The sequence below is a fragment of the Micromonospora sp. AKA38 genome (assembly GCF_027925725.1).
In the GTDB taxonomy this organism is placed as follows: Bacteria; Actinomycetota; Actinomycetes; order Mycobacteriales; family Micromonosporaceae; genus Micromonospora.
In genome coordinates, this window is sequence record NZ_BNEI01000003.1 from 948,617 (window position 1) to 1,173,520 (window position 224,904).

Here is a 224,904-nt window from a genome sequence, read left to right on the forward strand (position 1 = left end):
AGCTCCCCGGAGACCGTCTCCAGGTCGAGGTCGCCGCCGATGCCGAGCGCCTCCACCGGACCGGAGACCACCTTGGCAGTGGTGCGTCCGCGCAGCCCCATCAGGGTGACCTGGCCCGAGGTGACGTCGACCCGGGTGTCCCGGCGCAGCCCGGAGGCGACCAGCGCGCCGTCGATCAGGTGCAGGTCGGCGAGCGCCTGGGCCGGCACGGCGACCGACACCTCGGCGCGGAACCGGCGGCGGAGCTGACCGAGCCACCAGAGCACGCCCGGCCAGCGGGGCATCCGCTCGTGCCGGACGGTCAGCCGACCGTCGCGCAGCTCGACCACGATCGGCCGGCGGCTGATCCGGGTGACGTCGACCCGGGCCGGGCCGTCGGCGGCGACCACGTTGAGCCGGCCGCTGACCAGCCGCACCTCCAGCCGGGTGACCGGCTCGTCGAGCGTGAGCCGGCGCGGACTGTCGACCGTCCAACTGGCCATGGCGTCCTCCCCTCGCCGACGTGCCGGACGACACGTCGAGTGACGGGAGGAGCATAACGCGATACATCGCGACTCATCAAGACCTGCATCGCGACCGTATCGCGTCTACCCCGAAATCTTGGCACGCGAGATCTTGGTACGAAACGGCCCCCGGAGGGGCCGATGCAGTCCAAGATTCACTCCCGTCCCAGCCTACGGAAGATCCATCTTTGCTGGTGGGAGCGCTGGGCGAAGGGCGAACTGTCAGGCCACCAGATCGACGACCGCCTCGCCGGGCACCGGCATCGCGGGAAGCGGGCGGCTCGCGGGAAACGGGCGGCTCGCGGAGAGCGGGCGGGAGACCCGTGTCCGGATGGGCGGGGCCGGATGGATGGCGACCTCGGCGGCGCGGGCCAGCAGCCGCCGGTCCGCCCCGTCGGCCGGGTGCAGCGCGGCGGCCACGGTCACCGACACGGTCAGGTCCCGGGCCGCCAGCACCCGCCGCAGCGACGCCCAGAGCGTCTCCGCGCCGAGGAAGGCGGGCAGCGTGCTCGCGTCACCGGCGTGCCGGTAGCCGATGCCTAGCGGCACCACCGGCGCCCCGGCGACCACCGCGGCCTCGAACATCGCCGGCCTGAAGCCGCGCGTCGGGCGGCAGCCGGACGGCGCGCCGCACCAGGTGGTGCCCTCCGGGAACACCGCCACCGGATGCCCGGCGCGCAGCGCGTCGGCCACCCGGGCGACGGTGACCGGCAACGCGCGCGGCCGGGACCGGTCCACGAAGATCGTGCCGGCCGCCGCGGCCAACGCGCCCAGCACCGGCCAGCGGCGCACCTCCCGCTTGGCCAGCATCCGGGCCGGCGACACCGCGAGCACGGCGAGGATGTCCAGCCAGGAGACGTGGTTGGCGACCAGCAGGGCACGGCGGCGCGGCGGCCGGCCCCGGACCACCAGCCGCACGCCGAGGGCGCGCAACGTCGTACGGGCCCAGGCGCGCAGCGCGGCCCGCCGGTCGGCCGCCGGCAGCAGCGGCAGCACCGCGGCGAGGCCGGCCCCGACCACGAGCATGACGAGTACGCCGAGCAGCCGGCCGACCCGGCGGAGCGCGGAGACGTCCGGGGCGGCAGCGTGGGGCAGGCACCGCGGCCCGCAGCCGGACGCGGGGCGCCACAGATCGTCGCCGAGCGGTGTCACGACGCCACCTCGCCGAGGAAGTGCCGCAGGTGCCGCGGGTTCATCCGGTCCAGCGAGAAGAGCACGTAGAAGTCGGCGCAGCCGAAGTCCGGGTCGTACGCCGGCTCGCCGCCGATCCAGGCACCGAGCCGCAGGTAGCCGCGGAGCAGCGGCGGGACCAGCGCCCGGCGCTCGGCCGGGGTGAGCGCCGCCGGCGCGGGTGCTGCCGGCGCCTCGGCGAGCCAGGGCCGGCGCGGGGTCACCCGTAGCGGCGGCGGGGCGAGGTGCCGCTCGGTGACCTGCGCCCACACCTCGGCGGCGGCGGTCCCGCCGTCGGCGACCGGCACCGAGGCGCAGCCGCCCAGCCAGCGGGAGCCGCGCAGGTGCAGGTAGCGGCAGATGCCGGCCCACATCAGGTTGATCACGGCGCCGGTGCGGTGGTCGGGATGCACGCAGGAGCGGCCCGCCTCGACCAGGTCGTCGCGCAGCGGGGCCAGTGGGGTCAGGTCGAACTCACCGTCGGCGTACCGGCGGTCGGTGCGGCCGGGCGGCAGCAGGCGGTAGGTGCCGACCACCTCGCCGGTGTCCTCGCGCAGCACCACCAGGTGGTCGCAGTGGGCGTCGAACCCGTCGGTGTCGAGCCCGGCCGCGTCGGGCGGCAGGGTGGCGCCGAGTTCGCCGGCGAACACCTCGTGGCGCAGCCGTTGCGCGGCCGCGACCAGGGTCGGGTCGTCGGCGATCAGCAGGGTGTAACCGCTGGTCGTGATGGGTGCGCCAGCGGCGTGCAGAACAGCCATGGGTCCTGTGTAGGGGCTACGGGTTGCCGGGCCCGGGGTGAGGGGTGTCGATCCGGTGAACGCCGGTCGGCGGCGGCGTGCGGACCCGGGCCGGCGGGTGTGCGAGGCTGCCGGGCGACCACCGGCGACGACGCCGGCGGACCATCATCCGGAGGTGCACGTGCTGGTCGAGGCCCGTTTCCACGGCCCGGACGGTTCCGGCAACGGCGGCTGGAGCGCCGGGATCTTCGCCGCGCTGGTCGACGACCGGGGCCCGGTGCAGGTCACCCTGCGCCGGCCGCCGCCGCTGGACACGCCGCTGACCGCCGCCGACGGCGGTATCCACGATCCGGCGGGCCGGCTGGTCGCCGAGGTACGCCGGGTCGAGCCGGTGGACGCGGTGGTGCCGCCGGTGGACCCGGCCACGGCCGAGGCCGCCGCGCGGGCGTACCCCGGTCTGGTGGACCACCCGTTTCCGCGCTGCTACGTCTGCGGCCCGGACCACCCGGACGGCCTGCGGATCTTTCCCGGCCGGCTGCCGGACGGGCGGACCGCCGCGCCGTTCCGCGCACCGGCCGACGTGGTGCCCGCGACGGTCTGGGCGGCGCTGGACTGCCCGGGCGGCTGGGCGGTGCTCTCCGCCGGCCGCCCGTACGTGCTGGGCCGGATCGCCGCGCAGATCACGGCGCTGCCCCGGCCCGGCGACGCGTGCGTGGTGACCGGGCTCGCGGTCGGCGGCGAGGGGCGGAAGGCCGAGGTGCACACCAGCCTGTACGGTCCGGACGGTGCGCTGCTCGGCCGGGCGCGCGCCACCTGGATCGCGCTCCCGGCCGGCTGATCTCCTCCCTGAGGAGGACGGCGCGTACACATCCCGCCTGATTGACCCGGTTGCACCGGGTTGGAAGGCTGAGCGGGGCGCCTCCGCAACGGCGTCCCACCGGCGTGCGTCCAGCGCGCCGGGGCAGGAGAGGAGAATGATGTCCGACGGGCAGCCACGCCCCAGTGCCGCGACCGGCCAGATCATCGTGTCCGGCTTGACCAAGCAATACAAGAACGTCCGCGCGGTCGACAACCTGTCGTTCACGGTCGAGCCGGGTCGGGTCACCGGCTTCCTCGGCCCGAACGGCGCCGGTAAGACGACCACGCTGCGCATGTTGCTCAACCTGGTCACGCCGACCGCCGGCACGGCCACCATCGGCGGCCACCGGTACGCCGACCTGACCGACCCGCTGCGGACGGTCGGCGCGGTGCTGGAGGCGTCCAGCGCGCACAAGGGCCGCACCGGCATCAACCACCTGCGGGTGATCTGCGCGGCGGCCGGCCTGCCGAAGTCGCGGGCGGACGAGGCGTTGGCCCTGGTCGGGCTCTCTCCGGCGGCGAAGCGCAAGTTCAAGGGCTACTCGCTGGGCATGAAGCAGCGGCTCGGGATCGCCGCCGCGATGCTGGGCAACCCGCAGGTGCTGATCCTGGACGAGCCGGCCAACGGCCTGGACCCGGAGGGCATCCGCTGGATGCGGGGCTTCCTCAAGGGCCTGGCCGCCGAGGGCCGGACGGTGCTGGTCTCCAGCCACCTGCTCTCCGAGATGCAGCTCCTCGCCGACGACGTGGTGATCATCGCGGCCGGCAAGCTGGTCCGGCAGGGCCCGGTCGAGCAGGTGATGGGCTCGATGACGCACGGCGCCCGGATCCGGGTGCGCACCCCGCAGGCGGACGAGCTGGCCGCCGCGCTGCGCGAGCAGTCCGCCACCGTCGACGCCGACCCGAACGGCGCGCTGCTGGTCAGCGGCGTGGACGCGCCGACCGTGGGCCGGATCGCGCTGGCCGCGAAGGTGGAGCTGCACGAGCTGACCACCGAACGTCCCGACCTCGAAGGGGTCTTCCTGGAGCTGACGGCCGGAAAGGCGGAGATCCGATGACGCTGGTCCGATCCGAACTGCTCAAGATCCGTACCACCAGCACCTGGTGGGTCTTCGGGCTGATCAGCCTGCCCTTGTGGGCGCTGGCGCTGGGCTTCAACTGGTTGCAGACCGACGCCCTGACCAGTGGGAACGTGGGCGACGTGTCGGGCGAGCAGGCCGACCAGATCCAGGCGGTCTCCAGCGCCGACAGCATCGCCGCCAACCTCTACACCAACGGCCAGTTCTTCGGCCTGCTCATCGTGATGCTGCTCGGCATCGTGGTGGTGACAAGCGAGTTCTTCCACCAGACGGTGACCACCACGTTCCTCACCGCCCCGCACCGCACCGCGGTGATGCTGGCCAAGCTCGCCGCCGCCGGCGTGCTGGCGCTCTGCTTCTGGATCGTCACCACGGTGCTCAACCTGATCTTCGCACCGTTGATCCTGAACGCGGTGGACGTCGGCTCGCAGCTCGACAGCGGGGCGGTCTGGCGCGCGGTCGCGCTCAACGGGCTGGCCTACCTGCTCTGGTCCGTGCTCGGCGTCGGCCTCGGCGTGCTGATCCGCAGCCAGATCGGCGCCACCGTGACCGGCATCCTGCTCTACCTGGGCGGCACCATCGGCGCGGCCATCGCGATCGGCCTGCTGGCGGAGCGGTTCGGCGACTGGATCAACGAGCTCCAGTTGCTGGTGCCGTCGCTGGCCTCCGGCCTGATGGTGAGCGGCGCCGAGATCCCCGGCAACCCGCCGCGCTGGGCCGGCGCGGCGGTGCTGATCGGGTACGCGGTGGTGACCGGCGTGATCGGTGTGCTGACCATCCGGCGACGCGACATCTCCTGATCCGTCGTTCGGATTCGGCCCCGGTCGGTGACCCGTGTCACCGACCGGGGCCGTCGTCGGCTAGCAGGAGTCGGGACGACACGCAGCGTTTGCCGAACTTCTGGCATCTTCTGTGAAACGGGCCACCAGCCGGAGGCGAGAATGCCGGTGGCAATCGCACGGCGTAGCCTGGGATCCGTCCCCTGTGCGCCGGAGTGCCGGGCACGGGGCCCCACCGCGTGACATTCACAACCGCGTGAAAGAGGCGATTAGCGGCCGTGTCGACCCAGCAGACATCGCAGGAGAACCCACTGGCGGGTTTCGGCCCGAACGAGTGGATCGTCGAGGAGATGTACCAGCGCTACCTCGCCGACCCGTCGAGCGTCGACTCGGCCTGGCACGACTTCTTCGCCGACTACCGGCCGGCGCCGGGCGCGGCGACCCCGCGCCCGGACGGCCAGGCCAAGCCCGCGGCCAAGCCGGCCGCCCGGCCGGAGCCCGCCGAGCAGCAGGAGGCCGTCGCCACGGTCACCGAGCAGCCGGCCCCCGCCAGGGCCGAGCCCGCGCCGGCGAAGCCCGCCGCGAAGCCGGCGACGAAGGCGCCCGAGCCGGCCCCGGCGAAGAAGGCCGCCCCGGCCAAGCCGGCCGCCGCCAAGGCGCCGGCCGCGAGCGCCGCCGGCACCACCCCGCTGCGGGGCGTCGCCGCCAAGATCGTCCAGAACATGGACGCGTCGCTCGCCGTCCCGACCGCCACCAGCGTGCGCGCGGTCCCGGCGAAGCTGCTCGTCGACAATCGCATCGTGATCAACAACCACCTCGCCCGTGGCCGCGGTGGCAAGGTCAGCTTCACCCACCTGATCGGGTACGCGATGGTCCGGGCGCTGATCGAGCACCCGGAGATGAACAACTCCTTCGCCGAGGTCGACGGCAAGCCGGCGATGCTCCGGCCGGAGCACGTCAACCTGGGCATCGCCATCGACCTGGCCAAGCCGGACGGCTCCCGCAACCTGGTCGTGCCGTCCATCAAGGCCTGCGAGCAGATGGACTTCCGGCAGTTCTGGCAGGCGTACGAGGACGTGGTCCGGCGCGCCCGCCGCAACGAGCTGACCATGGAGGACTACTCCGGCACCACCATCTCGCTGACCAACCCGGGCGGCATCGGCACGGTGCACTCGATCCCGCGTCTGATGCAGGGGCAGAGCGCCATCATCGGCGTCGGCGCGATGGAGTACCCGGCCCCCTACCAGGGCATGAGCGAGGCCACCCTGGCCGACCTCGCGGTCAGCAAGGTCATCACGCTGACCAGCACGTACGACCACCGGATCATCCAGGGCGCGCAGTCCGGCGAGTTCCTGAAGGTGATGCACGAGCTGCTGCTCGGCGAGCACGGCTTCTACGACGAGATCTTCACCTCGCTGCGCATCCCGTACGAGCCGGTGCGCTGGATGCGCGACGTGGCCGTCGACAGCGAAGGCCAGATCAACAAGACCGCGCGGGTGCACGAGCTGATCCACGCGTACCGGGTGCGCGGTCACCTGATGGCCGACACCGACCCGCTCGAGTTCAAGATCCGCAAGCACCCGGACCTGGACGTGCTCCAGCACGGGCTCACGCTGTGGGACCTGGACCGCGTCTTCCCGGTCAACGGTTTCGCCGGCAAGCAGCGGATGAAGCTGCGTTCGATCCTCGGCGTGCTGCGGGACTCCTACTGCCGCCGGGTCGGCATCGAGTACATGCACATCCAGGACCCGGAGGAGCGGCGCTGGATCCAGGAGCGGGTCGAGCGCAAGTACGAGAAGCCCAGCTCCGACGAGCAGAAGCACGTGCTCAACCGGCTCAACGCGGCCGAGGCGTTCGAGACGTTCCTCCAGACCAAGTACGTCGGCCAGAAGCGCTTCTCGCTGGAGGGCGGCGAGTCGCTGATCCCGCTGCTCGGTGAGGTGCTGGAGTCCTCCGCCGAGGCCGGGCTGGACGAGGTCGTCATCGGCATGGCCCACCGCGGCCGGCTCAACGTGCTGGCCAACATCGTCGGCAAGCCGTACGAGAAGATCTTCTCCGAGTTCGAGGGGCACCTCGACCCGCGGTCCACGCAGGGCTCCGGCGACGTGAAGTACCACCTCGGCCAGAACGGCAAGTTCACCACCCCGGACGGCGACCACGCGGTCAAGGTGTCGGTGGTGGCGAACCCGTCGCACCTGGAGGCCGTCGACCCGGTGCTGGAGGGCATCGTCCGGGCCAAGCAGGACCGGATCGACCTCAAGCTGGAGGGGTACACCGTGCTGCCGCTGGCGGTGCACGGTGACGCCGCCTTCGCCGGCCAGGGCGTGGTCGCCGAGACGCTCAACCTGTCCCAGCTGCGCGGCTACCGCACCGGCGGCACCGTGCACGTGGTGGTCAACAACCAGGTCGGCTTCACCACCGCCCCGGAGTACAGCCGGTCCAGCCTCTACAGCACCGACGTGGCCCGGATGATCCAGGCGCCGATCTTCCACGTCAACGGCGACGACCCCGAGGCCGTGGTCCGGGTCGCCCGGCTGGCCTTCGAGTACCGGCAGGCGTTCAACAAGGACGTCGTGATCGACCTGGTCTGCTACCGCCGGCGCGGGCACAACGAGGGCGACGACCCGTCGATGTCCAACCCGCAGATGTACAAGATCATTGACTCGAAGCGGTCGGTCCGCAAGCTCTACACCGAGGAGCTGATCGGGCGCGGTGACATCACCGTGGAGGACGCCGAGGAGCTGCTGCGGGACTACCAGGCACAGCTCGAACGCGTCTTCAAGGCCACCCGGGACGCGGCCACCACGCCGCGCCAGCTCAGCCGCCCGAAGCGGGAGGAGGAGCCGGAGCCGCAGGTCGACACCGCGACCGACGCCTCCGTGGTCAAGGCGATCGGCGAGGCGCACGTCAACCTGCCGGAGGGCTTCACCCCGCACAAGCGCATCCAGCAGCTCCTGGAGCGGCGCCGGAAGATGTCCGTCGAGGGCAACATCGACTGGGGCTTCGGCGAGATCATCGCGTTCGGCGCGCTGCTGCACGACGGCGTCACCGTCCGGCTCGCCGGGCAGGACTCGCGCCGCGGCACGTTCGTCCAGCGGCACGCCTCGATCGTCGACGCCCGCACCGGCGACGACTACCTGCCGCTGAAGACGTTCACCGCCGACGGCGAGCGGTCCCGCTTCTTCGTGCACGACTCGCTGCTCTCCGAGTACGCCGCCATGGGCTTCGAGTACGGCTACTCGGTGGAGAACGTCAACGCGCTGGTGGCCTGGGAGGCCCAGTTCGGTGACTTCGTCAACGGCGCCCAGTCGGTGATCGACGAGTTCATCTCCTCCGGCGAGGTGAAGTGGGGCCAGCGCTCCGCGGTCACCCTGCTGCTGCCGCACGGCCACGAGGGCCAGGGGCCGGACCACACCTCCGGCCGGCCGGAGCGCTTCCTCCAGCTCTGCGCCGAGGACAACATGCGGGTGGCCATCCCGACCACCCCGGCGAGCTACTTCCACCTGCTGCGCCGGCAGGCGCTGTCGCCCAAGCGCAAGCCGCTTGTGGTGTTCACGCCGAAGTCCCTGCTGCGGCACAAGCTGTGCGTGTCGCCGGTGGAGGACTTCACCACGGGCACGTTCCAGCCCGTGCTGGCCGACACCGCCGCCCCGGCGCCGGAGCAGGTCAAGCGCGTGCTGCTCTGCTCGGGCAAGGTCTACTACGACCTGTTCCAGGCCCGGCAGGAGCGCGGCGTCACCGACACCGTGATCCTCCGGATGGAGCAGCTCTACCCGCTGCCGGTCGACGAGGTCCGGACCGCGCTGGCGCAGTACCCGAACGCCGAGGACTTCGCCTGGGTCCAGGAGGAGCCGGCCAACCAGGGCGCCTGGTCGTTCGTGGCGCTCAACCTGCTGGAGCACCTGCCCGAGGTCCGGCTGCGCCGCATCTCCCGGCCGTCCGCCGCCGCTCCGGCGGTCGGCTCGGCGAAGATGCACGAGGTCGAGCAGAACGCGCTGATCGAGGCGGCCCTGCCCCGCCCGTGACACCCCGACGCAGCGGCCCGTCCCTCCACCGGGGCGGGCCGCTGCCGTACGACGAGAGGACGACCGTGTACTTCACCGACCGTGGCATCGAGGAGCTGGTCGAGCGCCGGGGCGACGAGCAGGTCAGCCTGGAGTGGCTGGGCGAGCGCCTGCGCGACTTCGTGGACCTGAACCCGGAGTTCGAGACGCCGATCGAGCGGTTCGCCACCTGGCTGGCCCGCCTGGACGACGAGGATGACGAGTGACTGTTCGCGTTTGACTAGTTCCGCTGCGTGACGTCCACTGTTGAGGTATGGACCCCGGGAACCGCAAGCCACCGCAGGACGCGGTGACCGTACGCCACCTGCGCCTCGGCATCGGATCGGTGGGCCTCGCGCTGCCGGTCGTGCTGGTGGTCGGCCACGTCGCCGCCACCCGACGCCTCACCCTGCTGGACTCGCTCAGCGGGTACTACCACTCCGAGATGCGGGACGTCTTCGTCGGCGCGATGTGCGCCGTCGGCGTCTTCCTGATCAGCTACCGGTACCGCCGGCCGGAGGACCTGCTGGGCACCTGCGCCGGCGTACTGGCGATCGTGGTGGCGCTCTTCCCCACCGCGACGGGCGTGCCGGCCGCCACGGTCGACGGCGTCGACCGGACGGCCGGCGTGGTGCACCAGGTCGCCGCCGCCGGACTCTTCGCCCTGCTCGCGGTCTTCTGCCTGGTCCTCTTCGTCCGCCCGGACCGGGCCGGGGTGCCGCCCCGGCGCGCGGCGCAGGTCTTCTACCGGGCCTGCGGCGGGCTCATCCTGCTCGCCGTCGCGCTCGCGCTGGCCAGCACGCGGCTCCCGGCCGAGGTTCGGCACACGCTCAAGCCGGTGCTGTGGTGCGAGACGCTCGCCGTCTTCGCCTTCGGCGCGGCCTGGGTGGCGAAGAGCGACGCGCTGCTGCGCGCCGCCGAGCCGGTCGGCGGGCCCGACGTCCCCGAGCCCCGGACGACCACGCCGGCGTGACCGACGGTCAGGCGGCGGCCCGCCGCGCGGTCGCGTCGAGATTTCCGGTACGCCGCAGCTTCTGCCAGCCCAGCCGGCCACTGGTCAACGCGGTGACCACCGACTGGATCAGCACCAGGTACATCAACTGCCGGTAGACGAACTGCTGCAACGGCAGCACCCACCCCACGCGATCTTGCAGTTGCTGCCCCGGCAACTGCCGCTTTCCGGTCGCACGAGGGGCCGCAACCGCAAGATCGGCGGGAGGAGGAGGCGGGGACAAGGACCCGGGCGGAGGGCTGGGCGATCTTGTAGCGTGAGGTCGTGGCGCGCAGCGTGTACCTGACCGGCGTGGGGTCCGGCGGAGGAAAGTCGACGGTGGCGCTCGGCCTGGCCGAGCTGCTGTCCCGGCAGGTCGAGCGGATCGGCGCGTTCCGGCCGCTGGTCGCCGGCGGTGAGACCCCGGACCCGATCCTGGCCCTGCTCACCGAGCGCTACCGGGTGGAACTGCCGGTCGCCGAGCTGCACGGCGCGACGTACGCCGAAGCCACCGCGCTTGTCACGAACGGCCGGCGGGAGGAGCTGATCTCGGCGATCGTGGCCCGCTACCGCGAGGTGGAGCGGCGCTGCCCCGCCGTCGTGGTGGTCGGCAGCGACTTCGCCGACGGGGACGGCGCCGGCCCCCGCGAGCTGGCCTTCAACGCCCGCCTGGCGATCGAGTTCGGCAGCGTCGTGGTGCCCGTGGTGGACGGGTTCGACCAGCCGCCCGAGGCCATCGCGGCGGCGATGCGCGGCGCGTACCACGATCTGGCCGACCTCGGCGCGACAGTGGTGGCGGTGGTCGCCAACCGGGTGCCCGGCCCGATGACGCTGCCCGAGCTGCCGGTCCCCGCGTACGCGATCCCGGAGGTGCCGACCGTCTCCGCCCCGACGGTGGCCGAGGTGGCGACCGCGCTCGACGCCACCCGGCTCGCCGGCGACCGGGCCGCGCTGGACCGCGACGTGCTCGACTACGTGGTCGGCGCGGCGCACGTGCCGACGCTGCTGGACCACCTCACCGACGGCGCGCTGGTGATCACCCCGGGCGACCGGGCCGACCTGCTGGTCGCCGCCGGCGCCGCCCACGTGGCCGGGCAGGTGTCGCTGGCCGGGCTGGTGCTCACGCTCGGCGAGCAGCCCGACCCGCGCGCCATGCGGCTGGTCGAGCGGATGAACACCGGGCTGGCGGTGCTGTCGGTGACCAGCGACAGCTACGACACCGTCGAGGCGTCCAGCCGGATCGAGGGCCGCCCCAGCACCGCCAACCCGCGCAAGGTCGAGGCGGCCCTGGGCGCGTTCGAGCGCTGCGTGGACACCGACGACCTGGCCGCCCGGCTCCGGGTCACCCGCTCCGCGCGGGTCACCCCGCTGATGTTCGAGAACGACCTCATCGACCGGGCGCGGGCCCGACGCCGCCGGCTGGTGCTGCCCGAGGGCGCCGAGGAGCGCATCCTGCGCGCGGCGGAGGTGCTGCTGCGCCGCGGCGTCGCCGAGCTGACGCTGCTCGGGCGGCCGGACGAGATCGCCCGGCGGACCCGCGAGCTGGGCGTCGACGTCGGCGACGCGCAGCTCGTCGACCCGACGACCAGCGAGTGGCGCGACGAGTTCGCCGCCGCGTACGCGAAGCTGCGCGCCCACCGGGGCATGACGCCGGAGCTGGCGCACGACATCGTGGCGCAGCCCAACTACTTCGGCACCATGATGGTGCAGGCCGGCCGCGCCGACGGGATGGTCTCCGGCGCCACCCACACCACGGCCGCCACCATCCGGCCGGCCTTCGAGATCATCCGGACCGTGCCCGGCGTCTCGGTCGCGTCCAGCGTCTTCTTCATGCTGCTCGCCGACCGGGTGCTGGTCTACGGCGACTGCGCGGTCAACCCCGACCCGGACGCCGCCCAGCTCGCCGACATCGCCATCTCCTCGGCCGACACCGCGGCCCGGTTCGGCATCGAGCCGCGGGTGGCGATGCTGTCGTACTCCACCGGCAGCTCCGGCGCGGGCGCGGACGTGGAGAAGGTCGCGGCGGCCACCGAGCTGGTCCGGAAACGCCGGCCGGAACTGCTGGTCGAGGGGCCGATCCAGTACGACGCGGCGATCGACCCGCAGGTGGCCGCCACCAAGCTGCCGGACAGCCCGGTGGCGGGCCGGGCCACCGTGTTCATCTTCCCGGACCTGAACACCGGCAACAACACGTACAAGGCGGTGCAGCGCTCGGCCGGCGCGGTGGCGGTCGGCCCGGTCATGCAGGGCCTGCGCCGACCGGTCAACGACCTGTCCCGGGGCGCGACCGTGCCGGACATCGTCAACACGGTGGCGATCACCGCCATCCAGGCCGCCACGGAGGCGTCGGAATGAGCCGCATCCTGGTCCTCAACAGCGGATCCTCATCGGTCAAGTACCGGCTGTACGACGGCGACGAGGTGCTCGACAAGGGCACCGTGGAGCGGGTCGGCGAGCCGGGCGGCGGGCCGGCCGACCACGAGAGCGCAGTCCGGGAGATCATCGAGCGGCTCGACCTCGACGGGCTGGCCGGCGTCGGGCACCGGGTGGTGCACGGCGGACGGCGGTTCAGCGCCCCGGTGCTGATCGACGACGCGGTCGTCGCCGGGATCGAGGACCTCGTCCCGCTGGCCCCGCTGCACAACCCGGCCAACCTGGCCGGCATCCGGGTCGCCCGGGAGGCGCTGCCGGACACCCCGCAGGTGGCCGTCTTCGACACCGCGTTCCACCACACGCTCCCCGAGGCCGCCGCCACGTACGCGATCGACCGGGCCACCGCCGAGCGGTACGACATCCGCCGTTACGGTTTCCACGGCACCTCGCACGCGTACGTGTCGCGGCGGGCCGCCGAACTGCTCGGCCGGCCGTACGCCGAGCTGAACACCATCACGCTGCACCTGGGCAACGGGGCGAGCGCGTGCGCGGTGCGGGGCGGTCGCAGCGTGGCCACCTCGATGGGCATGTCCCCGCTGGAGGGCCTGGTGATGGGCACCCGCAGCGGCGACCTCGACCCGACAGTCATCTTCCACCTGCGCCGCGAGGCGGGGATGGGCGTGGACGAGATCGACGACCTGCTCAACCACCGCAGCGGCCTGCTCGGGCTGACCGGTGTCAACGACATGCGGGAGGTGCTGGCCCGCCGGGACGCCGACGACCCGGCCGCGGCGCTGGCGTTCGACGTCTACTGCCGGCGGATCACCGGCTACGTGGGCGCGTACTACGCGCTGCTCGGACGCGTCGACGCGATCGCGTTCACCGCCGGGGTCGGCGAGCACGCCGCTCCGGTGCGGGCCGCGTCGCTGGCCGGCCTGGAGCGGCTCGGCATCGCCGTCGACCCGGCCCGCAACGACGACACCGGTGACCGGCTGATCTCGCCGACCGGTGCCGAGGTCGCGGTGCTCGTGGTCGGCACCGACGAGGAGCGGGAGATCGCCCGGGAGACCCGCGAGGTGCTCGCCGCCTGATCGCGGTCGACGCCACCGCGCCACCGCGTCGTCGAGGTCCGTCGTCCCGGCGCGTCCGTCGCCACGCCGACATCCCGGCGCGGACGGCGCCACGCCGACATCCCGGCGCGGACAGCGCCACTCCGTCGTCCCGGCGCGGACAGCGCCACGGCGTGCCGGCGTGGACCAGCGCCACGGCTCACCGGCCGTGGGGGCCGGGTCAGCCCAGGGCGACCCAGGCGACCAGGGCGACGACCACCACGGCGACGACGGCGAGACCGGCGATCAACGGCAACCGGGACGGCGCGGGCGCCGCCGCGGCCGGCTCGGGCGTGTCCACGAAAGCGCGGAACTGCGCGGTGTTGCCGCTGGGGTCGGTGTAGTTCTCAGCCATGCGGGTGACCCTAGCGAAGCCCACCGCCCACCCGTGCCCCGCCGGGCCGGACTCGGCCTGCCCGGGCGGCCGGGGCGGGTAAAGCCCGGCCGGGTGGTGGAGGCGCGGCCCGGCCGGGTGGCGGGGGCAGCCGCCCGGACGGCGGGCGCGGTCGGCCCGCTCGGCTGCCTACCGTGCAGGCATGACGGGGCGGCGGCTGGTGGCCGTGTTGACGACGGCGCTGCTGGCCGGCTGCGGGTCGGCGGTCGCCACCACCGGCCCGGTCCCGGCCGGCGTCCGGACCGCGCCGGAGCGCCCGTACGCGGTGGGAATGCGGCAGTTCACCATCGACCCGGACGGCCCTCGTCCCCTGCCGGTCACCGTCTGGTACCCGGTGGACCCGGCCGCCTTCCCCGAGCCGGTCACCGCCGTCTCGGTCAGGCCGCAGGACGCCGCCGCCCTGCCCGCCACGCCGCACCCCGCCGGCACCCCGGAGCCGCGCTTCCCCGACCTCTCCGGACCGCGCTCCGCCGCCCCCTCCGGAGCACGCTCCCCGGACCTCTCCGGACCTCGCTCCCCCGACCCCTCCGGACGGGACCGGGAGGCCGTTCCACCGAGCCCGGGCACGGAGGCCGGGCCGATGGTCCGGACGCGGGTGCCGGTGGCCGCCGGGCGGTTCCCGGTGGTCGTCTTCAGCCACGGACTGCGCAGCCTGCCCGCGCTGCACGCGCGGCTGACCACCCGCTGGGCCGCCGCCGGTTTCGTGGTGGCGGCACCCACCTACCCCCGTACCAACCTGCGCGCCCGAGCCTTCACCCGCGACGACGTGCGCAACCAGCCGGCCGACGCCCGGCGACTGGTTCGTCACCTGGTCCGCCTGGGCGCCCGCCCCGGCGACGCGCTCGGCGCGCACCTGGCCGTGGACCGGTTCGCCGCCGCCGGGCACTCGGCCGGTGGCCACACCACGCTCGGCATGTTCGTCGCCGGGCGCCGGTCCCCGCTGCGGGCCGGGATCGTGATCGCCGGTGGCCGGCCGGTCGCCGGCATCGCGCGTCCGTCGACGCCGATGCTGTTCGTGCACGGCGCCGCCGACCGGATCGTGCCGGAGTCGATCGGCCGGGCCGCGTACGCCCGCTGCCTCGGGCCGGCCGCCTTCCTCAGCCTGCCCGGTCAGGGCCACGGCGAGTACCTGAACCCGGGCCGCCCCGGCTTCACCGAGGTGCTCGCGACCACCACGGACTTCCTCCGCTGGACGCTCTACGCCGACCGGACGGCGCTGCGCCGCCTCCCCACCGACGCCACCACCCCCGGCGTCACCACGTTCACCACCCGCGCCCTCCCCACCTGACCCTTCCCTCCCGACCACCCCCTCGTTGCGCAAGGAGTTGGCGTCGCCCGGGCCGGCGATCGCGGACGCCAACTCCTTGATCATCGGGGCCGGGCGGTCGGGACGGTGGGAAGGGGCGGAGCAGGGTAGCTTCGGCTGATGGACGGGCTGGTGGAGCGGCAACTGGGCGCGATCCGCGAGGTGGTCGAGCTGGCCGGCGCGGACGGCATCGAGGTGTGGCTGCGCGGCGGCTGGGCGATGGACTTCCACCTCGGCGCCGTGAGCCGACCGCACGTCGACGTCGACTGGTACTGCTGGCGGCGCGACGCCGAGCGGTTGGCCGTCCGGCTCGGCGGGCAGGGCTGGCGAGCCGACCCGCGGATGCCGGCCGCGCAGCAGCTCGACCTGCTCCGGGGCGACGTCGAGTTGAGCTTCGCCTACCTGGAACGGGACTCCGCGGGCCGGGTGGTGGTCGGCGCCGGGCCGTGGGCGGGCACGCCCCTGCCGGCGGGGATGCTCGACGCGCCGGCCGGCCGGATCGGGTCGCTCACCGCACCGGTGATCAGCGTCACCGCGCAGATCGAGTTCAAGGAGATGTTCCCGGTCTGGATGCCGGAGCGGCCCCGCCGCGCGAAGGACGCCGCCGACCTGGCCCGCCTCCGGGCCTCGGTCGGCGACCGTCAGGCGGGCTGACCCGGCCGCCGCTCACCGCCCGCCCAAGGTGTTGAGCGGGGGCCCCTCCTCTACCGCAGGCGTTAACAGGGGGCCCCGCCTTACGGCCCGGCCGTCGGTGGACGCGAGGCACAATCGGGAGCATGCGCTGTCGTCCCGTCGCTATGGCCACCGCCGTCGCCCTGCTCGGCGCCGGTCTGGCCGGCTGCTCGGAGCCGACCGCCCCGACCGGGCGGCCCGCCCCCGACACGTCCCCGAACAGTGCCACCCCGACCCCCCGCGTACCCGCCGGCAAGGCGCCCGCGACGAGCTTCGCGGTCGGCGTACGCCACCTGAAGCTGAACCGCGATGGTGATCGACCGTTGCCGGTATCGCTCTGGTATCCGGCGGCGGGCCCGGCCGGCGGCGCGGCGAAGCGGTCCGTCCCGGCGGCGGCCGGGCGGTTCCCGGTGGTGGTGTTCAGCCACGGGCTGGGCGCCCGGCCCGAGGACTACCAGGTGTTGCTGACGCGCTGGGCGGCGGCCGGGTTCGTGGTGGCCGCGCCGCGCTTCCCGCACACCGGCCGGGGCGGCGACGGCAACCCGCTCGACGTGCTCAACCAACCGGCCGACGTGTCGTACGTGCTGACCCGGGTGCTCGCGCTCGACGCGACGGCGGGCGATCCGCTGCGCGGCCGGCTGGACCCGGACCGGGTGGCCGCGACCGGGCACAGCGCCGGCGGGGTGACCACCATCGGGCTGTTCACCACCGGCCGGGACGAGCGGCTGGACGCGGGCATCGTCTTCGCCGGCACGGCGCTCGGCGTGGGCACCGCGTTCGCCGGCGCCGCCGCCCCGCAGTTGTTCGTGCACGGCGAGGCGGACGAGGTGGTGTCGTACGCGGCGGGCAAGGCGGTCTTCGACGCGGTGCCGTGGCCGAAGGCGATGCTCAGCCTGCCGAAGGGTGACCACGGCCGGGCGCTGCTCGGGGACGGGAAGGCGCTGCGGGTGGTCGCCGACACCACGGTCGAGTTCCTGCGCTGGACGCTCTACGGCGACCCCACCGCAAAAACCCGCCTCCCCGCCGACGCCACCCGAGCCAACCTCGCCACCCTCGACAACCGGCTGTAAGGAAGGGCCCCTTCTTAACGCCTCCGGCAGAGAAGGGGCCCCTTCTCATCAGGCCGGCCTCACGCCGTGTGGTCGACGACCACCTTGCCGAAGACCTCGCCGGAGTGCAGCCGGGCGAACGCGTCGGAGATGTCACTGAACGGCACCACCCGGTCCACCACCGGCCGGACCGCGTGCTCGGCGCAGAACGCGAGCAGCTCGGTCAGCTCGTCCGGGGTGCCCATGGACGTGCCGAGGATCTCCAACTGCATGGCGAAGACGCGACGCAGGTTGACAGTGGGCTCGTGCCCGGCGGTCGCGCCGGAGACCACGATCCGGGCCATCGGCGCGGCCGACTTCAGCGAGTGGTCGAACGTGGCCGCACCGACCGTCTCGATCACCACGTCGACCCGCTCCGGCAGGCGCGCGCCGGGCTCCAGCGCGGTGGCGCCCAGCTCGGTGATCCGCTCCCGCTTGGCGGCGTCGCGGCTGGTCGCGTACACCCGCTTGCCGAGTGCGACGGCGAGCGCGACCGCCGCGGTGGCCACGCCCCCGCCGGCGCCCTGGACCAGCACCGACTCGCCGTCGGCGACGCGGCCCTTGGTGGTGAGCATCCGCCACGCGGTGAGCCAGGCCGTGGGCAGGCACGCCGCGTCGGTCGCCGCCAGGCCGTCGGGCAGCGGCAGCAGGTTCATCCGGGGTACGGCGACCAGCTCGGCGAACGTGCCGGGGAAGTGCTCGGAGAGGATGGAGACGCCGCGCGGGTCGCCCGGGGTGGGCACCACCGGGTAGATGACCACCTCGTTGCCGTCCGGGTCGGTGCCGACCGCGTCGCAGCCGAGGATCATCGGGAGCTGGTCCGCGGTCAGGCCCACGCCACGCAGCGACCAGAGGTCGTGGTGGTTGAGCGAGCTGGCCCGCACCCGCACGGTGACCCAGTCGTCCTGCGGGTGGACCGGCTCGGGACGGTCGCCGACGGCGAGCGCGGCGAGCGGGTTGTCGGCGTCGAAGGCCGAGGCATAGGCGGCACGCATGATCGGCACGGTAACAAGCTGAGCGGGCGTTAAGAAGGGGCCCTTCCTATGCGAAATGCGATAAGAAGGGGCCCCTCCTTACACCTCAGCGGCGGGCGACGCCGTCGCGGCGCGCGGCTTCGGCGACCGCGTCGGCGACCGCCGGGGCGACGCGCGGGTCCAGCGGGGACGGCACGATCGCGTCCGCGGTCAGCGACCCGGCCACCACGCCCGCGATGGCGTCGGCGGCGGCCACCTTCATCCCGTCGGTGACCCGGGTGGCCCCGGCGTCCAGCGCGCCCCGGAACACGCCCGGGAAGGCGAGCACGTTGTTGATCTGGTTGGGATAGTCGCTGCGCCCGGTGGCGACCACCGCGACGTGCCGGGCGGCCACCTCGGGGTGCACCTCCGGCGTGGGGTTGGCCAGCGCGAAGACGATGCCGCCGGGGGCCATGCCGGCCACCGCCGCCTCCGGGATCTGCCCGCCGGAGACGCCTACCAGCACGTCCGCGCCGCGCAGCGCCTCGGTGACGTCGCCCTGGCGGCCCTCGGCGTTGGTCAGCTCGGCCAGCTCGGCCTTGGTGCCGGTCAGCTCGCGGTGCCGGCCGATGATGCCGCGCGAGTCGCAGACCACCACCCGGGCCGGGTCGACGCCGCCGGCGATCAGCATCTTCGTCACCGCCACGCCGGCCGCGCCGGCGCCGCTGACCGCGACCCGCAGGTCACCGAGCTTGCGGTTGAGCAGCGTCGCCGCGTTGCGCAGCGCGGCCAGCACCACGATCGCGGTGCCGTGCTGGTCGTCGTGGAAGACCGGGATGTCGAGCGCCTCGTCCAGCCGGCGCTCCACCTCGAAGCAGCGCGGCGCGCTGATGTCCTCCAGGTTGATGCCGCCGAACGAGGGCGCGAGCGCCTTGACCGTCGCCACGATCTCGTCGACGTCCTGGGTGTCCAGGCAGACCGGCACCGCGTCCACGCCGCCGAACTGCTTGAACAGCACCGCCTTGCCCTCCATCACGGGCAGCGCGGCGCGTGGGCCGATGTTGCCCAGGCCGAGCACGGCGGAGCCGTCGGTGACCACGGCGACGGTGTGCGACACCCAGGTGTAGGTGTCGGCGAGCGCGGGGTCGGCGGCGATCGCCTCGCAGACCCGGGCGACCCCCGGGGTGTACGCGAGGGAGAGGTCCTCCCGGCTGGTCAGCGGCACGGTGGAGGCGACGGCCATCTTGCCGCCGAGGTGGAGCCGGAAGACGGGATCAGCGGGGTCCGGGGTGGACGCAGACATGGTGACTCCAGGATCTGTCGAGCAGACGGACCGGCCGGCGCGGTCAGCGGTGGTCAGCGACCGGCGGGGCGGCGGTGCGGGGGTCACCCGGGCACGTTCCGAGCATAACCACGCACCGGCTCCCAGGATGTGAGCGGGGTCATATCCATGGCTACCCCTGCCGGCCCCTGATCCGTCCCGGACGCGGCCACCACCGCGCCACCACCCGACCCTGGACGTCGGCCACCCCGTACGCCCGGGAGTCGTCGGTGACCAGGTCGTTGTCGCCGCGCAGCCACCAGCCACCGTCCCGTGGCTCGACCGCGCGCTTCACCACCAGCAGGTCCGGTCGGCTGCGGAAGACAGCGACCACCACGTCGCCGGCGCGGACCGGCCGGCCACCGGTGCGGACCAGCACCGCGTCGCCGTGACGCAGCGTCGGGGACATGGACGGGCCGGTGATCAGCACGGGCAGCACGGGTTTCACCTCCCGCCCGCTGGAAAGCATCTCCAGGAGTAATGTCGTCTTGGATCATCGCAAACATCCCATGGAGGACCCTGATGCGCCTTCCTCGCATCCTCACGCCCCGGGTGACCGCCAGTGCCCACTGTGACCTGCCCTGCGGCGTCTACGACCCGGCCCAGGCCCGGATCGAGGCCGAATCGGTCAAAATGATCTGCGAGAAGTACCAGGCGAACACCGACCCGGAGTTCCGGACGCGCGCCATCCTGATCAAGGAGCAGCGGGCCGACCTGGTCAAGCACCACCTGTGGGTGCTCTGGACCGACTACTTCAAGCCGGCGCACTTCGAGAAGTACCCGCACCTGCACCAGCTCTTCAACGAGGCCACCAAGCTGGCCGGTGCGGCCGGCGCCAAGGGCGGCACCGACCCGGCCAAGGCCGACGAGCTGCTCTCGAAGATCGACGAGATCTCCAAGATCTTCTGGGAGACCAAGCAGGCGTGACCTCGCCTGGCACGGCACCGACGATCCGGCCGGTACGTCCCGAGGACGTACCGGCCGTCGTCGCGATGGTGCACGAACTCGCCGCGTACGAGCGCGCCCCGGAGCAGTGCCACCTCACCGTCGAGCAGCTCCACGCGGCGATCTTCCCGAGCGCTCCGGCGCTGTTCGGGCACGTCGCGGTGGACGCGGCGGACGCACCGGTGGGCTTCGCGCTCTGGTTCCTCAACTTCTCCACCTGGGCCGGTGTGCACGGCATCTACCTGGAGGACCTCTACGTCCGCCCGGACGCCCGGGGCACCGGCGCCGGCCGGCAACTGCTGGCCACGCTGGCGGCGATCTGTGTGGAGCGCGGCTACCAGCGACTCGACTGGTGGATGATCAACTGGAATCCGGCGGCCCGCTTCTACGCGTCCATCGGGGCCACCCCGATGGACGAGTGGACGCCGTACCGGCTGGCCGGGGCCGCGTTGCGCGAGCTCGCCGCGCGGGCGACGCCCGCGCCCACGCGCCCGGCCGCCCGACCGGGTAGAGTCCCGCACCGGGGGGATGAGGCGTGACTCAACTGACCGGGCAGCCGACGACGGACGACGACGTCGTGCACCTCACCGTGCCCGCCGACGGTGGTTACCTCGGCGTGCTCCGCACCGCCACGGCCGGGCTCGCGGCCCGGCTCCAGTTCGCCCTCGACGAGATCGAGGATCTGCGCATCGCGGTGGACGAGGCGTGCGCCATGCTGCTCGCGATCGCCACCCGCGACGCCGAGCTGGAGTGCCGCTTCGCGGTCACCGAGGACGCGCTCACCGTCGAGGTGACCGTGCCGACCGTGCGGGGCGCCACGCTGCCGTCCGAGTCGTCCTTCGCGTGGAAGGTGCTCACCGCGCTGACCACCGGGGCCGGCGCCAAGGCGGTCGACGGGCGCGCCACCATCTCGCTGCTGACCCGTCGCGCCGGCGGCTACTGAGCGTCCGGCCGCGCGCCGAAGCCGAGCGCCCGGTTGGTGGGACCGCTCACCAGCAGCGCGACCATGCCGATCCCGAGCGCCATCAGCGGCAGTCCGAGCCAGCCCAGCCCGCCGGAGATCATGTACCACCCGATCGGCAGCAGCATGAGCTGGAGCACGATGGCCGGTGCGCGGGCGCCGGACCGACGCCGGGACAACGCGCCGCCGAGCGCCCAGAGCACGACGGCCCCGGCCACCGCGAACGCCGTGATCAGCAGCGCGGAGGTGAGGTCCGTGGTGCGGGCGGTGAGGTCGGACCAGATCAGCCACACCGCGATCAGCCCGAGCGCCACCGCCTCGACGCGCAGCAGGAGCACCGCCGCGCGGAGCGGGCCGGGGACCGGGTCCGAGTCGATCGTCACGGCCGCCACGATACCGGTGGGTAGGCGCGGTAATGTGCCGCCCATGCGGGCCGTCCTGGTGGTCAATCCGAAGGCCACCACCACGAGTGAGCGCAGCCGGGACGTACTGGTCCGGGCGTTGCGTAGTGAAGTCGACCTGTCGGTGCGCTACACCCGCCGGCGGGGCCACGCCATGGATCTGGCCCGGGAGGCCGCCCAGGAGGGCGTCGACCTGGTGGTCACGCTCGGCGGTGACGGCACCGTCAACGAGGTGGTCAACGGGTTGATGGCGGCGGAGCCGCCGACGTTCCGCACCGGGCCGACCTCGGCCGAGCGGCTGCCGGCGCTGGCCACCGTGCCAGGTGGTTCGACGAACGTCTTCGCCCGCGCGCTCGGGCTGCCGCGGGAGTGGCCGGACGGCACCAGCATGATCCTGGAGGGGTTGCGCCTGGGCCGGTCCCGCACGATCGGGCTGGGCCGGGCGGACGACCGCTACTTCACGTTCTGCGCGGGCTTCGGGTTGGACGCGGCCGTCATCCGCCGGGTGGAGCAGGCCCGTAAACGGGGTCGGGTGTCCACTCCGGCGCTCTACTTCCGGTCCACGGCGAGCCAGTACTTCGTCGGCTCGGACCGCCGCCACCCGTCGATCACGTTGGAGCGTCCGGGTGAGGCGCCGGCGACGGAGCTGTCCACCGCCATCATCCAGAACACCGCGCCGTGGACGTACCTCGGCGACCGGGAGATCAACCCGAACCCGGAGGCGTCGTTCGACCTCGGGCTGGATGTGCTCGCGCTGCGACAGCTCAAGGTGGCCAGTACGGCACGGACAGTGACGCAGTTCTTCTCCCGGCAACCCGATCCGCACGGCAAGCAGGTGCTCCGCCTGCACGACCTGTCGGAGTTCACACTGCTCACGGCGCGTCCGCTGCCGTTCCAGCTGGACGGGGACTACCTCGGCGAGCGGGAAAAAGTCAGATTCACCTCCGTACCCGCCGCACTGAGAGTAATCTGCTAGGCCTCGGGTATCCCCGTCGGTTGACGCGGACCCCACCGCAAGGGTGAGGGCCGCCACGCCGAGGAAGGATGCCGGAAATGTCAGCAACGTCACGCAGACCGTACTATATTGATCCTCGACTGTGGCACGCCGGGTAACGAGAGCCCTCGCAAACCCGGACAAACGGGTGGTGAGGCCGCTCACTGTTCGGAGTTTTTCCGAGCGTCACCCTTGACATCGCTGTAGTTCGTGAAAGTATTCACAAGCGAACTCGTGTTACCGGGACATTGCCTGGATATGCTCGTCAGGTTGAGCTGTTCCAGCAGGTCCAGGGGCCCGCAGCCTGCTCACGCAGAGCCGAATTGGCGGATGCTGACCGTCACCGATCGGCAATGCGGATGCATATAGGAATAGCAACGAAGCGTTATCTGGCCACCCACTAAGAATGAGGAGTGTTGCCGCCATGGACTGGCGCCACGATTCGGTCTGCCGCGACGAGGACCCGGAGCTGTTCTTCCCGATCGGGACGTCCGGCCCGGCTCTCCTGCAGGTGGAGCAGGCCAAGGCCGTCTGCCGGCGCTGCCCCGTGACCGACCAGTGCCTGCAGTGGGCGCTGGAGTCCGGTCAGGACGCCGGAGTCTGGGGCGGGATGAGCGAGGAGGAGCGCCGCGCGGTCAAGCGCCGCGGCGGTCTCCGGGTGCTGCGCGCTCACTCCGCCTGACCCACTCACGCCGCACGCCCCGGCCGGGATCCCGGCCGGGGCGTTCTGCTGTCCGGAAGCCGGTCAGGCCGGGGCGGCTGCTCTCCGGGCTGCTCGACGAGTGCGCCGACGACGAGCGCCGGTCAGGCCGCCGCCGTCACCCGCCGCCACACCAGTTCGGCAAGCTCCGGGAGGTCGGCGAGCGGGTCGGCGACCGCCACCGCGCCGGCTGAGCGGGCCGCCGCGCGTACCCCGTCGTGGAACCGGCCCGGCGCCAGGAAGTAGGCGGCCACCGCGACCCGGCGGGCGCCCGCCGCGCGCAACCGCCGCACCGCGCCCCCCACCTCCGGAGGCGCCGCCGAGGCGTACGACACCCGGCAGGGCACGCCCAGCCCGGTGCCGAGCGCCGCGGCGACCCGGCCCACCGAGGCCCGAGCGGCGGGATCCCGGGTGCCGGCCGCGGCCAGCACCACCGCGTCCGCGTCCGCCCCGGCGGCCTCGCCCAGTCGGCGCCGCAGGCCGGCCAGCAGCCGACCGTCGACCACGCAGCCGGTCGGCCCCAGCACCTCGGTCACCCGCACGTCGAGGCCCGCGCCGGCCGCCGCGACCGCCGCCGGGATGTCCACCTTCCGGTGGTACGCGGCGGTCAGCAGCAACGGCACCAGGACCACCCGGGAGTGCCCGTCGGCGGCCAGTCGCCGCAGCACGTCGGCCGGCCCGGGATCGGTGTGGTCGAGCCAGGCCGGCAGCACCGGCCGGCCGGGACAGCCGACGCCCACCGCCCGGGCCAGCGCCCGCGTCGCCTCCGCCGCGCGCGGGTCACGGCTGCCGTGCGCCACCAGCACCACCGGTGACGCGTCGGTCAGGTGTGCAGGCCGCACTCGGTCTTCTCGAACATCGCCCAGCGCCCGGCCCGCGGGTCCTCCCCCGCCTTCAGGCGACGGGTGCACGGCCAGCAGCCGATCGAGCCGTAGCCCTTGGCGAACAGCTCGTTCACCGGGATGTCGTGGCGGGCCACGTACGCGTCCACCTCACGCTGCGTCCAGGCGGCGATCGGGTTCACCTTGACCTTGCCGCGACGCGGGTCGAACCCCACCACCGGCGTGTTCGCCCGGGTCGGCGACTCGTCCCGGCGCAGCCCGGCGGCCCAGGCGTCGTACCCGGCCAGCGCCCGTTCCAACGGCTCCACCTTGCGCAACTGGCAGCAGTCGTCCGGGGACCTGTTGAACAGGCGGGGCCCGTACTGGCCGTCCTGCTGGCCGACGGTCATCCGGGGGCGGATCGAGCGGACCCGCACCGGCATCCGCCGGGCCACCTCGTCACGCACCCGGAGCGTCTCCGGGAAGTGCAGCCCGGTGTCGAGGAACACCACGTCGACGCCGGGCGCGACCCGGGAGACCAGGTGCGCCAGCACCCCGTCGGCCATCGAGCTGGTCACGCAGAACCGCTCGCCGAACGTCTGCACCGCCCAACGGGCGATCTCCAGCGCGGGCGCGTCCGCCAACTCCCGCCCGGCCTCCTCGGCCAGCGCACGCAGCTCCGCCGGGTCCCGCCGGGCCGGGTCGGCCGGAGCGGCGCCGCCGACCAGACCCAGGCCGGCGGCGGAGACCAGGCCGGTCACCGGGCCACCGCCCGGCCCAACAGCCCGGTGAACTTCACCGAGAAGACCCGCGCGCAGGCGTGGCACTCCCAGGCACCGTGCCCGGCCTCGTGCGGTCGCAGGTCCTCCTCCCCGCAGTACGGGCAGTAGAGAGGCGCAGATCGAGCGTCACTCACCGAAGCTCCTCCTCGTCGACTCTGATGACCCAGTTGGCGAAGCTCTCGCCGTCGGTCCGGCCGGCCAGGTAGCGGCGGGCCAGCCGTTCCACGTACTCCGGAAGCTCGTCGGCCGTGGTCTTCAGGCCGCGCAGCTTGCGGCCGAAGCCGGCGGTCTGGCCCTGCGCCATGCCGAGGCCGCCGCCCAGGTGCACCTGGAAGCCCTCGACCTGCCGCCCGTCCGGACCGACCACGAGCTGGCCCTTGAGCCCGATGTCCGCGACCTGGGTGCGGGCGCAGGCGTTCGGGCAGCCGTTCAGGTGGATGGAGATGTCCGCGTCGAAGTCCCGCAGCCGCTCCTCCAGCCGGGCCACCAGCTCCTCACCGCGCCGCTTGGTCTCCACGATGGCCAACTTGCAGAACTCGATGCCGGTGCAGGCCATCGTGCCGCGCCGCCAGGCCGACGGCCGGGCCTCCAGACCGATCCCGCGCAGCGCCGTCACCAGCTCCTCGGTCCGCTCCGGCGCGACGTCCAGCACCAGCAGCTTCTGGTACGGGGTGAGCCGCACCCGGTCACTGTCGTGCGCCTCGACCACGTCGGCCAGCGCGGCGAGCTGGGTGCCGGACACCCGGCCCACCACCGGGGCCGCGCCGACGTAGTTCGCGCCGTCGCGCTGCGGGTGCACGCCGATGTGGTCGACCGGCTTCGCCGGCAGCTCCGCGGCCGGCCCGTCCAGCAGCGCCCGGCCCAGGTACTCCTTCTCCAGCACCTCGCGGAAGTGCTCCACGCCCCAGTCCGCGACCAGGAACTTCAGCCGGGCGCGGTTGCGCAGCCGGCGGTAGCCGTAGTCACGGAAGATGCCGACCACGCCGGCCCACACGTCCGGCACCTCGTCCAGCGGCACCCAGACGCCGAGCCGCTTGGCCAGCATCGGGTTGGTGGAGAGCCCGCCGCCGACCCAGACGTCGAAGCCGGGGCCGTGCTCCGGGTGCTCGACCCCGAGGAGCGCGATGTCGTTCGCCTCGTACGGCGTGTCGACCAGCCAGGAGATCGACGTCTTGAACTTGCGGGGCAGGTTGGAGAACTGCTTGTCGCCGACGTACCGGCGGACGATCTCGTCGATGGCCGGGGTCGGGTCGAGCACCTCGTCCCGGGCCACGCCGGCGACCGGGCTGCCGAGCACGATCCGGGGGCAGTCGCCGCACGCCTCGGTGGTCTGGAGGCCGACCGCCTCCAGCCGGCGCCAGATCTCCGGCATGTCCTCGACCCGGATCCAGTGGTACTGGATGTTCTGCCGGTCGGTGATGTCGGCGGTGTCCCGGGCGAACTCGCGGGAGATCTCCGCGACCACCCGGAGCTGGGCCAGGCTGAGCTGACCGCCGTCCACCCGCACCCGGAGCATGAAGAACTCGTCCTCCAGCTCGTGCGGCTCCAGCACGGCGGTGCGCCCGCCGTCGATGCCGGCCTTGCGCTGGGTGTAGAGCCCCCACCAGCGGAACCGGCCGCGCAGGTCCTGCGGGTCGATCGAGGCGAAGCCCCGGTGGGCGTAGATGTTCTCGATCCGGTCCCGCACGTTCAGCGGGTCGTCGTCCTTCTTGATCCGCTCGTTGGGGTTGAGCGGCTCACGGTGCCCGAGCGCCCACTGGCCCTCGCCGCGCGGCCGGCGGGGCGCCCGGGCGACGGGAGCCGAAGCGTCCGAGCGGGTGGGGGTGCTGCTGACCGCCATCGCGGCGTCCTCCGTTGTCTGCTGCGGTGCCTGGGAGCGCGGACGCGGCGGCCGGCCCTGGGAGGGCCGTGGACGGCGGTGTCGCTGACGGCCGGCGCGGAGCGCCCGAGACAAATGGGTCGGGCGTCGTCAGTGGGCCGGACAGATCGCGCTGCGCACGCGGCCGTAGTCAACGTGGCGACGGGCCACGAAGCGGCGGACGACAGCGGCGGTCATGCGCATCATGCTGCCACACCGCCGGACCACCGGCTAGCGGCCGACCCGCTGATCCCACATCACGGGCGTCCCATCTCAATCGACACCCGTCCACCTCTCACCCCCCGTGACCAGCATCACTCCCCCCAACCCGCACTTCTCCCCCACCCGACCCATCCCGCCCACCCCGCCCCACCGCCCCGGCCCTCGGTGGGTGGCCCGACCCGGGTGGAATCGGTGGAGCGGGGCGGCGGGGGCGGGCGGGCGTGTGACGCTGCGGAGTGTGAGCGCGTTCACCGAACCCGCGCCGGGCCGGACCCGGCCCGGTTGGCCGGTGTGGGCGGTCCCCGGGCCGGTCACACTGGCGATCACGCTGGTCGGGCTCGGGCACGCGCAGCCCTGGCGGGACGAGTTGGCCACCTGGAGCGCCGCCACCCGCCCGCTGCCGGACCTGGCCCGGCTGACCCGCACCATCGACGCCGCCACCGGGCCGTACTACCTGCTGATGCACGGGTGGACCGCGCTGGCCGGCACCTCCCCCGCGGCGCTGCGGCTGCCCTCCGCGCTCGCCATGGCGGCCACCGCCGCGCTGACCGCCCGGCTCGGCGCGCGTCTCGCCGGCGACCGGGCCGGGCTCCTGGCCGGCCTGCTGTTCGCCGTCCTGCCGGCCACCTCGCGCTACGGCCAGGAGGCCCGCCCGTACGCGCTCGCCACGCTGCTCGCCGTGCTCGCCACGCTGCTGCTGGTCGACGCGTTGTGCCGGCCGTCCCGGCGGCGCTGGGCCGGGTACGCGGTCGCGGTCGCCGCCCTCGGCCTGCTCCACCTGATCGCGCTCACCCTGCTCGCCGCGCATGCCGTGGCGGTGCTGCTGACCGCCGCCCGCGGCCCGACCGCCGCCGGCCTCGGCCCGCCCCCACAGTCCCGCCGCGAGATCCTCGACGCGCCCCCGCCCAGCCGCGGACACCCACGGCGTTCCACCCACGCCGGAGATCGACCGTGGGTGGAACCCCATGGGTGTCACGGCGCTCCCCAGACACCCATGGCGTTCCACCCACCGGCGACATCGACCGTGAGTGGAACGCGATGGGTGTCGCGGCAGCCGGTGAGCGGCGAGCACGAAGCGCCACCCGGTGCGCCCGGGGTGGAACCGTGGCAGGTGGCCGGCGCGGTGCCGGTGCGCACCGGGTGCGCACCGGCACCGCGCCAGCGGGTGTTCGCATGGTGGCTGCTCGCGCTGGTCCCGGCCGTCGTGCTGGTCGCGCCGCTGGCGCTGGCGGCCCGCGGTCAACGCGGCCGGCAGCTCGACTGGGTGGACCCGGCCCGCCTGCCGGACCTGGTGTCGCTGCCGGGCGGGCTGGCGCAGAGCGGCGTGGTGGGTGGGTTCCTGCTGGGACTCGCCGCCCTCGGGGTGGTCCGGCTCGGTCGGCGGGCGCTGTTGCCCGGGGCGGCGGCGCTGCTGCCGGTGCTGCTGCTCTTCACCGCCGGCACGCTGGTCCCGCTCTGGGTGACCCGCTACCTGCTCTTCATCGTGCCGTTCGGCTGCCTGCTGGCCGGGGCCGCACTGGCCGCGGCGACGCCGGCCGGCAGCCGATCGGCCGTGGCGGGGCCACTCGGATCAGCGCCGCCCGAAACAGCACCACCGCGAGCAGCGCTGGCCGAGACAGGGCAGCCCGGGGCAGCACCGCCCGAAACAGCGCCGGGCGGAACAAGGTCGGGCGGAACGAGGCCGGGCGGAGCAGCCCCGGCTAAGACCGGGCTCGGGGCGGCGCTGGCCGTGATCGTCCTGGCCGGGCTGCTCGGGCTGCCCGATCAGGCGGCGTTGCGGCGTACCCACGAGTGGCCCCGCAGCGCCCCGGTCGACTACGCGGGCGCGGCCGGGGTCGTCGCCGCCGGTGCGCGGCCGGGCGACGCGATCGTGTACTCCCCCCGGGACGGCTGGCTCTTCCCGGATCTGGGCCTGGCGTACCACCTGGGGTCGCGGCTGCCCCGCGACGTGCTGGTGGTCCGCGACCAGCGGGCGGACGCGAGCCTCTGGGCCACCGAGTGCGGCGACCCGGCGCGCTGCCTGGCCGGCGTGGACCGGGTCTGGCTGGTGGTCACCGGCCGTCGGGCGGACCCGCTGGCGGCGGTGCCCGGCGCGAAGGGCGAGGCGTTGCGGGACGGCTTCACGGTCCGCCAGGTCTGGCCCCGTCCGGGGCTCACGGTGGCGTTGCTCGCCCGGTGAGGCGGTCGCGCGGGCGTCAGGGCGGCCCCGCCCGGCCGGTGAGACGGTCGGTGGTGCCGCGCGCCAGCGGGACGACGAGCACCGCCTCGGTGCCACCGGCGGGGCCGTTGCGCAGCTCGATGGTGCCGCGCAGCTCGCCGGTGACCAGCGCCCGGACGATCTGGAGCCCCAGGTTGCCGCCGCGCTCGGCGTCGAACTGCTCGGGCAGGCCGCGACCGTTGTCGGTGACCGAGACGTGGAGCTGCTTGCGGTGCCGGTGCACCGAGACCACCACCTCGGGTCGCGGCGCGTCCGCCGGGGCGGGGGCGACCTCCTCGTCGGCCGGCGGGAAGCCGTGTTCCACGGCGTTGAGGAGCAGCTCGTTGAGCACCATCACCAGCGACGTGGCGATCTCGGCGGGCAGGACGCCGAAGCTGCCCCTGCGACGCATGCCCACGGTCACCTCGGTGGCGGCCACCTCGGTCGCGGCGCTGGCCACCCGGTCCACGATGCCGTCGAACTCGACCGCCTCGTCGCTGGACATGGAGAGCGTCTCGTGCACCAGCGCGATCGAGGCGACCCGGCGTACCGATTCCTCCAGCGCGACGCGGGCCTCCGGCATGGCGACCCGGCGGGCCTGGAGGCGCAGCAACGCGGCGACTGTCTGGAGGTTGTTCTTCACCCGGTGGTGGATCTCCCGGATGGTGGCGTCCTTGGTGATCAGGGCGCGGTCGCGGCGGCGTACCTCGGTGATGTCGCGGACCAGCACCAGCGCGCCGATCGGCACACCGGCGGGCATCAGCGGCAGCGCCCGGGTGAGCATGGTGGCGCCCCGGGCGTCGATCTCGCGCCGGGGCGGGGCCTCGCCGCGCAGCGCGGCGAGCACCGCGTTGCCGGCGTCGGTGCCCTCCAGGGGGTCGCCGGCGAGGCGGCGGTGCAGCTTGGCCAGGTCCTCCCCGACCAGGTGGGAGGCGAAGCCCAACCGGCGGTACGCGGACTGCGCGTTCGGACTGGCGTAGGTGACCTTGCCGTTGGCGTCGAGCCGCACCAGCCCGTCGCCGACCCGGGGCGCCGAGGTGGTCTCGCCCGGGTGCCGGGGCGGCGGGAACGTGCCGTCGGCGATCATCTGGGCCAGGTCGTCGGCGGTGGTCAGGTAGTTGAGTTCGAGCTGGCTCGGGGTCCGCGCGGTGGAGAGGTTGGTGTCCCGCCCGACCACGGCGACCACCTCGCCGCTCTCCCCGTCGCCGGTGCGCAGTCGCACCGGGATGGCCTCGTGCCGGGCCGGCACGTCGCCGTACCAGACCGGGTCGCCCTCCCGCCAGATCCGGCCCTGCCGGTGGGCCACCTCCAGGTGCGCCACCTCGGGCCCGCCGACGATGCGGCCGACCTGGTCGTCGAGGTAGGCGGTCGGGGCGGTGGTGGGGCGGACCTGGGCCACGCAGAGGAAGGTGCCGTCGCCGTCCACCGGCACCCAGAGCAGCAGGTCGGCGAAGGAGAGGTCGGACAGCAACTGCCAGTCGCCGGCGATCCGGTGGAGGTGGTCGATGTCGGCCGGCCGGAGCGTGGTGTGCTCCTCGGCGAGGTCACGGAGGGTGGACACGCCCCACAGCGTGCCACGCCCGGCTCACATCGTGGTCGTGACCTTCTTCAACCCGCGCGGCGCGTCCGGGTCCTCGCCGCGGGTCAGCGCCAGCGCCAGCGCGAGCCGTTGCAGCGGCAGGATGTCGAGCAGCGGCGCGTACCGCTCGTCGACCTCCGGGACCGCCATCCGGGTCTCCCCGACGTCGGCGGAGCCGACCACCACCACGTCGGCCCGGCGTTCGCCGAGCCGGGGCAGCACCTCCCGCATCGACGTGCCGCCGGGGCCGGAGCCGACCACGGCGAGCACCGGCACGTCCGGGTCGGTCATGGCGAGCGGGCCGTGCAGCAGGTCGGCGCCGGAGAAGGCGAGCGCCGGCAGGTACGACGTCTCCATCAGTTTGAGCGCCGCCTCCCGGGCGGTCGGGTACGCGTAGCCCCGGCCGGTGGTGACGAGCTGGGCGGCGAACCGGTAGCGCGGGGCGAGCCGGGCCGGGGTGTCGTCGGCGAGCGTGCGCGCGGCCAGCTCGGGCAGGCGGGCCAGCGCGGCCCGCTCGTCGGCGGGCAGCACGCCGTCGCCGGCGCGTACGCCCTCGACGAGCATGAGCAGCGCGAGCAGCTCGGCGGTGTAGGTCTTGGTGGCGGCGACCGCCCGCTCGTGGCCGGCGGCCACGTCGACGCTCAGCTCGGCGGTCTCCACCAGCGGCGAGTCGGGGTTGTTGGTGACGGCCAGGGTGAGCGCGCCGGAGGCGCGGGCCACCCGGAGCACCTCGGCGAGGTCGGGCGAGCCGCCGCTCTGGCTGACGCCGACGACGAGCGCGTCGGACAGGTCGGGGCGGGCGCCGAAGACGGTGATCGCGCTGGGCGAGGCGAGCCCGGCGGGCAGGCCGAGGCGGATCTCGGTGAGGTACGCCGCGTAGAGCGCCGCGTGGTCGGAGGTGCCCCGGGCGGTGAAGACCACGTGCCGGGGTCGTCGCTGCGCGACGGCCGCCGCGACCCGGGCGATGGCGTCCGCGTGCTCGGCGGTGAGCAGACGCTCGTAGCCGGCCGGCTGCTCGTCGATGTCGGCGGCCATGCCGGCCCCTGGACGTGTCACCCCGCACCCCCTTCTGCGCGGTTGCCGCGCGTTCGGTGCTCAGTCTTGCACGTTTGCGCCGCAACCAGCAAAGCAACGAGCAGTAGTGCGCAGTGGATCACCATCCCTCGGCAAGATCCCCTAGGCTTGCCCGGCTGACCGACCGACCCGCCGGCGAGAGGACGACGTGCCCGAGGACGACGCCGCGCTCTCCGCGGAGGAGGAACTCGCGCTGGCCCGGCTGGCGCTGGGCGAGGGCGACCTCCGGCACGCCGCCGACCACGTGGCCGCCGCGCTGGTGCGCTCCCCCACGCTGCCCGAGGCGCACGAGACGCTCGCCCGACTCGCCGCGGCCAGCGGCGGCGACCTGGATCTCTTCCCGCTCGGCCAGCACGCCTTCGTCGGCGCCGTGGTGGCCCGGGCGCACCTGCTCGCCGCCGCCGGCCGCCCCGCCGAGGGGCTCGACCTGCTGGCCGCCGCCACCGGCTACGCGCCCGGCGCGCCGTGGGCCGCCGTGCCCTGGGTGACCGCCGCCGACCTGCCGGAACGGCTCGACCCGGAGCGCGCCGCCCGGATCCTCATGCAGGTCTGCGCCGCCGCGCCCGACCCGGTCCCGCGTCGGCTGCGCGAGCCGCTCCAGCCGTACCTCACGCTGGCCCGCAACGCGATCACCGTGCATCCGGACCACCCACTGCTGCTGGGTGCGGCGTCCGCGCTGGCCCGGCGGCTCGGCGAGGTCGCCCTCGCGGTCGCCTGGGCCACCCGGGGGGTACGCGCGGAGCCCACCAAACTCGGCGAGGTGTGGCTCGGGTACGCGTACCGCAGCGCCGGCCGGACCGCCGACGCGCTGGCCGCGCTGGAACGTGCGGTCGCGCTCGACCCGGACGACCTGGCGGTCTACGCCGACATCGCCGGCACACTGGCCGACCACGGCCGGCTCGACGCGGCGCTGGGCTGGGTCGACCGGGCGCTGGCCAAGGACCCGACGTTCGACTGCGCCGTGCACACGGCGTACCGGCTGCGTTTCCTGCGCGACGGGAACGTGGACCACCTGGTGGCGCTCGCCGACTTCGTCCGCGACCACCCGGACGACACGCACGAGCACGGCGACCTCGCCGAGTGCTGCCGTGGACGGCCCTGGCTCGGCCAGGTGACCCCGGCCACCGCCGACCGGCCGCCCGCGCCGGACGACGCCACGCGCCCGTCGGCCGACGCGGTGCTGCGGCTCCAGCAGGTGGCGCACCCGGCGTGGCCGCATCCCCCGGCCGCGTACGACGCCGCCGTCGGGCTGGCCACACTGGACCTGACCGACCTGCTCGGCCTGCTGGCGTACCCGCCGGACGCGCCGCCGACCGCGCTGGGCCGGGTGCTCGGCGGTCAGGACCCGGCGCTCTGGGCCCGGTGCGCGCAGGTCTGGGCGTGTCTCGGCCTGCTGCACCACCGCACCGACGAGCCGTGGGCGGAGTCGACCCGCCGCCGGGTGCTGCGGGACCTGGCCGGGGGCGAGCCGGGTGCGGTGGCCGAGGCGGCGCTGTTCGCCCTGATCACCGCCGCCTGGGTGGACCCCGCCGTACGCGCCGACGTGGCCGCGCTGGTGGCCGGGCGGCTCGCCGAGGTGGCGGCCGGTCGGATCCGCCGCACCCCGGCGGCGGTGTCGCTGGCGCATCTGGCGCGGGCCACCCCGGCCCTCGACGCGCCCGCCCGCGCGACGGCCGACGCGCTGGTCGCCGCCGCCGACGCCGGCCCGCTGCGCCGGCTGTGGCGACGCGTCACCGGCCTGTTCCGCCGCGGGTGGCGTTAGGAGGGGCCCCGGCACATCGCCAGGCGTTGACCGGGGCCCCCTCCTTACACCGGGGCCTTGCCGAGGGCGATCTCGGCCTCGGCCTCGGGAGTCGTGCCGGCGGGCGGGGCGTCGTTCGTCGCGCGCAGCGGCACCTCCTTGATGAACCAGGCGAGCACCGGGACCGCCACGGTGATGAAGACGGCCCAGAGGAACACGTGCGAGATGGCGTCGGAGAGCGCGCCGAGCACCAGTTCCCGGGCCGGGCCGGTGAGCTTCTTCAGCGCCTCCAGGTTCATCGCACCGCCCTCACCGCCGCCGTTGCCGGCGAAGGCCGGGCCGGCGGCCGAGTCGGCCAGCCGGTTGGCGAAGACGGCGCCGAAGAGCGAGACGCCGAACGAGCCGCCGATGGACCGGAAGAACGTGGCCGCGCCGCTCGCCGCGCCCAGGTCCTTCTGCTCGACGCTGTTCTGGGCGATCAGCATCGACGTCTGCATCAGGAAACCCATGCCGACGCCGAGCACGACCATGTAGAGCGAGGACTGGGTCTTGCTGGTGTCCAGGTCGAGCAGGCTGAGCAGTCCCATGCCGACGGCCATCACCACGCCGCCGACGATCGGGAAGGCGCGGTAGCGGCCGGTCTTCGTGATCATGCGGCCGACCACCAGCGAGACCACCAGCATGCCGAACATCAGCGGGAGCAGCAGCAGGCCGCTGTTGGTGGCCGAGGCGCCCTGCACGGTCTGCTGGTAGAGCGGCAGGAAGTTCATCGCGCCGAACATGGCGAAGCCGAGCAGGAAGCCGATCACCGAGATGAGCGCGAAGTTGCGGTTGGCGAACAGGCCCAGCGGCAGGATCGGCTCGGGCACCCGCCGTTCCACGAGCGCGAACGCGACAAGTGCGACCACCGCCAGCGCGGCCAGCCCGAGGATCTGCGGCGAGGCCCAGTCGTACTCGTTGCCGCCCCAGGTGGTGACCAGCACGATCGCGGTGATGCCGACGGAGAGCAGCGCCGCGCCCAGCCAGTCGATCTTGTGCTCGGTGCGGTACTTCGGCAGGTGCATGGTGGTCGCGAGCAGCAGCAGCGCCACGCCGCCCAGCGGCAGGTTGACGTAGAACGCCCAGCGCCAGGAGAGGTGGTCGGTGATGAAGCCGCCGACCAGCGGGCCGGCCACCATGGCGATGGCCATGATGCCGGCGATCATGCCCTGGTAGCGGCCCCGCTCACGCGGCGGGACCAGGTCCCCGATGATCGCCATGACGCCTACCATCAGGCCGCCCGCGCCGAGGCCCTGGACCGCCCGGAACGCGATCAGCTCCATCATCCCGCTGTCGGTGCCGCCGAAGACGCCGGAGCCGGACATGCCGCACAGCGCGGAGCCGATCAGGAAGACGACCACCGCGGTGAGGAAGACCGCCTTGCGGCCGTAGAGGTCACCGAGCTTGCCCCAGATCGGGGTGGAGACCGTGGTGCCCAGCACGTACGCGGTGACCACCCAGGTGAAGTGGTCGGCGCCGCCGAACTCGAACACGATGCGCGGCAGCGCGGTGCTGACGATCATGTTGTCGAGCATCGCGAGCATCATCGCGATCATCAGGCCGAACAGGACGACGCGGACATTGGGTCTCGCGATGTCCGGGGCTGATTGACTCATCGGTAGGCTCCCCCGCAGATCGGTGGTCGACTTACTTGCCGCCCGGCTAGTTAACTTACTAGCCGCACGGTAAGCTGACGACGGGACGAACGTCAAGCGGATAGGAAGGTGTCGGTCGGGTGAGCGAGAGCACAGGCGGCACGCGGCAACGGATCCAGGCCGTCGCGCTGGAGCTCTTCACCGAGCAGGGTTACGAGAAGACCTCGCTGCGGGAGATCGCCGAGCGGCTCAACGTGACCAAGGCCGCGCTCTACTACCACTTCAAGAGCAAGGACGAGATCGTCACCAGCTTCGTCGACGACCGGCTGCGCCGGATGGACGAGCTGATCGCCTGGGCCGCGGATCAGCCCGCCACGCTGGCGACCCGGCGCGCGCTCATCGCCCAGTACGCCGACGCCATGTTCGCCGGCGAACTGCCCAAGGTGATGCGGTTCTTCGAACAGAACCAGACCGTGCTCAAGAGCCTCGCCGCCGGTCAGCAGATGCGTGACCGGATGATGCGGCTGGCCGGCGAGCTGAGCCGCGGCGACGACTCGCCGGCCGCCCAGCTACGCGCCGCGCTCACCCTGTTCGCGGTGCACAGCAGCTGGTTCGCGGTGCGCGCACCGGGCGTCACCGACGAGGAACGCAAGAAGATCGCCCTCGAGGTGGCCGAGGAACTGCTCGCAAAGATCGGCGACAAGGGCTGACGCTCCGCCCCGCGGTCAGGGCGCGTCGGTGAGGGCGCGGCGGCCGGCGGGGGTGGTCAGCACTCGGCGCAGGCCGAGCAGCTCGATCCCGGGCTGCGGGGCCCAGTCCTTCTCCGGCGCGCGGACGAACCCGAACCGGTCGTAGAGGCGCCACGCGGTCGCCGCCATGCCGGCGCGTACGCAGATCACCACCGCCGAGCAGCCCAGTCCGGCGGCGCGCGCCACGCACGCCTCGACAAGCGCCACGCCGGCGCCCCGGCCCTGCGCGGCCGGATCCACGGCGAGCATCCGGAACTCCGCCTCACCGGGCCCGGCGAGTTCCGCGTACGGGGTGCCGGGCAGCACGAACGTCACCGCGCCGAGCACCGCGCCGGTGCCGCCGTCCACGGCCACCAGCACCTCACCGGTCGCCGCCCGGCCGGCCACGTCGGCGAGCACCGGCGCGTACCCGGTCTCGCCCTTGAGCTGGCCGTCCGCCTCGTACGCGGCCACCGTCAGGCGGGCCACCGCCGGGAAGTCCGCCGGCTCGGCGCGGCGGACGAGCGGGCGGGTCAACCGATCACCGCGATCAGGTCGCCGTCCTGCACCACGTCGCCCTCGTTGACCGCCAACTGCTGCACCACGCCGTCGGACTCGGCCACCACCGGAATCTCCATCTTCATCGACTCCAGGATCACCAGCGTGTCGCCCTCGGACACGGTGTCCCCGGCCGACGCGACGACCTTCCAGACGTTCGCCACCATCTCGGCGCGGATCTCCTCGGCCATCTTCCGGCCCTCCCTCTCCCCGACAGTCCTGCGAACGGTCATCCAATCATGACGCCGGTCACGTCGAATCTCGGACCACCGGCGCTCCGACTCGCCCCACCCCGTCCCGGGCGCGGTCGGCGGCACTAGCATCGTCCGGGTCGGCACCCGGGGTGACCCGGGGACCGTACGCGACCTCCGCCGCGCTCGCCCGCGGCCGGACCGTGACCAGCACTAGGAGGCAGAGCATGGCGAAGAAGGCCCGGAAGAAGAAGGCCCGGAAGAAGAGCAGCGCCAACCACGGCAAGCGTCCCAACTCCTGATCACCCGATCAGCGCGAGGGCCGCATCGGCCCTGAACCGGCCCGTGGGCCGGACACACCGGTGGCCCGGGTCCGTGCGGACCCGGGCCACCGGCGTGTGGTCGGTCGTGCTCGTCAGTCGGCCAGCTCGCGGGACTCGGTGGTCTCGAAGACCACCAGCTCGGTCAGCCGCAGCCGCAGTCGCTCGCGCAGCTTCTCCGGCGCGGCCTCGTTGCCGCAGCAGCGGGCGACAAGCGCCTTGACCTCCTGCTCGATGCCGTACTCGCGCAGGCACGGCCCGCACTCCTCGAGGTGGTGCCGGATCAGCGTCCGGCGCTCCTCGGCGCACTCCAGGTCGAGGTAGAGGTAGACCTCGGCGAGCACCTCGTGGCAGTCCGTCTCGTGCGGTTGTCCACAGCTCACGGTCACACCTCCCGGCTGGCGGCAGCGGTCGAACCCTTCGACGGCGACGCACTGAATCCGCGCTCCGCCGCGTATCGCTCGAGCAGCTTCCGCAAATTGCGTCGGCCACGGTGCAGGCGGGACATCACGGTGCCGATCGGCGTGCCCATGATGTCGGCGACCTCCTTGTAGGAGAAGCCCTCGACGTCGGTCAGGTAGACCGCCAGGCGGAACTCCTCCGGCAACTGCTGGAGGGCCTCCTTGACGTCGCTGTCCGGCAGCCGGTCGAGCGCCTCGGTCTCGGCCGAGCGCAGACCGCTGGACGTGTGCGACTCCGCCTCGGCGAGCTGCCAGTCCGTGATCTCGTCGGTCGGCGCCTGCACGGGCTGGCGCTGCCGCTTCCGGTAGGAGTTGATGTAGGTGTTGGTCAGGATCCGGTACAACCAGGCCTTCAGGTTCGTGCCCTGCTCGAACTGGTGGAAGGCGGCGTACGCCTTCAGGTACGTCTCCTGGACCAGATCCTCGGCATCCGCCGGGTTGCGGGTCATCCGCAGCCCGGCAGCGTAGAGCTGGTCGACGAAGGGCATCGCGTCCCGCTCGAAGCGGGCCCTCCGCTCGTCCGTCTTCTCGGTGGTCAACCGCACATCCCCTCGCCTCGGATGCTTTCCCGCCGAGGATACGCGTACCCGCCTGGCGGCAGATTCACTTCCCGAGTGTGTGCCGGTGCTCACGGCCGACACCGACGCGGGCCACTCCGGCGCGTCGAGCAGCCGCCTGAGCTGCTGTTCGTCCCGTTCGTCCCGCTTCCGGCTCCGTGTCTCGATCGGCACCGGTCACCCCCCTCACGCTGGCGATGTCTTCCAAAGGGCTCAACGCGACCCACCGCCCCCGACATTCCGCCGCCGTCCCGCCGCCACCCCGACGCTGCGGTGATCATGAAGTTGACCTGCCGATTCGTCCGTTGCGCGCACGCCAACTCCGGGATCGACGCGACGGAGCAGGGGGCCGGGACAGGGGTGGGGGCTCGCCGTTCCTGGTCCCAGCTTCGGCCGCGACCGGGAGCTGGGACCAGGAAGGGCCTGGGAGGTGGCCCCGGGGTCGCCCGAGTCGGGCGGCCGGCGCCACCCGGTGCAACGATCACCGCCGGGCCGGGTCACGCGCCACGGCCGGCGCTCAGGACAGCCAACCCCGGGCGGTGAGCCAGTCCCGGACCACGGCAGCCGTGCCGGCCGGGTCGATCCGCAGGTCGTGCCGCTCCCTCGGCCGGATCACCACCTCGACCCCGGGCCCGGGACCGGGTACGCCGAACGGATCCCGGTCGCCGTTGACCACCAGCGTGGGCAGGCCGGTGCCCAGCTCGGCGGCCCGCGACCGGTCCGGCCGGCCGGGCGGGTGCAACGGGAACGCCAACGCCACCACGCCCACCGCCCCGACGGCGCGGGCGGTCCGGCAGGCCACCCGGGCGCCACTGGAACGACCACCCACCGCCCAGCGGCCGGCTTCCGGCAGTCGCCGGCGCAGCTCGGTCAGCACGGCGGTCCACGCCTCGTCGAGGTGCCCGGCCGGCGCCGGCGCGCGCCGGCCGGCGACCCGGTACGGCTGGGTGACCAGGACCACTCCCGCTCCGGCGGCACGGACCGCATCGCGGACCGCCACCAGATCGGGCGCGTCGACGTCGCCGCCCGCGCCGTGCCCCAGCACCAGCACGGTGCCGCCGGCCGTGACCGGCGGGTCGAGCCGGATCCGGGCCGGCCCTCGGGGCGTGTCGATCTCGTCGTCGTGCGGCACCGGCCCATTCTGCGCACACCGGTCCGCCCGGCGAGAGCCCGACGGGCGAGACGCCGACACGGAAGCATGTCGCCGGGCGCCGCACACGTGCCGTCGCCCGCGCTCCGGAGGACCGGACCGCGGGCGACGGTCGACATCAGCTCAACGGCACCAGCGTGAGCAGGCGGTCCCGGACCGGCGGCCCGGGTTCGTCGGCCGCGTCCGGATCCGGCTGCACCTCGCTGCGCCAGGCGACCAGCATGGCTCGTCGCTCACGCGGCGTGGTGCCGCCCCAGACGCCGTGGCAGTCGCCTACCTCCAACGCCCAGGCCAGGCAGGAGCCCTGGACGTCGCAGGTGCGACAGAGCGCGACTGCCGCATCGGCTGGTTCGTTCGGAGCCGGAAAGAACGTCTCCGGATCGACGCTCTGGCAGGTGCCCCTGGTGCGCCACGCCTCGTCCTGTCGTCGCTCGCGCAAGGCCCGCAGCAGTCGCGGATCACGCCGCGCGGCGGCCACCTCGTGCGGGCGTGGCATGCGTGCCCGTGTCAATACACCCACCTCCCCCGTGGGACCGGCGAAGATCTTTCAGAGATCGATGGTTGTCATTCGCCCCGTGCGAACAGACACCCATCACCGGCGCTGTGTTCTATCGCATTCGGACACGCGGGGACAAGACTCTTCGGTAAACATGACTAAACGGCCGGGCGACGTTTCAGGCGCAACCCCGGCAAATCAGCACGCGACAATGTGCTGGGCGCGGTCAGAACAGCGTCGGCTCGGCGCCCGCCTCCGCACCCTCCGGAACGACCCGGGCGATCAGCTCGGGACCGTCGTTGCGGACGTCGCCGACCGCCGGGGAGACCGGACGGATCTCCAACCCGGCGAGTTGCCCGGCGTCGGGCGGGACGAGCAACGCGGCCGGCTCGTCGGTCGGGCCGAGCCAGGCCGCCCAGCGCTCCCGGGGCAGCAGCAGCGGCATCCGGTCGTGCACCTCGGCCAGCTCGCCGAGCGCCGCGGTGGTCAGCACGCTGAACGTGAGCCGGGCCGAACCGGCCGACTCCCACACCGACCAGATGCCGGCGAGGGCCAGCACCGAGCCGTCCCGCGGGGTCATGAAGTAGGGCTGCCGGCCGCCGTCGGGACGGCGGACCCACTCGTACCACCCGTCGGCCGGCACCAGGCAGCGGCGGCGGGCGAACGACGGCGCGTACGCCCGGCTGGTGGCGATCGTCTCGGCCCGCGCATTGATCATGCGGGCGGCGCCGGACGCGCTGCGGGACCAGGACGGGAGCAGACCCCACCGGCCCAGCGAGAGCAGCCGGTGCCCCTCCGGCGCGAGCCGGACCAGCGGCGCCCGATCGGTCGGGGCGACGTTGTAGTCGGGCCCGACCTCGCCGGTCGAGTCGACGGACTCGAACAGCGCGCTCAGGTCGCCCGCGTTCCGGGTCGTCGCGTACCTCCCGCACATGGCGCCCACGCTAGCCCCACCCGGCCGTTCCGGCTGTCCCGCCCAACGGGAGCGGGCCCGCGGGCCGATCTCACCGGGCCGCCGGCTTGGCAGAATGTGAGCGTGGGGAATCTGACCGCTACGCGTCCGCCGCAGCCGTGGACCGCGCCGACCGCGAGTGACCCGGTCGCCGCGACGCTGCGCCTGCCCGGCTCCAAGTCGATGACCGCCCGGGCGTTGGTGCTCGCGGCGCTGGCCAGCGGGCCGTCGACGCTCGACCGGCCGCTGCGCGCCCGGGACACCGAACTGATGGCCGGCGGCCTGCGCGCGCTGGGCGCCCACATGTCGGTCTCCGACGACGACCGCTGGCTGGTCCGGCCGCACCAGCCGGTCGGTCCGGCGCACGTCGACGTCGGCCTGGCCGGCACCGTGATGCGCTTCCTGCCCCCGGTGGCCGGGCTGGCCGCCGGGCGGGTCACGTTCGACGGCGACCCGCACGCCCGCACCCGCCCGCTCGGGCCGCTGATCGGCGCGCTGCGTGCGCTCGGCGTCCGCGTCGACACCCCGCCGACCGGCAGCCTGCCGCTCGTCGTCCTGGGCGCCGGCCGGGTGACCGGTGGCGAGGTGGTCATCGACGCCTCCGCGTCCAGTCAGCTGGTCTCCGGGCTGCTGCTGGCCGCGCCCCGCTTCGACCGGGGCGTGGTGGTCCGGCACCAGGGCCCGCCGGTGCCGTCCGCGCCACACGTGCGGATGACCGTGCAGATGCTGCGGGCCGCCGGGGCCGCCGTGGACGACACCACCCCCGACGTCTGGGTGGTCGAGCCGGGCCCGCTCACCGGGCGCGGCTGGGAGATCGAGCCGGATCTCTCCGGCGCCGCGCCGTTCTTCGCCGCCGCGCTGGTCACCGGCGGCGAGGTCACCCTCCAGGGCTGGCCGCGCAGCAGCCTCCAACCGGTCGAGCGGCTGCGCGCGCTGCTGCAGCGGATGGGCGCCGAGGTGACGCTGGGCACCGGCGGGCTGACCGTGCGGGGCACCGGCACGGTGCGCGGGCTGGACGCCGACCTCTCCGACGTCGGCGAGCTGACCCCGGTGCTGACCGCGCTCACCCTGCTGGCCGACGGCCCGTCCCGGCTGACCGGGATCAGCCACATCCGGGGCCACGAGACCGACCGGGTCACCGCCCTGGCGACGGAGTTCACCGGCCTCGGCGCCGACATCACCGAGACCCGCGACGGGCTGGAGATCCGGCCCCGGCCGCTGCGCGGCGGGACCTTCCGGACGTACGCCGACCACCGGATGGCGCACGCCGCGGCGGTGGCCGGGCTGGCCGTCCCCGGCATCGAGGTCGACGACGTGACGTGCACCTCGAAGACCATGCCGGAGTTCCCGGCACTATGGTCGGGGATGGTGACCGGCAAGAACTGACGGTGGGGGGACGCCCTGGCGACCAAGCGGCGGGAGTACGACGAGGACGACGTGCGGGTGCGCCCCGGCCGGTCGTCCCGCCCGCGCACCCGCACCCGGCCCCGGCACGCCGACGCGGTCGACGGGTTCGTGATCGCGGTCGACCGGGGGCGCTACACCTGCGTCCGGCCGGACGCCGGCCCGGACGACCCGGTCGTCACCGCCATGCGCGCCCGCGAACTGGGCCGCAAGTCGGTGGTGGTGGGTGACCGGGTGGGGCTGGTCGGTGACGTCACCGGCGCGCCCGGCGCGCTGGCCCGCATCGTGCGCATCGCCGAACGCACCTCGGTGCTGCGGCGTACCGCCGACGACGACGAGTCCACCGCCGAGGGGCGGCTGGAGCGGGTGGTGGTGGCGAACGCCGACCAGCTCGTGATCGTCAGCGCGCTGGCCGACCCGCCGCCGCGCACCGGGTTCATCGACCGCTGCCTGGTCGCCGCGTACGACGCCGGCATCGAGCCGTTGCTCTGCCTCACCAAGGCCGACCTGGCCGGCCCGGAGGCGGTGCTCGGCTACTACACCGAGCTGGAGCTGCCGTACGTGCTGATCCGCCCCGGCGCCGACCTGGCCGACCTGCGCGCGCTGCTCGCCGGCCGCGTCTCGGTCCTGGTGGGGCACTCCGGGGTGGGCAAGTCGACGCTCGTCAACCGCCTCGTCCCGGAGGCGGAACGGGCGGTCGGCACGGTCAGCGCGATCGGCCGGGGCCGGCACACCTCGACCAGCGCGGTGGCGCTGCGCCTGCCCCCACCGCCCGACCCGGGTGCCGGCGGCGACCCGGGCTGGATCGTCGACACCCCCGGCGTCCGCAGCTTCGGGCTGGCGCACGTGTCCGCGGAGAGCCTGCTGCACGGCTTCGCCGACCTGGTCGAGGCGACCGTCGACTGCCCGGCCAACTGCCCGCACGGCGCCGACGAGGCGGACTGCGCACTGGACGCCTGGGTGGCCGCCGGCAAGGCGGACCCGCGCCGGCTCGCCTCGTACCGGCGGCTGCTGGCCTCGCGGCTCGGCGAGGGCGACGTGCGGGAGCCCGAGCGCAACCCGGGCGATCCGCTCGCCGGGTCCTGACCGGCGGGCCGGCGGCCACCCGCCGGCACCGGCCGCACCCGCCGCACTACCGTGTCGACCATGACCGGGTACGCCGACGACCTCGCCCTCGCCCACCTGCTCGCGGACGCCGCGGACGCCGTCTCCGCGGCCCGGTTCCGCGCGCTCGACCTGCGGGTGGAGTCGAAGCCGGACCTGACCCCGGTCTCCGACGCGGACACCGCCGTGGAGCGGGAGATCCGGGCCCTGCTGGCCGCCCACCGACCCGCCGACGGCCTGCTCGGCGAGGAGTACGGCGAGCAGCCCGCCGCCGGCCCGGACGGGCGGCGTTGGGTGGTCGACCCGATCGACGGGACGAAGAACTTCGTCCGGGGGGTGCCGGTCTGGGCCACGCTGATCGCGCTGCTGGAGCACGACCGGCCGGTGCTCGGCCTGGTCTCCGCGCCGGCGCTGGGCCGGCGCTGGTGGGGCGCGCTCGGCGCCGGCGCGTTCGCCGGTACCGGCCCGGCGGAGGCCACCCCGATCCGGGTCTCCGGCGTCACGGCGCTGGCCGACGCGAGCGTCTGCTACTCGTCGCTGACCGGTTGGGAACAGGCCGGGCGGCTGGACGCGATGCTGCAACTCATGCGGGACACCTGGCGCAGCCGGGCGTACGGCGACTTCTACGGCTACATGCTGTTGGCCGAGGGGGCACTGGACGTGATGGTGGAGCCGGAGCTGTCGCTGTGGGACGTCGCCGCGTTGGTGCCGATCGTCACCGAGGCCGGTGGCCGGTTCACCGACCTGGCCGGGCGCCCCGCGCCGGCCGGCGCGGACTCGGCCGACATCAGCGCCGTGGCCAGCAACGGCCCACTGCACGACGACATCCTGGACCGGCTCGGCCGGCCAGCCGAGCGCTGACCGGGCCCGAGCCTCTATCCTCGCCAGGTGGTCTCCTCCGGTTGGTGCTTCCTCGCGGCGATGATCGTCGCGTACGGCTTCGCCAACCTGCTCCAGTCGGTGGCCGCCGCGCGGACCACCGTGCACCACACCTTCGACCCGGGGCTGCTGCTGCGGCTGGCCAGCCACCGGACGTACCTGATCGGGTTGGCCTGCCAGATCATCGGTTTCGTGCTGGCCTTCCTGGCCCGCCGGGACCTGCCGCTGTTCCTGGTCCAGGCCAGCGTGGCGGCCGGGCTGGGGGTGACCGCGGTGCTCGGCGTGCTGGTGCTCAAGTGGCGGCTGCCGGCCGCCGAGGTCGGGCTGCTGGTGCTGCTGTTCGGCGGGATCACCGCGCTGGTGCTGTCGGCCGATCCGGCGCCGTCCCGGCAGCTCGGCACCGCCGGGCTGGTCGGCCTGGTGGCGGCGCTCGGCGCGATCGCCGCGTCCGGTTTCTTCGCCGCCCGGCTGCACGGCGCGCCCGGGTCGGTGGTGCTCGGGTCACTGGCCGGGATGGCGTTCTCCGCCGCCGCGGTGGCGGCCCGCCCGCTGGCTTCCGCCGAGTCGACCGAGGCGTTCGTCCGTGATCCGCTGCTCTACCTGCTGATCGCCCACTCGCTGGTCGGCCAGCTCCTGCTCGGTCTGGCCATGCAGCGCGGTTCGACCACCGCCGCGGTGGCCGCGATGGACGCGGCCGGCGCGGTGCCCGCGGCGATCATCGGGGTGCTGCTGCTCGGCGACAAGATCTGGCCCGGCCGGGAGTGGCTGGCCGGGCTCGGCTTCCTGGTCACGTTGGCCGCCGTGGTCGGCCTGACCCGGTACGCCCAGCCGCAGCACCACCACCCGGCCGTCCGGGACCGGGGGCCGGCGATGATCGGTGTCGGGGTGGTGCCGGCTCAGGCCGCCTCGACCGGCCCGCGTTCGGCGACCACCTCGACCGGCGGGGTCGGCTCCACCGGGGTGGCCGGCCGGCGACGCCCGATCACCCGTTCGTAGAGCCGCTCCAGCGCCGCCGCCGTCCGCTCCCAGGTGTAGCTGCACCGCACCCGGTCCACCGCGGCGTGCCCGTACGCGAACCGCCCGGCGTTGTCGGTGAGCACCCGACGCAGGGTGACCCCGAGCGTGCGGATGTCGCCCGGCGGCACCAGCTTGCCGGTCACCTCGTCGACCACCGCGTCGGCGATGCCGCCCATGGCGTAGCCGACCACCGGCACGCCGCAGGCCATCGCCTCCAGCGACACCCGCCCGGCGGACGAGTAGTGCGGCGTGCAGGCCACCACGTCCGCGGAGCGGTACCAGGTGGCCATCTGGTCGTGCGGGACGGCGCCGACCAGGTGGATCCGCTCCGCCACGCCGGCGCGCTCGGCCAGTTCGCGTAGCCGGCGCGCCTCCGCGTGCCCGGCCAGCCGCTCGGCCGGCGGCCCACCGGCGATCACCAGCTCCGCGTCGCCGACCAGCCGCATCGCCCGGATCAGGTCGTCCTGGCCGTGGCCGGGGGTGAGCCCGCCGACGGAGAGGATCCGGGGCCGCTGGTCCCGGGGCGCGGCCTCACCGTCCGGGTGGAAGTACCGGGTGTCCACGCCGGTCGGCACCATCGCCACCGAGGTGCGTTGCAGGCCCATCCGGGTCAGCTCGTCGACCTCGTCGTTGCACTGGGCGACCGCCACGTCCACGGCCCGGGTCAGCGCCCGTTCCAGCGGGATCCGCTGGCCCGGCCCGGCGTAGCCCCGGCCGAGGTGGCGGAGCTGCTCGACGCCGAGCGAGTGGAAGGTCTGCACGACCGGGATGTCGGTCGCGCGGACCGCGTGGGCGGCGGCCAGGCCACCCACCCAGTAGTGCCCGTGCACCACCTCGGGCGTCCAGTCGCCGGACCACTCGCCGGCCAGCCAGCGGCCGAACTCGGCCACGTACGGCACCAGCTCGACGGTGGGCAGCGGATCGGGCGGGCCGACCGGGACGCGTTCCAGGCGGTAGCCGTCCAGCTCGGCCAGGGCCGGTTGGGCGGCGGCGTCGCGGCGTTCGTACACGCGGACCTCATGGCCTCGGGCGGCGAGTTCCGCCGCCACGCGCGCAATGTGCTCCTGAGTCCCGACGGTGGGACCGTCGGTGGACGAGCCGGCGTGCGCACAGACAAGGCCGACGCGCATGGTGCACCTCCATGCGTTCTAGCTGGCGGGATCTCCCGTTCAGAGCGTCCCATTAACCCGGGCCCGGTGCCCGCAAACCTGGCAGATCGGCATCGCAAGCCGGCGTCGCGTGGACGGGACACCGGTTCCGACCGAACCTGATCAGCGCGTTCCGGTCGGCATGACCGGCCGGCTGCGGGGTACCGCTCGGGAATGCCGCTGACCCGCAGTCTCGCCGAAGCCACCGTCGTCCTCACCGGTGCCTCCAGCGGGATCGGCGCGGCCACCGCCTACGCGCTGGCCGGGCGGGGCGCCGCCGTGGTGCTGGCGGCCCGCTCCGAGGACGCGTTGCGGCGCGTCGCCGCGCACTGCCGGGAGCTGGGCGGGCGGGCGCTCGTGGTGCCCACCGACGTGACGGACGCGGACGCGGTGGAACGGCTGGCCGCCCGCGCGGTGGCCGAGTTCGGCCGGATCGACGCCTGGATCAACAACGCGGCTGTCGGCACGGTGGGGCTGTTCGACGAGATCCCGGTGGCCGAGTTCCGCCGGGTGGTCGACGTGAACCTGCTCGGCACCGTGCACGGGACGCGCGCCGCGCTGCCCCACCTCGCCGCGGCCGGCGGCGGGGTGCTGGTGAACAACGCGTCGGTGCTGGCCGAGGTGGCCATGCCGTACCAGTCCGCGTACAACGCCACCAAGCACGCGATCCGGGGGCTGACCGACACGGTGCGGCAGGAGCTGCGGGTGACCGGGCGAGGGCACATCTCGCTCTGCACGGTGCTGCCGGCCACCATCGACACGCCGTTCTTCCGGCACGCGGCCAACCACACCGGGCGGGAGCTGACGCCGCCGCCGCCGGTCTACCCGCCGGAGCTGGTGGCCGAGACCGTGGTCCGGTTACTCCGGCGGCCACGACGCGAGGCGTACGCGGGCGGCGCGGCGCGGTTGATGGGCCTCCAGTGGCGGCTCGCCCCGGCGTTGGCCGAGCGCGCGCTCGGCTGGTACACCGCGCGCACCCAGTTCGGCCCCGGCGTACGCCAGGACGCCGACGGCAACGTCTTCACGCCCGACGCGACGGGGGCCCGGACCGACGGCTGGTCCGGCCGGCGCGGCCAACTGCTGCGGCTGACGGCAGCCTTCGGGCTGGCCGCCGCCGGCACCGCGGTCGGCACCGTCGCGGCGATCAGCCGCCGGTCCCGGACGGAACGATCATGAGTCCCGTCGACCGGACCGATGCGCGTACGGCGACCGGCGTGCACAATGGGACGATCATGCCGACGGACGCGCGTTGCCTGGTGGAGCCCGACGAGTCCTCCGCGACGGTCAGGCTGACCGGCGTGCTCGACCGGGCCGGCGCCGAGGCCGTGCGCGGCGCGCTGCTCGCCCGGTGCTGGCAGCGACCGGGCCCGGTGCGCGTCGACCTGTCCGGGGTCCGCATCCCCGACCCGGGGGTCCGCGACGTGCTCGACGGGGTCCGCGCCGAGGTCGCCGACTGGCCGGCCGCCGAGTTGCTGCTCGATCCGGCCGGGCCGCCGAGCCCCGAGCCGCCCGAGCTGCTCGACGCCGACCTGCCGCCGGTGGCCGAGTCCGCCCGACAGGCCCGGGCGCTGGTCACCGACGGGTGTGTCAGGTGGGGCCTGCCGGAGCTGATGGAGCCCGCCTGCATCGCGGTCACCGAGATGGTCAACAACGTGGTCGCGCACGCCGCGACGCCGATGACGCTCCGGCTGGCGGCGCGCGGCGGCGCGCTGCACGTGGCCGTCCGCGACCACTCCGCCGGGCGTCCCGCGTTCGCCGGGTCGGCCCCGGTCGACTCCGTCGGCGGCCGGGGGCTGCTGCTCATCGACACGGTGGCCCGCCGTTGGGGCAGCACCGCGCTGCCCGACGGCAAGGTGGTGTGGTGCGTGCTGTACGCCGAGGACGAGGCCGCCTTCCGCAACTGAGGCACGGTTTCGCCCTGTTGCTCCCGATCCACCCACCTGGTCGCGGTTAATACGGCAAGGGCAGTGGGTAGTTCATCCGCATGCGCGACGACGAGTACCCCACCCCCGTTTCCGATCCCGAGGCGGAGGGCCTGCCCGACACCGCCGACGACGACTCGACCGCCAACGACGACGTGCTGACCGGGCGCGAGGCGGACGGCCCGGAGCCGGCCCAGATCCCCGGCGACCGCACGCCGGTCGCCGTGGACCGGTTCGGCACCACGGCCGAGGAGCAGCTCGACGGCGAGTCGCTGGACTACAAGCTCGACCGCGAGCAGTACGAGCGTCCCGCCGACGACCCGCTCGCCGGCCCGGTCGACCCGGCCATCGCGGCCGAGGCGGACAGCGAGGAGGCCGCCGCGCAGGCCCAGCTCGACGCGGACGTGATCGACCCGGGCCCGGTCTCCGACCCGCACTCCCCGGTCTCGGTCTACGACCACGGCCAGCTCGGCACCGTGGCCGACCACGAGGTGGGCCGGCTGGTCGAGCCGGACGAGGGTGCGCACACCGATCAGGAGACCGACAACGTCGCCTACGACGCCGGCGCGGCCGGCGGCGGGGCGAGCGCGGAGGAGCTGGCGGTGCACGAGACGCAGCCGCCGCCCGCGCACTGAGTCACTCGTCCAGGCCCCGCTCGATGGCGTACCGGGTCAGCTCGACCCGGTTGTGCAGTTGGAGCTTGCCGAGGGTGTTCTGCACGTGGTTCTGCACGGTCCGGTGGGACAGCCGGAGCCGCTCGGCGATCTGCTTGTAGGACAACCCCTTGGCGACCAGCCGCAGCACCTCGGTCTCCCGATCGGTGAGCCGGGGTGCGTCGTCGTGCGGGGCCGGTGGCGCGGCGGCCAGCCGGCGGTACTCGCCCAGCACCAGCCCGGCCAGACCCGGCGTGAAGACCGGCTCGCCGGCCGCGGTGCGGCGCACCGCGTCGAGGAACTCGGCCGGGGCGGCGGACTTGACCAGGTAGCCCGTCGCGCCGGCCTTGACCGCGTCCAGCACGCTCTGCGGCTCGCCGCTTGCCGACAGCATGAGCACCCGCACCTCGGGCAGCGCGGCACGCAGCCCCCGGACCACCTCCACCCCGGAGACGTCCGGCAGTTGCAGGTCGAGCACGACCAGGTCGGGACGGGCCGCCGCGGCCACCCGGACCGCCTGCCGCCCCTCGCCGCTGGTCGCCACCACGTCCAGGCCGGCCTCGGTGAGATCGCGGGCCACCCCTTCGCGCCACATCGGATGGTCGTCCACCACCATCACCCGGATGCTCATCGGCGACGGCTCCTCGGCACGGTCAGCTCGATCTCGGTCCCGGCGCCCGGGGCGGAGACGATCCGCACCTCGCCGCCCAGGTCCGCCACCCGGCCCCGGATGGACTGGGCCACCCCGAGCCGGCCCTGCGCGGCGGCCTCCGCCAGCCGCCCCTCCGGGATCCCCGGCCCCTCGTCGCGTACCGAGACGGTCACCGTCTCCTCCTCGTCCTCGATCAGCACCCAGGCCCGCCCGCCGGCGTGCCGCGTCACGTTGTCCAGCGCCGCGCCGACGGCCGCGGCCAGTTCCCCGGCCGCCTGGGCCGGCAGCGGCACCGGCGTGGCCGGCGCGGCCACCTGGACCTCGGTCGAGGCGTACCGGTCGAGCAGGTCACGCAGGTCGCGGTCGGCGCCGGCCTGCTCCGGCACCGCGTCCACCCGGCCGATCAGCGCCCGCAGCGCGGCCTCCTGCTCGCCGGCCAGCCGGGCCAGCTCGGCCGCCTCACCGTCCAGGTCGGCGCCGCGTCGACGCACCAGCGCCAGCACCTGGAGCACGGAGTCGTGGATGTCGCGGGCCAGCCGTTCCCGCTCGCGGGTGGCCGCCTCCAGCTCCACCGCCCGCTGCAACCGGGCCTCCGCCTGGACCGCCAGCCGGGCCACGTGCCCGACCACCACGCCGGCCAGCAGCAGCAGGATCGCCCCGGTGAACGCGGACGGGTTGATCGGGTCCCGGGTGGCCAGGTCCGCACCGCCGAGCACCAGCGCGGCCACCGTGCCCCGCCGCCGCCCGCCGGCGACCGCCCAGGCCAGCACCGGCCCGGCCAGCCAGGCGGAGGTCAGGACCGGCACGCCGGCGGCGAGCGCCGGCCGGCCGACCACCCACGGCGTGGCCAGGATGATCCCCAGCACCACGCCGAGGTCGGCCAGGAGCAGCGGCCAGCGTCGCCCGGCCGGACGCCGGTAGCCGGCCGTGGTCACGCCGCTCCAGGCGAGCATGCCCAGCAGGACGCCGCCGGCGGCCACCGGGTGCGCGTACTGGCTGCCGTCGCGCAGCACCAGCACTCCGACGTACGCCAGCGAGGCGAACCGGAACACCGCGATGGACCGCCAGAGCGGGCCGACCAGGCCGGGGGACGACGGCATGCGCGTCACCCTGCCACAGCCGGTCACGCGCGGACCGCCGGGTGCGGGTAGAGAAATCCTGACGTACGGTGGAAAAGCCGCGAAAGTTGTCGAGGAGCACTGCCGGGACGGGGTCATGACAAACGCAGAACTCCCCGCACCGCGTACGGTTGTGCCCATCGAACCTTCCCTTCTGATCGCCGAAGCCTTCGACCAGGCTCAGGTGACCGAGCTGCGGCACTCGGTCACCTCCTGCGCGCACGCCGCCGGGCTCGCCGGCCAGCGGCTGGACGACTTCGTGCTGGCGGTCAACGAGCTGATTACCAACGCGGTCCGGCACGGCGGCGGGCGGGGCCGGCTACGGCTGTGGCGTCGCGGCGGCGACCTGGTCTGCGAGGTCGCCGACCACGGCCACGGGATCAGCGAACGACGGTTGCACGACCGCGACCGGCCGGCCCCGGAGACCGCCGGCGGCTGGGGCCTCTGGCTGGCCCGGGAGCTGAGCGACACCATGGAGGTGGAGACCGGCGACGCCGGCACGGTCGTCCGGATCACCGCCGCGTTGACCACCCGGCAGCCCGCCGCCCGGCCGCTGGACGGCTGACCGGCCGGCTGGTCTTCCCGGCCCGCCGCAGCGGCGGTGGACGACCGTCCGGCCACGGCGCGGTCAGCCGAAGAGCGCGCTCACCGACTCGCCGTTGTGGATCCGCCGCATCGCCTCGGCCAGCGCCGGCGCCACCGAGAGCACCTCCAGCTTCGGCACCCGCTTCTCGGCCGGGATCGGCACCGTGTTGGTGCAGACGATCTCCAGCACGCCGTCCTGCGCGCTCAGCCGTTCCAACGCGCCGCTGGAGAAGAGGCCGTGCGTGCAGGCCAGGCGGATCGAGCGGACCTGCCGCTCGCGCAGGTGCGAGATCAGCTCGATCACGGTGCTGCCCTTGGCGATCTCGTCGTCCAGCACGATCACGTCCCGGTCCGCCACGTCCCCGATGATGGTGCTGATCTGCACCCGGTCGTCGCTGAACCGCTGCTTCGCGCCGGCCGCGACCGGCGTGCCGAGCATCCGGGCGAACGCCGCCGCCTCCTTGGCGTTGCCCAGGTCCGGCGAGACCACCACCGCGTTGCTCAGGTCGTACCCCTTGAAGTGGGCGGCCAGCTCGCGCAGCGCGTGCAGGTGGTCCACCGGGACGCTGAAGAAGCCGTGCACCTGCGGCGAGTGCAGCGTCATGGCCAGCACCCGGTGCGCGCCGGCCGACGTGAGCAGGTCGGCGACCAGCCGCCCGCCGATGGAGATGCGTGGCGCGTCCTTCTTGTCCGACCGGGCGTACGCGTAGTGCGGCAGCACCACGGTGATCCGGCCGGCCGACGCGCCCCGCGCCGCGTCGATCATGAGCAGCAGCTCGACCAGGTGCTCCTGCACCGGCGGCACCAGCGGCTGGATGAGAAAGACGTCCCGCTCCCGGCAGTTCGCCTGCAACTGCACCTCGAGGCAGTCGTTGGCGAACCGGGACACCCGCACCGGGTGCAGCGGAACGGCGAGGTGGGCGCAGATCTCGGCGGCGAGGTCCGGGTGGGCGGTCCCGCTGAACACGGCAATGTCACGCACGTCTGGTGATCGTACGGGCCGCCCGGTGGGAGACGGGGGACGCGCCCGGCGGGTACGGTGCCTGCGTGACCGGAGAGTTCGTCGCCGCCATCGACCAGGGCACCACCTCCTCGCGGTGCATCGTCTTCGACGCCGACGGCGAGATCGTCGCCGTGTCCCAGCGCGAACACCGGCAGATCTTCCCGCGACCGGGCTGGGTCGAGCACGACGCGGAGGAGATCTGGACGAACGTGGAGCACGTGGTCCGGGAGGCGCTGGCGGGCGCCGACCTCGGTCCCGAGCACCTGGCCGCGGTGGGCATCACCAACCAGCGGGAGACCACTGTGGTCTGGGACCGGGCCACCGGCCGGCCGGTGGCCAACGCCATCGTCTGGCAGGACACCCGCACCGGCCCGCTGCTGCGCGAGCTGGCCGAGGCGTACGACGAGGAGCGACTGCGCGCCCGCACCGGCCTGACGCTGGCCACGTACTTCGCCGGCCCGAAGCTGCGGTGGCTGCTCGACCACGTCGACGGGCTGCGCGAGCGGGCCGAACGCGGCGAGGTGCTGTTCGGCACCATGGACAGTTGGCTCATCTGGAAGCTGACCGGGCGGCACGTCACCGACGTGACGAACGCCAGCCGCACCCTGCTGATGGACCTGGAAACGCTCGACTGGGCCCCGGAGCTGCTCGACGCGCTCCGCGTCCCGGCCGCGATGCTGCCCGAGATCCGCTGCTCGGCCGAGGTCTACGGCACCGCCGAGGGGGTGCTCGCCGGGGTGCCGGTGGCCAGCGCGCTCGGCGACCAGCAGGCCGCGTTGTTCGGGCAGACCTGTTTCCGCCCCGGCGAGGCCAAGTGCACCTACGGCACCGGCAGTTTCCTGCTGCTCAACACCGGTGCCAGCCCGGTGCCGTCGCGGCACGGCCTGCTCACCACCGTGGCCTACCGGATCGAGGGCCAGCCGGCCGCGTACGCGTTGGAGGGCGCCATCGCGGTCACCGGCTCGCTGGTGCAGTGGCTGCGCGACAACCTCGGCCTGATCTCCACCGCGCCCGAGGTCGAGGAGCTGGCCCGCACCGTCGACGACAACGGCGGCTGTTACGTGGTGCCGGCCTTCTCCGGCCTGTTCGCGCCGCACTGGCGCAGCGACGCGCGGGGCGTGATCGCGGGCCTGACCGGCTACATCACCAAGGGGCACCTGGCCCGGGCGGTGCTGGAGGCGTCCGCCTTCCAGACCCGCGAGGTGGTGGACGCCATGAACGCCGACTCCGACGTGGCGCTGCGCCGGCTGCGGGTGGACGGCGGGATGACCGGCAACGAGCTGCTGATGCAGTTCCTCGCCGACGTGCTCGACGTGCCGGTGGTGCGCTCCCGGATCACGGAGACCACCTGCCTCGGTGCCGCGTACGCGGCCGGTCTGGCGGTCGGCTTCTGGCCCGACCTGGACACGCTGCGGGACAAGTGGCGCTCCGACGCCCAGTGGGAGCCCGCCATGGACCCGGCCCACCGCCGACACGAGCTGCGCCAGTGGCACAAGGCCGTGCAACGCACCCTGGACTGGGAGGACTAGGTGTCCGGCCCGGAGAGGCCGGGGACCCGGCTGACGGTCAGGCCGGCGAGCGTGGCGGATGTCGCGTCGCTGGTGGAGTTGCGCCTGGCCAACGCCCGGACGCATCGTGCTCTCGACGCCGGCACCTACCGCGTTCCACGGCGTGACGCCGTGGTGCGCCACTTCGCGGCCGTGCTGGCCGACGCGGCCGGACGGGACGCCGTCCTCGTCGCCGAGACCCACGACCGTCGGGTGGTCGGGATGGTCGAGGTGCTGCGGTGTGCCGATCCGCCGGAACACCAGATCCTGCGTCCGGAACCTTCGGCGCAGGTCCACACCGTCGTGCTGCCCGATGCCAGAGGGCTCGGGGTGGGAACGGCGTTGGTGGCGGCGGCCGAACGGTGGGCACGCAGCCGGGGGATCACGTACCTGTCGGCCGGCATCCACCACCGCAACGCCGATGCGGTGCGCTTCTACCGCCAGCACGGCTACGCCGACGCCGGCCTCTCCCTCGGCAAACCCGTGCCCTAGCCCTCTCTCCCCCGCGATCTTGCACTTGCTGCCCCGACTTTCCGGCCATTCCGGACGGGTCGCGGGCCGAAAGTGCAAGATCGCGGGTGTGGCGGAGGCGGGCTGGGGTCAGGCCGGGGTGAGGAGGCAGAACTCGTTGCCCTCGGGGTCGATCAGGACCGTCCACGGGATGTCGGCGCGGCCGAGGTCGACGCGGGTCGCGCCGAGCGTCTCCAGGCGGGCCGCCTCGGCCGCCAGGTCGGCGCCCGGGTAGGGGCGGACGTCGAGGTGCACCCGGTTCCACCCGGTCTTCGGGTCGGGGTTGCGGACGAACTCCAGGTAGGGGCCGACGCCTGCGGCCGAACGCAGTGAGGCGTGCCGGTCGGTCACCTCGTGCACGGTCCAGTCCGTCGCCTCGCCCCAGAAGCGGGCCATCTCCCGCGGGTCGGCGCAGTCGACCACCACCGCGGCGATCGGGCCGGTGTCCCGGTAGACGGTGCGCGGCTCCAGCACGCAGAACTCGTTGCCCTCCGGGTCGGCCAGCACCGTGAACGGGACGTCACCCTGGCCGATGTCGACAGGCGTCGCGCCCAGGTCCGTCAGGCGCGCGACCAGCTCCACCTGATGCTCCGGCGACGTGGTGGCCAGGTCGACGTGCACCCGGTTCTTTCCCGTCTTGGGCTCGGACGAGACGACGAGGTCGACGCAGACGGCGGACGGGTCGGGATAGCCGAAGCCCTCGGGTTCGAGGTTGGTCACGCCCGGCCCCTCGCTGGCGAGCCCCCAGCCGAGCGCCTTCGCCCAGAACGCGCCCAGCGTGGCGTCGTCCCGGGCCTTCATGGTGATCTGCACGAGCCTCGTCGACATGCCGACGAGACTAGACCGCCCTCACCTGGGCGACGAAGCGGCCGAATGACGGTGTCGCGGTCAGTCCCAGCGGTTGCCGGTGAGCTTCTCGTACGCCTCGACGTAACGGGCGCGGGTCGCCTCCACCACCTCCGCCGGCACCTCCGGCGCCGGCGGGCGCTTGTCCCAGCCGCTCTCGACGGCCCAGTCCCGCACGTACTGCTTGTCGAAGGAGAACTGGACCCGACCCGGCTGGTAGGACTCGGCCGGCCAGAACCGGGACGAGTCGGAGGTGAGCAACTCGTCGCCGAGCATCAGCGTGCCGTCCGGCGTCCAGCCCAGCTCCAGCTTGGTGTCGGCGATCAGGATGCCCCGGTCGGCGGCGATCTCCGCACCACGCCGGTAGACGTCGATGGTGATCTCCCGCAGCCGTTCCGCGGTCTCCGGTCCCACCTTGTCGACCACCTGGTCGTAGGTGATCGGCTCGTCGTGCTCGCCCTTGGGCGCCTTGGTCGACGGCGTGAAGATCGGCTCGGGCAGGATCGACGCCTCCACCAACCCTCGGGGCAGCGGCACGCCGGAGACCGCGCCGGTGCGCTCGTACTCGGCGAGGCCACCACCGGTCAGGTAACCCCGGGCCACGCACTCGACCGGCACCATCTCCAGCCGCCGGCACCGGATCGCCCGGCCGGCGAACTCCGCGGGCACCTCGGTGGCGGAGACGACATGGTTCGGCACCAGGTCCGACAACTGCTCGAACCACCACAGCGAGAGCGCGGTGAGCAGGCGGCCCTTGTCCGGGATCGGGGTCGGCAGCACCACGTCGTAGATGGAGACGCGGTCGGAGGCGACCAGGATCAGGTCCGCGCCGTCGGCGTAGACGTCCCGGACCTTGCCCGAGTGCAGAAGTTCCACGGCGCTAAGTACACCATGGCGCAGTGCGTCGACCGGCGCGCCCACCGGCCGTCCCGCCCGACGTTGACACCCCCGGCCGGGGCCGGTGGAATGATCCGTCCACCCACCTTCGGAGAGACCGTGCGCGCTCAGTGGTCCGTACCCCGTCCCGGCCTCGACCGGCGGCGGTTCCTCGGCGCGCTCGCCGGGCTGCCGCTGCTCGCCGGCGGGCTGAGCGGCGGGCTGGCCGGTTGCGGCCCGGCGGAGGACGAGGCGGTGGCCGACGACGGCCCGATCGAGCTGTCGGTGTTCTGGTGGGGCGGCAACCGCCGGGCCCAGGTCACCGAGCAGGCGTTACGCCTCTACACCCAGCAGAATCCCCGGGTCAGCTTCCGGATCACCTGGCAGGGGCTGAACGGCTACTACGACCGGCTCGCCACCCAGGCCACCGGCGGCAACGTGCCGGACCTGTTCCAGATCGACGACACGCTGCTCACCGAGTACGACCGCCGCGACATCCTGCTCGACCTCACCCGCCACACCACCGACGATCGACTCGACCTGCGCGGCCTGCCGGAGCAGTTGGCCCGGTACGGCCAGGTGGACGAGCGCACCGTGGCGGTGCCCGCCGCGCAGACCAACGCGGCGCTGGTGTTCAACCGGGACCTGCTGCGCCGGCTGGACGAGCCCGAGCCGCGCACCGGCATGTCCTGGCAGGAGTACGCCCGCTGGGCCGCCCGCGTCACCCGGGCCTCCGGCAGCCGGGTCGCCGGCACCATGGATCCCTCCGGCGACTACCGGGCGCTCTGGCTCTGGCTGCGCGGGCAGGGCAGCGAGCTGTACCAGGGCCGGCAGCTCGGCTTCAGCTCGGCCGAACTGCTCGACTGGTTCGAGTTCTGGGAGGTCGCCCGCTTCGACCGGGCCACCCCGAGCGCCGCCCTGGTCGAGCAGGCGGACAGCGGCGAGCTGGCCCGGCAGCTCGTGGTCACCGGCCATGCCGCGGCGTCCTTCGCCTGGTCACACCAGTTTCCGGAGCTGCAACGGCTGACCGAGGACGAGTTGGGCGCGGTCGCCTTTCCCGGCACGCCTGCCGCGCAGTGGCCCCGCGCCTCGATGTACTGGGCCGGCTTCCGCGGGACCCGCCATCCGGGCGTGGTGGTGGACGTGCTCAACTTCCTGACCACGAACGTGGCGGCCGGCCGGGTCCTCGGCTTCGAACGCGGCCTCAGCCCCGGCACGCAGGTCCGCGCGTACGTCGCCGCGGACGTGACCGACCGGGCCGAGAAGCGGGTGGCGGCCCTGGGCGTGGAGCTGGACGGGCTGGCCGGCCCCGCGCCCGCGCCGCCGCCGAAGGGGCACGCCACGGTGCGGACCCTGCTGATCGACGCGGCGGAGAGCATCCGGGGCAAGCGGGCCGGGGCCCGCACCGCGACCTCACGCTTCATGGCCCGGGCGAACGCCGCCCTCGCCGGAGGGTAAGGCGGGGCCCCCGCTTAACGCATTCGGTAGAGGAGGGGCCCCCGCTTAACACCGAGCGGCGTCAGCGCGGCGGACGGTTCCGCCGGTTCCGCATCAACATGAACACCAGCAGCACGATCCCGCCGACCACCACCAGGCAGCAGAGCAGGCCGAGGACGCCGAAGCCACCGCCCCGGGAACGCCGTCGTGCGGCCTCCACCACGACCTCACCGGTCCCGGTCGACGCCCAGGCCGCAACCGGTACGAAGACCGAGAGCACGACCGTACCGATGACCGCGCTCAGGCGGCCCCACCATCTGTTCCATCCAGCCATGCCCCCATCCTCGCCGAGGCGCGCAACCGGGGCACGCCGGACGGGACGGAAAGATCCGGATACGGCGAAGGCCCCGGAGTTGACTCCGGGGCCTTCGCGATCACGTAGCGGGGACAGGATTTGAACCTGCGACCTCTGGGTTATGAGCCCAGCGAGCTACCGAGCTGCTCCACCCCGCGTCGGTATGTGTACAGCCTATCGCATCCGGATCGTGGAGATCAGCCGGGTCCCCGATCCCGCCGGAACCCGCGCCGGACCGCCGAACCCGGACCGGGCACCGGCACCGGCACCGGGGAAACGGCGAAGGGCCCGGAGTGAACTCCGGGCCCTTCGATGCGAGTAGCGGGGACAGGATTTGAACCTGCGACCTCTGGGTTATGAGCCCAGCGAGCTACCGAGCTGCTCCACCCCGCGTCGGCTCGTTAACCCTAGCGCACCGCCCCGACGAGGCGCAAAACGGGTGCCCGGCACGACCCGGGCCCGGGTTCCGGTGACCGTCGGGGCCACCGGACCACGGGCCCGGAGTGTCGTCCCGCGAGGTCAGCCGCTCGGCGACGGCGAGGCAGAGGCCGGCGCCGACGGCGAGGCGCTGCCCGAGGGCGCCGGGTTGCCGGACCCGTTCGCCGCCGCCTGGGCCTGCTGGAACGCGGTCATCGCCTCGTCCAGCGCCTTCAACGCCCGCCCGTACCGCTCGAAGTCACCCGACGTCTGCGCGGCCTTGACCTCGGCGATGGCGGTCTGCACCTTGCCGGCCGCGTCAGCCAGCTCGCCGGTGAGCGGCGGCGGGGTGTTGTTGCCGCCGGTCGGTGGTGGGGTGTTGCCGTCGTCGCTCGGCGGCGGGGTGCCCGAGCCGGCCCGCTTACCCTGCTCGACCAACTGTTTGATGCCGTCGCTCAGGTTGTTGGCGAGCACCACGTACGAGCCGCCGTCACCGTACGAGAGCAGCACCTTCTGCAACAGCGGGTACGCGTCCTGGCTGCTGCTCTTCACGTAGACCGGCTCGACGTAGAGCATGCCGTCGGCGAACGGCAACGACAGCAGGTTGCCGTACTGCACCTGGGCCTGGTTGGAGGAGAGCAGGTTGAGCTGCTGACGGATGTCGCCGTTGTTGGTCATCTGTTGATGGACCTGGGTCGGCCCGGAGATCCGGGTCTGGTCCGGCAACTCCAGCACCTCCAGGCGCGGCTGCCCGTCCACGTACGAGCCGGAGACCAGCGCGGCCAGGTTCTGTCGCCCGTTCGGGGTGACCGCCGAGGTCAACTGGAACCGAGGCCGGTCCTGCCCGGGGAACTGCGTGAACAGGTAGTAGGGCGGCTGCTTCTGCCCGCTGTCCGGCGCGTCCGGCACGTTCGGCACCTGCCAGAAGTCCTGGCCGGAGTAGAAGTCGCCCGGGTCGGTCACATGGAACTTGGTGAGCAGGTTGCGCTGCACTTTGAACAGGTCAGCCGGGTAGCGGAAGTGCTCGGCCAACTCCGGCGGGATGTCGCCCTTGGGCAGCACGACGTCGCCGCCGAACGCCTTGTTCCACGCCTTCAGCACCGGGTCGGTGTCGTCGTACGAGTAGAGCTTGACCGTGCCGTCGTACGCGTCGACGGTCGCCTTCACCGAGTTGCGGATGTAGTTGACGTTCTCCCGGGCGAGCTGGAACGTGCCCCGGCCGGTCAGCTCGTCGGCGGTCTCCGACTGGAGGTTGACCCGCTCGGCGTACGGGTAGGTCGCCGCCGTGGTGTAGCCGTCGATGATCCACAGCACGCGGCCGTTGACCACGGCCGGGTACGGGTCGCCGTCGAGCGTGAGGAACGGCGCGACCTTCTCCACCCGGTCGCGCGGGTTGCGCACGTAGAGCAGCTTCGAGTTCTCGTTGACCGCCTCGGAGAGCAGGAAGTTCGACTCCTGCTCCTTGATCGCGTAGAGCAGCCGCCGGGGGAACGAGCCGATCTTGACGCCGCCCTCGCCGGTGTAGGTGTAGTACTGCTCGCCGCCGGTCTGGGTGGGCCGGTCGAACTCGACGTTGCGGTCGCCCTTCTGCCCCACGATCGCGTAGTCGTCGGGCTCCATCCGCTCGCCGTAGTAGATCCGCGGCTGCTGGGCCGGGATCTCCTCGGTCGGCGAGGAACACGCCTCCTGCGCCTTCTCGCCGAGGAAACCGGAGACGAAGTACGGCTGGCCGCCGCAGACCACCTGGTTCGCCGGCGCGGCCACCAGGCCGTACCCGTGGGTGTAGACGGTGTGCCGGTTGATCCAGTTGCTCTGCTGGTCGGTCAGCTCGCCGTAGTTGATCTCCCGGACGCCGACCACGTAGTCGGAGGTCTTCTCCTTGACCGCGTACCGGTCGATGTCCAGCTTCGAGCCGAAGTCGTAGAAGCCACGCACCTGCTGGAGCTGCGTGTAGGTCTCGGAGACGAGCTGTGGGTCGAGCAACCGGATGTTCGACACCACCGAGGTGTCGGTGGACAGGCTGGCGGGTGGCACGAGGTTGCTGGCCGCGTACGGTGTGGTCTTCGTGCCGTCGAGGCTGAACGCGGACCGGGTGGCCTTGATGCTGCGTTCGATGTACGGCGCCTCCTTGTCCCGGGCGCTCGGCTTCACCTCGAACGTCTGCACCGCCCACGGGTAGATGCCGCCGATCGCCACCGCGGAGACGCCGAGCAGGGCCAGCGAGATGCCGGGCCAGACCAGGTTCCGCATCACCGCGTTGGAGAACACGATGATCGCGACGGCCACCAGGACGGAGATCCAGGCGAGGATCTCCTTCGCCGGGAGCAGCGCGTTCACGTCGGCGTAGCCGGCGCCGTAGAGCTTCGCGCCCTCGTTGTACTCCAGCAGCATGGCGCGCCGGTCCAGCACGTACGCGACGGCCTTGAGCAGGACGAAGACGGCGACCAGCGTGCTCAGGTGGGCGCGGGCGGAGTTGGTCATCCGGTCCCCGACGCCCTGGAGGCGGACCCCGCCGAAGACGTAGTGCACGGCCAGCGCGCCGAGCAGGGCCAGCACCACCGCGGTGAAGCCGACGCCGAGCACGTAACGCCAGAACGGGAGCTGGAACACGTAGAAGCCGACGTCGACGCCGAACTCCGGGTCCTTGACGCCGAAGTTGCCGCCGTTGCGGAACAGCAGCCACTGGGCCCACCGGGTCTGCGCGGAAAGCCCGGCGAAGAGCCCGACGACGGCGGAGACCAGCGCGATCCAGGTGCCGAGCCGGGGGCTCAGCAGCATCCGGTAGCGCTCCAGCGTGGCCTGCTCGGCCGAGTGCGGACGCATCCGGGGCCGCAGCCGGTACGCCAGCCAGAGGTTACCGGCGATGATCACCGCCATCCCCACGCCGACCACCAGGAACAGCAGCAGCCGGGTGGCGAGCACGCCGGTGAAGACCTGGGTGTACCGGACCTCGTCGAACCAGAGCCAGTCGGTCCAGGCGTTGACCCCCCACCCGAGCAGGGTGAACAACACGAACACCCCGACCAGGACCCCGATGGTGACGCGTCCGCGTCGACTCATCCTCGGCAGGGGACTGCTACGCATGACCACTATTGGCTCCGCACGTTTGAGGTGATCGGCTCCGACCAGGCACCCAAGAGTACGGGGTGTTCCTGAACACGTCGGGTCAAGGTCACGTCACGATCGCCCCGGGGCCGGTGACCGGTCCTGCTCAGCAGCGTGTCGGCTGCCCCCCGGAACGCAGCGTCTCCAGCGCCTTGAGCGCGTCGTCGAGCGTCGCCACCCTGAGCAACGGCAGATCCGGTTGCGGGTTACGGACCGCCTCGGCGCAGTTGTCCGCCGGGACCAGGAAGACCTTCGCGCCGGCGTCCTTGGCGCCGACCAGCTTCTGTGCGATGCCACCGATCGGGCCGACCCGGCCCTCGTCGTCGATGGTCCCGGTGCCGGCGACGATCTTCCCGCCGGTCAGGTCGGCCGGCTCCAGCTTGTCGATGATGCCCAGCGTGAACATCAGGCCGGCGCTCGGCCCGCCGATGTCCCCGAGGTCGATCTTCAGCGTGAACGGGTGCGGCTGCTGCTGGTCGATCTCGACTCCGATGCGCGGCCGGCCGTCCTGCTCGCGGCTGGTCACCGTGGCGGTGCCCGGGGTGCCGCCCCGGGTGTAGCCGATCTTCAGCGCGGTGCCGGCCGGCTTGGCCCGGATCAGCTCGGTGAGCTTGGCCGCGCTGGTCACCGGCGCCCCGTCGACCGAGGTGAGCACGTCGTCCGCGCGGAGCACGTCCGTCGACGGCCCACCCGGCGTGACGGTCTTGACCAGCACCCTGATCGGGTAGCCCAGCTCGCGCAGGGCCGCCGTCTCGGCGCTGGTCTGCGAGTTCTGGAAGTCCTCCGCGTTGCGCTTCTCGACCTCCTCCTGCGACTCCCCCGGCGGATAGACCAGCTCGCGGGGCACCACCGCCTCGTCGGAGGAGAACCAGCCGGCCAGCGCCGACCGCAACCGGACCGTGGGCTGCACACCGACCGTGGTGAGCCGGAGCTGCCCGGCGGAGGTGGACGTCGCGCGGCCGGAAACCTGGATGATCTCCTTGCCGTTCTCACTGCCGAGCGTGTTGACGGTCGGGCCGGGGCCGAGCACCACGTACGGCAGGGGCACACTCAGCACGCCGACGCTGAGCAGGGCGGTGAGCAGGGCACCGAGCAGGACGGTCACGCCGCGACGTCTCATGCGCCAGAGCGTACCGATCCGTCCCCCACCGTCCGGCGCGGTGACCGACGGACTTCGCCCTCAGCGCAACGCCGACGGGCCCGACCTGCGGCGGGGCCCGCGTACCGTAGACGTCGTGCCTGATATTCCGTTCGGCTTCGCGCTCCCGGGTGGGCAACCACCAGACCCCAACGATCCCGCGCAGATGCAGCAGTTCATGTCGCAGTTGCAGCACCTGCTGTCCGCGCCGGGCAGCGGGCCGGTCAACTGGGACCTCGCCCGACAGGTCGCCGCGAGCCAGCTCGCCGCCACCGGCGACCCGGCGGTCTCGCCGTTCGAACGCAACGCGGTGGAGGAGGCGCTCCGCATCGCCGACCTCTGGCTGGAGCCGGCCACCTCGTGGCCCTCCGGCATCCGCTCGTCGGTCGCCTGGAACCGCAACGAGTGGATCTTCAAGACGCTCGACGTGTGGCGCAAGCTCTGCGACCCGGTGGCCAGCCGGATGGTCGGCGCGATGGGCGACCTGGTGCCGCCGGAGGCCCGCGCCCAGCTCGGCCCGATGCAGTCGATGGTCGCCACGCTGGGCGGCGCGCTCTTCGGCGGCCAGCTCGGCCAGGCCCTCGGCTCGCTCGCCGCCGAGGTGCTCTCCGCCGGCGACATCGGCCTGCCACTGGGCCCCGCCGGCGCCGCCGCGCTCATCCCCGCCAACATCAAGGCGTACGGCGAGGGCCTGGAGCTGCCGGAGGACGAGGTACGCCTCTACGTGGCCCTGCGCGAGGCCGCCCACCAGCGCCTCTTCCAGCACGTGCCGTGGCTGCGCGGGCACGTGCTGACGGCGGTGGAGAACTACGCCGCCGGCATCCGGGTCAACCGGGAGGCGATCGAGGAGGCGATGGGCCGGGTCGACCCGACCGACCCGGAGTCGATGCAGGCGATCGCCCTGGAAGGCATCTTCACCCCCGAGGACACCCCGGCGCAGAAGGCCTCCCTGTCCCGACTGGAGACCGTCCTCGCGCTGGTCGAGGGCTGGGTGTGCCACGTGGTGGACAGCGCGGCCGGTGACCGCCTGCCCAACGTCGTACGCCTCGGCGAGGCGTTCCGCCGCCGCCGCGCCGCCGGTGGCCCCGCCGAGCAGACGTTCGCCGCCCTGGTCGGCCTCGAACTGCGACCGCGCCGGCTGCGCGAGGCGACCGTGCTCTGGGCGGCGCTGACCGAGCAGCGCGGCATCGCCGGCCGGGACGCGATCTGGGGCCACCCCGACCTGCTGCCCTCGGACGACGACTTCGCCGCCCCGGAGGCGTTCGCGGCGACCGGCAGCGACCTCGACGAGGAGCTGGCCAACTTCGACTTCTCCGCGCCGGGCGCGCCGGAGGAGCCGACCCCGGGCGAGGACGACGGCCGGTCCTGACGCCACACGTCGGCAGGGGCCGCACGGACGTCCGTGCGGCCCCTGCCCGTCCTGCGGGTCACCGCCGCGCCCCACCGTGCGCCGCCCGCCGCCGCCCGCCGCCGCCCGCCGCCGCCCGCCGCCGCCCGCCGCGGCGCCCCGCCGCCGCTCGCCGCGGCCCGCCGTGCGCCGCCCGCCGCGCCTCACGGTGCACCGTCGGGAGCCCGCGGCGCAGCGTCGCGGACGGTGACCGGGGTGCGTCCCGTCGACGACCTCGACCGCTGCCGGTCGCGGAAGGTACCCCCGGGTGCCTACGGACCTGATGGCGTAACCGACTCACCGCGGCAGCGGTCGCGGAGGCCGCTGTCGATCCGCGAGCCGGCCGGGCCGCGACGCGCCCTCGCCACCACGCTTGACCCGTCCACGCCCTCAAGGTGGTAGGCGCGGAGAAGGGATGTTCCGGCCGCTCAGGCACCGTGCGGACGACGCCCAGGGCCCCGGTCCGGCCACCGAGCGAGGCCGGCTGGCGAGGTCCAGAGCAGGGCGGGCCGGAGCAGGCGGACGAGCCGGAGCAGTCGGGCCCGAGCGGGCGGTCAGCTCGGGTGGCCGGAGAGCAACGCCCGGGTCGCGTCCCATCCCTCGAACGCCGGATTCAGGGCACCGAGGTCGGCCGGGCCGCGCAGGCGTCGCCAGCCGGCGGTCACCGCCACGTCGCCGGGCCGGGGCGCGGCGGCCCGCACCTCGCCCGGCACGGCCGTGTCGAGGTCCAGCGCCGGCACCCACTTCGGTACGGGCAGGCGCGCGGCCACCCCGAGCAGGCCCGGTCCGTCCCCCTCCGCCGGGGCCACGGCCACCGGCCGGCTGGACAGCGGCCGGAGCAGCTTGCCGAGGGTGAGACCGGGCACGTCGGGCGCGTCGGCGGCGATCACGGCAGCCTGGTCGTAGCCGGTGAGCGCCGCGAAGACGGCGTTCGGGGTGGGCTCGGGCACCTCGTGCACGGAGGTGCCGGGCCAGACCACCGCGTCGGCCAGCCATCGGTCCGCCGGGGTGACCGCCACCGCGGTCTCCACCTCGTTCAGCGTGGCCAGCAGATCCACCACGTCCTCGGCGAGGGCGGTCCGCCACCGGGCCGGCTCGATTCCCGGCGGCGCCCAGGTCACCGGGCCGAGCAACGCCACCACCACACGTCGGACCATTCGCCGACCCTAGCCCCGCACCCACCATCCCGCCCCCACCACCTCCGCTGCGCGGCACATCCCCACCACGCCCCTCACCCCGGGTCAGGGTGGAGGGGCGGGTCAGGGGAGGCCGGCGGTGGCGGCGACGCCCTCCAGGTAGCCGCGGGCCCGTTCGGCGCGGGGATAGCGGGCGACCAGGGCCCAGAACTGGGCGTTGTGGCTGGGCACGATCAGGTGCGTCAGCTCGTGCAGCAGGACGTAGTCGATCACCCAGTCGGGCATGTCCTGGATCCGGTGGGAGATCCGGATGGTGCGGTCGGCCGGGGTGCAGGAACCCCAGCGGCCGTTCTGGTTGGTCACCCAGCGGACGCTCGCCGGCTCCGCGGCCGACCCGTGTTCCGGCAGGTAGAGGCCGATCAGGCGGGTGGCCCGGGCGAGCAGTTCGGCGTCCGAGCGGGCGAACCGGCCCTCCCGGGCGGCCAGCCGGGCCAGCATGCGGTCGACCCACTCGCTCTCCTCGGCCCGGGAGAACTGGTCGGGGATGAGCACGACGACGCGCTCCCCGTCCCGGTACGCGGACACCGTGCGTCGCCGGCGCTGGCTGCGCCGCACCTCGACGACGGGCTTCCGCGTCCCGGCCATTACCGGGCCGCGCAGCCTCGGTTGACTGTCACGAGGGAAAGGTAATGCGTACTGACCAGGGCTCCGCAAGAGTAAACAAGACGACACGCGCCCGGAAAATGGCGATTGGTTGTCAGGAGTCCTGAAAAATTTCTTTGCGACGGTAGGTAACCATCACCCGCCGGCCGTCGCTCACGTTAGGTGATCTACGACGGGCCGGTGGCGGCGGGGCCGCGCGAAGGGGATCTGAGCGCATTTACCCGGCGTGTCCCCCCGAAACTCACTTATCAGACGTTACTCGACGTGCACACTCTCGTCGTCGACTTGCTCACAGAGTCGGCGTACAGCTGACATGGAACCACCCAGACCTGGGTAGGGTCCGCCAACCAGTGATCAGGAGACTGATCACGGAGAACCCCCGGCGCCGGTCCACGTGTGGCCCGTCGCAGGGATAACCCGCCGGGACACCTCCGGCGGACGAGACGAGGAGGCTACCGTGGCCGACCAGGCCCAGACCTACAACGGTTACTGCGTCAAGTGCAAGGAGAAGCGGGACTTCGAGGGGCACGTGGAGGTCTCGAAGACCGGCATGAACATGGCCAAGGGCAAGTGCCCGGTGTGCGGCACAACAGTGAACCGCATCCTGGGCAAGGCGAAGGTCTGACCCGTCCGGGTCGTCCGGGGGAGGGGTGGCCACGGCCGCCCCTCCCCCGTCGCGTATCCGACATCACTACCGGCGAGTTGTGGAAAACCGGCGCACTCCTGTGGACAACGCTGGCTGCGGCACGGTGAGCCTGTGGACAACGATCGACTGAGCGCACGGACACGGTCACCATTCGTGGCGTGACGCATCCAACTCCACTCCCCCGCCCGACGCTGCTGCCCGGCCTGACCAGGCTGTGGCGCGACCGGCGCACGCTCCAGCTGGGCATGGAGCCCGGCCCGGCGGTGCTGGTCGAGGTGGCCACCCCCGGCACCACCCACCTGCTCGACCTGCTCGACGGCACCCGCAGCGAACGTGCCGTCCTGGCCGCCGCCACCGCCGCCCGGGTGCCGGCGGGCGAGGCGCGTGCCCTGCTCGACGCGCTCCGGGACGCCGGTCTGGTCGTACCCGCGCAGACGCTGCTCCCCCGCGACCTCACCGGGCCGGTCCGGGCCCGGTTGACCGCGGAGGCGGACGCCCTGGCCCTGGCCGCGCGCGACCTGCCCGGCACGCCGGCGCGGCTGCTGCGCCGCCGCCGGGCCGCCCGGGTGCTGGTGACCGGTGCGGGCCGGCTCGGCGCCGCGGTCTCCGTGGCGCTGGCCCAGGCCGGGGTGGGGCACGTCGTACCCGAGCTGTCCGGCCCGGTCCGCGCCGGCGACCTGGTCGGGACCGGCCTGACCGGCGCGGAGCTGGGTCGACCGCTGGCCGCGGCGGTGGGCGCGGCGCTGGGCCGCTGTGCGCCGGGCACGGCCACCGGGCCGCTGCGGTCCGGCCGCCCCGACCTGGTGGTGCAGCTCGGCGTCGGCCGGCCGGCCGAGGCGCTCGCCATCGGGTACGCGCACCGACGACAACCCCACCTCCTGCTCGACCTGCGCGGCGGGGTACCCGTGGTCGGGCCGCTGGTCCGCCCGCCCGCCGGTCCCTGCCTGCGCTGCCTCGACCTGCACCGTGCCGACCGCGATCCGGACTGGCCGGCGCTCGCCGCCCAGCTCGCGACCGACCGGGGCGAGCCGGGCTGCGCGGCCACCACCCGGCTCGCCGCGGTGGCGTTCGCGGCGGCCGAGGTGCTGGCCCAGCTCGACGGCGGCACCCCGGAGACGCTCGGCGCGGCGGTGGAGGTGCGGGGGGCCGGTCGTCTCCGGCACCGCCGGTGGCCCCCGCACCCCTCCTGCGGCTGCTGCGGGCGTCGCCCGATCCGGTCGGCCCTACCCGCTCCCGGGCGCACGGCAGCAGCGAGCCCCCCGCGTCGGTAACAATGGCCGGGTGACCGACATCCCGCGCCGCGCCGTGTCCCGCACCGCCAAACTCGCCGCCCTGCCGCTCGGATTCGCCGGTCGAACCGTCCTCGGCATGGGCAAGCGGGTGACCGGCCTCGCGTCCGACGTCATCTCCGCCGAGATCCAGCAGCGCACCGCCGAGCAGTTGTTCAGCGTCCTCGGGCAGCTCAAGGGCGGTGCGATGAAGTTCGGTCAGGCCCTGTCGGTCTTCGAGGCGGCGCTGCCCGAGGAGGTCGCCGCGCCCTACCGGCAGGCGCTCACCAAGCTCCAGGAGGCCGCCCCGCCGCTGCCCGCGGCGACCGTGCACAAGGTGCTGGCCGAGCAGCTCGGGCCGGACTGGCGGGACCGGTTCGTCTCCTTCGACGACACCCCGGCCGCCGCGGCCAGCATCGGCCAGGTCCACCGGGCGGTCTGGCGCGACCCGGGTTACGGGCCGGACGGCGGCCCGCTGCACCGGGACGTGGCCGTGAAGATCCAGTACCCGGGCGCCGGCGAGGCCCTGCTCGCCGACCTCAAGCAGCTCTCCCGGCTGGGCGGCATGTTCCGGGCCATCCAGCCGGGCCTGGACGTCAAGCCGCTCCTGGCCGAGCTGCGCGAGCGGATCACCGAGGAGCTGGACTACGAGCTGGAGGCCGAGTCGCAGCGGGCCTTCGCCGCCGCGTACGCGGACGACCCGGACATCTTCATCCCGGAGGTGCTCGACGCCGCGCCCCGGGTGCTGATCACCGAGTGGGTGGAGGGCATCCCGCTGTCCACGATCATCCGGGAGGGCACCGAGGAACAGCGGAACGAGGCCGGGCGCCTGATGGCCGAGCTGCACCTCTCCGCGCCGGAGCGGGTCGGGCTGCTGCACGCCGACCCGCACCCGGGCAATTTCCGGCTGCTGCCCGACGGCCGGCTCGGCGTGATCGACTTCGGCGCGGTGGCCCGGATGCCGGAGGGCACGCCCGAGCCGATCGGCCGGATCGCCGCGCTGGCGCTGCGCGGGGACGCCGCCGGGGTGGTGGACGGGCTGCGCGACGAGGGCTTCGTCAGCCGGACCGAGCCGATCGACGCCCAGGGGGTGCTCGACTTCCTCCGCCCGATGCTGGAGCCGATCGCCGCCGACGAGTTCCGCTTCACCCGGGCCTGGCTGCGGGGAGAGGCGGGCCGGCTGGCCAGCCCCCGCTCCCCCGCGTACCAGCTCAGCCGGCAGCTCAACCTGCCGCCGTCGTACCTGATGATCCATCGGGTGACACTGGGGTCGATCGGGGTGCTCTGCCAGTTGGAGGCGAAGGCGTCCTACCGGGCCATCCTGGAACGCTGGCTGCCCGGCTTCGCGGCGGTGGCCTGACGACACGGGCACGTCGAAGGGGCGGTGACCATCGGGTCACCGCCCCTTCCTCAGTTGTTCGATCTAGAGAACGCCCAGGTCGCGAGCCGACTGGCCGCGACTCCGCATGGCGACGGTACGGGCGGAACGGGTTGCCTCAGTGCTCGTGGTGGTGCGACCGGCCTGAGGCCGGCGCATTCGAGCCCTGGACAACGCTTCGTGGAGTAGTTGCATCTCGGTTCCGTTCGGCAGGTGCAGCACTGGTTTCTCTCTCTCGTTCGGCCGGTGGAGGGACACCGGCGTCGGTCGGCTTCGGAACGTAGGTGTGTCAGGCTGCCAGCCGGACGGCGCTACGCGACTCGGACAGCCCGCTGGCCGCCAGTCGCGCCTCCGCCTCGACCCGGAGCTGGGCGTCGCGGGCGAGGTCCTCCTTACGCGGACGGCCACGGGGCCGCTTGCGCGGGACGACCGCGCCACGCTCGAAGATCTCGCCGCCCCAGACGCCCCAGGGCTCGGCCCGCTCGACCGCCCCGGCCAGGCACTCGACGCGCAGCGGGCAGTCCCCGCAGAGCGACTTGGCCAGTTCGAGTTCGGCGGGCTGGTCGGAGAACCACAGGTCGGGGTCGAACTTCCGGCAGGGCAGGTTCGCCTCCACCTCGACGCTCACGTCGAGTGGGGCCAACGCCAGACTCATCCTCCGGTCACCTCTCTCTCACTTCGATCTCGTGGATCGCATTCGGTACTTCGGCGGGGCAAAAAACTGAGGCCGCGGATCCCGGTAGCGGGTTCCGCGGCCTCGAGGTGAGCCGGTGGTCTGATGGATCAGACCGGTCTACCTCGAGGTGGAACGCCGCGGACATCGGTGCGCTTCTTGCCGCCATCGACGCCCATGCCCGTGAAGCCACTGGTCCCCTCGACTCCGCGCAGCGGTGCGACGGTCAGGTTCAGCTCGGCCTGAACCTGGGCCTGGTGCACCTGCGGAGCCGACGGTCGAGCGGCAAGGGCCACCCGGACAGCCGACAGCGGAGCGCAGGCAGCTGGCATCGCCGCCGGACGCTCGTAGGTGTAAATCTCCATTGGTGCCACCTCCCTGACTTTCCTCGTGCCGACCATGGACTCATCCCCCGTGAGCAGCCAGAACGGCGCCGCTCGCGTGGTGTGTCCTGAGGCTATTCCTCGCCCTCGGGGGAGGGCAAACGATTTACGGACTGATTTCCAAAGTTTTCTGCGGGCAGAACGTCGTCCACCGTGGCGCCGGCCACCAGGGCCAGCACCGGGTCGCCGTACAGCCCCACCTTCCGGGGCCCGATGCCGGCGATCGCGACCAGCTCCTCGGTGCGTCCCGGCTTCCGCTCCGCCAGCGCGGTGAGCGTGGCATCGGTGAAGACCACGTAGGCCGGCACCCGCTGCACGCCGGCCACCCGCTGCCGCCAGTCGCGCAGTCGCTCGTACAGCTCCTCGTCCAGGTCCGACGGGCAGGTCGGGCAGCGGCCCAGCTTGCGGTCCGCGCCGGCGAGCAGCGTGGCGCCGCAGATCCGGCAGGAGACCACCTGCGGTCGTCGCCGCTCGGCCCGCCGCGCCGGGCTGCCGGCGCCGGCCCGCTCACCGCCGCCCGAGCGGTCGAGCTGCGGCAGGAAGCGGGACGGCCGCCGGGCCCGGCCGCCGGGCGAGCGCGCCGCCGCGTACGACAGCCAGAGCCACTCCCGGGCCCGGGTGATGCCCACGTAGAGCAGCCGCCGCTCCTCCTCGACCTGCTCGGGCGTCTTCGCGTACGTGGTGGGCAGCGTGCCCTCGGCCAGCCCGACCAGGAACACGGCGTCCCACTCCAGGCCCTTCGCCGAGTGCAGCGAGGCCAGCGTCACGCCGTCCACGGTGGGCACGTGCTGCTGGGCGGCCCGCCGGGCCAGTTCCTCGGTGAAGTCGGCCAGCGTCACCTGACGTTCGACCGTGGCGGCCTCCCCGATCGGCAGCACCTCGGGCGTGGCCGCGTACTCCTCGGCGAGCTGGAGCAGCGCGGCGAGCGCCTCCCAGCGCTCGCGGGCGGCGCCGCCGGCCGGCGGCGCGTCGGGTGCCCAGCCGACCGCGGCGAGCCCTTCCACCACGGCGGCCGGCAGCGGCGTCTCCCCGGGGATGGACCGGGTGGCGGCGCGCAGCGCGATCATCGCCTGGCGCACCTCGGGCCGCTCGAAGAACCGCTCCGCGCCCTGGAGCACGTACGGCACCTCGGCCTCGGAGAGCGCCTTCTCGTACGCCTCGGACTGCGCGTTGGTGCGGAACAGCACCGCGATCTCGCGGGCCGGGGTGCCGCCGGCCACCAGCGCCCGGCAGCGGGCCGCGACGGCGGTGGCCTCGGCCGGCTCGTCGGTGAAGATCCGCAGTTCCGGCTCGGGGCCGGGCCGGCGCTGGCCGTGCAGCTCCAGCCGCAGCCGCGCCTCGGCGCCCCGGGCCTGCGAGATCACCGCGTTGGCCAGGCCCACCACCTGCGGGGTGGAGCGGTAGTCGCGGACCAGTCGCACCACCGTCGCGCCACGGTGGTGGCGGGGGAAGTCGACCAGGTACGACGAGGTCGCGCCGGTGAACGAGTAGATCGTCTGGCTGGCGTCGCCGACCACGGTGAGGTCGTCGCGCCCGCCGAGCCAGACGTCCAGCAGCCGCTGCTGGAGCGGGTTGACGTCCTGGTACTCGTCGACCACGAAGTGGCGGTACTGGCTGCGCACCTGCTCGGCCACGTCCGGGTGCTCCTCGATCCCCCAGACCGCGGCGCGCAGCATGTCCTCGAAGTCGATCACCCCGTTGCCGCGCTTGAGCCGCTCGTACGCGACGAACACCTCCGCCACCCGCGCCGGCTCGTACGGCGTCTCGCGCCGCGCCTTGGCCGCCGCGACGACGTATTCGTCCGGCTCGACCAGGGAGGACTTGGCCCACTCGATCTCGGCGGCGAGGTCCCGCGCGGCGGCCCGGTCGGTGCGCAGGCCCAGCTTGGCGGCGGCCAGCGTGACCACCCGCACCTTGCTGTCCAGCAGCTCCGGCATGGCCCGCCCGGCCAGCAGCCGGGGCGCGAAGTAGCGGACCTGGCGCAGCGCCGCCGCGTGGAACGTGCGCGCCTGGACACCGCCCACCCCGATCACCGTGAGACGGCTGCGCATCTCGGCCGCCGCGCGGGCGGTGAACGTGACCGCCAGCACGTGCCGGGCGGAGATGTCGCCGGACAGCGCCCGGTAGGCGATCCGCGACGTCACCGCCCGGGTCTTGCCGGTGCCGGCGCCGGCCAGGATGCAGACCGGGCCGGCCGGGGCGGTCACCGCCGACCGTTGCTCCGGATCGAGCCCGGCCAGCACCCGTTCCGCCGCTGAGTGAACCCCCACGACAGGGAATCATCCCAGCCCCGTCCGACGTTGCAGCGATTAGCCTGGCCTGATCGGACCGGGCGCGGGCCCACTCTTGGAGGACCAGACCATGTTGACGATGTATTCCACCACGTGGTGCGGCTACTGCCACCGGCTGAAGTCGCAGCTCGACCGGGAGGGCATCGCGTACGAGGTGGTCGACATCGAGCAGAACCCGACGGCGGCGGAGTTCGTGATGGGCGTCAACGGCGGCAACCAGACCGTGCCGACGCTGCGCTTCGCCGACGGCAGCGCCCTGACCAACCCCTCGATCAACCAGGTCAAGCAGCATCTCGCCGCCCTGCCCGGCTGACCTGCCCGCACCCGCCCCGGTCGGCCGTGCCCGGATTCCGGGTGCGGCCGACCGGCGCCGGTCACGGCGTCCGGCGCCGGCGGCTGGCGGCGAGCAGCTCGTCGTCGAGCGGCCGGCGGGGCGTCGGGAGACGGGCCGGGTCGGCCGTCCCCGGCAGGGTGAGGCGACGACCCCGCCAGAGGTAGAGTCCGCCGCCCGTGGTGACGGTCCCGACCAGCACGAACAACAGCCGGTAGTCGAAGACGCCGACGAGCAGCGCGCCGGTGCCGATGGAGACCGCCTGCGGCCCGCTGACCAGCGCCCGGGACGCGGCGGTGACCCGGCCCAGCAGCCCCGGCGGGGTCCGTCGTTGGACCAGCGTGTACAACCCCACCATGGTCAGCGGCAGCGAGACGCCGGCCAGCAGCAACGCCACCACCCCGAGCCAGAGCCGGGGGTACGCCAGCGCCAGCGCGGCCGGGCCGAAGAACGTCACGCCGGTGGCCAGCGCGCCCAGCTCACCGAGCCGGCGGACCACGGCGGCGGAGAGCAGCCCGCCGACCAGACCGCCCACCCCCTGCACCATGAACAGCACACCGACGAACGCCGCGTCGCGGTGTAGGCCCAGGTCGACGTACGCGAAGATCAGCGACTCGGTGAAGCCCATCACCAGCGAGGCGACGCCGTAGCCGACCAGGGCCCGGCGCAGCGCCGCCTCCCGGGCCAGGTGACGCAGCCCGGCGCCCAGTCCGGCCGGCCAGCGGCTCCCGGGCCCGGTCGGTGTGCTCTCCTCCGCCCGGAGCAGCCCGACCACGGCGGCGGCGACCAGGAAACCGGCCATGGCCAGGAGCACCAGCAGCCAGCCACCGACGGCGGCGTAGATGCCGGCCCCGGCGAGCGGCCCGACCAGCCGCAGCCCCTGCCGGACGGTCTGCAGGGCCCCGTTCGCGTCGGCCAGCAGGTCGGCCGGCACCAGGTGCCGGATCAGCCCGTTGAGCACGGCGGTCAGCGTGATCGAGGAGAGGCCGTAGAGTGCCGCGACCAGGTAGATCACCCAGACGTCCCCGCGGTCGCGCACGGTGAGCAGCGGGCCGAGGAGCACGGCGGCGAGCAGGTTGGCGGCGATGAAGAAGGGCCGGCGGCGGTAGCTGTCGACCACCCAGCCGACCAGCGGGGCGAGCGCCATCGGCGCGATCACGGCGAAGATGGTGGCTCCGGCCATGCTGTCCGAGCCGGTCAGGTCCTTCACCCAGACGGCGAGCGCGAGCAGCAGGATCGACTCCGCCGCCAGGCTCGCCACCATCGCGGCGAAGAGCAGGCGGAAGTCGGGGCGGCGCAGGACGGTGCGCATCGGTTTCCCTCCGGCAGGTGCGCCCGTGGGCGCGTCGGGGCGGGCGCCGGCGAAGGCGCTCTCCACAGTCCTCTTTTTGTCTCTCGTGACACGCCCTCGCCGGACCTGCCGACACCGGTCGCGCCGTCCATACTGACCGTGGGGGGCGAATTCCATACAGTTACCGTCGCGTCTCGCGACGGTCGACGGGAAAGAGGACGCCGTGCCTCCTGCCGCACCAGGCCCGTTTCTACGCCGTCGCCGCCTCGGCATCGAGCTGCGCCGGCTCCGCGAACAGGCCGGTCTCACCGGTGACCAGGTCATCGAGGGGATCGGCTGGGCCTCCGCCTCCAAACTGTCCCGCCTGGAGAACGGCCGCAGCCGGCCCGACCCGGACGACGTGGACGCGCTGCTCACGCTCTACGGCGTCGCCGCCGGGCTGCGCGCGGAGCTGACCGGGATCGCCCACGAGGCCGGCGACATGCGCGGCTGGCTGCGCAACTTCCCGGTGATGACCCAGCAGCAGCGCGCCTTCGCCGAGCTGGAGGCGGGCTGCGCGGAGATCTCCGAGTACAACCCGGTGCTGGTGCCGGGGCTGTTGCAGACCCCCGGCTACGCCCGGCACCGGATCCTGTCCGCGGCCCGGGTGGCCGAGGAGGCGGGCGACCCGGAGTCGGAGAATCCGGAGGCCGAGGTGGGCGCCCGGCAGGCCCGCCAGTCGCTGCTGGTCCACGTGCCCCGGTACACCGCCGTGCTGGAGGAGGCCGCGCTGGACCGGCGCGCCGGGCCGCCGGACGTGCTGCGGGACCAGCTCGTCCACCTGTGCGAGCTGGCCGACATGCCGAACGTGGAGCTGCGCCTGCTGCTCCGGGACACCCGGGTCGGCGACTGGTACGTCCCGCCGACCGCATTCTCGCTCTACCGGTTCGCCGACCCGCTCGATCCGGAGACGCTGGCCATCGAAAGTGGCTTCACCGACGTCATGTCGACCGAGGTGAACACCCTAAATCGCTATAAAGTGGTGTTCGAGTGGCTATGCAAGTCGGCGCTCTCCGCATCGGACACCCGCTCCTGGCTGACCGAGGCGACCGGACGGCCGACCGGCACGGCAGTCGAGTCCACCGCGGCGTACGGGCCGGCAACGGCGCCGACCCAGCGCCGTCGTGACTCGGGGCGCCTCACGTCGGAACGGTGATCCCCGCGCCGACGTCGGCGTCGCTCGTCCCCATCGGAGCACCTCACCAGGAGCAGGACACCATGAACCAGATCCACACCAGCACGACCTCCCTCGCCGGCGCCGCCTGGCGCAAGAGCACCCGCAGCCAGACCTCGAACTGCGTGGAGGTCGCGCCGCTCGGCACCGGGCCGGCGACCATGGCGTTGCGGGACAGCAAGGACCCGAGCGGGCCGGTGCTGCTGTTCAACCGGGCCGGCTGGCTCGGCTTCATCGCCGGCGCGAAGAACGGCCAGTTCGACCTGAACTGATCCGGCGAGGGCCCGGGGGCCGTCGGCGTCACGCCGGCGGCCCCTCGCACGTCCACCCCGGACAACCGTCCTGACCTGCCATCATCCGAACGGTCGAGCCCTCTCGTTTCACTTGCTGGGACGACCTGCCGGCGTACGATGTCGCTTGAGTGACGTGGAAGTTCCACCGCGTATCCGTCCACTTCCGGGGGACACCATGCGGTTCCTGATCGTCCGCACCGAGATCCGCAACGCCGGCGACGCCGACATCGCCGCCGCCTGGGCCGGCGGGGGACGGCTGCGGGACGAGACCCGTGCGCCGGAACCACGTCGTCAGGTCGTGCACGCCGAGAACCGGGACGCCGCCCTCCTGCTCGCCCGCGCCCTGTCGGCCGTCGGGGCGGTCCGCGCCGGCCGGCACCGGGTCAAGGTGCTGCCCATCGAGGAGCCCACCCCCGGCCGCCCCTACCGATGGGACGGCGGATGACCGTCCGCTGACGTCCGTCGTGGCCGGACCGGCTCCCCCGCCGTGCTCCACGCCTCACCCGGCCACGACGGCCCGTGTTCCCGGCCCCGGACCGCCGCGGCAACGACGGTCCCGGGCCGGGACCGCGTAAGGAGGGCCCCCGCTTAACGCCTACGGCATAGGCGGGGCCCCTTCTCAACGCACCGGCTCGGGGTTGGCGGCTCGCCGCGGCGGGGCAGCGTCCGGGCCGGCCGCCCCGGTCAGCAGTGGCCGTCGAGCCAGCGGTGCACCAGGAACAGCGCGATCGACGACGGCGGGGGCAGCAGCAGGCGGTCCCCGCCGTCCACCCGGACCGACTCGCCGGCCAGCGCGGCGCCGATCTCCCGGCGGCTGAACCACCGCGCGTCCGCGATCTCGGTCGGGTCGACCCGGATCGGCTCGTCGGCGTCGGCCCGGGCCAGGAAGCCGAGCATCAGCGAGCCGGGGAACGGCCAGGCCTGGCTGGACACGTACGCGATCTCCCCGACCCCGACGCCGGCCTCCTCGCGGACCTCGCGCAGCACGGCGGCCTCGGCCGACTCGCCGGGCTCGACGTAACCGGCCAGGCAGGAGTAGCGGCGCCGACCCGGGGTGCTCGGCCAGGCGGCGTTGTTGCCCAGCAGACAGCGGCCCTCCGGGCCGTCCACCCCGTCGTGCACCAGCACGATCATGGCCGGGTCGGTACGCGGCCAGGTCCGGTGGCCACCCGGGTCGACCCGGGACCAGCCGGCCTCGTCGACCTGCGTCGGCTGCCCGGTGGACGCCGAGTAGCCGTGCCGCAGGTGCCAGTTGAGCAGCGCCAACGCGGTGGTGAACAGGCCCGCGTCCCGGTCGGTCATCAGGTGGCCGACCTCACGCAGGTGCGCCCGGCGGGTGCCGGGCAGCGCGGGCAGCGGGCTGTCCACCGCGAACACCGGCACCCCGTCCGGCTCCACGCCGAGGAACATCGGCACCGAGCGGGGCACCTCGGGCAGCTCACCGGCGCCGACCAGGACCAGCTCCGGCGGGGCCGCCTCGCCCCGGACCAGGGCGCGGCCCTCGTCGGTCGAGTCCAGCACCAGCACCCGGGCCTGCTCCCACGCCTCGGCCAGCCAGGCCGGGTCGGTACGCCGGTGCGCGGCCCGGTCCACCGTGGACCGGGCCAGCGGTGGCGCCGACTCGCCGCTCACGTGGATGCGCCCTCCGTGCGCACGGGGACGAGCGCGGCGAGCGAGTCGGCCACCCGGGCCGCGTCGCCGAGCACCACGGTGACCGCCTTCGCCGGGGCGAGGTACCGGGCCGCCACCTCGGCGATGTCGTCCACGGTCGCGGCGGCCAGCCGGGCGGCGTGCTCGGCGAGGTAGTCCAGCCGCAGCCCGTTGCCGGCGTACGCGCTGGTCAGCGACGCCAGGCCGGCCTGGGTGGACATGCCGAGCTGGAGTGTGCCGAGCGCGTACTGGCGGGCCTGCTCCAGCTCGTCCGGCTTCGGCGGCACGGTGGCCAGCCGGCCCAGCTCGTAGCTGGTCTCCAGCAACGCGGGCGCGGTCACCTCGGTGGCCACCTCGGCGCCGGCGACCAGCACCGACCCGGCCACCGAGTGCTCGACCACGGAGTGCGGCCCGTACGTGTAGCCCTTGTCCTCCCGGATGTTCTCCACCCAGCGGGACGAGAAGTAGCCGCCGAAGAGCAGGTTGGCCAGTTGCAACGCGGCGTGGTCGGGGTGGGTGCGGGGCACCGCCGGCAGCGCGAGGCGCAGCGAGGACTGCACCGAGCCGGGCCGGTCGACGAGCAGCAGCGGGCCGGGCTCCAGCGGCGGCGCGGGCGGCAGCTCGGCGACGTGACCGTCGCCCCGCCAGCCGGCGAGCGCGGCCTCGGCCGCGTCCAGCGCCCGCGCCGGCTGCACGTCGCCGACCAGCACCAGCACCGCCCCGGCCGGGTGCACCCGCTCGGCGTGCAGCCGACGCAGCGCGGCCGGGCGGACCGCCCGGACCTGATCGGGCTCGGGCGTCTGCGTCGCGTACGGGTGGCGGCCGTAGACGCGGGTGAGCAGCGCGGTCCGGGCCAGGTGGGACGGCTGGCTCTGGGCGACCTGGATCCGGTCGACGAGACGATCCCGCTCGGTGGCCACCCAGTCGGCCGGGTAGCTGGCGCCGGTGAGCACCTCGGCGAGCAGCTCCAGCATCCGGTCCAGCCCGGTCACCAGGCCGGCGCCGGAGAGCATCAGCCGGTCCGGGTCGACGCCGGCGGAGAGGCCGCCGCCGACCTTCTGGAGCTCGGCGGCGATCTCGGTGGCGCTGTGCGCCTCGGTGCCGGCCAGCATGGTCTGCGCCAGCATCGCGCCACGGGCCAGGTGGGCCCGCCCGAACGGCATCCAGAGCCGCAGCTCGACCAGGGGTACGGCGGGCCGGCGTACCGCGATCACGGTGAGGCCGTTGCCGAGCGTGCGTTCCGCCTGCTTCGGCACGGTGAGCCGCCGGTTCGGGCCGAGCGCCGGCAGCGGGCGGACGGTGGTGGTGGTCATTGGGCACCTCCGGCCACGACCTCGACGGATGCGCGGCGCTCGGGCCGCAGCGTGGCGGCGGCGGCGCGGAGCTGCTCCTCGGTGACCGCGCCGACCAGTCGGGGAAGTTCGTTGAGCAGCCCCGGTTCGCCGCGTTGCTGCTCCAGCACCGCCATCCGCAGGGCGCGGCCGAGCACCGCGTCGGTGTCGCGCAGCAGGTGGGTGGCCATTCGGGCCTGGGTACGCGCCAGCTCCCCGTCGGTCAGCCCGTCGGTGGCCAGCCGGTCCAGCTCCTCGTCGATGGTGCGCAGCACCTTGTCCACGTCGCCGCCGGGCGGCAGGTGGGCCTCGAGCAGCAGCGCGGTGGGGTCGCGCACGTCGAACGGGTCGCCCATGAAGCTGAGGTAGCCGCCCAGGCCGGTGACCGAGCGGTCGCGCTGCACCAGCCGCTCGACCAGCCGGGACGCGTCGCCGTCGGTGAGCACCTCGGCGAGCACCACGAAGGGCAGGTAGCCGGCGAAGTCGGTGATCGGGTCGGGCACCCGCCAGGCGCTCGCCACCGCCGGGAGCGGGGCCAGCGCGTCGGTGTAGGTGCTGCGCCGCTCGGTGGTCAGGTCCGGTTCGGCGAAGTCGGGCCGCTCCGGCGCCGGGCGGGCGGGCACGTCGCCGAAGTGCCGTTCGATAAGCGCGGTCGCCTCGGCCACGTCGATGTCGCCGCTGACCGCCAGCACCGCGTTGCCGCTGGCGTAGTAGTGCCGGAAGAAGTCGGCGGCATCGGCCACCGTCGCGGACTCCAGGTCGTCGAAGGAGCCGTAGCCGTCGTGCGCGTTCGGGAACGTGTCGAACATCACCGGGGGCAGCGTCAGCCAGGGGAACCCGCCGTACGGCCGGTTGAGCACGTTGACCCGGATCTCCTCCTTGACCACGTCGACCTGGTTGCGCAGGTTCTCCTCGGTCAGCCGGGGGCCGCGCATCCGGTCCGCCTCCAGGAACAGCGCCCGCTCCAGCGCGTTGCTCGGGAGCGTCTCGAAGTAGTCGGTGTAGTCGAAGTGGGTGGAGCCGTTGAACGTGCCGCCGGCGCCCTGCACGTGCCGGAAGTGGGCCAGTTTCTCCAGGTTCTCCGAGCCCTGGAACATGAGGTGCTCGAAGAGGTGGGCGAAGCCGGTGCGGCCCTCCGGCTCGGATCGGATGCCGACGTCGTAGACCACCGCCACCCCGATCACCGGGGCGCTGCGGTCGGGAGTGAGCACCACTCGCAGGCCGTTGTCGAGGGCGAACCGCTCGACCGGGTATTTCGTCGCTGGGATCTTCACTCTCCTGGTCGGCACGAGATCGACACTAGCGCCTCCGTACCGGCCACACCGGCGGTGTGCCGTGGCCGAACGGTGGACAGATGCGGGACGGGTCTTGACGCCGCCCGGCACCCTGCCCCAGTCTTCCTACCAACTAAATAGGAATACTGCGGATTGGACTTTCGATGAGACGGCTCCCCCTGCGCCGCCTGGTCACGCTGGCCACCCTGGCCGTGGTCGGCGCGGCCACGCTCGGCACCACCGCCGCCTGCGGCGACGACAGCGACGCCGCCGGTGACTCCGGCCCGGTGACGCTGCGCCTGGGCTACTTCCCCAACCTCACCCACGCGCCCGCCGTGGTGGGCGTGGAGAAGGGGATCTTCAAGGAGAAGCTCGGCGGCGACGTGACGCTGGAGACGAAGACCTTCAACGCCGGCCCGGCGGCCATCGAGGCGGTCTTCTCCGGCGCGCTGGACGCTACGTACATCGGTCCGAACCCGACCGTGAACGCCTTCTCCAAGTCGAAGGGCGAGGCGGTCCGGGTGGTCTCCGGCGCCGCGTCCGGCGGCGTCGCGCTCGTGGTCAAGCCCGGCATCACCTCGGCGGAGCAGCTCCGTGGCAAGAAGATCGCCACGCCGCAGCTCGGCAACACCCAGGACGTCGCGCTGCGCTACTGGCTCAAGGAGAAGGGCCTGGCGACCACCAAGGAGGGCGGCGGCGACGTCAAGGTCGTCCCCCAGGAGAACGCGCAGACCGTCGAGACGTTCGGCAGCGGCGCCATCGACGGCGCCTGGGTGCCGGAGCCGTTCGTGTCCCGGCTGGTCAACGCCGGCGGCAAGGTGCTCGTCGACGAGCGCGACCTCTGGCCGGACAAGAAGTTCGTCATCACCAACCTGCTGGTCAGCACCAAGTTCCTCAAGGCGCACCCGGACGTGGTGAAGAAGCTGGTCGAGGGTCAGGTCGCGGCGAACGAGTTCGTCAACACCAAGCCGGACGAGGCGCAGCAGGCCGTCTCCGAGCACATCGGCAAGATCACCGGTAAGCCGCTGGACATCAAGCTGATCAAGCAGGCCTGGTCGACGTTGGAGTTCACCAACGACCCGATCGCGTCCTCGCTGAAGGCGGGCCTGGACCACGCCGTCGCGGTCGGGCTGACCCAGCCGGTCGACCTGAACGGCCTCTACGACCTGAAGTACCTCAACGAGGTGCTGAAGGCCGAGGGCAAGCCCGAGGTCACCCAGCCGTGACGTCGACCACGACGACCCCGCGCAGCGCGACCGGCTCGGTCGCGCTGCGCGGCGTGACCAAGGTGTACGGCCAGGGCGAGCAGGCCGTCCTGGCGCTGGACGGGGTGTCGCTGGACGTCGCCCCGGGCGAGTTCGTCTGCCTGGTCGGCGCGTCCGGCTGCGGCAAGAGCACGCTGCTGAACCTGGTCGCCGGCCTGGACCGGGTCAGCGGCGGCACGATCGAGCTGGGCGAGGGCGTCAACCCGGGCCTGATGTTCCAGGAGCCGGCGCTGTTCCCGTGGTCGACCGTCGAGGGCAACGTCGAGGTGCCGCTGAAGCTGCGCGGGCTCCCCCGCGACCAACGTCGGGAGCGGGTGGCCGAGCTGCTGCGTACGGTCCACCTCTCCGACTTCGGCCGTAAGCGCCCGCACCAGCTCTCCGGCGGCATGCGGCAGCGGGTCGCGTTGGCCCGCACGCTCGCGCTGGACACCCCGGTGCTGCTGATGGACGAGCCGTTCGGCGCGCTCGACGCGATGACGCGGGACATCCTGCACGACGAGTTGGAGCGGATCTGGGGCGAGCGCAAGCTCACCGTCCTGTTCGTCACGCACAACGTGCGCGAGGCGGCCCGGCTCGCCGACCGGATCGTGCTGCTCTCCAGCCGGCCCGGCCGGATCATCTACTCCACCCGGGTCGACGTGCCGCGACCCCGGCGGATCGACTCGCCGGAGGTCTCGGCCATCGCCGCCGAGGTCACCGACCGGCTGCGCAAGGAGGTGGGCCGGCATGGCCAGTGACACCCTCACCGGGTCGGCGCGTACCGACGCGGAGATCTCCGGTCTCGACGCGCTGGAGATCGCCGGCCAGGAGAAGGGCCCGTCCCGGCTGCGCCGGCTCTGGTCCGCCACCTGGCCCAAGTTCGCCGCGCTCGCGATGGCCATCGCCCTCTGGCAGGCCGTGGTCTGGAGCGGGTGGAAGGAGCCCTGGGCGCTGCCCGGCCCGATGGTGGTCTTCGGCGATCTCGGCCACTACCTGGTCAGCTCCGCGCTCTGGGAGGGCCTGGCCACCACCGCCCGCCGGGCGGCGGTCGGGTTCGCCGCCGCGGTCGCGGTGGGTCTGCTGCTCGGCCTGGGCGTGGCCCGGGTCAAGGTGCTCCGCGCCGCGCTCGGCTCGATGATCACCGCGTTGCAGACCATGCCGTCGATCGCCTGGTTCCCGCTGGCCATCCTGCTGTTCCAGCTCAGCGAGCAGGCCATCTTCTTCGTGGTGGTGCTCGGCGCCGCGCCGTCGGTCGCCAACGGCGTCATCCACGGCGTGGACTACGTGCCGCCGCTGCTGGTCCGCGCCGGCCGCAACCTCGGCGCCCGCGGGCTCAACCTCTACCGGTACGTGATCGCGCCGGCCGCGCTGCCCGCCATCGTGGCCGGGCTCAAGCAGGGCTGGGCGTTCGCCTGGCGCAGTCTGATGGCCGGTGAGCTGCTGGTGGTCATCGCCACCCGCACCTCGATCGGCGCTCAGCTCACCTACGCCCGCGAGCTGAGCGAGGCGCCCCGGCTGATGGCCATCATGATCGTGATCCTGGTGGTCGGCCTGCTGGTGGACACCGCGTTCGGCGCGGCCGACAAGGCGATCCGCCGCCGCTGGGGCGTGCTGGACCAGGCCGGCAACTGACCTCGTGTACATCTCCGCGCGCGCCGACTACGCGCTCCGGGCCATGCTCGCCGTCGCCGACGCCGGATCCACCGGCGACGGGGATCCCGGCGGCGAGCTGGTCAAGGCCGCGAGCCTGGCCGAACGCCAGGACATCCCGCTCAGCTTCCTCCAGGGCATCCTGCTCGACCTGCGGCGGGCCGGACTGCTGCACAGCCACCGCGGCACCGAGGGCGGGTACGCGCTGAGCAGGCCCCCGGCCGAGATCAGCGTCGGTGACGTGCTGCGTGCGGTCGGCGGCGCGCTCACCAGCGTCCGGGGCATGCCCGCGGACCGGGCCGGCTACCACGGGGTGGCCACCGGGCTGCGGGACGTCTGGCTGGCGGTGGACGGCGCGATCGCGCTGGTGGTGGACCGCACCACGCTGGCCGACCTGCTGGCGGACCGCGCCCCGGCGCCCTGAGTCCGCCGGCCGGTGGCCCGGGCCCCGGCGCCCGAAGGCCGGGGCGGGCGCCCGAGGCCGGGCGGGGCCCGGTGCCGGGGCCCCGCCCGGCTGCTCGCGCCCCGGGCGATGACGGCGGCTGGTGCTGAGGGGCCGACAGAACCGATCGGTGAGGGCCCGGCCAAGAAGGCATCCCCCTGGAGCAATATGACCGAGCGGCATATTTATGCCGCTCGGGTATATCCGTTTCTGCCGCACATCCACCACCGGACGTCACCCTGCGTGACCCCCGTCAGGCCCGGCTGACCGTACGGATCAGCCGGGGTTGAAGGTGCGGGCCGCGCCACGGTCCGGCGGACCGCCCGCCGCCGGATGCCAGGGGCCGAACGCGGCCACCACGGCGAGCGCCAGACCGGCGCCCGCCACCGCGAGCACCAGCAGCACCTCCCGGGCCCCGTCACCCGGGCCGGCGTCACCCGCCATGGTCGCCCCTCCCGTGTCCGGCCGGTCCCCCGACCGGCCCACGGACCAAGCATCGTCGCCCCGACGACAGCGGACAGTCGGCCACCCGACTGAACATTCACTGATCCCCGACTCAGCGAGGCACCGCACAACGACCGGTCAGCGGCCCCGCACGGAGCGTCCGGTCAGCGGCGGCGCGGGCGACGGCGGGGCCGGGTCCCCGGGGCGGGGTGCGCGGCGACCGGCGGCGGGACGGCGATGGTCACCGGCGTACCGGAGGGCTCGCGCGCCCCGGTCAGCCGGCCCAGCTCCGCGTCGCCGGCGCGTACCCGGGTGGTCTGCGCCTTGATCCCGGCGGTGCTCATCAGCCGGGCGACGTCCCGACGCTGCTCCGGCAGGACGAGCGTGACCACGGTGCCGGACTCCCCGGCCCGGGCGGTCCGGCCACCCCGGTGCAGGTAGTCCTTCGCCTCCGTGGGCGGATCGGCGTTGACCACCAGGTCCAGCCCGTCGACGTGGATGCCGCGGGCCGCCACGTCGGTGGCCACCAGCGCGGTGACCTGGCCGGTGCGGAACTGCTCCAGGATCCGGGTGCGCTGCGGCTGCGACTTTCCGCCGTGCAGCGCGGCGGCGCGAACGCCCTTGGCGAGCAGTTGGCGGGCCACCCGGTCGGCGCGGTGCTTGGTGGCGATGAAGACGATGGTGCGGCCCTCCCGCGCGGCGATGTGGGCCAGCGCGGCCGGCTTGTCCTCCGCCTCCAGGTGCAACACGTGGTGCGTCATCGCGGTGACCGTGGCGGTGCCCGGGTCCACGGAGTGCGTGACCGGCTCGGAGAGGAACCGGCGGACCAGCCGGTCCACGCCGCGGTCCAGGGTGGCCGAGAAGAGCATCCGCTGCCCGCCCGGAGCGACCTGCTCCAGCAGCTTCGTCACCTGCGGCAGGAAGCCCATGTCGGCCATCTGGTCCGCCTCGTCGAGCACGGTGATCTCGACCTGGTCCAGCCGGGCGGACCCGCGGTCGATCAGGTCGTGCAGCCGGCCCGGCGTGGCCACCAGCACCTCGGCCCCGGCCCGCAGCGCGTCCGCCTGGCGGGTGAGGGAGAGCCCACCGACCACGGTGGCGCAGCGCAGCCCGAGCACGCCGGCGTACGGGGTGAGCGCGGCGGTCACCTGCGCGGCCAGTTCCCGGGTGGGCACCAGCACCAGCGCGAGCGGGCGGCCGGGACGCGCCCGGCGGCCGGCCGTCCGGTGCAGCAGCGGCAACCCGAACGCGAGCGTCTTGCCGGAGCCGGTCCGCCCGCGGCCGAGCACGTCCCGGCCGGCGAGCGAGTCGGGCAGGGTCGCCGACTGGATCGGGAACGGCGCGGTGATGCCCTGCGCGGTCAGTTCGGCGACGAGCGCCGGCGCCAGACCGGTCGCGGCGAAAGTGGGCATGGTCGTGGTCATGCGGAAAGCCTTCCTCGAGGCGGCACGTGTCGAGGAAGGGCGCCGGGCGACGGCGCGTCACCGGCGTGGCCGGTGATCACAAGCACGAACCGAAAGGGGACGGGCCGGCCCGCCTCGGCGCGCCAGCTCCCGCGTACGGGAGGGCGGCGCGGCGGGCCGGCCCGTGCACCACGCCCGGCGGGGCGCGGTGGTGGTGCCGGTTGATCCGAAGATCAGAGCGGGCGGATGTTCTCCGCCTGCGGGCCCTTCTGGCCCTGGGTCACCTCGAACTCGACCCGCTGGTTCTCGTCCAGGCTCCGGTAGCCGGAGGTCTGGATCGCCGAGAAGTGGGCGAAGACGTCGGCGCCGCCGTCGTCCGGGGTGATGAAGCCGAAGCCCTTGTCAGCGTTGAACCACTTGACGGTGCCAATTGCCATGTGTTTCGTCTCCTTGACGGAACGGTCGGCCCGCACGTGTTGCGGGCCGGAGAGGAGCCCACCACGCATGGGCTGCGTGGCGTGCCTGTCGCTGCTGGTCGCCCCGCCCGGAGAACTCCGGACACAACAAAGAGCGCCTGGGGCCACAATCCGCCAGGCGCACACAGAGTCTCTGGAAACCAAAACTGCAACGAGACCAACGTACCACGGATCTCGTCCGGCGGGGAGATCACGTCGAAATTTCCGGCACGGCGGCCACCAACGCGGTCAGCCCCTCGACGTCGAGCAGGTCCGCCGGGCGGACGGTCACCGCGTCCCGCACGTAGTGGAACGCCGCGCCGACCCGTTCCACCGGCACGCCGGCCAACTCCGCCCAGGCCAGCCGGTAGACCGCGAGCTGCACCGCCGCCGCCTCGGCCTCCGGGCCGGTGGGCTGGCGGCCGGTCTTCCAGTCCACCACGTCGTAACGCCCGCCGGGGCGGGCGAACACGGCGTCCATCCGACCCCGGACCACCACGCCGGCGATCACTGTGGCGAACGGCACCTCGACCTCCACCGGCACCCGGTCGGCCCACTCGCTGGCCAGGAACCGCTCCTGCAACTCGGCCAGCGCCCCGTCCGGGGCGGCGCCGTCGTCGGCGGCACCGGGCAGCTCGTCGACGTCCAGCAGCCGGTCGGCGCCGAAGCGCTGCTCCAGCCAGGCGTGGAAGGCGGTGCCCCGCCGCGCGTACGGGCTGGGTGCGCTCGGCATCGGACGACGCAGCGCACGGGCCAGTGCCTCCGGGTCCCGGCGCAACGCCACGAGCTGGGTCACCGAGAGCTGGCCGGGCAGCTCGACCTCGACCGCCTCGGCCCGGCGGGCCAGCTCCGCCCGCTCGGCGAGCAGCAGGTCGGCCTCCCGCCGCCAGCGCTCCACCTCCGCGTCGGCGTCGTCCGGCGGGGTCGCCCCGACCGCGGTCGACCCGACGGTGGCCAGCAGCGCGGCCTCGCGACGGGCCGCCTCCGGGTCGGCCAGGTGGCGACGGACCAGCGCCGCCGCCTCGTTCAGCGCCGGCCGACGCCCGCCCAGCGGGTCGGCCGGCCACTCCGCCCGCAGCACCGTCTCGGTGGTCGGGTTCACCGCGTCCCCGGCCGGCTCCGGCGCCCACGCGTCGACCACGTGCCCGTCCGTCCCGGCCAGGCCGACGTCGTACACCTCGCGCAGGAACAGCGACGGGCCGCGGAACCGCTTCGTCCCCTCCCCCCACCAGTAGCCGGAGCAGAGCAGCAACCGGCGCGGCCGGGTCACCGCCACGTACGCCAGCCGGCGCTCCTCCCGCTCGTCGTGCGCCCGCCAGTCGTCGGTGAACCCGGCCAACGCACGGGCCACCTCACGCTGGTCCGCCGCCTCCGGCAGGGCCAGCTCGGGCAGCCCGTCCGCGTCGCCGCGCAGCGGGAACGGCAGCACGCCGAGCCCGCCCAGCCAGTGGTCGGAGTTGCGCACCGGCCCCGGCCACCCACCCCGGGTCAGCCCGGCCACCGCCACCACGTCCCACTCCAGGCCCTTCGCGGCGTGCGCGGTGAGCACCTGCACGGCGCCGGCCACCACCTCGACCTCGCCCGGGGCCAGCCCACGCTCCTCGTCCTCGGCGGCGGCCAGGTAGGCGAGGAAACCGGCCAGCGTGGCGCCGGGCGTCTCGCCGCTGAACCGCGCCGCGACGTCGCCGAGCGCGTCCAGGTGGGCGCGGGCCAGCCCGGCGTCGCCGGCGCCGTCCCGGCCGGCCCGGACCGCCACCTCCACGTCCAGCCCGATGGTCCGTTCGATGTCCGCGATCAGCTCCGGCAGCGACTGGTCCAGCCGGTACCGCAGCAGCGCCAGCTCCATCCCGTACGACCGCAGCCGCGCGAACCCCTCCGCCGAGTACGCCTGCGCCGGCCCGAGGTCGGCCAGCGCCTCCACCAGCGTCGCCTCGTCCAGCACGTCCACGGTGATCTCCGGCCCGTCGTCGCCGGTCAGCTCGCGCCGGCTGCGGGCGATGGCCCGGGCGCGCCGGTGCAGGGCGACCAGATCGCGCGGGCCGATCCGCCAGCGCGCGCCGGTGAGCAGCCGCAGCAGCGCCGCCCCGTCGGTCGGGTCGGCCAGCACGCGCAGCGTGCAGACCACGTCCCGGACCTCCGGGGTGTCCAGCAGGCCGCCCAGCCCGACCACGTCGACCGGCAGGCCCCGGGCCCGCAGCGCGGCCTCGATCGCCGGGATCTGGCTGCGCAGCCGCACCAGCACCGCCGTCGTCGGCCGACGGTCCGCCGGGATGTGCTCGGGCAACGCGCCCGGCATCCCGGCCGCGCCCCGCCACGCCGCCAGCACGCTGTCCGCGATCCAGTCGGCCTCGTCGGCGTACGTCGGCAGCAGCGCGCAGTGCACCGTGCCGGCGGCCCGACCGCCCGGCGTCCGGTGCGGGATCGGATCGCGGACGCTGAGCGCGGCGTGCAGCTCGGGCACCCGGGCGCCGGCCGCCCGCAGCGGCACCGAGAGCGCGTTCGCGACGCCGAGGATCTCCGGCCGGTTACGCCAGCTCGTGGTGAGACCGAGCACCTCGGCGGGGGTGCCGTCGGCGCGGGCGAACTCACCGGGGAACCGGTCCAGCGTGCCGGCGCTCGCCCCGCGCCAGCCGTAGATCGACTGGCACGGGTCCCCGACCGCGGTGACCGGGTGGCCGCCGCCGAACAGCGCGTTGAGCAGCACCACCTGCGCGTGGCTGGTGTCCTGGTACTCGTCGAGCAGCACCACCCGGAACCGGTCCCGCTCGATCACGCCGACACCCGGGTGGTCCCGGGCCACCCGCGCCGCGCGGGCGAGCTGGTCGGCGAAGTCCATCGCCTCGAAGTCGTCCTTGCGCCGGGCGTACGCCCGGACCAGCGGCAGCAGCTTCAGCCGGGTCCGCTGGAGCTGGAGCGCCTTGCGCACGTCGGCGTAGACCCGGCCGGGGCGGGACTGCACCTCGGCGAAGAACCGGCCGGTCCAGCCGGCCAGCTCGTCCGGGTCGACCAGGTGCTCGTCCAACTCGCCGGCGAGCGCCAGCACCGCGTCGGTGATGGTGGACGGCATCCGGTCCACCTCGGACATGTCGCCGTCGTAGTTGCGCACCAGCAGGTCGACGAGCTGCCAACGGGACGCCTCGGTGAGCAGCCGGGTGGTCGGCTCGTACCCGGCGCGCAACCCGTGCTCGGTGACGATCCGCCCGGCGTACGAGTGGTACGTGGAGACGGTCGGCTCGCCCGCCAACGGGTCCTCACGCGGGTCCCGCCGGGGCCGCCCCAGCCGACGGACGAGCTGGTCGAGGCGGGTCCGCACCCGGTGCGCCAGCTCGCCGGCCGCCTTGCGGGTGAAGGTGAGCCCGAGGATGTGCTCGGGCCGCACGTACGCGTTGGCAACCAGCCAGACCACCCGGGCGGCCATCGTCTCGGTCTTGCCCGAGCCGGCGCCGGCGACCACCAGCAGCGGCTCCACCGGCGCCGCGATGATCGCGGCCTGCTCCCGGGTGGGCGCCGGCAGCCGGAGCAGCCGGGCCAGCTCGACGGGCGTGTAGCGGGGCCCGGCGTCGGCCGCCCGGGGCGTGGGCGGCGGCGTGCCGGTGGCGCCGAACAGCGCCGGCTGGATCGTCATCGTCCGGTCCTCGTCCGGCTCCGCGCGGTCACGCCTGATCCTCCGGGGGCGGCTCGACCACCTGGCGGCCCTGGCCGGAGACCGGGCAGCTGGTGCGTACCGGGCAGACCCGGCACTTGGAGTTGGCGACGGCGGCGAACGTGGCGGCGGCCATCGTGTCGGCGGTCCGGCGGACCAACGCGGTGGCCCAGCCGGCCTCCGGGCCCTCCCCGGCCGCGGCCTGGGCCTGCTCCTTGGCGTCCCGGGTGCCGGTGCCGAGCTGCACCAGCGCGGCCCCGCCGGACTCCGCGCCGAACTCCGCGAACCCACCCGCCTCCACGGCCGCCTGGTACGCCCCGAGCTGCGGGTGCTCGGCGACCTCCCGCTCGGTGACCGCGGTGGACTTGCCGGTCTTCAGATCGATCACCACGAGCCGGCCCTCGGCGTCGACCTCCAGCCGGTCGACGCGGCCGGTCAGCTCGACCGGCCGGGCCGGATCGTCGAGGCGGACCGCGAACTCGTGTTCGATGGCGAGCAGCCGGCGCGGGTTGCCGGCCAGCCAGCGCAGCAGCTTGTCGACCATCGCCTCGGCGCGCTGCCGCTCCGGGCCGACCATCCACCGGGCGGCCAGCTCGATCGCGTCGAACCGGGCGGCAACGTACTCCAGCAGCGTCTCCCGGTCGACGCTCGCGTCCTCGGCCAGCATCGCGGCGGCGTGCACCAGGTTGCCGACGCCCTGCGCGGCGCTGGCCGGCCCACTGCCGCCGTGCCGTTCCAGCAGCCAGCGCAGGCTGCACCGCAACGCGCTCTCCATGGCCGACGGGGTGACCCGCACCGGCTCGCCGTCGTCGACGAGCGGCCGGTCGTCGGAGAGACCGCGCAGCCCCCACCAGTCGTCCGGGTGCGCGCCGGGCACCCCGGCGGCGGCCAGCCGGGCCAGTTCGCCCGCCGCCGCGCGCCGCCGGCTCACCGGCGCCGCCGGGTCGGTGATCGCGGTACGCAGCTCCGCCACCAACGCGGACAGGGTGAGCCCGCGCGGCGGCAGCGTCACCGGGAGCGCGCCGGACGGCGCGTCCGACGGGTGGTCGTCGCCGTGCGGCACCGGCCCGTCCGGTGCCGGTCCCCCGCCCGACGGTCCGTCCGGTGCCGGTCCCCCGCCCGACGGTCCGTCACCGGGCGGCCCGCCGTCGGGCGGGGCGGTGCCGCCGGCGCCGGTGGCGGGCGGGTCGCCGGCGGCCAGCTCGTGCAGGAAGCGGCTGGGCTGCTCCTCGTGGTCGTCGCCACCGACCGCCGCCGAGGCGACCGCGGAGACCAGCAGCCGACGCCGGGCCCGGCTGACCGCGACGTGGAACAGCCGCCGCTCCTCGTCCAGCAACGCGGACGTCTGCCCGACCAGACTGGCCCGCAGCCCCGCCCCGTCGGCCCGGCCGGCGAGCACGTCGACCAGCCGCTCCGAGCCGAGCAGGCTGCCGCGCAGCCGCAGGTCGGGCCAGACGCCCTCCTGGACCCCGGCGACGGCGACGAGATCCCACTCCAGGCCCTTGGCGGCGTGCGCGGTGAGCAGGCGGACCGCCTCGCCCCGGTCGGCGGCGGCGGCGAGCGTGTCCGCCGGCAACTCCTGCCCGAGCACGTGGTCGAGGAAGACCTCGGTGCGCGCCCCCGGCAGCCGGTCGGTGAACCGGGCGGCGGCGTCGAAGAGCACCAGTACCGCGTCCAGGTCACGGTCGGCGGCCTCGGCCCGCCACCGCCGGGCGGTCTCGTGCTCGCCGGTGGCCTCCCGCCCCTGGGTGATCGCCCCGGCCCAGCGCTCGGCCAACCCGCTCTCCCGCCACACCGCCCAGAGCACGTCCTCGGCGGTGGCGCCCGGGGTGGCGGCGGCCTCCCGGGCGGTCGCCAGCAGATGCGCGACGGCCTGCGCGGGCGCCGCCCAACGACGCTCGACGGCGGCCAGCTCGGCCGGGTCGCGCAGCGCCTCCACCAACAGCTCACCGGAGGGGCGGCGGTCGCCGCCGGCCAACGCGAGCGCCCGCATCCCCTGCCGCAGTCGTCGCTCGGCCAGCGGGTCGGCACCGCCCAGCGGCGAGTGCAGCAGCGCCACCGCCGCCTCCTCGTCCAGCCGGTCGGGTTCGAGCGCGCAGCGGAGCAGGAGCAGCAGCGGGGCCACCGCCGGTTGGAGGTGCAGCGGCAGGTCCTCGCCGTGCACGACGGTGGGCACCCCGGCGGTGTGCAGGGCGCGCCGCAGCGACGGGAGCTGCCGCCCGGTGGACCGGACCAGCACCGCCATCCGGGACCAGGGCACGCCGTCGAGCAGGTGTGCCTCGCGCAGCGCGTGGGCCAGCCAGGCCGACTCGCTGGTCGCCGAGCGGAACGTACGCACCTCGACCGCCCCGGCCGGCGCGTCCGGAAGCGGACGCAGCCGCCGGTGCGCCGCCGGACCGCGCAGCCGCCGGGCCAGCCGGGCGGTCGCCGCCAGCAGCTCCGGCCCGGCCCGGTAGGACGTGGTCAGCGTGACCTGGGCGGCCGGCGCGCCGGACGCGGTCCGGAACCGGTGACCGAACGTGCTGACCACGGCCGGGTCGGCGCCGCGGAACGAGTACGTGGAGGAGTCCGGGTCGGCGAAGGCGACCAGGGACCGGCCGCCACCGGCCACCACCGCGAGCAGGTCCACCTGGGCCGGGTCCGTGTCGGCCAACTCGTCGACGTAGATGTGGGCCAGGCGGCGGCGTTCGGCGGCGAGCAGGTCGGGATCGTCGAGCAGCATGCCGGTGGCGGCCCGCACCAGCTCCGCCGGGTCGTACGCGACCGAGCCCCGGTTGCTCACGTCGCGCAACGCGAGGACGGCGACGTACTCCCGGAGGAAGCGGGCGGCGGCCGGCCAGTCGGCGCGGCCCAGCTTCTCGCCCAGCCGGGCCAGCTCGACCGGGCCGACGCCCCGCTCCGCGGCCCGCATCAGCAGGTCGCGGAGCTGCTGGGCGAACGCCCGGGTCCGCAACGCGGGGCGCAGGTCCTCCGGCCAGCCGACCGGGTCGTCCGCCGGCTCGTCGCCGACCACGTCGAGCAGCTCCCGGATGATCAGATCCTGCTCCGGACCGGTGAGCAGCCGGGGCGACGGCTCGCCACGCTCGGCGGCGGCGCGGCGGAGCAGCCCGAACGCGTACGCCGGGAACGTGCGGACCAGCGGCTCACGCACCGCCCGGTGGCCGTCGCCGGCGATCCGCGCCTCGATGCGCCGACGCAGTTCGGTGGCGCCGCGCCGACCGAACGTGAGCACCAGCACGCGTTCCGGGTCGACGCCCTCGGCCACCCGGGCGGCGACCGCCTCGACCAGGGTGGCGGTCTTCCCGGTGCCGGGACCGCCCACGACGAGCATCGGCCCGTCGGTGTGCGCGACCGCCTCGGCCTGCACCGGGTCGGCCCGACGCCGGTCGCCCGCGGCGCGGCCCTGGTCTCCGGTCGGCTGCCGGCCGGGCTGCGCGGCCTCGATCGAAGGGTGCGCGGCATCGACCGCCGACCCCCCGGATCGCGGCTCCGTCACGGCCGGCCCGTCGGACCGGCCCACCCCCTGCCCCGCCCCGGCGTCGTGGGTGACCCCCGCCCCCGCGTCGCCGGGCCGGCGCACCAACCGGTACGCCTGCATCACGGACATCCCACCACGCCGGTACGACACCCGGAAACCGACGCGGTCCGGCGCGCCGCAGCTCACCCGTCAGCAGGAACGGCCACGCCCCGCGCGCCGGTCACCACCGGGACCCACGGCCAGCAGACTCGGCCCGAGGCTCCCCAGAAGGCACCCATACCGTTCCACCCACCCGGCCCGGACGCGATCAGTGGAACGGTACGGGTGTCAAACGGGGCCGGAGGCACCCATGGCGTTCCACCCACCCGGCACGGACCCGGTGAGTGGAACGGTATGGGTGTCAGGCAAGGGCGGGGGCAGGGGCCAGGGCGGGGGGCAGCACGGGCCGGAGGGCGGTCAGGTGAGGCGGGCGTCGATGAGGTCGAGGGCGGCGGGCACGCTGTCGGCGACCATCAGCAGGTCGAGGCCGGCCGGCTTGAGGAAGTTGCGCTCGGCCAGCGTGCCGAGCCAGTCGAGCAGCGGCCGGTAGAAGCCGTCCGCGTCGACCAGCACCATCGGCTTGGCGTGCAGGGCGAGCGTGGCGGTGGTCCAGACCTCGAACAGCTCGTCGAGCGTGCCCAGCCCGCCGGGCAGCGTGACGAACGCGTCGGACCGGTCGACCATCAGCGTCTTGCGGCTGGCCATCCCGTCGGTGACCAGCAGCTCGTCGGCGGCCAGGTCGGCGACCTCCAGGTCGACCAGGGTCTGCGGGATGACGCCGAGCGTGCGACCACCGGCCGCCCGTGCGCCGTCCGCCACCGCGCCCATCATCCCGACACAGCCGCCGCCGCTGACCAGCGTGTGCCCGCGCCGGGCCAGCTCCGCGCCGGTCTCGGTGGCCAGCGCCAGCCAGCGGTCGTCGAGGGTACGCGAGGACGCGCAGAACACGCAGACGTCGGCCATGTCAGCGCGACCCGGCCGGGCCCTCGGGTGCGGCCTCGGCGGCGGCCTGCTGGTCGGCGGCCACCCGGGCGACCGCCTCCTCGCGTACCGCCTCCTGCTCGGCGGAGAGCACCGCCTCGGCCTCCACGATGTGCCGGACCGCCTCGTTGACGTCGTCGGTGACGCGGATCAGGTCGAGGTCGCTCGGGCCGATCTTGCCGTCCGCCGCCATGGTGGCGCGCAGCCAGTCGAGCAGGCCGCCCCAGTAGTCGGCGCCCATCAGCACGACCGGGAACCGGGTCACCTTGCCGGTCTGTACCAGGGTGAGCGCCTCGAACAGCTCGTCCATGGTGCCGAAGCCGCCGGGCAGCACCACGAACGCCTGGGCGTACTTGACGAACATGGTCTTGCGGGCGAAGAAGTAGCGGAAGTCGATGGCCAGGTCGACCCAGTCGTTGAGGCCCTGCTCGAACGGCAGCTCGATGCCGAGCCCGACGGAGAGGCCGCCCGCCTCGCCGGCCCCCCGGTTGGCGGCCTCCATCACGCCCGGACCACCGCCGGTGATCACCGCGTAGCCGGCCCGGGCCAGCGCGCCGCCCAGCTCCTCGGCCAGCCGGCACTCCGGGCTGTCCGGCTTGCTGCGGGCCGACCCGAAGACGCTGACCGCGGGCGGCAGGTCGGCGAGCGTGTCGAACCCCTCGACGAACTCGGACAGGATCCGCAACGCCCGCCAGGCGTCCTTGGTCTTCCAGTCGCTGCGCCCCCGGGAGTCGAGCAGCCGCTGGTCCGCGGTGCTGCTCGGGATCGCCCGGTTGCGGAGCGTGACCGCTCCCCGGTGGCGTTCGACGCGCGGCCCCTGCTCAGCCGGCCTCCCGGTGCTGTCGCTCATGGGGCCACCGTAGTGGAGCGACGGCGACGCGGCGCGGAGGCCGGCGAGCCGGAGAAAATCTTTGCGATCAAGGCAACTAATTCGCTCGCTCGTACGTCTTACTATTCACATACCCGGTATGCCCGGGGGACGCGCCTTCGGGGGAGGAGCCAGCGTTTGATCAGCAACAGCGAGATGATCCGGATCCGCCGGCAGATGCAGCGGCGGATCCACGACGTGGTGGCCGAGCGCCGCCGCGCCCGGATGGTGGAGGCCCACCGCTCCGAGCCGGCCGCCGACACCGACCAGGCGGACGCGCCGCTGACCACGCGCGTCTGACCATCCGCAGGCCCGCGACGCCGGGCGCGGGCCTGCGGATCTTCGGTACGTCAGGCCGCGAGCCAGCGGTGCAGGGTGGCCGCGCCGTCCCGGATCTTGGTCAGCTCGACGTGCTCGTCCTTGTGGTGCGCCAGGTTGGGGTCGCCGGGGCCGAAGTTGAGCGCCGGAATGCCCATGGCCGCGAACCGGGCCACGTCGGTCCAGCCCAGCTTGCCGATCGGCGCGGCGCCGACCGCGGCCAGGAACTCCTGCGCCGCCGGGTTGTCCAGCCCCGGGGCCGCGCCGGCCGCCGCGTCGGTGACCGTCAGCTCGAAGCCGGCGAAGACCTCGCGCAGGTGAGCCTCGGCCTGCGCCGGGTCCCGGTCCGGGGCGTACCGGTAGTTGATCTCGATGTCGCAGCGGTCCGGGATGACGTTGCCGGCCACCCCGCCGTGGATCCCCGTGGCGTTGAGCCCCTCGCGGTAGTCGCAGCCCTCGATGGTCACCCGACGCGCCTCGTACGCGCCCAGCCGGCGCAACACCTCACCGGCGCCGTGGATGGCGTTCACCCCGTGCCAGGAGCGGGCGGCGTGGGCCCGCTCGCCGTGCGTGGTGACGACGGCCCGCATCGTGCCCTGGCAGCCCGCCTCGACGATCCCGTACGTGGGCTCCAGCAGCACCGCGAAGTCGGCCGTCAGCCACTCGGGGTGGCTCTGCGACACCAGCGTGAGGCCGTTGTAGCGGGACTCGATCTCCTCGGCCTCGTAGAAGAAGTACGTGACGTCGTAGCGCGGGTCGGGCAGCGTCACGGCCAGGTGCAGCGCGAAGGCCACCCCGGACTTCATGTCGGAGGTGCCGCAGCCGTACATCAGGTCGCCGCGCATGCTCGACGGGAAGTTGCCGTTGAGCGGCACGGTGTCCAGGTGGCCGGCGAGCACCACCCGCTGCGGGCGGCCCAGGTCGGTGCGGGCCATCAGCGTGTTCGAGTGCCGTTGGGTGCTCAGGTGGGGTACGCCGCGCAGCACCTCCTCGACGCAGTCGGTGATCGCCGTCTCGTTGAGGGATACCGACTCGATGTCGACCAGGGCACGGGTCAGTGCCACCGGATCGGCCAGGACCTCGGGGGTCAACGGGTTCTGCATGTCTCGCACGGTACCGTCATCCTCGGTGGGTGCGAGGGACACGTTCCGCGCCCGCGGCCGCGAGCAGCGGCGGACGCCGCCGCCGGAGGAGAGAGGTGTCACCGTGACGTCCGCACCATCCGCCTGGGGCATCGGCCTGGCCACCGTCACCGCCGACGACCAGGTGCTCGACACCTGGTACCCGACCGGCAAGCTGGGCCTCGGCGAGCTGCCCCTGGTGCCCGGGGAGGACCGGGCCGACGTGCTCGACCTGCCGCCGGGCGCGGTCGGCGAGCGGGCGCTGCCCGGTCTGCGTACCGTCGAGGTGACCACGGTGATCGGCTCGCTCGACGATCCGATCAAGGACGCGGCCGACGCGTACCTCCGGTTGCACCTGCTCTCCCACCGCCTGGTGCGGCCCAACGAGCTGAACCTCGACGGCGTCTTCGGCAAGCTGGCCAACGTGGCCTGGACCTCGGCCGGGCCCTGCCCGCCGGAGCGGGTGGACGAACTGCGGGTGATCGAGCGGGCCGCCGGCCGCCACCTGGTCGTGTACGGGGTGGACAAGTTCCCCCGGATGACCGACTACGTGGTGCCGGGCGGGGTGCGGATCGCCGACGCGGACCGGGTCCGGCTCGGCGCGCACCTGGCCGCCGGCACCACTGTCATGCACGAGGGCTTCGTCAACTTCAACGCCGGCACGCTGGGCACCTCGATGGTCGAGGGGCGGATCGTGCAGGGTGTGGTGGTCGGTGACGGCTCCGACGTCGGCGGCGGCGCCTCGATCATGGGCACGCTGTCCGGCGGCGGCAAGGACCGGGTCCGGATCGGCGAGCGGAGCCTGGTCGGCGCGAACGCGGGCGTCGGCATCTCGCTCGGCGACGACTGCGTGGTGGAGGCCGGCTGCTACATCACCGCGGCCTCCAAGATCACCCTCCCGGACGGCCGGGTGGTCAAGGCCCGCGAGCTGTCCGGCGTGGACGGGCTGCTGTTCTGGCGCAACTCGGTGACCGGCGCGCTGGAGGCGAGGCCGCGCACCGGCCGGGGCATCGAGCTGAACGCCGCCCTGCACGCCAACGACTAGCCCGTCCCGCCCCGTCCGGGTCCGTGGCGCGACCGCCACGGACCCGGACGGCCGGTTCACCGCAGGCGGTACGCCTGGATGATCCGCTGGGTGACCGTGTTGCCGGCGTCGTCGCGGGCCGAGGCCCGCAGCGACACGTAGCCGGGGCCGGCCGGGTGCACGACGGTCGCCGTCCACCCGCCGCCCTGCTTCTTCAGCGGCGCCTTCCGCCACGTCTTCCCGCCGTCGTAGGAGACGTCGACGGTGAGCGCCGCGACCGTGCCGGCCGGTGCGCCGGGCTGGCGCTGCACCGCCACCGGGACGGTGAACGTGCGGCCGGCCGGCGCGGTGCCGTCCGCCGTGAGCGACGGGGTGAACCGGACCGCCATCGCCGGCAACCGGGCCGGCTGCTCGCCCGGCACCCGCTTCGAGCGGAACGTCCAGCTCGCCGCGACCTCGGTGCTCAGGTCCGTGAAGCTGCGCGTCGTCACGGTGTCCAGCCGGTAGTTCGCGACGCCGGGGGGCACCTCGAACTCGCCGTATCCGGCGTTGGCCTCTTCACCGACCAGCTTGCCGTTGCGGTAGAGCGCGGTGCGTGCGGTGTCGGTGAGCGAGTAGCCCGGATGCCCGGACGCGTCGCTGTGCGTCGGCAGCGCGACCAGGACGGTGTTCCCGGTGCGGGTGATGCCCAGCTCGGGGAAGCGCGGCTGCGGCACGAAGGACGGGCCGTACGGCGCGTTGTTCCAGACCTCGGCGTAGGCGCGGCCAGCCTGGTAGCGGGTCGGCCCGGACTCCAGGATCGCCTGCGTGTCCAGCCAGCCTTCCTCGTCGCGCTTGCCGAAGTCCTGCTCGAAGTTCCAGCGGGTCCGGGTGGTGCTCAGGTGCTCGATCCGCCGGCCGGGCGCCTGGACCGGCACGACGATCGCCGAGCCGCCCATGTTGTAGTCGGGCTCCGGGTACACGATCCGCTCGTTCTCCAGCCCCGCGTAGCCGTTCGCGAAGCGGCTGGTGACGTGCGCCAGGTCGGCCGGCTGGTAGTGCCGGACGAAGCCGGTCGGGAACCGGCCGGGGAACACGTCACTCAGCCCGTAGAAGTACGGGCTGCGCTCCGGCGCGGTCGCTTCGGTCCACTGGCTGGCCAGCGAGCCGACGAAGACCTGGTCCGAGACGCTGCGACCGAGCTGGGCCGAGTAGAGGCCGTCGAAGCGGTCGGTCCAGAGCCCGAAGCTGGCGTAGTAGTCGCCGAAGTTCCAGGCTGCGGTGAAGTCGATCAGCAGCGGGGCCGCGCCGCGCTGCGGCACGGTGGTGCGGACCGGCTTCGCCCGCCGGGCGTCCAGGGTGAGCCGCTGGTTCCCGGTCACCACCAGCTCCGGCTGGGTGAGCATGGAGATCTCCGACCAGCCCTCGTCGCCGTCCACGAAGAGCAGGCTCTGCACGCCGTACCGGCCCTTGGGCACCCGGATCGTGGCCTCGCCGTCGGCGTCGAACACGTCCCGGGTCGCGCCGTCGTCGAGCCCGATCAGCGTGGTGTAGAAGTCACCGGTGAGCGAGCCGGCCCGGTTGCGGTGGGTGAGCGTCAGGTCGTAGCTCTCCACCTCCCGGTTGACCGCCAGCGGGGTGACCGCGACGGTGTCGCCGGACCGGGCGGTCAGCCGGCCGGTCCAGTACCCGTCGGCGCCGCCGAGCCGGGTGTCCACCACGACGGTGACCTGGGCGGTGCCGCCGGCCGGGACGGTGAGGCGGGAGGCGCTGAGGGTGAGCATCCCGGCCGGTGCGGACCGCCCGCCCGGGCCGGTGAACCCGGCGCTCAGCTCCAGCGTGAGCGGGGTCGTGCCGCCGTTGCGGTAGGTGACGGTCCGGCTGATCGGCTTGTCGTCGGCATGCGGCCAGACCGCGACGCCGAACGAGACCGAGGACGGTTCGCTTGTCACCTGCTCGGTGATCGCGTGCGCCACGTCGACCCGACCGGCGCCCTGCTGGAACGCGGTCTGCTCGGGGTGCGGCCGGGCCGAGGCCATCAGCGTGGCCTTGTAGCGGCCGGCGTTCCAGCCCGGATGCTGCTGGGCGATCAGCGCCACCGCGCCGGCCACGTGCGGGGTCGCCATCGAGGTGCCGGAGAGGGAGACGTACCGGTCCCCCACCGGGTCGCCGATCTGGCCGTGCGCGGCGCGGGCGGCCACGATGTCCACGCCGGGCGCGGTGATGTCCGGCTTGATCGCCCCGTCGCCGACCCGCGGCCCGCGGCTGGAGAAGTCGGCCAGTTCGTCGTTGCGGTCGACGGCGCCGACCGACAGCGCGGCGTCGGCGGTGGACGGCGAGCCGACCGAGCCGTCGGCGCCGTCGTTTCCGGCGGCGACCACGAAGAGCGAGCCGGTCTGCGCGGTGAGCGACTCGACCGCCTGCTCCAGCGGGTCGACCTCCGGGGTGTCGAAGCCACCCAGGCTCATGTTGATCACGGTGGCGTGCTGCTCGGCCGCGGCCCACTGCATGCCGGCCAGGATCGCCGACTCGGTGCAGCCGTACTGCTCGCAGACCTTTCCGGACAGCAGTGTGGCGTCCGGGGCGACGCCCCGGTACTTCCCGCCGGAGGCGGCGCCGCTGCCGGCGATGATCGAGGCGACGTGGGTGCCGTGCCCGACGATGTCGTCCGGGTCGGCCTCCTCGCTGAAGTTGCGCGACTCGGCGACCTTGCCGGCCAGGTCCGGGTGGGTGAGGTCGACGCCGGTGTCGAGCACCGCGACCTTCACGCCCTTGCCGGTGTATCCGGCGGCCCACGCGGCCGGCGCGCCGATCTGCGGCACGCTGTGGTCCAACGTCAGCCGCCGCCGCCCGTCCAGCCAGATCCGGTCGACACCCCCCGCCGCGTCGAGCCGGGCGCCGGAGCGGTCCGCGGCGACCGCCCGCCAGAGCGAGCCGGTGTCGGCCTTGGTCGCGGTGAGCGCCGCGCCGCCGATCGCCGGCAGGTCGCGGATCACCCGGGTGCCGGCGAGCGGGGCCGCCGCCCGCCGGGCCACCCCCGGCCGGTACGACACCAGCAGCGGCACGGTGTCGCGGTGCGCGTCGTCGTAGCCGGCCGCGATCAGGCCGGTGACGTCGAACAGTCGCCGGTCGAGCCGGCCGGAACGGATCAGCGCCAACGCGTCCTGGGGGATCACGCTGAGGCCGGTGTGCTCGCGGCGGACCACGAACTGGAGCTTGGCGCGACCGGCGCCGGGGCGGACCGCGGCGCGACCGCCGGCGGCGACGGTAACCCGGTCACCGGTGATCAGGGTGACGGTGGCCGGCCGGGTCGACGACCCGGTCGGGGCCGGCGTACCGGTCGGGGCCGCCGACGTGGTGGCGTGGGCGGGCACGGGCAGGCCGAGCGCCAGGCCCAGGGTGAGGCCGAGCGCGGCCAGTCTTCTGCGGTTCTGGGGCAACCTTTTCTCCTCGGTGAGCGTTTCATCGACAGGAAGCACATCGATGCGGGTTATCAGAATTGCATACCGGGTATGCAATCGGAAGTCGCCTATCCGACCGAACCGGTTCCCCTCGGGCGACCGAACCGGGGATGATCCACCGATGAGCGCCATGAGGGACCGAATGCTGGCCGGCGAGCTGTACCTCGCCGACGACCCCGCGATCGTCGCCGACCTGGACCGCGCCGCCCGACTCACCGAACGCTTCAACCGCAGCGACGCCGACGACCCGCAGGGCCGCCTCGCCGCGCTGCGCGAACTGCTCGGCACGCTCGGCGAGGACGCCTGGGTCCGCCCGCCGTTCCACTGCGACTACGGCTTCCAGACCCACCTCGGGCCGCGCACCTTCGTCAACTTCAACGCGGTCTTCCTCGACGTCGCCCGGATCACCATCGGCGCCGACGTCCAGATCGGACCGAACGTGCAGCTCCTCACCGCCACCCACCCGGTGGAGCCGGAGGCGCGCCGGGCCAAGTGGGAGGCGGCGAAGCCGATCACCATCGGCGACAACGTCTGGCTCGGCGGCGGCGTGATCGTGCTCGCCGGCGTGACCATCGGCGAGAACACGGTGGTCGGCGCCGGCGCGGTGGTGACCCGGGACCTGCCGGCGAACGTGGTGGCGGTGGGTAACCCGGCCCGGCCGACAAAACCGGTGTCCTGACCCCTGAGCTGCCGAAACAACCCCTCGGGGGGATGCGGATTCCCGAATCAGCATGCACTCTGGGTAGTGAGATGCTCACTCTGGGGAGGCCGCGATGGAGCGCGTGCTGGAACTACGGGTACACGGGGTGTCCAACACCCCGCCGGACCAACTGCTGGGCCTCGACCCCGGGCCGGGCGGTGACGGCCCCCAACCGGAGCTGGTCGCCGGCGGACAGGTGACCGGTTTCTACCGTTCCACCCGGGCCGCCCGGGACGACCCGATCAGCGTCGAGGCGTACAGCTGGGGGAAGTTGACCTCCGGCGCGCGGACCCGGCGGGACATCGAACGCGCGCTCTGGACGCTGCTGCTGCCCTTCGCGCTGGCGAACGTCGCGCTGCACGCCCGGGCCGGCATCCCGGCGGACCCGGACCGGGAGCGTTGGGCCAGCCGCTCCGGCATCACCGCCTGGCTCATCCGGCTGTTCTGCCTCAGCCTGACCTGCACCCTGGTCATCGCCGTGACCGGGATCGGCGTCGACCTCATCGGCTGGCAGTGCGTGGGCCGCGAGTGCCTGGGCCAACTCCCCGGCCCGTGGGAGTTCCTCGGCAACGCCTGGTGGCGCCGGGACACCCGGGCGCTGGCCCTCGGGCTGCTGCTGCCGCTCCTCGTGCTGGGCGCGATCGGGCTGGTCGCCTGGCGCACCTACCAGTACGAGGCGGAGATGCCGGCCGAGCCCCGCGCCCGCCCGGACCAGGCCGAACCGCCGGAACCGCTGGAGAACCCGTTGCAGGACCCGACCTTCTGGAACGGGGAGGGGCAACTGCGCCGCGCCGCGGTGCTGCACCTGTGCACCGGGGCGGTGACCGCCGCCGCCGTGCCGGTCGCCGCGGTGCTGCTGATGGACCCGCCCCGCGGACTGCGGGCCGCGGTCGCCTGGCCGACCGTGGCGCTGTTCGTCGCCGTGGTGACGATCGCCGTGGTCGCGGTCGGCCGCCCCTGGCTGACCCGTCGCCAGGGCGCCACCCCACTCGGCCGGTGGAGCATCGCGGTGGCCGTGCTCACCGCGCTCGGGCTGGTCGGCACGTTCGTCCTCCTCCTGCTTCCGGACGGCCCGGCCGGCCGTCCACTGGCGACGTACCGGCCACCGGTCGGCTGCCCGGCGGTCCCGGACCTCGCCGGCTGCCGCGCCGCCCGACCGTTGCCCGGCTACGAGACCGCGCTCGCCTGGCTCGTCACCTACCAGGTGCTGCTGCTGGTGGCCATCGGCGCGGCGAACCGCTCCGGCCGGCGGGCGCTCGCCGGGCCGGCCGCCGCCGCCGTGCTGCTGCCGCTCGGGGTGGCCTGGATCGAACGCGGCCTGCCCGGCCTGCCGGCCGCGCCGGCCGGGCTGCACACCTGGATGCTCGTCGGCCCGGCCATCGCGCTGGCCATCGCCGGGCTGCTCATGCCACGCCTGCGGCCCGCCGTGCCGACCCAGCCGCTCGGCGCGTACACCGGGCTCGCCTGGCACGGCTGCGCGCCGGCCGTCATCGCCGGGTTCGGCTGGATGATGGCGGTCGCGTACTGCGCGGGACTGCTCTACTGGGTCAGTGAGCGGCTCGACGGGCCGGTCGACCCCGCCGGCGCGGGGCGCGTGGTGCCGCCGCTCGCCGTCTTCTGGGCCGGGCTGGCCTGCGTCATCGGGCTGGTCCTCCTGCTCGGGCTGCTGGTCCGCGCCGCCCACCTGCTGCACCGGCTGCGCCGCGTCGAGTACGCGCGGCTGACCGCCGCCGACGGCCTCTCCGCGCACGACCTGCGTCGCTGCCGCGACGTCAGCACCTACCGGGCGCTGCACCGCCTGGTGGGCGAGCACGCGGTCCGGCTGATCGGCTGGTTCGCGGCCGGGGCCGCGCTCCTGATCATCCTGTGCTGCGCCGCCGCGCTCTCCGGCCACCGGCCCAGCCCGCTGTCCCCGGCCGGGTGGCAGACCGCGATCCACTGGGCCGCCGAACTCGGCGACGCGGTGCTCGGCTGGCTGCCGGTGGTGACGAGCGCGCTCGGGCTGATGGTCTACCGCACCGACTCGGTCCGCCGCTCGGTCGGCGTGGTCTGGGACGTGTGCACGTTCTGGCCGCGGGCCGCACACCCGCTCGCCCCGCCCAGCTACGCCGAACGCGCCGTACCGGAACTCCAGACCCGGGTCGCCGGGCTGCTGGCGCTGCCGCCCCACCACCCGGACCGGATGGACGGCGTGATCCTCTCCGGGCACAGCCAGGGCACCGTCATCTGCGCCGCGGTGCTGCTGCACCTGCCCCACCGGTGGCGGCGGCGCACCTGGTTCTTCTCCTACGGCTGCCAGCTCACCCGGCTCTACGGCCGGATCTTCCCGTCCTACTTCGGGCCGGAGCGGCTGCGCACGCTGGCCCGGGCGGTCACCTGGCCCGGCGGCCACGTCGCCTGGACGAACTTCTGGCGGGACACCGACCCGCTCGGCTGGCAGGTCAGCGCCGGGCAGCGGGACGTGGCGGTGGCCGACCCGGAGGCGCTGCACCCGACCGGCGGCGAGGTGGCCGACCCGCCGATCCGCAGCCACAGCGGCTACCCGGAGGCGGTCGAGTTCGCCCGTGAACGAGCCGTGGTGGCCCGCCTGCTGCGCCGGAGCGTGCCCGCACCCCGGCCCGGCGTCGGCTGACACCACGGCCCGCCGTCGTCACCCCGGCCGGCGTCGCCGAACCGGCGTCGTCCCGACCGGCGTCACCGGTCGGTGGCGCCGCGCCGGTCCGCGCCGGATGGCGCCGTCACGCCGGCGGCGGTTCGGCCAGCCGGACCACCAGGTCGGCGTGCCCGGCCGTGCCGGCGACCAGCCGGGCGTTCTCCTCGTCGCTGCCGAGCGCCCAGGCGCGGGCCTGCTCCGCGGACTTCCCGTACGCCTGGTGCCGGGCGGTGAGGCGGCGCAGCCGCAGCTCGGCGTCCAGGTCGAGGAACCAGGCCTGGTGCAGCAGCGACCGCACCTCCTCCCACGGGTCGTCCCGCAGCAGCAGGTAGTTGCCCTCGGTGACCACCAGCCGCACCTCGGGCGGCACCTCGATCGCCCCGGCGACCGGCTCCTCCAGGTCGCGGCGGAACTCCGGCGCCCACACCGAGGTCGGCTCCAGCCGCCGCAACCGGCGCAGCGTCGCGACGAAGCCGTTGACGTCGAACGTGTCCGGCGCGCCCTTGCGCGCCGCCCGGCCCAGCCGGTTCAACGCCGACCCGGCCAGGTGGAAGCCGTCCATCGGCACCAGCCGGGCGGCCGGGCCCACCTCGGCGACGATCCGCTCCGCCAGCGTGGACTTGCCCGCGCCGGGCGCGCCGGCGATGCCGAGCAGTTGCCGCGGGCCGTCCCCGGCGAGCGTCCGCGCCCGGGCGACCAGCTCGGCCAGCGGCAACACCTGGGCCGGCGGCATCAGCCGAGCACCGGGTCGCTGATGGTGAACCGCGCCTCGACCGCCGCGTGCACCGGCTGCGGCGCCGGATCCAGCTCCAGCTCCGGCACGGACTCGCCGGACCGGGCGTACGCCGCCTTGGCCAGCATCGGCGGGGCCGCGGTCAGGCCGGTGTCGGCCAACTCCCGCAGCGCGGTGACCCGGGCGCCGAGGGCCTCCGCGTACTCCCGGGCCCGGGCCAGCGCGTCCGCGATCGCGGCGTGCCGCACCTCCCGGTACGCCGGACTGTCCGGCCGCAGCGACCACACCGGACCGGCCACCTCCACCTGCTCGTGGTCGGCCAGGCGGAGCATCAGCTCGCCGAGCGCGCTGAAGTCGGTGACGGTGACCGTGGTGCTCACGCTGCCCTGGTAGGCCACCACCCGGTCACCCGAGCGCCTGGTCACCGGCCAGACGTTGACCTGACCGGTCTCCCGCCGCGCCACCGTCGGCCCGGCGGCGTCGAGCAGCGCCCGCACCGCGGCGGCCCGCTCGGCCAGCCGGGTCAGCGTGGTCTCCCGGTCGCGGTCCCGCACCGCCGCCGTCACCGTGAACCGGGCCAGCTCGGGAGCGACCTCCCGGTACGCCTCGCCGCGTACCGCCACGACCGGTGCGTCCACCATGCCGCTCAGCCTAACGGCGGGGTGGCCGGCAGGTGCGCGGTGTACCCGACCGCGCCGGCCGTCACCCGGCACCCGGTCAGGTGACCGCCCGCCGCGCCCAGCTCCCGCAGGTAGGCCAGCTCGCCGGCGTGGTGCGCCTCGGCCGGGAACTCCCGGCGGTGCGTGCCGAACTCCCGGCCGCGCAGCGCGGCGCGCGCCGTCCGCCCCTCGGCCAGCCGGCCGGCCAGCGACTCGGCGTCCCCGGCCCGCAACGCGGCGGTCAGCTCGGTCAGGAAGTCACCGACGCCGGTCAGCTCGGCGAGCACCCGGTCCCGGTTGCCGAGCAGCATGTTCGCGGTCCGCTCGGGCGGCCCCCCGGCGACCCGGGTGCCGTCGGAGAAGCTGCCGGCGGCCAGCGCCAGCACCGCGTTCCGCAGCGCCGAGCGTTGCACCGTGCCGGCCAGCGCGCCGGCGAGCACGTGCGGCACGTGTGACGCGAGCGCGGCGGCGGCGTCGTGCTCCGGCGCGGACATCGGCACCACCCGGGCGTGGAAGACGTCGACGAGCAGCGCGGCCAGCCGCCGGAACGCGGTCAGCCCGGTGGGTCCCGGGCAGAGCACCCAGGCCGCGCCGTCGAGCAGTTCCGGGCCGGCCGCGCCGAGCCCGGCCCGGTCCGCGCCGGCCATCGGGTGACCCGGCACGAAGCGGTGCCCGAGCCCCTGCGCGGTCGCGGCGGTGGCCACCTCCGCCTTGACGCTGCCCACGTCCGTGAGCACGCACCGGTCGTCGGTGGCGGCGGCCACCCGGGCCAGCGTGGTGGGCAGCGTGGGCAGCGGGCCGCAGACGAACACCACGTCCCGGCCGGCCACCGCCTCCTCGACGGTCCCGGCGACCGCGACGCCCTGCTCGCGTAGCTGCCCCCGGACGGCCGGATCCGGATCCCAGCCGGCGACGTCGAGCCCGGTGTCGCGGAGCCGGAGCAGGATCGAGCCGCCGATCAGCCCGGTGCCGACCACCGCCGCGCGTGCCAGCCCGCCCGCCTCGCCCACCATCGGTGCACCTCGGGTCCGCGTCGTCGGCGGAGCCCGGGTGGCCCCGCGGGAAGTCCCGCCGAGGATATCGCCCGGCACGCCAGCGGGGCGCACGGTGTCAAGCGGGGGCCCCGCCTCTACCGGAAACGTTAAGCGGGGGCCCCGCCTTTCAAGCGGGCGGTTACCGCGTCGACGTGCGCGTCGGACTCGGTCAGGGCCACCCGGACGTGTCGGGCGCCGGCCGGGCCGTAGAAGACGCCGGCGGCCACCAGGATGCCCCGCCGGGCCAACCAGTCGACCGTGTCCCAGCAGTCCTCGTCGCGGGTCAGCCAGAGATAGAGCCCGGCCTCGGAGTGCTCGACCGTGAAGCCGGCGCCGGTGAACGCGGCCCGCAGCTTCTCCCGCCGCACCCGGTAGCGCTCCCGCTGGGCGTCGGCGTGCGCCTGGTCGCCGAGCGCGGCCACCATGGCGGCCTGCACCGGTGCCGGCACGATCATCCCGGCGTGCTTACGCACCTTGAGCAGCTCGGCCACCAGCGCCGGGTCACCGGCCACGAACCCGGCCCGGTAGCCGGCCAGGTTGGAGCGCTTGGAGAGCGAGTGCACCGCCAGCACGCCCGCGTAGTCCCCGCCGCACACCTGCGGGGACAGCACCGAGACGGGCTCGGCGTCCCAGCCCAGCGGCAGGTAGCACTCGTCGCTGGCGACCACCGCGCCGCGCTCCCGGGCCCACTCGACCACCTTGCGCAGGTGGGCGGCGGGCAGCACCCGCCCGGTCGGGTTGCCCGGCGAGTTCACCCAGACCAGGCGGACCCGGGGGTCCGGGCCGAGCGCGGTCAACGAATCGCTGCGCACCGTCGTGGCGCCCGCCAGCCGGGCCCCGTCCTCGTACGTCGGGTACGCGACGGTCGGCACCACGACCACGTCACCGGGGCCGAGCCCGAGCAGCGTCGGCAGCCAGGCCACCAGCTCCTTGGAGCCGATGGTCGGCAGCACACCCAACCCGTCGACGCCCGCGCCGCAGGCCCGGGCCACCCACGCCGCGATCGCGTCCCGGAGGGCGGGCGTGCCCGCGGTCAGCGGGTAGCCGGGCGCGTCCGACGCGTCGGCCAGCGCCTGCCGGATCAGCGGTGGCACCGGGTCGACAGGCGTACCCATGGAGAGGTTGATGAGACCGTCCGGGTGCGCCGCGGCCGTGGCGGCCGCGGCGTCCAGCGTGTCCCAGGTGAACTCGGGCAGCCGTGCCGAAACCGGCGCGGACCGGCTCAGTGGTCCTCGCCGCGCGGCGGCTGCGCGGCGACGAAGGTGGCGTCCTTCTCCACCTTGCCGATCTTGGAGGCGCCCCCGGGCGAACCCAGGTCCTCGAAGAACTCGTAGTTCGCGCCGGTGTAGTCCTTCCACTGCTCCGGCACGTCGTCCTCGTAGAAGATCGCTTCCACCGGGCAGACCGGCTCGCAGGCCCCACAGTCGACGCACTCGTCGGGGTGGATGTAGAGCATCCGATTGCCCTCGTAGATGCAGTCGACCGGGCACTCCTCGATGCATGCCTTGTCGAGCACATCCACGCACGGCTCGGCGATGATGTAGGTCACCGGTCTTCTCCTCCGCAAGACTCGTCGCGATCATCCGCAACGGTAAGAGCCTAGTATCTCGCCGGGGAGGAGGTCGATCGTGCTCCGACAGCAGGATGTGGGACACCGGATCGTAGTCCGCCGGATCGTGGGGATCCGGGAGGGCCGGCCGCTGTTCTCCGACGCGCTCGGCGAGCTGGTCGAGCTGAGCGAGACGCACATTACGCTGGTCACAGCCGGTGGCCCGCTCCGCGTGCCGGTCGGTGAGGTGCACCGGGCGAAGCGGGTGCCACCGGCTCGCCGGCCGACCGCCGTCGCCGTGGTCGACCTGGAAAGCGCAAGCGATGAGGCGTGGCCGGCCCCGGTTCGCGGCCGGCTCGGCGACTGGCGGCTGCGTTCCGCGGCCGGTTGGACCGGCCGGGCGAACAGCGCGCTCCCGATCGGCGACCCCGACCGGCCGCTGCCGGCGGCGCTGGACGCGGTGCAGCGCTGGTACGCCGACCTCGGCCAGCCGGCCCTGGTGAACACGCCGCTGCCGCTGGCCGCCCCGGTCGGCGCGGAACTCGACGCGCGCGGCTGGACGGCCCGCCCGCCGGTGCTGGTCCAGACCGTGCCGCTCACCACCCTGACCGCCCCGCCGCCCGTGTCGACGCCGGACGCGACCGCGCCGGAGCGGACCGATCCGCCGCCCACCGCCGACCTGCCGCCGGTGGCGCTGGCCGCCGGGCCCACCGACGACTGGCTGGCGATCGCCGCCGACCGCAAGGGCGGCCTCCCGGAGGCCGCGCGGCACGTGCTCACCGCCGTGGACCGGATCCGCTTCGCCGAGCTACGTGTCGACGGCCGACTGCTCGCGGTCGGGCGCGGCACCGTCACCGGCGGGGGGCGGTGGCTCGGCGTGAGCCTGCTCGAAGTGCTGCCGGAGGCCCGCCGGCGCGGGTACGCCGCCGCGGTCGTCCGCGCACTGGCCGGCTGGGCCGCGGCCGAGGGGGCCACCCGGGCGTTCCTCCAGGTCGAACAGCGCAACGTCGGCGCGGTGGCGCTCTACCACCGGCTCGGCTTCACCACCCACCACACCTATCTGACCCGGGTGGCGCCCTGACGTCAGCGGCGGACGATCCGGCGGGGCCGGGACGCCTTCAGCTCGGCGTACCGCTTGAGCTGGCGGGAGCGGAAGTCACGGCCCAGCGCGGTGAGCGTCAGGTAGCCGACCAGCACCCCGGCCGCGGTGGCCGCGAGGTAGAGCCAGATCTGGGCGAAGAACAGGCCGGCGCCCCCGCCGAACGGGTTCTCCCCGACCAGCAGCGGGCCGACGAAGACGGTCAGCGCCAGCGCCGCCACCACCGCGACGGCCAGGTCACCGGCCCAGTGCCCGACCGGCCGGCCGGCACCCCAGCGGAACGACACGCCGGCCAGGATGAGACCGATCGCCAGGAACATCACCAGCGAGACCCGACTGGCGGCGGTGTCGTCGTCCGGGAAGGCGAACTTGATGACCAGCCGGGCCACCACGTTGACCGCGAACAACGCGGCCGTCAGCACCCCGACCGCACGCCACCGCTGACCCATCGCACGCCTCCCGCACGTACCGCCCGCCCCGGCGGCGAGCCTCTGGCAGGAATGTCTACCACCGCCGACTGTGCGGCGTCAGCACCTCAGCGGTCCACCGGCGGCGGCGTCACCACGTGCCGGAAGCCGAGCACCGCGAAGGTGACCGCGCCGGAGACGATCAGCGCCAGGCCGAGCACGTTGTCGCCGGCGAGCGCCAGATCGCCCTCGGTGGTCCGGAACCCGCCCACGACGATCACCAGGAACCACGGCAGCGCGGCCAGCGCCACCCCCCACCGGCTGCCCGTCGACAGGTGCGCGAACCAGCCCAGCAGCACCGTCGACGCCGCCACCGCGGCGATCCCGGCGACCGCGAGGCCGATGCCGACAAGCGCCTGTGCGCCCCCGGACCGGCCCTGCACCGCCGCCCAGGCCCAGGTGGCGAAGATCAGATCGAGCAGCGCGAACAGCGCGCCGGCCCAGACCGACACCACCCCGCCGGCCACGCGCAGCGCGCGGTCCAGCGCCCGCTCCACCGCGCTGGGCGGTGCGGGCGGCTGCTGCTCCGGAAGGACCGACACGGGCGCGGCGGGCGACGTCACCGGAGACCGGCCGCGACCGGGGCACGGTCCGACCCGTCCAGCGCCAGCCCGGCGAACAGGTCGTCCTCCCAACCGTACCGGCCGCCGCCGGGCCCCTTCTCGCCGACCGCGAGCGTGAAGTACTCCACCCCCATGAACTCGGCGCCGAAGTTGCCGGCGATCGCGTAGAGCCAGGAGTCGGCCGGGATCTGCGTGGCGTGGGCGCGCATCGCCGCCTCCTTGGCGGCGTGCTGCTCGGTGGCGTCGACCCGCGCCGCGATCTGCGCGTCCGGCGTCCCGAACGGCAGCTCGTCGGCGCTGGAGATGCCGGCGAAGGGATTGTCCGACGACTCGGTGAACGCCTCCAGGCCGGCGTCGAGCACACTGCGCGGCATGGCCGTCCAGTAGACCTTCGCCGGGGCGGTCCCCTCGGCCGCCGCCAGCTCCACCGCCCGCATCGTCACCCGGTGCGCCTGGATGTGGTCGGGATGGCCGTAGAAGCCGTTCGGGTCGTACGTGACCACGACCTGGGGGCGGACCTCGCGGATCACCTCCAGCAGGTGCCCGGCGGCGGCGTCCAGGTCGGCCCCCCAGAACGCCCGCGGGTGCTCGTTGGTGGCCATCCCCATCATCCCGGAGTCGCGGTAGCGGCCCGCGCCGCCGAGGAACCGGTGGTCGGTGACGCCGAGCGCGGCACAGGCCGCGGTCAGCTCGCCGATGCGGTAGCCGCCGAGCTGGTCGGCCTCGGCCGCGGCGAGCCCGGCCAGCGCCGGCACGTGGATCTCGCCCTCCTCACCCAGCGTGCAGGTCACCAGCGTGACGTGGGCGCCGGCGGCGGCGTAGTGCGCCATCGTCGCGCCGGTGCCGATCGACTCGTCGTCGGGGTGCGCGTGGACCAGCAGCAGGCGTCGGTCGGGCAGCGTCGTCACGCCCGTCACTCTAACCGGCGGTCCTGCCCGTCCGACGGTCATGCGTCCGCCCAGGTCGGCCACATCACGCCCGGTGCCCGCCTACGATCTGCAGGCGTGGACTTTCCCGAGCTGGCCGCCCGTACCCGTCGGTTCAGCCTGGGGGCGCCGCGCGCCGTGACCGTCGCCGGTGACGGCTCCCGGGTGCTCTTCCTGCGTTCCGCGGGCCCGGAGGACCCGGCCGACGCGCTCTGGCTGCTCGACGTCGACACCGGCGAGGAACGCCTGGTCGCCGACCCGGCGGTGCTGCTCGGCACGGACGCGGAGCCGGCCCGACCGGCCCCCGGCGAGCGGGCGCTGCGCGAGCGGCTGCGGCTCAGCGCCGGCGGCATCGGCGGGTACGCGCTGGACGCGACCGGCCGGGTGGCCGCGTTCGCGCTGGCCGGGCGGCTGTTCCGGGCCGACCTGCGGCACGGCGACGTGGTCGAGGTGACCACCGTCGGTCCGGTGATCGATCCGCGTCCGGACCCGACGGGCGAGCGGCTGGCCTACGTCACCGACGCCGCCGACGGCGTCCGCCGGGGTCAGCTCCGGGTGGTCGAGCCGGACGGCACGGACAACCTGCTCGCCGGCGAGGACAGCGGCGTGACCTGGGGGCTGGCCGAGCACATCGCGGCCGAGGAGTTCCACCGGTACCGGGGCTACTGGTGGGCCCCGGACGGGCGCGCGGTGCTGGCCGCCCGGGTCGACGAGTCCCGCCTGCCCCGGTGGTACCTGCACGACCCGGCCGAGCCGGCGACCCCGCCGACGTCGCTGGCGTACCCGGTGGCGGGTGGCCCGAACGCGGAGGTCAGCCTGCACCTGCTCGACCTCGACGGCGGCTGGGTCGACGTGCACTGGGACCGGGAGACCTACCCCTACCTGAGCGCGGTGGAGTGGGCGGACGGCGGGCCGCTGATCACGGTGCTGCGCCGCTCCCAGCAGCACGGGCTGGTGCTCGCGGTGGACCCGCGTACCGGGGAGACGCAGGTGCACGCCGAGCTGGCCGACCCGCGCTGGGTGGAACCTGTCCCGGGCACCCCGGCGCACCTGCCCGACGGGCGGGTGCTGGTCGGCGGCGAGCTGGCCCACGACGGGTACGACGCCCGCTGCCTGTTCGCCGACGGCACGCTGCTGACCCCGCCCTCGCTGTACGTGCGGCGGGTGGTCGGGCGGCTGCCGGCCGGCCCCGACACGGCCGCCGACCTGCTGGTCGAGGCGAGTGAGGGCGAACCGAGCCAACGCCACCTCTACCGGGTGCGGACCACCATCGGCGGCGGGATGGACGCCCGCCGGATGGGCAGCGACCCGGGTTGGCACACCGCCGCCATCGGCGGGGCCACGCTGGCGGTGGGGACCGCCTCGCTGGAGTACGCGGGGGTCCGCTGGCGGGTGTGGCACGGCGACCGTGCGGTGGGTGAGCTGCGCTCGCTGGCCGCCACCTGCTCGTACGCGCCGCGCCCGACGCTGGTGCGGGTGACCGACCGGCGGCTGCCCAGCGCGGTGCTGTACCCGGCCGAGCACGTCAAGGGCACCCGGCTGCCGGTGCTGGTGGACGTCTACGGCGGGCCGGGCCACCAGGAGGTGGTCGCGGCGCGCGGCGCCTGGCTGGAGCGGCAGTGGTGGGCCGAGCAGGGCTTCGCGGTGGTGACGGTGGACAACCGGGGCACGCCCGGCATCGCGCCGTCGTTCGAGAAGGCGATCCACCGCCGGGTGGCGGACGTGATCCTGACCGACCAGGTGGACGCGTTGACCGCGCTCGCCGGTAAACACCCCGACCTGGACCTGGACCGGGTGGCGGTGCGGGGCTGGTCGTTCGGCGGCTGGCTCGCCGGCCTGGCGGTGCTGCGCCACCCGGAGCTGTTCAAGTGCGCGATCGTGGGCGCGCCGGTCACCGACTGGGCGCTGTACGACACCGCGTACAGCGAGCGGTACCTGGGCATGCCGGAGGACGGCATGGACGTCTACGCGCATCACTCGCTGGTGGAGCTGGCCGCCGAGCCGCTCGGCGCCCCGGCCGACGCCCGGCCCATGCTGCTGGTGCACGGCCTGGTCGACGACAACGTGCTGGCCGCGCACACGCTGCGGCTCTCCGCCGCGCTGCTGGCCACCGGCCGCCCGCACGCGGTGCTGCCGTTGACCGGCGCGAGTCACCTGGCAGCCGGCGGCGTCTCCGAGCGCCTGCTCCGCCTGGAGCTGGACTTCCTCCGCCGCTACCTGGTGTAAGGAGGGGCCCCCTGTTAACGCCTCAGGTGGAGAAGGGGCCCCCTCTCACACACACGTGTTAAGAGGGGGCCCCTCCTTACTCAGGGCCGGGGGCTACTGCTTGACGTACGCGTTGACGAAGTTCGGGTAACCGAAGACGGAGGAGATGAAGACACCGCCGGCCTTCGAGCCGTGCACGTTGTACGCCACATCGACGAAGAGCGGCACCACCGGCGCGAACTCCTTCATGATCCGCTCGTCGAGCTTGCCCCACTCCGGGCCCTGCTCGGTCGGTGGCAGGGCCAGGATCCGGTCCATCTCGGCGTTGATCGCGTCGTCGTTGAAGTACGACGAGTTGCTGTTGCCCTCGGCCTTGATGGTGCGGCCGTCGTAGAGCACCGGCAGGATCGACGCGCCGCTGGGCCAGTCCGCGGCCCAGTTGCCGATGTAGAGGTCCCAGGGGTTGTTCTTCTTCTTGACCTCGTCCAGCTTCGAGTCGTCCGGGATGTTCCGCACAGTGATCTTGAAGCCGGCGCGCTCCAGGTTGCCCTTGAGCTGGACCGCGATCTGCTGCTCGTTGGTGTTGTCGGCGACGCCGAGGACCAGCTCGGGCGTCTGGCCGCCGAGCAGCTCCTTCGCCTTCTCCATGTTGCCGTTGGCGCCCGCCGGGTAGGCGTCGTACGCCTTGTAGCCGATGGTCGACGGCGGCATCAGCGTGGTGATCGGCTGGGCGACGGTCTGGCCGCCGAGCGCCTTGACCAGGCCCTCCCGGTCGATCGCGTAGTTGAGCGCCTGGCGGACCTTCAGGTCCTTGACCCGCTGCGTGTTGATCACGAGCTGGTTGGCGCTCGGCGTCGGGGAGAGCAGCGTCCGGGTCTTCAGCGCCGGGTCACCGGCCACCTTCGCGACCAGCGAGGACGGCACCGTGTTGAAGGCCAGCGCGCTCTGGTCGGCGCCGTTGTCGGCGATCACCCGGTTGTTCGCGGCGTCCGCGGTCGGGCCGAAGGTCCACACGAACTGGTCCGGGTACTGGTGGCGGACCGGGTCGGTCTTCGCGTCCCAGTTCGGGTTGCGGTCCAGCGTGAGCTGGACACCCACCTGGTTCTTGGCGATCTTGTAGGGGCCGGACGAGAACGGCTTCTGGTCCAGGTTGACGCCGGTGTCCTGCTCCGGCTTGAGCGGCGCGGTGGTCGGCAGCGAGACCGCGAACGGCAGGTCGCAGCGGGGCTTGGCGAACTCGAAGCGCAGCGTCTTGTCGTCCGGCGTGGTCAGGCCCGGCGGCAGCGACGTCTTGTTCTTCTTGAAGTCCCACTTGGTGTCGAACTGCGGGGTGTCGGCCAGCCACTCCTGGAGGTAGGTCGGGCCGCCGGTGAGGTCCGGGTCGAAGGAGCGGGCGATGCCGTACGCGATCTCCTTGGCGGTGATCGGGCTGCCGTCCTCGAACTTCACCCCGTCCTTGATGGTGAATTCCCAGACCTTGCAGTCGTTGTTGACGTTCTTGCCCGGGGTCTCGGCCAGGTCGCCGACCAGCACCAGGCCGCCCTTGCCGTCGTCCTTCCAGGTGGTCAGGTAGCGGGCGAAGAGCGGGTTGGTCATCAGGCCGGCGAACGAGTACGTCCGCTGCGGGTCCAGGTGGGAGATGGGGGTCTCCCGGATGATGGTGAACGTGCCACCCTTGGCCGCGCCGTCCACCTCCGCCGCGGGCCCCTGGGAGTCCTTCGGGTCGGTCGCGATGACGCCGGTCTGCTGCCGGTTGCCGTCCACAGTGGTGCCTTCGCCCGTGTTCTCCGAGCAGGCGCCCAGCCCCACCACCAGTGCGATGGCGCCGCCGACGGCGGCCGCTGCACGTGGTCGCATCTTCTACCTCCTCCACCCGTACGCCTGGCGCATCGCCCGACGTCCCGAGGATCGTAAAGAAAAAAAACTACGAGTTGTGTAACAGTTCTTGATAAATTTCGTCGGCCCGGAGGCGCAGCCCGGAGGCTCAGCCCAGCCGCACCCGGGGATCGATCACCGCGTAGAGCAGGTCCACCACCACGTTGGCCAGCACCACGAAGACCGCCGCGATCAGCACGGTCGCCATGATGGTCGGCAGGTCACCGGCGCGGACCGCGTCCACCGCCGTCCGGCCCATCCCGTTGAGCCCGAACGTCGTCTCGGTGATCACGGTGCCGCCCAACGCCCCGCCCACGTCCAGGCCGGCGATGGTCACCACCGGCGTGATCGCGGCGCGTAGCGCGTGCCGCCCGTAGACGGTCCGTTTGGCCAGGCCCTTGGCCCGCGCCGTGCGGACGAAGTCCTCGGACAGCGTCTCCAGCATCTGTGCCCGGGACAGCCGGGCGTAGATGGCGGAGAAGAGGAAGGCCAGCGCCAACCAGGCCAGCACCAGCCCACTGCTCCACCTGAGCGGATCGTCGAACAACGAGGTGTAGCTCGGCACCGGCAGCAGCCGCAGGTTGTAGACGAACACGATGAGCAGCACCGCGCCGACGAAGTAGAGCTGCAACGAGGCGCCGGTCAGTGAGAAGCCGATCGCCGCCCGGTCCAGCCAGCTTCCCCGGCGCAGCGCCGAGAGCATGCCGAGGCCGACGCCGAGCAGCAGCCACAGGACCGCCGCCGGGATGACGATGCTCAGCGTCACCGGCAGCACCCGGGCGATGGTGTCCGAGACCGCCTCGTTGGAGACGTACGACCAGCCGAGACAGGGCGCGTCGCACCGGCCGCCCTGGGCGCTGCCCAGGTCCCGGCCGGTGACGATGCCCTTCATGTAACCGGCGTACTGGCTGATCAGCGGGTCGCGCAGGCCCAACTCCTGGCGGACCCGCTCCAGCCGCTCCGGGTTGCAGTTCTTCGGGCACATGCCGGTCACCGGGTCACGCGGCAGCGCGAAGAACATCAGGAAGCTGAGCACGCTGACCGCGAAGAGCGTGAGCGCGGCGGACAGCAGCCGGCGGATGAGGAAACGCGTCATGGCCGGCCTCCTACCGGGACGACTTCGGGTCGAGCGCGTCGCGCAGCGCGTCGCCGAAGAGGTTGAAGGCGAACACGAGCGCGAAGATCGTGATGCCGGGGAAGAAGACGTACGCTGGGTCGGTCTGGAGGTAGTCGAGGCTGCGGTAGATCATCCGCCCGAAGCTCGGCGTCGCGTCCGTCAGCCCGACGCCGATGAACGACAGCGCCGCCTCGCTGGTGATGTACTGCGGGACCGCCAGCGAGAAGGCGACCAGGATCGGCGCCCAGACGTTCGGCAGCAACTGGCGGAACAGCATGTGCCCCAACCCGGCGCCGCTGGCGCGCGCCGCCTCCACGAACTCCCGCTCGCGCAGCGCGATGATCTGGCCCCGGACCAGCCGGGCCGTGCTGGTCCAGCCGAACAGCGCGAAGATCGCGATGAGCACCCCGATCTGGAAGTACGCCGGCACGGCCTCCCGCTGGCCGTAGAAGCGCAACGCCACGGTCGGCATCAGCGCCAGCGCGATGATCAGGAACGGCATGGCCAGCGTCAGGTCGGTGATCCAGTTGATCACCGAGTCGAGCCAGCCGCCCAGGTAGCCGGCCAGGGTGCCCAGGGTCACGCCGATCGCGGCGGTCAGCACGGCCGCGGCGAACGCGATGAACAGCGAGGTGCGCAGTCCGTGCACCATCCGGATGAAGATGTCGCGGCCGAGACCGGGCTCCAGCCCGAACCAGTGCTCGCCGGTGACGCCGCCGGCATAGCCCAGCGGCATGCCGTAGCCGTCGAGGCGGCTCTGGAACTGCTCCTTCGGCCCCACTCCGTACAGCGCCTCGATCAGCGGCACGGCCAGCGCGACAAGCACGAAGAAGACGAGCAGACCGCCGCTGACCAGGGCGGTGCGGTCGCGGCGCAGCCGCGCCAGGGCGAGCTGGCCCGGCGAGCGGCCGACGAACTCCTCGTCCCGCCGCTCACCGCCGTCGGCGGGCGTCTCGATCTCGGCGAGGGCCACTCCCTCGACCGGGGACAGACTCATTCCGTCACCTCCTGCGCGTCTGCGGCGTCGGCGACGCCGACCGCCACCGGGCCCGCCTCCGGGTGGTGGCAGGCGGTGAGTTGGGTGCCGCCGTCGCGGGTGGTCAGTGCGGGTGTCTCGGTGGCGCAGCGGTCGGTGGCTTTCCAGCAGCGGGTGCGGAAGCGGCAGCCCGATGGCGGGTTGAGGGGGGTGGGGACGTCGCCGGTGAGGCGGATGCGGCCGGCGGGGCCGAGGGTGGTGACGTCCGGGATGGCCGACAGCAGCGCCCGGGTGTAGGGGTGCTGCGGCCGGGTGTAGATGGCGTCCCGGTCACCGATCTCGACGATTCTGCCGAGGTACATGACCGCGACGCGGTGGCAGAAGTGACGGATCACGGCGAGGTCGTGGGCGATGAACACGAACGCCAGGTCCAGGTCGCGTTGCAGGCCGCGCAGCAGGTTGATGACCTGCGCCTGGATGGAGACGTCGAGGGCGGAGACCGGCTCGTCGGCGACGATCAGCTTCGGTTCCAGCGCGAGGGCGCGGGCGATACCGACGCGTTGACGTTGCCCGCCGGAGAACTCGTGCGGATACCTGTTGTAGTGCTCCGGGTTGAGCCCGACCAGCTCCAGCAACTCCTGCACCCGCCGCTTGACCCCGCCGGGCGGAGTGATCCCGTTGACCTGCAACGGCATCGCCACGATCCGCCCGACGGTGTGCCGCGGGTTCAACGACGCGTACGGGTCCTGGAAGATGATCTGCAAATCCTGCCGCAGGTCACGCAGATCCCGACGACCGGCGTGGGTGATGTCCCGACCGGCGAACGTGATCGACCCGCTGGTGGGCTCCAACAACCGCACCAACATCCGCCCCGTCGTGGTCTTCCCACACCCCGACTCCCCCACCAGACCGAGCGCCTCACCCGGCCGCACGTCGAAGTCCAGGCCGTCGACCGCCCGCACCGCCCCCCTGCCGCGCAGCCCGTCCCGCACCGGGAAATGCTTCGTCAGCCCGCGCACCGACAGCAGCGGCTCGGTCTCGGTGCTCATCGGGCCACCCCCACCTGGGCGATGTCCTGCTGATAGAGCCGGGTGCGCTCCTCGGCCGGCAGGTGGCAGGCCACCAGATGCCCCGCCTCCCCGGCCGCCCGGAGCGCGGGCACCTCGGTGCGAGAGCGGTCGCCGTTGACGTCGGCGTAGCGGCAGCGGGGATGGAACGCGCACCCCGACGGCAGATTGATCAACGACGGCGGGTTGCCGGGGATCGGCACCAGGTCCGCGTCGGCGTCGCCGTGCAGCGACGGCACGCTCGACAACAACCCCCAGGTGTACGGATGCTGCGGCGTCCGCAACACCTGCGCCACGCTGCCGTGCTCCACGGCCCGGCCGCCGTACATGACGAGGACGTCGTCGGCCACCTGGCTGACCACGCCCAGATCGTGCGTGATCAGGATGATGGCCGACCGGAACTCCTCCTGCAGATCGGCGAGGAGGTCCAGGATCTGCGCCTGCACGGTCACGTCCAACGCCGTGGTCGGCTCGTCGGCGATCAGCAGGTCGGGGTCGTTGACCAGCGCCATCGCGATCATCGCGCGCTGCCGCATCCCACCGGAGAACTCGTGCGGGTACTGCTCGAACCGCTTTGCCGGCTGCGGGATGCCGACCCGATCCAGCATGTCCACCGCCCGCGTGCGGGCCTCCCGCCGACCGGCCCGGGGATGGTGCACCCGGTACGCCTCGGCGATCTGCTTGCCCACCGAGTAGTACGGGTGCAGCGCCGACAGCGGATCCTGGAAGATCATCGCCATGTCCCGGCCGCGCAGTCGCCGCACCTCCTCATCGGGCAGGCCGACGAGCTGACGCCCGCCGACGGAGATCTCCCCGGTGACGGTCGCCCGCTTGGACGTGCTGTGCAGGCCCAGGACCGCCAACGACGTGACGCTCTTGCCGGAGCCGGACTCCCCCACGATGCCGAGCGTGCGACCCCGCTCCACGGCGAACGACACACCGTCCACGGCCTTGACCACGCCGTCCTCGGTGTCGAACCGCACCCGCAGGTCTCTGACCTGGAGATAGGGCGCGTCGCCGGCGCGTTGCTCCGGCACCTCCGGACGGTCCGGCTCCCCGGACGGCACCGCCTCCGACCTGCCCATTGACCGCCTCCCCTTCGGTGATGAAGAGAACCTACAGGAAACCTCTGGAGGCGAAAATAAGCTACATCGAGCGGCCTGTCAGCGGTCAGAGCGTAACGACTGGGTTTCCGACCTGAACAGCCCTCACCTGGACCTTCGTCAGTCGTGACTCACCGTGGTGATCTGCTCATCGCACGACAGGTGCGACGATATCCGTGGTGAAGGAGCGACGATCCCGGCCGACACGAGGTGGAGGTTTGCCATGACGGCGGCGGTGTTCGACCACGACGGCCCGTGGACCGAAGAGGAGTACCTCTCTCTCGGGGAGACGCAGCAACGCGTCGAACTCTTCGACTGGAGCCTCTACGTGACCCCTGGTCCCACCCCGCTGCATCAGAACATCTCCGGCGAACTTCGCGCCATGCTCCGCATGCCGGCGCGGGAAGCCGGGTTACGCGTGCTCGAAGCCGTGAACGTACGGCTGCGGCCGGGACGGATTCCCATTCCCGACCTGGTCATCACCAATGACATCGACCTACGCGTACCGGTGATAGAGGCCAGTGATGTGCGTCTGGTCTGCGAGGTCATCTCGCCGAGCAACGCGGCGACCGACAAGGTGCTCAAGATGCACTTCTATGCCGCGGCGCAGATCGAGTGGTACCTGCTGATCGAGCAGGACACGTTGACCATGCACCTCTACCGGCGCCAGGACGCGCACTATGTCGAGCACGCCGTCGCGAAGAGAGGCGACACGCTGGACTTGGTCCGACCCGTGCGTGCCGCGATCCGCCCGGAGGATCTGCTCGCCTGACGGATGTCGGTGTGTTCGCCTAGGGTCGGACGCATGGGATTCGATGCGGCGACCGCCGCCGTGCAGGCCGCCCTCGACGCGGGAGCCCGCTACGCCGACGCCCGGGTGATGCACCGCCGGTACGAGTCGATGTCGGCGCGCAACGGCGACATCGAGGAGCTGGCCCAGCACGAGAGCATCGGCCTGGGGGTGCGCGCGCTGGTCGGCTCCGGCTGGGGCTTCCACGCCGTACCCGAGCTGTCCGACGCCGCGGCCCGCGACGCCGGCCGGCGCGCCGCGGCGATCGCCGCCGCGAGCGCGCGGGTCCCCGGCCCGCCGGTCGACCTGGTGCCGGTGGAGGCGGCGGTGGCGAGCTGGGCCTCGGAGTGCGCGGTCGACCCGCTCGGGGTGCCGCTGTCCGACAAGGGCGACCTGCTGGTCGGCGCCACCGCCACGATGCGCGAGCACGGGGCCGACCTGGCCGAGGGGCTCTACCAGATCTGGGACACCACGAAATGGTTCGTCTCCAGCGAGGGCCACCGGATCGACCAGCACATCCGCGAGTGCGGCGGCGGCATCTCCGCCACCTCGATCGGCGACGGCGAGACGCAGCGTCGGTCCTACCCGAGCTACCGCGGGCAGTACGGCACCACCGGCTGGGAGCTGGTCACCGCGCTCGACCTGGCCGCGCACGCCGCCCGGGTCGCCGAGGAGTCCCGGGAGCTGCTCACCGCGCCGGAGTGCCCATCCGGCGAGACCGACCTGATCCTCGGCGGGGAGCAGCTCGCGTTGCAGATCCACGAGTCGGTCGGGCACGCCATCGAGCTGGACCGCATCCTCGGCTGGGAGGCGGCGTTCGCCGGCACGTCCTGGCTCGACCTGGCCCGGCTCGGCTCGCTGCGCTACGGCTCGGAGCTGATGAACGTGACGATCGACCCGACCATCCCGGGCGCGCTCGGCAGCTTCGGCTTCGACGACGAGGGGTCGCCCGCGGTCCGACGGGACGCGGTGCGCGAGGGGCGGTGGGTCGGGGTGCTCGCCGGCCGGGACTCGGCCGCCGTCGCCGGCCTGGACCACGGCGGCAGCGTACGCGCCGACGGCTGGGCCCGGCTGCCGATGGTGCGGATGACGAACGTGGGCCTGGAACCGGGCCCGCACACGCTCGACGAGATCATCGCGGCCACCGACGACGGGGTGCTGATGGACATCAACAGGTCCTGGTCGATCGACGACAAGCGGCTCAACTTCCAGTTCGGCTGCGAGGTCGGCTGGGAGGTGAAGAAGGGGCGCCGGGGCCGGATGCTGCGCAACCCGACCTACACCGGCATCGGGCCGGTCTTCTGGCGCTCGATGGACATGCTCTCCTCGGAGACGGTCGCCTGGGGCACGCCCAACTGCGGCAAGGGGCAGCCCGGCCAGGTCGGGCACACCGGCCATCCGGCCGCGCCGGCCCGCTTCCGCGGCGTGCGGGTGGGGGTGCGCGCATGAGCGAACGCACCGAGCGGAGCGAGGGCCGTGAGCGCATGCCCGGTCGGCACAGCATGAGCGAACGCACCGAGCGGAGCGAGGGCCGTGAGCGCATGCCCGGTCGGCGCGCCATGAGTGACGAGCGGGATCTCGCCGCCCGGGTGGTGGAGCTGGTCCGGCGCGCGGCCGGGCCGGGTGCCGAGGCCGAGGTGGTGGTGACCCGGTCCGATCTGGCGCTGACCCGGTTCGCCAACTCGTTCATCCACCAGAACGTGGCCGAGACCGGCACCGCCGTGCGGCTGCGGCTGCACGTCGACGGCCGGACCACCGCGGGCGGCGGCAACCGGGTGGACGCCGACGGGTTGACCGCGCTCGTCGAACGCACCCGGGCGGCGGCCCGCCTCGCGCCGCCCGACCCGGCCTGGCCGGGCCTCACCGCGCCGACGTCGACGCCGAGCGGCCCCGCCGTCGACGAGGCCACCGCGTTCGCGTCGCCCGACGAGCGGGCCGCCCGGGTCCGCGCGTTCGTGGACGCGGTCGACGGGCTGGAGGCGGCCGGTTACTGCCGCACCCTGTACCTGTCCGGCGCGTTCGCCAACTCGGCCGGGCACTCGGCGGTGGGCCGGTCCGCCGAGGCGGCGATGGACGGCATCGCCCGGGCCGGCGGCGCGGACGGGGTGGCCCGCCACTGCGCGGACCGCCTGGCCGACCTGGACGGCGGTGCGCTCGGCGCCCGCGCGGCGGCCAAGGCGCGGGCCGCGGCCGACCCGGTCGAGCTGCCGCCGGGGCACTACGAGGTGGTGCTCGAACCGGCCGCCGTGGCCGACCTGCTCCAGAACCTCGCCTGGTACGGCTTCAACGGCAAGCGGCATGCCGAACGCCAGTCCTTCGCCGAGCCGGGCACGGCCCAGTTCGACCCGGCGGTGACGCTGGTGGACGACCCGCTGCACGCCTCCACGCTGCCGTTCGACCTGGAGGGCACCTCCCGGCGGGCGCTCACCCTGGTGCGGGCCGGCACCACCGAGGCGGTGGCGCACGACCGGCGCAGCGGCGCCGGGGCGGGCACCGGGTCCACCGGGCACGGCATGGCCGGCGGGTCGACGTTCGGCCCGATCCCCAGCAATCTCCGCCTGCTGCCGGCGGACGCCGCCCCGGTGGCGACCGTCGACGGCCCGGCCGGTTCGGTGGGCGCGGGCGTGACCGGTGCGGTGGGCGACCCGGACACGGCGGCCCTGGTGGCCGGCGTACGGCGCGGGCTGCTGGTCAGCGACTTCTGGTACACGCGGGTGCTGGACCCCAAGCAGCTCGTGGTCACCGGCCTGACCCGCAACGGCGTCTGGCTGGTCGAGGACGGCGTACCGGTGCGGGCGGTGCGCGACTTCCGGTTCACCGAGTCCTATCCGCGTGCCTTGGGGCCGGGCCGGGTGCTCGGCCTGGGCCGGCGGCCGGTCCGGCAGCCGGCCCGGTCCGACGGGTCATGGTGGGAGGGCCCGGCGCTGCGACTGTCGTCGTGGCACTTCACCGGCGGTGCGTCCGGCTGAGCGACGCCACACAAATTGATCATGAGCCGGGTCTTTCCAACCAGCGGGACACACGGGACACTGCGTTGCGCGGCCGGGCCGTGAAGATCGGCGTAACGTGTGTCACTTAGCCGCGCCGGTTCACCGGCGTGGTCCCACGCGTGCGCAGGACGTGACAGTGACGTCAGGGAGATGACTCGAATGACAACTACGTCGGCCAGGGGGCCGAGGTCGCAGCCGCGGGGAGCGCGGGCACGTGCCGCCATCGCGGCGAAGACGTTGCGGACCGACCGATGGTGGCTCGCCCCACTGATCACCGTGGTCGGGCTCAGCGCCTGGGTCATCTACGCGACCGTCCGGGTCTTCATGCACAAGTGGTACTGGGTGGAGCAGTACCACTACCTGACCCCGTTCTACTCCCCCTGCGTCACCGAGCGGTGCGTCGAGGGCTCCTCACACTTCGGCAGCTTCCTGCCCGGCTGGTGGATCATCCCGGACGCGGCGCTGACCCTGCCGTTCCTGCTGCTGTTCCGGCTGACCTGCTACTACTACCGCAAGGCGTACTACCGGTCGTTCTGGCTGTCGCCGCCGGCCTGCGCCGTGCCGGACGGGCACCAGACGTACAGCGGCGAGACGCGGTTCCCGCTGCTCGGGCAGAACCTGCACCGCTACTTCTTCTACGCCGCCGCGATCATCTCGCTGATCAACACCTGGGACGCCGTCCTCGCCTTCCACTCCCCCGAGGGCTTCGGCTTCGGTCTGGGCAACATCATCCTGCTGGTCAACGTGGTGATGCTCTGGGCGTACACGATCTCCTGCCACTCCTGCCGGCACATCATCGGCGGCCGACTCAAGCACTTCTCCAAGCACCCGGTGCGGTACAAGGCGTGGACCGGTGTGTCCTGGTTGAACGTCCGGCACATGCAGCTCGCCTGGATCACGCTCGGCACCCTGGCGTTCACCGACTTCTACGTGATGGCGATCGCCGCCGGCTGGTTCAACGACCTGCGGTTCATCAACTGAGGGCCCCTGACATGACTGAAACGCGAATCGAACGACACCACTACGACGTCGTCGTGATCGGGGCCGGTGGCGCCGGCCTGCGCGCGGCGATCGAGGCCCGGTTGGCCGGCAAGAAGACCGCGATCATCTCGAAGTCGCTGTTCGGCAAGGCGCACACGGTGATGGCCGAGGGTGGCGCCGCGGCGGCCATGGGCAACGTGAACTCGCGGGACAACTGGCAGGTGCACTTCCGGGACACCATGCGCGGCGGCAAGTTCCTGAACAACTTCCGGATGGCCGAGCTGCACGCCAAGGAGTCGCCGCAGCGGATCTGGGAGCTGGAGACGTACGGTGCGCTCTTCGACCGCACCAAGGACGGCAAGATCTCGCAGCGCAACTTCGGTGGTCACGAGTACCCGCGCCTGGCGCACGTCGGCGACCGGACCGGCCTGGAGCTGATCCGCACGCTCCAGCAGAAGATCGTCTCCCTCCAGCAGGAGGACAAGCGCGAGTTCGGCAGCTACGACGCGCGGATCCGGGTGTTCTCCGAGACCACGATCACCGAGCTGCTGCTGGACGGCGACCGGGTGGCCGGCGCGTTCGGCTACTACCGGGAGTCCGGCGAGTTCATCCTCTTCGAGGCGCCCGCCGTGGTGCTGGCCACCGGCGGCGTCGGCCGGTCCTACAAGGTCACCTCGAACTCCTGGGAGTACACCGGGGACGGTCACGCGCTGGCGCTGCGCGCCGGGGCCACGCTGATCAACATGGAGTTCCTCCAGTTCCACCCGACCGGCATGGTCTGGCCGCCCTCGGTGAAGGGCATCCTGGTCACCGAGTCGGTGCGGGGCGACGGCGGCGTGCTGAAGAACTCCGAGGGCAAGCGGTTCATGTTCGACTACGTCCCGGACGTCTTCCGCAAGCAGTACGCGGAGACGGAGGACGAGGCGGACCGCTGGTACACCGACCCGGACAACAACCGGCGTCCGCCGGAGCTGCTGCCCCGCGACGAGGTCGCCCGCGCGATCAACAGCGAGGTCAAGGCCGGTCGGGGTACGCCGGCCGGCGGCGTCTACCTGGACATCGCCTCCCGCAAGTCGGCGGAGGAGATCCAGCGCCGACTGCCGTCGATGTACCACCAGTTCAAGGAGCTGGCCGACGTCGACATCACGAAGGAGCCGATGGAGGTCGGCCCGACCTGTCACTACGTGATGGGTGGCGTGGAGGTGGACCCGGATTCCGGCGCGGCGGCCGGCACGGTGCGTGGACTCTTCGCCGCCGGTGAGGTCTCCGGCGGCATGCACGGCTCCAACCGGCTCGGCGGCAACTCCCTGTCCGACCTGCTGGTCTTCGGCAAGCGGGCGGGCGGACACGCCGCGACGTACGCCGACCAGCTCACCGCCCGCCCGGCGGTGTCGGTGGCGGCGGTGGAGGCCGCGGTGGAGACGGCGCTGGCGCCGTTGCAGCGCGACACCGGGGAGAGCCCCTACCAGCTCCAGCAGGATCTCCAGGTGGTGATGGGCGACCTGGTCGGCATCATCCGGCGGGAGGGTGAGCTGGCCGACGCGCTCGGCCGGCTGGCCGAGCTGCGGGAGCGGGTGGCGAAGGTGAGCGCGGTCGGCGGCCGGCGCTACAACCCGGGCTGGCACCTCGCGCTCGACCTGCGCAACATGCTCGTGGTCTCGGAGTGCACCGCGAAGGCGGCGCTGGAGCGGCAGGAGTCGCGCGGCGGGCACACCCGGGAGGACTATCCGGCGATGGACCCGAAGTGGCGGCGGGTCAACCTGGTCTGCTCGCTCGACGGCGACGCGGTCCGGCTGACCCACAAGCCGCTGCCGACGATGCGGCCGGAGCTGATCGGGCTGTTCGACCGGGCCGAGCTGTCGAAATACCTGACCGACGAGGAGCTCGCCGAGTTCGACGCCCGCACCGAGGAGGAGCGCTGATGGGAAGCAAGCGACAGTTCCGCATCTGGCGGGGTGACGAGACCGGCGGCGACCTCCAGGACTACGCGGTCGAGGTGAACGAGGGCGAGGTCGTCCTCGACGTCATCCACCGGCTCCAGGCCACCGAGGCGCCGGACCTGGCGTGCCGGTGGAACTGCAAGGCCGGCAAGTGCGGCTCCTGCTCGATGGAGATCAACGGCAAGCCGCGGCTGGGCTGCATGACGCGGATGTCGACGTTCGAGGAGACGGAGACCGTCACGGTCACGCCGCTGCGGACCTTCCCGGTGATCCGGGACCTGGTCACCGACGTGTCCTTCAACTACGAGAAGGCGCGGGAGACCCCGGCGTTCGCGCCGCCGGCCGACGTGGCGCCCGGTGACTACCGGATGCAGCAGGTCGACGTCGAGCGCTCGCAGGAGTTCCGCAAGTGCATCGAGTGCTTCCTGTGCCAGAACGTCTGCCACGTGATCCGCGACCATGACGAGAACAAGCCGGCGTTCTCCGGTCCCCGGTTCTTCATCCGGGCCTCCGAGCTGGACATGCACCCGCTCGACACGCGTACCGACCGCAAGGAGTACGCGCAGTCCGAGATGGGGCTCGGGTTCTGCAACATCACGAAGTGCTGCACCGAGGTCTGTCCCGAGCACATCAAGATCACCGACAACGGGATCATCCCCATGAAGGAACGGGTCGTCGACCGCAGGTACGATCCCCTTGTGTGGCTCGGTAACAAGATCTTCCGGAGGGGTCAGGTGCCTCAGACCAGCGCGACCAGCGGGCATTCCAGCGGTGCGGTGACCACCGGCGCGGCTCACCGTGGGGTGCACTCGCACGCCGGCGGTTCGCACGACAGCGGTGCCGAACGCCAGGCCCAGCAGGGCGTCAACTGGCAGCGCGAGGTGCCGCACCCGACCGCTCCGGCGGTGGACGCCAACGGCAAGCTGCCGCTGACCGAGCTGACCTTCGACCGGGCCGCCGCGCCGTCGCCGTTCGGCGACGACGTGGAGTTCCCGCTGCCGGCGGAGCACCTCAACTTCGCCCACCCGCAGCAGGACGAGCCGAAGCACTGACAAGCGGCGCGACGATGACGGGGGCCAGCGGCACAAGCCGCCGGCCCCCGTCCCGTTTCCGCCCGGCTGTCCGGTTCGGCGGGTCTGATCCTGCCGGCGGCGGACGCGGCTCAGGACCTGGCGAGCAGCGGACGCAGCGCGGGCACGATCGGCACGTCGGCCGGCAGCCATTCGACGGTGTCCAGCTCGGTCGCGGAGAGCCAGCGCAGCTCGGCGTGTTCCAGCGCGGTCGGCTGGTCGCCGTGCAGCAGGCGGGCCGCGTAGACCCGCAGGACGGACCGGCCGTGTGCCATCCGGACGTCCCGTCCGACCCGGGTGCCGACCGCGACCCGGACGCCCAACTCCTCGGCGCACTCCCGGGTCAGCGCGTCGACCTCGGTCTCCCCCGGCTCGACCTTGCCGCCGGGGAACTCCCACCGCCCCGCCACCTCGGGCGGCGCGGCGCGCTCGCAGGCGAGGACCCGGCCGGCCACGATGATCGCCGCTCCGACGACCACCCTCGGCTCCCGCCGGTCGGCCTGCCCATTTCCGCTAACCCGTTCGGTCCGCACGGACCACCAGCGTGCCAGATCAATCGGCGGTTTGGGTAGCTGAGTCGGCCATCAGGCCAGCAGAACACGGAAGTGTGGGCGTGGACACACCATCTGTGCGACGACAGACTAGAGGGCGTCGACTGGGACACGGGATGGCGACGATTTGGCCACAAGCCGGCAACGACGCCTGGGAGGTGCGGTGATGCGCGTGCTGTTCAGCAGCCGGGCGAAGCACGACTACCTCAGCGACGCGCTCGCCCTGCTGCCCGGGTGGATGCGCGAGGGCGAGCAGCTCAGTCGCATGCTCGCCCTGGACGACACCCAGCACGCCGCGCTCACCGAGCGGGTGGCGGTGGTCGCCGACGCGCTGCGACTGCGCCCCGAGATCAGTCGCCAGGCCGGGCGGACCCGGATCAGGCTGGGGCACGACGACGGCGAGCCGCTCACCGAGGGTGAGGTGCTGCTCGCAGCCCGCATCGAGGACGCGGTTCGGGCGGTCACCGCGCCCTGAACACTGGCGCGCCTGCCCTACCGTCGAGGGCATGTCTGGTCCGACGTACGACCGCAAGGAACAGTTCCAGCAGATCCAGAGCGGGCTGCTGCCCGGGGAGCAGATCATCGCCGTCTACGACGCGATCGGCACCGGCACCGGCTTCATCGGACTGACCGACCGGCGGGTGATTGTCCAGGACCGCTCGTTCGTCGGCAAGCGGTACGCCATCACAAGCATCCCGTACTCGAAGATCACCAGCGTGAGCGTGGTGAGCAACAAATCCTGGGGTGGCTCGTTCTTCTCCACCGGGGCGATCGCCGTGCACGTCGGCACGCACACCTACGAGGTGGAGTTCCGGGGCGCGGAGAAGAGCCACCACGTGCACAACGTCATCCTGCACCACATCTCCTGAGCGGCCTGGCACAATCGCCGCCATGCGGGGGCTGACGGCACGCTGGCGCACCTGGCACGACGGGCACCGGCGGGCCGTACGCCTGGTCCGCCGGCTGCTGCTGGTCGCCGCCGCCGGTGCGGTGCTGTTGGCGGTGGCGACGGCGGCCAGCGTGGCCTGGGTCCGCGGCGACGCCGAGGGGCACGTGTTCACCGTCGCCGACGTGCCGGACGCACCGGTGGCGCTGGTGCTCGGCGCCAAGGTCGAGCCGGACGGCGCGCCGTCGCCGTTCCTGGCCGCCCGACTGGAGATCGCCAGGCAGTTGTACGCGGCCAGCAAGGTCAAGGTGGTCCTGGTCTCCGGCGACCACATGGACTGGGACTACGACGAGCCGGACGCGATGCGACGCTGGCTGGTCGATCGGGGTGTGCCCGCGGAGAAGGTGGTGCTCGACCACGCCGGCTTCGACACCTACGACTCGTGCGTCCGGGCCCGGCGGATCTTCGGCGTGCGCCGGGCCATCGTGGTCACCCAGTCGTTCCACCTGCCCCGCGCGGTGGCGCTCTGCCGGCACGTCGGGGTGACGGCCGACGGCGTGGGCGACGACACCGCCCGCCGGTACGCGCAGCAGTGGCGGATCAGCAGCGCCCGGGAGTACGGCGCCAGCGTGAAGGCCGCGGTGGACGTGCTCTCCGGCCGGGACCCGGTGCACCTCGGCCGGCACGAGACCGGAGTGGACGACGCGCTCCGGGCCGGCTGAGGGCGGTAATCCGGTTGTGGTGCCGGGACGACCACTGGTCTGCTGACGCAATGTCCGTCTTCGATGATCCCGGCCACTTCGGACGGCTCTGGGCCGCCACCTACGACGGCCCCGGCAACCCGGATCCTGCCCCGGCCGTCGACTTCCTCGCTCCGCTCGCCGAGGGCGGCCCGGTGCTCGAACTCGCCATCGGCACCGGCCGGGTGGCCCTGCCGCTGGCCGCGCGCGGCCTCGCCGTGGAGGGCGTCGAGGCGTCCCCGGAGATGGTCGCGCAGCTGCGCGCCAAGCCGGGCGGCGAGCACCTGCCGGTCACCATCGGCGACATGGCGGACGTCCCGGTGTCCGGGCCGTACCGTCTGGTGTTCCTGGTCTTCAACACGCTGTTCAACCTGGTCGACGCGGAGCGTCAGGCGGCGTGCTTCCGCAACGTCGCGCGGGTGCTGGCGCCCGGCGGCGCGTTCGTCATCGAGACGTTCGTGCCCGACCCGGCCGGCTTCGACCGGGACGAGCAGGTTCAGGTCCGGGACGTGACCGAGGACTCGGCCACCATCCGGATGCACCGTTACGACCGCGCGGCGCAGACGTTCGTGCGGCAGACCATCACGTTCGACGCCGATGGCGTGCACCTGAGCCCGTTCGCCATGCGCTACGCCTGGCCGGAGCAGATCGACGAGATGGCGGAGCGGGCCGGGCTCCACCTGGCCGAGCGGTACGCCGACTGGGACCGGACGCCGTTCGACGCGGACAGCCGTACGCACATCTCCGTCTACCGGCTCGGGTAGCGGACGCGTCGAGGGTCGGGACGCTGGTCCCGGCCCTCGGCCGGCCCGGTTAGGCTGACCCGCCGGGAGGGCCGATGACAGTGACCGTCGTCGCGATGGACGACTCGCACGCCGACGCCGTGCTGGAGACCTACCGCCTCGGTATCGCCGAGGGCGACGCCACGTTCGAGACCGAGCCGCCGGAGTGGCCCCGGTTCACCGCCGGCCGGCTGCCCGGCCACCGGTGGGTGGCGCTCGACGCGGCCGGACGGCTGCTCGGCTGGGTGGCCTGCTCGGCGGTCTCCGACCGCTGCGTCTACGCCGGGGTGGTCGAGCACTCCGTCTACGTGCATCCCGAGGCGCGGGGCCGCGGCGTCGGCCGGCTGCTGCTGGACGCGCTGATCGACTCCACCGAGGCGGCCGGCGTCTGGACCATCCAGTCCGGCGTGTTCCCGGAGAACACCGCCAGCCTGGCGCTGCACGCGGCCCGCGGCTTCCGGGTGGTCGGGACCCGGGAGCGGATCGGCCGACACCACGGCGTCTGGCGGGACGTCACGCTCATCGAACGCCGCAGCCCCCGGATCCGCTGACTCGCGGACCGGGGGCGGGCGCCGCAGCTAGCGGGACTCGCGGTTGAACAGCCGCCTGGACCAGAGGTACCCACCGAGCGCGACGACGGCGCACCAGCCGAGCGCGATCCAGCCGTCGGCGCCGATCGGCGTGCCCATCAGCAGGCCGCGCAGGCTCTCGATGATCGGGGTGAACGGCTGGTACTCGGCGAACCAGCGCAGGCCGGCCGGCATCGAGTCGGTGGGCACGAACCCGCTGCCGAGGAACGGCAGCAGGATCAGCGGCATCGGCAGGTTGCTCGCGGTCTCCACGCTCTCGCTGACCTGGCCGAGCGCGACCGCCAGCCAGACCAGCGCGAACGTCACCGCCGCGAGCAGGCCGACCGCGCCCAGCCAGCCGACCGGCCCGGCGGTGGGACGGAAGCCGACCAGCAGCGCCACGCCGATCACCACGGCCAGGCTGAACGCCGCCTGGATCATGCTGCCGAGGACGTGTCCGGTCAGCACCGAGACGCGGGCGATGTGCATGGTGCGAAACCGGGCGATGATGCCCTCGGTCAGGTCCATCGCGATCGAGATGGCGGTCCCCTGGACCGTGGCCGCCACCGTCATCAGGATGATCGCCGGCGCCACGTAGTTGGCGTACGCGGCCCGGGTCCCCGCACCGGCCGCGCCGCCGCCGGCCGTCGACCCCCCGGCGCCGCTCCCGAGCCCGGCGCCCAGCGTGCCGCCGAACACGTAGACGAAGAGCAGCAGGAAGACCACGGGCATCCCGATGAGCATCACGGTCATCGACGGGTAGCGCAGCATGCGCCGGAGGTTGCGGCGCAGCATCGTCACCGAGTCGCGCAGCGGGTGGAACCGGAGGTCGGCGTGGGTGGAGACGCTCATCGCGTGGTCACCTTCCCGTCGGTGGGCTGGCCGGTGCGGGTGTCGGTGGGTCCGCCGGTCAGGGTGAGGAAGACGTCGTCGAGGTCGGGGGTGTGCACGGACAACTCGTCGACCTCGACGCCACCGTCGTCGAGCCGGCCGATAAGCGACCGCAGCGACCGCAGGCTGCCGTCGCCGGGCACCCGCAGGGTGAGCGCGTCGGCGTCGCGGGTGGCCCGGTCGAGCACGCGTACCGCCGCGTCGAGGCCCGCCGGATCGGCGAACCGCAGCCGGACGTGCCCGCCCGGAATGCGGCGCTTCAACTCCTCGGGCGTGCCCTCGGCGACCACCCGGCCGTGGTCGAGCACCGCGATCCGGTCGGCCAACTCGTCCGCCTCCGCCAGGTACTGGGTGGTCAGGAAGATGGTCACGCCGCCGGCCACCAGCTCGCGGACGATCTGCCACACGTCCCGGCGGCTGCGCGGGTCGAGCCCGGTGGTCGGCTCGTCCAGGAAGATCACCCGGGGGTCGCCGACAAGCGTCATCGCCAGGTCGAGTCGTCGCAGCATGCCCCCGGAGTAGGTCGACGCCGGCTTCCCGGCCGCCCCGGTCAGGTCGAACCGTTCGAGCAGCCGGGCGGCCCGCCGCCGGCCCTCGTGGCGGGCGAGGTGGTGCAGGTCCGCCATCAACCGCAGGTTCTCCTCGCCGGTGAGCAACTTGTCCACCGCGGAGAACTGACCGGTGACACCGATCGCGGCGCGTACCGCGTCCGGCTCGCGGGCGAGGTCGTGCCCGGCGACCCGGACCTCACCGGCGTCGGCGGCGAGCAGCGTGGACAGGATCCGCACGGTGGTGGTCTTCCCGGCGCCGTTCGCGCCGAGCAGCGAGAAGACCGTGCCTTCGGGTACGCGCAGGTCGACGCCGTCGAGCACGACATGCTCGCCGAACGACTTCCGGAGCCCGGTCACGGCGATCTGGTGTGTGGTCACGATGTCCTCCCGTCAGGACCGGTGGATGGTGATGTCGCCGTAGGAGGTCCGGCCGCGTACCTCGACGGTTTCCTCGGTGCCGCCGGGCCGCGCGGTGCTCTCCAGGTGGTTGTGCACCTGACCGAAGCCGGTGTTGACCTCCAGCCACGCGGCGGTGCCCGCCGCGACGCCGATGTCCAGGTCGCCCATGGCGGTGCCCAGCACCACCGAGCCGCGCGTCACCTCGGCGACCCGGATGCCGCCGTTGGAGGTCTTCGCGTCGACGCCGGCGCCGGCGTGCGCCACCTCGATGGCGCCGTTGGCATTACGCACCCGCACGTCACCGGTGGCCGCGTCGACCGTGGTGTCGCCGTTGGAGTTCTTCACCGCCACGGCGCCCTGGACGCTGCCGACCCGCACCGTGCCGGAGCCGGTGGAGATCTCCGCGTCGCCGGTGACGTCGCCGACGGTGACGTGCCCGACACCGGTGTGCAGGCGCAACGGCCCGGTCCGCTCCAACCGGACGTTGCCGGTGGTCTTCACCCGGGTCTCGCCGAGCCGGCCGGTGGCGTGCACGTCGCCCAGCAGCAGGTGCGCGGCGAGCCGGGAGTCGCTGGGCAGTTCGATGGAGACGTCCACCGACCTGCTCTTCTTCGAGAAGTCGAAGGTGCGCTTCGGGCCGGTCACGTGGAGCGTGCCGTCGGTGAACTCGACGCGTACCTGGGCGGCGGCCTGGACGTCGGACTCGTCGTCGCCGTTGCTCGGGCGGACCTCCACCACGGTGTCGGCGCGGTCGCCGGCGGCCACCCGCAGGGCGGCGACGCCGAGTTCCATCGTGACGGAGATCGATTCGGGTGTGTCGAAAACAGGCATGGTTGTCCCCACATCCTGGGTCGGTGAGTCGTCCCCGCAGGTCAGGGGGACGTGAGAGGAAAAGCCGGGTGGAGCGGTGCGGTCAGTGCACCCAGCCGGTGAAACGCTGCTGGGACCGATTCCCGCCGACGCGTGGCTCGGGGCGCGGCTCCCGGTCGCTTCTGGGTAGGCCGGCGGCGGCGGCCCGGACCAGCCAGGCGTTGACCGAGCGCCCCTCGGCGGCGGCGGCCTCCTCGACCGCGGCCTTGAGCTGCTCCGGCATGCGTACGTTGATCCGGGCAACGGGGCCGTCCTCGTTGATCGGCAGGTCGATGTCCGGTGCCGCGCCCTGGTCGGACGCCGCAGGGAGCGGCTCGGCCGGCGGTGGGGTCACCACGAAGTCCGGGTCCCGGCCGCGCAGCCGCACCTCCACCGAGCCGGGGGCGAGTTCCCGGGTGATCTCGTCGGCGGCGGCCGACAGCGCGTCCAGCAGCGTCATCCGGATCGCCGACTCCAGTGGCCCGGTCAGGCGCTCGACCAGCGCACGCGACTCTTCACCGCCGGCTTCGGCGAGCGTGGCGAACTCCCGCCCGAGGTTGCTCACATACGAGGTCAAGTCCATGGCACTACTGTGGCACAGCAATGGCACCACCGCAAGCCTCAATGATGCCACTATGGCACGCGCTCTGAGTTGATTCCTGCATCAACCCTGCTCAACAGCCGTCATGAGCTTGGCATCACCGTGATGCCACACCACCTTTTTCTGTCGTCGCCAGCACCCGATGCGTGCTCTTGATCTCTCGCAGAGCACCGCCGACAGGGTCGCCCGAAGGATGCGCCGACCAGACCTGTTACTCGGCACTACCGTGTGGCCATGACTGCGGTGCCCGAGTGGATGCGGCCACCTCGCCCCGAGGGCTGGCACGCCGAGGAGCTGGACCAGCTCGCCGACGCCCCGCGTCACACCGAACTCATCGACGGAGCACTCGTCCTGAGGACTTCTCCCCAGCGGGTCTGGCACGCTCGGATGGTCACCGCACTGGTGATCGCCCTGACCGAGCAGGCTCCGGCAGGCGTCGAGGTCGATCGGGAGATCACGATTCGACTCGACCGATGGAACCGCCCCGAGCCCGATCTTCTCGTCACAACGGCGCCCTACGACCCGTCCCGCACCTTCCACACACCCGAAGAGACGCTACTGGTGGTCGAGGTGGTCTCGCCCGAGTCGGCGCACCGGGACCGCAACGTCAAGCTGCGCAAGCACGCGGAAGCGGGGATCGCGAACTACTGGCGCATCAAGGACGAGGACGGCTCCCCAGTGGTCTACACGTACGAGATCGACGGCCCCACGCGGTCGTACGCGCCGACCGGAATCCATCGGGACGAGTTGCGCACCTCGATGCCGTTCCCGATCAAGATCGACCTGACCGGGTTGGTGCCCGGCCGCAGGAGCTGACCCGATCCCCGCCAGGCGGTTTTACTCCGCCCCTCAGCTTGGCGTTGAGGGCCGTGCCAAGGCGACCGCGAGGTAGGCGTTGCGGCGCGCGATGAGGCGTCGCAGGTACGGCCGCAGGATGAAGCGGGCCACCAGCCGACCGAGCGGGCCCATCGGTGCCGAGAAGTCGATGACGTCGCGCATGACGGTCGCCGCGCGGTCAGCAGGGTTCGGGGTGAACGTGTGCTCGTGGCGCCATCGGCGGAACGGGCCGCTGACCTGCTCGTCGGTGAAGCCGTACGGTCGTCGGTAGTCGGTGATCCGGACCGTCATCCGCCACGGCAGGCCGAAGTGCCGGGCTTCCCATGTCACGGTGTCTCCGGCCGCCAGCCGGCCGGTCGTCACACCACCGACCGCCCGTTCGGCGCTGTTCCCCATGGAATCGGTGTGCGTGTCGACGTCGAGGCAGGCGTCGAAGACGGCTTCCGGGGCTGCCTGGACGTCCGTGGCCAGCTCGATGCGCGGCACACCGCCAACGGTAGACCCAGCGTTTGACGCAGCGACAGTGCGATGCCTCTCGCCCCGTCGCACGGTCAGCCGTCGAACCGGCACCCGCAGCGCCGGAAGATCACTTCGTCTCGCCTGAGCAGCAGGAACAGCCAGGTTCGCACGCGCAGGTGTCGGCGCTGTCACGCTGACTGGCACGTGGAGCCGAGCCGTTGACCGGCATCGCACAGCAGGCGTCCCCGCGCCACGCCGCTCGCCCCTCCTTGACCGCCACCACGGCGATGACGAGCGCGGCGAGCGGATCGGCCCAGGACCAGCCGAACAGGCTGTTGAGACCCAGGCCGACGAGCAGCACGGCGGACAGATAGGTGCAGAGCAGGGTCTGCTTGGAATCGGCCACCGCTGATCGGGAGCCCAACTCGCGCCCGGCCCGTCGTTGCGCGTAGGACAGCACCGGCATGATCAACAGGGACAGGGCAGCCAGGACCAGGCCGACGGTGGAGTGTTCGGCCTCTCCGCCGCCGGCCAGCGCTCGCACCGACTCCACGGTGACGTACGCGGCCAGCGCGAAGAACGACACCGCGATGATCCGCAGTGCGGCCTTCTCCCGCGCCTCCGGGTCGCGGCCGGCGAACTGCCACGCCACCGCCGCCGCCGAGGAAACCTCGATCACCGAATCCAGACCGAAGCCGATCAGGGCGGTGGAGGAGGCAGCAGCACCGGCCGTGATCGCCACCACCGCCTCGATCACGTTGTAGGTGATCGTTGCCGCCACCAGGAACCGCACCCGTCGCGCGAGCACCGCACGACGGACCGCGCCGTTACCGGACTGAACCTGTAGCAGAGGGGCGGACATCAACAGCAACCCTTCTCGTCGGCGTCCGCGCACATCGTCGGGTCGACCGTCAGCACCAGGTTCAGCAGGTCGCCGAGAGCATGCGCCAGCCGTGCGTCGGTCAGCTCATAGCGGGTCCGCCGCCCCTCGGGCACCGCCACGACCAGACCACAGCCGCGCAGGCAGGCAAGGTGGTTGGACAGGTTCTGGCGAGTCGTCCCGAGCAGGTCGGCCAGCTCCGCCGGATAGCCCGGGGCGTCCCGCAGCGCCAGGAGCAGCCGCGCTCGGATGGGATCGGACAACGCGTGGCCGAACCGGGCCAGCACATGCCCGTGCGTCAGGATCTCCACCCGACGACAGTACAGCGATTGCTGAATTCAGCGCCAGTCGTACCGAACCCGCCATCCCGGCGGGCCGGGTCAGACATTGAAGCGGAACCAGGAGGCGCGATCGGCTGGCCGGCAGGGACGGTTCCAGGTACGGCGTGTCGGTCGGTTTGACCAAGTGAGCTGTGGGCGTGCCTCCACCAGGATCATCGCAGCGGGGAGGCACGCCCACTGACGGGCCGACTGGCAAGGGAGCCATCACGATCACCGCCTAGTTGCCACAATTCCGTAGTTGCCAGAGTTTGGCAATAAGGCATACTGGCGGGACGATCTCGATCACGCGGGAGGGTTCCGTTGGCCGTCTACACACTTCCTGACATGCCCTACGACTACGGGGCACTCGAACCCGCCATGAGCGGTCAGATCCTGGAGCTGCACCACAGCAAGCACCACGCCGCCTACGTCAAGGGCAGCAACGACACCCTCGACCAGCTCGCCGAGGCCCGCGACAAGGGCGACTACACCACGCTGGTCGGCCTGGAGAAGACCCTCGCGTTCAACCTCTCCGGCCACGTCCTGCACTCGATCTTCTGGAACAACCTCTCGCCTGAGGGCGGCGACCGCCCCGACGGCGAACTGTCCGCCGCCATCGACGAGCACTTCGGCTCCTTCGACGCCTTCGCCGCTCAGCTCTCCAACGCCACCAAGAGCGTGCAGGGCTCCGGCTGGGGCATCCTGGCCTGGGAGCCGCTGTCCCAGCGCCTCATCGTGGAACAGGTCTACGACCATCACGGCAACGTCGGTCAGGGCTCCACCCCGATCCTGGTCTTCGACGCCTGGGAACACGCCTACTACCTGCAATACAAGAACGTCCGACCCGACTACGTCGACCGGCTGTGGAACCTCGTCAACTGGGGCGACGTCACCCGGCGCTTCGACGCCGCCCGCGCCGCCGGCAACCCGATCCTCGTCGCACCGTGACCACAGCCGACCCCGCGTCGGCCTTCACCGCTGCGCAACGCGCCGCCGGGGTCATCGCCGCCAAGCACCGCGGCGACCTCGGCGGCGCCGAGCAACTGCTCGCAGCCTTCCCCGACGAGGCTGCCCGCACACGCGGCTTCATGCTCCTGGCCGAACTCGCCCTCACCCTCGTCCGCACCCAAACCGGCCAGACCATGGACGACCTCGTCCAGGAACTCACCCTGCACATTGCCGCCGCCAGCGAGCCCCCGGTCAGCACCTAGACGCCCACCCGACAGGCCGCCGGTCGGTGGCGACGGGCGAGGGTGAGCGCTGCCGCCAGGACGTAGTCGTCGTACGTAACCCGCTTCGGTGACATGTCACGGCCACCGAATCCGAGGTGTGGAAGGGAGCGACCGAGCCCGTGATCGACCGTGCCATGCAGGTCTCACGGATCAGAGGAATGACCGAGACCCGGCCGGGCGTGGGCGTCTTCGTCGCCGAACAGGCCGAGGCAGATTCGCGCCCGACGATGCCCCAGGGCGAGGCGCACCCACCCGTGAACCGCGATACAAGCGGGCGAAAGCCCACCTACAGCCCGATGGCCCGAACCCGCTGCCCGCAAAGCTTGACGATGTCATCGACATCGGATGTCAGGATCGCCACCGGCGCGGGTAGGCGGAGCGCCACCTCGGCGACCATGGCATCGATGGCGTACCTGTGCCCATGGAGCCCCGCCGCCTCCAACAGCCCCGCACTGCGGCGGGCGCTTTCCACCGTCACCGCCTCCACCCGGATTCGGGACAGCAGCCAGGTCAGCCGCGCGACGTCCACGCCGGAGTGGGAGACCTCGATGATCGTGGCGGCCGACATGGCAAGATCGGCCCCGTCACGCTCCGCCTGCTCCAGCAGTCGCATCACCTTGCGGTCCCGTTCGATCCACATTGCGAAGCCTTGCGAGTCGAGCACCAGCGACTCAAGGCTCACGCCGCACGTCCGATCTCCTCGGCCCCGTGCAGGAGCGCCCGAGCCTCGGCCATCTCCTCGTCAGTGAACGTCCCGAATTCGCCCTGGTAGTGATCCAACTCCTCGCGGAGAAGTCGGCGCCGCTCGGCCCGCTCGGCCAGCTCGGTGAGGTAGCCGGAGACGTTGTCGGTGTGCGACTTCATGCTCTCCAGCAACTCCGCCGGGAGCGTGATCGTGACCTTCTTCGTCTTCGCCACCCTGCGACCATACCATGGTGTTACCGCAACTGAGCGAGCCCGGCGGGCCTGCCCCGGGCAGGCCGACGTCAGACGTTGAAGCGGAACTCCACCACGTCGCCGTCCTGCATGACGTACTCCTTGCCCTCGATCCGGACCTTGCCGGCGGCCTTCGCCGCCGCCATCGATCCGGCCGCGACCAGGTCGGCGTAGGAGACCACCTCGGCCTTGATGAAGCCGCGCTGGAAGTCGCTGTGGATCACCCCGGCGGCCTCCGGCGCGGTCGCCCCGATCGGGACGGTCCAGGCCCGCGCCTCCTTGGGGCCGGCCGTGAGGTACGTCTGGAGCCCCAGCGTCCGGAAGCCCACCCGGACCAACTGGTCCAGGCCCGGCTCGGACTGACCGATCGACTCCAGCAGCTCGCGGGCCTCGTCCTCGGGCAGGTCCACCAGCTCGGACTCGATCTTCGCGTCCATGAAGACCGCCTCGGCGGGCGCGACCAGGGCGCGCAACTCGTCGAGGAACGCGGCGTTGCCCAGCTCGGCCTCGTCGACGTTGAAGACGTAGATGAACGGCTTGGTGGTGAGCAGGTGCAGCTCACGCAGGTGCTCCAGCTCGACCTTCGCGGCGGCGGCGCCCGCGTACAGCGTGACGCCGTTGTCGAGCACCTCGACTGCCTTCTTGGCGGCCTCGACGGCGGCGGCCCGGTCCTTGCGGAGCTTGGCCTCCTTCTCCAGCCGCGGCAGCGCCTTCTCCAGCGTCTGGATGTCGGCCAGGATCAGCTCGGTGTTGATCGTCTCGATGTCGTCGGCGGGCGAGACCTTGCCGTCGACGTGCACCACGTTCGGGTCGGAGAAGGCGCGCACCACCTGGCAGATCGCCGAGGCGTCGCGGATGTTGGCCAGGAACGCGTTGCCCCGGCCCTGCCCCTTCGAGGCGCCCCGGACCAGGCCGGCGATGTCGACGAACGAGACCGGCGCGGGCAGCACCTTTTGCGAGGAGAAGATCTCGGCCAGCCTGCCCAGGCGCTCGTCGGGAAGCCCGACCACGCCGACGTTCGGCTCGATGGTGGCGAACGGGTAGTTCGCGGCGAGCACGTCGTTCTTGGTCAGCGCGTTGAACAGGGTGCTCTTGCCCACGTTGGGCAGGCCGACGATGCCGATGGTGAGACTCACGACGAGCCAGCTTACGCGGTCTGCCGGCCGTCCGGCCGGGCGGGCAGCAGGCGGGGCTCGATCCGGGTCTCCCGCACCGTGCCGTCGTCGGCCCGCACCAGCTCGTACGCGGCCACGTCCGGCCGGTCCGCCACCGCCTCGACCAGCCGGGTCCCCCGGTAGATCAGCCCGACGCCGTCGTCGGTGCAGTGGCTGGTCGGCAGCGTCCCGTCGGCGACCAGCCGGTGCATCAGCGGCCGGCGCTGCTCCTCGCTGTCGTAGTGCACGCCGTTGCCGTACGGGAGCCAGCCCAGCCCGTCGGTGAACGGACGCAGCTCCGGGCCGTAGCTGTCGGTGGCGCCACCGGTGTGCCAGCAGATCGAGCCGGCGGAGACGCCGCCGAGCACCACGCCGGCCTGCCAGCACTCGTGCAGGATCTCCGGCAGGCCGTGCACCCGCCACACCGCGCACAGGTTGGCGACGCTGCCGCCGCCGACCCAGATGACGTCCTGCGCCAGCAGGTGGGCGCGGATGTCGTCGACGTTGGGCATGGGGTACAGCGCCAGGTGGGACGCGCGGAACCGGGTGTCGGCGAACGCGCCGTAGAACACGGTGAGGCCGGTCGGCTGGTCGCCGACGGCCTGGCCGAGATAGCAGACCCGGGGCGCGTCACCGGCGCCGGCCAGCTCGGCCATGTGGTCGAAGAGCTGGCTGGGCCGGGCGTCCCAGGGGCCGCGCCGGCGACTGAAGTAGCCCATGCTGGTGGCGACGATGGTCGGTTCGGTGGCGGGCATGGGTGTCCTTCCGGCCGGCGACGGTGGAGATCATTGTGCCTCGTCCGCCGCCCCGTCCGGCGACTCGGCGGCGGCGAGCAGCGCGCGCAGCAGGTCGGCCAGTCGGTAGCGGTCGGCGGGCGGCAGCGCGTCGAGGATCCGCCGCTGCACCTCCAGCCCGGCCTCTGCCGACTCCTCGACGATCTGACGGCCGGCGTCGGTGAGGCTGACCCGCAGCGCCCGCCGGTCGCCCGGGTCCGGCGCGCGGCGGACCAGCCCGGCGCGTTCCAGCCGGTCGAGCCGGCCGGTCATCCCGCCGGAGGTGAGCATCAGCGCGGCGGTGAGCGCCTTCGGCGCCAGCGTGTACGGCGGGCCGGACCGGCGCAGCGCGGCGAGCACGTCGAACTCGCCACGACCGATGCCCCAGCGGGCGTACACCTGCTCCTGCCGGTCGCCGACCAGCCGGGACAGCCGGTAGATGCGGCCGAAGACGGCCATCGGCTCGGGCCGCATGCCGGGCCGTTCCCGACGCCACTGCTCGACGATCAGGTCTACCTCGTCCGCTGCCACGGCTGTCGATTGTGCCGCACGTCGCTCTTCCGCTTTCACTCGACGCAAAGTAGCTTAGCTCTAAGATACTTACCATCGTGAGAAGAGGCAGGCATGACCCGCCGGACCGATGTCGCGCTCACCGCGATCGCGCCCGTCACCTGGGGCAGCACCTACCTGGTGACCGCCGAACTGCTGCCCGCCGACCGGCCGCTCTGGGCCGGGGCGATCCGTGCCCTCCCGGCCGGCCTGCTGCTGCTCGCCCTGACCCGCCGCCGACCGCACGGCAACTGGTGGGGCCGGGCCGCCCTGCTCGGCACGCTCAACATCGGGGCGTTCTTCCCGCTGCTCTTCGTCGCCGCCTACCGGTTGCCCGGGGGCACCGCGGCCGTGCTCGGCGCGGCCCAGCCCCTGCTGGTCGCGGTGCTCACGGTCGCCCTGCTCCGGGACCGACCCGGCCGCACCGCGCTGCTCGCCGCCGTCGCCGCCCCGGCCGGCGTCGCCCTGGTGGTGCTGCGGCCGGGCGCCGGCCTCGACCCGCTCGGCGTGGCCGCCGGCCTGGCCGGCACCGCCGCGATGGCCGCCGGCCTGGTGCTCACCCGCCGCTGGGGGCGCCCGCCCGGGGTCGGCACGCTCGCGGCCACGAGCTGGCAACTCGTCGCCGGCGGCCTGCTGATCACCCCGGTCGCCGTCGTCGTCGAGGGGGCGCCGCCCGCGCCGGACGGGCCGGCCCTGCTGGGGTACGCGTGGCTCGGGCTGGTCGGCACCGCGCTGGCGTACGCGCTCTGGTTCCGGGGCGCGGCCCGGCTGCCGGTGGCCCGGGTGTCGATGCTCGGCGCGCTCAGCCCGCTGACCGCCGCGGCGCTCGGCTGGCTGGTGCTCGGCCAGGCGCTCGGCCCGATCCAGCTCGCCGGCTTCGCGGTGGCGGTCGCCGCCATGGTGCTCGGGCAGCTTCCGGACCGAAACGCCCGGGGCGCGACCGCCGCTCAGCCGGCACGCAACCGGCGCCAGTCGGCCGGCACCGTGTCGACCGGAACGTCCTCGGGCAGCGCGCCGGACGGCAGCTCCGCCGCGGCGGCGAGCGGCAGGGTGAACCGGTGGCCGGCGGCGGGCCCGGCCTCGTGTGACCGGTCGAGCAGCCAGCGCACCTCGTCGGCGGTCCAGCCGAGGCCGCGCCGGCCGGCGATCTCCTCGACCAGCCGCACGCCGACCCGGGTGTCGTCGTCGTAGAAGCGCATGCACCAGTGGTGCGCCCACATGCCGAGCGCGCGCAGGCCGGCCGCGTCGAGCGAGCCGACCAGCCGGCCGCAGGCGGTCTCGGCGAAGGGCCGCGTCGGGTCGTCGGCGCGGTCCCGCTCGATCGCGCCGTAGGCGGCCGGCGCCACCGCCCGCATCCGGTCGTAGAAGCCCTGCACCACCGCGGTGTCGAGTGGTGCTCGCCCCCGCCCGGCCACGCTCGCCATGCCCCGCACCTTTTCTGGAGTTGGTGGCGGGACGGTACCGACCACTTACGACACTTTCCCCGCCGCACCGGCAAGATCCACGCCACTACGCCGAGGTGGCGGTATCCGAGGGCCGGGGATACCGCCACCTCGCCGAGCTGGTGCGACTGCCGCACGTCAGGTCCGAATCCCGCCAGCCGAGCGGCCGGTCCGGGAGGCAGGATCGGGGCATGGAGCTGGACTTCGAGCGGTGCTACCGGGCCGTCGACAGCCGCGACCCGCGGTTCGACGGCTGGTTCTACACCGGCGTCACGTCGACCGGGATCTACTGCCGGCCGTCCTGCCCGGCGACGACGCCGAAGCGGCAGAATGTCCGGTTCTTCCCGTCCGCCGCCGCCGCGCAGGGCGCCGGGCTGCGGGCCTGCCGCCGGTGCCGGCCCGACGCCGCGCCGGGCTCCCCGCAGTGGGACGTCCGGGCCGATCTGGTCGGCCGCGCGATGCGACTGATCGCCGACGGCGTGGTCGACCGGGACGGCGTCCCCGGGCTGGCCACCCGGCTGGGCTACACCGAGCGACACCTGCACCGCATGCTCCAGGCCGAGCTGGGCGCCGGCCCGCTGGCGCTGGCCCGGGCGCAGCGTGCGCAGACCGCCCGGATCCTGGTCGAGACCACCGGGCTGGGCCTGGCCGAGGTGGCCTTCGCCGCCGGGTTCGGCAGCGTGCGGCAGTTCAACGACACGGTCCGCGAGGTGTTCGGCGTCACCCCGTCCGAGCTGCGGGGCGGCCGGAGCGGCTGGCCGACGGCCGGCGGCGCGGGCACCATCACGCTGCGACTGGCCTACCGGCCACCCCTGCACGCGGGCGCGCTGCTGGACTTCCTCGCCCTGCGCGCGCTGCCCGGCATCGAGGAGGTCCGCGACCGGACGTACCATCGCGGGCTGCGCCTGCCGCACGGCCCCGGCACGGCGGCGTTGACCCCGGCCGGCGGGCACGTGGCCGCCACGCTGCGGCTGGCCGACATGCGCGACGTGGCACCCGCGGTGGCCCGCTGCCGCCGCCTGCTCGACCTGGACGCGGACCCGGTCGCGGTGGACGCCGTCCTGGCCGTCGATCCGGCGCTGGCCCCGGCGGTCGCGGCGGAGCCCGGCGTCCGGCTCCCGCACGCGGTGGACGGCTTCGAGACCGCGGTCCGCGCCGTCACCACCCAGCAGGTCTCGCTCCGCTCGGCCCGGACCACCCTCACCCACCTGATCGCCGCGACCCGGTCCGACGACGACGGGGCCGCCGACGGGGCACCGGGTGGCCTGCGGGCGTTCCCGAGCGCGGCGGAGGTGCTCGCCGCGCCGGACCCGGCGTTCCGCATGCCCGGGGCCCGGCGGGAGACGATCCGGGCGTTGGCCCGCGCCGTCGTCGACGGGGAGTTGGACCTCGACGCGGGCGGCGACCGGGAGGAGGCCGCCCGGCGGCTGGTCGCGCTGCCCGGCGTCGGGCCGTGGACCGCCGGTTACCTGGCCATGCGCGCGCTCGGCGACCCCGACGTCATTCTCGCCACCGACCTGGGCGTCCGCCGCGGCGCAGCCGCGCTCGGCCTGCCCGACACCCCGAAGACCCTGACCGCGTACGCGGACCGCTGGCGCCCCTGGCGGTCGTACGCGACGATCCGACTCTGGAGAGCAGCATGACCACTCTGGACAGCACCGTCATCGACACTCCCGCCGGGCCGCTGAGCGTGCTCGCCGGGCCCGGCGGGGCGGTGCGTGCGGCCGGCTTCACCGCCGACCCGACGGCCCTGGTGCCGTTGACGCACCCGAGCCTCCGCGGTGAGCTGCGGGATCGGGCCGACCTCGGGCCGGTGACCGCGGCGGTCCGGGCCTACCTCGACGGCGACCTGACCGCGATCGACGCGGTCGAGGTGGAGCAGCACACCGACGGCGTCTTCCTGGCGCACGCCTGGCGGGTGCTGCGCGACGTGAAGCCGGGTGATCCGGTGACCTACACCGGGTTCGCCGCGCTGGCCGGCCGGCCGGCCGCGGTCCGCGCCGCGGCGGCGGCCTGTGCCCGCAACGCCGCGGCGCTCTTCGTACCCTGCCACCGGGTGTTGCGTACCGACGGGGCGCTCGGTGGCTACCGCTGGGGGCTGGACGTGAAAAAGTGGCTTCTCGGGCATGAGGGACGGGTGACGGCTAGCTGACCCCGCGCCGACACACCTGGCCGCTACCGTCGGTTGGTGCCCGCGCCCAGCGACGGCAATCCCGCGGCGCATACCGACGCCCGGTCCCAGCCGCTGCACAACCTCTGGCGGCTGCGGCCCTACCTGCGCCCGTACGCGACGGAGTTCGCCTGGCTGCTGGTCGCCGCGCTGGCCGCGACCGCGGCGAGCCTGGCCGTCCCGCTGGTGGTGCAGCGGGTGGTGGACGGGCCGGTGGCCAGGCACGACGGGGCCGGGTTGCTCCGGCTCGGCGCGCTCGCGCTGCTGCTCGGGCTCGCCGAAGCCGTGCTGATCTTCATCCGGCGGTGGACGCAGTCGTCCTCCTCGGTGGGCATGGAGGCGGCCATCCGGGCCGACATCTACGCGCACCTGCAACGGCTCCCGGTCGGCTTCCACGACCGCTGGCAGTCCGGTCAACTGCTCTCCCGGATCACCAGCGACCTCTCGGTGATCCGCCGGTTCCTCTCCTTCGGCCTGCTCTTCCTGGTGCTCAACCTGATCACCTACGCCGCCGTGGTGGTGCTGCTGATCCGGCTGCACCCCTGGCTGGGGCTGCTGGTCGCGGCCAGCGCCGTCCCGCTGTTCCTGATCAGCCGGCGGTTCGCCCGGCACTACCACGCGGCCTCCCGTCGCATGCAGGACCAGCAGGGCGACGTGGCCACGCTGGTCGAGGAGACCGCGCAGGGGCTGCGCACCATGCGGGCGTACGGGCGGGGCCCGGAGCTGGCCGCCCGGTTCGCCGCCGACACCCGCCGGCTGCACGACACCGCAATCGGCAAGGCCCGCCTGCTGGCCCGCACCTCCGCGCTGTTCGACCTGGTGCCCAACCTGACGCTCGGCGCGGTCCTGGTCGCCGGCGCCGCCGCCGTGGCCGGGGGCGCGCTCACCATCGGGCAACTGGTCGCGTTCGTCAGCCTCCAGCTCATGCTGATCTGGCCGGTGCAGTCGCTCGGCTGGATCATCGCGAACGGGCAGGAGGCCGCCACCGCCGCCGACCGGATCCAGGAGGTGCTCGACACCCCGCCCACCATCGCGGACGCCCCGCACGCCCGGTCGCTGGGCCGGGGCGAGGTCCACGGCCGGCTCCGCTTCGAGCGGGTGAGCTTCCGTTACCCGGGCGCGCCCGCCCCGGTGCTGCACGACCTGGACCTGACCGTCGAGCCGGGCGAGACGCTCGCCCTGGTCGGTGCCACCGGGTGCGGCAAGAGCACGTTGCTCTCACTGGTCCCCCGGCTGCACGAAGTCACCGACGGCCGGATCACCCTCGACGGGCACGACGTGCGTGACCTGCGACTCGGCTCGCTGCGCCGGCTGGTCGGGGTGGCCTTCGAGGAGGCCACGCTGTTCTCCATGTCGGTCCGGGAGAACCTCACCCTGGGCCGGCCGGAGGCCGGCGAGGAGGAGGTCCGGGCCGCGCTGGCGCTGGCGCAGGCGGAGTTCGCGTACGAGCTGCCGTGGGGGTTGGCCACCCGGATCGGTGAGCAGGGGCTGTCGCTCTCCGGCGGGCAGCGGCAGCGGCTCGCGCTGGCCCGGGCGGTGCTCGGCCGCCCCGCCCTGCTGGTCCTCGACGATCCGCTCTCCGCGCTGGACGTGCACACCGAGGCGCTTGTCGAGGCCGCGCTGCGCCGGGTGCTGCGAGACACCACGGCGCTGCTGGTGGTGCACCGGCCCTCGACCGTGGCGCTGGCCGACCGGGTGGCGCTGCTGGAGGCCGGTCGGGTGGTGGCCGTCGGCACCCACTCCGAGATGCTGGCCGGGGTGCCGGCGTACCGGGCGGTGCTCTCCGCCGAGCCGGAGGGTCGGCCGGGCGGCGTCGGCCTGGTGCGGTCGTGACCGCGCCAGACGCCGACCTGACCCGGTGGCGGGGCCGGGCCACCGACCCGGACGCCGACCGCAGCCGCGCGGAGGGCTCGTCACCGGCGGCGGTGACCCGGCTCCGCGTCCGCAGCCGGCTCCTGCTGCGGACACTGCTCCACCCGCACCGGGCACCGCTCGGGCTGGCCGTGGCGCTGCTGCTGGCCCAGAACGCGGCGGCGATGACCGGTCCGTACCTCGTCATGCTCGGCATCGACCGCGGTATCGGGCCGCTGCGGGCCGGTGACGCCGGCCCACTGGTCGCGGTCGCCGCCGCGTTCGTCGTGGCGACCGCCGTCGAGTACGCGGCCCGGCGCGCGTTCCTCGCCCTCGCCGCCCGGATCGGCCAGGCCGTCCTGCTCGACCTCCGCCAGCGGGTGTACGCGCACTTTCTCCGCCTCGACGTCGGTTTCCACGAGCGGTACACCTCCGGCCGGATGGTGTCCCGGCTGACCAGCGACCTGGAATCCATCGGTGAGCTGGTCGACGGCGGGATCGACCGGCTGGTCATGGCCGTGCTGTCGGTGCTGTCGGTGGCGGGCATCCTGCTCTGGCTGGACCTGCCGCTGGCCGCGGTCACGCTGTTCGCGTTCCCGTTCCTGTTCGGGCTGTCCCGCTGGTTCGCGCGGGCCTCCGCCGGGGCGTACCGGCGCACCCGGGAAGCGGTGGCGCTGGTCATCGTGCACTTCGTCGAGTCGCTGCGCGGAATCCGGGCCGTGCAGGCGTTCCGCCGCGAGCCCCGCAACCAGCGCATCTTCGCCGCGGTCAACGACGACTACCGGCGGGCCAGCCTGCGCGCGTTCCGGCTGATCGCGATCTACTCGCCGGGCATCCGGCTGATCGGCAACCTGACCGCCGCCACGGTGCTCGCGTACGGCGGCTGGCGGGTGCTCGGCGGCGACACCGAGGTCGGCGTGCTCGCCGCGTTCCTGCTCTACCTGCGGCGGTTCTTCGAGCCGATGGAGGAGCTGAGCCAGTTCTACAACTCGCTCCAGTCGGCGACCGCGGCGTTGGAGAAGCTGGCCGGGGTGCTGGACGAGCGCCCGGCGGTGGCCGAGCCGGCGCGGCCGGTGCCGCTGCCCACCGGGCCGGCGCGCGGCGCCGTGGTCTTCCGCTCGGTCTCCTTCGGCTACCGGCCGGAGACGCCGATCCTGTCCGGGCTGGAGCTGACCGTCCCGGCCGGGCAGACCGTGGCGTTGATCGGGCCGACCGGGGCCGGCAAGTCCACGCTGGCGAAGCTGCTGGCCCGCTTCCACGACCCGGACGCCGGCTCGGTCCACCTGGACGGGGTGGACCTGCGCGACCTGGCCGACGCCGAGCTGCGCCGGGCGGTGGTGCTGGTCACCCAGGAGACCCACCTGTTCAGCGGTTCCGTCGCGGAGAACATCAGGTTCGGCCGCCCGGACGCCGACGACGCCGCCGTGGTGGCCGCCGCCCGGGCCATCGGCGCGCACGAGTTCATCGCCGCGCTGCCCGACGGGTACGCCACCGACGTGCACCGGCGTGGCGGCCGGCTCTCCGCCGGGCAGCGGCAACTTGTCGCGTTCGCCCGGGCGTTCCTGGCCGACCCCCGGGTGCTGATCCTCGACGAGGCCACCTCGTCGCTGGACGTGCCGACCGAGCGGCTGGTGCAGCGCGCGTTGCGCAGCGTGTTGTGCGACCGCACCGCGCTGGTGATCGCCCACCGGCTCTCCACCGTGGAGATCGCCGACCGGGTGCTGGTCCTCGACGCCGGCGGAGTAGCCGAGGACGGCCCGCCGGCCGAGCTGGCCGCGGCCGGCGGCCGCTACGCCGCCCTGCACCGCCAGTGGCGCGACTCGCTGATCTGAAGCGGGTCCAGGTGCGTTGGAGACCCCAAACCGCCGGGCTGTCAGTAGCCGGGTGGCGCGGCGCTGCCGACCTCCGGATGGACGACGTCCACTCGCCTGATCACTCAGCGTGACATCTATTCACGGGTAATGCGCTCATCGGTGGTATGACTGTGGGTCATAATTATGACCCACAGTCATACCGCTCGAAAGTGCTTTCTCCTTCGGTGGCGACACACCAGGCACGAGAGCCACGGGTGCCGCCGTCGCGAGAAAGCCTGGTCGCGAAGCCAGGCAGACGGACGGATCTACACCTCGTCGTCAACCTCACCGAGATGCGGGCGGTGCTCTCGAATCCAAGCCTCAACATCGGCCTTCAGCCAGACAGAGCCCATGCCTAGCCGGTCGTACGGCTTCGGGAAGTCGGGCCGGTCGATGATCTGCCGAGCTCGCTGGCGACTGACGCCCAGCCGGGCCGTGATCTCGCCCGCCCCGTACAGGTGGCGTGGCACGGCCGATGCCGCACAACACTCCGCCTGCACCTAACCGCTCATCCCGTGCAGTCCGCCCACACCACCCGATGCGGCCTACCTGGCTCTGCCGAGTGTGTGCGGCCCCTTGGCCCTGCCAGCCAGCACGGCTGTTACTTGGCATGGAGTATCAGGGCGACCGGGCAGGGCTCGCGGTCTACATGGCGGGCATGCTTTTCGACGCGACCGGGGACCTACTCAGGCTCAGCCCGAATCCCGGTCCGCAGCCTGATGAGATGTTCTGCCGCTTCATCAGGTGGACCGGCCCTGCCGTCCGATGAGCGGCGCTCCTCCGCATGGAGGGACAGACGCTGCCCCCACCCGAAGCATGTCGCGCTGTTCCACGGCCCTACGAAAGCCGTGGAGCGTTCGGGTGCAGGTGCCTACCATCGGCGGATGAGTGACACGACGAGGACGGGGCGCTCCGGGCCTCCTGAGCGTCCGAGCCTGGACGGCCTCGAGGAGACCTGGGCCCACCGCTGGCAGTCCGACGGCACGTACGCGTTCGACCGCACGAAGGAACGCGCGGACGTGTACTCCATCGACACCCCGCCGCCGACCGTGTCTGGCGAGCTGCACATGGGGCACGTCTTCTCGTACACGCACACCGACGTCGTGGCCCGGTTCCAGCGGATGCGCGGGCGGACCGTCTTCTACCCGATGGGCTGGGACGACAACGGACTGCCCACCGAGCGCCGGGTGCAGAACGTCTACGGCGTGCGCCCCGACCCGGCGCTGCCGTACGACCGGGACTGGCGACCGCCGGCCACGCCGGTGAGCGCCGACGCCCGGAAGAACCCGACGGCGATCTCCCGACGCAACTTCATCGAGCTGTGCGAGACGTTGACCGTGACCGACGAGCAGGCGTTCGAGGCGCTGTGGCGGCGGCTCGGCCTCTCCGTGGACTGGTCGTTGACGTACACCACGATCGGGCCGGCGGCCCGCGCGGCCAGCCAGCGCGCGTTCCTGCGCAACCTGGCCCGTGGTGAGGCGTACCAGGCCGAGGCGCCGACGCTCTGGGACGTCGGGTTCGGCACCGCGGTCGCGCAGGCGGAGCTGGAGGACCGGGTCCGGCCCGGCGCGTACCACCGGCTGCGGTTCACCGGGCCGGACGGGCGCGAGGTGCTGATCGACACCACCCGGCCGGAGCTGCTGCCGGCCTGCGTGGCGCTGGTCTGCCACCCCGACGACGAGCGGTACGCCGACCTCGTCGGCACCGCTGTGCGTACCCCCGTCTTCGGGGTGGCGGTGCCGGTGCGCGCGCACGCGCTGGCGGACCCGGCCAAGGGCACGGGCATCGCGATGGTCTGCACGTTCGGTGACCTGACGGACGTGACCTGGTGGCGCGACCTGCGGCTGGACACCCGGGTGGTGATCGGCCGGGACGGGCGGCTGCTGCCGGAGCCGCCGGCGGACGTGCCGGCGGGGCCCTACGCGGCGCTGGCCGGGCAGAGCGTCAACGGCGCCCGGCGCGCGGTGGTGGAGCTGCTGGGCGAGGCCGGCGACCTGGTCGGCGAGCCGCGCCCGATCACCCACCCGGTGAAGTTCTACGAGCGCGGCGACCGGCCGTTGGAGATCGTCTCGACCCGGCAGTGGTACCTGCGCAACGGCGGCCGGGACGCCGACCTGCGCGACGAGCTGCTGGCCCGCGGGCGCGAGCTGCGCTGGGTGCCGGAGCACATGCGGCACCGCTACGAGCACTGGGTGGGCGGTCTCACCGGTGACTGGCTGGTCAGCCGGCAGCGGTTCTTCGGCGTGCCGGTGCCGGTGTGGTACCGGCTCGACGACACTGGCGAGCCGGACTGGACCCACCCTCTCACACCGGACGAGGCGACGTTGCCGATCGATCCGACAAGCGAGCCGCCGCCCGGTTTCGACGAGTCGCAGCGCGGTCGGCCCGGTGGCTTCACCGGCGATCCGGACGTGCTGGACACCTGGGCCACCTCGTCGCTGACCCCGCAGCTCGTCGGCGGGTGGGAGACCGATCCGGACCTGTTCGCCCGGGTCTTCCCGATGGACCTGCGCCCGCAGGGACACGACATCATCCGCACCTGGCTGTTCGCCACCGTGGCCCGCTCGCACCTGGAACACGGTGTGCTGCCCTGGCGCACGACGGTGCTCTCCGGCTGGATCCTCGACCCGGACCGGAAGAAGATGTCCAAGTCCAAGGGGAACGTGGTCACCCCGATGGGGTTGCTGGCCGAGCACGGCTCCGACGCGGTCCGCTACTGGGCCGCCAACGGCAAGCCGGGCATGGACCTCGCCTTCGACCCGGCCCAGGTCAAGGTGGGCCGCCGGCTGGCCACCAAGCTGCTCAACGCGTCCCGCTTCGCGCTGGGACTGGGCGCCGCCGACGCGCTGCGGGCCCCGGTGAGCGAGCCGTTGGACACCGCCATGCTCGCCGAACTGTCCGGCCTGGTCGGGGCCGCGACGTCGGCCCTCGACGGGTACGACCACACCGCCGCCCTGATGGCCACCGAGGCGTTCTTCTGGCGGTTCTGCGACGACTACATCGAGTTGGTGAAGGAACGCGCCTACGGTGCGGGGCCGGCGGCCGACTCGGCGCGGGCGGCGCTCGCCACCGCGCTGTCGGTGCAGCTGCGGCTCTTCGCGCCGGTGCTGCCGTTCGTCACCGAGGAGGTCTGGTCCTGGTGGCGGTACGGCTCGGTGCACCGCGCGACGTGGCCGACCACGTACGAGGTGGACCGCGCGCTGGCCGCGCCCGGCGACCCGGAGCTGCTGCGGCTGGCCGCCGACGCGCTGGGGCAGGTGCGCCGCGCCAAGTCGGAGCGGAAGCTGTCGATGAAGGCGGACGTGCCGCTGGCCGAGGCGCTCGGGCCGGCGGCCCTGCTCGACCAGCTCACCACCGTGGCCGACGACGTGCGCGCGGCGGGGCGGATCGCCAAGCTCGACCTGCTTCCCGACCGCACCCCCGAGCTGGTCATCGCCTGCGCGTTCTAACCCCGCCCTCGGGTAAGGAAGGGCCCCTTCTTAACGCCTCCGGTAGAGAAGGGGCCCCTTCTCACCCAAGGGTGTTAAGAAGGGGCCCTTCCTTCTAGCTCGTCTCGCCGGCGACGCTGAACGAGCGGAGGCGGTCGACGGCCAGCGCGGTGAAGCCGACCGTCACCAGGGCGGTCAGCACGGCCGCCACCGGCACCGAGACGGTGGTGCCGAGCAGCGCGGTCGGCGCGATGCGGTCGGCCAGCGCGATCACCCACTGCTGGACCGAGAGCACCTTGGTGCCGTCGACGAACCGGCCGAGCAGCCCCTCCCAGATCAGCACGTAGACCAGGCCGAGCAGCACCGGCCGCCGGCTCACCAGGCTGAGCGCCAGGAACAGCGCCGAGTAGGCCAACGCGCCGGCCACCGACGCGGCGACCAGGGCCAGGCCGAGGCGTACCGAGTCGGCCAGCACGCCGGCCACGTAGAGCGGGACGGCGACCGTGACCGCGCTGACGCCGGCCGCCACCGCGAGCTTCGGCAGCACGATCTGCCAGCGGGGCAGCGGCTTGGTGAGGATGTGCACCACGGTGCCGTCGTCGATCTCGGCGCCGAGCACGCCGGTGCCGACGATCAACGCGACCACCGGCAGCACCACGGCCAGGCCGAGGCCGACCAGCACCGGCGGCCCCCACTGGCCCGGGTCCACCCCGAGCGACCGGCAGAGCACCGCCAGGCCGATCAGGACCAGCGGCAACGGCAACAGCATGAGGAACCGGCTCCGGCCGAACAGGCCGCGGGCGGTGATCCAGGTAACGGTCGACATCAGGCCTCCACCAGATACGAGAAGACGCTCTCCAGCGACTCGTCCTCCGGCAGGAGCTGCCGGACCCGGATGCCGTGGCGGAGGGCGATCCGGGGCAGGGCCCGGGTGAACGCGCCGTAGTCGCCGGCCTTGACGGTCAGGCCGGTGCGGCCCAGCTCGACACCGGAGACCGAGGACTCGGCCATCAGCGCCACCGCCAGCGCCCGGTCGTCGGTGGAGCGCACCGCGAAGACGTGCGGCCGGTTGGTCATCAGGCGGCGGATGGTGCGGTAGTCGCCGGAGGCGGCCAGCCGACCGGCCACCATCACCTGGACCGTGCCGGAGACCTGCTCGACCTCCTCCAGGATGTGCGAGCTGAACAGGATGGTCCGGCCGGCGTCGCCGAGCCGGTGCAGCAGCGCCATCATGTGCAGCCGCTGTCGCGGGTCCATCCCGTTGAACGGCTCGTCGAGCAGCAGCACCTGCGGGTCGTGCACCAGCGCGGCGGCCACCCGGGTGCGCTGCCGCATGCCCTTGGAGTAGGTGCCGATCCGGCGGCCCTGCGCGCCCTCCAGCTCGACCAGCTCGATCGCCCGCCGGGCCGCCGCCTCCGGGTCCGGCAGCCGGTGCAGCTTCGCGCTGGCCAGCACGAACTCGTACGCGCTGAGGAACGTGTGCACCGCCTCCCGCTCGCTGACCAGGCCGAGTCGCCGGTAGACGCCCGGGTTACGCCAGGTCGGCTCCCCGTCCAGCGTCACCGCGCCCCGGGACGGGGCGAGGAACCCGGCCATCATGTGCAGCAGCGTGGTCTTCCCGGCGCCGTTCGGGCCGAGCAGGCCGGTCACCCCGGGGCCGAGCCGCATGGTGACGTCGTTGACCGCCACCACGTTGCCGTACCAGCGGGAGACGCCGGCCAGGTCGAGGGTGCTGGTCGTGGCGGCGGGCACGTCGGCCGCCGGTTGCGTGTGCAGCGCCGTCATCGGGCGGCCACCTTCCGGTATCGCAGGAGCAGCAGGCTGACGCAGGCGGCGACCAGCAGGACGGCGACCACCGCGTAGACCGGCCCGAAGCCGCCGATCGGGATGCCCCCCTCCTGTCCCTGGGTCAGCAGGTCGCCCAGCGCCCAGGTGCCCACGCCACTGACGAGCGACGACGGGGAGGCGAGGAACGCCAGCTCGTTGACCGTCCGGGAGGGCATGATGGACAGCACGCCGACCACCGGCGTGGTCATCAGGAACACCGCGACGATGCCGCCGGCGGCGAAGGCGCGCTTGCCGGTCAGCGACGCGACCAGCAGGCCGATCGAGGCGAAGACCACCGCCCACAGCCCGGCGTAGAGCAGGCCGGGCAGCAGGTCGAGCAGCTCGTCCCACACCCCGCGCATGCCACGTGAGGTGGTGAACGCGGCGCCGAGGAACATCACCAGCTGCGGACCGCCGAGCAGCAGCCAGAGCGCGGTCATCAGGGCCGCCAGTTTGGCCAGCGCGTAGTCGCCGCGGGGCAGCGGACGGGAGAAGTAGAGCGGGAGCACGCCGCTGCGCAGGTCGCGGGAGACCAGCTCGGGCGCGGCCACCGCGACGAAGAAGATGACCAGCCAGCTCATCGCGTCGGCGAACTGGGCGTACGTCAGCACCACCTGGCCGAGCTGGCTGCGGACCGCGGTCAGCCCGGCGGCCACCACGGTGACCACGGCCACCACCAGCCAGGGGAAGATCTTCGCCTTGGCGCTACGCCCCAACCCGAAGACGGTACGCACGCCGTGCCCGTAGAGCGCGCCGAAGACCTGCCGCCGGCCCAGCCGAGGGCCGGTGTAGCGCTGGTATCCGATGTCGTGGATGACGCCTGTCGCGTCAGACATGGCTGGGCTCCCTCGGGGCGAAGAGCTCGGCCACCCGGTGCCGTCGCTGGTCCAGCCGGTGCAGCGGCAGGTCCAGCTCGGCGACCGCGCCGAGGATCAGGTCGTAGGTGTGGTCGTCGGCGAGCGGGACGAGCAGCAGCCGCCCGTCCCGGGTCACCGGCAGGTCGAGCGCGGCGAGCCGGGCGGCCAGTTCCTCCGTGCCCTCGCTCACCTCGACGGCGAGCACGTCGGTGGCGGTGGTCATGGCGGCGACCCGGTCGGCGCGCAGCAGCCGGCCGCCGTCGATGGCGACGAGCGTGTCGCAGATCCGCTCCACCTCGCCGAGCAGGTGGGAGCAGACCACCACCGAGATGCCGAACTCGGTGCCGATCCGGTGGATGAGCGCCAGCATGGCGTCCCGGCCGGCCGGGTCGAGGCCGTTGGTGGGCTCGTCGAGCAGCAGCAGGTCGGGGTCGTGCACCAGGGCCTGGGCGAGCTTGACCCGCTGCTTCATGCCGGTGGAGTAGCCACCGACCGCCCGGTGCCGCTCCTCGTGCAGGCCGACGTGGCGCAGCGCCTCGGAGGCGCGTTCCCGGGCCACCGTGCGCGGCAGCCCGCTCATCCGGCCCAGGTGGGTGACCAGCTCGGCGGCGGAGAGGTCCGGCGGGAGGGCGTCGTGCTCGGGCATGTAGCCGACCCGGGCGCGGACCTGCGCCGGATCGGTGGTGGGGTCGAGGCCGAGCACCTGCACCCGGCCGCTGGTCGGCGGGAGCAGACCCAGCAGGATCTTGATCAGGGTGGACTTGCCGGCGCCGTTGGCGCCGACCAGCCCGATGATCCCCGGCTCGACCGACACGGTGAGGTCGGCCAACGCGGTGACCCGGCCTCCGTACGTCTTGGTCAGCGACTCGGTCGCGAGCAGTGTCACGCTGCCAGCCTAGGAAGCGCGGGCCCGCCTTTGCACCGGGAAACGCTCGGGGTTGTCCCTGATTCGGCCCGGACACCGCCGGTAAGGCTTCCGTAAGCGGCCGGACCGGTGCCCGCCGCGCCCGGCACCGGGACACTCGACGCATGCCGATGCGTCTGCTGCGTGCGCCGCTGACCTGGATCGCCGTCGCCGTCCTCGTGGTCGGGGCGGCGACCGCGCTGTACTGGTTCCAGCCCTGGAAGCTGGTCACCGACACGGAGGTGCACGAGGAACTGGTGGCGGTGCCGTCCGCGGTGCCGTCCACGGGGTCGGCCGTGCCGTCGCGTCCGGCCACGCCGTCGCCGACGCCCGCCGGCCCGGTGCTGCTCGGCGGCGGCGAGTTCGTCAGCCACGAGCACGACACCCGGGGCGCCGCCCGGATCGTCCGCACCGCCGACGGGCGGTACCGGCTGGAACTGGTCGGGCTGGACACCTCGAACGGTCCGGATCTTCAGGTCTGGCTGACCGACCAGCCGGTTCGGACCGGGCCGTCCGGGTGGCGTGTCTTCGACGACGGGCGGCACGTGGCGCTCGGTCCGCTCAAGGGAAACCGGGGCGACCAGGCGTACGAGATCCCCGCCGGAACCGATCTCACCGGGCTGACCAGCGTCTCCATCTGGTGCGAGCGGTTCGCCGTCTCGTTCGGCGCGGCGGCGCTGACGACCGCCGGCTGAACCCGCCCGGCGACACCCGGTCGACCTCCGGGTGGCCGGGAGGTGGAGTGGCGCTCTCGACCGATCGCCGGTGGGCTGCGAAACTGTGTGCCGGCCGGCGAGTTGGGGGTTCGATGAGCAACGGGTGGATCCTGCCCGAGGATGTGCTGCGGGATGCGCCGTCGTACGCGCCAAGGCCCGCTGAGCTGGCCGATCTGGAGTTGTTGCTGACCGGGGCGTACGCGCCGCTGAGCGGTTTCATGACCCGGGCGGACCTGGCCTCGCTGGGCCGGCGTGGCCGGCTCGCCGACGGCACCCCGTGGCCGGTGCCGGTGACGCTCCAGGTGCCGGCGGCGCTCGCCGACGGGCTGGAGCTGGCCGACCCGGCGCGTCGGGCGCTGGTGCTCACCGACGGCGAGGGCGCCCCGGTGGCGGCCATGGACGTGAGCGACGTCTGGCCGGCCCGCGAGGGCACGGTCGGCGTGGGCGGCGCGGTACGCCGGCTCGGCGACGGCGGCCACGGGCCGTTCCAGCGGTTGCGACGCGGCCCGGACGAGGTGCGCGGGCTGCTGCCGCCGGGCCGGGTGCTCGGCGTCTTCGCCGACCGGGCGCTGCACCGCCCGCAGCTGGCCCAGATCGCGCACGCGGCCCGGACGCTCGGCGCGCACCTGCTGGTGCTCATCCCGGTGGGCGAGGAGTCCAGCGGTGGCCTGCCGGCCGAGGCGCTGGTGCGCAGCGTGTTCGCGGCCCGCGACCGGATGCCGCCGGCGACGCTGGTGGCGGTGCCGCTGGCGCGGCGCAGCGACGAGATCAGCGACGCGTTGCTGCGGGCGCGGGTCGCCGCCGCGTACGGCGTGACCCATCTGCTCTCCACCGAGGGCATGCTCTCCGGCGCCGGCCTGCGGGTGCTGGTGCCGCGCGAGTTGGCGTACGACAACCGGGACGGGCAGTGGCGCTGGCGGGAGGACATCCCACCGCGCAACCGCCGGTTGGCGCTCGGCCAGCACGAGATCGACGACCTGCTGGACCGGGGTTTCCCGCTGCCCGAGTGGCACACCCCGCCCGCGGTGGCGCGGGAGCTGGCCCGGGCCCGCCCACCCCGGCGGCACCGCGGTCTGGTGATCTTCCTGACCGGCCTCTCCGGCTCGGGCAAGTCGACGATCGCCCGGAGTCTCGCCGACGTGCTCCGGGAGCAGGGTGATCGGACGATCACGCTGCTCGACGGCGACGTGGTGCGGCGGGAACTCTCCGCCGGGCTGGGCTTCAGCAAGGCCGACCGGGACCTGAACGTGCGCCGGATCGGCTGGGTGGCCGCCGAGATCGCCCGGCACCGGGGGGTCGGCATCTGCTGCCCGATCGCGCCGTACGCGGCGGCCCGGTCGACCGCCCGGGAGATGGCCCAGGCGGCCGGCGCGGGTTTCCTGCTGGTGCACGTGGCGACGCCGCTGGCGGTCTGTGAGCAGCGCGACCGCAAGGGTCTCTACGCCCGGGCCCGGGCCGGCCTGCTCACCGGCATGACCGGCATCGACGACCCGTACGAGGAGCCCACCGACGCCGATCTGGTGGTGGACACCTCGGACCTGACCGTCGAGGAGGCGGTCCAGCGGGTGCTGGAGCACCTCACCGAGACCGGCTGGGTGGAGCCACGCATGCAGCCGGCCTGACCGGCACGGATCCGCCGACCGCCGCCGTTCCGTCCCGGGACGGCGGCGGTGTCGCGTGCGCCCCCGCCGACCGGTAGTGTTCGTCTTTGTTGGAACACGTTCGACCGCGTTCGCGGTGGGGAAGCTCGGGAGGTGACCGGCGATGCTCGCGCGACAGCGGCAGACCGCCATCCTGGAGCGGGTCCGCGCCGCCGGCGGCGTCCGGGTCACCGAGCTGGCCGCCGAGTTCGGCGTGTCGGACATGACCATCCGGCGGGACCTGGAAACGCTGCACGACCAGGGTCTGCTCGCCAAGGTGCACGGCGGGGCGACGCTGGCCGGGTCCGGCTCGACCGACGAGCCCGGCTTCCGGGCCAAGTCGGTCCGCCAGGCCGCGGAGAAGGCGGCCATCGCCGACCACGCCGCGCGGCTGGTCCGCCCCGGCGCCGCGATCGCGCTCTCCGCCGGCACCACCACCGCCGCGCTGGCCCGCCGGCTGGTGGACGTGCCCGGCCTGACGGTGGTCACCAACTCACTGCCGGTGGCCGAGATCCTGCACGTCGGTGGCCGGCCGGACCAGACCGTGGTGCTCACCGGCGGGGTCCGCACCCCGTCGGACGCGTTGGTCGGCCCGCTGGCCGTGGCCGCGATCGCCGCGCTCCACCTGGACCTGCTCTTCCTCGGTGTGCACGGGATCAGCGAGCGGGCCGGGTTCACCACGCCCAACCTGATGGAGGCGGACACGAACCGCGCGCTGGTGGCCGCCGCCGACGGGCTGGTGGTGCTCGCCGACCACACCAAGTGGGGCACGGTCGGCATCTCGTCGATCGTCGGCCTCGACGCGGCGGACGTGCTGGTCACCGACGACCGGTTGACACCCGACGCGCGAGGGGTACTCGAGGACCGGGTGGGTGAGCTGGTGACCGTGCCCGCGACGGAGGGAGCGGAGTGAAGCGTACGCAGATCGAGCTGGCCGACGGCCGGGAGCTGATCTACTTCGACGAGCGGGACGACGCGGTGCGGGACCAGCCGGACCGGCGGGACCTGCCCCCGCCGCCGCCCGCCTCGCAACTGCGGTACGACCCGCTGACCGACGAGTGGGTGGCGGTGGCGGTGCACCGGCAGACCCGCACGTTCCTGCCCCCGGCCGACCAGTGCCCGCTGTGCCCGTCGCGCGGCGACCGGCACAGCGAGATCCCGGCGCCGGACTACGACGTGGTGGTCTTCGAGAACCGGTTCCCGTCGCTGAGCCAGCGGGTGGCCGAGGAGCCGGCCGAGATCACGCCGTTCACGCCGGTGCGCCCCGGGCTCGGCCGGTGCGAGGTGGTCTGCTTCACCGACGACCACAACGCCTCGTTCGCCCGCCTCTCCCCCGGCCGGGTGCGGACCGTGCTGGACGCGCTCGCCGACCGCACCACCGCGCTGAGCGCGCTGCCCGGCGTCGAGCAGGTGTTCCCGTTCGAGAACCGGGGCGTGGAGATCGGGGTGACGCTGCACCACCCGCACGGCCAGATCTACGCGTACCCGTTCGTCACGCCGCGGACCCGGAGCATGCTGGCCGCCGCCCGCCGGCACGCCGAGCGCACCGGCGGCAACCTCTACGCCGACGTGCTGGCCGCCGAGCGCGCCGCCGGCGACCGGGTGGTGACCAGCAACGAGCACTGGACCGCGTACGTGCCGGCGGCGGCCCGCTGGCCGTTCGAGGTGCACGTGGCCCCGCACCGGCCGGTGCCGGACATCCCGGCGCTCGACGACGCCGAGCGGGACGCCTTCGGCCCGCTCTATCTGGACCTGCTGCGCCGCTTCGACGGGCTGTTCGACCTGCCGATGCCGTACATCGCGGCGTGGCACCAGGCGCCGGTGCGCGTCGACCGGGAGCTGGGGCATCTGCACCTACAGCTGTTCACCGTCCGCCGGGCGAAGGACAAGCTGAAGTACCTGGCCGGTTCGGAGTCCGGCATGGGCGTCTTCATCAACGACATCGCCCCCGAGCGGGCCGCCGAACTCCTGCGCGCCGCGTGAAAGGCGGGGCCCCTTCTTAACGCCTCCGGTAGAGGTCGGCTCCCCTGTTGGCACCCTCCGGGCGTCCGCGCCCCGGAACAGGGCGCGGGGGCCCGGTGACCGGGCCCCCGCTGGGAAGGGACGGGTGGACGGGACTGGCATCGCGTCCACCCGGTGCAACGAGTCCGGCCGGGCCCGGGTGACGCCCCACGGCGTGGACACCGCACGGATACGACGGAGCACGGACGCGACACCGCACGGACACGACGGAGCCCGCCGGTGCGTACCGGCGGGCTCCGTCGTGATCGGCGAGAGGGCTCAGGCCGCGAGCTTGCGGGCCAGGTTCTCGTCGAGCGCGTTCATGAACTCGTCGGTGGTCAGCCACGGGGCGTCCCGCGAGATGAGCAGCGCGAGGTCCTTGGTCATCTGGCCGCCCTCGACGGTCTCCACGATGACCTGCTCCAGCGTGTTGGCGAACTCGGTGACCGCCGGGGTGCCGTCCAGCTTGCCCCGGTGGGCCAGGCCCCGGGTCCAGGCGTAGATCGAGGCGATCGGGTTGGTCGAGGTCTTCTCGCCCTTCTGGTACTGCCGGTAGTGCCGGGTGACCGTGCCGTGGGCGGCCTCGGCCTCGACGGTACGGCCGTCCGGGGAGAGCAGCACCGAGGTCATCAGGCCGAGCGAGCCGAAGCCCTGCGCCACGGTGTCGGACTGCACGTCACCGTCGTAGTTCTTGCAGGCCCAGACGTACCCGCCCTCCCACTTGAGCGCGGCGGCGACCATGTCGTCGATCAGCCGGTGCTCGTAGGTCAGGCCGGCGGCGTCGAACTCGGCCTTGAACTCGGCCTCGAACACCTCGGCGAAGATGTCCTTGAACCGGCCGTCGTACGCCTTGAGGATGGTGTTCTTGGTCGACATGTAGACCGGGTAGTTGCGGTCCAGGCCGTACCGGAACGAGGCGCGGGCGAAGTCCCGGATCGACTCGTCGAAGTTGTACATGCCCATGGCGATGCCGCCGCCGGGGAAGTTGGCGACCTCCATCTCCATCGGCGCGCCGCCGTCGGCCGGGGCGTACGTGATGGTGACCTTGCCGGGGCCGGGGACGACGAAGTCGGTGGCCTTGTACTGGTCGCCGTGCGCGTGCCGGCCGATGATGATCGGCTTGGTCCAGCCCGGGACGAGCCGCGGCACGTTCGACATGATGATCGGCTCGCGGAACACCACGCCGCCGAGGATGTTGCGGATGGTGCCGTTCGGCGACCGCCACATCTTCTTCAGGCCGAACTCCTCCACCCGGGCCTCGTCCGGGGTGATGGTGGCGCACTTGACGCCGACGCCGTGCTCCTTGATGGCGTTGGCGGCGTCGACGGTGACCTGGTCGTCGGTCTCGTCGCGGTACTGGATCGACAGGTCGTAGTAGTGCAGGTCGACGTCGAGGTACGGCAGGATCAGCTGCTCCCGGATCTGCTTCCAGATGATCCGGGTCATCTCGTCGCCGTCGATCTCCACGACCGGGTTGTTTACCTTGATCTTCGCCATCGGCCGGCGCTCCTCTCGGGGGACACGTGCTCAAGCAGTACGAGCGTACTGGAAACCGTCGGAGGTGACCCAGCCGGCCTCGCGGTGACATCCTTCCCGCATGCCGCTGACGCACACGCTCGGGTCCATCACGATCACCTCGCTGCTCGACGGAGCGGGCCCCTTCTTCATGCCGCGCGAGGAGGCGTTCCCCGACGCCACCGAAGCGAACTGGCGCGAGGCGGACCGGCGGGACCCGGACGCGGTCGGGCCGGACGGCGGCTGGTGGCTGCCGTTCCGCGCGTTCGCGCTGCGTACCGGTGACGGGCCGGTCACCCTGGTCGACGCCGGCATCGGCCCGGCGGACGCGCCGGCGGCGAGCTGGGCGCCGGTGCCCGGCCGGCTGCCGGCCGAGCTGGCCGACGCCGGCATCGACCCGGCGGACGTCCGCACGGTCGTCCTCACCCACCTGCACAGCGACCACGTGGGCTGGGCCGGGCCGCTCTTCCCGAACGCGGACCACCTGGTGCAGCGCGCCGAGCTGGACGCGCTGGAGCTGTTCCACCCGGAACTGCCGGCCCGGCTGCTCGGGCCGTTGCGCGCCGACGGCCGGCTGCGGGTGCTCGACGGCGACACCGACCTCACCCCGGGGGTACGCGTGCTGAGCACGCCCGGCCACACCCCCGGGCACCAGTCCGTGCTGGTGGAGTCCGGCGACGACCGCCTCCTGGTCACCGGCGACCTGCTGGTGCACGCGATCCAGTTGATCGACCCGGCACTGTGCTACGTCCACGAGGAGGACCGGGCCGGGGCCGGCCGGACCCGCGAGCGCGTCCTGTCGAACCTCTCCCCGCTGCTCCTGGCCACCCCCCACCTGGGCGCCCCCTTCACCCCCCACCCTCGCGTGGGCTGACCGGGGGTGGGACGCGCGAGGGGCGGCCGGCGGAAGCCGGCCGCCCCTCGCGGCGGGTGGTGCTCAGGTCACATGGAGGCGACGTCGCCCTGCTTGGCACGGACGGCCTCGGCGGCCTCCTTCAGCGCGGCCAGCTCGTCGGCGTCCAGCTCGGTCTCCACGACCCGCTTGACGCCCTCGGCGCCGATCTCGGCCTCGACGCCCAGGTAGACGCCGGAGATGCCGTACTCGCCGTCGACCCAGGCGCAGACCGGCATCACGTCGCCGGAGTCCTCGGCCACGGCCTTCGCCATCCGGGCCGCGGCGGCGGACGGCGCGTAGTAGGCCGATCCGGTCTTGAGCAGCGCGACCACCTCGGCGCCGCCGTTGCGGGTCTTGACGACCAGCTCCTCGATCTGCTCGGCCGGCATGACGTCGCGCAGCGGCTTGCCGTTCACGGTGCTCTTCGACGGCACCGGGACCATGGTGTCGCCGTGCGAGCCGAGCGTCAGGGTCCGGACCGACTTCACCGGCACGCTCAGCGCCTCGGCGACGAAGTTGGTGAACCGGGCGGTGTCGAGCATGCCGGCCTGGCCGAGCACCCGGTTCTTGGGGAACTGGGTGGCGATCTGGGCCAGCGCGGTCATCTCGTCGAGCGGGTTCGACACCACGATGACGACGGCGTTCGGGGCGTACTTGGCGACGTTCTCGGAGACCTGCCGGACGATCTTGGCGTTCGTCTCCAGCAGGTCCATCCGGCTCATGCCCGGCTTGCGGGCCAGGCCGGCGGTGATGACGACGACGTCCGAGCCCTCGATGGCCTCGTAGCCCTCGCCGTTCGGGCCGGTGGTGACGCCGACGAGCTTGGTCTCGAAGCCCTCGACCGCCCGCGACTGGTTGAGGTCGAGGGCGAGGCCCGCCGGCTTGCCCTCCACGATGTCGGTGATCACGACGGTCTCGAAGATGTCGTACTCGGCCAGGCGCTGTGCGGTGGTGGAGCCGTAGAAGCCGGCCCCGACGACAGTGACCTTCTTACCCATGGTCGTCCCACTCCCTGATACCAGTCGGTTTTCCGGACCGTATCAGCCATCCTGGCACCGATCGGGCGAGGGGCGGACGGTTATGACCTGTCTGGGTGGTCAGCGGTCCCGCTCGGCGCGTTCGACCACGTTGGTGAGCAGCATCGCCCGGGTCATCGGGCCGACGCCGCCGGGCATCGGCACCATCTTGCCGGCCACCTCGGCCACCTCGGGGTCGATGTCGCCGGTGTAGCGCCCCTTGCCGTCGTCGCCGATCACCCGGGTGATGCCGACGTCCACCACCGTCGCGCCGGGGGTGATCATGTCGGCGGTGAGCAGCCCCGGCACGCCGGCGGCGACGATGACGATGTCGGCGGCGCGGGTGTGGCCGGCGAGGTCCAGGGTGCCGGTGTGGCAGAGCGTGACGGTGGCGTTCTCGCTGCGCCGGGTGAGCAGCAGGCCGAGCGGGCGGCCGACCGTGTTGCCCCGACCGACCACCGCGACGTTCGCGCCGCGCAGCGGCACGTCGTGCCGGCGCAGCAGCTCGACGATGCCGCGCGGGGTGCAGGGCAGCGGGGCGTCGTAGCCGAGCACGAGTCGGCCCAGGTTGACCGGGTGCAGGCCGTCGGCGTCCTTGTCCGGGTCGATCGACTCCAGCGCCCGCTGGGTGTCCAGGTGGGCCGGGAGCGGGAGCTGGACGATGTAGCCGTGGCAGGCCGGGTCCGCGTTCAGCTCGGCCAGTGCCGCGTCGAGCTGTTCCTGGGTGGCGTCGGCCGGCAGCGTGACGCGCAGTGAGGCGATGCCGACCTCGGCGCAGTCGCGGTGCTTGCCGTTGACGTACGCCTGGGAGCCGGGGTCCTCCCCGACCAGGACCGTGCCGAGCCCGGGGGTGATGCCGCGCTCGGCGAGCGCCTTCACCCGCGCTCGCAGCTCGTCCTTGATCTCCGCCGCGGTGGCCTTGCCGTCCAGGATCGTCGCCGTCACGCCGTGATCGTCTCACGTTCCCCGGCGAGCCGGACGACGACGGGCACCGATCACGCTCCGCAACGTGGTTTCCGTCACTGAGAGTGGTCGTCCGGGCCACGAAACGGGACTCGACGGCACGTTCCGTTACCAGCTCGCAACGCATCCGTTGTTGATCCGCCGCAGCGCGACCTACCGTTACGACTCGTTGCGCAGCGTCACCCAGCGTCGGGCCGACCGCGCAGCGTGAGGAGATGAGGAGACTCCATGCGTGTTCGTAGGCTCGCGGCCTGGGCCGCTCTGCCGCTCGCGGTGACCCTGGGCCTGACGGCCTGCGGCTCCGGCGGCGGAGGCGGCGGCGCAAGCGACCCCGACGCGGCCGTGCGGATCGAGATCGCCGAGCCGCAGCACCTGGTGCCGACCAACACCAACGAGACGAGTGGCTCGCAGGTGCTGTCGGCGCTGTTCAGCCCGCTCGTCGACTACGACGAGGCGAACAAGCCGCACGAGGTGGCGGCCGAGTCGGTGACGTCCTCGGACAACAAGGTCTGGACGATCAAGCTGAAGCCCGGCTACACGTTCCACAACGGCGAGAAGGTCACCGCCGACAACTACCTCGACGCCTGGAACTACGGCGCGTACGCGCCGAACGGCCAGAACTCCAGCTACTTCTTCGAGAAGATCGCCGGCTACGAGGACCTCCAGGGCGAGAAGCCGAAGGCGGAGACGCTCAGCGGCCTGACGAAGGTCGACGACCTGACGTTCACCGTGACGCTCACCGAGCCGTACGTGGACTTCAGGACCATGCTCGGCTACACCGCGTTCTACCCGCTGCCCAAGGCGGCGTTCTCCGCGCCGGGCGTGCTGGCCGAGGGGTACGAGCAGGCGCCGATCGGTCAGGGCCCGTTCAAGATGAAGGGCTCCTGGCAGCACGACGCCAAGGTCGAGGTGGAGCGCTACGACGCGTTCCCGGGCCAGCAGCCCAAGGTCGGCGGCGTCGAGTTCCGGATCTACCAGCAGCCGACCGCCGCGTACGCGGACGTGCTGTCGGACAACCTCGACGTGATCAAGACGATCCCGACCGAGAACCTGTCGACCGCCGCCACCGACCTCGGCGACCGGTTCCAGCAGAGCCCGGCCTCGTCGCTCCAGGTGCTGGCGTTCCCGACGTTCCAGAAGGAGTTCAGCAAGCCCGAGGTGCGCAAGGCCATCTCGATGGCGATCGACCGGGACGAGATCACCAAGTCGATCTTCAAGGACTCGCAGCAGCCGGCCCGCTCGTTCGTCTCGCCGGTGGTCGCCGGCTACCGGGAGAACACCATCGGCACCGCCGGCGCGTTCGACCCGGCCAAGGCCAAGGCGATGTACGAGGCCGCGGGCGGCCCGAAGAAGATCGAGCTGTCCTACAACGGCGACGGCGGCCACAAGGACTGGATCGACGCCACCTGCAACCAGCTCAAGGCCAACCTGGGCGTGGAGTGCGTGGGCAACGCCGAGCCGAAGTTCGCCGACCTGCTGACCAAGCTCAAGCAGAAGCAGTCGGTGGGCCTGTTCCGGATGGGCTGGGTGATGGACTACCCGTCCATGGAGAACTACCTGGGCCCGCTGTACAGCACCAACGGCTCGTCGAACTACTACGGCTACTCGAACCCGGAGTTCGACAAGCTGCTCGCCGAGGGCGCCCGCGCGGCGAGCGCGGACGAGGCGGTCAAGAAGTACCAGGCGGCGGAGGACCTGCTCGCGCAGGACCTGCCGGTGATCCCGCTGCGGTACGGGCAGAACAACTTCGGCCACTCCACCAAGGTCAAGAACGTCCACGTGGACCTCTTCGACCGGGTGGACCTGCTGAAGATCGAACGCGCCTGACCCACCCCCGACAAGGCCGGGCCACCCCCACCGGGTGGCCCGGCCTTGGCATTGGCCCGCATTTGCCCCATCTTCGGCAGACTCGCAGGCATGTTCCGGTTCATCCTGCGGCGACTGCTCCAGATGGTCCTCGCGTTCTTCGGGACCACGCTGATCGTCTACGCGTTGATGTTCGCCGGCCAGGGCGACCCGATCCAGGCGCTCGCCGGGGAACGGCCGGTCACCGCCGCCCAACGCGCCTACCTGACCGAGAAGTACCACCTGGACGCGACCGGCGTCGGCGGCTTCTTCTACCGCTACCTGAACTATCTCGGCGGCCTGCTCCGCGGTGACCTCGGCCAGTCGCTCACCGGCCGGCAGATCGGCGACATCCTGGCCGCCGCCTGGCCGGTCACCGTGAAACTGGCGCTGATCGCGCTGGCCGTGACCGTAATCTTCGGGGTCACCGCCGGCGTCATCGCGGCCATCCGCCGCTCCGGCGTCTTCGACCACGCCACGCTGGTGCTCACGCTGCTGGTGCTCGGCATCCCCACCATCGTGCTGGCCCCGCTGGCGCAGTACTTCCTCGGCGTACGCTGGCCGATCTTCCCGCCCACCGCCGGCGCCCAGCCCTCGTTCCGGGCGCTGCTGCTGCCCGGCATCGTGCTCGGCTCGCTGTCGCTGGCCACCGCGCTGCGGCTGACCCGCACCTCGGTGACCGAGAACCTGCGCGCCGACTACGTGCGCACCGCCCGGTCGAAGGGCCTGGTGCGCCGCCGGATCGTCGGCGTGCACGTGCTGCGCAACTCGCTCATCCCGGTGGTCACGTTCCTCGGCGTCGAGCTGGGCAACCTGATGAGCGGCGCGATCATCACCGAGGGCGTGTTCAACATTCCCGGCGTCGGCTTCAACCTGTTCCGCGGCATCCGCACCGAGGACGGCCCGCTGGTGGTGGGCATCGTCAGCGTCCTCGTCGTGGTCTACCTGCTGTCCAACCTGGTGGTGGACGTGCTCTACGCCGTACTCGACCCGAGGATCAGATATGAGTGACTTCGAGACGGTGGCGGCGACGGAGGACCAGTCGGCGCGGCGCGGCGTCTCCGGCGAGCCCGGCACCCCGGACCGGGCCGGCCGGCCCGGCAGGTCCCGCAGCCTGGCCGGGGACGCCTGGCGGGACCTGCGCCGCAACCCGGTGTTCTGGCTCAGCCTGCTGCTGGTCCTGCTGGTCGCCGCGATGGCCGTCGCCCCCGGGCTGTTCACCGCCAACGACCCGCGCGACTGCGTGCTCTCCCGGCAGCACGCCGGACCGTCCGGCGGGGCCATCTTCGGGTACGACTTCCAGGGCTGCGACACGTTCGCCCGAGCGGTCTACGGCGCTCGGGCCTCGCTGCTGGTGGGCGCGTTCTCCGCGGTGATCACCGGGGTGATCGCGCTGGTCGTCGGCATGCTCGCCGGCTTCTTCGGCGGGTGGGTCGACGCGGTGCTCTCCCGGGTGATTGACATCGTGCTCGGCATCCCGCTGCTGCTGGCCGCGATCGTGCTGCTCAAGCGCGTGAGCACCAGCGGCGAGACGGTACGCCTGTTCGCGGTCATCCTGGTGCTGGCGCTGCTCGGCTGGACCACCGCGGCCCGCGTGGTGCGCTCCTCGGTGATCACCGCCCGCGAGCAGGACTACGTGGCCGCGGCCCGGATGCTCGGCGCCGGCGACGGCCGGATCATGTGGCGGCACATCCTGCCGAACGCGCTCGCGCCGGCCATCGTGGTGCTCACCATCGCGCTCGGGTCGTTCATCGCGGCCGAGGCGACGCTGAGCTTCCTCGGCATCGGGCTGAAGGCGCCGACCATCTCCTGGGGCATCGACATCGACGCCGGCCGGGTGCACATGCGCGAGTCGGCCACGCCGCTGATCGTGCCGTCGGTCTTCCTCGCGTTGACCGTGCTCGCGTTCATCATGCTCGGCGACGCGGTCCGCGACGCCTTCGACCCGAAGCTGCGGTGAGTTCCCCATGACCGAGTCCGCGATCCGGCCCACGCCGGCCTCCCCCACCCCGCCCGAGGGGCACCTGCTGGAGGTGCGGGACCTGCACGTCGAGTTCCGCACCCGGGAGGGCGTGGCCCGGGTGATCAACGGGGTGACGTACCACCTGGACGCCGGCGAGACGCTTGCCGTGCTCGGCGAGTCGGGCTCCGGCAAGTCGGTCACCGCCCAGGCGATCATGGGCATCCTGGACACCCCGCCCGCGTACGTGCGGGGCGGTCAGATCCGCTACCGGGGGCGGGACCTGCTCACCCGGTCGGAGGAGGAACGCCGGCAGGTCCGGGGCACGGAGATCGCGATGATCTTCCAGGACGCGCTGTCCGCGCTGAACCCGGTCTTCCCGGTCGGCTGGCAGATCGGCGAGTCGCTGCGGCAGCGGGCCGGACTGTCCCGCGCCGACGCGCGCCGGCGCACGGTCGAGCTGATGGACCTGGTCCGCATCCCGGCCGCGGCGAGCCGGCTCGGCGACTACCCGCACCAGTTCTCCGGCGGGATGCGGCAACGCGTCATGATCGCCATGGCGCTGGCGCTGGACCCGAAGGTGCTGATCGCCGACGAGCCCACCACCGCGCTCGACGTCACCGTGCAGGCGCAGATCATGGACCTCCTGGCCGACCTGCGCCGGGACCTCGGCATGGCGCTCATCCTGATCACCCACGACCTCGGCGTGGTCGCCGGCGTGGCGGACCGGATCGCGGTCATGTACGCCGGCCGGATCATCGAGCACGCCGACGTGCGTTCGCTGTACCGGGCGCCGGCCCACCCGTACACCAAGGGGTTGCTGGAGTCGATCCCCCGGCTCGACGTGCGCGGGCAGGCGCTGTCGACCATTCCGGGGCTGCCGCCGAACCTGATGCGGATCCCGCCCGGCTGCCCGTTCCACCCCCGCTGCCCGTACGCGCAGCAGGTCTGTGTCGACGAGGTGCCGCACGACCTGGTGCTCGGCGACGGCCGGACCAGCGCGTGCCACTTCGCGCAGGAGGTCCACGATGACCGCGCCCGCTAGCCCGGCCAAGGTCCGCGGCGAGACCGTCCTCGCCGTCGACGAGCTGGTCAAGCACTTCCCGATCACCCAGGGCGTGCTGTTCAAACGGCAGATCGGCGCGGTGCGGGCGGTCGACGGGGTGAGCTTCGAGCTGCGCCGGGGCGAGACGCTCGGCGTGGTCGGCGAGTCCGGCTGCGGCAAGTCCACGCTGGCCCGGCTGCTGATGCGGCTGGAGACGCCGACCGCCGGCCGGGCCACGCTGGAGGGGCGGGACCTGTTCCGGGCGTCCGGCGGGGAGCTGCGGCGGCTGCGGCGGAACATGCAGATGGTGATGCAGGACCCGTACACCTCGTTGAACCCGCGGATGACGGTCGGCGACATCGTCGGCGAGCCGTTCGCGATCCACCCGGACGCCGCGCCGAAGGGCAGCCGGCGGCAGCGGGTGCAGGAGCTGCTGGACGTGGTCGGGCTCAACCCGGAGCACGTGAACCGCTACCCGCACCAGTTCTCCGGCGGCCAGCGGCAGCGCATCGGCATCGCCCGCGCGCTCGCGCTGCGCCCGGAGATCATCGTCTGCGACGAGCCGGTGTCGGCGCTTGACGTCTCCATCCAGGCCCAGGTGATCAACCTGTTGGCGCAGCTCCAGGACGAGTTCGGGTTGTCGTACATCTTCATCGCGCACGACCTGTCCGTGGTCCGGCACATCTGCGACCGGGTGGCGGTGATGTACCTGGGCCGGATCGTGGAGATCGGCACCGAGGAGCAGATCTACCAGCGCGCCACCCACCCGTACACCCAGGCGTTGCTCTCGGCGGTGCCGGTGCCCGACCCGGAGGCCCGCGACCGCCGGACGATCATCCGGCTCAGCGGCGACGTGCCCAGCCCGGCCGACCCGCCGTCGGGCTGCCGGTTCCGCACCCGGTGCTGGAAGGCGGAGGAGGTCTGCGCCGTCCAGGACCCGCAGACCGTGCCCCGCGCCGCGGACCCGCACCCCAGCGCCTGCCACTTCGCCGAGGTGCGCCCGGACGTCTGAGGCCCCGTCCCCCGGAGGAAGGAGGGGCGGGGCCGCAGCGGGACGTGGACGGGGTGCGTGAGGTGCGCCCCCGTGGGCGACGGCAGCGCGCGGTGGAACCGCCGGGTCGACGCGGCAGGCTCCGGCGCGACTCAGGCGGTGGGCGGCGCCCGCGCGGCCAGCGCGCCACGCGGCGGCAGCGACAGGGCCGGCGGCCGGCGGCCCGGCGTGAGCCGCGCCGACATGACCGGGCCGGCGACGCTCGGGGGCGCGGTCGGGAGCGGTTCGTCCGGTCCGTCGCCGTAGGCGAGGCCGCCGCGCCGCTCACCCCACCACCCGCCGGACAGCTCCGCGCACCGCCGTTGCGGGTACGCGCCGAGCGACACGACCGGCCCGGCCCGGCACCCCGAGGCGGGTACGACGGCAGCCGGCCCGACGGCGTTCCCGCCGACGACGGACGGGGCGAAGGTGTCCGCGCCGACGACGGAGAGGCCGGCGGTGGGCGGGCCGAGGGTGTGCGCGCCGACTGCGGACGGGCCGACTGCGGGCAGGGCGGCGGCGTGCGGGCCGGCGGCGGAGCCGAGCGCGGCCAGGACGAACGCCAGCGTGACGACGACGGCGGTCAACCGGTCGCGCACGCGCATGGCACACCTGCCGGGGCTCACGGACAGTGGAGACGGTCGATCGATCGTCGCCGGCACACGCTAGCAACCGCCCGCGGCGGCCGGCAACGACGCGCGGCGGCGGGCTACCCGGGTCCGGCGCGTTTCGCCCCCAGCCCCGGCGTGTCGGGGCAGCGGCACCAATGGTGTCTGAAGCGGTATACCTCAGAGTCATAACTATGCCTCTGAGGTATACCGCGCAGATCTGATTGTCCCTCCCCTGCGGCTACGCACGGTAACCAGCGGCGAGGTGCAACCCGTGCGGAACAGACCTAGTGGAAGAAGTGGCGGGTGCCGGTGAGGTACATCGTCACGCCGGCCGCCTTGCAGGCCGCGATGGTCTCCTCGTCGCGGATCGAGCCTCCGGGCTGCACGATCGCCCGGATGCCGGCGTCGATGAGGATCTGCGGGCCGTCCGCGAACGGGAAGAACGCGTCCGAGGCGCAGACCGAGCCGCGGGCCCGCTCGTCGCCGGCCCGGCTGACCGCCAGCCGTGCCGAGTCGACGCGGTTGACCTGGCCCATCCCGACGCCGACGGTGGCGCCGTCGCGGGCCAGCAGGATCGCGTTGCTCTTCACCGCGCGCACCGCCCGCCAGGCGAACGCGAGGTCGCGCAGCGTCGCCTCGTCGGCCGGGTCGCCGGTGGCCAGCGTCCAACCGGACGGGTCGTCGCCGGGCGCGTCGACCGCGTCCCGCATCTGCACCAGCACGCCGCCGCTGACCTGCCGCCACTCCGCCGGCCGGCTGGCGAACGCGGGCGCCCGCAGCAGCCGGATGTTCTTCTTGGCCCGCAGCAGCTCCAGCGCGCCCTCGTCGAAGCCGGGCGCCACCAGCACCTCGGTGAAGATCTCCGCGACCTGGCCGGCCAACTCCACGCTCACCGGCCGGTTGACCGCGATCACGCCGCCGAACGCGGAGACCGGGTCGCAGGCATGCGCCTTGCGGTGCGCCTCGGCCACGTCCGTGCCGACCGCGATGCCGCACGGATTGGCGTGCTTGATGATCGCCACCGCCGGCTGGTCCGCGAAGTCGTGCGCGGCCCGCCACGCGGCGTCCGCGTCGACGTAGTTGTTGTAGGACATCTCCTTGCCGTGCAACTGCTCGGCCTGGGCCAGCCCGGCCGGGGCGCCCGGGTCGGTGTAGAGCGCCGCCGCCTGGTGCGGGTTCTCGCCGTAGCGCAGCACGGCCTGGCGGCGCAGCGCCAACCCGGCGAACTCCGGCCAGCCGTCCTCGGCCGGGGCCACCGTGGTGGCGAACCAGTCGGCCACCGCCACGTCGTAGTCGGCGATGTCGGCGAACGCCCGGGCCGCCAGCGCGCGCCGCCGGGCCAGGGTGAACCCGCCGTCGGCGAGCGCGGCCACCACCGCCGGGTACGCGGCCGGGTCGGTCACCACCGCGACCGAGGCGTGGTTCTTCGCGGCGGCCCGCACCATCGCCGGACCGCCGATGTCGATCTGCTCCACGCACTCGTCGGCGTCGGCGCCGGAGGCGACAGTGGCCTGGAACGGGTAGAGGTTGGAGACCAGCAGGTCGATCCCGGCGATGCCGTGCTCGTCGAGCTGCATGGCGTGCGAGTCCTTGCGCAGGTCGGCGAGGAGGCCGCCGTGGATCTTCGGGTGCAGCGTCTTCACCCGGCCGTCGAGGATCTCCGGGAAGCCGGTGACCTGCTCGACCGGGGTGACCGGAACCCCGGCGCCGGAGATCGTCGACGCGGTGCTGCCGGTCGACACGATCTCCACGCCGGCCTCGTGCAGGGCGCGGGCCAGCTCGACCAGGCCGGTCTTGTCGTAGACGCTGACCAACGCGCGCCGGATCGGGCGGCGGGCGTCGTCATGGGTGCTCACGGAACGGTGACCTTTCTGCCGGTGATCGTCCAACCTTCACGTACCAGGCGGCCGACCTGCTCGACGAGCTGGCGCCGCTCGGCGGACTTGATGCGCTCGGTGAGCGTCTCCTCGTCGTCGTCGTCGAGCACCGGTACGGCGACCTGGGCGACGATCGGGCCGGTGTCCATCCCGGCGTCGACGAAGAACAGCGTGGCCCCGGTGACCTTCACGCCGTACGCCAGCGCGTCGCGGGGGCCGTGGATGCCGGGGAACGCCGGCAACAACGTGTTGTGCGTGTTCAGGTAGCGGTCACCGAACGCGGTGAGGAACTCCGGGCCGACCAACTTGAGGAACCCGGCGCTGATCACCAGGTCGGGCCGGTGCTCGGCGACCCGGGCCGTGAGCGCCTTGTCCCAGTCGGCCCGGGTGGGGTGGTCCTTGACCCGCTCGACGAAGGACGGCACGCCGGCCGCGGCGGCGCGGTCCAGGCCGGCTATCCCGTCCCGGTCGGCGCCCACGGCCACCACCCGGGCCCCGTAGCCGGGGTCGGTGGCGGCGTCCAGCAACGCCTGGAGGTTGCTGCCGGAGCCGGAGACGAGGACGACGAGGCGGGCGACGGACGCGGGCTCGGTCACGCGGCCACCCTATCGGGCAGGTCGGGCGGTCCGGCTGTCGGGCGGCGGCCTGTCGGATGATCTCCGGAGGTAGTGGGCTCGCGGTACGCTGCCGGTCGCCCGGTGTCCGGCGTACGCCCGACCCGCACCCCGAACGAGTAACCGGCACGCGCCGTGCCGCCGGCCCGAGGAGTCACCCCCATGCAGCCCGGATATCCCCAGAAGCAGCCGTCGCAGATCGACAACAACATGACGATGTCCATCGTCGCGATCTTCCTGTGCTGGCCGCTCGCGATCCCGGCGATCATCAACGCCTCCAAGGTCAACCCGCTGATCCAGCAGGGTGACTACGCCGGCGCGCAGGCCGCCGCCGCCGAGTCCAGGAAGTGGTCCAAGTGGGCCCTGATCGTCGGCCTGGTCCTGATCGGCATCATTGTGGTGTGTTGCCTGTTCGGTGGCCTGGCGGGTCTCGTCGGCGGCAGCACCGGCACGAACTGACCGACAGCCCACAACTGAGGAGTTTCCCGACATGCAGCCCGGACACCCCGGACAGGACCCGTACGGCCAGCAGCCGAACCAGGACCCGACCGCCCAGCCGCACGACCCGTACGGCCAGCCGCCGCAGCCCCCGCAGTACGGCCAGCAGCCGCAGTACGGCCAGCAGCCGGACTACGGGCAGCAGCCCCAGTACGGGCAGCAGCCGGACTACGGCCAGCCGACCTCCGGCCAGCCCTACGGCCAGCCCACCTCGGGTCAGCCCTACGGTCAGGACCCGTACGCGCAGCAGCCGTACGGCGCCGCGCCGCAGTACCCGGCCGCCGGCTACCCGGCCGGCCCCGGCCAGGGCCAGAACAACACCATGGGCCTGATCGGCATGATCGTCGGCATCGCCTCGATCGTGCTCGGCCTCTGCTGCCCGCTGCTGGGCGTCCCCGCCGGCATCGCCGGCGTGGTGCTCGGCTTCCTGGGCCAGAAGAAGGTCCAGGCCGGCGAGGCCAGCAACCCGGGCCAGGTGAAGGCCGCCCTGATCTGCGGTGGCATCGGAGTGGTCCTCGGGATCATCAGCGCCATCGCCGGCGCCGCGATCAACATGAGCAACTTCGGTTCCTGACCGGCTCCGACGAAGGGGCGTCCGGCAGCCGCCGGGCGCCCCTTCGTCACGTCCACCCGTCGATCCGGGTGGCGAAGACCCGAGCCGTCAGCGCGGGGTCGGGGCGGGCCGGGGCGGGGCGGGCCGGGTGGTGAGGGTGTGGGTGGCGGCGGCGCCGAGCACCGCGCCCACGGCGATCACCAGCGTGGCCACGGCGGTCACGGGCCAGGGCGCCGGGCCGATCTCGGCCAGCCGACCACCGCCGAGCGACCCGCCTGAGGCCGCCGCGAGCAGCCCCAGCAACACCCCGGCGACCGGGCCGGCGAGCACGGCCGGGACCAGCAGCTCCGGCCAGCCGACCTCGGCCCGGTCCTCGGCCGCCGCGCGCAGCAGCCGCCGGGCCAGCAGCCAGCCGGCCGCCATCGCGGCCAGCACCGGCACCGCGAGCAGGCCGGTGCCCAGCCCGTCCACCGGGCCACGCGGCAGGCCGGCCAGCAACGGCACGGCCGGCAACGCGCCCACCGACACCTCACTGGTGCGGACCGCGGTGTCCGTGCCGACGGCGAACCCGGGACCGAGCAGGTAGCTGGCCGACCAGGCGGTGGCGTTCGGCGCGTACGCGACGCTGACCAGCGTGATGCCCGCCTGCCCGGCCACCCCGGTCCGGTACGCGCCGATCATGTCGGCCGCGTCGCCACCGCCGGTGGCCACCGCCAGCCCGGCCGCGCCGGCGCTCGCGCCGAGCAGCAGCAGCACCGCGACCAGCCCGGCCCGCAACCCGTCGCGCACCGCCGGCGGGCACCGCCGGGCCAGCAGCGCCCAGACGCCCGTGGTGCGCAGCGCGCCGACGAGTGCGGCCGGGGCGGCGAACACGGCGAACGTCACGGCGGTCGTGACCGGGGAGACGCGTACGCCACCCGCGCCGACCGCCACCGCGGCGATCGTGCCGAGCAGCGCGTACCCCACCGCGACCGCGACCGCGACGGCGAGCGCCTGCCGGGGCGAGCCGGCGCCGCGCGCGCCCACGGCCCGGCTGACGTGCACCCCGGCCCGGGTGAGCCGCCAGACGACCAGCACGCTCAGCGCGAGCGGGGCCAGACCGAGCGGCCCGGCGGCGGTCTGCAACGGCACCCCGTGCCCGAGCAGCCAGCCGGCCAGGCCGGCGCGCAGCGCGCCGCCGAGCGACCCGGCGTCCTCGGTGATCTGGGCGAGGCCGAGCACGACGACGACCGGCAGCAGGGAGGTCAGCGCCGCCCAGAGCGCGGCCACGCCGGCGGCCACGGGCAGCGGGGCCCGGCTGCGCGACGGCTCACCCGCCCGGGGCGGGGGCACGCGCGCGGCAGGGCGGGCACGGGCGCGCGGCCGGGCGCCGGTGGCGGGGCCGGCGGCCGGACGGCGGGGCTGGTCAGGGGTGACACGTGACATCGCGTCTACTCTGGCACGCCACGGGAGAGGACGGCAGTCCGATACCGGGCCGGGACCGTGGCGAGTTCGTCGAACCCGCGGATCGGCGGCGGTGATCCGGTCTAGCCTCGGCTTGAGACGCGACCGTTCCCGTCGCGGCACCGACCGCTCGGAGGAAGCCGTGAACGCTCCGTATCCGCCGCCACCGCCGCCACCGGCCGCCGGTCGGGACCGGACCACGCTCTGGGGCGTCCTCGGCATCGTCTTCGGCCTGTTCTGCTGCGGCATCCTGGGAATCGTCTTCGGCTGGTTGTCGATCCGCGACGCGCGCCGCAACGGCAAGTCGCAGCTGCTCGGCTGGCTGGCCATCGCGTTCGGTGTGATCAACATCGTGGCCAGCGCCATCGTGCGGGCCCGGGGCAGCTACTACTACCCGTACTGGTACCGCTGAGCGTGAGGGGGCCGACCGGAACCGGTCGACCCCCTCGCCGTGTCAGCTGACCGCTCAGCGGCCGGACATGAGCTCCCGCATCAGCTCGGCGGTCTCGGTCGGGGTCTTGCCGACCTTGACGCCGACCGCCTCCAGCGCCGCCTTCTTCGCGTCGGCGGTGCCGGCCGAACCGGAGATGATCGCGCCGGCGTGACCCATGGTCTTGCCGGGCGGGGCGGTGAAGCCGGCGATGTAGCCGACCACCGGCTTGGTGACGTTGGCCTTGATGAACTCGGCCGCCCGCTCCTCGGCGTCGCCGCCGATCTCACCGATCATGACGATCGCGTCGGTCTCCGGATCCGCCTCGAAGGCGGCCAGCGCGTCGATGTGGGTGGTCCCGATGATCGGGTCACCGCCGATGCCGACGCAGGTGGAGAAGCCGATGTCGCGCAGCTCGTACATCATCTGGTAGGTCAGGGTGCCGCTCTTGCTGACCAGGCCGATCCGGCCGACGCCGGTGATGTCGGCCGGGATGATGCCGGCGTTGGAGGCACCCGGCGAGGCGATGCCGGGGCAGTTCGGGCCGATGATCCGGGTGCGCTCGCCCTTGGCCACGTTGTACGCCCAGAACGCGGCGGTGTCGTGCACCGGCACGCCCTCGGTGATCACCACGGCCAGGTCGATGCCGGCGTCGATCGCCTCGACCACGGCGGCCTTGGTGAACTGCGGCGGCACGAAGATGACCGTGACGTCGGCCCCGGTCTCCTTCATCGCGTCCGCGACGGAGGCGAAGACCGGCAGCTCGGTGCCGTCGAAGTCGACGGTGGTGCCGGCCTTGCGCGGGTTCACGCCGCCGACCACGGTGGTACCGGCGGCGAGCATCCGCCGGGTGTGCTTGGAACCCTCGGAACCGGTCATGCCCTGCACGATGACCTTGGAGTCCTTGGTCAGCCAGATAGCCATTGTCAGACCCCCGCCGCTGCCAGCTCGGCGGCCCGCTCGGCCGCGCCGTCCATGGTGTCGACCCGCTGGATGAGCGGGTTCGCCGCGCCGTCGAGGATGGCCCGGCCCTCCTCGGCGTTGTTGCCGTCGAGGCGGACCACGAGCGGCTTGGTGGCCTTCTCGCCGCGCTGCTCCAGCAGCGCCAGCGCCTGCACGATGCCGTTGGCGACCGCGTCGCAGGCGGTGATGCCGCCGAAGACGTTGACGAAGACGCTCTTCACCGACGGGTCGGAGAGGACGATCTCCAGGCCGTTCGCCATCACCTCGGCGCTCGCGCCGCCGCCGATGTCGAGGAAGTTGGCCGGCTTGACGCCGCCGTGCCGCTCCCCGGCGTACGCGACCACGTCGAGCGTGGACATGACCAGACCCGCGCCGTTGCCGATGATGCCGACCTCGCCGTCGAGCTTGACGTAGTTGAGGTCCTTCTCCTTGGCGGCCTGCTCCAGCGGGTCCACCGACGCCTGGTCGACCAGGGCCTCGTGGTCCGGGTGCCGGAACCCGGCGTTCTCGTCCAGCGTGACCTTGGCGTCCAGGAGCAGCAGCTTGCCGTCCTTCGTGGTGGCCAGCGGATTCACCTCGACCAGGGTGGCGTCCTCGGCGACGAACGCCTGCCACAGCCCGACCGCGACGTCGACGATCTGGTCGGCGACCTCGGCCGGGAAGCCGGCCGCGGTGACGATCTCACGCGCCTTGGCCTCGTCCACGCCGGTGTTCGCGTCGATCGGCGCCTTGACGACCTTCTCGGGGGTCTCGGCGGCGACCGCCTCGATGTCCATGCCGCCGGCGACGCTGGCGATGCAGAGGAAGGTGCGGTTCGCCCGGTCGAGCAGGTACGAGAAGTAGTACTCCTCGGCCACGTCCGCGGTCACCGTGATCATGACCTTGTGGACCGTGTGACCCTTGATGTCCATGCCGAGGATGTCGGTGGCGCGGGCCACCGTCTCCTCCGCGCCCTCGGCCAGCTTCACGCCGCCGGCCTTGCCGCGGCCACCGACCTTCACCTGCGCCTTGACGACCACCCGGCCGCCGAGGCGTTCGGCGATCGCGCGGGCCTCCTCCGGGGTAGTGGCGACGCCGCCGGCGAGCACGGGCAAACCGTGCCGCTCGAACAGGTCCCGCCCCTGGTACTCGTACAGGTCCACGATTGCGCGTCCCGTCCCGTCTCCGCGGCGCGCCGTCGCGCCGCCACCAGCGTTGGAAAATCAGTTTGACGCCTGTCATCAGAACAGACAGGCCATTTGCCGCAGCCTAACGAGATGGGAACCGGCGGCAACCGAGCGGGTGCGGGGTGTGCGGTAATGCACAACCGTCGTCGCGGTAGCGCACGACGAGAGACGCGGTGTCAGCCGTCCGGGGGATGTCCGCGTCGGGGCGTAACCCCCGGTCAGGGGCGTCGTTGAGTCTGATGTCGGAGCGCTGGTCAAGCGCGATGACGGGAGCGGCCGATGCCCTGTCGGTCGAGGGGTGGCGGCGGGGCATCGTGCATAGAGGGGCCGGGCGTGTGAGGGGTGCGTCCGGCCCTTCCCCCTGCCCGGAATCAGCCGACCGGCTGGGCCACGTTCTCCCGTACCCAGTCGACGATCGACCCGGTGGTGGCGCCCGGGGTGAAGATCTTCGCGACGCCGAGCCGCTCCAGCTCCGGGATGTCGGCCTCCGGGATGATGCCGCCGCCGAAGACCACGATGTCGGCCGCCTGGCGGTCGGTGAGCAGCTCGACGACGCGCTTGAACAGCGTCATGTGCGCGCCGGAGAGCACCGACAGGCCGACCGCGTCCGCGTCCTCCTGGATCGCCGTCTCGACGATCTGCTCGGGAGTCTGGTGCAGGCCGGTGTAGATGACCTCCATGCCGGCGTCCCGCAGCGCGCGGGCCACGACCTTCGCGCCGCGGTCGTGGCCGTCCAGGCCGGGCTTGGCGACGACGACCCGAATCCGAGAGCTCATCTGCGCACACCTTTCACCGGCACCGGCACTGCTGACCCTGAACGAACGGTAACCCGGGCGGACCGGGGGCGGAAAGCCGGGCTGCGCCATACCGCCCACCCGGGCGCGCCGAAAGTCGGACACCTCCGCCGATCGGTCACGGTCCGCGACGAAAGGCCAGTCGGCGGGCCATCCAACCGGCGGCACGAGATGACACAAGACAGGATGTAAACGGACATAACGAAACGCCGATTCGGCGCTTCGGCTTGTGACAGGAGTGGCGGTTGGCTAACGTGTCCACGGTTGTCATCAGGTCCACGGACGGGTGACGACGCGGCACCGGACGTTCGGCAGAGCTTCACCGAACGGCCCGAGGTCGCATCGGATCCCCGACAACGGAGGGTGTGCGTGCGCCAGCGCCTGTCGTCTGAGCCCGATAGATATCGCGGTCGTCGCCGCGTACCCACCCCCCCGCGGAGCCGCTACGCGGCGGTCGTCACGACCGCCTTCGTCGGCGCCGGCATCGTCGCCCTCGGCGCGAACGCCCTTCCCGACGCCAAGAGCGTCAGCCCGTCCGTCCTCGACGAGCTCCGGCAGGCCTCGGTCGCCAGCCAGGACGCCGCGGCCCGTGCCGACAGCGCCGACCGCGCCACCCGCGACGACCGGTCGGGTGGCGACACCGCCGCCACCGAGCAGGACCCCTGGCTCCTCCCCCTGCACGGCTACGACTTCAAGTCGCCCTACGGCATGCGCTGGGGCAAGCTGCACACCGGCATCGACCTGGTCGCGCCGGAGGGCACGCCCTACAAGGCGGTCCACGCCGGCACCGTCACCAAGGCCGGCTGGTTCGGCGGCTACGGCTACGCCGTGATCGTCCAGCACGCCGACGGCAGCGAGGCCATCTACGGCCACTCCTCCGCGGTCACCGTGAAGGAGGGCCAGCAGGTCAAGGCCGGCGACCAGCTCGGCCTGGTCGGCAACACCGGCCACTCCTACGGCTCGCACCTGCACCTCGAGGTGCATGTCAACGGCGAGCCGCGCGACCCGGTGACGTTCCTCCAGGAGCGCGGAGTGGACATCAAGCTCGAAACCGAGGCACTCTACGGCGACGTAGCCGCCTCCTGACGCTCCGCACCGCCCGATGACCGCCCGGATCCCGCGATCCGGGCGGTTTCGCGTGGGCGCATGTCTGCCCCGTCACACCGCACGATGTGAGCGGGCCCACACCACCCGGTGATCGACGCTTGTCGTGAATCGCCCAGCCGGGCCCGATCGCGGACACGATCCGGCGACGCACCCGACCGGGCCGCGAACCCGCCACCGGCGCGCTCGGAGACCGACACCAGTATTTCCAGGTCCACGTGCCCCTCAACTGGTGAAGGTTCCCGTGCAGCACAGCAGTCCCACCCCGAACGGCGCCACCCCGGACCCCGCCCCCGCCCGGCACCGGCGGACCGGCCGGCGGACCGCGTACCTGGTCACCGGCGCGCTGGCCCTGCTCGGTCTCGGCCTCGGCGGCGTCCTGGTCGCCACCGACGACAGTCCGGCGCCGGCGCCGGCCGCTGTCGACTTCGACGCGCGGGCCCGCGCCGAGGCTGCCGCCCGCGCCGACCGGTCGGCCCGCGAGTCGCTCCGCCCGGTCACCCCGTCCGCGACGCCGGCCAGCCCGTCTCCCAGCCCGAGCGCGACCAGCCCGAAGCCGAAGCAGACCGTGCCGCCGAAGCCGAAGCCGAAGCCGAAAAAGAAGAAGGCCGCGCCGAAGCCGAGCTGGGTCATCCCGATGCCGGGCGCCGACATCACGTCCTGCTTCGGGCCCCGGTGGGGCACACTGCACGCCGGCATCGACTTCGCCATGCCCGCCGGCACCCCGATCCGGGCCGCCGCGTCCGGCACCGTGGTCAAGGCCGGTGACGTGGGCGACGGCTACGGCAACTCCGTCTTCGTCGACCACCACAACGGCTACCTGACCCACTACGCCCACCAGAGCCGGCTGCTCGTCGACGTCGGCGACCGGGTCAAGGCCGGTCAGGTCATCGGCTACGAGGGCGCCACCGGTGACGCCACCGGCCCGCACCTGCACTTCGAGGTGCACCAGGGTGCGATGTGGAACCAGATCGACCCGGCGCCGTTCCTGCGCGCCCGCGGCATCGACGTGGCCTGCTGAGCGCCACGACACGACGAGGCCCGGCCCGGTGCGACACCGGACCGGGCCTCCTCGACGCTCAGAGCTTGTCGATCGGCGCGTGCCGCAGCACCAGCCACATGGTCTGTTCGCCGAAGTCGATCTGCGCCCGGGCCCCCGGCCCGGCACCCTCCACCGCCAGCACCCGGCCCAGGCCGTAGCGCTGGTGGTTGACCCGGTCGCCCACCGAGACCTTGGGCGTCTGCTTCAGGTCGCTCGCGGTGGCCAGCCGGCTGGCGTCCACGCCGAGACGCTTGGCGAGCTGGGTCGCCCTGGGCGTGCCGCCGGTGAAGCCGCCCCGGCCGCCGCCGGACAACCGGTCCGCCCGGCCACCGACGCCACCACCGCCGCCACCCCACGAGGTGTACGACCCCTCGGTGCGCTCCCACCGCACCAGCTCCGGCGGCAACTCCTCCAGGAACCGCGACGGTGGGTTGTAGGCCGGTGCGCCCCAGGCCGACCGGGTGACCGCTCGGGACAGGTAGAGGCGCTGCCGGGCTCGGGTGATGCCCACGTACGCCAGCCGGCGCTCCTCCTCCAGCTCGCGGGTGTCGCCGAGCGAACGCAGGTGCGGGAAGACGCCGTCCTCCAGGCCGGTCAGGAAGACCACCGGGAATTCCAGCCCCTTGGCGGTGTGCAGCGTCATCAGGGTGACCACGCCCTGGTGGTCGGGGTCGTCGGAGGGGATCGCGTCGGCGTCGGCGACCAGCGCCACCTGCTCCAGGAAGCCGGCCAGCGTGGCCCGCTCGTCGTCCGCGCCCAGCGACTCGATCCGCTCGGTGTACTCCCGGGCGACGCTCACCAGTTCCTGGAGGTTGTCCACCCGGCCGGCGTCCTGCGGGTCGAGGCTCTCCTCCAGCTCGGCCAGGTAGCCCGAGCGGGTCAGCAGCGCCTCCAGCACCTCCTCCGGGGTGCCGGTGGCGGTCAGCTCACGGGCCGAGTCGAGCAGCCCGACGAACTCGGCGATGCCGTTGGCCGCCCGGGTGGAGATCCCCGGCGCGTCCTTCGCCCGGCGCAGCGCGGCGCCGAACGAGATGCGGTCCCGGGCGGCCAGCGCCTCGACGCAGGCCTCGGCCCGTTCGCCGATGCCCCGCCGGGGGGTGTTGAGGATCCGGCGCAGGCTGACCGTGTCGTCGTCGTTGACCACGGCCCGCAGGTAGGCCAGCGCGTCGCGGACCTCCTTGCGCTCGTAGAAGCGCACCCCACCGACCACCTTGTAGGGCAGGCCGACCCGGATGAACACCTCCTCGAACACCCGGGACATGGCGTTGGTGCGGTAGAAGACCGCCACGTCGCCCGGCCGGGTGTCGCCGGCGTCGACCAGCCGGTCGATCTCCCGGGCCACCCAGTCCGCCTCGGCGTGCTCGGTGTCCGCCACGTAGCCGACGATCTGCTCGCCCGCGCCGGCGTCGCTCCACAGCCGCTTGGGCTTGCGTGAGGTGTTCCGGTCGATGACCGCGTTGGCCGCGTTGAGGATGGTCTGGGTCGAGCGGTAGTTCTGCTCCAGCAGGATGGTGCGGGCGTCGGTGAAGTCCCGCTCGAACTCCAGGATGTTGCGGATGGTCGCGCCCCGGAACGCGTAGATCGACTGGTCGGCGTCGCCCACCACGCACAGCTCGGCCGGCGGGATGCCCTCGGTGCCGGAGACCAGCTCCTTGATCAGGACGTACTGGGCGTGGTTGGTGTCCTGGTACTCGTCGACGAGCACGTGCCGGAACCGGCGCCGGTAGCTCTCCGCCACGTGCGGATGCGACTGGAGCAGGTGCACGGTGGTCATGATCAGGTCGTCGAAGTCCAGCGCGTGGGCCTCGCGCAGCCGGCGCTGGTAGAGCGCGTACGCCTCGGCCAGCGCCCGCTCGTTCGGCCCCTTGGCCCGGCCGGCGAACTCCTCCGGGTCGACCAGCTCGTTCTTCAGGTTGGACACCTGGGCCGCCAGACCCCGCGCCGGGTAGCGCTTCGGGTCCAGGTCCAGCTCGCGGGCCACCAGCTGCATCAGCCGCCGGGAGTCGTCGGCGTCGTAGATGGAGAACGTCGACTTGAGGCCGGCGTGCTCGTGCTCGGCCCGCAGGATCCGGACACAGGCCGAGTGGAACGTCGACACCCACATCATCCGGGCGCGCGGGCCGACCAGCGCGGCCACCCGTTCCTTCATCTCGCCGGCGGCCTTGTTGGTGAACGTGATCGCGATGATCTCGCCGGGGTGCGCGTCCCGGGCGGCGAGCAGGTAGGCGATCCGGTTGGTCAGCACGCGCGTCTTGCCCGAGCCGGCGCCGGCCACGATCAGCAACGGGGAGCCGGCGTGGGTCACCGCGTCCCGCTGCGGGCCGTTCAGGCCGTCGAGGAGGGCCTGCGGGTCCGACCGGGCGCCCCCGGAACGGCGCGGCGGGGTCGGCCGGGACTCCGGCGCGGGCGGGGACGCGGGAATGTCGAAGAGAGGATGCATCGCAGCCCGAGTCTATGCCGTCGCCCGGACACTTCCCCGCCCGCGCGCCCGGGTCCCCGGACCCGCGTCCCGTCCCACCTGTTGGCCGGTTTCCTTGCGCGTCCGCCCCGCCGGTCGGCATACTCGACGACGTGTTCGACAAGCGCTTTTTTTACTACGGCACCGGGAGTCCGGCAGCCGTGGGTCGCGCCTGATCACATCAGACCTACGAAAAGCCCCGGGCTCCCCGAGCCCGGGGCTTTTCCGTCCCGGGATCCGGGTACCGGGTCCGAGCCCCGAGAGGGACGACGATGATGACTGACGTGGTGGAGTCCAGCGGCGGCCTGGCGCGGCACGACCGGAAGGCCGGCGGTGACCCGACCGGCGCCGCGGCGGCGCGGACCGGCACCGACGACTCGGTGGCGGCCGAGCGGATCGGTGAGATCCGGCGCCGGATCGACGAGATCGATCGGACGCTCATCGCGCTCTGGCAGGAACGGGCGGCGCTGTCCCAGGAGGTCGGCGCGACCCGGATGGCTGCCGGGGGCACCCGGCTGGTGCTCTCCCGCGAGCGGGAGATCCTGGAGCGGTTCCGTACCGAACTCGGCGCCGACGGCACTCAGCTCGCGCTTCTGCTGCTGCGCGCCGGCCGGGGCCCGCTGTGACCCGACCCGCGCCACAGACGACGAACCGCCTGCCGGCGTCGGGCTGACGTCGGCAGGCGGTCAGGTCTGGTTCAGGCCACCTCGTGGGTGACGACGATCTCCCGCTTCTCCGCGAAGTGGCAGGCGCTCGGGTGGTCCGAGCCCGGCCGGATCTCCAGCAGCGGCACCTCCTGGGCGCAGACGTCCTGCGCCTTCCAGCACCGGGTGCGGAACCGGCAGCCCGAGGGCGGGCTGACCGGCGAGGGGACGTCGCCCTGGAGCCGGATGATCGCCTTGCTCTCCCGCACGGTCGGGTCCGGCACCGGCACCGCCGACAGCAGCGCCTGGGTGTACGGGTGGGTCGGCCGCTCGTAGATCTCGTCCTCGGTGCCGACCTCCACCATCTTGCCCAGGTACATGACGGCGACCCGGTCCGACAGGTGGCGCACGACCGACAGGTCGTGGGCGATGAAGACGTACGACAGACCGAGCTCGGCCTGGAGCTTCTCCAGCAGGTTCATCACCTGGGCCTGGATGGACACGTCCAGGGCCGACACCGGCTCGTCGCAGACGATCACCTCGGGCCGCAGCGCCAGCGCCCGGGCGATGCCGATGCGCTGCCGCTGACCGCCGGAGAACTGGTGCGGGTACCGGTTGATGTGCTCCGGGTTGAGGCCGACCAGGTCGAGCAGTTCCTTGACCTTGCCGCGTCGGCTGGCGCGCGGAGCCACCTCGGGGTGGATCTCGAACGGCTCGCCGATCAGGTCACCGACAGTCATCCGGGGGTTCAGCGAGGTGTACGGGTCCTGCATCACCAGCTGGATCTGCCGGCGCAGCCGCCGCAGCGCGCCACCGGAGAGTTTGGAGATGTCCTGGCCCTTGTAGAGCACCTGGCCGGCGGTCGGCTTCTCCAGGTTCATCAGCACCCGGGCGAGCGTCGACTTGCCGCAGCCGGACTCGCCGACCACGCCGAGCGTCTCGCCGGCCTTCAGGTCGAAGGAGACGCCGTCGACCGCCTTGACGTGACCGATGGTCTTCTTGAACACCACACCCTGGGTCACGGGGTAGTGCTTGACCAGGTCACGAACCTCGATGATGTTCTCAGTCACGGTTCACGAGCTCCTCGGCGAAGTGGCAGGCGCTGGCCCGGCCGTGGCCCAGTTGCAGCAGCGGCGGAACCTTCTCCCGGCACACCGGCTGCGCCATCGGGCAGCGCGGGTTGAAGGCGCAGCCCGGCGGGATGTTCATCAGGTTCGGCGGGAGCCCCTTGATGGTCCGGAGCTCCTGCCCCTTCTCGTCCATCCGCGGGATCGAGTTGAGCAGGCCGAGCGTGTACGGGTGCGCCGGCTTGGCGTACAGCTCGTAGACGTCGGCTTCCTCGACGATCCGGCCGGCGTACATGACCGCGATCCGGTCCGCGACGTCGGCGACCACGCCGAGGTCGTGGGTGATCAGGATCATGCCCATCTGCCGTTCCCGCTGGATTTCGCCGAGCAGGTCCATGATCTGGGCCTGCACGGTCACGTCCAGCGCGGTGGTCGGCTCGTCGGCGATCAGCACCTCCGGGTCGAGCGCGATCGACATCGCGATCATGGCGCGCTGCCGCATACCGCCGGAGAACTGGTGCGGGTAGTTGCTGAACCGACCCTTGGCGTTGGGGATCTTCACCTGGTCGAGCATCTCGATCGCGCGCTTCTTGGCGTCCGAGCGGCTGAGGCCGCGCCGGATGCGGAACTGCTCGGCGATCTGGAAGCCGACGGTGAAAACCGGGTTGAGGGCCGAGAGCGAGTCCTGGAAGATCATGGCGATGCCCTCGCCACGGATCCGTCGCCGCTGCTCGGCGGACTGCTTGAGCATGTCCTTGCCGTGGAAGCGGACCTCGCCACCGGTGACGAACCCGGGCGGGGTGTCCAGGATGCCCATGACCGTCTGCGCGGTGACGCTCTTCCCGGAGCCGGACTCGCCGAGCACGGCGAGGGTCTCCCCCGCGTCGACGTGGTACGTCACACCGTTGATGACCTTGGCGACGCCGTCCCGGGTGCGGAACTCGACCCGCAGGTCGTCGACCTCGAGCAGGCGGCCCGAGGGGCGGCCGGATCCGTCGGCGCCGGCCGCGGACTGCTCGGACACGAGAATGTCGGACAACTCAGTTCCCCTATCGGAGCTTCGGGTCGAGGGCCTCGCGGACCGCCTCGCCGAGCATCACGAAGCTCAGCACGGCGGTGACGAGGAACGCGGAGGGGAAGAACAGCAGGAACGGCGAGACCCGGATGTAGTTCTGCGCCTCGCTGATCATGATGCCCCAGGAGACCACCGGGCTCTTCAGGCCGATGCCCAGGAAGGAGAGCGTGGCCTCCGCGCCGATGAACGAACCCACCATGATCGTGCCGTAGACCAGCAGCGGCGCCAGGCAGTTGGGCAGCAGGTGCTTCAGGATGATCCGGCCGGTGCCGGCACCCAGCGCGCGGGCCGCGACGATGTAGTCGGCCTCCTTGGTGGCGAGCACCGAGGAGCGCATCAGCCGCATCACCACGGGCCAGCTCAGCACGCTCAGGGACAGGATGACCAGCCCCATGATCGTCCACTCGCCGTTGTCGGTGCCCGAGCCGTTGAACGTGGTCAGGATGACGATCGAGCCGAGCACGAACGGCAGGCCGAAGAAGATGTCCGCGACCCGGGACAGCACCGCGTCCACCCAGCCGCCGCGGTAGCCGGCGATGATGCCCATCGCGCCGCCGAACAGCAGCGTGAGGATGGTGGACACCAGGGCCACCACGATCGACGCGCGGGCGCCGTAGATGACCCGGGAGTAGACGTCGCGGCCCTGCACGTCGTAGCCGAACCAGGCGGACGACGACGGCTCGACCCGGCTGCGCTCCAGCGCGCCGTTGACCGCGTCGCCGGAGGTGAACAGCGACGGGAACGCGGCCATCACGATGAAGAGCAGGATGAACGCGGCGGAGATCCAGAACAGCGGCTTGCGACGGAGGTCGAGCCAGGCGTCGCCGAGCAGGCCACGCGGCTTCTGCTGCTTGGCGCTCTCCGGCAGGCCGGCGTTGGTGGGCGCGCCGGACCCGGCCTCGGTGGGCATGGTCGCGGGCGGCGTCGACACGATCGACGCGGTACTCGGGTCACTCATGCCCGCACCTCGCTGCGCTCGGCGCGGGCGTGGTTGCCCGCGCAGACTGCTGGGACGATTCGTTCGCTGCGGCGCTCGTCACTCATAGCGGATCCTCGGGTCGAGGGCGGCGTAGAGCAGGTCCACCAGCAGGTTCATCACGAGGTAGACGACCACCAGCACCACCACGATGCCGACAACGGTAGCGCTCTCCTTGGTGACGATCGAGCGGAGCACCTGCCGGCCGATGCCGTTGATGCCGAAGATGCCCTCGGTCACGATCGCGCCACCCATCAGCGCACCGAGGTCGGTGCCGAGCAGCGTGACCACCGGGATGAGCGAGTTGCGGAGCAGGTGCACGCCGACCACCCGGCGCATCGGGAGGCCCTTGGCGATCGCGGTACGGACGTAGTCGGCCCGCCGGTTCTCGGCGATGCTCGTGCGCGCCACCCGGGCGATGTACGCCATCGAGGCGCTGCCGAGCACGAAGCCGGGCACGATCAGCTCGCTGAACCGCATCTCGTTGGAGACGGTCGGGTTGATGATGCCCCACTTGACGCCGAGCACCCACTGCAGCACGAAGCCGATGACGAAGACCGGCAGTGCGATCAGGAACAGGGTGGAGACCAGGACCAGGTTGTCCAGGAAGCCGTTGCGTCGCAGACCGGTCAGGATGCCCGCGCCGAGACCGATCACGGCCTCGATGGCGAGGGCGACCACCGCCAGCTTCAGGGTGTTCGGGTACGACGTGGCGATGATGTCGCTGATCTCGCGACCGCCGAACGTGATACCGAAGTCACCCTGGAACAGGTTCTTCATGTAGCTGGCGTACTGCACCCAGATCGAGTCGTCGAGATGGTACTTCTCGGTCATCATGGCCCGGTAGTTCGGCGGGCAACCACGGTCGCCGCACTTACCGGCAAAGGGGTCACCGGGCACCGACCAGACGAGCCAGTAGATCAGGAACGTCGTACCGATGAACACCGGCACGAGTTGCAGCAGCCGTCTCAAGAGATAACGGCCCATGGGGTGGTCCTCCAGACAGGGAGCGCCGGGCACCCGACGCGGTGACGACAACGTGCGAGGGGTTTGTTGTACACCCCCTCGCGGAACGGCCCCGGGCCGGGCTCACCGGTAGGCGAGCCCGACCCGGGGTCAGACCGTTCGGATCAGAGTTCGACCGAGGTGATGTCGAGCTCGCCGACGTTGGTCAGCTCCAGCTTCTTGATCTTCTCCGAGTGGCCGGACTGCTCGCCGCTGAAGTAGATCGGGATCGTCGGGACGTCCTGGTCGATCAGCTTGACGGCCTCGGCGAACTTCTTGTGGGCCTCCTCGATGCTGGGGGCCGCGGAGGCCTCCTTGGCGAGGGCGTCCACCTGCGGGTTGCTGTACTTGCCGTCGTTCGAGGAACCGCCGGTCACGTAGAGCGGGTTGATCCAGTTCTCGACGTCCGGGTAGTCCTGCTGCCAGCCGGCGCGGTACATGCCGGTCATCTTGTAGTTGTTGATGTTGGCACGGAAGACCGCGAAGGTCGGCACGCCGACGGCGACCGCGTCGATGCCCAGGTTGGTCTTGATCTGCTGGGCGACCGCCTCCATCCACTCCTTGTGGCTGGCGTCCGCGTTGTACGACAGGGTCAGCTTGCCCTGGAAGCCACCGGCCTCCTGGAGGAGCTGCTTGGCCTGGGCCACGTCGAACTTGCAGGCGGTGCAGTTGCCCGGCTCGGCGCCCGGGGTCAGCGGGTTGGCCCAGCTGTCGGCCGGCTTGCGGTTACCGAAGAAGATCTTGTCGGTGATCGCCTGCCGGTCGATGGACAGCGAGATCGCCTTGCGCAGCTTCGGGTTGGTGAAGCGCTTGTCGTAGATCGGGAAGGCGATGATGCCGGTCGACGGAATGGTCGTCTGGATCGCCCGCTCGCCCAGGTCGGTCTTCCACTTGTCACCGGCCAGCGACGAGACCGGGACCTGCTGCTGGAAGTCCAGGTTGTTGGCGAGCAGGTCGTTGTAGGCCGCCGTGTCGTCCTGGTAGATCTTGACGGTGACGTCCTTGATCTTCATCTTGTCGCGCAGGCTGTAGTCGTCGAAACGAGTCAGCTTGATCTCGACGTCGTCCTGCCAGGCGGTCAGCTTGACCGGGCCGTTGCCGATCGGCTTCTTGCCGAACTCCGCCGGGGTGGTGGCGAAGAACGCGTCCGGCAGCGGCATGAAGGCGCTGTAGCCGAGCTTGGTCGGGAACACGGCGGTCGGCGCGGAGAGCGTGACCTCGAAGTTCCAGTCGTCGACGACCTTGAGGCCGGTCATCTCCTTGGCCTTCGGCTCCGGGGCCTTCTTCGGGCCGTCCGGGCCGTCCGGGTCCTCGGTGTAGACGTCGCCGAAGCCCTGGATGTCGGAGAAGAAGGAGGCGTTCTGCGCGCCGTTCGGCCCGTACGCCGCCCAGTTCCAGGCCTTGACGAAGCTCTCGGCCTTGACGGTGGTGCCGTCGTGGAACTTGGTGTTCTGCTTGATCTTGATCTTGAAGACCTTGGAGTCGCTCGTGTCGATCGACTCGGCGAGCAGGTTCTGCGGCGCCCCACCGTTGTTGGGGTACTCGACCAGGCCGCTCCACAGCCAGTCAATGATCTTGCCGCCACCGGTCTCGGTGGTGTTCGAGGGAACCAGCGGGTTCTCCGGCTGGGTGCCGTCGATGACGATGGCGCCGTCCTTGCTCGCGCCGGTGTCGCCACCGTCGTTGTTCCCGCTGGAGCAGCCGGACGCGACGAGCGCGAATGCCGCGCCCACCGCGAGCGCGCCGCTCGCCCGCTTCGAGACTCTCATTGCGAGGGGCCTCCTCTTTCTAACCTGGTTCCGTCGTGGGTTTCACGCACGTGTGGGGGGTGACACCGCCGACGACCCGAACCACAGGCCGCCGGTTTACCGCAGAGGAAATCGGGACACCCCTGGGGTACCGATCCGCCGGGCGCCACACCCTTCGACGAGGACATCACGCAGGATCGACAACCACGGGGCGGCGCGGTTGCGGCGTTCCGTGGTCGGCGGGCCCGACGAGATGCCTCACACCGGGGGGTGAGGTGCTGCCACTGTGACACCCACCGGCCCTTTCCGTGAAGGTGCCGTTATCAAGCCGTTAGTTGCCCGCCACGTCGCCGATACTTGAGAAAAGATCACAAATGGCGCGGATCACACGCCTCTGACCAGGCACGACATGCCCACCTCGATCCAGACCACCCCGAACCTCCGGCGCACGGGCAGGCCGCGGCCCACTGCGGAACACCCGAGCGAGCGCCGGGTACGCGCAGTTTTTACCCGTACGGCTGAGGTCCTCGTCGACTGTGCGGGCACCCCCGCCGACCAGGTGGACGAGGCTGCCGGCGATCAGACCAGCCGACGGTCGGCGGCCCAGCGGGACAGCTCGTAGCGGTTCGACATCTGGAGCTTGCGCAACACGTTGGAGACGTGCGTCTCCACCGTCTTGATCGAGATGAACAGCTCCTTGGCGATCTCCTTGTACGCGTACCCCCGGGCGAGCAGCCGCAGCACCTCGCGCTCCCGGTTGGTGAGCTGATCCAGCTCGGGATCGGCGACCGGCGCGTCCGGCCGGGAGGCGAACGCGTCCAGCACGAACCCGGCCAGCCGCGGACTGAACACCGCGTCGCCGTCGGCCACCCGGCGGATCGCGTCGGTCAGTTCCTCGGGCGAGATGGTCTTCGTCACGTACCCCCGGGCGCCCGCCCGGATCAGCCCGATCACGTCCTCGGCCGCGTCGGAGACGCTCAGCGCCAGGAACCTCACCTGCGGGTGGGTACGCCGCATCGCCTCCAGCACCGCGCGGCCACCCCCGTCCGGCATGTGCACGTCCAGCAGCACCACGTCCGGCTGGGTGACCGCGATCCGGGCCACCGCCTCCGCCACCGAACTGGCCTCGCCCACGACCTCGACCCGGGTGCCCAGCTCGGCGCGGACGCCGGCCCGGAACATGGCGTGGTCGTCGACGAGGAACACCCGCAGCGGCCCTCGCGGCGCCGCGCCCTCGACCGGTTCCTGCTCGGACATGGTCACCTGTCCCTTTCCGCCGTGGAGCCGGCACCGGAGCCGGAGCCGCTGATCGGCAGGATCAGCCGGACCTCCGTCCCCTCCCCCGGCTCGGACCGGATCTCCGCCCGGCCGCCGTGCCGCTGCATCCGGCCGATGATCGAACCCCGGACGCCGTGCCGGTGATTCTCCACCGTATCCGGGTCGAAGCCCTTGCCCCGGTCCCGCACGAACGCGCTGACCTGCTCCGGCTCCACCTCGGCGTAGAGCGACACGGTCTGCACCCCGGCGTGCCGGGCCGCGTTGACGAGCGCCTCCCGGGTGGCCGCGACGAGCGCGCCGACCCGCTCGTCGGTCTCCCGGTCGCCGACCACCACCGCCTCGACCGTGATCGCGAACGTGTCCTCCACCTCGGCTGCGGCCTGCTCCAGCGCGGCCGCGAAGCGCTCGGTCGGCGAGGCGGCCGGCTTGTAGAGCCAGTTGCGCAGTGAGCGTTCCTGCCCCCGGGCCAGCCGCTGCACGGTCTTGACGTCGCCGGCGTTGCGCTGGATCAGGGCGAGCGTGTGCAGCACCTGGTCGTGCACCATGGCAGCGAGTTCGGCGCGCTCCTGCTCGCGGATCCGCCCCTCCCGCTCCGACCGGAGCTGGTTCCAGGTGCGCCACAGCACCGGGCCGGTGACCACGCCCACGCCGGCCAGCCCGACCAGCGCGAAGATGACGCCGTTGAGCACCGCGTCGAAGTTCTGCGCCGGGGAGTAGACGGCGGCCACGCCGATGATGCCGACCGCGACGAGCACGCCGCCGCCGATGAAGCGGAGCACGAACGCCCGCCGGTCGCTCTCCTCCACCACCGCGCCCAGCCAGGGCACCGCCGAGTCGCCCCACTGCCGGCGACGTTCCGGGCCGGACTGGTGCCAGATGACCCCGGCGCCGACCGCGATGATCGCGACCAGCCAGCCGGCGGTGCCGGCCGCCCCGACCGAGTCGAACGCGACCACCTGGAGCAGCAGCACGCCCAACCCGATCACCACGAACGGCAGCAGCTGGGCGAGGTCGCGGCGGGGCGGCACGGCGGTGTCGCCGGGCCGGGGCGGGACCACCGCCCAGAACGCGGCGTAGAGCAGCAGCCCGAGCCCGCTGAGCCCGAGCAGCACCATGAACGCCACCCGGACCCGGAGCACCGGGATGCCCAGGTGCTCGGCGATGCCGGCGGCCACCCCGGCCGCCAACCGGTGCTCGGTGGCCCGGTAGAGGCGCGGGGGATGCGGCGTGACGGTGCTGCTGATCTTCGGACTCCCGGTTCGGCGCGAGGTGCCGGCGGCGGCCGACGACCCGATCGTCACACGATCGGAACGCCCCGGACCACGGGGACGCCCCGGACATTCCCCGCCGGGGGATCTCAGGGTGGGGTCAGGGTCGGTTCCGGAGGTCGTCCGGGCGGCCGGGGCAGCACTATCGGAGGCATGACCGAGGACGCTGCCCGTCCGCCCCGCCCCTGGGCGGCAGCACAGGACGATCCACCGCCGCCCCCGCCGGGGCCGGCCCCCACCGACGACGACAGGCCCCCGCCGCCGGGCGGCGGCGCGCCGTTCGCCGATCCACCCCCCGGCGGGTACGCCCCACCGCCCGGCGCCGCCGGCTTCACCACCCGGTACGGGCTGGTCCGCCCTCGGGAGGGCCGCTACCTGGCCGGGGTGTGCGCCGCCATCGGCCGGGCCACCAACACCGACCCGGTGCTGTGGCGCGTCCTGCTGGCCGTGCTCGGCTTCTTCGGCGGCATCGGCATCCTGGTCTACGTCGCCGCGTGGCTGATCATCCCCGGGGAGGGCGACACCGCCTCACCCGTGGAGTCGATGCTCGGCCGGGGCCGCTCCAGCATGTCCCCGGTCACCGTCATCGTGCTCGGCATCGTGGTCGCGGTCGGCTTCGCGTACGTCGTCACCGACGGCTTCCGGGCCATCCTGCTCGGCGCCGTGATCCTGATCGGCGGCGCGCTGATGCTCAACCGCGACCAGCGCGGGCCCGCGCCCCGGGCCGGCGCGTACCCCGGTCCGGTGCCGCCGTCCGGCGGGCCGTTCCCCGCGCCACCGGCTGCCTCCTGGGCCGGTCCGCCCGCCGGATCCGGGCCGCCGCCGCCCGTCCCGCCGTGGCCGGCCGGACCCGCCGGGTACGCGCCGCCGGCCGGAGCCGGCGCCGCGTCCCGAACCGACGAACCGGTCGAGGTCACGCCGGGTTGGCCGGCCGGCCCGCCCGGGGCCGGCTCCCCACCGGCCGCCCGGCCCGCAGCCGGGGACCCGGTCAGCGCGTCCGCCCGGACCGAGCCGGGCCACCCCGCCGCACCGCACGCGGACGCCGAGCCCGGCTACCCGCCCGTCCACGCCGAACCCGGCTACCCGGCTGCCCCGTTCTCCGGCTACCCGGCCACGCCGCCCGGTCACGCCCGACCCGGATACCCGCCCGCACCGGCCACCGGGGCCGGGACCGGCTACCCGACCGCGCCGTTGCCCGCCCCGGGTTGGCCCGCCGCGGCCGGCACCCGACCGGTCCGGTCCGAGCCGGTGACCGCCACGTTGCCCACGGTGACGTCACCGGCCGGTGACACCGGCACCGGGGCGGGCCCCGGCGCGGCCCCGAGCTGGCCCGCCGCACCGACCACCGGCGCGCCGCTCGGCGGGCCGACCGCCGTGCCCCCGCCCGCCCCGATGGGCGCGCCGCTGCCGCCGGGCGGCTACCGTCCGCCGTTCGCCCCGCACGGCCCGTACGCCGGGTCGCCCCCCGCCCCGGCGCCGGTCCGACCGCCCCGCCCGCCGAAGCGGCCGAAGGAACGCTCCCCGCTCGGTGCGATCACGTTCTCGCTGATCTTCCTGGCGCTGGGCCTGGTGGCGATGCTCGACCTGCTCGGCGTGTTCCCGGTCGGCGCGGCCGGCTACTTCGCCGCGGCGCTGGCCACCATCGGCCTGGGGCTGCTCGTGGGCACCTGGTTCGGCCGCGCCCGCTGGCTGATCGCTCTCGGTCTGGTGACGGCGGCGGCGCTCGGCGTCGCCACCGTCGCCGAGTCCTACGACCGGGTGCGCGGCATCGACGGCAACGTCACCTGGGCCCCGACCGACCGCCGCGACCTGGCCGACCGGTACGAGAACAACCTCGGTGACGCGGTGCTCGACCTGCGGGCCATCGACTTCGACAAGCAGGACATCCAGGTGACCGTGGACGTGAACCTCGGCAACGCGACGGTGGTCGTGCCGGCGAACGTGGACGTGACCACGGTGGCCGACGTGAACGCCGGTGACGCCACCGTCTTCGGCCGGCACACCGGCGGGCTCAGCGGTCGCCGCTGGGAGAGCACCGACGCCGGCGCGGACGGCCCCGGCGGGGGCAAGCTGCGTCTCTACGTCCACGTGAACGCCGGCAATCTGGAGGTGACCCGGTGAAGGCCCACCGTACGGACATCGTGTCGTTCGCCTTCGGACTTGTCTTCCTCGGGCTCGCCCTCTGGTGGCTGCTGGCCCGGATCCTCGGGCTGGACGTGCCCCCGGTGGGCTGGTTCCTGGCCGGCGGGCTGGTCGTGATCGGTTTGCTCGGCCTGGTCGGCGCGCTGCGCTCGGTCCGCGGCCCGGACCGGCCGGCGGCACCGGCTCAGCCCGACCGGTACGGGCAGCCGGGCGGGGCGGAGACGACGGTGGCCGCGCCGTACCGGGACGGCACCCCGGCCGGCGACGGCCCGGCTGCCGAGCGGGCCGACGAGTGGGCCACCGACGCGGTGACCGAGGTGCCGGCGCCGGCCCGGGAGGACCTGCCGGCCGAACACGGGCCGGGCCGGTCAGCGGCCGGACCGGCGACCGGGGAACCGGCCACCGCCGAACCGGAGAACCGGTCCGGGCCGGCCACCCGCGAGCTGCCCGCGGTCGACCCGGGGGCCGTCGCGCCACCGGCCGGACGGCGTACCCCCGGGGAGCCGCCGGCCTGACCGCGCCGGTGCGGCGGCCCGCGGGCGCGGCCTATGCTGGGTCGAGGGAGACCTCCCCTCCGCCGTCCGGTCCGGGCCGCCCCGACCACGCCCGACGCTCCCGTTCCGCCCCGGCCGGCCGGCCGGCCGGTCGCGTCGCCGCAGCGGCCCCCGTCCGTCCCTACCGCGTCAGGAGCTCGTCCGACATGACCCAGTCCCCCGCCGTGCGTGTCACCGGTCCGTCCGGTGCGGTCCGCCTCGGCGAGCGCGCCGCCCGCACGCTCGTCAGCGAGTTCGCCCGGCGTAACGACCCGAAGACCGGACTGCTGGTCGGCGCGACCCCGGAGTCCGCGGTGCTGGCCGCGGCGATCGAGGCGCTGCTCCCGGGCGACCGGCTGGTCGTGGTGCCGGCGGAGGGCGCCGCGGCGACGGCGCTCCGCGAGCACGTGATGGCCCAGGGCCGCTGGGTCGCCGACCGGGTACGCGTGGTCGACACGCTCACCGAGGCGGAGGCCGCCGCGGTGGTGTTCGTCGCCGAGCCGTTCACCGGCACCGCCGAGGAGGCCCGTGCCGCGGTGGACGGCCTGTCCAAGTACCTGGCCGACGGCGCGGTGCTCAGCGTCGCCGCGCCGCTGTTCCGCACCGAGGGCGCCGGCCCCGAGCTGGAGCGGCAGGGCGTGCTGCACGGTGTCCGCACCGACGTGGTGCTGCGCAACTCCCCGCCGGTCCGCGTGCACCACCTGCGCCTCACCCCGGCGTCGGCCGCGCTGGCGGCCTCGCTGTCGCCGGCGTACCGGCCGTCGAGCGTGCCGGTGACCCGGCAGATGCACATCGACTCCAACGGGGTGGCCGCCGCCGGCATCACGCTCGGCCTGGCCGCCCTGGCCCGGGCCGCCCGGCCGAAGTCCAGGCTCTGGCTGGTGCCGGCGTTGGCCGCGGCGCCGGTGGCCGCGTTCTTCCGGGACCCGCAGCGGGACGTCCCGGAGGACCCGTCGGCCGTGGTCGCCTCCGCGGACGGCCAGGTCCTGTCCGTGCAACGGCTCACCGACGAGCGCTTCGGCGACGGCGAGTGGCTGCGGGTCGCGGTCTTCCTGTCGGTGCTGGACGTGCACGTCAACCGGGCTCCGGTGGCCGGCAAGGTGGTCGACTACTTCGTCGCCGACGGCGGGTTCGTCAACGCCATGAAGCCGGACGCCGAGCACAACGTGGCGGCGTACACGGTGTTGGACACCGACCACGGCACGGTGATCGTGGCGCAGCGCACCGGCCTGATCGCGCGCCGTATCGTTCAGCGGGCACCGGTCGGCTCGCTGCTGGCGAAGGGCGAGCGCTTCGGTCTGATCCGGTTCGGCTCACGCACCGACGTCTACCTGCCGGTCGACGCCGCGGACCCGCTGGTCGGCCCCGGCGACAAGGTGATCGGCGGGTCGACGGTCATCGCCCGCTGGCGCTGACCCGCCCGCGACGTACGAAAAGGGGCGCCGCTCTCGCGAGCAGCGCCCCTTTCGGCGTTAGGTGACGCGTGTCAGGCGGCGCGGCGCTGGTGCAGCCAGAGCAGCGGGCCGCTGGCCAGGTAACCCACCACCACGAGGGCGAAGGTGAGCCGGATGTCGACGAGCGCGCCGACCACCGGGGCCACCCAGAGCCACGGCGGCAGCTTCAGCAGCCGGGCGAGCTTGGCGTAGGGGAAGCTGGACACCATCGCGAAGGCGAGCAGCGCCACGCCGGCGACCATGACCAGGCCGGGGACCGGCACGCCGATCGCCACGGTCAGGGCGAGCACCATCGCCGCCATCGTGGTCGGCACGCCGCAGAAGAACCGGCCGTCCTTCGGCGAGACGTTGAACCGGGCGAGCCGGATGGCCGCGCACGCCGCGACCAGGGCGCAGGCGACCGCGGCGGCGGCCGGCGGCACCGAGCCGGCCAGTGAGGCGTAGACCACCACCGGCGCGGCGAGGCCGAACGAGCACATGTCGGCAAGCGAGTCCATCTGCGCGCCGAACGGGCTGGCCACGCCGAGCTTGCGGGCCAGGGCGCCGTCGAGGCCGTCGAACGCGACACACGCGATCAGGCAGACCGCGGCGAGCCGCACCTCGCCCTGCATGGCCAGGAAGATGGCCAGCATGCCGAGCATGAGGCTGCTCAGGGTGCACGCGTTGACCAGCGCGAACTTGGCGCGCCGGGCGGCGGTGCGCTCGCCGGGCAGCAGCGGGATCGACATGGCCGGGGACTCGTCGACCGGCGCGGCCGGGACGAGCGCCGGGCTGATCGGGCGTACCGCTTCGACGTCGGCGTCGAACCGGCCGTAGCGGAGACGCTGGCGGTCGGCGTAGCGGCGGTCGCGGGTGACCAGGTCGGTCCCGGGGCCGGCCAGGCCGTCCCGGCGGCCCACCCGGACCAACAGCACCTGGCGGGCGAACGTGCTGCTGCGGCGCAACCGGCCCGCCCAGCGACGCCCTGCGGGGCGCGGACTGTCAGTAGTACGACGCCGGCGCCATGGGGCTCTCGGCACGTTTCCTCCATCACCGGATCGGCTGGCCGCCCACGTCGGGGCGGGTGTCCGGCTGTCTCGTGCCGGACCTTTCGGGCCCGGCAGCCCATTTGCGGAGTACACCATTGCACAGGGGACGGGGGCTTGGCGATAGCTGCCGGCGGTACTTATATCTGCCTCAACCGCACTAACCGCTCAGTTATTCCCATCTCGGGCCGCAACGCCCTTTTCTCTCCGTCATCCCTCTTCCTGACTGTACCGGAGGTGGCCCAGGGCGGCTCGGTGAGCGGTTCAGCTCACTCCGCGCCGGGTGGCCCGGACCGCCACCTCGGTCATCGACAGACCGGCCACCTGCGGTCGGGTGAACCAGGCGGCCCGGGCGGTGGAACCGCCGGCCAGTTCGGTCACCACCGCCTCGGTCGGCGCGTCCACCCGGACCCGGTAGATCACCCGGATGCCGTGCCAGTCCAGCGGGCGGCCCTCCGGGCCGAGCGCGGCGGGCGTGTGCAGGTTGTCCACCGCCAGCAACTCGACCACGCGGCCCAGTTGCCCGGCCTCCTCGACCAGCTCGCGGAGCAGCCCGGCGGCCGGCTGCTCGCCGTGGTCGGTGCCGCCGCCGGGCAGGTGCCACTTGCCGGCGCCCGGATAGCCGGGGGCGATCATGGTGAGCAGCACCCGGTCGTCCGGGTCGGTGACCAGCCCGTACGCGGCGAAACGCTGCCGGCGGTCGGTGGCCGGCGCGGCCGGCAGCGCCCGGGGCAGGTCGGCCGGCAGCGGCGACACGGGCAGGCCGAGCAGTTCGGCGGTGAACGGCATCAGCAGCCGGCCGGCGGCCTTGTCCGGGGTGAACCAGCCCAGCTCGTCGCTGCCGCCGGCCGGCTCGGGCCGCGGCCGTCCGCCCCGGGCCTCGACCTCGAAGACCAGCCGGTCGGTGTGCACCGCCACCGCGTCGGCGTGGGAGAGGGCCACGTCGGCGACCGCGGCGCGGACCGTGCCGACCGCCACGGTCAGCCCGGTCTCCGCGGCGAACCCGCGCACCACGGCGTCGGCCGGGTGCTCGGCGTGCGCGACCGCGCTGCCGGGCAACTGCCACACCCCCGGGTACGGGCCCCCGGCCGCACCCCGCGCGAGCAGCACCCGCCCCGCCGCGTCCCGGAGAACCCCGTAGGCCCCCACCCGCCGCCACCGCTCCACCCCGCACCCTCCCCGACCCGTTCCAGCGTCGATCATGAGGTTAGCGGCCCCGGGACGGACATTTCGTCCCGGCAACCTCATGATCATCGACGCGGGAGGGCGGTGGGTGGGGTGGGGTCAGATGAGGTGGGCGGCCTGGACGGCCTCGGCGGTGACCTCGGTGAGGCGGTCGGTGGGGAGAGCGCCGAGTTCCTCGCGCCGGAACCAGCGGGCCTCGCACGTGGAGCCGCCGACGTCCGCCACGGTGGGCGGGGCGGGCTGGTCCACGACCACCCGGTAGAAGGCGCGGACGCCGTGCCAGTCGATCGGGTAGCCCTCCGGGCCGAGCGAGGCGGCGTCCCGGTGGCTGGCCACTCCGAGCAGCTCGACGAGGCGGCCGGTCTGCCCGGTCTCCTCGACCAACTCCCGGATCAGCGCCGCGGCGGGCTGCTCGCCGTAGTCGGTGCCGCCGCCGGGCAGATGCCAGCAGCCGGCGCCCGGATAGCCGTCGGAGACGCGGGTCAGCAGCACCCGCTCCTCCGGGTCGGTCACCACCGCGTACGCGGCGAAGCGCTGCGCCCGGTGCAGCCCGTCCGGGCCGGGGACGGCGTAGAACGAGGGGAACTCGGGGACCTCCTCCGGCACCACGTCGTGCGAGGAGGTGGGCAGCCCCAGGGCACGCGCGGTGAACGACCGCAGCGGCAGCCCGCGGGCCTCGTCGAGGGTGAACCAGCGGGCCAGGTCGGTGGGGCGGTCGACCCGCTCGGTGAGCGTCCCGCCCCGCACCGACACGGTGTAGAGCAGGCGGTCGGTGTGGATCGTGATGTGCCGCTCGGGCAACGCCCGCATGTCGGCCAGCACGTCCTGGAGGCCGGCGACGGCGACGGAGAGCCCGGTCTCGGCCGCGGTCTCCCGGACGACTGTGTGCTTGGGGTCCTCACCGTGGTCGACCGCCCCTCCGGGGAGCGACCAGGTGCCGGGGGTGCCGGAGCGCTCCGATGCGCGGACCAGCAACACTCGGCCGTTCGAATCAGCACAAACTGCGTATGCCGCGATCCTGCGCAGCGGCTCCAGCGAGGTGGTCACGGGAGCAAATTCTCCCCGGCGGCCGTTACCTCCATCGAAAAGAGTCAGATTCCTGACTCTCTGCTGGCGCCTCAGGGACAGGTCAGGGTAAGTGTCCGGGCGGTCACCGAGGTCGCCCGCCGTCCGCCGCGCAACCGTGGACACATGACCTCCACGAACCCCTTCCAGCCCCCGTACAAGCAGCTCCGCCGGCCGGTGAGCGACCGCATGATCGCCGGTGTGGCCAGCGGCCTCGGCCGCTACTTCGCCGTCGACCCCACGCTGGTCCGGGTGGCCTTCGCGGTCGCCACCGTGCTCACCGGCGGGCTGGCCGCGCTCGCGTACCCGATCATGTGGTTCCTGATGCCGGAGGAGCCGGCCGGCGCGCCCGCCTGGCCGCACGCCCCGGGCACCGCGCCCGGCTGGCCGCCGGTCCCGCCGGCCGGGCCGGGCTCGCAGGCCGGGCCGGGCTCGCAGGCCGGGCCGGGCTCGCAGGCCGGGCCGGGCTCGCAGGCCGGGCCGGGCTCGCAGGCCGGGCCGCCGCCCGCCGCCTGACCCGGCGTCACTCCCACTCGATGGTGCCCGGCGGCTTGCTTGTCACGTCCAGCACCACGCGGTTGACCTCGGCGACCTCGTTGGTGATCCGGGTGGAGATCCGGGCCACCACCTCGTAGGGCAGCCGGGACCAGTCGGCGGTCATCGCGTCCTCGCTGGAGACCGGGCGCAGCACCACCGGATGCCCGTAGGTGCGCCCGTCGCCCTGCACGCCGACGCTGCGCACGTCGGCCAGCAGCACCACCGGGAACTGCCAGACGCCCCGGTCCAGGCCGGCGGCGGTCAACTCCTGCCGGGCGATCAGGTCGGCCTTGCGGAGCACGGCGAGGCGCTCCTCGTCGACCGCGCCGATGATCCGGATGGCCAGGCCCGGGCCGGGGAACGGGTGCCGCCAGACCATCGCCTCGGGCAGGCCCAGCTCCAGGCCGATCGTGCGGACCTCATCCTTGAACAGCGTGCGCAGCGGCTCGACCAGGGAGAACTTCAGGTCCTCGGGCAGGCCGCCGACGTTGTGGTGGCTCTTGATGTTGGCGGTGCCGGTGCCGCCGCCGGACTCCACCACGTCCGGGTAGAGCGTGCCCTGCACCAGGAACTCCACGTCGCCGTGGGCGGCGATCTCCCGGGCGGCGGCCTCGAAGACCCGGATGAACTCGCGGCCGATGATCTTCCGCTTCTGTTCCGGATCGGTCACCCCGGCGAGCGCGCCGAGGAACCGCTCCCGCGCGTCGACCACCTTGAGCCTGATCCCGGTCGCCGCCACGTAGTCCTTCTCCACCTGCTCGGCCTCGCCGGCCCGCAGCAGCCCGTGGTCGACGAAGACGCAGGTGAGCTGGTCGCCCACGGCCCGGTGCACGAGCGCCGCCGCGACCGCCGAGTCGACGCCGCCGGACAGGCCGCAGATGACCTCCTTGTCACCGACCTGCTCGCGGATGCGGGCGACCTGCTCGTCGATGATGTTCTCCGGCGTCCAGGTCGGGGCCACGCCGGCGATGTCGTACAGGAAGCGGGTCAGCATCTCCTGACCGTGCGCGGTGTGCCCCACCTCGGGGTGGAACTGCACGCCGGCCCGGCGACCGGCCAGGTCCTCGAACGCGGCCACCGGGGCCCCCGCCGACTCGGCGGTCACCGTGAAGCCGGCCGGCGCCTCGGTCACGCAGTCGCCGTGGCTCATCCACACCGGCAGGTCGGCCGGCAGGTCGCGGAGCAGCACACCGGGCTCGGTCAGGCGCGGGCGCAGCGGGGTGCCGCCGTACTCCCGGTTGCCGGTGCGCGAGACCGTGCCGCCGAGCGCCTGGGCCATCGCCTGGAAGCCGTAGCAGATGCCGAAGACCGGCACGTCGGTGTCGAACATCCCGGCGTCGATCTGCGGGGCGCCCGGGGCGTAGACGCTGGACGGGCCGCCGGACAGGATGATCGCGGCCGGGTTCTTCGCCAGCATCTCGGACACCGGCATGGAATGCGGGACGATCTCCGAGTAGACCTTCGCCTCGCGGACGCGGCGCGCGATGAGCTGGGCGTACTGGGCTCCGAAGTCCACCACGAGGACGGGGCGAGGCGTGCTCATGTGCGCAAAGCCTACCGACAGTCACCGGGCCGCCGGACGCGCCCCGGCGGTGTCGCGCCTCGAATGTGTCAACAGGGGGCCCTGCCTCTACCGGAGGCGTTAGGAAGGGGCCCCTCCTTTCACCGCAACGCGGCGGGGGCGTGCGGGGGGACCGCCGGCCGGCGCGGGGGGACGGGGGGCACGCGGGTGTACGGGGAGCCGGGTGCGGGGCGGGGGTCGGGGTCGCCCTTGTTGGGCCAGAACGACATCGCCCGCTCCGCCTGCGCGGTGATCGTCAGCGACGGGTTGACGCCCAGGTTCGCCGAGACCGCCGCGCCGTCCACCACGTGCAGCCCCGGATGGCCGTACACCCGGTGCCAGGGGTCGACGACGCCGTCGGCCGGGGTGGCGCCGATCACCGCGCCGCCGAGGATGTGCGCGGTCATCGGGATGTTGAACGGCTCGGTCACCGCGCCGCCCGGGGTGCCGTCGATCTCCTCGGCGAGCAGCCGGACCGCCTCGTTGCCGGCCGGGATCCAGGTCGGGTTGGCCGCGCCGTGACCCGGCCCGCTGACCAGCCGGCGGCCCCGCCAGCGGGTGGTCAGCGAGTTGTCGACCGACTGCATGACAAGCGCGATCACGGTGCGCTCGGACCAGCCGCGGACGGACAGCATCCGGGCCGCCAGCCCCGGCTGCCGGACGATGCTGCCCAGCCACCGCCGGACCCGGTGCGGCCCGCCGTCGACCAGCAACGACTGGAGCAGCCCCATCGCGTTGGAGCCCTTGCCGTAGCGGACCGGCTCGATGTGGGTCTGCGGATCGGGGTGGAACGAGCTGGTGATCGCCACCCCCGCCGAGAAGTCCAGACCGCGCCGCCGGGCCGCGCCCGAACCCACCGAGGCGCCGAGGATCGCCTCCGAGTTGGTCCGGGTCAGCTCGCCCAGCCGGGGTGAGAGCGCCGGCAGCGCGCCGGTCGCCTTCATCTCGTGCAGCAGCCGCTGGGTGCCGAGCGCGCCGGCCGCGAAGACCACCTGGTCGGCGTGGATCACCGCGCGGCGCTTGCGCAGCCAGGCTCCGGTGCGCGCGGTGTGCACCACGTAGCCGCCGGCCGGGTCGGGGCGTACCGCGGTCACCGTGGTCAGCGGGTGGACCTGCACGCCGAGCCGCTCGGCCAGCCAGAGGTAGTTCTTGACAAGCGTGTTCTTCGCGCCGTGCCGGCAGCCGGTCATGCACGACCCGCAGTGGCTGCACCCGGTGCGGTCCGGCCCCACCCCACCGAAGTACGGGTCGGGCACCCGCTGGCCCGGGCGGCCGATGTGCACGCCGACCGGCGTCGGGTGGAACGTGTGCGCCACGCCCATCCGCTCGGCCACCGCCCGCATGGCCCGGTCCGCGCCGGTGTCGATCGGGTACGTGGTCACGCCGAGCATCCGCTTCGCCTGGTCGTAGTGGCGGGCCAACTCGTCGCGCCAGTCGGTGATGTCCCGCCACTGCGGGTCGGCGTAGAACGCGTCCAGCGGCTCGTAGAGCGTGTTCGCGTAGACGAGTGAGCCGCCGCCCACCCCGGCGCCGGAGAGCACCAGCACGCCGCCGCCGGCCTTCCGGTCGGCGGAGCGGAGCAGCGTGATCCGTTGCAGCCCGAAGCAGCCGAGTCGCGGCGCCCACAGGAACCGTCGCGCCTGCCAGGACGTACGCGGGAACTCCTCGTCGGCGAAGCGGCGGCCGGCCTCCAGGACGCCCACCGAGTAGCCCTTCTCGGCCAGCCGCAGCGCGGTGACGCTGCCGCCGAAACCCGAACCGATGACGACCACGTCGTAGCGCATGCACGCATCATTACCGACGGGTAGCTATGGCGCCAGCACGCGTTTTTCGCAGATCATGCAGAGCGCTTCCGGCCGCCGGTGCAACCGTCGGCGCCCCCGGACGCGTCGAACACACGGGGAGAGGAAACAACCGTGACGAGACGACGCCTGCTGGGCCTGGCCGCCCTGGTGGCGGCACTGCTGGTCGCCGGCGGGGCGGTGGCGGCCACCCGACTGACCGGGCACCACACGCCGACCCCTGCCGCCGCGCCGGCCACCTCACCGCCCGACGCGCCCACGCCGGCGCCGACCACCGGCAGTCCGACCCCGCCGCCCGGCGCCGACCTGACCGGCCCGCTCAACCTGATGCTCGTCGGCGTGGACACCCGGGTCAGCATCCCCGGCTGGGAGCCGCACGCCGACGCCGTGCTGGTGCTGCACGTGCCCGCCGGACTGGACCGGGCGTACCTGTTCTCACTCCCCCGCGACCTGGTCGTCGACATCCCCGCCTACCCGAAGGCCCGCTACCCGGGCGGGAGGACCAAGCTCACCCACGCGATGAGCTACGGCAGCCGGGTGCCCGGCGACAAGGCCCACCCCAGCACCGCCCAGGGGTACGACCTGCTGCGGGCCACGGTCGCCCGCTACACCGGGCTGCGCATCGACGCCGGCGCGGTGATCACGTTCGGCGGCTTCGACAAGCTGGTGGACACACTCGGGGGCGTCGACCTCTACGTCGACCAGAAGGTCGCCTCCCGGCACCGCCGGCCGGACGGGACGATGCGCCCGCTGGGCGGCGGCGGGTACACCGGGCCGCAGATGGTCTACCAGAAGGGCCAGCGGCACCTGGTCGGCTGGCAGGCGCTCGACTACGCGCGGCAGCGCTACACCGCCGGCGGCGACTACACCCGGCAGCGGCACCAGCAGCAACTGCTCCGCGCGCTCGCCGGCAAGCTCCTCGACCAGGGCACGGCCCGCGACCCGCAGCGGGTCGAGCAGGTCGTCGCCGCGCTCGGCAAAACCCTGGTGTACGTCGGCGGCGGCCGGAAGCTGGTCGACTTCGCGTACGCGCTGGGCGGGATGCCGACGGACCGGATCACGCTGGTCGGGCTCCCCGGCACCGGGGTGGGCAGCGGCGGCGCGTACCGCGGCGAGCAGCTCCAGCCGCTGGGCCGCGACTTCCTCACCGCGTTGCGCGGCGGCAAGGCCGACGCGTTCCTGGCCGCCCACCCGTCGCTGCGCGTCCGGACCTGACGCGCCTCACCTGGATTTCGGCAGCGGCGGGCGCTCGGTGCCGAACAGCCACGCGTCGAAGACCTTGTCGAGCTGCTTCCCGGCCACCCGCTCCGCCAGCGCCACGAAGTCGGCGGTGGTGGCGTTGCCGTTCTTCCGCTCGGCCGCCCAGGTCCGCAGGATGCTGAAGAACTTGGTGTCGCCCACCGCGATCCGCAGCGCGTGCACGGTCATCGCACCGCGGTCGTAGACCGAGCCGCCGAACAGGTTCTCCACCCCCGGCCGGCCCGGCGGCGTCCGCCACACCTGGGCGGAGGCGCCCGCGTACTTCTGCTCGAACGTGCGCTGCACGGTCGAGGACCCGCTGTGCTCGGCCCAGAGCCACTCGGCGTACGTGGCCAGCCCCTCGTTGAGCCAGATGTCCTGCCAGCGCTGGATGGAGACGCTGTCGCCGTACCACTGGTGGGCCAGTTCGTGCGCCACGACCTCGGTGTTGTCGCCCTGCCGGAAGAAGCCGGCCGAGTAGACCGGCCGGCTCTGCGTCTCCAGCGCGTACCGGATCCGGGAGTCGGCGACCACCACACCCCCGTACGCGTCGAACGGGTACGGCCCGAACAGGCTCTCCAGGTAGTCGGCGACCTCGACGGTACGGGCGATCGAGCGGTCCGGCGCGCCCTCGGGCAACTGCGTGGTGACCGCGCTGAAGACCGGCCGGCCCTTGTGCTCGGCGGTGGTGACCCGGAACTTCCCGATCGCCACGGTGGTCAGGTAACTGGCCATCGGCGAGGTCTCCGACCAGCGCCAGGTGGTCCAGTCGCCGGCCGTCGACCTCCCCTTCGGCACGCCGTTGCCGACCGCCGTCAGCCCCTTCGGCACGGTGATGTCGACGTCGTAGGTGGCCTTGTCCGACGGGTGGTCGTTGACCGGGAACCAGGTGCTCGCCGACTCCGGCTGGCCGAGCGCGATCGCCCCGTCGGCGGTGTGCAGCCAACCGCCCTCGCCGAGCGCCTCGGTACGCAGCGGCGTCGGCTTGCCGTCGTACCGGATCTCGGTGACGAAGCCGTTGCCGGTGGTGAGCCCGGTGGCCGGCGTGACGACCAGTTCGTCGTCGGTGCGGGCGTGCCGGGCGGCGGCGCCGTCCACGGTGACCGAGCGGACGGTCAGCCCGGCCAGGTCCAGGTTGAACGCGGACAGGTCGGCGGTCGCGGTGGCCCGCACCGTGGTGGTGCCGGTGAGCTTGTCCGTCTCCGGGTCGTAGCGCACCTTGATGGTGTAGTTCGCGACGTCGTAGCCGCCGTTGCCGTAGCTCGGGAAGTAGCTGTCGCCGACGCCGGGCGCGCCGGGCGCGAAGCTCCGGGCGGCCGTGGGACCGGGCGCGGTCGTCGCGGCGCCCCGGTCGGGTTCGGCCGGTCCGCAGCCGGCCAGCAGCAGCGTCCCGCAGGCCAGCAGCCCGAGCCCTCGTCGTCCGCGGCGCCGCGTCATCGTCCCGATCCCTTTCGAATGCCTGCTCAGCGGTCCAGGACCAGGCCGACCTTCTGGAACTCCTTGAGGTCGCGGTAGCCGCACTTGGCCATCGCGCGGCGCAGGCCGCCGAAGAGGTTGAGCTGCCCGTCCGGCTCGTCGGCCGGGCCGAACAGCAGCCGCTCCATCGAGCCGATCGGCTCGCCGGCCACCTCGAACGCGCCCCGGGGCAGCGACGGGTGACTGGCCGCGGAGTGCCACCAGGCGCCGCCGGCCGGGGCCTCCTCGCAGAGCGAGAGCGGCTCGCCGAGCATCACCGCGTCCGCGCCGCAGCCGAGCGCCTTGGCGATGTCGCCGGAGGTCTGCATGTCGCCGTCGGCGATCAGGTGGACGTACCGGCCACCGGTCTCGTCCAGGTAGTCACGGCGGGCCGCGGCGGCGTCGGCGATCGCGGTGGCCATCGGCACCCGGATGCCGAGCACCGACTCGGTGGTCGACCAGTCGTCGCCGCCGATGCCCACGATCACGCCGGCCGCGCCGGTACGCATCAGGTGCAGCGCGGTCTTGTAGTCGGTGCAGCCACCGACGATGACCGGCAGGTCGAGGTCGGCGATGAACTCCTTGAGGTTCAGCGGCTCGTCGGTGGTGGAGACGTGCTCGGCGGAGACCAGGGTGCCCTGGATGACCAGGATGTCCACGCCGGCGTCCAGGATCACCGGGGCCAGCGCCAGGGTGTGCTGCGGCGAGACCCGGACGGCCACCGTGCCGCCGCCCTCGCGCAGCTCGCGGACCCGCTCGGCGATCAGGTCGGGGCGGATCGGCTCGGCGTAGACCTCCTGGAGCCGCTTGGTGGCCCGGGCGTCCTCGCCGAGGCCGGCCAGCTCCTCCAGGATCTTGGCCGGGTTCTCGTAGCGGGTCCAGAGGCCCTCGACGTTGAGCACACCGAGGCCGCCCAGCTCGCCGAGGCGCACCGCGGAGGCCGGGCTCATGGTCGCGTCCGAGGGGTGCGCGACACAGGGGATGCCGAACGGGTAGGCGTCGAGCTGCCACGCGGTGGAGACGTCGTCGACGTCCCGGGTGCGGCGGCTCGGCACGATGGCGATGTCGTCCAGGTGGTAACCGCGCTGCGCGGTCTTGCCCAGCCCGATCTCGACCACGTCACGCATGGGGACTCCAGGTGTGTTCGGGGGTGGAGGGAGAGGTCAGCGGGAGTGGTAGTTGGGTGCCTCGACGGTCATCTGGATGTCGTGCGGGTGGCTCTCCTTCAGCCCCGCCGCGGTGATCCGGATGAGCTGGCCACGTCGGTGCAGCTCCGGGATGCTCTCGGCGCCCACGTAGCCCATGGCGGCGCGCAGGCCGCCGGTGAGCTGGTGGGCGACCTGGGCGAGCGGGCCGCGGTAGGGCACCTGGCCCTCGACGCCCTCGGGGACCAGCTTGTCCTCGGCCATCACGTCCTGCTGGAAGTAGCGGTCCTTGGAGTACGACTTGCCCTGACCGCGCGACTGCATCGCGCCGAGCGAGCCCATCCCCCGGTACGCCTTGTACTGCTTGCCGTTGATGAAGATCAGCTCACCGGGGCTCTCCTCGCAGCCGGCCAGCAGGCTGCCGAGCATCACCGTGTCGGCGCCGGCCACCAGCGCCTTGGCGATGTCGCCGGAATACTGGATGCCGCCGTCGCCGATCACCGGCACGCCGGCCGGCCGGGCGGCCCGGGCCGCCTCCATGATCGCGGTGACCTGCGGCACGCCCACCCCGGCCACGATCCGGGTGGTGCAGATGGCGCCGGGCCCCACGCCCACCTTGACGCCGTCGGCGCCGGCCTCGACGAGCGCCTTCGCGCCCGCGTACGTGGCGATGTTGCCGCCCACGATGTCGATGGTCACGTCCCGCTTGAGCCGGGCGACCATCTCCAGCACGGCCCGCTGGTGGCCGTGCGCGGTGTCCACGATGACCACGTCGACGCCGGCGTCGACGAGCGCGCGGGCCCGCTTGTAGCCGTCCTCGCCCACGCCGACCGCGGCGGCGACCCGGAGGCGGCCCGCCTCGTCCTTGGTGGCGTTCGGGTACTGCTCGCTCTTGGTGAAGTCCTTGACCGTGATCAGGCCGCGCAGCGCGCCGGTGCCGTCCACGATCGGCAGCTTCTCCACCTTGTGGCGGCGCAGCAGGTCGAGCGCGTCGTCCTTGCTCACGCCGACCGGCGCGGTGATCAGCGGGGTGCGGGTCATGATGTCGCGGACCGGCGTGGCCGGGTCGGAGACGAAGCGCATGTCGCGGTTGGTCACGATGCCGACGAGCTGGCCCTGCCCGTCGACCACCGGCACGCCGGAGATGCGGTAACGGCCGCAGAGCGCGTCGACGTCGCGGAGCGTGTCGTCCGGGCTGGCGGTCACCGGGTTGGTGATCATGCCGGACTCGGAGCGCTTGACCAGGTCGACCTGGAGCGCCTGGTCCTCGACGGAGAGGTTGCGGTGCAGCACGCCGATGCCGCCCTGCCGGGCCATGGCGATCGCCATCCGGCCCTCGGTGACGGTGTCCATCGCGCTGGAGAGCAGCGGCACGGTCAGCTCGATGTTGCGGGTGAGCCGGGTCCGGGTGTTCACCCGGCTGGGCACCACGTCCGACTCGCCCGGCTGGAGGAGCACGTCGTCGAAGGTCAGCCCGAGCGGCACCACCCGGGCGGAACCGGCCGGCAACTCGGGCAGATGACCGCCCAACTCGCCGCCGTCGGGGCCGGCCGGGTTCTCGGTGCTGGGCGAATTCTCCACGATTGCTCCCCTGAGCTGGTCGAACGGGCTGCAGCGAGGCGGCGCGCGCGGACGCCGGCGCGCACCGGTGTGACGGCGCGTCGCCTCATCGTACCCATTGGCCCGGTCCGCCCCGGGCAGCGGCGGGCCCGGGGTAGGCCGGGCCACAGCGGGGCGGGGGGCGGGCTTTCCGGCGGCGCGGGGTCTACGGTGAGGGGGTGCACGACGAGCCCATCGACCCGTTCAACGGCGACCCGGCCGATCCGGCTGCCGGCCTGCACGACTCCGGCGAGGAGGACGCGCTCGACCCGCTGACCGAGGTCGAGCGCCAGGACGTGCTGGAGGATCTGGCCGATCTGGAGATCTACCAGGCCCTGCTCCAGCCGATCGGGGTGCGTGGCCTGGTGATCGAGTGCGAGGACTGCCGCGAGCCGCACTACTTCGACTGGGACCTGCTCCGGGGCAACCTGCGCCACCTGCTGAACTCGGGGCGGCCCCGGGTGCACGAGCCGGCCTACGACCCCGACCCCGACCACTACGTGAGCTGGGACTACGCCCGCGGCTACGCGGACGGCGTGCACGACACGCTCACCGAGGGCACGGACGACGCCGCGTCGGAGTGAACCCGGCCGGGCTCAGGCGACCAGGCCGGCCCGGAAACCGGCGGCCACGGCGTGCGCCCGGTCCCGCGCGCCGAGCTTGCGGAACAGCCGCCGGGCGTGCGTCTTGACGGTGTCCTCGGAGACGAACAACTCCCGCCCGATCTCCGCGTTGCTCTTGCCCTCCGCCATGCCGAGCAGCACCTGAAGCTCGCGCTCGGTGAGCCCGATCGCGCTGCGCGGGGTCCGCGCCGGGCGCTGGCCGGGGCCCGGCGGGGGCGTCTCCGCCCCCTCCGCCGCCGGGTCGTTGGCGTCCTCCCCACGCTGGACCGGCACCATCGTGGGCAGGCCCGCGGGGTCCGTCGCCGGCCAGCCCGGCCCACCCGGGGTACGCCCCGGCGCCGCCGTCCGGGTCGGTCCGCCGACCGCCGCCGCGTCCCGGGCGGTGTCGGCCACCCGGTGCCGGTTCGCCCGTCCCGGGGCGGAGAGCAGCAGCAGCGCCTTCGCCACCGCGCTGGTCAGGTCGTGGTCGGCGTTCTGGATCAGGCCACGCGCCCCGGCACTGATGGTGGCCGCCGCCGACTCCGACTCCTCGGCGCCGAGCAGCAGCACCGCGGCCTGGGGCGCGCGGGCGAGCACCCGCCGCACGAACCCGGCGCTGTCCGGCCGGGTCAGGGCGGTGTCGGCCAGTACCACGTCGACCGGACGCTCGGCGAGCCGCAACATCACCTCGGGATCGGAGACGGCCGTCCGGACGGCGCCGGACAGCCCCAGCCGCGCCGCCGCGGAGGTCAGATTCTGGGCCGCCAATGGGGTCCGAACGCAGATCAGAACGCTACGCACTGTGGTCTCCTCTCCGACTCAGAGCAGACCACGTGCGGGTGGGGTCGGGAGGGGGTTCCGAGCAATCATCCGAACTTTTCCGACAGATGGGGCATATGGCATCGACTGTCCGAGGTTTTCGATCACAGATGTGTGAGCCGGGGACGGCTCGGGTACCGACTGGTTCATCCGGAACCGGCATCCCGCGCGGACCGCCGCCCGGTAGCTGGCCACAACATTCTCCGCGGTGCCGCGCGGGAGGAGGGGTGCTGATGTCGAACGTACGTAGGCTGCCTGGACCCATCGTCGACCTCTGGGACTGGCAGCGGCTCGGCGCGTGCCGGGGCCGCGACAGCGCCCAGTTCTTCCACCCGGACGGCGAGCGCGGCTCGTCCCGCATGCGCCGCGAGACCGGCGCGAAGACGGTCTGCCGCGCCTGCCCGGTGCGCGCCGAGTGCGCCGCGCACGCCCTCGCCGTCCGCGAGCCGTACGGCGTCTGGGGCGGCTTCAGCGAGTCCGAGCGGCTGCGGCTGCTCGCCCTCGGCTGGGAGGACCTGGCCGACCGCCGGCAGGCCCGGGTCGACATCGCCCGCCTCGAGGCCCGCCTCGGCCGGCCGCACAAGACCGCCGTTCCGGACCAGCGCAAGGTCGCCTGACCCTCGCACTTCCCGCCGCCGCGCCCCGCACCTCGGGGCGCGGCGGCGTTTCGTTCGCGCCGACGCGTGCCGGACCGTCACCGCTTCTCGGCACCGCCCGTCTCGCGGAACCGGTCGCCGCGCGAACCGGTCGCCGCGCCGCCCGTCGCCGCGCCGCCGGTCGCCGCGCCGCCGGTCGCCGCGCCGCCGGTCGGTAACCGCCGATCGTGCCGCGACGGCCGACAGCGCTGTCCGACGCCTGCAAACTTGAACGCGTCGACGACTCACGCGGGAACGGCCGCCGCCACACTGGTTCGACGCGCTCGCCGGGCCCTCGTCGCGCTCGCCGGCACGGCGGACGGTAAGGGCTGGCCGGTCGGGGCAGCACACCGGTCAACCGGCCGACCATCGACCGCTGAACCGTTCGCGCCATCAAGTTGGTAGGCAGCCATGACGACGGCCTTCACCCCGGGTTGGTCCGGCCACCCCGCCGGTCCATCCCGCCGGTCCGCCATGCCGTGGAACCGGGTGACCCCAGCAGCCGGCGGGTCAGGCGACGGTCACCGGGACGGTGTGCCAGCCGGTCGCGCCGTCCGGGGCCACCGGGCTGCGCTGCTCCGGCTGCGTCTCGCCGGCCGCGTCGGTGGCGCGCACCTGGAGGCGGTGCTCGCCCGGGGTGGCGTCCCAGCGCCACGACCACTGGACCCAGGTGTCCGACGACACGGCCGGGGCCAGCGTCGCCTCCCGCCAGGGGCCGTCGTCGACGCGTACCTCGACACGGCGGACGCCCCGGTGCTGCGCCCACGCCACCCCGGCGACCGTCACCTGGCCGGCGGCCGGACGGCTGCGGGCACGGGGCGTGTCGATCCGGGACTGCGTCTTGACCGGCCCCTGGGCGGACCAGCCGCGCGGCACCCAGTACGCGTCGAAGTCGGCGAAGCTGGTCAGCTCCAGCTCGGTCAGCCACTTGCACGCCGAGACGTACCCGTAGAGGCCGGGCACCACCATCCGGACCGGGAAGCCGTGCTCGATCGGCAGCGGCTCGCCGTTCATCCCGACCGCGAGCAGCGCGTCCCGGCCATCGCGCAACACGGACGTGGGGGTGCCGCAGGTCCAGCCGTCGACCGCGCGGCCGACCACCTGGTCCGCCCCCTCCTCCGGGTCCGCCTCGTCCAGCAGCTCCTTGAGCGGCACCCCGAGCCAGCGGGCGTTGCCGATCAGATCGCCGCCCACCTCGTTGGAGACACAGGCCAGCGTCACGTAACGCTCCACCATCGGCCGGGCCAGCAGGTCGTCGAAGCTCAACTCGATCGGGTTACGGACCCGGCCGTGGATGCGCAGCTTCCAGGTGACCGGATCCACCTGCGGGACCACCAGGGCGGTGTCGATCCGGTAGAACTCCCGGTTCGGCGTGACGTAGGGGGCCAGCCGGGGCAGGGACAGGTCCGCGCCGGCCGGCACCGGCGGGGCGGGCGCGGCCGGGGCGGGCAACGTCACCGCCTGCCGGGCCGCCGAGACGCCCCGCCGCCCGGCGAGCCAGTGCCCACCCAGCCCGGCCACCGCCGCCGCACCGGTCAGCAGGCCGGCGCCGCGTAGGAACCGGCGACGCGACTCCAGGTCCCCGCGCTCCAGCGGCTCCCAACCGCCCGGGTCGTCCTCCTCACGCGCGAGCGCGGCGGCCACCGGAGACTGCGGCAGGGTGGCCGCCGGGCCGCGGTCCGGTCGCAGCGGGCCGGCCACGAAGGCCCAGAGCGTGAGCCCGCCGAGCGCGCCGCCGACCAGGGCGGGCAGCGCGTCGAACGCGTCCGCGCCGGCCCGGGTCAGCGCGGCGACGACACCGAGCACGGCGAACGCGGCGATGCCGGCCAGGCCGACCACCAGCCGTCGGGCCGCCGCCAGGCCGAGCAGCGCCGCGAAACCGGCCAGCAGCAGCGCCGTCCCGACCAACAGGGCGATCTTGTCGTACGTGCCGAAGACGTCGATGGCGAACTGCTTGAGCGGCTCGGGCACCAGGTCGACCACGAGGCCGCCGACGGCGATCAGCGGGGCGGACCGGGGACCGGTCAGGACGGCCACCGGCTCGGCGACGCCGAGCGCCACCACGGCGGCGACGACACCGGACACTGCCGCGTGGCGGCGGGAGATCGTGCTCACCCGACCCAGTCTGGTCGACCGGTCGGGCCGGCCGCCAATTCCGTCAGCGTTCCGTAAGCGATACGGCCGCGCTGTCAGCGGCCCGAACAGGCGTCAGGGCACACCGCCGGCTCGGCGGTGTGCCCTGACGTCGGGCGTACTCCTCGGGTCAGAAGCCCGGGCCGTGCTGGTGGCCGTGACCGTGGCCGTGGCCGTGGCCACCGCCGGCGGCCGACTCCGCCTCGGCCGGCTTCTCCACGACCAGACCCTCGGTGGTGAGCAGCAGGCCGGCGATCGACGCGGCGTTGGTGACCGCGTTCCGGGTCACCTTCACCGGGTCGAGGATGCCGGACTTGGCCAGGTCGACGTACTCGCCGGTGGCGGCGTCGAGGCCGTGGCCCCACTCCTGGCCGATGACCTTCTGCACCACCACGTAACCGTCGTGGCCGGCGTTCTGGGCGATCCAGCGCAGCGGCTCGACGAGCGCCTTGCGCACGATCGAGACACCGACCTTCTCCTCACCGGTGAAGCCCAGGTCGTCGTCGAGCACCGGCAGGATCTGGGCCAGCGCGGCGCCGCCGCCCGGGACCGTACCCTCCTCGACCGCGGCCTTGGTCGCGGCGATGGCGTCCTCGATGCGGTGCTTGCGCTCCTTCATCTCGACCTCGGTGGCCGCGCCGACCTTGATCACCGCGATGCCGCCGGAGAGCTTCGCCAGCCGCTCGGCCAGCTTCTCCCGGTCCCACTCGGAGTCCGAGGCCTCGATCTCCTTACGGATCTGGGCGACCCGGTCGGCGACCTCGGCGGACTGGCCGCCGCCGTCGACGACGGTGGTGTTCTCCTTGTCGACCACGACGCGGCGGGCGGTGCCGAGCACCTCCAGGCCGACCTGGTCGAGCTTGTAGCCCAGCTCCGGGGCGACCAGCTCGGCGCCGGTCAGGATCGCCATGTCCTGCAGCATCGCCTTGCGACGGTCGCCGAACCCGGGGGCCTTCACCGCGCAGACCTTGACGGTCTTGCGGATGGCGTTGACCACCAGGGTGGACAGCGCCTGACCCTCGACGTCCTCGGCGATGATGAGCAGCGGCTTGCTGTTCTGGAGGACCTTCTCCAGCAGCGGCAGCAGCTCCTCGATGGCCGAGATCTTCTGCGTGGTGATCAGGATGTACGGGTCCTCCAGGACCGCCTCCTGCCCCTCCACGTCGGTGACGAAGTTCGGCGAGATGAAGCCCTTGTCGAACTGGAGACCCTCGGTCACCTCCAGCTCGGTGGTGAGCGCGGAGCCCTCCTCGACGGTGATCACACCGTCGCGGCCGACCCGCTCCATCGCCTCGGCGATCAGCTCGCCGATCGTGGCGTCCTGCGCGGAGATGGTCGCGACGTGCGCGATCGACTCCTTGCTGGCGACCTCGACGGCCTTGCCGAGCAGCGCCTCGGAGACCTTGGCGGCCGCCGCGTCGATGCCCCGCTTCAGGCCGGTCGGGTTGGTGCCGGCGGCCACGTTGCGCAGGCCCTCCCGGACCATGGCCTGGGCCAGCACGGTGGCGGTGGTGGTCCCGTCGCCGGCGACGTCGTTGGTCTTGGTCGCCACCTCCTTGACCAGCTGCGCACCGAGGTTCTCGTACGGGTTGGTGAGCTCGATCTCCTTGGCGATGGTCACGCCGTCGTTGGTGATCGTGGGCGCACCGAACTTCTTGTCCAGGACGACGTTGCGCCCGCGTGGGCCGAGGGTGACCTTGACCGCGTTCGCGAGGGCGTTGACACCGTGCTCGAGCAGGTGCCGGGCGTCATCCGAGAAGCTCAGGATCTTTGCCATCAGTATCCCTTCGAAGCGACGTTGCCCCGGCCCGGCGAGCCGGACCGGGGCAACGACACTGATCGGTTGCTTACTTCTCGATGACCGCGAGGACGTCGCGGGCGGAGAGCACCAGGTACTCCTCGCCGGCGTACTTGACCTCGGTGCCGCCGTACTTCGAGTAGAGGACGGTGTCGCCGACCTTCACGTCGACCGGCACGCGGTTGCCCTTGTCGTCGATCCGGCCCGGGCCGACAGCGAGGACGGTGCCCTCCTGCGGCTTCTCCTTGGCGGTGTCGGGGATCACGATGCCCGAGGCGGTGGTGGTCTCGGCCTCGTTCGCCTGCACCACGATGCGGTCCTCGAGCGGCTTGATCGCAACCTTGGTCGCGGTAGTCACGGGCATACCCTCCTGGGGTACTTGGTGTCGTTGCCGGTCGACACGCCGACCGGCGTCAATCTGCCACATGCCACCGGGCGGGGCCGTCGTCGCGGGTGCCGGTCCGCCTGGCGTTCAACGCTCGGGCACCAGGCCCGGGCGTTGGCACCCTCAGGGTGAGAGTGCTAATCGCAGGTTATTCCTCGGCTAGCACTCCGTCAAGGAGAGTGCCAGCGCGTCGCCCGTCGTGTCGCCTCCGGAGCGGGTCGGGAGAATGGGCGGATGGATCTCGACCAGCTCATCGCGCTGCGTACCCCCGAGGGGTCGGACGCCCTCGCCGCGGCGGAGCGGGTGGCCGGCGGCGACCCGCTGGCGGCGGCCGCCGCGCTGCGCTCGGCCGGGATCCCGGGCGGGCTCGCGGCGGCGGCGCTGACCCAGGCGGAGCTGCGCCGCCGGGCGGTCGGCAAGTTCGGCCCGGCGGCGGCCCGGATGTTCCTCACCCGCCCCGGGCTGGAGCAGGCCACCCGCCGGGCGGTCGCCGACCGGCGGGCCGCCCGGCTGCGCGCCGCGGGCGTGACCACGCTTGCCGACCTCGGGTGCGGGCTGGGCGCCGACGCGCTCGCCGCGGCCCGCGCCGGCATCCGGGTGTACGCGGTGGAGGCCGACCCGGTCACCGCCGCGATGGCCGCCGCGAACGCCGAGGCCGCCGGGCTGGCCGGACTGGTCACGGTGGAGTGCGGCGACGCCACCGCGTTCGACGTGACCCGGGTCGACGGGGCGTTCTGCGACCCGGCGCGGCGGCGGGCCGGCACCGGGCGGCGCATCTTCGACCCGAACGCCTACTCGCCGCCGTGGGACTTCGTCACCGGGCTGGCCGCGCGCGTGCCGCGCACCGTGGTCAAGGTGGCGCCCGGCCTGGACCACGCGCTGATCCCGGCCGGCGCCGAGGCGGAGTGGGTGAGCGTCGACGGCGACCTGGTGGAGGCCGCCCTCTGGTGCGGCCCGCTCGCCGGCGTCCCCCGCCGCGCCACCCTGCTCCAGGAGAAGGACGGGCCCCCTCCTCACGCCTCCGGTAGAGACGGGGCCCCCTCTCACCACCTCACCGGCACCGGCGCCGACGAGGCGGAGGTGGGCGCGGTGCGGCGGTTCCTGTACGACCCCGACCCGGCGGTGGTACGCGCGCACCTGGTCGCGGAGCTGGCCGCCGACCTGGGCGCCACGCTCGCCGACCCGTCGATCGCCTACCTGTACGCGGACACGGCACACCCCACCCCGTTCGCCCGCTGCCTGGAGATCACCGACGTGCTGCCGTTCTCGCTGAAGCGGCTGCGCGCCCTGCTGCGGGAGCGCCGGGTCGGCCGGGTGGAGATCCTGAAGCGGGGCTCGGCGCTGGAGCCGGAGAAGCTGCGCCGTGACCTGCGCCTGGCCGGCGACGAGGCGGCCAGCCTGGTACTGACCCGGGTGGCCGGCGCACCCACCGTGCTGATCGGCCGCCCGGCCTCCGGCTGAGCGGCCCGTTCCGGCTCGCCGACCGGCGGCGGTCGGGTTAGCTTGACCGTCATGGCGGGACAGGGCACTCCGGCGATCGTGCTGCCGACCAGGCGGAAGATCGCACACCGGGCGCTGCCGACCGTGGTCGACGCGTCCGCGCTGGCACACCCGACGGTGTACGTCTCGGCCGGTCGCCGCGGTCTCCAGGTGCAACTCGCACCGGGCGATCTGGTGGCGCTGACCGGGGCCGTGACCGCCCCGATCGCGGCCGGCTGAACCAGGACACTGGGAGCGTTTCCGCAGCCGGTGTCCGCCGGGTGACAACCGCGTTGCTGAATTGTTACCGCCGCCAACAAACTTCTGACCTCGGCACTCTTGCGGAGCGCGGGAAGCGCGGAATACGTTGCCGGACACAACAAAACACCGTCAACAACTCCCCCACCCCCCGAAAGGACCCGTGCACATGCGCAAGGGCTTCCTCACCTTCGCGGCCGTCGGTCTCCTCGCGACCGGCAGCATGGCCGCCTGTGGAGACAGCGGCGATTCCTCCGACAAGGCCGGCGGTTCGAACGACAAGAAGCCGAAGATCGGCGTGATCCTGCCGGACAGCAAGTCCTCCGCCCGCTGGGAGGGCGCGGACCGCAAGTTCCTCAAGGCGGCGTTCGACGCGGCCGGCGTCGAGTCCGACATCCAGAACGCGCAGAACGACAAGACCGCGTTCCAGACCATCGCCGACCAGATGATCACCAACGGCGTGAACGTGCTGATGATCGTCAACCTGGACTCCGGCACCGGCAAGGCCGTGCTCGACAAGGCCAAGTCGCAGGGCGTCGCCACGATCGACTACGACCGGCTGACCCTGGGCGGCTCCGCCCAGTACTACGTCAGCTTCGACAACGAGGCCGTCGGCAAGCTCCAGGGCGAGGGCCTGAGCAAGTGCCTGACCGACAAGGGCGCCAAGAACCCGTCGATCGCGTACCTCAACGGCTCGCCGACCGACAACAACGCCACCCTGTTCAAGAACGGGTACGACTCGGTGCTCAAGCCGAAGTTCGACTCGAAGGAGTACACCAAGGTCGCCGACGACTCGGTGCCGGCGTGGGACAACGCGCAGGCCGCCACCATCTTCGAGCAGCAGCTCACCAAGGCCAACGGCAAGATCGACGGTGTGCTCGCCGCCAACGACGGTCTCGGCAACGCGGCCATCTCGGTGCTGAAGAAGAACAAGCTCAACGGCAAGGTCCCGGTGACCGGTCAGGACGCCACCAAGGAGGGTCTGCAGAACATCCTCGCCGGTGACCAGTGCATGACCGTCTACAAGGCCGTCAAGAAGGAGGCGGACGCCGCCTCCGAGCTGGCCATCGCACTCGCCAAGGGCGAGCGGAAGGACACCGGCCAGACCGTCAAGGACCCGGAGGGCAACCGGGACGTGCCGGCCGTGCTGCTGGAGCCGAAGGCCATCTACAAGGACAGCGTCAAGGACGTCGTGGCCGACGGCTACATCACCAAGGACGAGCTCTGCACCGGTGCGTTCACCAAGCTCTGCACCGACGCCGGCGTGAGCTGACCCACCCCGCCTCAGGCGGCGCCGCCCGGCACGGGACGACTCCCGCGCCGGGCGGCGCCCACGCCGGACGGGATCCGAGACCTCCCTCCGCCCAAAGGAGACCCCCGTGTCCGCAACCCCCCTGCTGGAGCTACGCGGGATCGACAAGAGCTTCGGTCCCGTCCAGGTGCTGCGTGACGTCGCCTTCGCCGCACACCCCGGCGAGGTGACCGCGCTGGTCGGCGACAACGGCGCCGGCAAGTCGACCCTGGTCAAGTGCATCAGCGGCATCTACCCCACCGACGCCGGCGAGTTCCTCTTCGACGGCCGACCGGTGAGCATCAGCAGCCCCCGGGACGCCGCCGCGCTCGGGATCGAGGTCGTCTACCAGGACCTGGCGCTCTGCGACAACCTCGACATCGTGCAGAACATGTTCCTCGGCCGGGAGAAGCGCAGCGGCATCGTGCTCGACGAGCCGACCATGGAGCAGATGGCCGCCGAGACGCTCGCCGGCCTCAGCGTCCGCACCGTGAAGTCGCTGCGTCAGCACGTGTCCAGCCTCTCCGGCGGCCAGCGGCAGACGGTGGCCATCGCCAAGGCGGTGCTCTGGAACAGCCGGCTGGTCATCCTGGACGAGCCGACCGCCGCGCTCGGCGTCGCGCAGACCGCCCAGGTGCTGGAGCTGGTCCGCCGGCTGGCCGACAACGGCCTGGCCGTGGTGCTCATCTCGCACAACATGAACGACGTCTTCGCCGTCTCCGACCGGATCGCGGCGCTCTACCTCGGCCAGATGGTCGCCCAGGTGAAGACCACCGACATCACCCACTCGCAGGTGGTCGAGCTGATCACCGCCGGCCGCTCCGGCGGCCTCGGCCTCGCCGGCGAACCGGGCAGCAACGGCACCGGCGCCGCGCCCGCCGACACCACCCCAGGAGCCGTCCGATGACCGCCACCGTCGTGAAGAAGGAAGGCCCGGCGGGCGTCGCCCCGGCGCCGACCGTGGGCAGCCACGTGAACAACTACTGGCGCCGGGTACGCGGCGGCGACATCGGCGCGCTGCCCGCCGTGGTCATGCTGGTCGTGCTCGCGGTGGGCTTCTCGATCGCCCGCCCGTCGTTCTTCACGGCCGGCAACCTCGCCAACCTGTTCACCCAGGGCGCCGCGGTCACGCTTATCGCGATGGGTCTGGTCTTCGTGCTGCTGCTCGGCGAGATCGACCTCTCCGCCGGGTTCGCCAGCGGCGTCTGCGCGGCGATCCTGGCCAACACCGTCACCGTGCTCGGCTACCCCTGGTACGTGGCGGTGCTGGCCGCCGTCGTCACCGGCGTGGTCATCGGCGTCGTGCTCGGCCTGCTGGTCGCGAAGGTCGGCATCCCGTCCTTCGTGGTGACGCTTGCCGGCTTCCTGGCGTTCCAGGGCGTCGTGCTGACGCTGATGGACGAGGGCGCGAACATCGCGGTCCGCGACGACGTGCTGGTGGCGATCGCCAACCGCAACATCTCCCCGGTGCTGGGCTGGGCGCTGGCCGCGCTGGCCATCGCCGGGTACGCGGCCGTGCAGCTCCTGCGGCACCGCAACCGGTCCGCCCGGGGCCTGCTCACCGACCCGATCGCGGTGGTGGCCGCGCGGATCGGCGGGCTCGCCGTGGTGCTCGGCGTCGCGGTCTACGTGCTGAACCTGGAGCGCAGCCGCAACGTGCTGGTGGTCTCGCTCAAGGGCGTGCCGATCGTGGTGCCGATCATCGCGCTGCTGCTGGTCGTCTGGACGTTCGTGCTCCAGCGCACCAGCTACGGCCGGCACATCTACGCGGTCGGCGGCAACGCCGAGGCGGCCCGCCGGGCCGGCATCAACGTGGACAAGATCCGCATCTCGGTCTTCGTCATCTGCTCCGGGATGGCCGCCATCGGCGGCATCGTGGCGGCCAGCCGGGCCAACTCGGTCGACCCCAACACCGGTGGCAGTAACGTGCTGCTGTACGCCGTCGGCGCAGCGGTGATCGGCGGCACCAGCCTCTTCGGCGGCAAGGGCCGGGTCCTCGACGCCGTGCTCGGTGGCGCGGTGGTCGCGGTGATCGACAACGGTATGGGACTGATGGGATACAGCTCGGGCGTCAAGTTCGTGGTCACCGGCGTGGTGCTGCTCGCCGCGGCGACCATCGACGCGCTGTCGAGGCGGCGGGCCGCCGCCACCGGCACGCGCTGACCCCGGGGTACGGACACACCATGGCAGTGGCAATGCGCGCGGGTCCCAGCCAGGACGAGATCCGACGGCAGAACCTGGGCGCATTGCTCCGCTACGTGCACGTGCACGGGGCCACCACGCGCGCGGAGCTGACCACCGCGCTCGGGCTCAACCGCAGCACCATCGGCGCGCTGACCGCCGACCTGGCCGGCGCCGGTCTGGTCAGCGAGGGGACGCCGAAGGAGACCGGCCGGGCCGGACGACCGTCACTCGTCGTCCGGCCCGAGTCGGGACGGGTCTACGCGTACGCGTACAGCGTCGAGGTGGACCGGCTGCGGGCCGCGCGGGTCGGCCTCGGCGGTGAGGTGCTCGACCGCCGGGAGCTGGACCGGCCGCGCAACCTGGTCGCCGGCGAGGCCGCCCCGCTGCTGGCCGGCGCCGTCAAGGAGATGCACCAGGCGGTGCCGGACGGCTCGTTCTGCGTCGGCGCCGGAGTGGCGGTCTGCGGCATGGTGCGCCGCGACGACGGGCTGGTGCGGCTCAGCCCCACCACCGGCTGGGTGGACGAGCCGATCGGCGCGGCGCTCGCCACCGAGCTGGGCATCGACGTCCCCATCACGGTGGGCAACGTGGCCGACGTGGCCGCGTTCGCCGAGCACGCCCGCGGCGCGGCCACCGGCTGCGACAACGTCCTCTACCTGTACGGCGACGTCGGCGTGGGCGCCGGCATCATCGCCGGTGGCCGGCGACTGACCGGGCACGGCGGCTACGGCGGCGAGGTCGGCCACATGGTGGTGGTCCGCGACGGGGCGCGCTGCGACTGCGGCCGGTACGGCTGCTGGGAGACCGAGATCGGCGAGCACGGGCTGCTGCGGGCCGCCGGCCGGGCCGAGGCGCGCGGCCGGGACGCGCTGCTCAGCGTCTTCGACGCGGCCGACCGAGGGGACGCCCGCGCGCAGAGCGCGGTACGGCAGGCCGGCGACTGGCTCGGCTTCGGCGTGGCCAACCTGGTCAACATCTTCAACCCGGAGATGGTCATCTTCGGGGGCACCATGCGCGACCTCTACCTGGCCGCCGCCGCCCAGGTGCGCAGCCGGCTCAACCGCAACGGGCTGCCCGCCTGCCTGGAGCACGTGCGGCTGCGCACCCCGGAACTCGGCGACGACGCGGCCCTGGTCGGCGCCGCCGAGCTGGCCTTCGAACGCCTCCTGGCCGACCCGCTGAACTGATCGGCCCGGTGATCCGTACCAACGTGCGGACGGGCGGCCGGTGGGCTCGGCCGTCCCGCGACCCCGCGTACCGGTCCGGACCGAGGAGGCACCGCAACCATGGCATCGCTGGAATCCGCACGTCGCCGGCTGGCGCACCGGGTGACCCTGCTGCTCGTCGCGATCGGCGCAGGGATCGGCGTTCTTCCCGGCGCGGCCCTGGCCGCCCCCAATCCCGGGGTGCAGATGAACGCCGCGGACATGACGCTGCTCAACGGCGTCCGACTGGCCGGGCTCTGGGAGATGCCGGCCGGCACGATGGCCGCCGAGAAGGGCCAGTCCCCCCGGGTACGGGAGGTCGGCGCGGAGATCGCCCGCCAGCACGGTGTCCTGGACCAACTGGTGGTCGAGGCGGCGAACAAGCTGGGGGCGGTGCTGCCGACGGACCCGACGACCCAGCAGAAGGGTTGGCTGACCGAGATGCAGAACGCCAGCGGCGCGCAGTTCGACCAGATCTTCGTCACCCGGCTCCGGGTCGCCCACGGCAACATCTTCCCGGTGATCGGCGCGGTGCGCGCGAGCACCAAGGACCCGGTCGTACGCAAGCTGGCCGAGGACGCCAACAAGTTCGTCAACGACCACATGACCATGCTGGAGAGCACCGGGCTGGTCCGCTGGCAGCAGTTGCCGCCGCCCGCGCTGCCGGCCGCGCAGAGCGACTCGCTGGTCGCCGCCGCCCAGGCCAACGCGTCCAGCGGCGGCGGGCTCCAGGTGGGCACCGGGATCGTGTGGGCGGTCTTCCTGCTCGCGCTGGGCACCGGCGGGTACACGACCTGGCGGCTGATGCGTCGCGCCTGACGGGCGTTCAAGCGGGGCCCCTTCCTATACGCCAGGCGTTAAGAGAGGGCCCCTCCTTTCACCCATCAGCCGTGCCAGGAGCGCCAGAGGGCGGCGTAGGGGCCGTCGGCGGCTACCAGGGCGTCGTGTGGGCCCAGCTCGGTGATTCGGCCGTCGGACACCACCGCCACCCGGTCCGCGTCGTGTGCGGAGAACAGCCGGTGCGCGATGGCGATCACGGTCCGCCCGTGCAGCACCGCGGCCAGCGACCGCTCCAGCGCGCGGGCGGCGCGCGGGTCGATCAGCGAGGTGGCCTCGTCCAGCACCAGCGTGTGCGGGTCGGCGAGCACCAGCCGGGCCAGTGCGAGCTGCTGCGACTGCGCCGGGGTGAGCGGATGCCCGCCGGCCCCCACGGTCGTCTCCAGCCCCGCCGGCAGCGCCTCCGCCCAGTCCAGCGCGTCGACCGCGGCCAGCGCGGCGCGCACCGCCGCCCGGTCGGCGGTCGGTCGGACCATCGCCACGTTGTCGGCGAGCGTGCCGATGAACACGTGGTGCTCCTGGCTGACCAGCGCGACGTGGGTACGCAGCTCGTCCAGGGGCAGTTCGGCGAGGGGTCGGCCGTCGACGGTCACCGCACCGGCCGACGGGGTGTGCACGCCGGCCAGCAGCCGACCCAGCGTGGACTTGCCCGCCCCGGACGGGCCCACCATGGCCAGCCGCTCCCCCGGTCGGGGCACCAGCGTCACGCCGTGCAGCACGTCGTGGCCGGGGCGGTACGCGTACCGGACGTCGTGCGCGGCGAGCCGACCCTCGGTGGTCGGCCGACGCGACGCGACGGGCGCCGGGGAACGCTCGTCCGGCTCGGTGGCCACGCCGAGCAGCCGGGCCAGCGAGGCGCCGCCCACCTGGAACTCGTCCAGCCAGCCGAGCAGCCGTTCGATCGGGTCGGTGAGCTGCTGGGCGTAGAGCGTGGCGGCGGTGACCTGGCCCAGGCTGGCCCAGCCCTTCAGGTGGAACCAGCCGCCGATCAGCAGCGTGGCCACCATCGGCACCAGGTAGCCGAACTCGGCCACCGGCCAGAACACGGTACGCAGGTACAGCGTGTACCGCTCGGCCGCGTACGAGCGGCGGATGTCGGCGTCGCCGCGGGCCCGGCGGCGGGCCGCCTGGCGCAGCGCCTCGGTGGTCCGCGCCCCCTCGACCGTCTCGCTGATCCCGTCGGTGATGTCCGAGTAGGCGGCGTTCTCCCGCAGGTAGCCGGCCGGCGCGCGGCGCAGGTACCACCGGGTGCCGGCCCAGAGCACCGGCACCGCGAGCAGGCTGGGCAGCGCCAGCAGCGGCCCGGTCAGCACCAGCGCGCCGAGGATCAGCAGCACGGTCAGGGCCGCGATCAGCGTCTCCGGCCCGGCGAACCGGACCGTCCGCGACAGTGCCGACACGTCGCGGGAGGTGCGGGTGAGCAGGTCACCGGTGCCGGCCCGTTCCACCGTGGACAGCGGCAGCGCCAGCACCCGGTCGACGAACTCCTCACGCAGCTCGGCGAGGACCCGCTCGCCGAGCCGGGCCGAGGCCAGGTGCGCGAACCGGACCAGCACCGACTGCACCACCACGAACGCGGCGATGGCGGCCACCACCCGGTCCACGGTGGTGGCGGCCACGCCCCGCGAGATGCCCTCGACCAGGTCACCGAGCAGGCGCGGGGTGACCAGCCCGGCCGCCGCGGCGAGCGCGTGCAGGCCGAGCACGGTGGCCAGGCCACGCGGGTGCCGGCGGACCAGCTCCCGCACGTACCGGCGGACCCGCGCGGCGTCGGCGACGGGCAGCGCGTTGCTCATCGGTCCTCCTCCCGGCTCACCGTGGCCGCGTACCGGGGCTCGGCGGCGAGCAGTTCCTCGTGCCGGCCCTCGGCGACGACCTTGCCGTCCTCCACGAAGACCACGTGCTCGGCGCGCCCGAGCACCAGCGGGCTGGTGGTGCAGACCAGCGTGGTGCGGCCGGACCGGGCCGCGGCCAGCCGGTCGGCGACGCGCGCCTCGGTGTGCGCGTCCACCGCGCTGGTGGGCTCGACCAGGATCAGCGTCTCCGGGTCGGCGACCAGCGCGCGGGCCAGCCGCAGGCGCTGCCGCTGCCCGCCGGAGAACTCCCGGCCCCGCTCCGCGACCGCGCCGTCCAGGCCGCCTGGCAACGCCTCGACGATGTCCGTCGCGCCGGCCGCGGCGAGCGCCGCCTCGACCGTGGCGCGGTCCGCCCGGTCGTGCGGGTCCAGCTCCGTGCGGAGCACGCCGCTGAACAGCTGCGCGTCGTTGTCGGCCACCAGGATCCGCTCCCGCACCGTCGCCAGTGCCACGTCCCGCAGCGGTACGCCGTGCAGCGTC

208 protein-coding genes, 2 tRNA genes and 5 pseudogenes (2 of these 215 only partly in view) are annotated in these 224,904 nt (G+C 73.2%); 100 read left to right on the top strand and 115 right to left on the bottom strand.

What is annotated here, in order from left to right:
- The 3 genes from TPA0908_RS12860 to TPA0908_RS12870 all read right to left on the bottom strand — a co-directional run.
- Window positions 1–482, bottom strand: the 5' portion of a protein-coding gene (locus tag TPA0908_RS12860; protein WP_281937714.1) for a DUF4097 family beta strand repeat-containing protein. Its footprint begins 358 nt before the window's first position; only the first 482 of its 840 coding nucleotides appear in the window; its start codon is at window positions 480–482; the stop codon falls past the left edge of the window.
- A 243-nt stretch (window positions 483–725) separates the two neighbouring features.
- Window positions 726–1,655 (bottom strand): lysophospholipid acyltransferase family protein, encoded by a 930-nt coding sequence (locus TPA0908_RS12865; RefSeq protein WP_281937715.1) that lies wholly within the window; start codon window positions 1,653–1,655, stop codon window positions 726–728.
- Window positions 1,652–2,431 carry a GNAT family N-acetyltransferase gene (locus tag TPA0908_RS12870; protein ID WP_281937716.1) on the bottom strand — a complete coding sequence of 260 codons (780 nt, stop codon included), beginning with the start codon at window positions 2,429–2,431 and terminating at the stop codon, window positions 1,652–1,654. The genes TPA0908_RS12865 and TPA0908_RS12870 overlap by 4 nt, the downstream gene beginning before the upstream one ends.
- A 160-nt stretch (window positions 2,432–2,591) precedes the next feature.
- Here TPA0908_RS12870 and TPA0908_RS12875 point away from each other — a divergent pair, with 160 nt between their 5' ends.
- From TPA0908_RS12875 to TPA0908_RS12900, 6 genes are all read left to right on the top strand, one after another.
- Window positions 2,592–3,248: a hypothetical protein gene (locus TPA0908_RS12875; protein ID WP_281938586.1), complete on the top strand. Its 657-nt coding sequence runs from the start codon at window positions 2,592–2,594 to the stop codon at window positions 3,246–3,248.
- 136 nt (window positions 3,249–3,384) lie between these two features.
- Window positions 3,385–4,326: an ABC transporter ATP-binding protein gene (locus tag TPA0908_RS12880; RefSeq protein WP_374709205.1), complete on the top strand. Its 942-nt coding sequence runs from the start codon at window positions 3,385–3,387 to the stop codon at window positions 4,324–4,326.
- Window positions 4,323–5,147, top strand: coding sequence for an ABC transporter permease (locus TPA0908_RS12885; protein ID WP_281937719.1), 825 nt, complete (start codon window positions 4,323–4,325; stop codon window positions 5,145–5,147). Before TPA0908_RS12880 ends, TPA0908_RS12885 begins: the two co-directional genes overlap by 4 nt.
- A gap of 257 nt (window positions 5,148–5,404) precedes the next feature.
- A complete protein-coding gene (locus tag TPA0908_RS12890) occupies window positions 5,405–9,151 on the top strand; it encodes a multifunctional oxoglutarate decarboxylase/oxoglutarate dehydrogenase thiamine pyrophosphate-binding subunit/dihydrolipoyllysine-residue succinyltransferase subunit (RefSeq protein ID WP_281937721.1) in 3,747 nt (1,248 codons plus the stop codon).
- Window positions 9,152–9,216: 65 nt separating this feature from the next.
- Window positions 9,217–9,396 (top strand): DUF6104 family protein, encoded by a 180-nt coding sequence (locus TPA0908_RS12895; protein WP_089009804.1) that lies wholly within the window; start codon window positions 9,217–9,219, stop codon window positions 9,394–9,396.
- 47 nt (window positions 9,397–9,443) lie between these two features.
- Window positions 9,444–10,142: a hypothetical protein gene (locus TPA0908_RS12900; RefSeq protein WP_281937726.1), complete on the top strand. Its 699-nt coding sequence runs from the start codon at window positions 9,444–9,446 to the stop codon at window positions 10,140–10,142.
- 7 nt (window positions 10,143–10,149) lie between these two features.
- Here the strand turns inward: TPA0908_RS12900 and TPA0908_RS12905 are convergent.
- Window positions 10,150–10,305 (bottom strand): annotated as a pseudogene (locus tag TPA0908_RS12905) (glycosyltransferase family 2 protein); the annotation flags it as partial.
- Window positions 10,306–10,445: 140 nt separating this feature from the next.
- Here TPA0908_RS12905 and pta point away from each other — a divergent pair.
- Together pta and TPA0908_RS12915 are read left to right on the top strand one after the other, a co-directional pair.
- Window positions 10,446–12,515 (top strand): phosphate acetyltransferase, encoded by a 2,070-nt coding sequence (pta, locus tag TPA0908_RS12910; RefSeq protein ID WP_281937728.1) that lies wholly within the window; start codon window positions 10,446–10,448, stop codon window positions 12,513–12,515.
- Window positions 12,512–13,624 carry an acetate/propionate family kinase gene (locus TPA0908_RS12915; protein ID WP_281937729.1) on the top strand — a complete coding sequence of 371 codons (1,113 nt, stop codon included), beginning with the start codon at window positions 12,512–12,514 and terminating at the stop codon, window positions 13,622–13,624. Before pta ends, TPA0908_RS12915 begins: the two co-directional genes overlap by 4 nt.
- A gap of 199 nt (window positions 13,625–13,823) precedes the next feature.
- On the opposite strand, the gene TPA0908_RS12920 is transcribed toward TPA0908_RS12915, so the two are convergent.
- A complete protein-coding gene (locus TPA0908_RS12920; RefSeq protein WP_281937731.1) occupies window positions 13,824–13,997 on the bottom strand; it encodes a hypothetical protein in 174 nt (57 codons plus the stop codon).
- A gap of 181 nt (window positions 13,998–14,178) precedes the next feature.
- Here TPA0908_RS12920 and TPA0908_RS12925 point away from each other — a divergent pair, with 181 nt between their 5' ends.
- The 3 genes from TPA0908_RS12925 to TPA0908_RS12935 all read left to right on the top strand — a co-directional run bounded on the left by TPA0908_RS12925 (window position 14,179) and on the right by TPA0908_RS12935 (window position 17,084).
- The gene (locus tag TPA0908_RS12925) at window positions 14,179–15,324 is read left to right on the top strand and encodes an alpha/beta hydrolase family protein (RefSeq protein WP_281937733.1); all 1,146 of its coding nucleotides are present in this window, start codon (window positions 14,179–14,181) and stop codon (window positions 15,322–15,324) included.
- Between the two features lie 138 nt (window positions 15,325–15,462).
- The gene (locus tag TPA0908_RS12930; RefSeq protein WP_281937735.1) at window positions 15,463–15,996 is read left to right on the top strand and encodes a nucleotidyltransferase domain-containing protein; all 534 of its coding nucleotides are present in this window, start codon (window positions 15,463–15,465) and stop codon (window positions 15,994–15,996) included.
- Window positions 15,997–16,118: 122 nt separating this feature from the next.
- Window positions 16,119–17,084, top strand: a complete 966-nt coding sequence (locus TPA0908_RS12935) for an alpha/beta hydrolase family protein (protein WP_281937737.1) — start codon at window positions 16,119–16,121, stop codon at window positions 17,082–17,084.
- Between the two features lie 59 nt (window positions 17,085–17,143).
- Here TPA0908_RS12935 and TPA0908_RS12940 read toward each other — a convergent pair whose 3' ends face one another.
- From TPA0908_RS12940 to TPA0908_RS12950, 3 genes are all read right to left on the bottom strand, one after another.
- Entirely contained in the window at window positions 17,144–18,106 is a 963-nt protein-coding gene (locus TPA0908_RS12940; RefSeq protein ID WP_281937739.1) for a zinc-binding dehydrogenase, read from the bottom strand.
- Between the two features lie 76 nt (window positions 18,107–18,182).
- Window positions 18,183–19,358 carry an NAD(P)-dependent malic enzyme gene (locus TPA0908_RS12945; RefSeq protein ID WP_281937742.1) on the bottom strand — a complete coding sequence of 392 codons (1,176 nt, stop codon included), beginning with the start codon at window positions 19,356–19,358 and terminating at the stop codon, window positions 18,183–18,185.
- 151 nt (window positions 19,359–19,509) lie between these two features.
- The gene (locus TPA0908_RS12950; protein ID WP_107160970.1) at window positions 19,510–19,845 is read right to left on the bottom strand and encodes a S24 family peptidase; all 336 of its coding nucleotides are present in this window, start codon (window positions 19,843–19,845) and stop codon (window positions 19,510–19,512) included.
- Window positions 19,846–19,898: 53 nt separating this feature from the next.
- On the opposite strand from TPA0908_RS12950, the gene sodN reads away from it, so the two are divergent.
- The 3 genes from sodN to TPA0908_RS12965 are packed head-to-tail and all read left to right on the top strand — an operon-like array spanning window position 19,899 to window position 21,264.
- Window positions 19,899–20,303 (top strand): superoxide dismutase, Ni, encoded by a 405-nt coding sequence (sodN, locus tag TPA0908_RS12955; RefSeq protein WP_107160972.1) that lies wholly within the window; start codon window positions 19,899–19,901, stop codon window positions 20,301–20,303.
- Window positions 20,300–20,860 carry a GNAT family N-acetyltransferase gene (locus TPA0908_RS12960; protein WP_281937746.1) on the top strand — a complete coding sequence of 187 codons (561 nt, stop codon included), beginning with the start codon at window positions 20,300–20,302 and terminating at the stop codon, window positions 20,858–20,860. Before sodN ends, TPA0908_RS12960 begins: the two co-directional genes overlap by 4 nt.
- The gene (locus tag TPA0908_RS12965; protein WP_107160976.1) at window positions 20,857–21,264 is read left to right on the top strand and encodes an ATP-binding protein; all 408 of its coding nucleotides are present in this window, start codon (window positions 20,857–20,859) and stop codon (window positions 21,262–21,264) included. Before TPA0908_RS12960 ends, TPA0908_RS12965 begins: the two co-directional genes overlap by 4 nt.
- Here TPA0908_RS12965 and TPA0908_RS12970 read toward each other — a convergent pair.
- Complete coding sequence (locus TPA0908_RS12970) at window positions 21,258–21,665, bottom strand: hypothetical protein (RefSeq protein WP_281937748.1); 408 nt, start codon at window positions 21,663–21,665, stop codon at window positions 21,258–21,260. The two genes, TPA0908_RS12965 and TPA0908_RS12970, sit on opposite strands and share 7 nt — an antisense overlap.
- A 43-nt stretch (window positions 21,666–21,708) precedes the next feature.
- Here TPA0908_RS12970 and TPA0908_RS12975 point away from each other — a divergent pair, with 43 nt between their 5' ends.
- Together TPA0908_RS12975 and TPA0908_RS12980 are read left to right on the top strand one after the other, a co-directional pair.
- Window positions 21,709–22,659, top strand: a complete 951-nt coding sequence (locus tag TPA0908_RS12975; RefSeq protein WP_281937750.1) for a diacylglycerol/lipid kinase family protein — start codon at window positions 21,709–21,711, stop codon at window positions 22,657–22,659.
- A gap of 442 nt (window positions 22,660–23,101) precedes the next feature.
- Entirely contained in the window at window positions 23,102–23,359 is a 258-nt protein-coding gene (locus tag TPA0908_RS12980; RefSeq protein WP_013288358.1) for a WhiB family transcriptional regulator, read from the top strand.
- 122 nt (window positions 23,360–23,481) lie between these two features.
- On the opposite strand, the gene TPA0908_RS12985 is transcribed toward TPA0908_RS12980, so the two are convergent.
- From TPA0908_RS12985 to TPA0908_RS13000, 4 genes are read right to left on the bottom strand one after another with little or no spacing between them, the layout of a single operon-like run.
- Window positions 23,482–24,219 (bottom strand): sirohydrochlorin chelatase, encoded by a 738-nt coding sequence (locus tag TPA0908_RS12985; RefSeq protein WP_281937752.1) that lies wholly within the window; start codon window positions 24,217–24,219, stop codon window positions 23,482–23,484.
- Window positions 24,201–24,959, bottom strand: a complete 759-nt coding sequence (locus tag TPA0908_RS12990; protein WP_281937753.1) for a phosphoadenylyl-sulfate reductase — start codon at window positions 24,957–24,959, stop codon at window positions 24,201–24,203. Before TPA0908_RS12990 ends, TPA0908_RS12985 begins: the two co-directional genes overlap by 19 nt.
- On the bottom strand, window positions 24,956–25,114 hold the full coding sequence (locus TPA0908_RS12995) for an IS1 family transposase (protein WP_174530537.1): 159 nt from the start codon (window positions 25,112–25,114) through the stop codon (window positions 24,956–24,958). Before TPA0908_RS12995 ends, TPA0908_RS12990 begins: the two co-directional genes overlap by 4 nt.
- Complete coding sequence (locus TPA0908_RS13000; RefSeq protein ID WP_281937756.1) at window positions 25,111–26,820, bottom strand: nitrite/sulfite reductase; 1,710 nt, start codon at window positions 26,818–26,820, stop codon at window positions 25,111–25,113. Before TPA0908_RS13000 ends, TPA0908_RS12995 begins: the two co-directional genes overlap by 4 nt.
- A gap of 478 nt (window positions 26,821–27,298) precedes the next feature.
- Here TPA0908_RS13000 and TPA0908_RS13005 point away from each other — a divergent pair, with 478 nt between their 5' ends.
- On the top strand, window positions 27,299–29,239 hold the full coding sequence (locus TPA0908_RS13005; RefSeq protein WP_281937758.1) for a glycosyltransferase family 39 protein: 1,941 nt from the start codon (window positions 27,299–27,301) through the stop codon (window positions 29,237–29,239).
- 16 nt (window positions 29,240–29,255) lie between these two features.
- Here the strand turns inward: TPA0908_RS13005 and TPA0908_RS13010 are convergent, their stop codons facing one another.
- Both TPA0908_RS13010 and TPA0908_RS13015 read right to left on the bottom strand, forming a co-directional pair.
- A complete protein-coding gene (locus TPA0908_RS13010; RefSeq protein WP_281937760.1) occupies window positions 29,256–30,818 on the bottom strand; it encodes a sensor histidine kinase in 1,563 nt (520 codons plus the stop codon).
- 24 nt (window positions 30,819–30,842) lie between these two features.
- A complete protein-coding gene (locus TPA0908_RS13015) occupies window positions 30,843–31,871 on the bottom strand; it encodes an SIS domain-containing protein (protein WP_281938589.1) in 1,029 nt (342 codons plus the stop codon).
- A gap of 187 nt (window positions 31,872–32,058) precedes the next feature.
- Here TPA0908_RS13015 and TPA0908_RS13020 point away from each other — a divergent pair, with 187 nt between their 5' ends.
- Entirely contained in the window at window positions 32,059–33,672 is a 1,614-nt protein-coding gene (locus TPA0908_RS13020) for a tetratricopeptide repeat protein (RefSeq protein ID WP_281937762.1), read from the top strand.
- Window positions 33,673–33,716: 44 nt separating this feature from the next.
- Here TPA0908_RS13020 and TPA0908_RS13025 read toward each other — a convergent pair whose 3' ends face one another.
- Window positions 33,717–35,306, bottom strand: a complete 1,590-nt coding sequence (locus TPA0908_RS13025) for an MDR family MFS transporter (RefSeq protein ID WP_281937764.1) — start codon at window positions 35,304–35,306, stop codon at window positions 33,717–33,719.
- Between the two features lie 119 nt (window positions 35,307–35,425).
- Here TPA0908_RS13025 and TPA0908_RS13030 point away from each other — a divergent pair, with 119 nt between their 5' ends.
- Complete coding sequence (locus tag TPA0908_RS13030; protein ID WP_281937766.1) at window positions 35,426–35,995, top strand: TetR/AcrR family transcriptional regulator; 570 nt, start codon at window positions 35,426–35,428, stop codon at window positions 35,993–35,995.
- A 15-nt stretch (window positions 35,996–36,010) separates the two neighbouring features.
- Here TPA0908_RS13030 and TPA0908_RS13035 read toward each other — a convergent pair whose 3' ends face one another.
- Both TPA0908_RS13035 and TPA0908_RS13040 read right to left on the bottom strand, forming a co-directional pair.
- Complete coding sequence (locus TPA0908_RS13035) at window positions 36,011–36,550, bottom strand: GNAT family N-acetyltransferase (protein WP_281937767.1); 540 nt, start codon at window positions 36,548–36,550, stop codon at window positions 36,011–36,013.
- Window positions 36,547–36,762, bottom strand: a complete 216-nt coding sequence (locus TPA0908_RS13040; RefSeq protein ID WP_091068708.1) for a biotin/lipoyl-binding carrier protein — start codon at window positions 36,760–36,762, stop codon at window positions 36,547–36,549. Before TPA0908_RS13040 ends, TPA0908_RS13035 begins: the two co-directional genes overlap by 4 nt.
- A gap of 227 nt (window positions 36,763–36,989) precedes the next feature.
- Between TPA0908_RS13040 and TPA0908_RS31780 the strand changes: the two genes are divergently transcribed.
- Window positions 36,990–37,064 (top strand): 50S ribosomal protein bL37, encoded by a 75-nt coding sequence (locus tag TPA0908_RS31780; protein WP_369752275.1) that lies wholly within the window; start codon window positions 36,990–36,992, stop codon window positions 37,062–37,064.
- 113 nt (window positions 37,065–37,177) lie between these two features.
- On the opposite strand, the gene rsrA is transcribed toward TPA0908_RS31780, so the two are convergent.
- From rsrA to TPA0908_RS13070, 5 genes are all read right to left on the bottom strand, one after another.
- Window positions 37,178–37,465: a mycothiol system anti-sigma-R factor gene (gene rsrA, locus TPA0908_RS13050; protein WP_107161067.1), complete on the bottom strand. Its 288-nt coding sequence runs from the start codon at window positions 37,463–37,465 to the stop codon at window positions 37,178–37,180.
- Window positions 37,466–37,467: 2 nt separating this feature from the next.
- Window positions 37,468–38,274, bottom strand: coding sequence for a sigma-70 family RNA polymerase sigma factor (locus tag TPA0908_RS13055; RefSeq protein WP_281937771.1), 807 nt, complete (start codon window positions 38,272–38,274; stop codon window positions 37,468–37,470).
- Between the two features lie 343 nt (window positions 38,275–38,617).
- Window positions 38,618–39,232, bottom strand: coding sequence for an alpha/beta hydrolase family protein (locus tag TPA0908_RS13060; RefSeq protein ID WP_281937773.1), 615 nt, complete (start codon window positions 39,230–39,232; stop codon window positions 38,618–38,620).
- Between the two features lie 136 nt (window positions 39,233–39,368).
- On the bottom strand, window positions 39,369–39,761 hold the full coding sequence (locus TPA0908_RS13065) for a WhiB family transcriptional regulator (protein WP_107161005.1): 393 nt from the start codon (window positions 39,759–39,761) through the stop codon (window positions 39,369–39,371).
- A gap of 211 nt (window positions 39,762–39,972) precedes the next feature.
- Entirely contained in the window at window positions 39,973–40,680 is a 708-nt protein-coding gene (locus TPA0908_RS13070) for an SOS response-associated peptidase (RefSeq protein WP_281937775.1), read from the bottom strand.
- 102 nt (window positions 40,681–40,782) lie between these two features.
- On the opposite strand from TPA0908_RS13070, the gene aroA reads away from it, so the two are divergent.
- The 4 genes from aroA to TPA0908_RS13090 all read left to right on the top strand — a co-directional run bounded on the left by aroA (window position 40,783) and on the right by TPA0908_RS13090 (window position 45,081).
- Window positions 40,783–42,084 carry a 3-phosphoshikimate 1-carboxyvinyltransferase gene (aroA, locus tag TPA0908_RS13075; RefSeq protein WP_281937777.1) on the top strand — a complete coding sequence of 434 codons (1,302 nt, stop codon included), beginning with the start codon at window positions 40,783–40,785 and terminating at the stop codon, window positions 42,082–42,084.
- Window positions 42,085–42,288: 204 nt separating this feature from the next.
- Entirely contained in the window at window positions 42,289–43,188 is a 900-nt protein-coding gene (rsgA, locus tag TPA0908_RS13080; protein WP_281938591.1) for a ribosome small subunit-dependent GTPase A, read from the top strand.
- A gap of 60 nt (window positions 43,189–43,248) precedes the next feature.
- Entirely contained in the window at window positions 43,249–44,067 is an 819-nt protein-coding gene (gene hisN, locus TPA0908_RS13085; RefSeq protein ID WP_281937779.1) for a histidinol-phosphatase, read from the top strand.
- 60 nt (window positions 44,068–44,127) lie between these two features.
- Window positions 44,128–45,081 carry a hypothetical protein gene (locus TPA0908_RS13090; RefSeq protein WP_281938593.1) on the top strand — a complete coding sequence of 318 codons (954 nt, stop codon included), beginning with the start codon at window positions 44,128–44,130 and terminating at the stop codon, window positions 45,079–45,081.
- Here TPA0908_RS13090 and TPA0908_RS13095 read toward each other — a convergent pair.
- A complete protein-coding gene (locus TPA0908_RS13095) occupies window positions 44,982–46,232 on the bottom strand; it encodes a glycosyltransferase (protein ID WP_281937781.1) in 1,251 nt (416 codons plus the stop codon). The two genes, TPA0908_RS13090 and TPA0908_RS13095, sit on opposite strands and share 100 nt — an antisense overlap.
- Before the next feature lie 192 nt (window positions 46,233–46,424).
- On the opposite strand from TPA0908_RS13095, the gene TPA0908_RS13100 reads away from it, so the two are divergent.
- The 3 genes from TPA0908_RS13100 (at window position 46,425) to TPA0908_RS13110 (ending at window position 48,807) form a co-directional block, all read left to right on the top strand.
- Complete coding sequence (locus TPA0908_RS13100) at window positions 46,425–47,426, top strand: SDR family oxidoreductase (protein ID WP_281937783.1); 1,002 nt, start codon at window positions 46,425–46,427, stop codon at window positions 47,424–47,426.
- Window positions 47,423–48,154 carry an ATP-binding protein gene (locus TPA0908_RS13105; protein WP_281937785.1) on the top strand — a complete coding sequence of 244 codons (732 nt, stop codon included), beginning with the start codon at window positions 47,423–47,425 and terminating at the stop codon, window positions 48,152–48,154. Before TPA0908_RS13100 ends, TPA0908_RS13105 begins: the two co-directional genes overlap by 4 nt.
- An 80-nt stretch (window positions 48,155–48,234) precedes the next feature.
- Window positions 48,235–48,807: a DUF5709 domain-containing protein gene (locus TPA0908_RS13110; protein WP_281937787.1), complete on the top strand. Its 573-nt coding sequence runs from the start codon at window positions 48,235–48,237 to the stop codon at window positions 48,805–48,807.
- 1 nt (window position 48,808) lies between these two features.
- Here TPA0908_RS13110 and TPA0908_RS13115 read toward each other — a convergent pair whose 3' ends face one another.
- The gene (locus TPA0908_RS13115) at window positions 48,809–49,456 is read right to left on the bottom strand and encodes a response regulator (RefSeq protein WP_107161025.1); all 648 of its coding nucleotides are present in this window, start codon (window positions 49,454–49,456) and stop codon (window positions 48,809–48,811) included.
- Window positions 49,453–50,577 carry a MacS family sensor histidine kinase gene (gene macS, locus TPA0908_RS13120; protein WP_281937790.1) on the bottom strand — a complete coding sequence of 375 codons (1,125 nt, stop codon included), beginning with the start codon at window positions 50,575–50,577 and terminating at the stop codon, window positions 49,453–49,455. Before macS ends, TPA0908_RS13115 begins: the two co-directional genes overlap by 4 nt.
- 115 nt (window positions 50,578–50,692) lie before the next feature.
- On the opposite strand from macS, the gene TPA0908_RS13125 reads away from it, so the two are divergent.
- Window positions 50,693–51,160: an ATP-binding protein gene (locus TPA0908_RS13125; RefSeq protein ID WP_281937792.1), complete on the top strand. Its 468-nt coding sequence runs from the start codon at window positions 50,693–50,695 to the stop codon at window positions 51,158–51,160.
- 63 nt (window positions 51,161–51,223) lie between these two features.
- On the opposite strand, the gene TPA0908_RS13130 is transcribed toward TPA0908_RS13125, so the two are convergent.
- Complete coding sequence (locus tag TPA0908_RS13130) at window positions 51,224–52,162, bottom strand: ribose-phosphate diphosphokinase (protein WP_281937794.1); 939 nt, start codon at window positions 52,160–52,162, stop codon at window positions 51,224–51,226.
- Between the two features lie 65 nt (window positions 52,163–52,227).
- Here TPA0908_RS13130 and glpK point away from each other — a divergent pair, with 65 nt between their 5' ends.
- The gene (gene glpK, locus TPA0908_RS13135) at window positions 52,228–53,712 is read left to right on the top strand and encodes a glycerol kinase GlpK (RefSeq protein WP_281937795.1); all 1,485 of its coding nucleotides are present in this window, start codon (window positions 52,228–52,230) and stop codon (window positions 53,710–53,712) included.
- Window positions 53,713–54,222, top strand: a complete 510-nt coding sequence (locus TPA0908_RS13140; RefSeq protein WP_281937796.1) for a GNAT family N-acetyltransferase — start codon at window positions 53,713–53,715, stop codon at window positions 54,220–54,222. It abuts the gene before it with no gap.
- 108 nt (window positions 54,223–54,330) lie between these two features.
- Here TPA0908_RS13140 and TPA0908_RS13145 read toward each other — a convergent pair whose 3' ends face one another.
- Together TPA0908_RS13145 and TPA0908_RS13150 are read right to left on the bottom strand one after the other, a co-directional pair.
- Window positions 54,331–55,068 (bottom strand): VOC family protein, encoded by a 738-nt coding sequence (locus tag TPA0908_RS13145; protein WP_281937798.1) that lies wholly within the window; start codon window positions 55,066–55,068, stop codon window positions 54,331–54,333.
- Between the two features lie 60 nt (window positions 55,069–55,128).
- On the bottom strand, window positions 55,129–55,962 hold the full coding sequence (locus TPA0908_RS13150) for a phosphoribosylaminoimidazolesuccinocarboxamide synthase (RefSeq protein WP_281937800.1): 834 nt from the start codon (window positions 55,960–55,962) through the stop codon (window positions 55,129–55,131).
- 120 nt (window positions 55,963–56,082) lie between these two features.
- Between TPA0908_RS13150 and TPA0908_RS13155 the strand changes: the two genes are divergently transcribed.
- Entirely contained in the window at window positions 56,083–57,420 is a 1,338-nt protein-coding gene (locus tag TPA0908_RS13155) for an ABC transporter substrate-binding protein (protein ID WP_281937802.1), read from the top strand.
- A gap of 61 nt (window positions 57,421–57,481) precedes the next feature.
- Here TPA0908_RS13155 and TPA0908_RS13160 read toward each other — a convergent pair whose 3' ends face one another.
- The 5 genes from TPA0908_RS13160 to TPA0908_RS13180 form a co-directional block, all read right to left on the bottom strand.
- Window positions 57,482–57,733 carry a hypothetical protein gene (locus TPA0908_RS13160; protein ID WP_281937804.1) on the bottom strand — a complete coding sequence of 84 codons (252 nt, stop codon included), beginning with the start codon at window positions 57,731–57,733 and terminating at the stop codon, window positions 57,482–57,484.
- Window positions 57,734–57,838: 105 nt separating this feature from the next.
- A tRNA-Met gene (locus tag TPA0908_RS13165) sits at window positions 57,839–57,912 on the bottom strand.
- Window positions 57,913–58,073: 161 nt separating this feature from the next.
- Window positions 58,074–58,147, bottom strand: a tRNA-Met gene (locus TPA0908_RS13170).
- Between the two features lie 126 nt (window positions 58,148–58,273).
- Window positions 58,274–61,255 (bottom strand): UPF0182 family membrane protein, encoded by a 2,982-nt coding sequence (locus TPA0908_RS13175; protein ID WP_281937805.1) that lies wholly within the window; start codon window positions 61,253–61,255, stop codon window positions 58,274–58,276.
- 127 nt (window positions 61,256–61,382) lie between these two features.
- Window positions 61,383–62,396 carry a YlbL family protein gene (locus tag TPA0908_RS13180; RefSeq protein WP_281937806.1) on the bottom strand — a complete coding sequence of 338 codons (1,014 nt, stop codon included), beginning with the start codon at window positions 62,394–62,396 and terminating at the stop codon, window positions 61,383–61,385.
- A 184-nt stretch (window positions 62,397–62,580) separates the two neighbouring features.
- Here TPA0908_RS13180 and TPA0908_RS13185 point away from each other — a divergent pair, with 184 nt between their 5' ends.
- Window positions 62,581–63,783, top strand: coding sequence for a zinc-dependent metalloprotease (locus TPA0908_RS13185; protein WP_374709217.1), 1,203 nt, complete (start codon window positions 62,581–62,583; stop codon window positions 63,781–63,783).
- 572 nt (window positions 63,784–64,355) lie between these two features.
- On the opposite strand, the gene TPA0908_RS13190 is transcribed toward TPA0908_RS13185, so the two are convergent.
- Both TPA0908_RS13190 and TPA0908_RS13195 read right to left on the bottom strand, forming a co-directional pair.
- On the bottom strand, window positions 64,356–64,958 hold the full coding sequence (locus TPA0908_RS13190; RefSeq protein ID WP_281937810.1) for a hypothetical protein: 603 nt from the start codon (window positions 64,956–64,958) through the stop codon (window positions 64,356–64,358).
- A gap of 102 nt (window positions 64,959–65,060) precedes the next feature.
- Window positions 65,061–65,582, bottom strand: a complete 522-nt coding sequence (locus tag TPA0908_RS13195; protein WP_107162024.1) for a M48 metallopeptidase family protein — start codon at window positions 65,580–65,582, stop codon at window positions 65,061–65,063.
- Between the two features lie 475 nt (window positions 65,583–66,057).
- Here TPA0908_RS13195 and TPA0908_RS13200 point away from each other — a divergent pair, with 475 nt between their 5' ends.
- The 3 genes from TPA0908_RS13200 (at window position 66,058) to TPA0908_RS13210 (ending at window position 68,874) form a co-directional block, all read left to right on the top strand.
- Window positions 66,058–66,225 carry a DUF5679 domain-containing protein gene (locus TPA0908_RS13200; RefSeq protein WP_007464795.1) on the top strand — a complete coding sequence of 56 codons (168 nt, stop codon included), beginning with the start codon at window positions 66,058–66,060 and terminating at the stop codon, window positions 66,223–66,225.
- Window positions 66,226–66,404: 179 nt separating this feature from the next.
- A complete protein-coding gene (locus TPA0908_RS13205) occupies window positions 66,405–67,517 on the top strand; it encodes a TOMM precursor leader peptide-binding protein (RefSeq protein ID WP_281937813.1) in 1,113 nt (370 codons plus the stop codon).
- 10 nt (window positions 67,518–67,527) lie between these two features.
- Window positions 67,528–68,874, top strand: a complete 1,347-nt coding sequence (locus TPA0908_RS13210) for an ABC1 kinase family protein (protein ID WP_281937815.1) — start codon at window positions 67,528–67,530, stop codon at window positions 68,872–68,874.
- A gap of 307 nt (window positions 68,875–69,181) precedes the next feature.
- Here TPA0908_RS13210 and TPA0908_RS13215 read toward each other — a convergent pair whose 3' ends face one another.
- The 3 genes and pseudogenes from TPA0908_RS13215 to TPA0908_RS13225 all read right to left on the bottom strand — a co-directional run bounded on the left by TPA0908_RS13215 (window position 69,182) and on the right by TPA0908_RS13225 (window position 72,218).
- Window positions 69,182–69,547 (bottom strand): WhiB family transcriptional regulator, encoded by a 366-nt coding sequence (locus TPA0908_RS13215; RefSeq protein WP_107162030.1) that lies wholly within the window; start codon window positions 69,545–69,547, stop codon window positions 69,182–69,184.
- 128 nt (window positions 69,548–69,675) lie between these two features.
- On the bottom strand, window positions 69,676–69,930 hold the full coding sequence (locus TPA0908_RS13220; RefSeq protein WP_281937817.1) for a hypothetical protein: 255 nt from the start codon (window positions 69,928–69,930) through the stop codon (window positions 69,676–69,678).
- A gap of 124 nt (window positions 69,931–70,054) precedes the next feature.
- A pseudogene (locus TPA0908_RS13225) lies at window positions 70,055–72,218 on the bottom strand (ATP-dependent DNA helicase UvrD2).
- Window positions 72,219–72,309: 91 nt separating this feature from the next.
- On the opposite strand from TPA0908_RS13225, the gene TPA0908_RS13230 reads away from it, so the two are divergent.
- Window positions 72,310–72,552: a mycoredoxin gene (locus tag TPA0908_RS13230; RefSeq protein WP_281937819.1), complete on the top strand. Its 243-nt coding sequence runs from the start codon at window positions 72,310–72,312 to the stop codon at window positions 72,550–72,552.
- Window positions 72,553–72,613: 61 nt separating this feature from the next.
- Here the strand turns inward: TPA0908_RS13230 and TPA0908_RS13235 are convergent, their stop codons facing one another.
- The gene (locus TPA0908_RS13235) at window positions 72,614–73,882 is read right to left on the bottom strand and encodes an MFS transporter (protein WP_281937821.1); all 1,269 of its coding nucleotides are present in this window, start codon (window positions 73,880–73,882) and stop codon (window positions 72,614–72,616) included.
- Between the two features lie 202 nt (window positions 73,883–74,084).
- Here TPA0908_RS13235 and TPA0908_RS13240 point away from each other — a divergent pair, with 202 nt between their 5' ends.
- From TPA0908_RS13240 to TPA0908_RS13250, 3 genes are all read left to right on the top strand, one after another.
- Window positions 74,085–75,056 carry a helix-turn-helix domain-containing protein gene (locus TPA0908_RS13240; protein WP_281937824.1) on the top strand — a complete coding sequence of 324 codons (972 nt, stop codon included), beginning with the start codon at window positions 74,085–74,087 and terminating at the stop codon, window positions 75,054–75,056.
- Window positions 75,057–75,118: 62 nt separating this feature from the next.
- Window positions 75,119–75,346: a DUF397 domain-containing protein gene (locus TPA0908_RS13245; protein WP_107162043.1), complete on the top strand. Its 228-nt coding sequence runs from the start codon at window positions 75,119–75,121 to the stop codon at window positions 75,344–75,346.
- Window positions 75,347–75,542: 196 nt separating this feature from the next.
- Entirely contained in the window at window positions 75,543–75,812 is a 270-nt protein-coding gene (locus TPA0908_RS13250) for a hypothetical protein (RefSeq protein WP_281937826.1), read from the top strand.
- Between the two features lie 239 nt (window positions 75,813–76,051).
- Here the strand turns inward: TPA0908_RS13250 and nudC are convergent, their stop codons facing one another.
- The 3 genes from nudC to TPA0908_RS13265 are packed head-to-tail and all read right to left on the bottom strand — an operon-like array spanning window position 76,052 to window position 79,637.
- Entirely contained in the window at window positions 76,052–76,999 is a 948-nt protein-coding gene (nudC, locus tag TPA0908_RS13255) for an NAD(+) diphosphatase (protein WP_281937828.1), read from the bottom strand.
- Window positions 76,996–78,330: a M16 family metallopeptidase gene (locus TPA0908_RS13260; protein WP_281937830.1), complete on the bottom strand. Its 1,335-nt coding sequence runs from the start codon at window positions 78,328–78,330 to the stop codon at window positions 76,996–76,998. The genes nudC and TPA0908_RS13260 overlap by 4 nt, the downstream gene beginning before the upstream one ends.
- Window positions 78,327–79,637 carry a M16 family metallopeptidase gene (locus TPA0908_RS13265; RefSeq protein ID WP_281937831.1) on the bottom strand — a complete coding sequence of 437 codons (1,311 nt, stop codon included), beginning with the start codon at window positions 79,635–79,637 and terminating at the stop codon, window positions 78,327–78,329. The genes TPA0908_RS13260 and TPA0908_RS13265 overlap by 4 nt, the downstream gene beginning before the upstream one ends.
- 149 nt (window positions 79,638–79,786) lie before the next feature.
- Here TPA0908_RS13265 and TPA0908_RS13270 point away from each other — a divergent pair, with 149 nt between their 5' ends.
- Genes TPA0908_RS13270 through TPA0908_RS13285 form a run of 4 tightly spaced genes read left to right on the top strand, consistent with a single transcriptional unit; the run spans window position 79,787 to window position 82,940 of the window.
- Complete coding sequence (locus TPA0908_RS13270) at window positions 79,787–80,848, top strand: ABC transporter substrate-binding protein (protein ID WP_107162054.1); 1,062 nt, start codon at window positions 79,787–79,789, stop codon at window positions 80,846–80,848.
- The gene (locus TPA0908_RS13275; RefSeq protein WP_281937835.1) at window positions 80,845–81,624 is read left to right on the top strand and encodes an ABC transporter ATP-binding protein; all 780 of its coding nucleotides are present in this window, start codon (window positions 80,845–80,847) and stop codon (window positions 81,622–81,624) included. The genes TPA0908_RS13270 and TPA0908_RS13275 overlap by 4 nt, the downstream gene beginning before the upstream one ends.
- Window positions 81,614–82,498 (top strand): ABC transporter permease, encoded by an 885-nt coding sequence (locus TPA0908_RS13280; RefSeq protein ID WP_281937836.1) that lies wholly within the window; start codon window positions 81,614–81,616, stop codon window positions 82,496–82,498. Before TPA0908_RS13275 ends, TPA0908_RS13280 begins: the two co-directional genes overlap by 11 nt.
- Window positions 82,499–82,502: 4 nt before the next feature.
- Complete coding sequence (locus TPA0908_RS13285) at window positions 82,503–82,940, top strand: RrF2 family transcriptional regulator (protein ID WP_281937838.1); 438 nt, start codon at window positions 82,503–82,505, stop codon at window positions 82,938–82,940.
- Window positions 82,941–83,234: 294 nt separating this feature from the next.
- On the opposite strand, the gene TPA0908_RS13290 is transcribed toward TPA0908_RS13285, so the two are convergent.
- The 7 genes from TPA0908_RS13290 to TPA0908_RS13320 form a co-directional block, all read right to left on the bottom strand.
- On the bottom strand, window positions 83,235–83,402 hold the full coding sequence (locus tag TPA0908_RS13290; RefSeq protein ID WP_281937840.1) for a hypothetical protein: 168 nt from the start codon (window positions 83,400–83,402) through the stop codon (window positions 83,235–83,237).
- Window positions 83,403–83,566: 164 nt separating this feature from the next.
- The gene (locus TPA0908_RS13295) at window positions 83,567–84,826 is read right to left on the bottom strand and encodes a DEAD/DEAH box helicase (RefSeq protein WP_281937842.1); all 1,260 of its coding nucleotides are present in this window, start codon (window positions 84,824–84,826) and stop codon (window positions 83,567–83,569) included.
- 212 nt (window positions 84,827–85,038) lie between these two features.
- Complete coding sequence (cspE, locus tag TPA0908_RS13300) at window positions 85,039–85,242, bottom strand: transcription antiterminator/RNA stability regulator CspE (protein WP_013288421.1); 204 nt, start codon at window positions 85,240–85,242, stop codon at window positions 85,039–85,041.
- 229 nt (window positions 85,243–85,471) lie between these two features.
- Window positions 85,472–88,885 (bottom strand): ATP-dependent helicase, encoded by a 3,414-nt coding sequence (locus TPA0908_RS13305; protein WP_281937844.1) that lies wholly within the window; start codon window positions 88,883–88,885, stop codon window positions 85,472–85,474.
- A 28-nt stretch (window positions 88,886–88,913) separates the two neighbouring features.
- Window positions 88,914–92,501 carry an ATP-dependent helicase gene (locus tag TPA0908_RS13310; protein ID WP_281938595.1) on the bottom strand — a complete coding sequence of 1,196 codons (3,588 nt, stop codon included), beginning with the start codon at window positions 92,499–92,501 and terminating at the stop codon, window positions 88,914–88,916.
- A 336-nt stretch (window positions 92,502–92,837) separates the two neighbouring features.
- Window positions 92,838–93,383, bottom strand: coding sequence for an LOG family protein (locus TPA0908_RS13315; RefSeq protein WP_281937845.1), 546 nt, complete (start codon window positions 93,381–93,383; stop codon window positions 92,838–92,840).
- Between the two features lies 1 nt (window position 93,384).
- On the bottom strand, window positions 93,385–94,251 hold the full coding sequence (locus TPA0908_RS13320) for an LOG family protein (protein ID WP_281937846.1): 867 nt from the start codon (window positions 94,249–94,251) through the stop codon (window positions 93,385–93,387).
- 156 nt (window positions 94,252–94,407) lie between these two features.
- Between TPA0908_RS13320 and TPA0908_RS13325 the strand changes: the two genes are divergently transcribed.
- Complete coding sequence (locus tag TPA0908_RS13325) at window positions 94,408–94,569, top strand: hypothetical protein (protein WP_281937848.1); 162 nt, start codon at window positions 94,408–94,410, stop codon at window positions 94,567–94,569.
- A gap of 50 nt (window positions 94,570–94,619) precedes the next feature.
- Here TPA0908_RS13325 and dapE read toward each other — a convergent pair whose 3' ends face one another.
- Window positions 94,620–95,690 carry a succinyl-diaminopimelate desuccinylase gene (gene dapE / locus TPA0908_RS13330; RefSeq protein ID WP_281937849.1) on the bottom strand — a complete coding sequence of 357 codons (1,071 nt, stop codon included), beginning with the start codon at window positions 95,688–95,690 and terminating at the stop codon, window positions 94,620–94,622.
- Window positions 95,691–95,793: 103 nt separating this feature from the next.
- Here dapE and dapD point away from each other — a divergent pair, with 103 nt between their 5' ends.
- Window positions 95,794–96,753, top strand: a complete 960-nt coding sequence (dapD, locus tag TPA0908_RS13335; RefSeq protein ID WP_281937851.1) for a 2,3,4,5-tetrahydropyridine-2,6-dicarboxylate N-succinyltransferase — start codon at window positions 95,794–95,796, stop codon at window positions 96,751–96,753.
- 56 nt (window positions 96,754–96,809) lie between these two features.
- Here the strand turns inward: dapD and TPA0908_RS13340 are convergent, their stop codons facing one another.
- The gene (locus tag TPA0908_RS13340) at window positions 96,810–100,151 is read right to left on the bottom strand and encodes a S8 family serine peptidase (RefSeq protein ID WP_281937852.1); all 3,342 of its coding nucleotides are present in this window, start codon (window positions 100,149–100,151) and stop codon (window positions 96,810–96,812) included.
- Between the two features lie 142 nt (window positions 100,152–100,293).
- Between TPA0908_RS13340 and TPA0908_RS13345 the strand changes: the two genes are divergently transcribed.
- Together TPA0908_RS13345 and TPA0908_RS13350 are read left to right on the top strand one after the other, a co-directional pair.
- Entirely contained in the window at window positions 100,294–100,851 is a 558-nt protein-coding gene (locus TPA0908_RS13345; protein WP_281937853.1) for a sugar O-acetyltransferase, read from the top strand.
- A 94-nt stretch (window positions 100,852–100,945) separates the two neighbouring features.
- The gene (locus TPA0908_RS13350) at window positions 100,946–103,504 is read left to right on the top strand and encodes a hypothetical protein (RefSeq protein WP_281937855.1); all 2,559 of its coding nucleotides are present in this window, start codon (window positions 100,946–100,948) and stop codon (window positions 103,502–103,504) included.
- A 106-nt stretch (window positions 103,505–103,610) separates the two neighbouring features.
- Here TPA0908_RS13350 and TPA0908_RS13355 read toward each other — a convergent pair whose 3' ends face one another.
- From TPA0908_RS13355 to fdxA, 5 genes are all read right to left on the bottom strand, one after another.
- Window positions 103,611–104,258 carry a nucleoside/nucleotide kinase family protein gene (locus TPA0908_RS13355; protein WP_281937857.1) on the bottom strand — a complete coding sequence of 216 codons (648 nt, stop codon included), beginning with the start codon at window positions 104,256–104,258 and terminating at the stop codon, window positions 103,611–103,613.
- Window positions 104,258–104,899 carry an SIMPL domain-containing protein gene (locus TPA0908_RS13360; RefSeq protein ID WP_281937858.1) on the bottom strand — a complete coding sequence of 214 codons (642 nt, stop codon included), beginning with the start codon at window positions 104,897–104,899 and terminating at the stop codon, window positions 104,258–104,260. The genes TPA0908_RS13355 and TPA0908_RS13360 overlap by 1 nt, the downstream gene beginning before the upstream one ends.
- A 5-nt stretch (window positions 104,900–104,904) precedes the next feature.
- On the bottom strand, window positions 104,905–105,930 hold the full coding sequence (locus TPA0908_RS13365; protein WP_281937860.1) for a prephenate dehydrogenase: 1,026 nt from the start codon (window positions 105,928–105,930) through the stop codon (window positions 104,905–104,907).
- 128 nt (window positions 105,931–106,058) lie between these two features.
- Window positions 106,059–107,177 carry a succinyldiaminopimelate transaminase gene (dapC, locus tag TPA0908_RS13370; RefSeq protein ID WP_281938597.1) on the bottom strand — a complete coding sequence of 373 codons (1,119 nt, stop codon included), beginning with the start codon at window positions 107,175–107,177 and terminating at the stop codon, window positions 106,059–106,061.
- Entirely contained in the window at window positions 107,174–107,500 is a 327-nt protein-coding gene (gene fdxA / locus TPA0908_RS13375; RefSeq protein ID WP_107077162.1) for a ferredoxin, read from the bottom strand. The genes dapC and fdxA overlap by 4 nt, the downstream gene beginning before the upstream one ends.
- 79 nt (window positions 107,501–107,579) lie before the next feature.
- On the opposite strand from fdxA, the gene TPA0908_RS13380 reads away from it, so the two are divergent.
- Window positions 107,580–108,581 carry a GNAT family N-acetyltransferase gene (locus tag TPA0908_RS13380; protein ID WP_281937864.1) on the top strand — a complete coding sequence of 334 codons (1,002 nt, stop codon included), beginning with the start codon at window positions 107,580–107,582 and terminating at the stop codon, window positions 108,579–108,581.
- Window positions 108,582–108,583: 2 nt separating this feature from the next.
- On the opposite strand, the gene TPA0908_RS13385 is transcribed toward TPA0908_RS13380, so the two are convergent.
- From TPA0908_RS13385 to mshB, 3 genes are all read right to left on the bottom strand, one after another.
- A complete protein-coding gene (locus TPA0908_RS13385; protein ID WP_281937866.1) occupies window positions 108,584–109,048 on the bottom strand; it encodes a hypothetical protein in 465 nt (154 codons plus the stop codon).
- An 86-nt stretch (window positions 109,049–109,134) separates the two neighbouring features.
- Window positions 109,135–109,608 carry a hypothetical protein gene (locus TPA0908_RS13390; RefSeq protein ID WP_281937868.1) on the bottom strand — a complete coding sequence of 158 codons (474 nt, stop codon included), beginning with the start codon at window positions 109,606–109,608 and terminating at the stop codon, window positions 109,135–109,137.
- Window positions 109,609–109,625: 17 nt separating this feature from the next.
- Window positions 109,626–110,546 carry an N-acetyl-1-D-myo-inositol-2-amino-2-deoxy-alpha-D-glucopyranoside deacetylase gene (gene mshB, locus TPA0908_RS13395; protein WP_281937870.1) on the bottom strand — a complete coding sequence of 307 codons (921 nt, stop codon included), beginning with the start codon at window positions 110,544–110,546 and terminating at the stop codon, window positions 109,626–109,628.
- Between the two features lie 87 nt (window positions 110,547–110,633).
- On the opposite strand from mshB, the gene TPA0908_RS13400 reads away from it, so the two are divergent.
- On the top strand, window positions 110,634–112,781 hold the full coding sequence (locus TPA0908_RS13400) for a S9 family peptidase (protein ID WP_281937873.1): 2,148 nt from the start codon (window positions 110,634–110,636) through the stop codon (window positions 112,779–112,781).
- Between the two features lie 93 nt (window positions 112,782–112,874).
- Here TPA0908_RS13400 and TPA0908_RS13405 read toward each other — a convergent pair whose 3' ends face one another.
- The 5 genes from TPA0908_RS13405 to TPA0908_RS13425 all read right to left on the bottom strand — a co-directional run bounded on the left by TPA0908_RS13405 (window position 112,875) and on the right by TPA0908_RS13425 (window position 118,880).
- Window positions 112,875–114,617 (bottom strand): ABC transporter substrate-binding protein, encoded by a 1,743-nt coding sequence (locus tag TPA0908_RS13405; protein ID WP_281937875.1) that lies wholly within the window; start codon window positions 114,615–114,617, stop codon window positions 112,875–112,877.
- A gap of 127 nt (window positions 114,618–114,744) precedes the next feature.
- Window positions 114,745–115,731 carry an ABC transporter permease gene (locus TPA0908_RS13410; protein ID WP_281937876.1) on the bottom strand — a complete coding sequence of 329 codons (987 nt, stop codon included), beginning with the start codon at window positions 115,729–115,731 and terminating at the stop codon, window positions 114,745–114,747.
- 10 nt (window positions 115,732–115,741) lie between these two features.
- Window positions 115,742–116,749 (bottom strand): ABC transporter permease, encoded by a 1,008-nt coding sequence (locus TPA0908_RS13415; protein ID WP_281937878.1) that lies wholly within the window; start codon window positions 116,747–116,749, stop codon window positions 115,742–115,744.
- Entirely contained in the window at window positions 116,746–117,777 is a 1,032-nt protein-coding gene (locus TPA0908_RS13420; RefSeq protein ID WP_281937880.1) for an ABC transporter ATP-binding protein, read from the bottom strand. The genes TPA0908_RS13415 and TPA0908_RS13420 overlap by 4 nt, the downstream gene beginning before the upstream one ends.
- Entirely contained in the window at window positions 117,774–118,880 is a 1,107-nt protein-coding gene (locus TPA0908_RS13425; protein WP_281937881.1) for an ABC transporter ATP-binding protein, read from the bottom strand. Before TPA0908_RS13425 ends, TPA0908_RS13420 begins: the two co-directional genes overlap by 4 nt.
- 241 nt (window positions 118,881–119,121) lie before the next feature.
- On the opposite strand from TPA0908_RS13425, the gene TPA0908_RS13430 reads away from it, so the two are divergent.
- From TPA0908_RS13430 to TPA0908_RS13455, 6 genes are all read left to right on the top strand, one after another.
- Window positions 119,122–119,670: a Uma2 family endonuclease gene (locus TPA0908_RS13430; protein WP_281937882.1), complete on the top strand. Its 549-nt coding sequence runs from the start codon at window positions 119,122–119,124 to the stop codon at window positions 119,668–119,670.
- A 33-nt stretch (window positions 119,671–119,703) separates the two neighbouring features.
- Entirely contained in the window at window positions 119,704–121,137 is a 1,434-nt protein-coding gene (locus TPA0908_RS13435) for a TldD/PmbA family protein (protein WP_281937883.1), read from the top strand.
- Between the two features lie 92 nt (window positions 121,138–121,229).
- A complete protein-coding gene (locus TPA0908_RS13440) occupies window positions 121,230–122,657 on the top strand; it encodes a metallopeptidase TldD-related protein (RefSeq protein WP_374709218.1) in 1,428 nt (475 codons plus the stop codon).
- 180 nt (window positions 122,658–122,837) lie between these two features.
- Window positions 122,838–123,659, top strand: a complete 822-nt coding sequence (locus TPA0908_RS13445; protein ID WP_281937884.1) for a hypothetical protein — start codon at window positions 122,838–122,840, stop codon at window positions 123,657–123,659.
- An 11-nt stretch (window positions 123,660–123,670) separates the two neighbouring features.
- Window positions 123,671–125,581 (top strand): fumarate reductase/succinate dehydrogenase flavoprotein subunit, encoded by a 1,911-nt coding sequence (locus tag TPA0908_RS13450; RefSeq protein ID WP_281937885.1) that lies wholly within the window; start codon window positions 123,671–123,673, stop codon window positions 125,579–125,581.
- Window positions 125,581–126,651 (top strand): succinate dehydrogenase/fumarate reductase iron-sulfur subunit, encoded by a 1,071-nt coding sequence (locus TPA0908_RS13455; RefSeq protein WP_281937886.1) that lies wholly within the window; start codon window positions 125,581–125,583, stop codon window positions 126,649–126,651. Before TPA0908_RS13450 ends, TPA0908_RS13455 begins: the two co-directional genes overlap by 1 nt.
- Before the next feature lie 110 nt (window positions 126,652–126,761).
- Here TPA0908_RS13455 and TPA0908_RS13460 read toward each other — a convergent pair whose 3' ends face one another.
- Window positions 126,762–127,148: a (deoxy)nucleoside triphosphate pyrophosphohydrolase gene (locus tag TPA0908_RS13460; RefSeq protein WP_281937887.1), complete on the bottom strand. Its 387-nt coding sequence runs from the start codon at window positions 127,146–127,148 to the stop codon at window positions 126,762–126,764.
- Window positions 127,149–127,386: 238 nt separating this feature from the next.
- Here TPA0908_RS13460 and TPA0908_RS13465 point away from each other — a divergent pair, with 238 nt between their 5' ends.
- The 5 genes from TPA0908_RS13465 to TPA0908_RS13485 all read left to right on the top strand — a co-directional run bounded on the left by TPA0908_RS13465 (window position 127,387) and on the right by TPA0908_RS13485 (window position 130,179).
- On the top strand, window positions 127,387–127,695 hold the full coding sequence (locus tag TPA0908_RS13465; protein WP_281937889.1) for a 4a-hydroxytetrahydrobiopterin dehydratase: 309 nt from the start codon (window positions 127,387–127,389) through the stop codon (window positions 127,693–127,695).
- Between the two features lie 31 nt (window positions 127,696–127,726).
- A complete protein-coding gene (locus tag TPA0908_RS13470; protein WP_089155136.1) occupies window positions 127,727–128,089 on the top strand; it encodes a PH domain-containing protein in 363 nt (120 codons plus the stop codon).
- 22 nt (window positions 128,090–128,111) lie between these two features.
- Window positions 128,112–128,828 carry a SanA/YdcF family protein gene (locus TPA0908_RS13475; RefSeq protein WP_281937892.1) on the top strand — a complete coding sequence of 239 codons (717 nt, stop codon included), beginning with the start codon at window positions 128,112–128,114 and terminating at the stop codon, window positions 128,826–128,828.
- 50 nt (window positions 128,829–128,878) lie between these two features.
- Complete coding sequence (locus tag TPA0908_RS13480; RefSeq protein WP_281937893.1) at window positions 128,879–129,610, top strand: class I SAM-dependent methyltransferase; 732 nt, start codon at window positions 128,879–128,881, stop codon at window positions 129,608–129,610.
- A 74-nt stretch (window positions 129,611–129,684) separates the two neighbouring features.
- Complete coding sequence (locus TPA0908_RS13485; protein ID WP_281937894.1) at window positions 129,685–130,179, top strand: GNAT family N-acetyltransferase; 495 nt, start codon at window positions 129,685–129,687, stop codon at window positions 130,177–130,179.
- 27 nt (window positions 130,180–130,206) lie between these two features.
- Here TPA0908_RS13485 and TPA0908_RS13490 read toward each other — a convergent pair whose 3' ends face one another.
- From TPA0908_RS13490 to TPA0908_RS13505, 4 genes are all read right to left on the bottom strand, one after another.
- Window positions 130,207–131,049, bottom strand: coding sequence for an ABC transporter permease (locus tag TPA0908_RS13490; protein ID WP_281937896.1), 843 nt, complete (start codon window positions 131,047–131,049; stop codon window positions 130,207–130,209).
- Window positions 131,046–132,017 carry an ATP-binding cassette domain-containing protein gene (locus TPA0908_RS13495; RefSeq protein WP_281937898.1) on the bottom strand — a complete coding sequence of 324 codons (972 nt, stop codon included), beginning with the start codon at window positions 132,015–132,017 and terminating at the stop codon, window positions 131,046–131,048. The genes TPA0908_RS13490 and TPA0908_RS13495 overlap by 4 nt, the downstream gene beginning before the upstream one ends.
- Window positions 132,018–132,029: 12 nt before the next feature.
- Window positions 132,030–132,869, bottom strand: coding sequence for a DUF4097 family beta strand repeat-containing protein (locus tag TPA0908_RS13500; protein ID WP_281937900.1), 840 nt, complete (start codon window positions 132,867–132,869; stop codon window positions 132,030–132,032).
- Window positions 132,870–132,951: 82 nt separating this feature from the next.
- On the bottom strand, window positions 132,952–133,470 hold the full coding sequence (locus tag TPA0908_RS13505) for a ribbon-helix-helix protein, CopG family (RefSeq protein WP_281937902.1): 519 nt from the start codon (window positions 133,468–133,470) through the stop codon (window positions 132,952–132,954).
- A gap of 252 nt (window positions 133,471–133,722) precedes the next feature.
- Here TPA0908_RS13505 and TPA0908_RS13510 point away from each other — a divergent pair, with 252 nt between their 5' ends.
- On the top strand, window positions 133,723–134,304 hold the full coding sequence (locus TPA0908_RS13510) for a Uma2 family endonuclease (protein WP_281937904.1): 582 nt from the start codon (window positions 133,723–133,725) through the stop codon (window positions 134,302–134,304).
- A gap of 33 nt (window positions 134,305–134,337) precedes the next feature.
- Here TPA0908_RS13510 and TPA0908_RS13515 read toward each other — a convergent pair whose 3' ends face one another.
- The 3 genes from TPA0908_RS13515 to TPA0908_RS13525 all read right to left on the bottom strand — a co-directional run bounded on the left by TPA0908_RS13515 (window position 134,338) and on the right by TPA0908_RS13525 (window position 135,975).
- Window positions 134,338–134,811 (bottom strand): SRPBCC family protein, encoded by a 474-nt coding sequence (locus TPA0908_RS13515; protein ID WP_281937906.1) that lies wholly within the window; start codon window positions 134,809–134,811, stop codon window positions 134,338–134,340.
- A gap of 100 nt (window positions 134,812–134,911) precedes the next feature.
- Window positions 134,912–135,646 (bottom strand): cation transporter, encoded by a 735-nt coding sequence (locus TPA0908_RS13520; protein ID WP_281937907.1) that lies wholly within the window; start codon window positions 135,644–135,646, stop codon window positions 134,912–134,914.
- A complete protein-coding gene (locus tag TPA0908_RS13525; protein ID WP_281937909.1) occupies window positions 135,646–135,975 on the bottom strand; it encodes an ArsR/SmtB family transcription factor in 330 nt (109 codons plus the stop codon). The genes TPA0908_RS13520 and TPA0908_RS13525 overlap by 1 nt, the downstream gene beginning before the upstream one ends.
- A gap of 330 nt (window positions 135,976–136,305) precedes the next feature.
- Here TPA0908_RS13525 and TPA0908_RS13530 point away from each other — a divergent pair, with 330 nt between their 5' ends.
- From TPA0908_RS13530 to TPA0908_RS31710, 3 genes and pseudogenes are all read left to right on the top strand, one after another.
- Window positions 136,306–136,932 (top strand): superoxide dismutase, encoded by a 627-nt coding sequence (locus TPA0908_RS13530; RefSeq protein WP_281937911.1) that lies wholly within the window; start codon window positions 136,306–136,308, stop codon window positions 136,930–136,932.
- A complete protein-coding gene (locus TPA0908_RS13535; RefSeq protein WP_281937913.1) occupies window positions 136,929–137,195 on the top strand; it encodes a superoxide dismutase in 267 nt (88 codons plus the stop codon). The genes TPA0908_RS13530 and TPA0908_RS13535 overlap by 4 nt, the downstream gene beginning before the upstream one ends.
- Before the next feature lie 125 nt (window positions 137,196–137,320).
- Window positions 137,321–137,419, top strand: a pseudogene (locus TPA0908_RS31710) (GntR family transcriptional regulator); the annotation flags it as partial.
- An 83-nt stretch (window positions 137,420–137,502) separates the two neighbouring features.
- On the opposite strand, the gene TPA0908_RS13540 reads toward TPA0908_RS31710, so the two are convergent.
- From TPA0908_RS13540 to TPA0908_RS13560, 5 genes are all read right to left on the bottom strand, one after another.
- On the bottom strand, window positions 137,503–137,898 hold the full coding sequence (locus TPA0908_RS13540) for a PIN domain-containing protein (RefSeq protein WP_281937915.1): 396 nt from the start codon (window positions 137,896–137,898) through the stop codon (window positions 137,503–137,505).
- Window positions 137,895–138,134: a hypothetical protein gene (locus tag TPA0908_RS13545; protein ID WP_281937917.1), complete on the bottom strand. Its 240-nt coding sequence runs from the start codon at window positions 138,132–138,134 to the stop codon at window positions 137,895–137,897. The genes TPA0908_RS13540 and TPA0908_RS13545 overlap by 4 nt, the downstream gene beginning before the upstream one ends.
- A 68-nt stretch (window positions 138,135–138,202) precedes the next feature.
- Window positions 138,203–139,288, bottom strand: coding sequence for a redox-regulated ATPase YchF (gene ychF, locus TPA0908_RS13550; RefSeq protein ID WP_281937919.1), 1,086 nt, complete (start codon window positions 139,286–139,288; stop codon window positions 138,203–138,205).
- A gap of 11 nt (window positions 139,289–139,299) precedes the next feature.
- The gene (locus tag TPA0908_RS13555) at window positions 139,300–140,061 is read right to left on the bottom strand and encodes a Type 1 glutamine amidotransferase-like domain-containing protein (protein WP_281937921.1); all 762 of its coding nucleotides are present in this window, start codon (window positions 140,059–140,061) and stop codon (window positions 139,300–139,302) included.
- A 30-nt stretch (window positions 140,062–140,091) separates the two neighbouring features.
- Entirely contained in the window at window positions 140,092–140,610 is a 519-nt protein-coding gene (locus TPA0908_RS13560) for a MarR family winged helix-turn-helix transcriptional regulator (RefSeq protein ID WP_281937922.1), read from the bottom strand.
- A 93-nt stretch (window positions 140,611–140,703) separates the two neighbouring features.
- Between TPA0908_RS13560 and TPA0908_RS13565 the strand changes: the two are divergent.
- Window positions 140,704–141,474: pseudogene (locus TPA0908_RS13565) on the top strand (EamA family transporter); the annotation flags it as partial.
- A 101-nt stretch (window positions 141,475–141,575) separates the two neighbouring features.
- On the opposite strand, the gene TPA0908_RS13570 reads toward TPA0908_RS13565, so the two are convergent.
- Window positions 141,576–142,052 (bottom strand): hypothetical protein, encoded by a 477-nt coding sequence (locus tag TPA0908_RS13570; RefSeq protein ID WP_281937924.1) that lies wholly within the window; start codon window positions 142,050–142,052, stop codon window positions 141,576–141,578.
- A 209-nt stretch (window positions 142,053–142,261) separates the two neighbouring features.
- Here TPA0908_RS13570 and TPA0908_RS13575 point away from each other — a divergent pair, with 209 nt between their 5' ends.
- The 5 genes from TPA0908_RS13575 to valS all read left to right on the top strand — a co-directional run bounded on the left by TPA0908_RS13575 (window position 142,262) and on the right by valS (window position 151,393).
- The gene (locus TPA0908_RS13575) at window positions 142,262–143,713 is read left to right on the top strand and encodes an AlkA N-terminal domain-containing protein (RefSeq protein ID WP_281937925.1); all 1,452 of its coding nucleotides are present in this window, start codon (window positions 142,262–142,264) and stop codon (window positions 143,711–143,713) included.
- Window positions 143,710–144,222 (top strand): methylated-DNA--[protein]-cysteine S-methyltransferase, encoded by a 513-nt coding sequence (locus TPA0908_RS13580; protein ID WP_281937927.1) that lies wholly within the window; start codon window positions 143,710–143,712, stop codon window positions 144,220–144,222. Before TPA0908_RS13575 ends, TPA0908_RS13580 begins: the two co-directional genes overlap by 4 nt.
- A gap of 36 nt (window positions 144,223–144,258) precedes the next feature.
- A complete protein-coding gene (locus TPA0908_RS13585; RefSeq protein WP_281937928.1) occupies window positions 144,259–146,073 on the top strand; it encodes an ABC transporter ATP-binding protein in 1,815 nt (604 codons plus the stop codon).
- Entirely contained in the window at window positions 146,070–147,923 is a 1,854-nt protein-coding gene (locus TPA0908_RS13590; RefSeq protein WP_281937930.1) for an ABC transporter ATP-binding protein, read from the top strand. Before TPA0908_RS13585 ends, TPA0908_RS13590 begins: the two co-directional genes overlap by 4 nt.
- A gap of 905 nt (window positions 147,924–148,828) precedes the next feature.
- Entirely contained in the window at window positions 148,829–151,393 is a 2,565-nt protein-coding gene (gene valS / locus TPA0908_RS13600; protein ID WP_281937933.1) for a valine--tRNA ligase, read from the top strand.
- Between the two features lie 94 nt (window positions 151,394–151,487).
- Here valS and TPA0908_RS13605 read toward each other — a convergent pair whose 3' ends face one another.
- From TPA0908_RS13605 to TPA0908_RS13620, 4 genes are read right to left on the bottom strand one after another with little or no spacing between them, the layout of a single operon-like run.
- Window positions 151,488–152,198, bottom strand: a complete 711-nt coding sequence (locus TPA0908_RS13605; protein WP_107158993.1) for an ABC transporter permease — start codon at window positions 152,196–152,198, stop codon at window positions 151,488–151,490.
- Window positions 152,198–153,157 carry an ABC transporter ATP-binding protein gene (locus tag TPA0908_RS13610; RefSeq protein WP_281937935.1) on the bottom strand — a complete coding sequence of 320 codons (960 nt, stop codon included), beginning with the start codon at window positions 153,155–153,157 and terminating at the stop codon, window positions 152,198–152,200. The genes TPA0908_RS13605 and TPA0908_RS13610 overlap by 1 nt, the downstream gene beginning before the upstream one ends.
- On the bottom strand, window positions 153,154–154,035 hold the full coding sequence (locus TPA0908_RS13615) for an ABC transporter permease (protein ID WP_281937936.1): 882 nt from the start codon (window positions 154,033–154,035) through the stop codon (window positions 153,154–153,156). Before TPA0908_RS13615 ends, TPA0908_RS13610 begins: the two co-directional genes overlap by 4 nt.
- Window positions 154,028–154,942 (bottom strand): ABC transporter ATP-binding protein, encoded by a 915-nt coding sequence (locus TPA0908_RS13620; RefSeq protein ID WP_281937937.1) that lies wholly within the window; start codon window positions 154,940–154,942, stop codon window positions 154,028–154,030. Before TPA0908_RS13620 ends, TPA0908_RS13615 begins: the two co-directional genes overlap by 8 nt.
- Window positions 154,943–155,085: 143 nt before the next feature.
- Between TPA0908_RS13620 and TPA0908_RS13625 the strand changes: the two genes are divergently transcribed.
- The 4 genes from TPA0908_RS13625 to galT all read left to right on the top strand — a co-directional run bounded on the left by TPA0908_RS13625 (window position 155,086) and on the right by galT (window position 159,299).
- Entirely contained in the window at window positions 155,086–155,655 is a 570-nt protein-coding gene (locus tag TPA0908_RS13625) for a DM13 domain-containing protein (RefSeq protein WP_281937938.1), read from the top strand.
- 113 nt (window positions 155,656–155,768) lie between these two features.
- Window positions 155,769–157,298 carry an adenylyl-sulfate kinase gene (cysC, locus tag TPA0908_RS13630; RefSeq protein WP_281937939.1) on the top strand — a complete coding sequence of 510 codons (1,530 nt, stop codon included), beginning with the start codon at window positions 155,769–155,771 and terminating at the stop codon, window positions 157,296–157,298.
- A 142-nt stretch (window positions 157,299–157,440) separates the two neighbouring features.
- Window positions 157,441–158,229, top strand: a complete 789-nt coding sequence (locus TPA0908_RS13635; RefSeq protein WP_281937940.1) for a DeoR/GlpR family DNA-binding transcription regulator — start codon at window positions 157,441–157,443, stop codon at window positions 158,227–158,229.
- A complete protein-coding gene (gene galT, locus TPA0908_RS13640; protein WP_281937942.1) occupies window positions 158,226–159,299 on the top strand; it encodes a galactose-1-phosphate uridylyltransferase in 1,074 nt (357 codons plus the stop codon). Before TPA0908_RS13635 ends, galT begins: the two co-directional genes overlap by 4 nt.
- Window positions 159,300–159,596: 297 nt before the next feature.
- On the opposite strand, the gene TPA0908_RS13645 is transcribed toward galT, so the two are convergent.
- Entirely contained in the window at window positions 159,597–160,814 is a 1,218-nt protein-coding gene (locus TPA0908_RS13645; RefSeq protein WP_107158977.1) for an NADP-dependent isocitrate dehydrogenase, read from the bottom strand.
- A 100-nt stretch (window positions 160,815–160,914) separates the two neighbouring features.
- Here TPA0908_RS13645 and TPA0908_RS13650 point away from each other — a divergent pair, with 100 nt between their 5' ends.
- Window positions 160,915–161,706, top strand: a complete 792-nt coding sequence (locus TPA0908_RS13650; RefSeq protein ID WP_281937945.1) for an MBL fold metallo-hydrolase — start codon at window positions 160,915–160,917, stop codon at window positions 161,704–161,706.
- A 68-nt stretch (window positions 161,707–161,774) separates the two neighbouring features.
- Here the strand turns inward: TPA0908_RS13650 and TPA0908_RS13655 are convergent, their stop codons facing one another.
- Together TPA0908_RS13655 and TPA0908_RS13660 are read right to left on the bottom strand one after the other, a co-directional pair.
- The gene (locus TPA0908_RS13655; RefSeq protein WP_281937947.1) at window positions 161,775–162,725 is read right to left on the bottom strand and encodes a malate dehydrogenase; all 951 of its coding nucleotides are present in this window, start codon (window positions 162,723–162,725) and stop codon (window positions 161,775–161,777) included.
- A gap of 99 nt (window positions 162,726–162,824) precedes the next feature.
- The gene (locus TPA0908_RS13660) at window positions 162,825–163,688 is read right to left on the bottom strand and encodes a bifunctional methylenetetrahydrofolate dehydrogenase/methenyltetrahydrofolate cyclohydrolase (protein WP_281937948.1); all 864 of its coding nucleotides are present in this window, start codon (window positions 163,686–163,688) and stop codon (window positions 162,825–162,827) included.
- A gap of 246 nt (window positions 163,689–163,934) precedes the next feature.
- On the opposite strand from TPA0908_RS13660, the gene TPA0908_RS13665 reads away from it, so the two are divergent.
- The 5 genes from TPA0908_RS13665 (at window position 163,935) to TPA0908_RS13685 (ending at window position 169,568) form a co-directional block, all read left to right on the top strand.
- A complete protein-coding gene (locus TPA0908_RS13665; RefSeq protein WP_281937949.1) occupies window positions 163,935–165,533 on the top strand; it encodes a peptide ABC transporter substrate-binding protein in 1,599 nt (532 codons plus the stop codon).
- Window positions 165,534–165,623: 90 nt separating this feature from the next.
- A complete protein-coding gene (locus TPA0908_RS13670) occupies window positions 165,624–166,562 on the top strand; it encodes an ABC transporter permease (protein ID WP_281937951.1) in 939 nt (312 codons plus the stop codon).
- Window positions 166,555–167,511, top strand: coding sequence for an ABC transporter permease (locus TPA0908_RS13675; RefSeq protein WP_107158965.1), 957 nt, complete (start codon window positions 166,555–166,557; stop codon window positions 167,509–167,511). Before TPA0908_RS13670 ends, TPA0908_RS13675 begins: the two co-directional genes overlap by 8 nt.
- 7 nt (window positions 167,512–167,518) lie before the next feature.
- Window positions 167,519–168,556: an ABC transporter ATP-binding protein gene (locus TPA0908_RS13680; protein ID WP_281937952.1), complete on the top strand. Its 1,038-nt coding sequence runs from the start codon at window positions 167,519–167,521 to the stop codon at window positions 168,554–168,556.
- On the top strand, window positions 168,540–169,568 hold the full coding sequence (locus TPA0908_RS13685; protein WP_281937953.1) for an ABC transporter ATP-binding protein: 1,029 nt from the start codon (window positions 168,540–168,542) through the stop codon (window positions 169,566–169,568). Before TPA0908_RS13680 ends, TPA0908_RS13685 begins: the two co-directional genes overlap by 17 nt.
- A gap of 131 nt (window positions 169,569–169,699) precedes the next feature.
- On the opposite strand, the gene TPA0908_RS13690 is transcribed toward TPA0908_RS13685, so the two are convergent.
- From TPA0908_RS13690 to purN, 3 genes are all read right to left on the bottom strand, one after another.
- Window positions 169,700–170,191, bottom strand: a complete 492-nt coding sequence (locus TPA0908_RS13690) for a hypothetical protein (protein WP_281937954.1) — start codon at window positions 170,189–170,191, stop codon at window positions 169,700–169,702.
- 290 nt (window positions 170,192–170,481) lie between these two features.
- Window positions 170,482–172,053, bottom strand: coding sequence for a bifunctional phosphoribosylaminoimidazolecarboxamide formyltransferase/IMP cyclohydrolase (gene purH, locus TPA0908_RS13695; protein ID WP_281937955.1), 1,572 nt, complete (start codon window positions 172,051–172,053; stop codon window positions 170,482–170,484).
- Complete coding sequence (gene purN / locus TPA0908_RS13700) at window positions 172,050–172,670, bottom strand: phosphoribosylglycinamide formyltransferase (RefSeq protein ID WP_281937957.1); 621 nt, start codon at window positions 172,668–172,670, stop codon at window positions 172,050–172,052. Before purN ends, purH begins: the two co-directional genes overlap by 4 nt.
- Window positions 172,671–172,850: 180 nt before the next feature.
- On the opposite strand from purN, the gene TPA0908_RS13705 reads away from it, so the two are divergent.
- Both TPA0908_RS13705 and TPA0908_RS13710 read left to right on the top strand, forming a co-directional pair.
- The gene (locus TPA0908_RS13705) at window positions 172,851–173,147 is read left to right on the top strand and encodes a CD225/dispanin family protein (RefSeq protein ID WP_281937959.1); all 297 of its coding nucleotides are present in this window, start codon (window positions 172,851–172,853) and stop codon (window positions 173,145–173,147) included.
- A 31-nt stretch (window positions 173,148–173,178) separates the two neighbouring features.
- Window positions 173,179–173,760 (top strand): DUF4190 domain-containing protein, encoded by a 582-nt coding sequence (locus tag TPA0908_RS13710; protein WP_281937960.1) that lies wholly within the window; start codon window positions 173,179–173,181, stop codon window positions 173,758–173,760.
- 87 nt (window positions 173,761–173,847) lie between these two features.
- On the opposite strand, the gene TPA0908_RS13715 is transcribed toward TPA0908_RS13710, so the two are convergent.
- The gene (locus TPA0908_RS13715) at window positions 173,848–175,164 is read right to left on the bottom strand and encodes a cell division protein PerM (RefSeq protein ID WP_281937962.1); all 1,317 of its coding nucleotides are present in this window, start codon (window positions 175,162–175,164) and stop codon (window positions 173,848–173,850) included.
- A 160-nt stretch (window positions 175,165–175,324) separates the two neighbouring features.
- Here TPA0908_RS13715 and TPA0908_RS13720 point away from each other — a divergent pair, with 160 nt between their 5' ends.
- Window positions 175,325–175,594, top strand: coding sequence for a DUF4190 domain-containing protein (locus TPA0908_RS13720; RefSeq protein ID WP_281937964.1), 270 nt, complete (start codon window positions 175,325–175,327; stop codon window positions 175,592–175,594).
- Window positions 175,595–175,648: 54 nt separating this feature from the next.
- Here the strand turns inward: TPA0908_RS13720 and sucD are convergent, their stop codons facing one another.
- From sucD to TPA0908_RS13735, 3 genes are all read right to left on the bottom strand, one after another.
- Window positions 175,649–176,536 carry a succinate--CoA ligase subunit alpha gene (gene sucD, locus TPA0908_RS13725; protein WP_281937966.1) on the bottom strand — a complete coding sequence of 296 codons (888 nt, stop codon included), beginning with the start codon at window positions 176,534–176,536 and terminating at the stop codon, window positions 175,649–175,651.
- 2 nt (window positions 176,537–176,538) lie between these two features.
- Window positions 176,539–177,717 carry an ADP-forming succinate--CoA ligase subunit beta gene (gene sucC / locus TPA0908_RS13730; RefSeq protein WP_107158926.1) on the bottom strand — a complete coding sequence of 393 codons (1,179 nt, stop codon included), beginning with the start codon at window positions 177,715–177,717 and terminating at the stop codon, window positions 176,539–176,541.
- A 395-nt stretch (window positions 177,718–178,112) separates the two neighbouring features.
- Window positions 178,113–178,517 (bottom strand): cobalamin B12-binding domain-containing protein, encoded by a 405-nt coding sequence (locus tag TPA0908_RS13735; RefSeq protein WP_107158910.1) that lies wholly within the window; start codon window positions 178,515–178,517, stop codon window positions 178,113–178,115.
- 387 nt (window positions 178,518–178,904) lie between these two features.
- On the opposite strand from TPA0908_RS13735, the gene TPA0908_RS13740 reads away from it, so the two are divergent.
- Entirely contained in the window at window positions 178,905–179,621 is a 717-nt protein-coding gene (locus TPA0908_RS13740) for a M23 family metallopeptidase (protein WP_281937971.1), read from the top strand.
- Window positions 179,622–179,883: 262 nt separating this feature from the next.
- Window positions 179,884–180,660, top strand: coding sequence for a M23 family metallopeptidase (locus tag TPA0908_RS13745; RefSeq protein ID WP_374709206.1), 777 nt, complete (start codon window positions 179,884–179,886; stop codon window positions 180,658–180,660).
- A gap of 58 nt (window positions 180,661–180,718) precedes the next feature.
- On the opposite strand, the gene pcrA is transcribed toward TPA0908_RS13745, so the two are convergent.
- Entirely contained in the window at window positions 180,719–183,121 is a 2,403-nt protein-coding gene (gene pcrA, locus TPA0908_RS13750) for a DNA helicase PcrA (protein WP_281937975.1), read from the bottom strand.
- 290 nt (window positions 183,122–183,411) lie between these two features.
- Between pcrA and TPA0908_RS13755 the strand changes: the two genes are divergently transcribed.
- Window positions 183,412–183,765, top strand: a complete 354-nt coding sequence (locus TPA0908_RS13755; protein ID WP_281937976.1) for a chorismate mutase — start codon at window positions 183,412–183,414, stop codon at window positions 183,763–183,765.
- 71 nt (window positions 183,766–183,836) lie between these two features.
- On the opposite strand, the gene TPA0908_RS13760 is transcribed toward TPA0908_RS13755, so the two are convergent.
- The 7 genes from TPA0908_RS13760 to TPA0908_RS13790 form a co-directional block, all read right to left on the bottom strand.
- Window positions 183,837–184,853, bottom strand: coding sequence for an ABC transporter ATP-binding protein (locus TPA0908_RS13760; RefSeq protein ID WP_281937977.1), 1,017 nt, complete (start codon window positions 184,851–184,853; stop codon window positions 183,837–183,839).
- On the bottom strand, window positions 184,846–185,874 hold the full coding sequence (locus tag TPA0908_RS13765) for an ABC transporter ATP-binding protein (RefSeq protein ID WP_281938601.1): 1,029 nt from the start codon (window positions 185,872–185,874) through the stop codon (window positions 184,846–184,848). The genes TPA0908_RS13760 and TPA0908_RS13765 overlap by 8 nt, the downstream gene beginning before the upstream one ends.
- A 25-nt stretch (window positions 185,875–185,899) precedes the next feature.
- Entirely contained in the window at window positions 185,900–186,883 is a 984-nt protein-coding gene (locus tag TPA0908_RS13770; protein ID WP_281937979.1) for an ABC transporter permease, read from the bottom strand.
- Window positions 186,884–186,961: 78 nt separating this feature from the next.
- Window positions 186,962–187,888 (bottom strand): ABC transporter permease, encoded by a 927-nt coding sequence (locus TPA0908_RS13775; RefSeq protein ID WP_107158893.1) that lies wholly within the window; start codon window positions 187,886–187,888, stop codon window positions 186,962–186,964.
- Between the two features lie 143 nt (window positions 187,889–188,031).
- Window positions 188,032–189,675 carry a peptide ABC transporter substrate-binding protein gene (locus tag TPA0908_RS13780; protein ID WP_281937981.1) on the bottom strand — a complete coding sequence of 548 codons (1,644 nt, stop codon included), beginning with the start codon at window positions 189,673–189,675 and terminating at the stop codon, window positions 188,032–188,034.
- Between the two features lie 558 nt (window positions 189,676–190,233).
- Window positions 190,234–190,911, bottom strand: coding sequence for a response regulator (locus tag TPA0908_RS13785; protein ID WP_107158888.1), 678 nt, complete (start codon window positions 190,909–190,911; stop codon window positions 190,234–190,236).
- A gap of 2 nt (window positions 190,912–190,913) precedes the next feature.
- Window positions 190,914–192,176 (bottom strand): ATP-binding protein, encoded by a 1,263-nt coding sequence (locus tag TPA0908_RS13790; RefSeq protein WP_281938603.1) that lies wholly within the window; start codon window positions 192,174–192,176, stop codon window positions 190,914–190,916.
- Window positions 192,177–192,353: 177 nt separating this feature from the next.
- Between TPA0908_RS13790 and TPA0908_RS13795 the strand changes: the two genes are divergently transcribed.
- The 3 genes from TPA0908_RS13795 (at window position 192,354) to TPA0908_RS13805 (ending at window position 196,290) form a co-directional block, all read left to right on the top strand.
- Window positions 192,354–194,321, top strand: coding sequence for a PspC domain-containing protein (locus tag TPA0908_RS13795; protein ID WP_281937984.1), 1,968 nt, complete (start codon window positions 192,354–192,356; stop codon window positions 194,319–194,321).
- Window positions 194,318–194,857 (top strand): hypothetical protein, encoded by a 540-nt coding sequence (locus TPA0908_RS13800; protein WP_281938629.1) that lies wholly within the window; start codon window positions 194,318–194,320, stop codon window positions 194,855–194,857. The genes TPA0908_RS13795 and TPA0908_RS13800 overlap by 4 nt, the downstream gene beginning before the upstream one ends.
- Before the next feature lie 185 nt (window positions 194,858–195,042).
- On the top strand, window positions 195,043–196,290 hold the full coding sequence (locus TPA0908_RS13805) for a phosphatidylserine decarboxylase (RefSeq protein ID WP_281937985.1): 1,248 nt from the start codon (window positions 195,043–195,045) through the stop codon (window positions 196,288–196,290).
- Window positions 196,291–196,361: 71 nt separating this feature from the next.
- Here the strand turns inward: TPA0908_RS13805 and TPA0908_RS13810 are convergent, their stop codons facing one another.
- The 3 genes from TPA0908_RS13810 to TPA0908_RS13820 all read right to left on the bottom strand — a co-directional run bounded on the left by TPA0908_RS13810 (window position 196,362) and on the right by TPA0908_RS13820 (window position 199,586).
- Complete coding sequence (locus TPA0908_RS13810) at window positions 196,362–197,273, bottom strand: CDP-alcohol phosphatidyltransferase family protein (protein ID WP_281937986.1); 912 nt, start codon at window positions 197,271–197,273, stop codon at window positions 196,362–196,364.
- Window positions 197,274–197,618: 345 nt separating this feature from the next.
- Entirely contained in the window at window positions 197,619–198,557 is a 939-nt protein-coding gene (locus TPA0908_RS13815; protein ID WP_374709207.1) for an NUDIX hydrolase, read from the bottom strand.
- Window positions 198,558–198,638: 81 nt separating this feature from the next.
- Window positions 198,639–199,586: an NUDIX hydrolase gene (locus TPA0908_RS13820; RefSeq protein WP_281937990.1), complete on the bottom strand. Its 948-nt coding sequence runs from the start codon at window positions 199,584–199,586 to the stop codon at window positions 198,639–198,641.
- A gap of 144 nt (window positions 199,587–199,730) precedes the next feature.
- Here TPA0908_RS13820 and TPA0908_RS13825 point away from each other — a divergent pair, with 144 nt between their 5' ends.
- Window positions 199,731–200,120: a PspC domain-containing protein gene (locus TPA0908_RS13825; protein WP_281937991.1), complete on the top strand. Its 390-nt coding sequence runs from the start codon at window positions 199,731–199,733 to the stop codon at window positions 200,118–200,120.
- 7 nt (window positions 200,121–200,127) lie between these two features.
- On the opposite strand, the gene guaA is transcribed toward TPA0908_RS13825, so the two are convergent.
- Together guaA and TPA0908_RS13835 are read right to left on the bottom strand one after the other, a co-directional pair.
- The gene (gene guaA / locus TPA0908_RS13830) at window positions 200,128–201,684 is read right to left on the bottom strand and encodes a glutamine-hydrolyzing GMP synthase (protein WP_107158871.1); all 1,557 of its coding nucleotides are present in this window, start codon (window positions 201,682–201,684) and stop codon (window positions 200,128–200,130) included.
- A 119-nt stretch (window positions 201,685–201,803) separates the two neighbouring features.
- Window positions 201,804–203,486 (bottom strand): FAD-dependent oxidoreductase, encoded by a 1,683-nt coding sequence (locus tag TPA0908_RS13835; RefSeq protein ID WP_281937995.1) that lies wholly within the window; start codon window positions 203,484–203,486, stop codon window positions 201,804–201,806.
- A 132-nt stretch (window positions 203,487–203,618) separates the two neighbouring features.
- Here TPA0908_RS13835 and TPA0908_RS13840 point away from each other — a divergent pair, with 132 nt between their 5' ends.
- Complete coding sequence (locus TPA0908_RS13840) at window positions 203,619–204,719, top strand: LCP family protein (protein WP_281937997.1); 1,101 nt, start codon at window positions 203,619–203,621, stop codon at window positions 204,717–204,719.
- A 6-nt stretch (window positions 204,720–204,725) separates the two neighbouring features.
- Here TPA0908_RS13840 and TPA0908_RS13845 read toward each other — a convergent pair whose 3' ends face one another.
- Genes TPA0908_RS13845 through guaB form a run of 3 tightly spaced genes read right to left on the bottom strand, consistent with a single transcriptional unit; the run spans window position 204,726 to window position 208,924 of the window.
- A complete protein-coding gene (locus TPA0908_RS13845; protein WP_281937999.1) occupies window positions 204,726–206,180 on the bottom strand; it encodes a M1 family metallopeptidase in 1,455 nt (484 codons plus the stop codon).
- A 26-nt stretch (window positions 206,181–206,206) separates the two neighbouring features.
- Window positions 206,207–207,325 carry a GuaB3 family IMP dehydrogenase-related protein gene (locus TPA0908_RS13850; protein ID WP_281938001.1) on the bottom strand — a complete coding sequence of 373 codons (1,119 nt, stop codon included), beginning with the start codon at window positions 207,323–207,325 and terminating at the stop codon, window positions 206,207–206,209.
- Between the two features lie 36 nt (window positions 207,326–207,361).
- Window positions 207,362–208,924 carry an IMP dehydrogenase gene (gene guaB / locus TPA0908_RS13855; RefSeq protein WP_281938003.1) on the bottom strand — a complete coding sequence of 521 codons (1,563 nt, stop codon included), beginning with the start codon at window positions 208,922–208,924 and terminating at the stop codon, window positions 207,362–207,364.
- A 197-nt stretch (window positions 208,925–209,121) separates the two neighbouring features.
- Here guaB and TPA0908_RS13860 point away from each other — a divergent pair, with 197 nt between their 5' ends.
- Window positions 209,122–209,526, top strand: a complete 405-nt coding sequence (locus TPA0908_RS13860; RefSeq protein ID WP_281938005.1) for a DUF5319 domain-containing protein — start codon at window positions 209,122–209,124, stop codon at window positions 209,524–209,526.
- A 12-nt stretch (window positions 209,527–209,538) separates the two neighbouring features.
- Here TPA0908_RS13860 and TPA0908_RS13865 read toward each other — a convergent pair whose 3' ends face one another.
- Complete coding sequence (locus TPA0908_RS13865; protein ID WP_281938007.1) at window positions 209,539–210,345, bottom strand: helix-turn-helix transcriptional regulator; 807 nt, start codon at window positions 210,343–210,345, stop codon at window positions 209,539–209,541.
- Window positions 210,346–210,596: 251 nt separating this feature from the next.
- Between TPA0908_RS13865 and TPA0908_RS13870 the strand changes: the two genes are divergently transcribed.
- The gene (locus TPA0908_RS13870; protein WP_281938009.1) at window positions 210,597–210,980 is read left to right on the top strand and encodes a WhiB family transcriptional regulator; all 384 of its coding nucleotides are present in this window, start codon (window positions 210,597–210,599) and stop codon (window positions 210,978–210,980) included.
- 528 nt (window positions 210,981–211,508) lie between these two features.
- Here TPA0908_RS13870 and TPA0908_RS13875 read toward each other — a convergent pair.
- The 3 genes from TPA0908_RS13875 to groES form a co-directional block, all read right to left on the bottom strand.
- Window positions 211,509–213,113, bottom strand: a complete 1,605-nt coding sequence (locus TPA0908_RS13875; RefSeq protein ID WP_281938011.1) for a molybdopterin-dependent oxidoreductase — start codon at window positions 213,111–213,113, stop codon at window positions 211,509–211,511.
- 148 nt (window positions 213,114–213,261) lie between these two features.
- Window positions 213,262–214,908, bottom strand: coding sequence for a chaperonin GroEL (gene groL, locus TPA0908_RS13880; RefSeq protein WP_281938013.1), 1,647 nt, complete (start codon window positions 214,906–214,908; stop codon window positions 213,262–213,264).
- 70 nt (window positions 214,909–214,978) lie between these two features.
- Complete coding sequence (groES, locus tag TPA0908_RS13885; protein WP_088998427.1) at window positions 214,979–215,293, bottom strand: co-chaperone GroES; 315 nt, start codon at window positions 215,291–215,293, stop codon at window positions 214,979–214,981.
- A 255-nt stretch (window positions 215,294–215,548) separates the two neighbouring features.
- On the opposite strand from groES, the gene TPA0908_RS13890 reads away from it, so the two are divergent.
- From TPA0908_RS13890 to TPA0908_RS13920, 7 genes and pseudogenes are all read left to right on the top strand, one after another.
- Window positions 215,549–216,775, top strand: a complete 1,227-nt coding sequence (locus tag TPA0908_RS13890) for a THUMP-like domain-containing protein (protein ID WP_281938015.1) — start codon at window positions 215,549–215,551, stop codon at window positions 216,773–216,775.
- 108 nt (window positions 216,776–216,883) lie between these two features.
- Window positions 216,884–217,033: pseudogene (locus tag TPA0908_RS13895) on the top strand (Cys-tRNA(Pro) deacylase); the annotation flags it as partial.
- Window positions 217,034–217,220: 187 nt separating this feature from the next.
- Complete coding sequence (locus TPA0908_RS13900) at window positions 217,221–218,324, top strand: sugar ABC transporter substrate-binding protein (protein WP_281938017.1); 1,104 nt, start codon at window positions 217,221–217,223, stop codon at window positions 218,322–218,324.
- A 106-nt stretch (window positions 218,325–218,430) separates the two neighbouring features.
- Window positions 218,431–219,249: an ATP-binding cassette domain-containing protein gene (locus TPA0908_RS13905; RefSeq protein WP_107158841.1), complete on the top strand. Its 819-nt coding sequence runs from the start codon at window positions 218,431–218,433 to the stop codon at window positions 219,247–219,249.
- Entirely contained in the window at window positions 219,246–220,505 is a 1,260-nt protein-coding gene (locus TPA0908_RS13910; protein ID WP_281938019.1) for a sugar ABC transporter permease, read from the top strand. The genes TPA0908_RS13905 and TPA0908_RS13910 overlap by 4 nt, the downstream gene beginning before the upstream one ends.
- A 32-nt stretch (window positions 220,506–220,537) precedes the next feature.
- Entirely contained in the window at window positions 220,538–221,713 is a 1,176-nt protein-coding gene (locus tag TPA0908_RS13915; protein ID WP_281938605.1) for an ROK family protein, read from the top strand.
- A gap of 99 nt (window positions 221,714–221,812) precedes the next feature.
- A complete protein-coding gene (locus TPA0908_RS13920) occupies window positions 221,813–222,550 on the top strand; it encodes a DUF4142 domain-containing protein (RefSeq protein ID WP_107158835.1) in 738 nt (245 codons plus the stop codon).
- A 65-nt stretch (window positions 222,551–222,615) separates the two neighbouring features.
- Here TPA0908_RS13920 and TPA0908_RS13925 read toward each other — a convergent pair whose 3' ends face one another.
- A complete protein-coding gene (locus TPA0908_RS13925; protein WP_281938020.1) occupies window positions 222,616–224,364 on the bottom strand; it encodes an ABC transporter ATP-binding protein in 1,749 nt (582 codons plus the stop codon).
- A protein-coding gene (locus TPA0908_RS13930; protein ID WP_281938021.1) for an ABC transporter ATP-binding protein crosses the window boundary here: on the bottom strand, window positions 224,361–224,904 show its final stretch. 1,163 nt of this gene lie beyond the right edge of the window; only the last 544 of its 1,707 coding nucleotides appear in the window; its start codon lies beyond the right edge, outside the window; it ends in the stop codon at window positions 224,361–224,363. The genes TPA0908_RS13925 and TPA0908_RS13930 overlap by 4 nt, the downstream gene beginning before the upstream one ends.

Coding starts and splice junctions, on each gene's coding strand:
- TPA0908_RS12870 (WP_281937716.1), bottom strand. CDS start 2,431: ATGGCTGTTCTGCACGCCGCTGGCGCACCCATCACGACCAGCGGTTAC.
- TPA0908_RS12880 (WP_374709205.1), top strand. CDS start 3,385: ATGATGTCCGACGGGCAGCCACGCCCCAGTGCCGCGACCGGCCAGATC.
- TPA0908_RS12885 (WP_281937719.1), top strand. CDS start 4,323: ATGACGCTGGTCCGATCCGAACTGCTCAAGATCCGTACCACCAGCACC.
- TPA0908_RS12900 (WP_281937726.1), top strand. CDS start 9,444: ATGGACCCCGGGAACCGCAAGCCACCGCAGGACGCGGTGACCGTACGC.
- TPA0908_RS12915 (WP_281937729.1), top strand. CDS start 12,512: ATGAGCCGCATCCTGGTCCTCAACAGCGGATCCTCATCGGTCAAGTAC.
- TPA0908_RS12920 (WP_281937731.1), bottom strand. CDS start 13,997: ATGGCTGAGAACTACACCGACCCCAGCGGCAACACCGCGCAGTTCCGC.
- TPA0908_RS12925 (WP_281937733.1), top strand. CDS start 14,179: ATGACGGGGCGGCGGCTGGTGGCCGTGTTGACGACGGCGCTGCTGGCC.
- TPA0908_RS12930 (WP_281937735.1), top strand. CDS start 15,463: ATGGACGGGCTGGTGGAGCGGCAACTGGGCGCGATCCGCGAGGTGGTC.
- TPA0908_RS12935 (WP_281937737.1), top strand. CDS start 16,119: ATGCGCTGTCGTCCCGTCGCTATGGCCACCGCCGTCGCCCTGCTCGGC.
- TPA0908_RS12945 (WP_281937742.1), bottom strand. CDS start 19,358: ATGTCTGCGTCCACCCCGGACCCCGCTGATCCCGTCTTCCGGCTCCAC.
- TPA0908_RS12950 (WP_107160970.1), bottom strand. CDS start 19,845: ATGCTTTCCAGCGGGCGGGAGGTGAAACCCGTGCTGCCCGTGCTGATC.
- sodN (WP_107160972.1), top strand. CDS start 19,899: ATGCGCCTTCCTCGCATCCTCACGCCCCGGGTGACCGCCAGTGCCCAC.
- TPA0908_RS12975 (WP_281937750.1), top strand. CDS start 21,709: ATGCGGGCCGTCCTGGTGGTCAATCCGAAGGCCACCACCACGAGTGAG.
- TPA0908_RS12980 (WP_013288358.1), top strand. CDS start 23,102: ATGGACTGGCGCCACGATTCGGTCTGCCGCGACGAGGACCCGGAGCTG.
- TPA0908_RS13000 (WP_281937756.1), bottom strand. CDS start 26,820: ATGGCGGTCAGCAGCACCCCCACCCGCTCGGACGCTTCGGCTCCCGTC.
- TPA0908_RS13015 (WP_281938589.1), bottom strand. CDS start 31,871: ATGGCCGCCGACATCGACGAGCAGCCGGCCGGCTACGAGCGTCTGCTC.
- TPA0908_RS13025 (WP_281937764.1), bottom strand. CDS start 35,306: ATGAGTCAATCAGCCCCGGACATCGCGAGACCCAATGTCCGCGTCGTC.
- TPA0908_RS13040 (WP_091068708.1), bottom strand. CDS start 36,762: ATGGCCGAGGAGATCCGCGCCGAGATGGTGGCGAACGTCTGGAAGGTC.
- TPA0908_RS13070 (WP_281937775.1), bottom strand. CDS start 40,680: ATGTGCGGGAGGTACGCGACGACCCGGAACGCGGGCGACCTGAGCGCG.
- rsgA (WP_281938591.1), top strand. CDS start 42,289: ATGCGCGCCCGCGAACTGGGCCGCAAGTCGGTGGTGGTGGGTGACCGG.
- hisN (WP_281937779.1), top strand. CDS start 43,249: ATGACCGGGTACGCCGACGACCTCGCCCTCGCCCACCTGCTCGCGGAC.
- TPA0908_RS13090 (WP_281938593.1), top strand. CDS start 44,128: ATGATCGTCGCGTACGGCTTCGCCAACCTGCTCCAGTCGGTGGCCGCC.
- TPA0908_RS13095 (WP_281937781.1), bottom strand. CDS start 46,232: ATGCGCGTCGGCCTTGTCTGTGCGCACGCCGGCTCGTCCACCGACGGT.
- TPA0908_RS13100 (WP_281937783.1), top strand. CDS start 46,425: ATGCCGCTGACCCGCAGTCTCGCCGAAGCCACCGTCGTCCTCACCGGT.
- TPA0908_RS13105 (WP_281937785.1), top strand. CDS start 47,423: ATGAGTCCCGTCGACCGGACCGATGCGCGTACGGCGACCGGCGTGCAC.
- TPA0908_RS13110 (WP_281937787.1), top strand. CDS start 48,235: ATGCGCGACGACGAGTACCCCACCCCCGTTTCCGATCCCGAGGCGGAG.
- TPA0908_RS13115 (WP_107161025.1), bottom strand. CDS start 49,456: ATGAGCATCCGGGTGATGGTGGTGGACGACCATCCGATGTGGCGCGAA.
- macS (WP_281937790.1), bottom strand. CDS start 50,577: ATGCCGTCGTCCCCCGGCCTGGTCGGCCCGCTCTGGCGGTCCATCGCG.
- TPA0908_RS13125 (WP_281937792.1), top strand. CDS start 50,693: ATGACAAACGCAGAACTCCCCGCACCGCGTACGGTTGTGCCCATCGAA.
- TPA0908_RS13145 (WP_281937798.1), bottom strand. CDS start 55,068: ATGTCGACGAGGCTCGTGCAGATCACCATGAAGGCCCGGGACGACGCC.
- TPA0908_RS13160 (WP_281937804.1), bottom strand. CDS start 57,733: ATGGCTGGATGGAACAGATGGTGGGGCCGCCTGAGCGCGGTCATCGGT.
- TPA0908_RS13175 (WP_281937805.1), bottom strand. CDS start 61,255: ATGCGTAGCAGTCCCCTGCCGAGGATGAGTCGACGCGGACGCGTCACC.
- TPA0908_RS13180 (WP_281937806.1), bottom strand. CDS start 62,396: ATGAGACGTCGCGGCGTGACCGTCCTGCTCGGTGCCCTGCTCACCGCC.
- TPA0908_RS13185 (WP_374709217.1), top strand. CDS start 62,581: ATGCAGCAGTTCATGTCGCAGTTGCAGCACCTGCTGTCCGCGCCGGGC.
- TPA0908_RS13190 (WP_281937810.1), bottom strand. CDS start 64,958: ATGGTCCGACGTGTGGTGGTGGCGTTGCTCGGCCCGGTGACCTGGGCG.
- TPA0908_RS13195 (WP_107162024.1), bottom strand. CDS start 65,582: ATGGCCGGGACGCGGAAGCCCGTCGTCGAGGTGCGGCGCAGCCAGCGC.
- TPA0908_RS13215 (WP_107162030.1), bottom strand. CDS start 69,547: ATGAGTCTGGCGTTGGCCCCACTCGACGTGAGCGTCGAGGTGGAGGCG.
- TPA0908_RS13220 (WP_281937817.1), bottom strand. CDS start 69,930: ATGGAGATTTACACCTACGAGCGTCCGGCGGCGATGCCAGCTGCCTGC.
- TPA0908_RS13230 (WP_281937819.1), top strand. CDS start 72,310: ATGTTGACGATGTATTCCACCACGTGGTGCGGCTACTGCCACCGGCTG.
- TPA0908_RS13235 (WP_281937821.1), bottom strand. CDS start 73,882: ATGCGCACCGTCCTGCGCCGCCCCGACTTCCGCCTGCTCTTCGCCGCG.
- TPA0908_RS13245 (WP_107162043.1), top strand. CDS start 75,119: ATGAACCAGATCCACACCAGCACGACCTCCCTCGCCGGCGCCGCCTGG.
- TPA0908_RS13250 (WP_281937826.1), top strand. CDS start 75,543: ATGCGGTTCCTGATCGTCCGCACCGAGATCCGCAACGCCGGCGACGCC.
- TPA0908_RS13260 (WP_281937830.1), bottom strand. CDS start 78,330: ATGACCACCACCACCGTCCGCCCGCTGCCGGCGCTCGGCCCGAACCGG.
- TPA0908_RS13270 (WP_107162054.1), top strand. CDS start 79,787: ATGAGACGGCTCCCCCTGCGCCGCCTGGTCACGCTGGCCACCCTGGCC.
- TPA0908_RS13280 (WP_281937836.1), top strand. CDS start 81,614: ATGGCCAGTGACACCCTCACCGGGTCGGCGCGTACCGACGCGGAGATC.
- TPA0908_RS13290 (WP_281937840.1), bottom strand. CDS start 83,402: ATGGCGGGTGACGCCGGCCCGGGTGACGGGGCCCGGGAGGTGCTGCTG.
- TPA0908_RS13295 (WP_281937842.1), bottom strand. CDS start 84,826: ATGACCACGACCATGCCCACTTTCGCCGCGACCGGTCTGGCGCCGGCG.
- cspE (WP_013288421.1), bottom strand. CDS start 85,242: ATGGCAATTGGCACCGTCAAGTGGTTCAACGCTGACAAGGGCTTCGGC.
- TPA0908_RS13305 (WP_281937844.1), bottom strand. CDS start 88,885: ATGACGATCCAGCCGGCGCTGTTCGGCGCCACCGGCACGCCGCCGCCC.
- TPA0908_RS13310 (WP_281938595.1), bottom strand. CDS start 92,501: ATGCAGGCGTACCGGTTGGTGCGCCGGCCCGGCGACGCGGGGGCGGGG.
- TPA0908_RS13315 (WP_281937845.1), bottom strand. CDS start 93,383: ATGGCCGACGTCTGCGTGTTCTGCGCGTCCTCGCGTACCCTCGACGAC.
- TPA0908_RS13320 (WP_281937846.1), bottom strand. CDS start 94,251: ATGAGCGACAGCACCGGGAGGCCGGCTGAGCAGGGGCCGCGCGTCGAA.
- dapE (WP_281937849.1), bottom strand. CDS start 95,690: ATGCAGAACCCGTTGACCCCCGAGGTCCTGGCCGATCCGGTGGCACTG.
- TPA0908_RS13345 (WP_281937853.1), top strand. CDS start 100,294: ATGAGCGCCATGAGGGACCGAATGCTGGCCGGCGAGCTGTACCTCGCC.
- TPA0908_RS13350 (WP_281937855.1), top strand. CDS start 100,946: ATGGAGCGCGTGCTGGAACTACGGGTACACGGGGTGTCCAACACCCCG.
- TPA0908_RS13355 (WP_281937857.1), bottom strand. CDS start 104,258: ATGCCGCCGGCCCAGGTGTTGCCGCTGGCCGAGCTGGTCGCCCGGGCG.
- TPA0908_RS13360 (WP_281937858.1), bottom strand. CDS start 104,899: ATGGTGGACGCACCGGTCGTGGCGGTACGCGGCGAGGCGTACCGGGAG.
- TPA0908_RS13365 (WP_281937860.1), bottom strand. CDS start 105,930: ATGGTGGGCGAGGCGGGCGGGCTGGCACGCGCGGCGGTGGTCGGCACC.
- TPA0908_RS13385 (WP_281937866.1), bottom strand. CDS start 109,048: ATGGGTCAGCGGTGGCGTGCGGTCGGGGTGCTGACGGCCGCGTTGTTC.
- TPA0908_RS13405 (WP_281937875.1), bottom strand. CDS start 114,617: ATGCGACCACGTGCAGCGGCCGCCGTCGGCGGCGCCATCGCACTGGTG.
- TPA0908_RS13410 (WP_281937876.1), bottom strand. CDS start 115,731: ATGACGCGTTTCCTCATCCGCCGGCTGCTGTCCGCCGCGCTCACGCTC.
- TPA0908_RS13415 (WP_281937878.1), bottom strand. CDS start 116,749: ATGAGTCTGTCCCCGGTCGAGGGAGTGGCCCTCGCCGAGATCGAGACG.
- TPA0908_RS13420 (WP_281937880.1), bottom strand. CDS start 117,777: ATGAGCACCGAGACCGAGCCGCTGCTGTCGGTGCGCGGGCTGACGAAG.
- TPA0908_RS13425 (WP_281937881.1), bottom strand. CDS start 118,880: ATGGGCAGGTCGGAGGCGGTGCCGTCCGGGGAGCCGGACCGTCCGGAG.
- TPA0908_RS13430 (WP_281937882.1), top strand. CDS start 119,122: ATGACGGCGGCGGTGTTCGACCACGACGGCCCGTGGACCGAAGAGGAG.
- TPA0908_RS13435 (WP_281937883.1), top strand. CDS start 119,704: ATGGGATTCGATGCGGCGACCGCCGCCGTGCAGGCCGCCCTCGACGCG.
- TPA0908_RS13440 (WP_374709218.1), top strand. CDS start 121,230: ATGCCCGGTCGGCGCGCCATGAGTGACGAGCGGGATCTCGCCGCCCGG.
- TPA0908_RS13445 (WP_281937884.1), top strand. CDS start 122,838: ATGACAACTACGTCGGCCAGGGGGCCGAGGTCGCAGCCGCGGGGAGCG.
- TPA0908_RS13450 (WP_281937885.1), top strand. CDS start 123,671: ATGACTGAAACGCGAATCGAACGACACCACTACGACGTCGTCGTGATC.
- TPA0908_RS13455 (WP_281937886.1), top strand. CDS start 125,581: ATGGGAAGCAAGCGACAGTTCCGCATCTGGCGGGGTGACGAGACCGGC.
- TPA0908_RS13465 (WP_281937889.1), top strand. CDS start 127,387: ATGCGCGTGCTGTTCAGCAGCCGGGCGAAGCACGACTACCTCAGCGAC.
- TPA0908_RS13470 (WP_089155136.1), top strand. CDS start 127,727: ATGTCTGGTCCGACGTACGACCGCAAGGAACAGTTCCAGCAGATCCAG.
- TPA0908_RS13475 (WP_281937892.1), top strand. CDS start 128,112: ATGCGGGGGCTGACGGCACGCTGGCGCACCTGGCACGACGGGCACCGG.
- TPA0908_RS13480 (WP_281937893.1), top strand. CDS start 128,879: ATGTCCGTCTTCGATGATCCCGGCCACTTCGGACGGCTCTGGGCCGCC.
- TPA0908_RS13485 (WP_281937894.1), top strand. CDS start 129,685: ATGACAGTGACCGTCGTCGCGATGGACGACTCGCACGCCGACGCCGTG.
- TPA0908_RS13490 (WP_281937896.1), bottom strand. CDS start 131,049: ATGAGCGTCTCCACCCACGCCGACCTCCGGTTCCACCCGCTGCGCGAC.
- TPA0908_RS13500 (WP_281937900.1), bottom strand. CDS start 132,869: ATGCCTGTTTTCGACACACCCGAATCGATCTCCGTCACGATGGAACTC.
- TPA0908_RS13505 (WP_281937902.1), bottom strand. CDS start 133,470: ATGGACTTGACCTCGTATGTGAGCAACCTCGGGCGGGAGTTCGCCACG.
- TPA0908_RS13510 (WP_281937904.1), top strand. CDS start 133,723: ATGACTGCGGTGCCCGAGTGGATGCGGCCACCTCGCCCCGAGGGCTGG.
- TPA0908_RS13520 (WP_281937907.1), bottom strand. CDS start 135,646: ATGTCCGCCCCTCTGCTACAGGTTCAGTCCGGTAACGGCGCGGTCCGT.
- TPA0908_RS13555 (WP_281937921.1), bottom strand. CDS start 140,061: ATGCCCGCCACCGAACCGACCATCGTCGCCACCAGCATGGGCTACTTC.
- TPA0908_RS13570 (WP_281937924.1), bottom strand. CDS start 142,052: ATGGCGAGCGTGGCCGGGCGGGGGCGAGCACCACTCGACACCGCGGTG.
- TPA0908_RS13575 (WP_281937925.1), top strand. CDS start 142,262: ATGGAGCTGGACTTCGAGCGGTGCTACCGGGCCGTCGACAGCCGCGAC.
- TPA0908_RS13580 (WP_281937927.1), top strand. CDS start 143,710: ATGACCACTCTGGACAGCACCGTCATCGACACTCCCGCCGGGCCGCTG.
- valS (WP_281937933.1), top strand. CDS start 148,829: ATGAGTGACACGACGAGGACGGGGCGCTCCGGGCCTCCTGAGCGTCCG.
- TPA0908_RS13605 (WP_107158993.1), bottom strand. CDS start 152,198: ATGTCGACCGTTACCTGGATCACCGCCCGCGGCCTGTTCGGCCGGAGC.
- TPA0908_RS13610 (WP_281937935.1), bottom strand. CDS start 153,157: ATGACGGCGCTGCACACGCAACCGGCGGCCGACGTGCCCGCCGCCACG.
- TPA0908_RS13615 (WP_281937936.1), bottom strand. CDS start 154,035: ATGTCTGACGCGACAGGCGTCATCCACGACATCGGATACCAGCGCTAC.
- TPA0908_RS13625 (WP_281937938.1), top strand. CDS start 155,086: ATGCCGATGCGTCTGCTGCGTGCGCCGCTGACCTGGATCGCCGTCGCC.
- cysC (WP_281937939.1), top strand. CDS start 155,769: ATGAGCAACGGGTGGATCCTGCCCGAGGATGTGCTGCGGGATGCGCCG.
- TPA0908_RS13635 (WP_281937940.1), top strand. CDS start 157,441: ATGCTCGCGCGACAGCGGCAGACCGCCATCCTGGAGCGGGTCCGCGCC.
- TPA0908_RS13645 (WP_107158977.1), bottom strand. CDS start 160,814: ATGGCGAAGATCAAGGTAAACAACCCGGTCGTGGAGATCGACGGCGAC.
- TPA0908_RS13650 (WP_281937945.1), top strand. CDS start 160,915: ATGCCGCTGACGCACACGCTCGGGTCCATCACGATCACCTCGCTGCTC.
- TPA0908_RS13655 (WP_281937947.1), bottom strand. CDS start 162,725: ATGGGTAAGAAGGTCACTGTCGTCGGGGCCGGCTTCTACGGCTCCACC.
- TPA0908_RS13665 (WP_281937949.1), top strand. CDS start 163,935: ATGCGTGTTCGTAGGCTCGCGGCCTGGGCCGCTCTGCCGCTCGCGGTG.
- TPA0908_RS13670 (WP_281937951.1), top strand. CDS start 165,624: ATGTTCCGGTTCATCCTGCGGCGACTGCTCCAGATGGTCCTCGCGTTC.
- TPA0908_RS13675 (WP_107158965.1), top strand. CDS start 166,555: ATGAGTGACTTCGAGACGGTGGCGGCGACGGAGGACCAGTCGGCGCGG.
- TPA0908_RS13680 (WP_281937952.1), top strand. CDS start 167,519: ATGACCGAGTCCGCGATCCGGCCCACGCCGGCCTCCCCCACCCCGCCC.
- TPA0908_RS13685 (WP_281937953.1), top strand. CDS start 168,540: ATGACCGCGCCCGCTAGCCCGGCCAAGGTCCGCGGCGAGACCGTCCTC.
- TPA0908_RS13690 (WP_281937954.1), bottom strand. CDS start 170,191: ATGCGCGTGCGCGACCGGTTGACCGCCGTCGTCGTCACGCTGGCGTTC.
- TPA0908_RS13705 (WP_281937959.1), top strand. CDS start 172,851: ATGCAGCCCGGATATCCCCAGAAGCAGCCGTCGCAGATCGACAACAAC.
- TPA0908_RS13710 (WP_281937960.1), top strand. CDS start 173,179: ATGCAGCCCGGACACCCCGGACAGGACCCGTACGGCCAGCAGCCGAAC.
- TPA0908_RS13715 (WP_281937962.1), bottom strand. CDS start 175,164: ATGTCACGTGTCACCCCTGACCAGCCCCGCCGTCCGGCCGCCGGCCCC.
- sucD (WP_281937966.1), bottom strand. CDS start 176,536: ATGGCTATCTGGCTGACCAAGGACTCCAAGGTCATCGTGCAGGGCATG.
- TPA0908_RS13735 (WP_107158910.1), bottom strand. CDS start 178,517: ATGAGCTCTCGGATTCGGGTCGTCGTCGCCAAGCCCGGCCTGGACGGC.
- pcrA (WP_281937975.1), bottom strand. CDS start 183,121: ATGCATCCTCTCTTCGACATTCCCGCGTCCCCGCCCGCGCCGGAGTCC.
- TPA0908_RS13755 (WP_281937976.1), top strand. CDS start 183,412: ATGATGACTGACGTGGTGGAGTCCAGCGGCGGCCTGGCGCGGCACGAC.
- TPA0908_RS13770 (WP_281937979.1), bottom strand. CDS start 186,883: ATGAGTGACCCGAGTACCGCGTCGATCGTGTCGACGCCGCCCGCGACC.
- TPA0908_RS13775 (WP_107158893.1), bottom strand. CDS start 187,888: ATGGGCCGTTATCTCTTGAGACGGCTGCTGCAACTCGTGCCGGTGTTC.
- TPA0908_RS13780 (WP_281937981.1), bottom strand. CDS start 189,675: ATGAGAGTCTCGAAGCGGGCGAGCGGCGCGCTCGCGGTGGGCGCGGCA.
- TPA0908_RS13785 (WP_107158888.1), bottom strand. CDS start 190,911: ATGTCCGAGCAGGAACCGGTCGAGGGCGCGGCGCCGCGAGGGCCGCTG.
- TPA0908_RS13795 (WP_281937984.1), top strand. CDS start 192,354: ATGACCGAGGACGCTGCCCGTCCGCCCCGCCCCTGGGCGGCAGCACAG.
- TPA0908_RS13805 (WP_281937985.1), top strand. CDS start 195,043: ATGACCCAGTCCCCCGCCGTGCGTGTCACCGGTCCGTCCGGTGCGGTC.
- TPA0908_RS13815 (WP_374709207.1), bottom strand. CDS start 198,557: ATGATCGACGCTGGAACGGGTCGGGGAGGGTGCGGGGTGGAGCGGTGG.
- TPA0908_RS13825 (WP_281937991.1), top strand. CDS start 199,731: ATGACCTCCACGAACCCCTTCCAGCCCCCGTACAAGCAGCTCCGCCGG.
- guaA (WP_107158871.1), bottom strand. CDS start 201,684: ATGAGCACGCCTCGCCCCGTCCTCGTGGTGGACTTCGGAGCCCAGTAC.
- TPA0908_RS13835 (WP_281937995.1), bottom strand. CDS start 203,486: ATGCGCTACGACGTGGTCGTCATCGGTTCGGGTTTCGGCGGCAGCGTC.
- TPA0908_RS13845 (WP_281937999.1), bottom strand. CDS start 206,180: ATGACGCGGCGCCGCGGACGACGAGGGCTCGGGCTGCTGGCCTGCGGG.
- TPA0908_RS13850 (WP_281938001.1), bottom strand. CDS start 207,325: ATGCGTGACGTGGTCGAGATCGGGCTGGGCAAGACCGCGCAGCGCGGT.
- TPA0908_RS13870 (WP_281938009.1), top strand. CDS start 210,597: ATGTCGAACGTACGTAGGCTGCCTGGACCCATCGTCGACCTCTGGGAC.
- groL (WP_281938013.1), bottom strand. CDS start 214,908: ATGGCAAAGATCCTGAGCTTCTCGGATGACGCCCGGCACCTGCTCGAG.
- groES (WP_088998427.1), bottom strand. CDS start 215,293: ATGCCCGTGACTACCGCGACCAAGGTTGCGATCAAGCCGCTCGAGGAC.
- TPA0908_RS13890 (WP_281938015.1), top strand. CDS start 215,549: ATGGATCTCGACCAGCTCATCGCGCTGCGTACCCCCGAGGGGTCGGAC.
- TPA0908_RS13900 (WP_281938017.1), top strand. CDS start 217,221: ATGCGCAAGGGCTTCCTCACCTTCGCGGCCGTCGGTCTCCTCGCGACC.
- TPA0908_RS13910 (WP_281938019.1), top strand. CDS start 219,246: ATGACCGCCACCGTCGTGAAGAAGGAAGGCCCGGCGGGCGTCGCCCCG.
- TPA0908_RS13915 (WP_281938605.1), top strand. CDS start 220,538: ATGCGCGCGGGTCCCAGCCAGGACGAGATCCGACGGCAGAACCTGGGC.
- TPA0908_RS13920 (WP_107158835.1), top strand. CDS start 221,813: ATGGCATCGCTGGAATCCGCACGTCGCCGGCTGGCGCACCGGGTGACC.
- TPA0908_RS13925 (WP_281938020.1), bottom strand. CDS start 224,364: ATGAGCAACGCGCTGCCCGTCGCCGACGCCGCGCGGGTCCGCCGGTAC.